The organism is Pseudomonas sp. C7.1 (assembly GCF_056312395.1).
Genome location: NZ_JBWDTL010000003.1, coordinates 1,030,997 through 1,257,671, shown reverse-complemented (window position 1 = coordinate 1,257,671; position 226,675 = coordinate 1,030,997). Strand labels below are relative to the sequence as shown.

The window sequence follows — 226,675 nt, the reverse complement described above, 5'->3', positions numbered from 1 at the left end:
CAGTGGTTCGGGCATTTCGAGGGTGTTCTACGCGGCCCTGAAGGTGAGCGCGTGCCCGTCAACAACGCCCTTGGCTGGCTGGGTGAAACCCGCGCCCGCTGGTAATCAGCAGTCGATGTTGAACCTCTACTGATGCATAGCGACCTAAGTTGGGATACGCCCAGGCTGGCAATCCCGGCCTGGCAACTCGTTTGCTACACACGCAATCATCAGGAGAGCCGCCATGAGCCGCACTGAAACCGACAGCCTGGGCCCGATTGAAGTACCTGATGAAGCCTACTGGGGCGCGCAGACCCAGCGCTCACTGGTCAATTTTGCCATCGGCCAGGAGCGCATGCCCTTGCCGGTGGTACATGCCCTGGCGCTGATCAAGAAGGCCGCCGCACGGGTCAATCAGCGCATCGGTGAAGTGCCGGCCGATCTGGCCCGGCTGATCGAGCAAGCCGCCAACGAGGTGCTGGCCGGCCAGCATGATGAGCAATTTCCGCTGGTGGTCTGGCAGACCGGCAGCGGCACGCAAAGCAATATGAACGTCAATGAAGTGATCGCCGGGCGCGCCAATGAACTGGCCGGCAACGGCCGTGGCGGCAAGACGCCGGTGCACCCTAACGACCACGTCAATCGCGCGCAAAGCTCCAACGACAGCTTCCCCACGGCCATGCATATAGCCACTGTGCAAGCCGTGCAGCAACAGCTACTGCCGGCCTTGCGCGAGCTGCGTGACGGTTTGCAGGAACAAGCCGAACGCCATGCGCGCCTGGTCAAGACCGGGCGCACCCATATGATGGACGCCACGCCCATGACCTTCGGCCAAGAGCTGTCGGCCTTTGTCGCGCAACTGGATTATGCCGAGCGAACAATCCAGGCCGCTCTGCCGGCCGTCTGCGAGCTGGCCCAGGGCGGCACTGCGGTCGGCACGGGGCTCAACTCGCCGCAGGGCTTTGCCGAGGCGATGGCCGCCGAATTGGCAGCCTTGAGTAGCCTGCCGCTGGTCAGCGCGCCGAACAAATTTGCCGCACTGTCCGGCCATGAGCCGCTGGTGGCACTATCAGGCGCCTTGAAAACCCTGGCAGTGGCCCTTATGAAGATTGCCAATGACCTACGTTTACTCGGCTCCGGCCCGCGCGCCGGTTTTGCTGAAGTGCGTTTACCGGCCAATGAGCCTGGCAGCTCAATCATGCCGGGCAAGGTCAACCCCACCCAATGCGAAGCCCTGTCGATGCTGGCCTGTCAGGTACTGGGTAACGACACCACGATTGCCTTTGCTGCTAGCCAGGGGCATCTGCAGCTCAATGTGTTCAAGCCGGTGATCATCCATAACCTGCTGCAATCGATCCGCCTGCTGGCGGACGGCTGCCACAACTTTCAGCAGCACTGCGTGGCTGGCCTGCAACCCGATGCGGCGAAAATGGCCGAACACCTGGAACGTGGCCTGATGCTGGTAACCGCGCTGAACCCGCATATAGGCTATGACAAGGCCGCGGAAATCGCCAAGCAGGCCTATCAGGATGGCACCACCCTGCGGGAAGCAGCGCTGCAACTGGGCTACCTAAGCAATGAACAATTCGACGCCTGGGTGCGTCCTGAAAACATGCTGGAGGCAGGTCAACATGAGTGAAGAAGCAAAGAGCGGCGCAACACCACTGGAGGGGGACGGCAAACGCATCCTGATGATTCTCGGCACACCGAAAAACAGCAGTTTCTGCCATGCCCTCGGCGAGGCCTATGCCCAGGGGGCGCGCAGCAAAGGCCATGTGGTGCGTCAGCTAAAGCTCGGCGAGATGAGCTATGACCCGGTGCTGCGCGACGGCTACGAACAGAGCCAGGCCCTGGAACCGGACCTGCTGGAAGCGCAGCGGCAAATTCACTGGGCCGAGCATCTGGTGTTCGTCTATCCGGTCTGGTGGGGCGGCATTCCTGCGCTGCTCAAGGGCTTCTTCGACCGCACCTTTCTACCGGGTTTCGCCTTCAAGTACCGCAACCGCTCGCAGCTCTGGGACAAGCTGCTAACAGGGCGCACGGCCGATCTGCTGGTGACCATGGATACGCCGCCCTGGTACTTCCGCTGGATCTACGGCGCGCCCGGGCACCGGCAGATGACCCGCACCATCCTCGGTTTCAGCGGCATCAAAACCCGCCGCCTGGCTGAGTTCGCCCCGGTGCGACCCTCCAGCGAAGAACAGCGCCAGAGCTGGCTACGCCGAGCTGAGGCACTCGGCGTACGCGCCTGAGCACCTGCTAACGATCTACTGCATTGAAAACTGGCACAGCCACAGTCCAGTACGGCCATACAGCGCACTGTACTGATGGCCGCACAGCATCAAGTCAGTGTTCTGGCGTCAAAAAATGTTAAAAACAGAGAAATTACGCCGATTTTCGGCAAAAACAACCATTTGTCGTTAAATTCCGCAGCCAGAAAAACGCCGTTTAGACTGACTTCAGCAGTTCATTTTGCGGGAGGTTTATTTATGTTCGGCCAACGCCATATCGATCATAACCCCGGCACCCACTACCGCAGCGAACGCGTTAGCGCGGTCAACGGCCAATACTTCTTCTCCACCCGCGAGGGCACGCTGGAAGGCCCCTACTTCAATCGAACGGATGCCGAACGCGAAATCGCCTTCTATATCCGCCGGATGATCCAAGCCAACGAGATTATCGAGAGCCGCGCGTTCTAAAGCGCCAAACGCCAGCCAATAAAAAACCGCGAATAATCGCGGTTTTTTATGGCCTACCATCCATGGCGGTCAACCTGATGCTGATCAGCGCACCGCTTCAAACAACCCAGTTGCACCCATACCGCCGCCCACACACAGGGTGACGATGCCGTAGCGCAGCTTGAGCCGTTGCAGCTCACGTACCAGATGGCCGACCTGGCGCGAGCCGGTCATGCCGAAGACCGGACAATCTCAACCGACGATGATCATTCATCAACCGTATGCGCGACCACGCTGTTACCCATACAAAACCATCACTCAGCCTTTGGCAAACGCGGCCTCAAGGGCCTGGTTAATGGTGCGTAGCACCTTGATTCGGGCAAAGCGCTTGTCATTGGCTTCCACCAACGTCCAGGGCGCAATTTCCGTGCTAGTACGGTCGACCATATCGCCTATCGCATCGCGGTACAGCGGCCATTTCTCGCGGTTGCGCCAGTCTTCTTCGGTGATCTTAAAACGCTTGAAGGGAATCTGCTCACGGGCTTTGAAACGCTCCAGCTGGGTTTGCTGATCAATCGACAGCCAGAACTTCACCAACACCACGCCTGCTTCGCTGAGCTGCTCTTCGAAGTCGTTGATCTCGCCATAGGCGCGCAGCCAGTCGCCGCTGCTGCAAAAGCCCTCGACCCGCTCCACCAGCACCCGGCCATACCAGGAGCGATCAAACACGGTGAATTTGCCGCGCGGCGGAATATGCCGCCAAAAACGCCACAGGTAAGGCTGCGCGCGCTCTTCTTCGGTTGGCGCAGCAACCGGAACAATGCGGTACTGCCGTGGATCAAGCGCGCCGATCACCCGGCGAATCGCCCCGCCCTTACCCGCCGCATCGTTGCCTTCGAACACCGCGATCAGCGAATGGCGGCGCATGCGCTTGTCGCGCATCAGGCTGGATAACCGCGCCTGCTCAACCACCAGTTGCTCGTTGTAGCTGTCCTTGTCCAGCGCCTGGGTCATGTCCAGGCTGTCGATCAACCCGCGCTCATCCAGGCTGGAGGTCAGCGGCGCAGCATGGGGATGGGGCACAGGACGGTTCTTGGCCTTCAACGCCGCTTGCAGACCATCGAGCAGGATGCGCCCGACAGTCAGGCTGCGGTAATACTCATCCACGCCCTCCACCACATACCAGGGCGCGTAATCACGGCTGGTACGGCGCAGTACACGCTCGCCAACCCGCACAAACTTGTCGTAGGTTTTTGACTGTTGCCAGTCCAGCGGGCTGATCCGCCAGCTGTGCAGCGGGTCGTCCTGCAGGGCCTTGAGGCGTGCTTTCATCTGCTGTTTAGACAAATGAAACCAGAACTTGAAGATCAGCGTGCCTTCATCACAGAGCATGCGCTCCAGCCCCAGGGTGGTGTCGATGGCCTGGTCGAGCACAGCGTTCTTGATCCGCCCATGCACCCGCCCCTGCAGCATCTGGCTATACCAGTTACCGAAGAAGATGCCGATACGCCCCTTGGGCGGCAGTTGCCGCCAGTAGCGCCAGGCCGGCGGACGGGCCAATTCCTCATCGGTCTGCTGGTCGAAGGTGTTGACCTGAATCAGCCGCGCATCCATCCACTCGTTGAGCAATTTGACTGTCTCGCCCTTACCCGCCCCTTCGATCCCATCGATCAGGATAAGCACGGCAAAACGCCCTTGCTGCTGCAGTTCGTACTGAGCCTCCAGCAGCGCTTCACGCAGCACCGGGGCCTCGGCCTCATAGGTTTCTTTATCAATGCTGCGGCCGATTTCGGCGGATTCGAACATAGCCCACTCCCTGAAAATATCGTTTGAGCCTAGCGGATCGGCACTGACTTTGGTCAAAGCTGCTGCATCATTCAACGAGCAGTCAGCGCCGAGTGATCAGCCCCTGCCTGGCCACCCGCGCCAGCTGACGCACGGTTTCTTCCAGTTGCTCAGCCGACGGCGCCTCAATCACCGCCATATCGAAGTAATGACTGGCAAAGCGTGCCAGAGATTCGCCATCGTGGACAAAGTTGATCAGAAAGGTTCGCGGCCCCGGCCAACGCTTGGGCCAGCCGTCCAGATAACGCAGCAGGGTTGGCTGGTGGCTACCACCCAGGAGGATTTTCGGATTGCGCAAGGCCAGCCCAGAAGTGATCGGGGCCAGGCGAATAAGCGGTTGGGGACAGTGCATCGATATGTCTCCGCCTCATTGGGTCCGCTGGGCAGCGGTGAGAGGCGACACCGAACCAGCGCTTTAGCGGAATTTCAAAGCCTCCGAAGAGTGCTTCTCAGGGCGCTGCAATCAGCAGGTAACCCGGCGCCCCGCAAGTAGCTGTTTAAATCGGCGCATGGGTCGGCATCCTAGAGAAGCCCGCGCAACGCTGTCAAGGCGCTCGGCTACAGCCATGCCCAACTCCCCCAACCTTTGATTGGTGATACCGCTAATCGGCCAATCGGCCTACATTTTTGTCGCCGGAGCGCAGGTCGCGGCTCCGTCATATGGGGCCTGAATCCAGGCTTACGGTGTTTCACCCCGTAACAAACCACGGCACTGCGCCAACACCTGGTTGCCCACAACTTCGATGTAGTGCCCGTGGCAGAGGGCTACACGGCTGTTTGCGGCTACTGGCATGGTTTCTGCCAATACCCTTGGGCTGATGTACACGCCACGGGATCGGCGTTTTGGCGGCATGGACTGCCTTGAACTGCCTGATTAACCCTAGCGAGAGCACCCATGAACAACAATAAAACCTTGCTCGCCCTCTGCCTGGGCGCCGGTTTACTGGCCTCCGGCAACACCCATGCCTTCTGGTTCGGCTCCTCCGGTTACACCCAAACCAAATACCCGGTCGTACTGGCCCACGGCATGCTCGGTTTCGACAGCCTCCTCGGGGTTGATTACTGGTACGGCATTCCTGCCGCGCTACGCCGTGACGGCGCCAGTGTTTACATCACCGAAGTCAGTCAACTGAACACCTCAGAAGCTCGCGGCGAAGAACTGCTGGCCCAGGTGGAAGACATTGTCGCCATCAGCGGCAAGCCCAAGGTCAACCTGATCGGCCATAGCCATGGCGGGCCGACCATTCGCTATGTCGCCGCAGTCAGCCCTAACCTGGTTGCCTCGGCCACCAGCGTCGGTGCGCCACATAAAGGCTCGGCCACTGCCGACTTTATTCGCCAGGTTCCGCCAGGTTCGGTCGGGGAAACCTTGCTCGCCGGCATCGTCAATGGCCTCGGCACACTGATCAACTTCCTCTCCGGCAGTTCCAGCACCAGCCCGCAGAACGCTCTGGGCTCGCTGGAATCGCTCAACAGTGAAGGCGCGGCGCGCTTCAACGCCAAGTTCCCGCAAGGCATTCCCACCACCGCCTGCGGTGAAGGCGCCTACAGCGTGAATGGCGTGCGCTACTACTCCTGGAGCGGCACCAGCCCGGTGACCAATATCATCGACCCGAGCGACCTGCTGCTAGGCGCCACCGCGCTGACCTTCAAAGGCGAAGCTAACGACGGTCTGGTCGGTCGCTGCAGCTCACGCATGGGCAAGGTGATCCGCGATAACTACCGGATGAACCACCTTGATGAGGTCAACCAGACTCTGGGCTTGACCAGCCTGTTCGAGACCGACCCTGTCACGGTCTATCGCCAGCATGCCAACCGCCTTAAAAACAACGGTCTGTAACAACTTCGCCAGGGGCGGCATCCAGCCCCTGGCGTTTCTGCCCACCTTGTCTCGCAGTGCCGCCTGACCCAGCCTGTACATATGAAGAGTGCCTGTGAAAAAACTCCTACTGCTAGCACCTATTTTGTTTGCCGCCTGCCTGGCTCTGGCGCTGTACCTGCAACCTATGGATGTTCCAGCACCGCTCAGCGTCGATACGCCACAGCTCATACACCGCACTGAAACGCCGCCCGCCACACACAGCCAGAACGGCGCGCAGACCAAGGCAGGGCCATTAAAACGCCTGCCCGTCTCATTTGGCGGCACCACGGTGGATGGGGTGTTTCGCCTGGATGCCAATGGCAATCTGCTGATCAGCGAAGACATCCGGCGGATCTTCGATTACTTCCTTGCCGCAGCCGGTGAAGAACCGCTGCGTACCAGCGTCGAGCGGCTGCGCGCCTATATCGCCGCAGAGCTGCCGGCCACTGCCCGCGAACAGGCCCTGACCCTGCTCAACCAATACCTCGATTACAAACGTGAACTGGTACTGCTTGAACGCGACCTGCCGCAAATGGCCAATCTGGATGCCTTGCGCCAGCGCGAGACTGCGGTGCAGGCGCTGCGCGCGCGGATCTTCGATAGCCAAACGCAGCAGGCGTTCTTCGCCCGCGAAGAGGCCTACAACCAGTTCACCCTGCAACGCCTGGCGATTCTGCACAACAGCCAACTGGACGATGCCGGCAAAGCCGCCGCCGTCGACCAACTGCGCAACAGCCTGCCAGCCGAAATGCAGGACACCGTGCTGCCACAACTGCAGAACGAGCTACGCCAACAGACCGCGCAATTGCAGGCAACTGGCGCCAAACCGGAACAGATCCGCCAGCTGCGTCAGCAACTGGTCGGCGCCGAAGCCACCCAGCGCCTCGAAGTTCTCGACCAGCAGCGGCAAACCTGGAAAAAGCGTATCGCCCAGTACAGCACTGCAAAAGCCGCCATCGAAAACAACCCCGGCATGAGCGCCCGTGACAAACGCACAGCCATTGCCCAGCTGGCTGCCGAGAACTTCGATGAACGCGAACAACTGCGCCTGGAAGCCGCCGAACAACTGGCGACGAAGAACAAGCCCAAGCCCTGAAACGCAGAAAGCCCACCGAAGTGGGCTTTCTGCTGGCTGCTGCCGAGTCGCTTAACCGGCGATGCGCTTGTCCAGCGACAGCTTGCCAGCACCTTCAATCAGGATCGCGACGCTGATCGCCAAGAGCGCTAGTGCGAACTCATACCCGTTGTTGCTCATAAAGAAGCCATTGGCCAGGTGCACAGTGGCAATCGCCACCACCATGGTCACCGCCAGCACCGCTGCAGCTGGGCGGGCCAGCAGGCCGATGATCAGAGCAATGCCACCGAAGAACTCGGCGCTACCGGCCATAAGCGCCAGCAGGTAGCCCGGCGCCAAGCCGATGCTTTCCATCCACTGGCCTACGCCTTCCAGGCCGTAACCGCCAAACCAGCCAAACAGCTTCTGCGCGCCGTGGGCGGCAAAGGTGATGCCGGCGATGATGCGCAGCACGGTCAGGCCATAGCCAGCCTGGGTCGCAACAACAGATTTGATCAGAGCGTTCATGTGCAGCAATCCTTGTAGTGGGGAGTGATGGCGTGAAGATTAAACTAATTAACCAATATTTAAAGCCAATAAAATCGCTTTAATACATCGATTAAACTAATAGATCGAACCTCCCAGGCTGAACGCTACGGTTCCAGCAGATAGCGCTCACGGTCATAGGCAAGGTAGTACTTGTTGACGCTATTCACATAGCTGACCACGCCCATGCCCATCTGCTCCATGGCCACCCGCTCGACCTGAAAAAACCACTGATTGGGATTTAGACCGCGCCTGCGGGCTTCTGCCCGCAGGCTTTGCACCCGTTGTGGGCCCATGTTGTAGCCGGCCAGGATAAAGGCCATGCGCTCGCGTTCGTTAAGTTGCGGGCTGTTGAAGTAGTTGCGGCGAATCATCGCCAGGTACTTGGCGCTGGCCTGCACATTGTTATCCAGCACGCTGATATTGCTGACGCCAACGCTGCGCGCGGCAGCCGGGGTGATCTGCATCAGCCCAGTCGCGCCACCGGCACCGCGTGCCGCTGGGTTGAGGGTGGATTCCTTGAAGGCCACGGCAGCCAGGGTCAGCCAGTCGAAATCATGCTGATTGGCATAGCGCTGCAGCACCGGACGGACCTTTTCCAGGCGCTGACGCTCGGCGCGGCCCAGCGGGTAATGCACCTTGTACAGACGCCGGTAGACGCGCAGGAACGCCGCATCCTGATCAGCCGGGTCACGGTAGCCCTTGAGAAAGCGGTCGATGCTCGCGCCGAGCATTGGCGTATCACGGCGCACGTACCAGCGCATATCGCCGTCATTGGCCAATTGCAGGTGACGGTCCAGGCGCAGCTTGGGCATCACCTTGGCCCAGCGCTCGGCAATCGGCTGCTCGACCGCCGTGACGCTGAAGATGCCGGCCTGGACCATCTCCAGCACATCCTCAACCGCCAGGCTGGGATCGACCCACTCGACGATAATCGGCGACCGTTTGCTGTCGATCAACCGTTGATTGACCGCCCGCACCGCTTCCCCCGCCACACTGCCCGCAGGCAAGGCCAGGCTGCGCCCGGAGAGCTGCTCGAGGTTCTGGTAACGCCGGTTACCCTGTTTGGCGACGATGATCAGTGGCACATTGCTGCGGATTGCCGCGCTGGCGCTGAGCTTGCTGCCGCGCGGCATATTCAGCAGCTCACCAGGTGCAACCAGATCACCCTCGCCGCGCTGCAAGGCGGCCAGCAGCTGATCCTTGGCGCGAGGGATGATCTTCAGCTTGAGCGTGCGGCCACTGCGCGAGTTGCGGTTGAGGTACTGCTCGAAGGCGCGCATGCGCTGGTACTCGACACCGATGCTCTGCCCCTTGACCTCGCCCGAGCTGTTGCGGCTTTGGTTGACCAGCACGCGTAATTCACCACTGTCGCGGATGCCCGTCAGGTCACGGGAGGTCTTGGGCTGCCCGACCTCCAGCGGTCCAACCACACGCGCCACCGCTGTGCAGGACAGCAGTAATAGGCAGCAGGTGAATAGCACTCGCAACATCAAGGCTCCGGGGCAGAATCGGTCGGTAAAATCAGCGCAGCGGCTTGTCTAAACAGGCCGTTTACAAGGCAACTGACCCCGCGCGCGGGGCGCGGAGGGTCGCACAGCCCGCATCTGGATGCCAGCCAGCAATCATGTTCAACATCATGTATAGGCTTTAAGTAGCTGTATTTATTGGCTTTTAATCTATCAAAAAAGCTCTGTTATGCTGGCCCAATCAATTCAGCAGGTAGCACCATGCAACTCATCGACATCGGCGTCAATCTGACTCACCCAAGCTTTGCCGAACAACGCGAAGCACTCCTCGCTCGCGCTTATGCCGCGGGCATCCAGCAAATGCTGCTGACCGGCACTAGCCTGGCGGAAAGTCAGCACGCCCTGGAGCTGTGCCGGCAGCTGGATGACCGCGCCGAGCATTTGTTCAGCACCGCTGGCATTCATCCCCATGACGCCAGCAGTTGGAACAGTGACAGCCACGACCAACTCAAAGCCCTGCTGAGCGACCCCAGAGTACGTGCAGTGGGCGAATGCGGGCTGGACTTCAACCGCGACTTCTCACCCAGGCCACAACAGGAGCTGGTGCTGGAGCAACAACTGGCCTTGGCGGTGGAGCTGCAGTTGCCAGTATTTCTGCACGAGCGCGATGCCGACGAGCGCCTGCTGGCCATCCTGCGGCACTTCCGCGACCAACTGCCGGCAGCCGTGGTGCATTGTTTTACCGGGGAGAAGCGCGCGCTGTTCAATTACCTGGATCTGGACCTGCATATCGGCATCACCGGCTGGATCTGCGACGAGCGCCGTGGCAGCCATCTGCATCCACTGGTCAAGGAAATCCCCCGTGGCCGCCTGATGCTGGAAAGTGACGCGCCCTTCCTGCTGCCGCGCAGCCTGCGGCCGAAACCGAAGAGCGGCCGTAATGAGCCGGCCTTTCTCGTCGAGGTGTTACGTGAAGTGGCGCTGCACCGTGGTGAAACCGAAGAAGTACTGGCTGCCCATACCAGCGCTACGGCCCAGGCTTTCTTCAACCTGCCCGCGTTCAAGGGTGCTGTCAGCTAATCGGCCAATAGGTCATTGTTGATAAGGATCAATAGATCCACTGTGAGGCTGAGCGACACTACTGGCACTTTGCCAAGCCTCCACCTCACACAGAGACACCTGCATGGGCCATTGGATCAGCGACCTTTCCCTGAAGTACAAATTCTGGGCCGTAAATGCCGTGGCCTTCTTTACCACGCTGCTGCTGGTGCTCTATGCGCTGCAGCTGGAACAGCAGGTGCATCACGACGCCGCCAAGCAGGCCGCACAGCAGCAGGCACGCTTATTAAGCCAATGGCCGCAGGAACAGGCTTTGCCAAAGGCCGACAACCTGCTGAGCTTTGCCAGCGGGCAGACGCCACGCCTGCCGGATAATCAGGGCAGCGCCCTGACCAATGCACGGGGCTGGGTCGATTTGCAGGGCAGCGAGGGTCTGATCGGCGCCGAAGTGATCGTTCGTGAAGACGGTCAGCGCCTGGCCATCACCGCTTCGGCGCCGAGCCTGACCGAGGTTTTTTTCGACCGCGCACCCAGCTACGCCCTGGTCGTCGCGCTGTTGATGCTGCTGTTGCTGGCGGCCTCGCAGTTGCTGATTCGCTTTCTGCTCAGCCACCTCAACACTCTCAAGGACGTGATGCTGCAGGTGGAAAAAAGCGGAGACCTCAGCGCTCGTGTGCCACTGGACTGCAAAGATGAAGTGGGCCAGATGGCCAGCGCCTTCAATGCCATGCAGGCCGGTTACCAGCGCGTAGTTGGCATCGTCGCGCAGTCGGCGGCGCAGCTGGATAAAGGGGCTGAGCGCCTGGCCGGCAATATGCGCGATGTGCGCCAGGGCATGCTCGAACAGCAGAGCGAAACCGAACAGGCGGCCACGGCGATCAACGAGATGTCCGCCACCGTGCACCATATCGCCGAGCACACGGCCGACACTCGCGACCAGTCAAAGAACGCCGAACACCTAGCGCACAGCGGGCAGCAGGCGGTCAACCGCGTGAGCCTGTCGATTTCAGGGCTGTCCAGCGGCGTGCAGCAGACCGCACAGATGATTGAACAGCTGGCAGTCGACAGCCAGAAGATCGGCGGCGTGGTCAGCGAGATTCACGGCATCGCCGAACAGACCAATCTACTCGCGCTGAACGCCGCCATCGAAGCCGCCCGCGCCGGCGAAATGGGTCGCGGCTTTGCCGTGGTGGCCGATGAAGTGCGCAACCTGGCCAAACGCGTGCAGGACTCCACCGACCTTATCACCCAGATGATCAACACCCTGCAAAGCGGCACCCGCGATGCCGTTGACTTTATGCAGGACAGCTCGATCAAGGCGGATGAATGCGTCAAGCAGGCCGGTGAAGCGGGTCAGGCGCTGGTGGCGATCACCGAATCCGTGGCGCATATGCGGGAAAGCAATACGCAAATTGCCGTGGCGGCGCAGCAACAGAGCCAGGTGGCGGAAGAGATGAATCGCGCGGTGATCCGCATCCGCGATGTAACCGAACAGACCGTCGGCCAAACCGGTCAGTCAGCAATTACCAGTACCGACCTGGCCAACTTGGCTGGTGAGCTGAATAAGGCTATTCGCCAGCTCAAGTTATAGAGCTGGCTTAACAGGCTTAGCCGAACACCGCAACTGTCTGCCGGCTGATCGCCAGCAACTCACCGGTCGACGACCACAGCGCCGCCGCAACATGGCCGTAGCCATCGCGAGCATGTTCTATCTGCGCGCGGTACAGGCACCAATCCAGAGTACTCAGCTCGCTCATTGGCTGGACGAACTCGATGGTCCAGGTCAGTGAGCTACCCGGTGCCGGCGCGCTCAGATGTGGCAATACCGCAGGTGGCCAGGCATCCACCAAGGCCAGCAAGTGGGCTTCACTGGCCGGTTCAGCAACGCCTTGGTCACGCAGGCGCACCCAGCCGCCCATTTCGCGTGAAGGATTATTGGTAAACGGCATGCCGCCAAACGCCCAGCGCATGGCCAGAAACCGCGTGAATTCTGGGGTGACGTTGGGGATATACGGCAACTCCTGGCACGCCTCCACCGCCTTGGCCTGCGGCGCCGGATCGGCCTGTACCGCGATGCGCGACTCGCGCCCGGCACCAAAGCTGCCCTGTACGATGGTCACCACCTGGCCATCCTGTATCGCCCGGCCGAGCAGCTGGCTAACGGCCTTGCCTTCGCGCAGCACTTCCACTTCAAAACTCACCGGCACATCCGGCGCGGTTGGGCCAACAAAAGTAATCGCCAGGGAGCGCGGCGGTCGCCCGCTCGGCACCTGGGCGCGCATGGCCTCATACACCAGCGCTGCTACCAGACCGCCAAAACTGGCACGGCCCTGCCCCCACTGCGCGGGAATCAGCACGGCCTGCGGGTTGTCGCGCACGGCCTGAAGTAACTCGGAAAAACCCATAAACACCTCTACATCTGAAGATGCGGGTGATCTTAGGGCAAAGACGCCAGCGAATGACACGACATTTCGGCCAAACAAGCCGAATGTATAACGACTTTTCAGCCAAGTCAGTCGCTGCTGCGAGCAAATCCTGCGGTCAGTGCCTGCAGGGCGAGATCGGCCTGCTGTTCGGCCTGTTGCAGTGCCGCCTGCCAAGCCGGCACGCACGGCTGCAAATCCGCTTCAGTTTGTGCGCGCAACAGCCACTGCCAGTGGTCGTGCCAGTCGCCCAGCGCCGACTGCGCCTGTTTCAGCTGCATGCGCGTGCGCCCGGACAACTCGGCCTGCTGCGGATAGGCCTCGGCTGCGTAGCGCAGTCGTTTGACCAGCAAGCGCAGGCGATGACGGTCATGGGCGGGATCAAGCAACGCCTGCACCAGGTGCTTGCGGTCCTTGCGCAGACGCTGCTTGATCAGCTTCGGCATGCCACGCAGTTGCCCGTCGCTGGCAGTCTCGCGCCACTGTTGCGGCCAGTCATCCAATGTGTTCAACAATTGCGCCAACGGCGCACTGTCCAGCAGCTGCAGGTAGCCTTGCTGCAACAGAGGCAGGCGCGATTGTGCGGCGCTATTGAGCCCTTGCTGTTGCAGGTAGCTCTGCAGCACCTCAAGGTCGCGCAGCGGGCCGGTCAAACGGCCCAGCTCGGCTGCGCGCTGCTGCAAGCCCTCACAAACGGCGACCGAGGACAGCGGCCGCAACAGGCTGCGCAATTGACGCAAGGCGATACGCAGATCGTGCAAGGCCTCATCGTCGGTGGTCACGCGCAGCCGTTCACGACAGGCAAACACGCGCATGTGTATGCGCAGTACGTGTCGTGGCACCTCATCAATCAAGTCTTGCATCGCATCCCCCGGTGAAATTGCCCCCCAGCATATGTGCTTATGTATTAGCCACAAGTGGCCAATAGTCGCGGCACTACGGCTCCAGGCGAGTAAGCCGCCAAGGCAAGGCCCGCCTGAGCGCCTTTAGATACTGACGTAACTGCAGGGCAGAAGGTTCTTGCCCGGCATAACGCTGCGCCTCGAAGGCGGCCGCAAAGTCAGCAATTTCCTGCGCCTGGGCCGGTATCTGCTGGGCTGCCCGCGCAGCGTAGTCGCGCGGCCCTTCGCCGGGTTTACGCGGCACACCATGGCGCGCCAGCAAACCCTCAAAACGGCGGAACAGGCGCTGCTGCAGATCGCGCTCACGCTGCCAGGGTTTGAACAACCAGAGCGCAAGCAAACCGAGCAGCAGCGCCCCACCGCCGACCAAGCCGATCACCAGCGACTGAGCATCCACGCGGCCCAACCAACGCTGGAGAAACTCCAGTTGCTGCTGGCTCTGGTAACCCAACACCCAGCGCTGCCAGCCGTAATTGACGTTATCCCAGGCCAGGCGCAACTCATTCAACCAACTGAGGTTGCGGTAGCGCAGCGGGGAAAAGGGCGAATCTTCAAGAAAGCTTTGCTCGCCCGCCAGGGCCTCTTCCAGGCCCATGTCGATCCGCTCCGGCGCCACCTGAAAGGTCGGGTCAACGCTGACCCAGCCCTGCCCCGCTTGCCAGTACTCGACCCAGGCATGGGCATCGAACTGACGCACCTGTACGTAGTTGCCTGCCGGATTGAACTCGCCACCCTGATAACCGGCCACCACCCGTGCTGGAATGCCCGCCGCGCGCAGCACGTAGGTCATGGCACCGGCGTAGTGGGCGCAAAAGCCGCTGCGGGTCTCGAAGAGGAAGTCATCGATATTGTTCACCCCCAGCCTTGGCGGGCGCAGGGTGTAGGCAAAGGGTTCGCGGTTGAAATGGCTAAGCAGCGCTTGTACCAGTTGTTCGGGCTGCGGATGCTCACGCTTGAGCTGCTCGGCCCAGGCGCGGCTACGCGGCTCGCCTTGCTCCGGCAACTGCAACGCACGGCGCAAGGTTTCCCGAACAGGTTGCGGCTCACGCAGCGCCTCGGGCCATGAAGTAGCCTGATAGATCAGCGAGCGGTCCACCGGCTGGCGGCGCTGCAGACGGAAATCGCTCATCTGTCGGGTTTGCTCCAGCGAGGTTTGCGCCACATCCAGGGCAAATAGCCAGCGCTGTGAGCTCGGCTGCATCACGATGCTGTAACTCAGCGCTTCGCCTCGCTTCTGCCACTGCGCGCTGGGGCCAAACTCGGCGTAATCGGATTGCGACCAGCGCCGCCCATCGAAGCGATCCAGGGTCAGCGCGCGCCAGTACAACTCACTGCGCGGCGGTGTTTCGCCATTGAAACTGGCGCGAAATGCCAAGGCGGCAGAACGGCTCAAGTCGGCGATATCCGCTGGGGCCATACTGTCCGACAGACCAGTGGTGGCTTTGTCATTCGGCACCGGCAACGACCACAACGGCCCCATGCGCGGGAAGAACACAAACAGCAGCAGCATCACCGGCAGCGCCTGCAGCAGCAGCCCACCAGCCAGGCGTGCGGTCGGCCAGGGCTGGGTGGCCAGGCTGCTCTGCTGCAGGCCAATCAAGGCCGCGAGCAAGGCGGTCACCGGCAGCAGGCTGTAAAACGCCATCAACATGCTGTCATCAAACAGGTAGGCGGTGACCACCACAAAGAAGCCGAGAAAAATCAGCACCAGCGCATCACGCCGCGTACGCATTTCCAGCAGTTTGAGCACAAACGCCGCAATCAGCAGCACGACCCCGGCATCCAGACCAATCAGGCTGCCACGGGATAGAAATACCCCAAGTGCCGCCGCCAACATTAAACCGCCCTTGGCCCAGGCATTCGGGTAGCGCGCCCGCATGCGAAAAATCTGAATGCGCCAGGCGGCGCTGCCCAGCCACAGGCCGATGATCCACAGCGGCAAATGCGGCAAATGGGGAAGAATCACCAGTACCTGCGCCACCAGCAGCCAGGTCAGGCTGATCCGTGGAATCGCGGTAACCCGGCTCATGGCGCACGCCCGAACAGCGCCAAAGCGCGCAGGCAGGCATCGCGGTGCAGCTCGCCGCTATCGGCGCCCAGCACCTGTCCCGGCAGGCTCAGGGCAAACGGCTGCTGACGCTCGGACAACTGCAGCACCCAGTGGCAAAGCAGCGACAGACGGGTTTCCACATCACCGGCCAATGCGTCGAAATCCAGGTACAGATCACGCCCAGTGATCGAGGCAAAATCCTTGACCAGCAACCCCTGGCCACGGGAATAGGCTTTCCAGTGCAGACGACGCTTGGAATCACCCGGCTGATAAGTCTTCAGCCCCTGGTAATCGTCCACACCCTGACCATGGGGGCGGCTGCCCTCCTCGTCCTGATCCTCACTGGCACCAGCGGACAGCGGCAGATCACCGGACAAGGGCTGCGGATAAACCAGCACGCGCTGATCCAGATCAATCCAACTCCAAGCCACCAGAATCCCCAGCGGGAAACGGCTCTCGACCCGCAGACGACCGGGCCGTAGCCAGCCGCGTTGCAGCGCCGGCAGGTTTAACTGGCATTCGGCCACGCCTTCGGCCGGCACATCCAGCGTTTGCAACTCGGCCGGTGGCCAACCCAGGCTGACGGCCTGATGAGGCCGCTGACTGCTTTCCAGACGCACGCGAAAGCCGGCTGGCTCGCCGACGAATACCGCTGGTGCACTGCCGGCCTTGAGGATCAACCCGGCCAGGTTGCGGTAGGTGTGCAAAATAGCGACAACAAACACCGAGGCCAGCAGAAAGGTCAGGCCGTAGGCCAGGCTGTTCTGGTAATTGATCGCTGTCAGCAGCATCAACAGCAACGCCATCATAAAGGCCGCGCCAATCCGGCTGGGGATGATAAAGATCCGCCGCTGGTTCAGCCGCACACTGGCAGCCGCCGGAATCCGCCGGGCCAACCAGCGGTTCCAGCGCGGTTTAAGCTGGGCGATCAAAGCGCCGGCACCTCACGCAGCAACCACTGCACCAGGCTGCCGGCGCCATGTCCGGCGGGGTCAGCGCGCTCGCGCAGGCGATGGCCAACCACAGACGGCAGCACGGCCTGCACGTCCTCCGGAATCACGTAATCACGCCCCGCGAGGAAAGCCCAGGCCCGCGCCGCCGCCAGCAGCGCCAGGCTGGCCCGTGGCGACAGGCCCCAGGCGAACTGCGGCTGGGTGCGAGTGGCATCGACCAGGCGCAGCACATAGTCGACCAACGCATCACTGGCGCGCACTTTGGGGATTTCCGCCTGTATAAGCGCCAGCTCAGTGTGATCGAGCAGTGCCGGCAGGCTCGGCAACAACGAGCGCCGCGAGTCACCCAGCAGCAAGGCTTTTTCTGCGGCCTTACCGGGATAGCCAAGGGACAGGCGCATCAGAAAACGGTCCAGTTGCGACTCGGGCAACGCAAAGGTGCCGCCCTGACTCACCGGGTTCTGCGTGGCAATGACAAAGAAGGGTTCGGGCAGCGGCCGGGTCGCGCCTTCGATGGTTACCTGGCCTTCTTCCATGGCTTCGAGCAACGCACTCTGGCTTTTCGGCGTGGCGCGGTTGATCTCATCGGCCAGCACCAGTTCGGCGAAGATTGGCCCTGGGTGAAAGATAAATTGCCCGGTGTCCTTATCAAACACCGAGGTGCCGAGAATGTCGCCCGGCAGCAGGTCGGAAGTGAACTGAATGCGCTGGAAACTCAGGCCCAGCACCTTGGCCAGGGCATGGCTGAGGGTGGTTTTGCCCATGCCGGGCAAGTCCTCGATCAGCAGATGGCCCTGCGCCAATAGGCAGGTGAGCGCCAGACGCACCTGCGCCTCCTTACCCAAAAGCACGTGATTGACCGTTTGCAGCACAGTTTCCAGTTGGGCGCGCATGTATCACTCCTTTAAGACCGATTGATGATGCTACTGCGCCGCGTTGCCACGGCATAGCCGCTGGAAACCTTTACTGACGAACTTATGAGCCACTCAATTGATCCAAGCCAACACCCACCCTTGTTGTGGTGTTTAGGCTAAAGGCCCGAACAGCGCTGGAGCACATCAAATGCAAGCGCCACCTGGCCAAAACTGGCACGCACTGCCAGCGCAACAAAGCCTGCAGCACCTCAACAGCAGCACCCAAGGCCTAGACAGTGCTGACGCTGCCCAGCGGCTCAGCGAGCACGGCCTCAATGTGCTGCCGCAACAGCAGGTCAGCGGGCCGCTAAAGCGCTTTGCCCTGCAGTTCCACAACCTGCTGATTTACGTTCTGCTCGGCGCTTGCCTGCTCACTCTACTGCTAGGCGAATGGCTCGACAGTGCGGTGATCCTTGCCGTGGTGGTGATCAATGCCCTGGTCGGTTTTGTTCAAGAAGGCAAAGCCCAGCAGGCGATGCTGGCAATCCAGCAGATGCTCAGCCTGGAAAGCCGAGTACGCCGCAATGGCCAGGTGCACAGCATTGCCGCCGAACAATTGGTGCCCGGCGACTGGGTGCTGCTGGAGGCCGGCGACCGTGTGCCCGCCGACCTGCGCCTGCTGGAGACCCGCGACCTGCGTATTGACGAGGCCGCGTTGACCGGTGAATCCCTGCCCGTGGACAAACAGCCCGACGCCGTTGAGCCAACAGCCAGCCTTGCCGACCGCCGCTGCATGGCCTATTCCGGCACCCTGGTAAATGCCGGCAGCGCTGCAGGCGTGGTGGTGGCCACGGCCAAGGAGACTGAGCTGGGCAAGATCAGCCATATGCTGGAAAACGTGGTCAGCCTGCAAACTCCGCTACTGGTCGATATGGCAAAATTTGCCCGCCACCTGACCCTGGGCATTCTCGTTCTGGCGCTGCTGACCTTTGCTTTTGGCGTCCTGCTGCGTGGTTACAGCGCAGAAGACATGCTGCTGGCCGCAGTCAGCCTGGCGGTGGCGGCCATTCCGGAAGGCCTGCCGGCGGTGCTGACAATCATCCTCGCCCTCGGCGTGCAGCGCATGGCCAAGCGCCGGGCGATTATTCGCCATCTGCCCGCAGTAGAAAGCCTCGGCGCGGTGACGGTGATCTGCTCGGACAAGACCGGCACCCTGACGCGCAACGAAATGACCGTGCAACAGGTGTTTACCGCCGCGCACCATTACAGCGTCGACGGCGTCGGCTATGCACCACAAGGCAGTATTCACTGCGATGACGGCCAGCTGTGCCAACTGGACGCCGCCGCTGACCTGCGCGAGCTGGCCCGCGCCGGCCTGCTGGCCAATAACGCCAGCCTGCGCAGCGGCGAAAATGGCTGGTGTATCACTGGCGACCCCACTGAAGCCGCCCTGCTGACCCTCGCTGCCAAAGTCGGCCTGGAGCTGCAACATGAGGCGCGCAACCTGCCGCAAATTGACGCCATCCCCTTCAGCTCCGAGCAGCGCTGCACCGCCAGCCTGCACCATGACCATGCCCACCATGGCCTGATCTATATGATCGGCGCGCCGGAGCGTGTGCTCGCAGCCTGCAACCGCCAGTGGCGCGACGGCCATCCCGAACCCCTCGACCTGCGCCATTGGCATCAGGCCCTCGACAGCGGCACCAGCCAGGGACTGCGCATGCTCGGCCTGGCCATTCGACCGCTCGGCGAACCCCAGCAGATGCTTGACTATCACGACCTGGACGGCGATTACGTGCTGCTCGGGCTGGTTGGCATGCTCGACCCACCCCGCGAGGAAGCCATTGCCGCCATCGCGGACTGCCACAGCGCCGGCATCGCGGTGAAGATGATCACCGGTGACCATGCCGGCACCGCCAGCGCCATTGCCCAGCGCCTTGGCCTGGGCGGTGGTAAGCCACTGACCGGCGCAGATCTCGATAGCCTCAGCGACAGCCAGCTGGATCAATTGCTACCCACCACCAACGTTTTCGCCCGTACCAACCCAGCACACAAACTGCGCCTGGTTGAACGCCTGCAAGCCTGTGGCGCGCGAGTCGCGATGACCGGCGACGGGGTCAACGACGCGCCGGCACTGAAACGTGCGGATATCGGCGTGGCCATGGGCATCAAGGGCACTGAGGCGGCCAAGGAAGCGGCGCAAATGGTGCTGGCCGACGACAACTTCGCCACCATCGCCCATGCGGTCGAGGAAGGCCGTACGGTCTATGACAACCTGAAAAAATCCATTCTGTTTATCCTCCCCACCAATGGTGGGCAGTCCATGATTCTGCTGGCCGCCATTGCCCTGGGCATGACCTTGCCGATCACCCCGCTGCAGATTCTCTGGATCAATATGATCAGCGCTGTGACCCTAGCCCTAGCTTTGGCATTTGAGCCGGCCGAAGCCGAGCTGATGCGCCGCCCGCCGCGTGATCCCAAGGTCAATCTACTCAGCCAGCATCTGCTCTGGCGCGTGCTCTTTATCGGAGCGCTGATGACCCTGGCCAGCCTGGGCTTATTCCTCTACACGCAGATGCTCGGCTGGAGCCTGGAAAGCAGCCGTACCCTAGCTGTCAACGCGGTGGTTGCCTGCGAAATCGGCTACCTGTTCAGCAGCCGACGCCTTGAAACGCCAGCGAGTTTCTCCCTACGCGATAACCCGATGGTCTGGGGCATGGTCGGCCTGTTACTTAGCCTGCAACTGTTGCTCACCTACTGGCCGGCCATGCAACAGGTCTTCGCCACCGCAGCCATGCCTGCAATCGCCTGGGGCTGGTGCCTGCTGTTAGCGATGGGGGTATGTGCCTGTGTCGAAGCAGAGAAATGGCTGCTGCGCCGGCGCAAGCGCTATTAAGGACGGCGCATTTCGAAGGTGTCGCGGGTGCGGCTGTAAGCCATGCCGCCCAGACGCCCGACCAGATCGAGCTTGTGCGCATCGATGCGGCCCTGTTCGTTGAGCACCGCATCGTCGATATGCGCCAACAGCACCTCGGCGAATATCAAGTGGCAATTGGGCTTTTCTGCTGGGTAGGCCTGAATTTGCGCCACCCGGCATTCAAAGGCCACCGCCGCACCGGCCACCCGAGGCGGCGCAATGCGCTGCGAGGGCTGGCTGGCGATACCGCACTGCTCAAACTCGCTGATGCCGTACGGCAGCACCGCCGCACTGGCATTCATCGCCTCAGCCTGGGCAAAGGACACCAACTGAATCACCAACTCGCCGCTGGCCTGCACATTCAGCAGGGTGTCCTTCAGGCCGCCATCGGCACGGTGATTGACGTTGACCATCAGGGTCGGCGGGTCATCGCTTATCACTTGAAAGAAGCTAAACGGCGCCAGGTTGTTGCCCCCCTCAGCCGACTGGCTGGAGACCCAGGCAATCGGCCGAGGGGTGATGGTCGACGCTAACCAGCGGTAGCGCTCCAGTGGTTCGAGTGCATTAAAATCCAGCTGCATCAGCGGCCTGCTCGCGACTCACGGATATAGAAACGGGCGCGCTCAGACTTCGCCGTACAGCCCTTGTAAGCCTCGAACTGCTGCTGGGTCTTCGCCGCAGTCAGCAGCGACAGCGCCTTGGAGTAACTCACCGTACCGGTAAACCCCTCAGCTTTGGCCAGGTCCAGCTCGCGCCAGGCGGCGTCCAGCTGATTAGCGCAGCTATTGCGATAAGCCGTTTTCCCCGCACAACCGCTTAGCACCAACAGCAACATGGGCAACACGATCCACAGTTTCATCAGGTAACTCCTGCAAGTAGACAGACGAATGATTCAACATCCGGGTGCATCGCCATCAACGATCGCGATACACCAATACAGCCAGTAAGACGCGCAGAACGGGCAAAAGTGCCACTGTCTCTACCAAGCCGCCATGCATCGTTCAGGTGCGCTTGATACTAGCAAATCGCGCCTTGGCGGCACGCTGTTCGGCGCGTATGTTCGCTGCATTAATAGTTACGAGGAACATCAGGATGAGTAAGCGCATTGCGCTGGTATTGGGCTCCGGTGGTGCGCGGGGCTATGCGCACATCGGCGTGATCGAAGAGTTGGAAGCCCGCGGTTATGAAATTGCCTGCATTGCCGGCTGCTCTATGGGCGCGGTGGTTGGCGGCATCTACGCCGCCGGCAAGCTTAATGAATACCGCGACTGGACCCAGAGCCTGGATTATCTGGACGTGCTGCGCCTGCTCGATGTGAGCTTTCGCCTGGGGGCGATTCGTGGTGAAAAGGTCTTTGGCAAGATTCGTGAAATAGTCGGCGAGATCAATATCGAAGAGCTGCCGATACCCTTTACGGCGGTGGCCACCGACCTGACCAACCAACAGGAAATCTGGTTCCAGGAAGGCTGCCTGCATCAGGCCATGCGCGCGTCGGCGGCGATCCCCAGCCTGTTTACCCCGGTGGTACAAGGCAAACGCATGCTGGTCGATGGCGGTCTGCTCAACCCGCTGCCCATCGTCCCAGTAGTGTCCGCCCACTGCGATCTGATTGTTGCGGTCAACCTCAACTCGGCCCACCAACGACATTACGAGCTGCCGATTATCGAGCGTACGCCGGCGCTCAAGGGGCGCTTCGATCTATTGATGAGTTCGCTCGGCTCGCGCCTGCCGTCATTCAAACGCAAACCTGGCGAAGACGACGCACTGCTTCTGCTGGAAGACCAAAGCCATGCAATGCAGCCAGAAGCCATCAACCCCTGGCAGCAGAACGCCCGTGGCAGCCTGGACAAACCGGCCGCGCCAAAATCCGCCAGCGGCTCGCGCGTCGCCGACCTCAGTGGCCCGGCCTCGCTGCTGGAGCTGATCAACCAGAGTTTTGAAGTGATGCAAACCTCGTTGTCGCAATACAAAATCGCCGGTTACCCGCCGGACATCCTGATCAACGTACCCAAGCGGGTATGCCGCTTCTTCGAGTTCTACAAGGCGCCGGAGCTGATCATGCTGGGCCGGCAGATCGCCAGCGATACCCTGGACAAGTACGAGCGTGGCGACCGCTAACAGACCGTTGAAAAACTACCTACGTTGCTGATACTGCGTTGAAAACAGGCTCGGAATGCTCATTTACAGCCAGTAAACTCCGCTTCCTCGCCTGTTTTCGCCTTGTCTCAGCGGCCTCGCCTACATTTTTCAACGGCCTGCTAACCATTGAGTCCCAACAAAAACGGCCAGACACCCTGCTTTACAGGTCATCTGGCCGTATTTACCGCGCAGGCTATGCCAATGGCGTAGCGGGGTTTACTGAAGGGTACTTTCACCCTCGCTGTCGTCCAGCAGTGCTTCATCAGCCGGGGCTTCATGGCCCATACCCGCCATACCGCCGCCGCTGCTCATGGCCAGAGCCACGAACTGATCCACGGTCATCTGCTTGCCGTTGAAGGTTATCTGGTCGTTGGCGTAATGAAGGCTGGAGCTGATGTCCTCGCCCTGCAGCACGGCCAGCTCGCTGGCAACCGCCATACCGCTGGCCATTTCACCGAGCATGGTTGCCTGCTGGGCAATCGCCTCCTTGTCCGTTTCACCGGCAATCGCTGCTTGCACGCCGACCACATCACTGATCATGGCTTTGGATACCCGCAATTTGGCATCCAGCTGGGCGATCAGTTGCTTGGCCAGTTCAGGAGCAGGCAGGTCGAAGGATGCCGGCTTGTCCAGGTCCAGCGCCAGGCTGAAGCTGCTTTCGCCGTTGGCGGTTTTGAACGCGAGCTTCTCTAAAGCCAGGCCCGGTTTGCCGGCCAGCAGTTTCTCCAAATCGGTCTTGAACTGCGCGGTTTGCTCGTCGGTGAGCTCAGGCATACCGCTTTCAGTGTCGACCTTGCCGCTCTGCAGCAGCGTGCCGTACAGCTCGATCATCGATTGCAGAGCCGCCGCGTCGAGGTTCTTTACGGTCCAGAGCATCTGCGAAGAACCGATGTCGTTGCCCTGGTAGCTGATCATGCCGACGTCATAGCTATAACGGGCCGACAGCTGCTGGTTGGCCTCGCTGGTTTCATCGCGCTGGACGAAATCCTTGAACAGGATTGGCGCATTCTCGCCAATCTGCAGCTCGATTTGCTGCAGGCGCACCTCGTTCTGCCCCAGGTAGAAATCGCTGACGCCCTTGCGGGTGTTGCTGGTGAGGTGCATGCCCTTGAACTCAAGGCGCATGCTTTCATCGGTATCCAGAGTTGAGGTGACCTTGAAGCTGTCCATCACGCCGCTGGCGCTGATTTTCTCAACATTGGCGCTGCTGTCGAAGTCGATTTCCAGGCCGCTGAAATCGATCTGGGTTTGTTCTTCCAGCGTCATTTGCAACGGTTGCACACGCAGGTTGCCGCTCAGCGAACGGTCGTAACCGAGGCTGACCTGGCCCTGCAGCGGCGCGCCGCCCTCGCTAGCAGCGAACCATTTTTCCAGCTCCGGGCTGTGCTCCAAGGCGTAATTGCTGGTGGCCATAACGGGCAGTAGCTTGAGGCTTTGCAGCCTCGAAAGCGGGAAAGGCCCATGCTCGATACGGTCGGTAACGAACCACTCGACATTGCTCGGCGACTCAGCATCCAGGCTGCCGGCAAACTGGATGCGGTAGCGCGCGTTGCTGCTGAACAGTTTGCGCTCCAGGGAAACCAGCTCAATGGTGGCGCTCAGACCCAGGGCCGGCAGGGTTTTGCCCATGTCCTGGTTGGCTTGCTGAATCGAGGTTTCCAGCACCGCTGGAAGCTGCTGACCGGTGTACCAGGCGCCTGCGGTGCTCAATGCGCCGAGAACGACAACTGCGCCAAGGGCGCTGCCTGCAATTTTATTCATGGGGGTAATCCTGCGTTTCCGTTGTGTGTGTGGTGTCTTCCCTGCTACCGCCTATGCCACTGACAGGCCGTTGAAAAACCACCTGCTAACTGAACAGTGTCGCGGCCGCGAAGCGCAGCAAGGCTACCACTGCGACTACAGGCGACCAAGGCGCCGCCTGGGAAATTTACCGAGAATGCCAACCGGCTCGAACATCGGCGCGCTGACACCGCAACCTCAACTAAATGGCTTTTCAGCTGACTCAGTGCTGCTTGCAGCGGTGTTTACAACCGGGCTACCAACCCAGTCACTGAGCAGGCTGTACGCCACAGCCAGCAGGGTTGGGCCGAGGAACAAGCCCATAAAGCCGAACGCCAGGATGCCGCCGAAGACCCCGAGCAACACCACGATCAATGGCAGGTTACCGCCACGGCTGATCAGGTAGGGTTTAAGGATGTTGTCGACGCCGCTGATCACCAAAAAGCCCCAAATCAAGAGGAACACGCCCATACCTACTTCGCCCTGCCAGAACAGCCAGGCCACGGCCGGACCCCAGATCAGCGGTGGAACCATGATCAGACTGAAGCCGAACGTGAGAATACCCAGTACCAGCGCACCGGGTACGCCGGCGATGGTGAAACCGATCCAGGCCAGGATCGCCTGTGCTGCAGCTGTACCGATCACACCGTTGACCACCCGTTGCACGGTACCGGTAACTAACTCCAGATAATGCTCGGCGCGATCACCGATCAACCGCTGCAGCAGGCTTTCGGCAAACGCCGCCAGGCGCGGCCCGTCGCGGTAGAAAAAGAACACCAGAATCAGGCTCAGGGCCAGTTCCAGCATGCCGCCACCGATCTGCGCACTGCGCGCCAGCAACCAGTTGCCGACCTGACCCAAATACGGCCGCACGGTGGCGAAAAACGCCGCGCCCTGCTGGTCAATGGTCATCCAGAAACCTACCAGGCGCTCACCAACCAGCGGTACGCCGGCCAGCCAGGTGGGAGGCGACGGCAGCCCGTCGACTTGAAAATCCTTGAGCAGCGCGGTGATGTCCTTGATGTGATCCGCCAGGTTGAAGCCAAGTATCACCAACGGCACAGCCACTACCACGGTCCAGACCAAGGTCAACAGCCCCGCTGCCAGGGCCTGACGGCCGCCGAGTAGACGAGTTAATACGCGCATCACCGGCCAGCTGGCAAACGACAGCACTGCGGCCCAGAACAGCGCCGACCAGAACGGTGCCAACACCCACAGGCTGGCGCCCAGCAAGACCAGTAGCAGTATCTGCACCAGCAAACGATCGTTATTGGCCATTCAAACAGCTCCCTGCACAACGCAAAAAGGCTCTGCCACAAGGGGCAGAGCCGGATCAATTAACAACGACAGAGTAACGACAGTGGCGTTTTAGCGCAGCACGTTGAGTTGTACGCCGCTCACATCCGCCTCACCCATTTCCAGACGGCTGGCGCGCACCCGTTGCTCAACCAGCGCATCACGCCAGGCCTGGGCTTGTGCGCCGCTGATGGTGACACGCAAGGTGCTGTCGAGCTTGAGGCTACGCGCCAGCAGCTCGACCCAGGCAGCGCTGGGTTCGACCTGCTTGGCCAGGCGCAGTTCACCGGTGCTTTTCAGTTGGCGTTGCAGGGTGGCTGGGGTGGGCAACACCTCACCTAGTGGCGCATTGGCCGTCAGCAACTCGGCATGCAGGTAGGCGCGCCTGTTGCCACGGGTGATGCTGTACAGCGCCAGCAGGCTGTCTTGGCGCGGTTCGGCCAGGCGCAGCAGCGCGTAAGTCTGCTGGTCATCCGAGCCGGTCAGGGTGGCATTGCTAAATACCGCATTGGCCCACAGGCTGCTTGAGCCGCACTCGCGGCCAACGCACCAATAGAGCAATTCGGCATCCTCGGCTTGCAGATCGCCCCGAGCTTTGGCGAACACCTCATTGGCCGTATGGGTGCGCGGCAATTCATAAGTCACAGCGGTGAAACGGCCCTGGGCGGCCACTTCGCGCTCGTAACGCAAGGTACCGCTGATGCGCCGAATGGTTCCTTGCGGGTAGATGCGCTCCTGTTCGGCAACATCCTTGAAGCTGACAATCTTGCTCCCGGCAAAGCGCGGCAACACGTCCAGATCCTGGCTGCCGGCCACGTCTGCCCAGACAACAGAGCTGGCCAGCAGCAGGCTCAGACCGAGGCCGTAACGATTAAGGCGGCTCATTTGATCAACATTCCTTGAGCGGCTTTGACGACTTTCTCGCCGTCTTCTTCGCGCTGTGGCACCAGTAAACCGCGCTGCACTGCAGGCCGTGCAGCCAACTCAGCCATCCAGCGTTGCAGATGCTCAAGACCGTCAACAGAAACGCCCGCCCAGTCATGGACGCGCACCCAGGGATAGGTGGCGATATCGGCGATGCTGTAGTCATCGGCCAGGTACTGCGACTCGCTCAGGCGCGTGTCGAGCACTTCATAAAGACGGCGGGTTTCGTGCTGATAACGGTCGATGGGGCCCTGCAGTTTTTCCGGAAAATAGCGGAAAAACACATTGGCCTGGCCCTGCATCGGGCCGACCCCACCCATCTGGAACATCAGCCACTGGATCACCCGCGAACGGCCCTTGGCATCGCTCGGCAGCAGCTGGCCGGTTTTCTCGGCGAGATAGAGCAGAATGGCACCGGACTCAAACACGGCGAAATCATCGTTGGCGCGGTCAACAATCGCCGGAATGCGGCCATTGGGATTGATCGTGAGGAAGGCTGCAGCCTTCTGCTCCTGCTTGTCGAAACTCAAAGCCTGCACGCTGTACGGCAGTTGCAACTCTTCCAGTGCGATGGACGCTTTATGCCCGTTGGGAGTGGCGGCGGTATACAGGTCGATCATGCGAATCTCCGTGGCTATCGGCGACACCTTTCCCCAGTTGCCTTTACCAAGTCAAGGCGCACCCAGGAAAGCTTTGAAACAGTCTGCTACCAAGCCCGCGCCCACGTCGTCATCCAGGTGCAGATGATGGCCGCCAGGCAACTGCGCAACATCGATGGCCAGGCCCTCGACCAGCTGAGTGATACTCGGCTGCGCGAGCAACATACCCTGCTGCGCCATCACCAGTTTGGCCGGGCATTGCAGGTTGCGCACAAACGCCAGGGCGTGGGCATGGGTCAGGCGCAGTGGCGACGGCAGGGTCAGGCGGCTGTCAGTGCGCCAGGTATAGCCACCGGGAACCGGCATCAGGCCACGTTGCGCGAGCAATTCTGCCGCCTCACGGCTGACCGCCCCTACCCCGCGCATCCGTGCCTCTACCGCACGGTCAAACTGCGCATACACCGGCTTGCTCTTGCCGGCCAGGGCCAACTGCGCCTTGAGCGCTTCGCCGAGTTTCTGCGGCGCGGTATCCGGCTCACCGGTATAGGGAGTCAGCCCATCAATCAGCGCCAGTCGCTCGATCCGCTCCGGCAGCGCCGCCGCCAGCAGCACTGAAACAATCGCGCCCATGGAATGCCCGAGCAGGGAAAAACGCTGCCAGCCGAACTGCTCGGCAACCTGCAGCACATCATGGGCATAGTCCCAGATGGCGTAACTGCCGCCTGGCGGGCGGTGATCAGAATGGCCATGGCCGGCAAAATCCAGGGCCACAATGCGCAGCCCCGGCAGCAGCGGCGCCAGGCGGGCAAAGCTTGCGGCATTGTCCAACCAGCCATGCAGGGCAATTACCGGCACACCGTCTTCGGGGCCATACAGGTGAGCGGCCAACTCAATATGCGGCAGGCGCAGACGGACTTCTTCGAATTCCAGGCTCATGCACTTTGCTCGCTTGTGGGCTGGCCGGACCAGCGCTGAAACAGGGTTTTCAACAGCTCTGCAGTGTCCTGCGGGCGTTCGAGGGGGAACATATGGCCGCCAGGCAGCGTCAGGTATTCGCCTTTCGGCACGCGCCGCACCAGATGGGCGTGATGCGGCAGAACCACCCGGCTATGCCGGCCACGGATCATCGCTAGCGGCACCTTCAGCTGCTGCGGACGCCCCGTACTTGTATGCGGCACGCTGCGGTAGATGCTGATTTCCGTAGCCGGATCAAAGCGCAGGCGCAGGTTATTGCCCGAGGCTTGCAGGCCGTGCTGCACATAGGCGTCCAGGCATTCGGGATCGAAGCGGCGGAACAGGCCCTTACCGGCGAAATAACCGCGCGCCTCGGCCAGGTCGACAAACTCCTCACGCCGGCCCAGGGTGCGCCCAGCCGGAGTGATGCGGTCGATAAAGCCGAAGCGCTTGGCCGCGCGAATCACCATCTTGTCGGCCAGGGTCAGCACCGGCGAATCGAGCATCACCACACCCAGGTACAGCTCGGGGCGCAGCAAGGCAGCGTGATAATGCAGCACGCCGCCGAGCGAATGACCGACGCCCCAGACCGGCTGCGGGCTGGCTTCGAGATGATGGATCAGTTCATCGACCAGGTTGCTCCAGTTGTCGTTCACTGGAAATCGCGGGTCATGACCATGCTGCTCCAGATGCTGCACTGCGTAGTCAGGCGCCAGCGCGGCAAACAGCTTGCCGTAAGTGGCCGAGGGAAAGCCGTTGGCATGGGCGAAGAACACAGACTGGGTCATGGCGGCGGGCTTATCAGGGAAGTTGCAAATGATTGTCCGGCAGCCCTGCCGATGCGGCAATGACAAAACGGCCAGTGAATGACGGCACCATGGCCAAAACGCATGGGAAGCCCGCCAGCGATTAGCGGCGGGCTGGTCTTCAACGTTGTGCCGGGCCGTTTTCACCTAGCGGCACAATGGCCATGGTCAGCCGGGAAATACAGCTGGCCTTGCCATCCTCGCCACTCAAGCGGATATCCCAGACGTGGGTGGTACGCCCCAGATGCACGGCGCGCGCGACTGCCGTTACCCGGCCGCTGCGCAAACCGCGCAGGTGGTTGGCGTTTACTTCCAGGCCGACGCAGTAGAACTTGCTGCTGTCGATGCACAGGTGGCTGGCGGTGGAGCCGAGGGTTTCCGCCAGCACCACCGACGCGCCGCCATGCAGCAGGCCGTAGGGCTGATGCGTGCGTGCATCGACCACCATGCTGGCGGTAATCGACTCGTCATCGAACGACTCGAAGCGGATATCCAGTTGCTCGCCGATGGTATTTTTCAGAATCGCATTGAGCTGTTCGAGATTCGGGGTTTGCTGCCAGAGGGCCATAGATCATTCCTTTAAGGTCGATTCCGCCAGAACGTGGCCGGCACATATGTATGCCGACCACACGCCTGATCACTCGTGCCAGAGTACGGCTTCGCTGCGAGCGGTCCACTCGTTGAAGCGCTCGCCATAGGTGCCTTCAACCACCGCGCGCTTGATCTTCAGGGTCGGCGTGAGAAAGCCGTTATCCACCGCCCAGACCTCTTTTACCAGCACCAGGCGCTGCAGCCGCTCGTGTTTATCGAGGCGCTGATTGACCTCCTCCAGCAGCTTTTTCAGGCTGCTTTCCAGCTCGCCCCGCGCGCCATTGAGCGCTTCGCTGCGGCCTACATCAGACAGCACACACAGCGCCATGGGCTGGGCCATGCCGTCGCCGACCACGCACACCTGCTCAATGCGCGCGTGCTCGCCCAGGCGGTTTTCAATCGGTGCCGGGGCGACGTATTTGCCTTTGCTGGTCTTGAAGATTTCCTTGATCCGCCCGGTCAGGCGCAGGTTGCCCTCGCCGTCCTGTTCACCCTTATCACCAGTGCGCAAGAAGCCATCGGTGGTGATGGTTTCTGCGGTTTTCTCCGGGTCCTTGTAGTAACCCTGCATGGTCGCGCCGCTACGCACCTGCACTTCGCCGTCTTCGGCAATCCGCACTTCGACGCCCGGGCTGTTCTGGCCGATCCAGCCCTGCTTAAACTTGCCCGGCCGGCACACATGGGAGTAACCGCAGTTCTCGGTCATGCCGTACACCTCAAGCACATCCAGACCCAGACGCTTGTACCAGTTGAGCAGCGCTTCGGGCACCGGAGCGGCGCCAGACAGTGCATAACGCACGGCATCCAGGCCCAGGCCAACCAGCACTTTTTTGCCAACGATGCGGCCGATGATTGGCAGCTTGAGCAGAAAATCCAGCTTCTCGGCCGGCATCTTGCTGTAGACGCCCATTTGGAACTTGGTCCAGATACGCGGCACACCGAAGATCACGGTTGGCCGTGCGCGCTTGAGATCTTCGAGGAAGGTCTCCAGGCTTTCGGCAAAGAAAATCGTTTGCCCAGCGTAGATCGACGCCAGCTCGACAAACATGCGTTCGGCCACGTGGCACAGAGGCAGATAGGACAACACCCGATCATTTTCACCCACGCCGAACAACTCAGTGGCGTGGCTGGCGGCAAAGCCGAAGTTGCTGAAGTGATGCATCACGCCTTTCGGCGTACCGGTGGTGCCTGAGGTGTAGATGATGGTGGCGAGCTGATCGGCGGCCGCCTTGGGGTTGTCCTGAATCGGGGTGCAGGCCTGCAGCTCATCCCAGGTAAAACTGAACTCGCCCTGGGGACGCAGCGGCAAGCCGATGGTCGGCACATCCTGCGGCACACCGGAGGCCATGGCCGGCCAATCATCCAGCTTGCCGACGAACACCAGTGCCGCCTCGGAGTGAGCCAGCACCTGGCCGACCGACTCGGCCGTGAGGTTGGGATAGAGCGGCACAGAGACGTGCCCGGCCATCCAAATCGCCAGATCGGTGACGATCCAGTGCGCGCAGTTCTTGGAAATGATCGCAATGCGGCTGCCCTGCGGCAGTTCGCGGCTACGCAGCCAGTTGGCCGCACAACGCGCCTGCTCGCCGACGTCGGCCCAGCTCAGTTCCTGCAGCTGACCGCCCGGCAGCGGCTGCACCATGTAGCGTTTATTCGGGTGCCGAGCCTCGCGCTCATAAAACACCTCAAGCGGCAAACGGATTGCATCAGCCACAGGGCTTCCTCCTTTGTTGTTTTTGTGGAGCCAACCAAGCAATTGCTTGGTTTGACTATTCCACGCACAAAGGCGAGCCGCAAGAGGAGAAATGTTTCGGTGTGTAGTGGCGCTTTAAGCGCGCGCTGGGTGCATATGAGCGGACAGTTCCAGCAACCCGGCGGCCAACTCATCGCCTTCCAGTAACGCCAGGCTGGCGGTATTCATCGGCAGCGGCTGCTGACGGTGGCCATGAATCAACATCCCCGCCAAGGCACCGACCAGCGGCTGATGGGTGACCAGCAACAGCTCGTCGAAGGCATAGCCGTCCAATTCCCGCAGCGTCTGGCGCAAGTCACTTTCCGGCGTCAGCCAGGGCACGGTCTGGCGGACACCGGCAAATGCCAGCGCCTCGCAGACCAGATCTGCCGTCTGCTGAGCCCGTACATAGGGGCTGACCAACACAGCGCGCAACGGCCGGCCCTGCAAGTGCGCAGCCGCCTCGCGCACCTGCTGCCGGCCATAGGCCGTCAGGTTGCGCTCGGCATCAGTACGTGCAGTCGGTTCGGCCTCGCCGTGGCGCAGTAACCACAGCTTCACAGGTTTACTCCGATAAACCGACGACTCAAAGCCTGCCCTTTCAAAGCTTGGGCTCTTCGTCACGCACAGGATGGGCAGCCGGCGGAATGCTGTGCGGCGTTTCACCTTGTGGCGCTTGCGGAGTTGGCCAGTCGGCAAATGGCCAGGGCTTTTCATCAGTATTGAAGGTGCCAAAGCGGCCGATCTGCGCCAGGTACTGGCTCAGGCTGTCACCAAAGCCCAGCAGGCCGGCATTCGGTGCACCGTAGAACAGACGGTAACCCAGCTGCAGCAACACTACGGCGCCCAGAAGGATTTCCGCCAGTTGCCAGACGATGGTGAAAATCACCATCCAGAGGATGCGCAGCAAAATCGATTCGCGCTGCAGCTCCTGATTGTCATCACTCATGCTCATCTCCTTATAGGGTCTAGAAAGGTAAAACTCAGAAACCAGTGGTGGGGATAAAGTCGACGTCGGTCTTCGGTTCTGCATTCATTAGTGCACCGATCACCTGATCCAGCGTACGCCCTTCAAACACAATCGCATGCAAGCCAGTCACCAACGGCATATAGACCTGCAGCTCCTCGGCTTTGGCTTTTAACACTTTAATGGTGTTTACCCCTTCTGCCACTTCGCCCAAACGCTCAACCGCATCCTCCAGACTCAGGCCCTCGCCGAGGGCGAAACCGACCCGGTAATTGCGGCTTTTCGCCGATGAGCAGGTGACGATCAGATCGCCCACCCCGGCCAGGCCGAGAAAGGTCATGGGGTTGGCGCCCAGTTTGACCGCAAACCGGGTCATTTCCGCCAGGGCGCGGGTAATCAGCATGCTCTTGGTGTTTTCGCCCATGTCCATGGCCGCCGCCATGCCAGCGATGATCGCGTAGACGTTCTTCAGCGCCCCGCCCAGCTCGACGCCAAAACGGTCGCCACTGGCGTAGACGCGAAAGGTACGCCCGTGCAGTGCAGCCTGCACCTGCTGGCAAAGGTCTTCATCCTCGCTGGCGACGACCGAAGCAGTCAGCGCATGCTCAGCCACTTCACGCGCCAGGTTCGGCCCGGAGAGCACGCCAATGCGCGCCTGTGGGGCGATATCTTCGAGAATCTGGCTCATCAACAGAAAGCTCTGCGCCTCGATGCCCTTGGTGGTGCTCACCAGCAACTTGCCACTGAGTAGCTCAGCCACCGGTTGCAACGCCTGGCGCAGCGCACTGGAGGGCAATGCCACGAAAACAAGTTGGCAGGCATTCAAGGTCGCGGCTAAGTCTGTTACCGGGTACACGCCTGGATGAATTTTGATGCCTTTGAGGTAACGCGGGTTTTCACGGGTCAGCCGAATCGCCTGAGCCTGCTGTGGGTCGCGCATCCAGTGCAGGACATGCTGGCCATTCTCGGCCAACAAATTTGCAACCGCAGTGCCGAAGCTACCGCCGCCAAGCACTGCGATGGGGTGCTGATCAGTCATAACGCATCCGTGGTAAACCATTGAAAGTGGCGAATCGCTCGCATTATACGGTGACGCCCGTATGCAGCCAGCTTTAGCTGCGCGGCTAGCACTGGCAAAGCCAGGCAGCTCAGTTAACATGCAGTCTTTCAAACGCAAACAAGGTTGTGGCGTGATCGATAGCACCCAAGCCCGGCTTCACTCTGAGACCGCGAAAAACCGGCCAGTTCTCCAGCGCCCACACATTCTGCGCAGCAGTGGAGTGGCCCGATGATCCTGCGCCGTGGCTGGAATATCCATACCCGCACCCAACTGATCAGCGTGGGCCCCGCCCTGCTGCTGACCCTGCTGCTTACCGGCTTCTTCACCTTTGCCCGCTTGCAGGACCTGCGCCAGGAACTCAATCATTACGGCCAGCTGATCGCCAGCCAATTGGCCCCAGCCAGCACATACGGGGTGATCTCCGGCAACCTCGATGTGCTCGACGCCCTGCTGCAAGCCACGCTGAAGACCCCACATGTGCGCTTTCTGGAAGTGCGCGACCACAGCGGCAAGATTCTCGTCTACGTCGAGCAGACGCCCGGCAGCGGCCACGCAAGCAGCCAAGTCGAAGTGTTCCAGGCGCCGATCCATTTGCAACGCGCGGCACTGAACAACCCCACCCAGCAGACGCTTACCGATGACTACCTGGGTTATGTCGTTGTCGGCATGTCCAACGATGCCTTCAACACCCGCCAGCAGGAAATCCTCTTCAAGGCCACCCTGCTCGCCCTGTTTGCCCTGGCCCTGACCTTTATTCTCGCCCGCCGCCTGGCCCGTCATCTTTCTCAGCCGCTAAGCGCCATGGGCGAAGCCGTCAGCGCGATTCAGGCCGGCAACTACCAGACCACCCTGCCCGAAGTCGGTGAAGGTGAATTGCAGGCGCTGGCGCGGCATATCAACAACCTCGCCCACGGTCTGGCCAGCGCCAGTGAAGAACAGCAGCGGGCCATGACCCTGCTGATTCAAGCCCGCGAGCAATCGGAGCTGGCCAACCGCGCCAAATCCGATTTCCTGGCGATGATGAGCCACGAGCTGCGCACCCCAATGAATGGCGTGCTGGGCATGCTGCAATTGCTGGAAACCACGGAAATGACTCAGGAGCAGGCGGAATACGCGGCGCTGGCCACCGAATCCACCGAGCACCTATTAAAAGTCATCAACGATATTCTCGACTTCTCGCGCATCGAACGCGGCGCGCTGGAACTCGAACGCATCCCCTTCAGCCTGCTCGATCTGCTGCAAAGCTCGATTCAGGTGTTCCAGCACAGCGCCCAACAGCGCGGCCTGAAGCTGCAACTCGACACCCAGAGCGGCCTGGAACAGCTGCAAGTACAGGGCGACCCGACGCGTATCCGGCAGATCCTGGTCAACCTGATCGGCAATGCCCTGAAGTTCACCGAAACCGGCAGCATCCGCGTGCACAGCACCTGGCAAGCGCTGGACAACCAGGTGCTGTGGTTCAGCTGCGCGGTACATGACAGCGGTATCGGTATTTCGCCCGAGCGGCTGGAACATATGTTCGATGCCTTCCAGCAGGCCGACACTTCTATTTCAAGACGTTACGGCGGCACCGGGCTGGGATTGCCCATCGCTCGCACCCTTGCCGAACGCATGGGCGGCACCCTGCGCGCAGTCAGCCAGGAGGGCCAGGGCTCAGTGTTTACCCTGGAAGTGCCCTTGCCGTTTTCCCAGCAGACAGCACCAACTGTCAGCGACACCCTGCTGCCTGCTGAGCAGGGTAACGGCCAACCCGTGCTGCTGGTCGAAGACAACCCGGTCAACCAGACTGTTATCGAAGCCATGCTGCGCAGCCTGGGCTATCAGGTCAGTCTGGTCGGGGATGGCGCCCAGGCGGTGCACCAGGTCAGCCAGCAGCGTTACGCCGCCGTGTTGATGGACTGCCGCTTACCGATCATGGATGGCTACGAGGCCACGCGGCAGATCCGCCGCCTGCCGGGCTGCGCCGAGCTACCGATTATTGCCCTAACCGCCAATGCCCTGCAGGGCGACCGCGAAGCCTGCCTGCAATCGGGCATGAATGACTACTTGGCAAAACCCTTCAAACGAGCAGATTTACAGCGAATACTGCAGCGCTGGCTGGCCCCTCGACCTTCGACGGGTAGTCAAGAAGGCTCAACTGCTGCAGGCTAGGGCCATAGGTCTATGACAGGCCAACAAGAGCGGAGTACAACTGTACTCACAGGGCTGTGACTTTCACTACAACGCAACAGTCTACGACTAGGCTGCTGGCAGGCGCAGCAGACTGCGCCGCCAGCCAGGACGATTCGCCCAGCCTTGGCGCATGGGACATCGCATGGGACATTTTAAGGAGCTCGCATGACCAAACAAAACGCCTTCACCCGGGAAGAACTGCTCGCTTGTGGTCGCGGCGAACTATTCGGCCCAGGTAATGCGCAACTGCCCGCGCCGAACATGCTGATGATCGATCGCATCACCCACATCAGCGATACCGGCGGCAAGTACGGCAAGGGCGAAATAGTCGCTGAGCTCGATATCACTCCTGATCTGTGGTTCTTCGCCTGCCATTTCGAAGGCGACCCGGTGATGCCAGGCTGCCTGGGCCTGGATGCCATGTGGCAGCTGGTAGGTTTCCACCTTGGCTGGCAGGGCAACCCCGGCCGCGGCCGCGCCCTTGGTTCGGGCGAAGTGAAGTTCTTTGGCCAGGTGCTGCCGACCGCCAAGAAAGTCACGTACAACATTCATATCAAACGCACCATCGCACGCTCCCTGGTCCTGGCTATTGCCGATGGCACCGTTAGCGTTGATGGCCGCGAAATCTACAGCGCCGAGGGCCTGCGGGTTGGCCTGTTCACCTCTACCGACAATTTCTAAAGGACTCATCGCATGCGTCGCGTCGTGATTACCGGCCTGGGCATCGTTTCCTGCCTGGGCAATGACAAAGCCACCGTCTCTGCCAACCTGCGGGCTGGCAAGTCAGGCATCCGCTTCAACCCTGCCTATGCCGAAATGGGTTTGCGCAGTCATGTATCCGGCTCGGTTGACCTGAACCTGGAAGAGCTGATTGACCGCAAGGTCTATCGCTTTATGGGTGATGCCGCAGCCTTCGCTTACCTCTCGATGGAGCAAGCGATCAAGGATTCGGGCCTCAGCGCGGAAGAAATCTCCAACCCACGCGTGGGTTTGATTGCAGGCTCCGGCGGCGCGTCGACCTTCAACCAGATGGAAGCCATGGACATCCTGCGCGAGAAAGGCGTCAAGCGCGTTGGCCCGTACCGCGTACCACGCACTATGGGCAGCACCGTTTCCGCCTGCTTGGCTACGCCGTTCAAGATCAAGGGTATCAACTACTCGATCTCCTCGGCATGCGCCACCAGCGCCCATTGCATCGGTAGCGCCATGGAGCAGATCCAGCTGGGCAAGCAGGATGTAGTGTTCGCCGGCGGCGGCGAAGAAGAACATTGGAGCCAGAGCTTCCTGTTCGACGCCATGGGTGCCCTCTCCACCCAGTACAACGACACCCCAGAGAAAGCCTCGCGTGCCTACGACGCCAAGCGTGACGGTTTTGTCATCGCCGGCGGTGGCGGCATGGTGGTGGTCGAAGAGCTGGAGCATGCCCTTGCGCGCGATGCGAAGATCTACGCGGAAATCGTCGGCTACGGCGCCACCTCCGACGGTTACGATATGGTTGCGCCGAGCGGTGAAGGCGCAGTGCGCTGCATGCAGCAGGCCCTGGCCACCGTTGATACGCCAATCGACTACCTAAACACCCACGGCACCTCGACTCCAGTCGGCGACGTCGCAGAAAGCCGCGCAGTGCGCGAAGTGTTCGGTGCCAAGGCACCTGCCATCAGCTCGACCAAGAGCCTGTCAGGTCACTCCTTGGGCGCCGCTGGCGTACAGGAAGCGATCTACTGCATGCTGATGATGGAAGGCAACTTTATCGCTGGCTCGGTCAACATCGACGAAGTCGACCCAGAAATCGCCGACCTGCCGATCCAGCGCAGCACTGTCGAGAACGCCAAGCTCGATACCGTGATGAGCAACAGCTTCGGCTTCGGCGGCACCAACGCCACCCTGGTACTCAAACGCTGGGCTGGCAAGTAAGCTCAAGCCATTTGTTTGCAGCATAAAAAGGCCACCCCTCGGGGTGGCCTTTTTATTGTGGCTGCCGTGGCCTTAATTAGACCGAGAAGCGCGCCACCAGCGCATTCAAGTCCACCGCCAGGCGTGACAGTTCCTGGCTAGCCGCACTGGTCTGGTTAGCTCCAGCCGAGGACTGCATCGACAGATCACGGATATTCACCAGGTTACGGTCGACTTCGCGGGCCACCTGGGCCTGTTCTTCCGAAGCGCTGGCGATCACCAGGTTACGTTCGTTGATTTGCGAAATGGCGTCAGCAATCTCATCCAGTGCTAACCCAGCCGCCTTGGCCACATCCAGCGTTGAGCGTGCGCGGGTGTTGCTGTTCTGCATGGCGTTGACCGCTTTGTCAGTGCCCTGCTGAATGCCGCTGACCATCTGCTCGATTTCACGGGTCGACTGCTGAGTACGGTGCGCCAGGGCACGTACTTCATCGGCCACCACGGCAAAACCGCGCCCGGCTTCACCGGCCCGCGCCGCCTCGATTGCAGCGTTAAGCGCCAGCAGGTTGGTCTGTTCGGCAATCGAGCGGATCACGTCCAGCACCTTGCTGATGTCGCGCACCTGGCCCGCCAGTTGCTCGACCTCGCTGGCGGTATTGGTCACGTCGTCAGCCAGGTGGCTGATCGATTCCACGGTTTGACGTACCTGCTCGCGGCCATGCTGCGCCGTACGATTGGACTCGCTGGAAGCCTCAGAGGTACTGACGGCGTTACGCGCAACCTCTTCCACGGCGCTGGTCATTTCGTTGACCGCCGTAGCCGCCTGCTCAATTTCATTGTTCTGCTGGTGCAAGCCGCGAGTGGAATCCTCGGTCACTGCACTGAGTTCCTCCGACGCAGAAGCCAGCTGCGTGGAAGAATCGGAAATATTCTGGATGGTGCTACGCAGGCTCTGTTGCATGCTTTTCAAGGCACCCAACAAACGCGCCGGCTCATCGCTACCCTGCACCTCGATTGACTGGGTCAGGTTGCCGCTCGCCACCACTTCGGCCACCCGAACCGCTTCGGTAAGCGGCGTGACGATGCTACGGGTCAGCAGCAGTGCCAGAATCACGGTCAGGCCCAGCGCCAGCGCAATCATCGTAATGACCCACACACGCGAGCTGAGAAATACAGCCTCGGCACTTTCGGCCGCAGCAGTGGCACCCACCCGGTTCATTTCAGAAAGCGCGACCAGTGCCTTGGCCATGCTGTCGGCATGATCATTAAGCGGCCCGTTAGCAACCGCGATTGCTGCATCCAAATCCCTCTGGCGAACCGCTTCAACGATCTTGCTCTGCTCTTGCAGGTAACCGCTTTCCGCTTGTTTAAAACGATCGTAAAGCCCCTGCTCTTCTGCGCTGACGATCAGCTTTTCATAAGCCTCTAGGGCCTTGCCAAGCCCCTCCCTGAGTTCTTCGACGCGGGCTAGATTCTGTTGAGTCATGGCCTCATCGGTATTGAGCATCAAACGCAGGGTCAGCGCCCGCAGCCGCAGCGCATCCTGGTTCATCTCACCCAGACTGAGGATGCTGGGCAACCAGTTTTGGTTTACCTGCTCCGACTGTTTGTTCATTTCGGCCATCTGCAGCAGCGAAAAGCCGCCGAGTATCAACACCAGCAGCGCCACCAGGCCGAAGCCCAGCGATGCTCTGGGTGCAATATTGAGGTTTCTTAGGGTCATCAGGGCAATCCTTTGTGGTCTCAAGCCTTATATCCATGCACATGGCCATCTGGTATTTACTTACCCACGGTACTGGCCAGCACCTACAGGTATAGCTATCGACTCGCGCCTTGTCCTCTTGACCCTTCGATCATAAAAAACCCGAGCCAGGCTCTGGCTCGGGTTTCCAGTTACGACCTCAGCTAACTTCAGCGCACGATAAACCGCTGCTCCAACAACTTGCGATCATCCTGGAACAGCATAAAGTGCCACTCACCTGGCACCACTTCATGTGCTTCGCTGAACTCAAAAGCCATCACATCCTGCGGCGCGCCGGGGACCAGCTTTTGCGTCACGACGAATTTGTCGTGGCGCGTGCCTTGCGGGGTGACCACCCCAGGGGTGAGGTAGAGCAGGGTCAGCGGCGAATCATCGGCCACCTTGCCGGCAAGACTGTAGCGCAGGCCGAACTTGGTGCCGAGCTTGGCGGGAATCACCTCACCCTGCTCGATCCGCTGATTGCTGCGGGTCAACACCCGCTCGCCTTCCTGGAAGTCCTGATAATCGCTGGCGAAAACGCCGTATTCGACCGGGCCTTCAACACGCACTTCGGCCTGTGTCAGGCTGCTGGCCAATACAAGTGCGGCCAGGGCACTAAAACGGGTGTATTGCATGTCGCGCTCCTTGTTTAGATGGCGCGAGCCTATGACACCCGTATGACAGGGCAATGACAGCCCTACTCAGTCAAATCAGCCTGCACCTTGCGCGGCAATACCGCGAGGAAGTTATCGCGCGCCACCTGATGAGCGACCTTCTCCGGCAAGGCATCGAGGAATGCCTTAAAACCGCTCATGGCTTCAGCCAAACCATTAAACCGCCCGACCACATCGGAGCCGAGCATAAAGCGCGCCGGATAGCTGCTGACCAACTTTACCCAGGCCGGATCTGGCTTGCCTTCGGCATCCAGCAAATACGGTTGGCGCATGGTCCAGGACAGATCGATATACAGATTAGGGTACTGTTTAAGCATTCGCTCAAGCGTGGGCAGGAGGAAATCCAGCTTTTCCTGATGCCGATGGATTTCCATGCTGGTGCCGGCATGCGCCCAGATAAACCGCACATGCGGATGGTTACGCAGCGGGTCCTCTATTTCCTGCAGATACAGCGGATTGCGCTCGCGTTTGGAGGTGATATTGGAATGCAGCATCACCGGCAGGTCGTACTCAGCGGCCAGGTGAAAGACCCGTGCCAAGGCCTCGTTATTAGCCCGTGGCGCATCGCCATGGATCAGCGCGGTGAGGTCGTCGTGACGCGTAAAAATCTCGCCGATGCCCTGCCACAGCCCAGGGTCGAGTTCGAGCATACGGCGGATATGTGCATCGGCGTTCTTATCATTCGGATTAAAGCCGGAAAGAAACGGGTGCAAGCGTTTGCGCTGCTCGGCGGGCACCTGTTTGTAGGCATGCGCCACCAGTACATCGGTGGCGCTGTACCAGTAGGCACTGGCATCGTCACCGGCGTAATAGCGCGGCCGTTTAGGTTCGTCCTCATGCCACTTCTTCGCCACCGGAATACCCGAGAGCATCACATGCTCGATATTGCCGGCAGCCATCTGCTCGAACAATTCGGTCATGCCCGCGCTTTCCTGAAAGAAATCCACATAGTGCAGATGAGCATCGCTAAAGCGGTAATCGCGGGCCAGCGCCAGCGGGCTGCAAACAGTGACCCAAACAGCAAGACTCAATGCAAATCGCTTCAAACCCCAAACCTCATAAAGACGTGAGCGCAATTGACTCACTACACTGAGATCTAGTTCAGAAACCCGGATTGCTGCAATGCCTTCAACCCCGCCACACCGGCAACCTAACTGGCCCAACCACGTTCGCGCGCTGTTGATTGCCATGCTGCTGAGCCTGCCAACGGCCTTTGCCACAGAGCGTTTGAACTACCCACTGCACTCCGATGGCGTCGACCCCGAAGCCTATGCCCTGGCGCTGCTGACTGCGGCGCTGGAACGCACACCGGGGCGCTACCAACTGCAGCCAACCCCAGTACCCATGGCACAAAGCCGCGCACTGCTGGCTATCGAGCACGACAGTAAAAGCGTGCAGGTGATGTGGACCATGACCACACGCGAGCGTGAAGCACGTTTGCTGCCGATCCGTATCCCGATCTACCGTGGCCTGATCGGCTGGCGCGTGTTGCTGCAACGCAGCTTAGCCGCCGAGCAACTGGCCGCGATACAGAATCTCGATGAGCTCAAACGCTTCAGCTTCGGCCAACGCCACGACTGGCCAGACACCGCGATCTTGCGCGCCAACGGTCTGAACGTGGTCACCAGCCAGCACTACCAGGGACTGTTCCAGATGCTTGCCGCCGGGCGTTTCGACTTATTTCCCCGTGAGGTCGTGGTGGCCTGGCAGGAGCAGGCGCGTGCGGCAGAAAACGGGCTTAAGCTGAGCATCGACGAGCAACTGCTGCTGCATTACCCAACCGCGTTCTATTTCTTCACCTCACGCAACCGTCCGGATCTGGCCGCCGACATCGAACGCGGCCTGGAAGCGATGATTGCCGATGGCAGTTTTAAGCGCCTGTTCGAGCAGTACCACGGCGATACGCTGCGCCAGGCCAAGCTGCATAAGCGGCGCATCATCGAATTGCACAACCCCGACTTACCCCCTGCAACACCATTTGCCCGCAAGGCATTATGGTTTCAGCCCAAGGAGTGCGGATTCCGCGCTGACTCGGACACCCATTCCACGCACATCCGGACAGTGATTCCACGCTGATCCGGACACCCATTCCACGAGCATCCGGACACTGATTCCACAGCCATCCGGACACTTTCTGGCAGGCAGCTACGCAGGATTTATTCACTACCATTGGCCTCTTTTTCGAAGCAGAGAGGTCGTCGTGGAGCGTTTATCCATGCGTAAAATCCGTGAAGTGTTGCGCCTCAAGTTCGATTGCGGGCTGTCTGTCCGTAAGATCTCCCGCAGTCTGGGCATAGGTCACAGCAGTGCCGGTGATTACCTTTGCCGATTCACGGCCTGCGGCCTCTCCTGGCCGCTCCCTACTGAGTTGTCCGACGCCGAGCTGGAGCGGCGCCTGTTCCCGCCACCGCCGGAGATCCCCTCTGAGCAACGACCAACTCCCGACTGGGCCTGGGTGCATGCCGAGCTGCGCCGACCAGGCGTGACCCTGGCGCTGCTCTGGCAGGAGTATCGGCTGGGCCAGCCACAGGGCTTCCAGTACAGCTGGTTCTGCGACCACTACCGGGCCTGGCAGGGCAAACTGGATGTGGTGATGCGCCAGGAGCACCGCGTCGGCGAGAAGCTGTTCGTCGACTATGCCGGCCAGACGGTGCCGGTGATCGACCGGCACAGCGGCGAGATCCGTCAGGCGCAGGTGTTCGTCGCGGTGCTCGGTGCCTCCAGCTACACCTTCGCCGAGGCCACCTGGTCGCAGCAGTTGCCCGACTGGCTGGGCTCCCATGCCCGCTGCTTCGCCTTCCTCGGCGGGGTACCGGAGATCGTGGTGCCGGACAACCTGCGCAGTGCGGTGAGCAAGGCCCATCGCTACGAACCGGACATCAACCCCAGTTACCGCGATCTGGCCGAGCACTATGGTGTGGCGGTGGTGCCGGCGCGGGCCCGTAAGCCGCGCGACAAGGCCAAGGCCGAGGTCGGCGTGCAGGTGGTCGAGCGCTGGATCCTCGCCGCCTTGCGCCATCGCCAGTTCTTCTCCCTGGACGAACTCAACCGGGCCATCGCCGTGCTGCTGGAGCGACTCAACCAACGGCCGTTCAAGAAGCTACCGGGCTCCCGCCAGGCGGCTTTCGCCAGCCTGGATCGCCCGGCTCTGCGCCCGTTGCCGGAGCAGCCCTACGTCTATGCCGAGTGGAAGAAGGCGCGGGTGCATATCGACTACCACGTCGAGGTCGATGGGCATTACTACTCGGTGCCCTACCAGTTGGTGAAGAAGCAGCTGGAGGTGCGTCTGACGGCCCGCACCGTGGAGTGCTTCCACGCCAACCAGCGGGTGGCCAGCCACGTACGCTCCCTGCACAAAGGCCGGCACAGCACGCAGACCGAGCACATGCCCAAGAGCCATCGCGAGCATGCCGAGTGGACGCCTCAACGGCTGATCCGCTGGGCCGAGCAGACCGGCCCGAACACCGCCGGCGTAATCAGCCACATCCTCGAACGGCGCGTGCATCCGCAGCATGGCTACCGCGCTTGCCTGGGCATCCTGCGCCTGGGCAAGCACCACGGCGAAGAACGGCTGGAAGCCGCCTGCCAGCGCGCCCTAAGCCTCGGTGCCTGTAGCTACAAAAGCCTCGAATCGATTCTGCGCCAAGGCCTGGAAAACCTGCCGCTGGCTCAACAGAACCTACCCCTACTACCGGACGACCACGCCAACCTGCGCGGCCCCGGCTACTACCACTGAACAAAGGAATCCCACCATGCTGCCTCACCCGACCCTGGACAAGCTGCAAACCCTGCGCCTGCACGGCATGCTCAAAGCCCTCGCCGAGCAACTGAAAACACCCGACATCGACAGCCTGAGCTTCGAAGAACGCCTCGGCCTGTTGGTCGATCGCGAGCTGACCGAGCGCGACGACAAGCGCCTGAGCAACCGCCTACGCCAGGCCCGGCTCAAGCACAACGCCTGCCTCGAAGACATCGACTACCGCGCCCCGCGCGGGCTGGACAAGGCGCTGATCCTGCAACTGCGCAGCGGCCAGTGGCTGCGCGACGGCCTCAACCTGATCATCGGCGGCCCCACCGGCGTCGGCAAAACCTGGCTGGCCTGCGCCCTGGCCCACCAGGCCTGCCGGGACGGCTGCAGCGTGCGCTATCTGCGCCTGCCGCGGCTGCTGGAAGAACTGGGCCTGGCACATGGCGACGGCCGCTTCGTCAAGCTGATGAGCAGCTACGCCAAGACCGACCTGCTGATCCTCGATGACTGGGGCCTGGCACCGTTCACCAACGAACAGCGCCGCGACATGCTGGAGCTGCTGGACGACCGCTACGGCCAACGCTCAACCATCGTGACCAGTCAGATGCCGGTGGACAACTGGCACGAACTGATCGGCGATCCGACCCTGGCCGACGCCATCCTCGACCGCCTGGTGCACAACGCCTACCGGATCAACCTGAAGGGAGAGTCGATGCGCAGGCGGGCGAAGAAATTGACGACGCCGGGCACCTCAGACTAACAATGCATATCCTGCGTCGCTGCGCTCCGACTGCCTGTCCGGATGACCGTGGAACAGGTGTCCGGATCAGCGTGGGCTGAGTGTCCGAATGGCGTGGAATCCGCAAGGAGTTTGAATGATCAGCATCAGCAACGAAAAAGGCCTGCTGCAGCGCATCAGTATCGGCCCGCACACCCTGCACAGCGATGTCTCTGTGGAGCTGGGCGGCGAAGGTTCAGCGCCTGAACCCCATGACCTGTTTGATGCTGCGCTAGGCGCGTGCAAGGCACTGACCCTGGCGCTGTATGCCAAGCAACGCGGTTTACCGCTGGAGGGTCTCGACGTAAAGCTTAACCGCGATGACAGCCAGGAGCGTCAGGGCATCTACCGGTTAGATGTTGAGCTGACCCTGAACGGCGAACTGGATGACGCACAACGCCAGCAACTGCTGCGCATCGCCGATAAATGCCCGATCCACAAGCTGATGACCAGCTGCGACGTTCAGGTCAATACCCAACTGAGCCAGAGCGCCTGATGAACGACTTTCTGCTAATTCAGCCGCGTCCAGAAAACCTCGGCGGGCAACCTATCCTGCGCCCCCTACCCTCGGCCAAGTGCCGCAGCGTTGGGCCGTTTGTGTTCTTCGACCATATTCTGGAAAACACCTACCCGGCCGGCAGCGGCATGAACATCAATCAGCACCCGCATATCGGCCTGTCTACCCTCACCTACCTATTCGAAGGCCAGCTGCAGCACAGGGACAGCCTGGGCTCGAATCAACTGGTCAGCCCCGGCGAAGTCAGCTGGATGACCGCAGGCCGTGCCGTGGCGCATGTCGAGCGCACACCGCAGGACTTGTGGGAAAGCGGCTCGCACATGCATGGCCTGCAGGTCTGGCTGGCCATGCCTGCCGCCGATGAACAAGGCGAGCCCAGCTACAGCCATCACCCCGCCGATAGCCTGCCGCGCAGTACCAGCATGGGTGTAGACATCTGCCTGATTGCCGGCACCGGCTTTTGCCTGCAATCACCGGTGCCGGTGCTGTCGCCAACTGTCTATGCCGAGATCAAGATGGCCGCTGGCACCGCAGTGCAGATACCCGCCGAACATGCCGAACGCGCGTTGTATCTGATTGACGGCGAGGCCACACTGGACGACCAGCAACTGCCTCTGCGTGGCATGCTGGTGCTACCCGAAGGCGAGACCTACACCCTCAGCGCCTGCAGTGAGAGCGACCTGGTGCTGATTGGTGGCGCTCCCATCGGCCCACGGCGGATCAACTGGAATTTCGTCGCCAGCGACCAGGCCCTAATTGATCAAGCCCGCCAACGCTGGGCCGCGCTGGACTGGCCAACAGTGCCAGGTGAGACCGAACGGATTGAGCTGCCACGCTGAACCGTTTCAGGGTGCGGCAAACGTCTCGTCAAACAGATCATCCATAACCTTGAATGCACGCGCAGCCAACACCGGATGTTACGCGCTGCGCCCCGGCACATTGGCCACTGGGCGGGTAAAGGAATGCACTGCTGCGCCGCCGAAGCAAAAACCAACCGCTCTCAGCTTGCTGACATCCAGCACCACCTGCGCGCTGCGCACCAAGAAAAAAGCCCGCATGCGCGGGCTTAATTGTTTACGGCAGGTGTCAGGCAGACAGCTCGACCAGCAGCTTGTTCAAGCGCTGCACATAAGCGGCCGGGTCCTTCAAGTTGTCGCCTGCGGCCAAGGCAGCCTGGTCGAAGAGGATATGGCTGAGGTCGGCAAAGCGGTCTTCATCGGCCTCACCATCGAGCTTCTCGATCAGCGGGTGGCTGGGGTTGAATTCGAAGATCGGCTTGGAGTCCGGCACCTTCTGCCCGCTGGCTTCGAGGATCTGACGCATCTGTAAGCCCAGGTCCTGCTCACCAATGGCCAGGATGGCCGGCGAGTCGGTCAGGCGATGGGATACGCGCACCTCGGCAACCTGCTCACCGAGTGCGGTTTTCAGGCGCTCGACCAGACCTTCTTTGGCCTTGGCAACTTCTTCCTGGGCCTTCTTGTCTTCTTCCGAATCCAGCTTGCCCAGGTCCAGATCGCCACGGGCCACGTCGACAAACTGCTTGCCGTCGAACTCGGTCAGGTAGCTCATCAGCCACTCATCGATACGGTCGGTGAGCAGCAACACTTCGATGCCTTTCTTGCGGAATACTTCCAGGTGCGGGCTGTTCTTCACCTGGGCGTAGGATTCGCCGGTAAGGTAGTAGACCTTGTCCTGGCCTTCGGCCATACGCGCGATGTACTCGCCCAGGCCAACGCTTTGCTCGCCATCTTCGCTGCGGGTGGAAGCAAAACGCAGCAGGCCAGCGATCTTCTCCTTGTTGGCGAAGTCTTCCGCCGGGCCTTCCTTGAGCACCTGGCCGAAGTTCTTCCAGAAGCTCTTGTATTGCTCGGGTTCGTTCTTCGCCAGTTTTTCCAGCATATCCAGCACACGCTTGGTCAGCGCCGACTTCATCGAATCGATGATCGGGTCTTTCTGCAGGATCTCGCGGGAAACGTTCAGCGACAGGTCGTTGGAGTCGACCACGCCCTTGATAAAGCGCAGGTACAGCGGCAGGAAGGACTCGGCCTGATCCATGACGAATACGCGCTGCACGTAGAGCTTCAGTCCACGCGGTGCTTCACGCTGATACAGATCGAACGGCGCGCGGGCTGGGGTGTAGAGCAGCGAGGTGTATTCCAGCTTGCCTTCGACCTTGTTGTGGCTCCAGCTCAGCGGGTTCTCGAAATCGTGACCGATGTGCTTGTAGAACTCCTGGTATTCCTCGTCCTTGATCTCGGTACGCGGACGGGTCCACAGGGCGCTGGCGCGGTTGACGGTTTCCCACTCCAACGCCGGTGCGTCTTCACCTTCTGCGGCGGCTTGCTCTTTCGGCAGTTCGATAGGCAGCGCGATATGGTCGGAGTATTTCTTGATGATATTGCGCAGACGCCAGCCATCGGCGAACTCGTCTTCGGCTGCTTTCAGGTGCAGCACGATGCGGGTGCCGCGCTCAGGCTTCTCAACGGTGGCAACTTCAAACTCGCCCTCACCCTTGCTCGACCAGTGCACGCCTTCGCTGGCCGGGCTACCGGCACGGCGGCTGAACACATCAACCTTGTCGGCGACGATAAAGGCCGAGTAGAAGCCCACACCGAACTGGCCGATCAGGTGCGAGTCCTTCTTCTGGTCGCCGGTCAGGTGCTGCATAAAGTCAGCGGTGCCTGATTTGGCGATGGTGCCCAGGTGAGTGATCGCCTCTTCACGGCTCATGCCGATGCCGTTGTCTTCGAGGGTGACGGTCTTGGCATCTTTGTCGAAGCTGACGCGGATTTTCAGCTCGGCGCCGCCTTCGAGCAGTTCCGGCTTGGCCAGCGCTTCGAAACGTAGCTTGTCGGTGGCATCCGATGCGTTGGAAATCAGTTCGCGAAGGAAGATTTCCTTGTTCGAATACAGCGAATGGATCATCAGGTGAAGCAGCTGCTTCACCTCGGTCTGGAAGCCCAGGGTTTCTTTTTGAGTTTCCACACTCATGGTATCTAACTCCACATGGTTGACTAAGAACTGAAGACGAAGCCGCAGTGCGGCGGATGTAATAAATGTGGGGGCATGTTGTGGGATTTCAAGTGTTTGGCTGCAGCTTGCCTCAGGGCTCAAGCAACTCAATACGGGTAATCTCTTCCGGCAGCAGGCTGTAACTCACTTCGCCCTGCCCGCTCATACGCTGGCGCAGGATGATCCGCCCGCCCTGATCGATGCCATGGAAACGTCCTTCGGCAGTGTTACCACGCTCGGTGGTCGCGCGCATGCTGAGGTTCTGATAGCGGTTGGGGCTGCGCAGCAAGCCGTCGAGACTGAAGCGCACGCGCCGATCCAGAGGTCGGCTGACCCGCTCCGGAACAACCGCAGCCACTGCAGCCGCTTTGGCCTCTGCAACCGGCGGCGCAACTGCGCTAGGCAATGGCGGAAAACTATCGGCCGCGACCTGCCAGCCACGCTTATCCTGTTTTTGCAGCAGGATCGGCAACTGCTGCAATTCACCATTGATTCGCGCCTGGACGTTCAGATCAATGCTCTGCAGGGGGAAGCTCAGGTTGCCGATGGGCTGCAACTCAACCCGGCGAGTGGCAAAGCGGCGCTCTAAATAGTCCTGAATCACATGACTGACGGTATCGACCGAGTCGAACTGACGATCCACTGTATCGCCCTGATAACGCAGGCCGTTGCGAAACAGCTCAAGCTTGCCGCTTAGGGTGGTCTTGAATTGCGGCGGCAGCACCAGATGGAACTCACCGGCTAGCTTGTTCGGCGCCAGCGGGTGCAAATCCAGATGCAGGGTGTAGCCACGGCTCAAGCGCCGCGCTTCGGGCAACTCCTGCTCCGGCAATAACCAGCTGATTTCCACTTCCGGCAATATGCCTTCATCGGCCGGCAACACATCGAACCGCACCGGGCCTTTGCCGACTTTCGGCAGGCGAATCACCAACTCACTTTGGGCGAAGAAATCTTGGCCCTCACGTAAACTCAGCACGCCATCGAGTAGTTCGGCTTGCTGCGGCGCGAATGGCCGGCCATTCAACTGACCGCGCAGATCAATGGCCAGCTCGGCCGGTGCCTGTACTTCGGGCTTGAGCCACTTGAGGCTGAGAATAGCTTCCAAACGCTGCGCATCGTGGTTGGCCAGCAAGGTGAGGCCCACCACCAACGGAATAATCCCCAAGCCGGACAACATCACGGCCGGCCGCGCCGAACGCCAGTGGCGCAACACATACAGCAAGGTAAACGGCGGCAGGAAACTGGCCCAGCCCCACAGCAGGCCGGTAGCAAAGGCGCGCATCACCAGCCAGACCAGCCCGGCGAGGATCAGCAGCAAGCCACCCAGAATCAGCAGCGCATCCATTCAGTATTCCTTAGCGATGATTAAACGAGGAGTTATCGATAGCCTGCGCTCAAAACCCGCACTCAGGATTCATCGACCTTAAAATGCGCCCGCGCCGTGGCAATCGGTTCAGCCTGCTTGGTTTGCCAGGCGGTGATCGCCACGTTGGCGACCCGGCGACCCTGGCGCCAAACCTGGCATTGCACGAAGGTGTCACGATAATGGCCAGCGCGAAGGTAATCTATCGAGAAGTCGATGATTTTCGGCAAATGTGGAATACCCATAAACATCAGCAAGTGGAGCATCGCCGAATGTTCCATAAACCCGGCGATCACCCCGCCGTGTAGTGCAGGTAAAGTTGGATTGCCAATATTGTCCTGGTTGGCCGGCAGGCGGAACACCATGTCACCGCCCAGGCGCAGACACTCGATGCCAATCAACTTGGCGTAGGGAATCAGACTGATCAGCGGGTCGTAGTTGTTCTGCTCGTGGGCTTCGCGCACCAGTTGGTTGAGATTCAGCGTGCTCATTGGCCAGCCCTCTTAATGCTGCTGGCGGCCGGCTTGCCACTCTGCACATGTTTACCCATGCGCATAAACGCACCGACCACATGAGCAATCGGCTCATCGCGATTGTCCTGATAGGCATAACCACGGGTGAAGATGATGTTCTCGGTCACCCGGTAGCACTCGGCAAACCCAAATACATCCTTATTCGGCTCGGCCGGGTGCATGTAATCGATGCGCAGGTCGAGGGTCGGACAGATTTCGAATTCTGGCAGCACACAGACGGTGGAAATGCCGCAGGTGGTGTCCATCAGAGTGGTGATGGCGCCGCCGTGGATCACTCCGGTTTCCGGGTTACCGACAATCTGCGGACTGTAGGGCAAACGCAGGATCAATCCTTGTGCATCGGCGCTGTGCACACTCATGCCGAGCACCTGGCAATGGCGCAAAACCGATAGAAAACGCTGCGCCCGCGCAATAATAGGGGAATCGCTCATGACTTCAGACTCAGGGCAACTGTACAAAGGGAGAGCATGATACCCGCTGACACCAAGCCCGGCATCACGGAGGCCGCTTGTTGAGAATAGCTATGAAAATTAATAAGGAACTTCGGCGAAATAGAGCTGTTTAATGGCCATGCCTGGGAAACCAGGCATTGATTACCACATTACAAGGAGTACTAAACTGTGCAAAAGCCATTCACTTATGCCCTGATTCTCGCCGCCATGCTCGGCCTGGCAGCTTGCGAGAAAACCCCGGAGAACAAATTAGAGTCAGCCAAGGAATCTGCTGCTGAAGCAATCGAATCCATGGGTGAGGCCGCTAAAGATACCGGCGAAGCCATTGAGCAGAAAGCCGATCAACTGATGGGCACCGAGCCAACCGCTGGCGAGAAAATCGAAGACGCTGCCGATGACGCAGCTGATGCCATCAGCGAAGCTGGCGATGAAGTCAAAGATGCTGTTGACGGCCAATAAGCCTTCCAGCTGAAACAAAACAGGCCCGCTTAATGCGGGCCTGTTTGTTTATGGCGTGATCAAAGTACCGGGACAAGCATCAGCAGCAGGCTGCACAGCAGTCCGACCACCCAGACCACACTGCGCTGCCAGTGCAGGTCGGCCCAGTAGAAAAACAGATAGAGCACCCGCGCAACCACGAAGGTCACGGCCAATACATCCACCAATACGCCGTGGTTATTGGTCACATGGGCCATCAACACGCCTACGGCAAACAGCGGAAACGCCTCGAAGCTGTTCAGATGTGCAGCCAGGGCACGCGCGCCAAAGCCAGTTAACCGCGCTTGCTGGGCGCGTGGATGGTGGTTGTCGTAGTGACCGTCACCCTCCTTTGCCATGGCCTTGGCCACCGGGGCCTTGGCGATAAAAATCAGTAATGCGCTGATAAAAATGCACCAGAACGGGATGCTCATTCGCTTTTCTCCTTGGGCGATTCGAGCGCCGGGGTTTGGGTGTAGACCATCACTTCCAGCACATCTGAGTGAAATTCGCGGTGGTACAACACCAATACCACACCCGCACTGACCAACATGAAAAACCAGGGATTGATAAACCAGGACAGCGTTGCCATGCCGAAGTAATAGGCGCGCAAACCCTGGTTAAACTGGTTGGCGGCCATCGAAATAACCCGCGCGGTGCGTTCGGCAAAGGCTTTGCGCTCCTGCTCCGTCACATGCCGTTCGCCCACCATCGGCGCAGACCCCACCAGCACAGCGGCAAAGTTGTACTGACGCATACACCAGCTGAAGGTAAAGAAGGCGTAGACGAACACCACGCCCAGACACAACAGCTTGACCTCGGACATCTCGCGGCTAGCCGCCTGAACAAAGGGCAGATCAGCCAGTAGCGAAACCGCGCGATCAGAGGCGCCGAGTACGGTGAGAATACCGGCGAGGATAATCAGCGTACTGGAAGCAAAGAACGAGGCATTGCGCTCCAGGTTACCGATCACACTGGCATCGGCGATGCGGTTGTCGCGCAGCAACATGCGACGCATCCAGTCTTCACGGTACAGGTGCAGCACGCTGGCCAGACATGGCGTGGTGCGGCCCTTGGCCTGGGCATAGCGGGTGTAACCGGCCCAGCAACCGACGAACCAGAGAACGGCCAGCAGGTGCGGCAGGTAGTAGTCACTAATTGGCATGCAAACTCCTTGTTAACCTGCGCCGATTATAGACAGGCCTGGCTTTCAGCTGGCCAACAAAAAGGCCGCTCAGTGAGCGGCCTTTCGATAAACAGCAGAACTCAGGCAGCCGCTGTTTTCGGCGCACCCAGCACGCGATCTACCACAACAGCCAGAACCAGGGTCAGCAGTACGGGGATCAACCAGCCGAGGCTCTGGTCCGCCAATGGCAATTGGCTGAAGAAGCTCGGGACAAGCGCCTTACCGCCTGCTGCGGCAATACCGTCAACCAAACCAAACACCAAGGTGACGACCATCACCGGGCGGAATACCCGCGCCGACGAACACCATAAATCATCCAGCAGGCTTAACGCCACCAGCACAATGGCCAGCGGGTATAGACCGACCAGTACCGGAATCGAGAAGCTGATCAGCTGAGTCAGCCCTTGGTTGGCCACCAGCAAGCTGAACACGCCGAACGCGATCACCACCGTGCGGTAGGAAACCGGCAACAGGCTACTGAAGAACTCGCCGCAGGCCGTCAGCAGGCCCACAGCGGTGGTCAGGCAGGCCAGGGTAATAACCACAGCCAACAACAGGCTGCCGGCAGTGCCGAAGGTGTGCTGCACATAGGCGGTAAGAATCTGCACGCCATTCTGCGCTTCACCAGCAATGCCCTGGCTGGTTGCACCGAGGTAGAACAGCGCCAGATAGACCAGCGACAGGCCCACTGCGGCAATCAGACCGGCAATCACCGAGTAACGGGTAATCAGCTTGCCGTCGGTCACACCATGATCGCGAATCGCGGTGGCAATCACGATGCCGAACACCAGCGCGCCGAGGGTATCCATGGTCAGGTAACCCTGCAGAAAACCCTGCACAAAGGGCGTGCTCTGGTAATCCGCTGATACCTGGCCGATCTCCCCTGCCGGAACCAGCAGCGCCGCACCGCCCAATACCAGCAGCGCCGCCAGCAGCACCGGGGTGATGTACTTGCCGATGCGGTCAACCAGCTGCCCAGGATTGAGAGACAGGAACAGCACCGCTGCAAAGTAGGCCAGGGTGTAGAGCAGCAGCGCCGTACTGTTATTACCGCTGAACGGCGCTACGCCCATCTCGAACGACACCATCGCAGTGCGCGGCGTGGCAAACAGCGGGCCGATGGCCAGGTACACCGCGACCGCAAACAGTACGCCTGCGCGCTTGCCCAGCGGTGCGGTGAGCAGCGCCATGCCGCCACCGACGCGCGCCAGAGCGACGATGGTCAACAGCGGCAAACCGACGCCAGTAAGCAGAAAGCCCAGAGCCGCCGGGCCGATGTTCTCACCCGCTGCCATACCGGCGCTGGGTGGGAAGATAATATTGCCGGCGCCCAGGAACAGCGCAAACGTCATAAAGCCGAGGGCCAGGAGATCCGAGCCTTTCAAACGAGTCATAGGAGGGAATACCACAGGCAGAAAGTTAGAAGTTGAAAACTGAAAATTCCGAGGGTTTCCCGATGGATCGGGGGAAACGTCACCCCGCCGGTTAAGCGGGACCACTGCAGCACCCGGAGCCGCTTGTGGCGGAGCAGGCGCTAATAGTTGCAAGCCTAACGAAATTGGTACGCCAGCGGCACTGGCACAGGTCAGGCTGTCGGACTGGTGAAAAAAGCTGTCGCATCGGCAACACTTCATCCTGGCGCACCAATAAAAAGGCCACCCGAAGGTGGCCTTTTTTCAGGTCAAAAAGCCTTAGGCTTTTTTCACTTCCCAGCCGGTCAGCTCGGCCAGGGCCTTGCCGATATCAGCCAGGGAACGCACGGTTTTTACACCGGCGTCTTGCAGGGCTGCGAACTTCTCGTCTGCAGTGCCCTTGCCGCCGGAGATGATTGCACCGGCATGACCCATACGCTTGCCCGCCGGAGCGGTCACGCCAGCGATGTAGGACACCACCGGCTTGGTCACGTTGGCCTTGATGTAGGCAGCCGCTTCTTCTTCAGCCGAACCGCCGATCTCACCGATCATCACGATCGCTTCGGTCTTCGGGTCTTCCTGGAACAGCTTCAGGATGTCGATGAAGTTGGAGCCTGGGATCGGGTCACCGCCGATGCCAACGCAGGTGGACTGACCGAAACCGGCGTCAGTGGTCTGCTTAACAGCTTCATAGGTCAGGGTGCCGGAACGCGACACGATGCCTACTTTACCTGGCAAGTGGATGTGGCCTGGCATGATGCCGATTTTGCACTCGCCCGGCGTGATTACGCCTGGGCAGTTCGGGCCGATCAGGACTACGCCCAGCTCGTCGCACTTAACCTTGGCTTCGAGCATGTCGATGGTCGCGATGCCTTCGGTGATGCAGACGATCAGCTTGATACCGCCCATGGCCGCTTCAAGGATCGAGTCCTTGCAGAACGGAGCCGGAACGTAGATCACGCTGGCGGTGGCGCCAGTCTGCTCAACAGCTTCACGCACGGTGTTGAACACCGGCAGATTCAGGTGAGTGGTGCCGCCTTTGCCCGGAGTCACGCCGCCAACCATCTTGGTGCCGTAGGCGATGGCTTGTTCGGAGTGGAAAGTACCCTGCGAGCCGGTGAAGCCCTGGCAGATAACTTTGGTGTCTTTATTGATCAGGACGCTCATTACTTGCCCTCCGCAGCTTTGACGACTTGCTGAGCAGCGTCGGTCAGGCTGGTTGCCGCGATGATGTTCAGGCCGCTTTCTGCCAGGACTTTAGCGCCTAGCTCAGCGTTGTTGCCTTCCAGACGGACGACAACCGGGATTTTCACGCCGACTTCTTTCACGGCGCCGATGATGCCTTCGGCAATCATGTCGCAACGAACGATACCGCCGAAGATGTTCACCAGAACGGCAGCGACGTTGCTGTCGGACAGGATGATCTTGAAGGCTTCGGTTACGCGCTCTTTGGTTGCGCCGCCACCTACGTCGAGGAAGTTGGCTGGCTTGCCGCCGTGCAGGTTGACGATGTCCATGGTGCCCATGGCCAGGCCAGCACCGTTGACCATGCAACCGATGTTGCCTTCCAGTGCGACGTAGTTCAGTTCGAACTTGGCAGCGTGGGCTTCACGCGGATCGTCCTGGGACGGATCGTGCATGGCGCGCAGCTTTGGCTGACGGTACATGGCGTTGCTGTCGATGTTGATCTTGGCATCGAGGCAATGCAGGTTGCCGTCGGCCTTGATCACCAGTGGGTTCACTTCCAGCAGAGCCAGGTCATAGTCCTGGAACAGCTTGGCCAGGCCAACGAAGATCTGGGTGAACTGCTTGATCTGATCACCTTCCAGGCCCAGCTGGAATGCCAGCTCGCGGCCCTGGAACGGCTGAGCGCCGACCAGCGGGTCGATGGTCGCCTTGAGGATCTTCTCAGGGGTGTCGTGCGCCACTTTCTCGATGTCCACGCCACCTTCGGTGGAGGCCATGAACACGATGCGACGGCTGGAACGGTCAACAACCGCGCCCAGGTAGAGCTCCTTGGCGATGTCGGTGCAGGACTCAACCAGGATCTTGGTCACTGGCTGACCGTTGGCGTCGGTCTGGTAAGTCACCAGACGCTTGCCCAGCCAGTTGGCGGCGAAGGCTTTGGCGTCTTCCTTGCTCTTGACCAGCTTTACGCCGCCCGCTTTACCGCGGCCACCGGCGTGAACCTGAGCCTTGACGACCCACTCGGTGCCACCGATTTTGTCGCAAGCTGCTGCAGCTTCTTCGGGGGTGTCTACGGCGAAACCCTTGGATACGGGCAGGCCGTATTCAGCGAACAGCTGCTTACCCTGATACTCGTGGAGATTCATGCTTATCTACCGTCTTCGTTTAGGTATTGCGCATACGGTGCTGCACTTGTGATGCCGCACCACCTGTGACTGCTTCTGGAGCAATCCGGCTGACGTTCCGCGCAGAGCCTGAGCTGTACGCGGGCAGTTGGCCGTGGTTCTTTCTGTTGAGCTGCACCTTCACCGATACACTGGTGAAGGCATCCGCTCAAACAAACAACGATTTAACGCGTGCTGTTAACGCTTTTTACGGTTGGCGATGTGGATGGCGTGGCCATTCACTGCCAGAGCAGCTTCGTGCAGGGCTTCGGACAGCGTCGGGTGGGAGAACACCATCATCCCCAGATCCTCAGCGCTGGTACCGAATTCCATACCGATTGCACCCTGCTGCACCAGTTCGGCAGCGCTTGGGCCAATTACGTGTACACCGAGAACACGGTCGGTAGTGGCATCGGCGATCACTTTAACCATGCCGCCGGTGTCGTTGGCGGCCATGGCGCGACCGCTGGCAGCGAAGGGGAAGGTGCCGACGTTAACGGCCACGCCTTCGGTCTTGAGCTGCTGTTCGGTCTTGCCGACCCATGCGATTTCTGGGTGGGTGTAGATAACCGATGGGATCAGGTCATAGTTCATCTGGGCTTTGTGGCCGGCGATGCGCTCGGCAACCATGATGCCCTCTTCCGAGGCTTTGTGAGCCAACATCGCGCCACGCACCACGTCACCAATGGCGTAAACGCCAGGCACGCTGGTGGTGCACTGGTCGTCAACGAAGATGAAACCACGCTCGTCCATGTCGACGCCGCTATCGGCTGCCAGCAGGTCGGTGGTCACCGGACGACGGCCGACCGCAACGATCAGCTTGTCGAAAACGATCTTCTGCTCGCCTTCGGCGTCGGTGAAGTTGACGGTCACCTGCTTCTTCTTCACTTCCGAACCGGTGACGCGAGCGCCCAGGCGGATTTTCAGGCCTTGCTTGGTGAAGGTCTTCAGCGCCTCTTTGGCGATCTGCTCATCGGCAGCCGGGAGGAACTTGTCCAGGGCTTCCAGCACGGTGACTTCAGCACCCAGACGGGCCCAGACCGAACCCAGCTCCAGACCGATTACGCCAGCGCCGATCACGCCGAGTTTCTTCGGTACGCTCTGGAATTCCAGGGCGCCGGTGGAGTCGACGATTACGTCCTGATCAACTGGAGCCGGTGGAATGTCGATTGGCTTGGAGCCGGAAGCCAGGATCACGTTCTCAGCTTCGACGATCTGCGTCTTGCCATCGGAACCGGTGACTTCAACCTGCTTGTTTGCCAGCAGCTTGCCGTGACCTTCGAGCAGAGTCACGCCGTTGGCCTTGAACAGCGTGGCAACGCCGCCGGTGAGATTTTTCACGATGTTGGCCTTACGACCGATCATCGCTGGCACATCGATGGTTACGCCCTTGGCTTCGATACCGTGGATAGCGAAGTGATCCTTCGCCTCATAGTATTTCCAAGAGCTGTCGAGCAGTGCCTTAGACGGAATGCAGCCGACGTTCAGGCAAGTACCGCCGAGGGCGACTTTGCCCTCTTTGTCCTGGTACTTCTCGATGCAGGCAGTTTTCAGACCGAGCTGGGCTGCTTTGATAGCGGCCACATAGCCACCAGGGCCGGCACCGATGACTACCACGTCGAATTTCTGGGTCATAAACGTATTCCTTCTCGAATAAACCGGACGGCCCTGGTTAGAGAACCGTCGTGGGAGAAACTGACTTTTAGATGTCCAGCAGCAGACGCGCCGGGTCTTCTAGCAAGTTTTTGATGGTCACCAGGAAGGTCACGGCTTCCTTACCATCAATCAGGCGGTGATCGTAGGATAACGCCAGGTACATCATTGGGCGGATAACCACCTGACCATTCACGGCCATCGGGCGCTGGATAATGTTGTGCATCCCCAGGATCGCGGCTTGCGGTGGGTTGACGATTGGCGTCGACATCATCGAACCGAAAGTACCACCGTTAGTGATGGTGAAGGTGCCACCGGTCATTTCTTCGATCGACAGCTTGCCGTCTTTGGCTTTCTTGCCAAAGGTGGCGATGCCGTTCTCGATTTCAGCCAGGCTCATCAGCTCGGCGTTACGCAGCACCGGAACGACCAGGCCACGGTCGCTGGACACAGCAACACCGATGTCGGCGTAGCCGTGGTAAACGATGTCGGTACCGTCGATCGAGGCGTTGACTGCCGGGAAACGCTTCAGCGCTTCGGTAGTGGCCTTGACGAAGAACGACATAAAGCCCAGGCGCACGCCGTTATGGCTCTTCTCGAACAGGTCTTTGTACTTCGAACGCAGCGCCATGACTTCGGTCATGTCGACTTCGTTGAAGGTGGTCAGCATGGCCATGGAGGACTGAGCCTCGACCAGACGCTCGGCGATCTTGGCGCGCAGACGGGTCATCGGCACACGCTTCTCGGTACGGTCGCCGGTGGCGAATACCGGTGCGGTGGCAGCTGGAGCGGCCGGTTTGGCGGCAGGTGCAGCAGCTGGGGCGTTTTTCTTCGCTTCAACGGCGGCAACCACGTCTTCCTTGGTTACACGGCCGCCTTTGCCGGTGCCAGCAATGCTGTTGGCGTCAAGGCCGTTCTCTTCGGCGATCTTGCGTGCAGCAGGCGACAGGATGGCATCGTCGCCAGCGGCCGGTGCGGCGGCCTGGGCAGCAACGGCCGGAGCAGCTGCGCCAGCAGCCGGGGCAGCGGCAGCAGCGCCGCCCTCACCCAGGGTGCCGAGCACTTCGTTGCTGAGGACCGTGTCGCCTTCATTCTTGATGATTTGCGCGAGGACGCCGTCGGCCTCAGCCAGCACTTCAATCACTACCTTGTCGGTTTCGATGTCGACGATCAGCTCGTCGCGCTTGACCGCATCGCCCGGCTTCTTGTGCCAAGTGGCCACGGTGCCGTCGGCGACCGATTCCGGGAAAGTAGGGGCTTTGATCTCGATAGCCATTGTGTGTGGTTCCTTAAATTCGGTTTCTTCTAGCAGGCGGCCCAGTTGGCCGCCTGTTGCGCGAAGGCGTTAAACAGTAAAGGCGTCTTGCAGGAGTTTTTCCTGCTGTTCGGCGTGCATCGATGCATAACCACAGGCAGGTGCGGCAGACGCATCACGACCGGCGTACTCAAGGAACAGCGCTTTCTTGTGCGCTGTTGCCACGCGACGCATGTGATGCTGGCTGCAGTACCAGGCGCCCTGGTTCATCGGCTCTTCCTGACACCAGACGATGTGTTTGAGGTGCTTGTACGGTGCAATTGCCTCGGTCAGATCATCTTCAGGGAACGGATAGAGCTGCTCGATACGCACAATGGCGATGTCTTCACGGCCTTCGTTGCGGCGTTTCTCCAGCAGGTCGTAGTAAACCTTGCCGCTGCACAGCACCAGACGCTCGACTTTCTTCGGATCGATTGCATCGATCTCTGGAATGACGGTCTGGAACGAGCCTTGGGCCAGATCTTCCAGGGTCGAGATGGCCAATTTGTGGCGCAGCAACGATTTGGGCGTCAATACGACCAATGGCTTGCGCAGCGGGCGAATCACCTGACGACGCAGCAAGTGGTAGATCTGCGCCGGAGTGGTCGGTACCGCAACCTGCATGTTGTGCTCAGCGCACAGTTGCAGGTAACGCTCCAGACGCGCCGAGCTGTGCTCAGGCCCCTGCCCTTCATAACCGTGCGGCAGCAGCATGGTCAGACCGCACAGACGGCCCCACTTGTGCTCGCCACTGGAGATGAACTGGTCGAACACCACCTGGGCGCCGTTGGCAAAGTCGCCAAACTGCGCTTCCCAGATCACCAACGACTGCGGCTGGGTGGTGGCGTAGCCATATTCGAAGGCCAGTACCGCTTCTTCCGAAAGGAAGGAGTCATACAGGTCGAACTTCGGCTGACCGGCATAGAGGTTCTGCAACGGCAGGTAAGTACCGGCGTCCTTCTGGTTGTGCAGCACTGCGTGACGGTGCGAGAAGGTGCCACGGCCAATGTCCTGGCCGGTCATGCGGATCGGGTGGCCTTCGAACAGCAAGGTTGCGTAGGCCATGGTTTCGGCATAACCCCAGTTGATCGGCAGCGCACCTGCCCCCATCTTCTGGCGGTCCTCGAGAATTTTCGCAACCTGGCGCTGCACCACGAAGCCTTCCGGAATTTCCAGCAGCTTGTTGGACAGTTCCTGCAGGGTTTTCAGCTCGAAGCTGGTGTCATGACGCGCGGTCCAGGCGTGGCCCAGGTACGGACGCCAGTCGACGAACAATTCCTTGTTCGGCTCTTTGACCAGGCTCTTGACCACATGCTGACCGTTATCCAGCGCGGTACGGTACTCGTCGATCTTGGCCTGCACTTCATCCGCCGACTGACGCGCAGTAGCGGTCAACGCTTCGGCATACAGCTCACGGGTGGTGCGCTGCTTGGTGATCTGCTGATACATGATCGGCTGAGTGCCGCTCGGCTCGTCGGCCTCGTTGTGGCCGCGACGGCGGTAGCAAACCAGGTCGATGACCACATCACGCTTGTACTGCATGCGGTAATCGACAGCCAGCTGAGTGACGAACAACACGGCTTCCGGGTCATCACCGTTAACGTGCAGGATTGGCGCCTGAATCATCTTCGCCACATCAGTGCAGTACTCGGTGGAGCGCGAGTCCAGCGGATTGCTGATGGTGAAGCCGACCTGGTTGTTGATCACGATGTGGATGGTGCCGCCCGTCTTGAAGCCACGGGTCTGCGACATCTGGAAGGTTTCCATAACCACACCCTGACCGGCGAATGCCGCGTCACCGTGCAGGGAAACCGGCAGCACCTTCTCGCCAATGGCGTCGTTGCGACGATCCTGACGGGCGCGTACCGAACCTTCAACCACCGGCGAGACGATCTCCAGGTGCGAGGGGTTGAACGCCATCGCCAAATGTACTTCGCCGCCTGCGGTCATCACGTTGGAGGAGAAACCCTGGTGATACTTCACGTCACCGGAAGACAGGCCTTCGGTCTTCTTACCTTCGAACTCGTCAAACAGGTCGCGCGGGTTCTTGCCGAAGGTATTGACCAGCACGTTAAGACGACCACGGTGGGCCATGCCGATAACGACTTCCTTGGTGCCATAGGAACCGGAACGCTGGATCAGCTCATCGAGCAGCGGAATCAGACTTTCGCCACCTTCCAGACCGAAACGCTTAGTGCCCGGGTACTTGGTGCCCAGGTACTTTTCCAGACCTTCAGCAGCGGTCAGGCGCTCGAGCAGGTGGCTCTGCACCTCAACCGAGAATTGTGGACGACCACGCACGCTTTCCAGACGCTGCTGGAACCAGCTGCGCTGTTCGGAATCAACGATATGGGTGAACTCGGCACCGATGGTGCGGCAATAGGTCTGCTGCAACGCATCGCGAATTTCGCGCAGAGTAGCCTCTTCCTTGCCAATGAACAGCCCACCGGTACGGAAGGTGGTGTCCAGGTCGGCATCGGTCAGACCATAGTTATTGATTGCCAGATCAGCAGGTTCGGGACGCTTCCAGAGGCCAAGCGGATCGAGCTGAGCAGCCTGATGGCCGCGCATGCGATAAGCCTGAATCAGGCGCAGCACTTCGACTTGCTTCTTCTCGTGCTCACTGCTGACGCTACCAGCGGACACCGGTTGGGCGCGGCGCTGATTTTTAGCGAGCAAGACGAAATGTTCGCGAATCGTTGAGTGCGATACGTCTGTGGCGGCGCTGCCATCGGTCGGCAACTTCTGGAAGTAAGTGCGCCACTCTTCTGGCACAGCGTTGGGATCGTGCAGGTAAAGCTCATAGAGCTCTTCCACATAGGCAGCGTTACCACCGGATAGGTGGGCACTGTCCCACATGCGCTGCATCACGCTTTCTTGCATGCTTGGTCACCCTCGGTAAGGGGACACCACCGGCGAAGAAACCGCATGGCTGGCAGCCCTGAAGCAGCGACTGGTAAACCACTACGGATCCCGCAGATAGTCCGGGCACCAGCCCGGATGCCCCTGCTGGTCGTCATATTTTTCAAATTAAGAGCCACCGCTTTGTGAGCAGCAGCTCTGGCTAAAGCTACGGCGCTGGGTTGAAAGCAGCGCCGCAGGTGTTACAGGTCTAGCAAAAAACTGATCAGGTACCGCTTTGCAGCAACATGTTGCGCACGTGGCCGATGGCCTTAGTCGGGTTGAGACCCTTAGGGCAAACGTTCACGCAGTTCATGATGCCGCGGCAACGGAACACACTGAACGGATCATCCAGAGAGGCCAGACGCTCTTCAGTCTTGGTGTCACGGCTGTCGGCCAGGAAACGATAAGCCTGCAGCAACGCAGCTGGACCGAGGAACTTATCTGGGTTCCACCAGAAGGACGGGCAGCTGGTGGAGCAGCAAGCGCACAAAATACATTCGTACAGGCCGTCCAACTTCTCACGTTCTTCCGGGGTCTGCAGGCGCTCAATAGCAGGAGCCGGCGTATCGTTCTGCAGGTAAGGCTGCACCTTCTCGTATTGCTTGTAGAAGATGCTCATATCAACCACCAGGTCACGAATGACCGGCAGGCCTGGCAGCGGACGAATCACCAGCTTGTTGTTCTTGACGGTTGCCGACAGCGGCGTGATACAGGCCAGACCGTTCTTACCGTTGATGTTCATGCCGTCGGAGCCACAGACCCCTTCACGGCAAGAACGACGGTAGGAGAAGCCCTGATCCTGTTCCTTGATCAGCGCCAGCACGTCGAGGACCATGATGTCCTTGCCGCCGGTGTCGATCTTGAAATCCTGCATAAACGGCGCAGCATCTTTTTCCGGGTTGTAACGATAAATGCTTACTTGCAACAGATTGGCTTGCGACATATCGGCCACCCTTAGTAAGTACGAATCTTGGGTTCAAACGCAGGAACTGTCTTCGGCGAGAAGTTGACCGAACGCTTACTCACGCGCTTTTCACCTGGGATATACAGGGAGTGGCACAGCCAGTTTTCGTCGTCACGTTCTTCGAAGTCTTCACGGGCGTGAGCACCGCGGGATTCTTTACGAACCTCGGCAGCGATCGCGGTGGCTTCTGCCACTTCGAGAAGGTTTTGCAGCTCCAGTGCCTCAATACGCGCAGTGTTAAACGCCTGACTCTTGTCTGAGATTTTAACGTTCGAGATACGCTCACGCAGGTCGGTCAGTTGTTGGATGCCCTTCTGCATATACTCACCGGTACGGAACACACCGAAGTAGTTTTGCATGCAGTTCTGCAATTCTTTACGAAGCGGCGCAACCTCTTCACCAGTCGTGCGCTCGTTGACAGCCGCCAGACGCTTGAGCGACAGCTCGATGTCGGTCTCGCTGGCACCACGGACTTCCACGCCTTCTTTCAGCGCTTTTTCCAGGTGAATACCAGCCGCACGGCCAAACACCACCAGGTCGAGCAACGAGTTGCCGCCCAGACGGTTGGCGCCGTGTACCGATACGCAGGCTACTTCGCCTACAGCAAACAGACCGTCGATGATCTTGTCGTTACCGTTGGCATCCTGGGTAATGGCCTGACCATGAATGTTGGTCGGCACGCCGCCCATCATATAGTGGCAAGTTGGCACGACCGGAATCGGCGCAAGCACCGGATCGACGTGAGCGAAGGTCTTGGACAGTTCGCAGATACCCGGCAGGCGGCTGTGCAGTACTTCCTCACCCAGGTGATCAAGTTTAAGCATCACATGATCGCCATCAGGACCACAGCCGTTACCGGCAATGATTTCTTTGACCATCGAACGCGCAACCACATCGCGACCCGCGAGGTCTTTAGCGTTGGGCGCGTAACGCTCCATGAAACGCTCGCCGTGCTTGTTGATCAGGTAACCACCTTCACCACGGCAACCTTCGGTCACCAAGGTACCAGCACCGGCGATACCGGTCGGGTGGAACTGCCACATTTCAATGTCCTGCACTGGCACGCCAGCACGCAGGGCCATGCCCACACCATCGCCGGTGTTGATCAGGGCATTGGTGGTAGATGCGTAAATACGACCCGCACCGCCAGTGGCAAGAACAGTAGCCTTAGAGCGGATATAGACGGTTTCACCGGTTTCGATGCAGATAGCAATGGTGCCAACCACAACACCATCCTGGTTTTTCACCAAATCCACCGCATACCATTCGTTAAGGAACGAAGTGCCGGCTTTCAGGTTGGCCTGATACAGGGTATGCAACAACGCATGACCGGTACGGTCAGCTGCAGCACACGTACGCGCAGCCTGAGTTGGGTTATCCGGGCCTTTGGACTGACCGCCGAACGGACGCTGATAGATGCGGCCTTGCTCAGTACGGGAGAACGGCAACCCCATGTGTTCCAGCTCGAATACAGCTTCAGGCCCGACAGAGCACATATATTCGATAGCGTCCTGGTCACCGATATAGTCGGAACCCTTGACGGTGTCGTACATGTGCCAGCGCCAATCGTCGTTCGGATCGGCCGAAGCGATGGCGCAGGTGATGCCACCCTGAGCGGACACAGTGTGCGAACGCGTCGGGAAGACCTTGGTCACCACTGCGGTTTTATGACCACCCTGAGCCAACTGCAGTGCAGCGCGCATACCCGCGCCGCCGCCACCCACGATGATGGCGTCATAAGAAAGAGTGCGAATGCTTGTCATGGATCAGTTACCCCAAAGAATCTGCACGCCCCAGACGAAAAACGCGAACATGGCTAAGCCACACGCGGCCTGGAAGAGAAAACGTACCGCAGTCGCCCACTTACCCACGGCCATCGGCGTCAGGTAGTCGGTGGAAATCGTCCACATACCTACCCAGGCGTGCACAGTAAGCGCTACCAGGGTGAGCAAACTAAAGATACGCATGGCGTTATTGGAGAACAGTGCATGCCATTCGGCGTAACCCAGACCTGGGTTGCACAGGATATAACCCAGCAGGAAAAGCACATAAGCCGCGAGAACGACAGCAGACACACGCTGCGCCATCCAGTCATAAAGACCCGAACGCGAAAAATTGGTGACGTTGGTTACCATATCCAAACCCCCAGCAACAGGATCACGACCGCCGAAACGACGAGAACGATTTGCGAGCCCAGCTTGCCGCCTTCCAGCGTCTCGCCAATGCCCAAGTCCATGATCAAGTGGCGAACACCGGCCACCAGGTGGTACAGCAGAGCGGACAACAAACCCCAGATCACGAATTTGGCCAGCGGGCTGGTCAAGCATTCTTGCACCTGGGCAAAGCCCTCTTCCGACGCCAGCGACTTGTCGAGGCCATACAGCAGAATGGCGATACCGACAAAGAGGATGACACCAGAGATACGGTGAAGAATGGACGTGTAAGCGGTGACTGGGAGTTTTATCGTCCGAAGGTCGAGGTTTACAGGTCTTTGGCTATTCACGGCTTTTTTTATCACACTGAGAGCCCCTAACTATCAGGGCAAAGTTGTCGGGAAGTGCACTGGTCAGGTACCCATCACCCAAGGAGTGACAACTACCAAAAGACAGGCTAAAGCCCTTGGTAGCTGGGCGCAGAGTATAGACAGTTAGGTTACTAATGACAATGCAAAGCCCCCTACCTAAAAGCGCATTGCACACCTCTAACAAATGACGTAAAGGACCACTTTAAAAGGCCGAAAACCACCCGCAAACCCTTCTGCCGCCTGGGTTTTCGCAAATTGACATTCGAATTTATCTCACTATAGTGGTGCGGGCCCTGCGTGGGGGGCAGTCAGATGATTTCAAGCATAACTAGGAGGCCAAACATGGCTGACAAAAAAGCGCAGTTGATCATCGAGGGCGCAGCCCCCGTCGAGCTGCCCATTTTAACCGGCACCGTTGGTCCCGATGTAATTGACGTGCGGGGCTTAACCGCCACGGGCCGTTTCACATTTGATCCTGGCTTTATGTCCACCGCCTCGTGCGAGTCGAAGATCACCTATATCGACGGCGACCAGGGCATCCTGCTGCACCGCGGCTACCCCATCGAACAGCTGGCAGAGCAATCCGATTACCTGGAAACCTGCTACCTGTTGCTGAACGGCGAACTGCCGACTGCAGAAGAGAAAGCCACGTTCGTCAGCACCATCAAGAACCACACCATGGTTCACGAGCAGTTGAAGACCTTCTTCAACGGCTTCCGTCGCGACGCTCACCCAATGGCCATCATGTGCGGCGTAGTCGGTGCCCTTTCGGCCTTCTACCACGACTCGCTGGACATCAATAACCCGCATCACCGCGAAGTCTCGGCCATGCGCCTGGTCGCCAAGATGCCGACCATCGCCGCCATGACCTACAAGTACTCCATGGGTCAGCCGATGATGTACCCGCGCAACGACCTGAACTACGCGGAAAACTTCCTGCACATGATGTTCAACACCCCGTGCGAGATCAAGCCGATCAGCCCGGTACTGGCCAAGGCCATGGATAAGATCTTTATCCTGCACGCCGACCATGAGCAGAACGCCTCCACCTCCACCGTGCGCCTGGCAGGCTCTTCGGGTGCCAACCCGTTTGCCTGTATCGCCGCCGGTATCGCCGCCCTCTGGGGCCCGGCTCATGGCGGTGCCAACGAAGCCGTTCTAGCCATGCTTGACGAGATTGGCAGTGTCGACAATATCGACACCTTTATTGCCAAGGCCAAGGACAAGAACGATCCGTTCAAGTTGATGGGCTTCGGTCACCGGGTTTACAAAAACCGCGACCCGCGCGCCACCGTGATGAAGCAGACCTGCGACGAAGTACTGGCCGAGCTGGGCATCAAGAACGATCCGCAGCTCGAACTGGCGATGCGCCTGGAAGAAATCGCCCTGACCGACCCGTACTTTATCGAGCGTTCGCTGTACCCGAACGTCGACTTCTACTCGGGCATCATCCTCAAGGCTATCGGTATTCCGACCAGCATGTTCACCGTAATCTTCGCCCTGGCGCGGACTGTCGGTTGGATTTCGCACTGGAAAGAAATGCTCTCCAGCCCGTACAAAATTGGCCGTCCACGCCAGCTGTACACCGGCTATCCGCAGCGCGATATGAAGAAGTAATTCAGCTCTCGCCGCATAAAAAGGCTGCCCTCGGGCAGCCTTTTTTATATCTGGATGAGCCAGCTTTATTGTTTTTCAGCCAACTGGCGCAGCCCCTGCAGGGTATTGAACGGCGCATCCACAACAAAGCTGTTGGCCAGCCAGGCCGGTACGCTACCGCCCGGCTCTGAATGCACCTGATAGACCACTTCAATTTCACCTTCGTGCGGCGTAAGACGCCAAAAGCCTTCCACTTTACTTACCCGCACAAAGCCTTGCTGCAGCGGCAAATAATCGGTAATCCCATGCAAGGTGCGGATTACCCGACCGTCGGCATCATGCGTGGTAGTCACCTGCACGATTGAATCACGCGGCTGCACCGGCCAGGGCGTATGAAAGCGACTGTAGGCCCAGCTTAGACCGCTCTCATGTTTGAGCAGCTTTTGCTCGCTACAGGCATGAATCCAGGCGCACGCTGCACTGACATCATCCTGCAAGGCCAATAGGCGCGGCATATCCACCCGTATACGGGTTACCCCACGAAACGCCTGAAAGCTTGAGCCAGGAATCTGCTGTAAATAGACCTTAATTCCCGCCTCATCCTTGACCAGACGCCATTGCGCCGCCTGCGCCCCACCCACTGCCAGCAACGCAGCAACCCCCAAGAGCAGCCCTGTAAAACGCACCATCATGCCTCCAGCAACGAATAATCTTGCGCCACAGTATCAGACGGTAACCGCCGTGCTCTGTTCCAGCCAACCAATCAACTGCAAGGCCTCTGCCGTAGTGCTGCCACACACATACTCGGCAGCCTGAAACGCCGAACACACCGCAGGGCGCTCAGGTTGGCCAAAGATCAGGCAGTAGTTATTGGCATCCAGCTGTACGCAGCGCACACCTGCCGGCTTGCCATCGGGCATGCCTGGGATGGAGGAACTGATTGAGGGTGCAATGCAGCAGGCGCCGCAGCCGGCACGGCAATTCATGACAGGAAAACCTCAAAAACAACAGCACGATGGCACAGACCGGCGATTCTACGTGGGTAGCGACGGCTTGGCAGCCGGCCACGCGTAGATTCAGGCGAGCGGTAGATGCTCGCGCTGAACACCTTGAGCCGCTTCATGCACCCACCGCCCAGTCGCTCAAGTTCACTCAGGGCGAAGGCGGTGGCGCGCTGCAAGTCGGCGCCAACGGCCAGTCAGTGCTTGTTCAGGCGGGCAAACAGGCTGGAAGTGTCCCAACGGCCGCCGCCCATGCCCTGCACATCGGCGTAAAACTGATCGACCAGCGCGGTTACCGGCAGCTGCGCGCCATTGCTGCGGGCCTCGGCCAGCAGGATCGACAGGTCCTTGCGCATCCAGTCCACCGCAAAGCCATGCTCGAACTCACCGGCCAGCATGGTTTTGTGACGATTTTCCAGTTGCCAGGAATGCGCCGCGCCCTTGCTGATCACCTCCATCGCGCCATGCGCGTCGAGGCCGGCGCACTCAGCAAAATGCAGTGCCTCGGACAAACCCTGCACCAGCCCGGCGATGCAGATCTGGTTGACCATCTTGGTCAGCTGACCGCTGCCGGCTTCGCCCATCAAGCGGGCCATGCGTGCATAAGCCTGAATAATCGGCTCAGCCTTGGCATAAGTCGCAGCCGTACCGCCGACCATGATAGTCAGCGCGCCGTTCTGCGCGCCTGCCTGACCGCCAGACACCGGCGCATCAAGGAAGCCCAGCTGGCGAGCGGCTGCCAGTTCGGCCAGTTCGCGGGCCACCTGCGCAGAGGCAGTGGTGTGATCGACCAGCACTGCGCCGGGCTGCATGCCGGCGAAAGTGCCCTGCTCGCCCAGCACCACGCTGCGCAAGTCATCGTCATTACCCACGCAGACCATCACAAATTCAGCATCCGCAGCTGCTTCGTACGGAGTTGGCGCATGGCTACCGGCGTACTCGGCGGCCCACTGCGCAGCCTTGGCTGCGGTGCGGTTGTACACACACACCTGGTGCCCCGCGCGTGCCAGGTGCCCGGCCATCGGGTAACCCATTACACCCAGCCCGATAAACGCCAGCTTTGCCATATCCACCTCTACCTTCAAGCGCCATCGCCAGCGCACACAACTACCTAACCGCATATCCGCGCTGCATGGCAGATACGAACCCAGCTGCAAGCATGCCCGCCACATTAGGCCAGCGCCAGTACAGCTATAGGGCAAAACTGTATGGCTAGGAGCCTGTCGGATTTGACACTGTTCTACTGCGGAAAAGCCGGACTCGGCCATTTTTGCTGCTCTTTCTCGTTAACAGTCATGGCAGCCCCGCCACCCCTGATGATGAAAGAGAGCTATAGATAGGGAAGGTGGCGGTGAGAGGTCGCTAGTTTTTTTGGCGGAGACACCCCGTCGTTAACATGATCCAGCGAACTGACTCGTACCCCGGATTGCCTCTTTCGAGAGCGAACGCTAAATAGGCCGTTGGGGACTTGTTCCCTTCAGGCTCATTCAGTTCGATCACCGCCACCTTCCCGATCTTGAGTGTAGACAGCAGAGGGGTGGGGTATGGAATTGATTGCCCTTTATAAACGTGTGGTTGGACTGGATGTGCATCAGGCCCAGATCACTGCCTGCGCGGTGATTGAAGAGACGGATGGTCGCATCACAGTCGAGCACCGTCAGTTTGGCGCGTTCAAGCGTGATCGTCGGGCGCTGGCCGAGTGGGTAGCGGCTCTGCAGCCGGACGATGTGGTGATGGAGAGCACCGGCGTTTACTGGAAGAGCCCCTATGCGGCCCTGGAAGCGGTGGGTATCAGGGCCAAGGTGGTCAATGCTCGGCATGTCAAAAATGTACCTGGGCGCAAAACGGACATAGCCGATGCTCACTGGCTGGCGATCCTGGCGCGCGCTGGGCTCTTGCGTGGCTCGTTTGTGCCGCCGGCCAAGCTGCGCGAGTTGCGCCTGATTGCCAGGCAGCGGCAGAAGCTGGTCAGCCAGTTGGCCTCGGAGAAGAACCGCTTGCACAAGGTGTTGAGCGACAGCGGGGTGCGTCTCGGCGTCGTGGTGAGCGACCTGCATGGGCGTTCTGCGCGGGCCATGGTCAAGGCGATCATTGCGGGTCAGCCCGTACACGAAGTGCTCAAGTTCGCCACGCGCCGCCTGAAGGCCAGCCGTGAAGAGCTGTTCGAGGCGCTGCAAGGAGAACCGACGGCCAGCCACTGTTTTGTGCTCGACGAGTTGATGCAGCACATTGAAGAGCTTGAAGCGCGGATTTCCCGTTTCGAAGCCCGCCTGCTCAGCGAACTCGATAGCGAGCGCAATGCCCTGTCTCTTTTGCAGACCCTGCCCGGCGTTGACTTGATCGGCGCGGCGCTACTCATCGTTGAGATCGGCAGTGACATGGACGCCTTTGGTAGCGCTGATCGATTAGCCTCCTGGGTGGGCATCTGTCCAGGCAACAACGAGTCTGCAGGTAAACACAAACCTGGAAAGATACGTAAGGGCAATGCTCATGTGCGGCGGTTGTTATGCGAATTCTCGCACTCGGCCAGCCGCACTGCATCGGTATTCAAAACCAAGTTCCAGGCACTGGTGATTCGACGTGGCTACAAGCGCGCGATCATCGCCTTGGCTCACAAACTGCTACGTACCGTCTACTACATGCTCAAGCGGCGCGAACACTACCGGGACAGCGCCCTGGACTATGAAGCCTTGTCGGTCAAACGCAATTCAGCTCGCTGGCTCAGGGCACTGGAGAAGTTCGGCTACCTGCCGAGCTAAACCACCCCCGAGTGTTTTTTTGCTGGTGTCCGGCAGGTTCGCGCTCGTCTGTCAGATGGATTCTTTCACGCTAAATAGCTCGCTATTCGCCTCGAAAGACCAACAAAACTGACTCGATCCGGACTTTCCCTCGCTACGAACGGTCAAGCCCGACAGGCTCCTAGGTTTATCCCGCAGGCTTTACCCAACGCCGATCCTGCTTCCATACTCGCTGCACGCTAAGGAGGGCTTATGCAGCATTGGCTGGTAATCGACCTGGAAGCCACCACCGAAGAAGGCGGCTGGCCGGTCACAGAGATGGAAATCATCGAAATCGGCGCCAGCCTGGTCAACGCTGGCGGCCATGAGATTGAGTATTTCCAGCGTTTTGTGCGGCCCACCCGACGGCCGCACCTGACCCACTTCTGCCGTCAGCTCACCCAGATCAGCCAGGCCGATATCGATGCCGCCGCGCCGCTGAGTGTGGTGTGGGCGCAATTCGAACGCTGGCTGCTGACTCATCAAGCGCAACTGGCAGGCTGGGTCAGCTGGGGCGATTACGATCGCCGCCAGTTCGAGCAGGAATGGCGCGCCCATGGACTGGAGAGCCACCTAAACCACATCCCACATATCAACCTGAAAAAACGCTTTGCCGAGGCCCGCCGACTGCCTAGCCCGATTGGCCTGAAAATGGCGCTGAATCTGGCCGGCCTGCAGTTCCAGGGGCAGCAGCACCGCGCCCTGACCGATGCGCGCAATACCGCCCGGCTGCTGCCGCTGGTGTTGCCTGCGCAAAGCAGATGACGAAGAAAAAACGCTTGGGCATACTGGCCGGCCTTTTTCTATAGCCTGCCGCTACTGGCAGTCAGCCTTTTAACCACCCTTCTCGAGGAATTGCAGATGTTCAAGGTCAATGAATACTTCGACGGCACCGTCAAATCCATCGCCTTCGGCATGGCTGAAGGCCCGGCCACCATTGGCGTGATGGCGGCTGGCGAGTACGAATTCGGCACCAACCAGCTGGAAATCATGCACGTAGTCGCCGGCGCCTTGACCGTGAAACTACCAGGCAGCGAAACCTGGGAAACCTTCACCAGCGGCAGCAAGTTCACCGTACCGGCCGACAGCAAGTTTCAGCTCAAGGTGGCAGCTGATACTGCCTATCTGTGTGAATACCGCTAAGCCTTAGCCGTGATGCATGAAAGCCGGCCCCAGTGGCCGGTTTTTTATTAACGGATCGACATCTCCCAAGGACCAGCCCATGCCACGCTCCACACAATTCTCCCTGGTAATTCTGCCGATTATATTGCTGCTGATCGCCATGACTTCGATCCAGAGTGGCGCGTCCCTGGCCAAGGGGCTGTTTCCGGAAGTCGGCGCCAGCGGCACCACGGCCCTACGCTTAAGCCTCGGCGCGCTTATCCTGTGCATTGTGATGCGGCCCTGGCAGGCCAAACTGACGCTAAAGTCCTGCCGCTCGCTGCTGGCCTACGGGCTATCACTGGGCAGCATGAACCTACTGTTCTACCTCTCGCTGAAAACCATTCCCCTGGGCATCGCCGTGGCGCTGGAGTTTACCGGGCCGCTGGGTTTGGCCTTGCTGTCGTCGCGGCGTCTGGTGGATTTTGTCTGGATTGCCCTGGCTGTGTTCGGCCTCTGGCTGCTGTTACCCACAGGGCAAAGCGATGTACCGCTAGACCCAGTGGGCATGGCCCTCGCCCTGGCTGCTGGCCTGTGCTGGGCGCTGTATATCATCTTCGGGCAAAAAGCCGGCGCCGAGCACGGCAAGCAGACCGTAGCCCTGGGCACCATAGTCGCGGCCCTGTTGGTGTTCCCGATTGGCCTATGGCAAGCCGGTAGCGACCTGTTCTCAATGGATTTATTACCCATTGCTCTGGCCGTAGCCGTACTCTCCTCGGCCCTGCCCTACAGCCTGGAAATGGTCGCCTTGACCCGCCTGCCCGCACGCACCTTCAGCATCCTGATGAGCATGGAGCCGGCGATTGCCGCCCTCTCTGGTTTGCTGTTCCTGAGCGAGCGGCTGACCCTCAGCCAATGGCTGGCGATCAGCGCGATCATCCTCGCTTCGGCCGGAGCGGCGGCGACCATCAGACCGAAAGCCAAGCCGCTTTAAACCGAGATCTCAACCTCGCTGCTGAACTGCAGCTCCGCTAACCGCGCATACAGCGGGCTGCTGCTGACCAACTCATTATGCGTGCCAATGGCCACCAGCTTGCCGTGTTCGATCACTGCGATGCGGTCGGCGCTTTTCACCGTGGCCAGGCGGTGCGCGATGACCAAGGTGGTGCGGCCCTGCATCAGAGGCGGCAAGGCTTGCTGAATCAGGTGCTCGCTCTCGGCATCCAACGCACTAGTAGCTTCATCAAGTAGCAGAATCGGCGCATCCACCAGCAGCGCGCGAGCAATCGCCAGACGCTGACGTTGACCGCCAGAAAGCCCCAGGCCGGCATCACCCAGGTGAGTCTGATAACCGTCGGGCAGTTTCATGATGAACTCGTGGGCATGCGCGGCCTTGGCGGCGGCCTCGACCTCGGCCAGGCTGGCATCGGTGCGGCCATAGCGAATATTGTCTTCCACCGAACCGAAGAACAGCGCCGGACTCTGCGATACCAGGGCAAAGCTGCTGCGCAATTCGCGCGGATCAAGCTGCTGGATCGGTACGTCATCGATCAGAATGCGCCCCTGCTGCGGGTCGAAAAAGCGCAGCAGCAGATCAAACAGCGTCGATTTTCCTGCACCAGATGGACCGACCAACGCCAGGGTTTCCCCTGCTGCAACCTGCAGGTCGATACCGTCCACGGCAAAACTGCCGGGGCGCGACGGATAGGCAAAGCGCAGCCCTTGCAGCTCGATACGGCCCTGCACCGGCTGCGTCAGATGCAGACTATCCCTGGCCGGCGGGGTAATTTCATTGCGTGCCTGCAGCAGCTCGGCAATACGTTCGGCAGCACCGGCGGCGCGTTGCAGCTCGCCGATCACCTCACTCAAGGTGCCAAAAGCCGAGCCTACAATCAGGCTGTAGAACACGAACGCTGCCAGCTCGCCGCCGGAAATTCGTCCGGCAATTACGTCCATGCCGCCGACCCAGAGCATCACCCCGACCGCACCGAGCACCAGCACAATCACCACGGTAATCAGCCAGGCGCGCTGGGCAATACGCTGACGCGCGGTATCGAAAGCCGCCTCGGCGGACAGGCCAAAACGGCGCTTGTCCTCATCCTGGTGGTTGTAGGCCTGCACGGTCTTGATTTGCCCCAGCACCTCGCCGACATAACTGCCGACATCCGCCACCCGGTCCTGGCTCTGCCGTGACAACGCGCGTACGCGGCGGCCGAAAATCAGAATCGGCGCAACCACCAGCGGCAGTGCCATCAGCACGATACCGCTGAGCTTGGCGTTGGTCACCACCAGCAGCACGCTGCCGCCCACCAGCATGATCAGGTTGCGCAGCGCCATCGACAGCGATGAGCCGATCACCGACTGCAGCAACGTGGTGTCGGCGGTCAGGCGCGACTGAATCTCCGAGCTGCGGTTGCTCTCATAAAAGCCTGGGTGCAGTTCGATCAAGTGGTTGAACACGCGCTTGCGGATATCGGCGACAAAGCGCTCGCCAATCCACGACACCAGGTAGAAACGGGTAAAGGTGCCAATGGCCAGGGCCAGCACCAGCACGAAAAACACCCCGATGGACTGCTGCAACGCCGCAGGCGATTGAGTCGCCAGGCCCTGATCGACCAGCAGCTTGATGCCCTGCCCCATGGACAGGGTGATGGCGGCGGTAAACATCAGCGCCAGCAAAGCCCCAAACACGCGACCGCGATACGGCGCAATAAAGCGCCAGGCCATACGCAAGGCGTTGCGCTGGCGGGGAGACAGGATCGAAAGCATGGAGGCTCGCAGAGGCGCTGACGCCCGTTAATTAGAAGGCGATTGCGGCGTTTCCGCCCGCCAAGCCAGCCAACATAGGGCCAAGGCGGCGAGATTGGTGGTCAGCGGATTAAACGCCTGCAGCAGTAGATGGGGACTGAATAGCGCCACATCAAGCAGTAAGCCAAGCAACAGCAAGCCGGCCAGCAGCAAGGGCCAGCGCTGACGTGGCCACAGCAGCAATAGGCCCAGGATGATTTCCGCCATACCGGCGATGCGCGCCACCCATTCAGGGGCCGGCAGGTTGTGTGCCTGAATCATCGCCAGCTCATCCGGGCTTAACCAGAGAATCTTCGGCACCAGGCCGTGCCAGATAAACACCAGCGCTAAAGCAATACGCGCGACCCAGGCGATCTGAAACAGGCGTGGATCAGTCATGCAAGAAGCGCCGGGCATGATCGGCGTTTGGTATCAGGCAGCTGTCGTAGCGGCCGAATAGCCGGTAGCGATTAAGCGCAATACGGTCATAGCACCAGTCGCGCAAGGGCCGTGGAATCAGCCGCAGCCAGGCCAGCAAGCGCCATGGATTAGGCAATTGCGCGACGATGCGCAGCACCGCATCCGAACGCAACAGCATCTGGCCATTCTCGATCAGGCCCATGCTGTCGAAATGATCGGTTGGTAAGCCGGCCCACTCCAATAGCGCCTGGCCCTCGGGGGATTGCACCGAGGCCAGACGAAAGCGCTGCTCAGTGTCATGGCGAATCAGGAACTTCGCCCAGCCATTACACAGCTTGCACACCCCATCAAACAGCACCACGCACTCGTCGGGCTGGATAAAGGGTGGAGGTGTTTGTGTTGGCTCCTGCATAGCCAGCTCCTTCTGTGCAGCCCTCAGGCCGGGAGAATACGGTAATGCTGATATGGGTCAGGCCGACCTGCTCGCGGCAGCCGTGACCAGGTCATCTGCCTGTAGCGCCCAGGCCTCAAAGGCCAGCAGCACACTTAGCCATACATGCATAGAACCTCTCCTTATTGGCCCAGTAGGGTGTACATGGCCAAGCCTTGTACACCGCTCATGATCCGCATGGCGGACAAGCCTTCGGCATGTCCGCCCTACCGTTGTGCCCGGTATTACGGGCTACTTACCCACCGGATACAGCAGCTCTTCTTTATAACCGGCCCACACCCGCACTGCATCGGGAAAGGCATCGTCCAGCGCCGTATCGCCACTGTCCACCAACAGTGGCCGGCCTTCCAGCGTGCCGAGCTTACGCTTGGTGGCGACTACACGTAGATTTTCCAAGCCGACGGCACGCAGCACCCGTGGGCTGATCTGCTGGTTACCACGACCAATAATATGGCCCTGGCCGCCAATGGCAGTAACCAGCAAGCGCGCTGGGTGGCCATCAATCAGTTCGAACAGCTGCGCTTCAGTTACATCGCTGGCCAGCAGTTGGCCGTTTTCGATCACATCGACGCCGAGCAAGGTGGTCTGCAAGCCAAGGTTCTGCGCCAGGCCATGCAGGGTCGAACCGGGGCCGAAGACATAGCGCACATCGGCCTCCCAGCTGTCCTGCAGCCAGTCGGCCAGATCATTTAGCACCAGCTCTTCGGACTCCATACCGCCCTGCTTGACCTGCTGCACATAGCCGCCTTCCTGCGGCACCGTCAGTTCGCCGTACCAGCGCGCGGTTACGCGGCCTTCGCGCAAGGCGGTTTCATCAATATCCCGTACTTCGCCACTGCTCAGGCGCACCAGGCCGCCTTCGATCAGCCGCGCAGTCAATTCACCCGCCGCGCGCGGGCTAATGGCGTATACGCCGGACTGAATCTTTACCCCGGCTGGAATCCCCAACACGGGCTGCGACTCGTTCACCACTGCACAAATGTCGCGCGCCGTGCCATCGCCGCCGGCGAATAAAATCAGCGCCACACCGGCATCCTGCAGCAGCTCAACCGCCTGGCGGGTATCGGCGGCGCTGCTCGGGCCACCCTGAAGCTCACCGACCACACGATGGACAAAGCCCATCTCAGCCAGCAGATCGGCACCCATGGCGCCGGGAAAGGTGACAAATTCCAGGCGCTCGCGCAGCGGTAACAGCACCTCAAGAGCAGTTTGCGTACGCAGCGCCGCTTTGGCCTCAACCCCCAACGCCAGGGCCTGCTCGGCCATGCCGTCGCTGCCCTTGAACCCCGCAGGGCCGCCAAGCCCGGCCAATGGGTTGATGATCAGACCAATATGGAAAAGCCCCATAACACCCTCTAATTCAATACCTGCCTGCTCAATATCTGCAAGCACTGGCACAGTGCCTGCAACGACTGACTTGCCCTGTGTCGTGCGGCGGTTTTCTGCCGTCGCAGTTGTCATAGCGCCTTCATCTAACACTCATAAAATCGCGCTAACCGATGAGGAGACACGCCATGCACAGCCAACAACCGCATTCGCAAAAAGCCACGACAATGCCAGTAGGCGGCTTTGTCATCGACGCCCAAGGCCGCGAAATCCCGATCACCGAAGAGATGATCCAGCAGGCCTGCAAGGCGCTGGAAAAGGCTCAACAGCAAGCCGCCAAGCATAAGTAAGCATGCAGTTTTGTAGGGTGGATGACGCTTTTTTCATCCACCGCCAAGACCGCTAATGGTGGATGGGTAAAGCGCCATCCACCCTACCCCTTAAGCTGCGCGCCCAACGCTTGCACCAGGCTAACCAGCGCCGACGCATCACCCTTCACACCCACCGTCAGCCCGTCGATTTCCCGGCGCATCGGGTAATGCTTGCGCAGCGCGTCAAAAGCCACCCGCCGAGTTATGGCATCACCCTGCAGGCTTCGGCGAAAGTCCGCATCATCGCGGCGCGGGTCATACACCGCTCGGCAGATACTGGCCAAGGCCCAGGCCGGATCGACGCTGGCATCAATAGTCAGCTCACTTAGCCAGGGTGCCGGCATCAGCTGCGCCAACTCGACGCTGGGCGCAACGCCCAAGTGCTGACACAGCGCCTGATAGATCTGCGCCGTGCCGCGCAACTTGCCATCCAGGCTGTAACCGGCGATATGCGGGGTGGCGATGCGGCACAATGCGGCTAACTCGACATCGGCCTGCGGCTCGCCCTCCCAGACATCCAGCACCACCTGCAGATCGCTGCGCTGCGGCAGCAATTCGCGCAAGGCGCGGTTATCCACCACCGCGCCACGGCTGGCGTTGATCAGCCAACTGCCCGACTTAAGCGCAGCCAGGCGCGCGGCATCAAACAGGTGGTGGGTCGGATGCTCACCCAACCGCTCCAGCGGCGTATGCAGGCTGATGACATCGCACTGCTCCAGCACCTGCTGCAGGCTAACGAAATCGCCGCCCTCAGCAGCCTGACGCGGCGGATCGCAAACCAGCACCCTCCAGCCCAGACCACGCAGCACCTTAAGTAGACGACTACCAACCTGCCCCGCGCCAACCACCCCATAGGTACGGCTAGCCAGCTCGACACCTTGTTGCTCGGCCAATACCAGCAGGCTGCCCAGCACATAATCGACCACACCACGGGCATTACAGCCTGGTGCACTGGCCCAAACGATGCCGGCCTGCTCGAAGTAGTCGAGATCCAGATGATCGGTGCCAATGGTGCAGGTGCCGACAAATTTCACCGCCGAGCCTTCGAGTAGCGCGCGATCAACCTGAGTCACTGAACGCACCAACAGCAGGTCAGCAGCGGCCACCGCAGCTGCATCAATACTGCGACCGGGCAAGCGACGAACTTCGCCAAAATCGGCAAAAAACTCATCAAGCAGGGGGATGTTTTCGTCGGCGACTATCTGCATGTAGGGTCTGTGCTCCGCAAGTCAGGCCGGCATTCTAACCTGCCTGGAATGCTTGGCTAGGCTGAGCAGCGCAATGCGCCTGTCACGCCGAAACATCACGCAACAAGCTTTCCTGACCAAGCCGTCAGGGCGTAGACTGCGCGGTTTCCTGACACACTGCCGGACACACCCACAATGCTCGCCCAAACCCGCTTGCAACGCTCCAGCACCGAGTTTTACAGCCTGCTGAAGCTGGCAACGCCGATCATCATTGCCCAATTGGCCAACACCGCCATGGGCTTCGTCGATACCGTGATGGCCGGCCGAGTCAGCCCGCAGGACCTGGCTGCCGTGGCACTGGGCAACTCGATCTGGGTGCCGGTGTTTCTGCTGATGACCGGCATTCTGCTGGCCACCACACCCAAGGTTGCGCAGCGCTTCGGCGCAGGCGCACACACCGAGATCGGCCCGTTGGTGCGCCAGGCCCTGTGGCTGGCGCTGGGGGTGGGGATGGCCGCCGCCGTGTTGCTGTGGAATGCGGAAATCGTTCTCAGCCTGATGAACGTCGACCCGGCACTGATTAAACCCGCCATGGGTTACCTGCGCGCCGTGGCCTGCGGTTTTCCGGCTGTGGCGCTGTACCACGTACTGCGCTGCTTTAGTGACGGCCTCGGGCATACCCGGCCAAGCATGATCCTGGGACTGTGCGGCCTGGCGCTGAATATTCCGCTCAATTACATCTTTATCTACGGCAAGCTCGGACTGCCGGCCATGGGCGGGGTCGGCTGCGGTTGGGCCACCGGCCTGGTGATGACATTTATGTTCCTGAGCATGCTCTGGTGGGTGAAGTGGGCACCGTTCTATCAGCCGAGCAAAATCTTCAGTCACTTCGAGTGGCCGCAGTGGCCGGTGCTCAAGCGCTTGCTCTCGGTTGGTCTGCCGATTGGTATTGCAGTGTTCGCCGAGTCGAGCATTTTCGCCGTGATTGCCCTGCTGATCGGTGGCCTGGGCGCCACCGTGGTGGCCGGGCACCAGATTGCCCTGAACTTCAGCTCCATGGCGTTTATGATCCCCTACTCCCTGGGCATGGCCGCCACCGTACGCGTTGGCCAGGCGCTGGGCCGTGGTGAGCCGCGTGAAGCGCGCTTTGCAGCTGGAGTGAGCATGGCGGCTGCGCTGGGCTACGCCTGCCTGTCGGCCAGCCTGATGCTGCTGTTGCGCGAGCAAATTGCGCAAATCTATACCCCGGACCGCGCAGTAATCGCGGTGGCCACCACCCTGCTGGTGTATTCGGCGCTGTTCCAGTTCTCCGACGCCATTCAGGTGACGGCTGCCGGCGCCCTGCGCGGCTATCAGGACACCCGCGTGACGATGATTTTGACCCTGTTCGCCTATTGGGGCATCGGCCTGCCTGTGGGGTATGCGCTCGGCCTGACCGACTGGTTCGGCGAACCCAGTGGCCCCAGCGGGCTCTGGCAAGGCCTGGTGGTTGGCTTGACCTGCGCCGGTGGCATGCTTGCTGTGCGCTTGGCCGGCAGCGCGCGCAAACGCATCCGAGCCGCTAAGATGGCCTGATGAACACCCGCCTACTGCTTCTGCTCACCGCACTTTGCCTGTGCGCCTGCACGCCCGCCGATGATGGCCTGGCGCTGCAGGCCGATTACCTGCAGCGCTTGAGCAATGCTCTGGATGTCGAATCGGCAACGGCCTTCGACACCAGCGAGCTGACCCGCTATCGCCTACCAGCCCGTCGCGAACGCTTGACCGAGATCGCCGAACTGCGCATCAGCCTGCTGGATCTGCTGGTCGATGTGCGCCGTTGCCCTGCGCTGCAACAGCAAATCAGCCAGCGCAACAACAGCCTCGGCAAACAACTGACGCCCAGCAGCCGCCTGGCTTACGAAGGTGATCTGCTGCGCGCCCTGGATGCCTGCAGCGCATACCTGCGCAGCCAGGACCAGCAACCCCTGCGCACCACCCTCGAACAACTTGCGCAAGAAAAACGCGCGCAACTGCCCGGCATATTCTGGAACGCCCTGAATGCCAGCCCGGAGGTCGAACGCTATTTGCGCTTTGCCGAGCAGACCATGGCGCCAAATGCCGACGAAGATAACGCCGCCCTGGATGCCCTGGCGCAACTGGCCGCCATTGGCAGCGCGCTGCCCAGCACTTTACCGCCAAGCGCCGAGCAGCTTGATCCACTGTTCTTCGCCCTGCACGCCAGCGACCAAGGCGGCCAATTAATCAGCAGCCTGGCCAGCCTGACCCACAGCCTCAACCAAGGCAGCGACATGTTGCAAAGCCGCCAACAACGCCGGCCACTCTGCCCCACGGGCAAGGCCACACAAGGCGCACGTATCGCGCAGAACATCTTTATCAAGTATTACGCCGGTAGCCTGCAGCCCTACCTGGCGCAGGTGGATCAACGCGGCCAGGCCTGGAGCAGCAGCCTGCGCACACTCAGCGGCGTGGCGCAGATACCGCCAGCGACGCAGAAACACCTGCAGCAATTGAGCGGCCACGAGGCCTCGTTATGGGCGGATTTCCAGCAGGCAACCGCGCGCCATGTGCGCAGCTGGCAGGATTTACTCAACAGCTGCGGCCTGGCACCCGGTCAGTCGGGATGGACCGGCAACGCCGCCAACGCCGACCAGTAGCCCTCGGACAGCAACTCGCGCCCTGCCAGCAAATGCGCGAGGTAATCGGCGCTGGGCAGCAAGCCTTCTGCACGAAAGGCCGGGTTGGCGATATATACCCAGGCCGGCTGCACGCCATGTGCCGCGACAATTGGCAGGCACTCGCGGCTGTAATAGATGGGCGTGCCTTCGAAGTGATCCAGCTTGGCGATCTCGCCAGCGTCTACCAGGCGATACAACACGCCCTCTACTCGCCCATCGCGCTGATGCTGAATATTGGCGTAGGCCCGCCCCGGCGCACGGTCTGCCGCTCGCTTGTTAAAGCACAGGCTGTAACCCGGCAAATGCCCAGGCAATGCCTCCAGCACCGTCAAGCCACGGGCCTGCATGCGCGCCGGGTTCATATTTGAGCCGTAGGCGAAATACCAGGTCATTAATCGAGCTTCTTGCGGATCAAATAGAGAAAGGTCGCGCCCTCTTCCGCCTGCTCCACCAGCTCATGACCGAGAAACACGCAGAACTTGGGAATGTCGCGACGGGTCGAGGGGTCGGTGGCAATTACCTTGAGCAGGCCGCCGGCCTGCAGGTCGCGCACCTTGTTGTGCAGCATCATCACCGGCTCGGGGCAGTTGAGCCCGGTAGCGTCGAGGGTGGCATCGGGAATGGCGGTGGTTTGCAAAGACATCAGTGGGCTCCAGTAGCAGGCCGCTATTCTCGCGCAAAGCTGACCCTGAGGTCATCTAGCAGACTGTCGAAAATGACTGCATGCAAATTCGAGCCGATAACAGGTCAACACAACCTTGGATGGGCAGGCAGCCACGTCCTGATCAGGCACGCTGCGCAGCGCCAATAATTCTAATAAGAGCCATTTATGCGCCTTACCCTGCTACTTGTCGCCCTGCTGCTCAGCGGCTGCGCCGCCCGCGACCAATTGCCGAATTTCAGCACCAGCGCCGGGCAGGACCTGCCTGCCCGCTATTTCGATGCGGTGATTTATGGCCGCGACGGCACCCGATTGTCGGCCACGGTATTCCAACCCGCGCTCAAGGTGGGCGAGCAGGCCCCGGTGATCGTGCACACCCACGGCTGGGGCGGCTGGCGCGTAACCCGGCCGAACGGCTTCTACGGCACCCAGATGATGTCCGGCCGCGCTGCGGTAAAGGCCTGGCAAGCCGGTTACTGGGTAATCAGCTACGACCAGCGCGGCTGGGGCGGCAGCGAAGGCGACATCGAAATGATGAACCCCGAGTACGAGGTGCAGGATGCTCTGGCCGTGATCGACTGGGCCGCTGCCAACTTGCCGCGCCTGAGCATGGATGCACCGAACGACCCCAAAGTCGGCATGCTCGGCGAAAGCTATGGCGGCGCGGTGCAGCTGCTAGCCTCGGCGACCGACCCGCGTATCGACGCCATTGTGCCGATTGCCACCTGGTACGACCTGAGCGAAGCCCTGGCCCCGGACAGCCATATAAAAGTCGGCTGGACTGGCGTGCTGCTCAGCCTCGGCCTGTCCACCGGTTATGACCTGGGTAAATTTGTTCAAGCGCCCTACCTGAAAAGTGCTGACGGCCGTATGCGCGAGTCGGTACGCGCCGAACTCAGGGCCCACAGCCTGACCAGCTACTGCGCGCGCGGCCAGCGCCCGCAGGCCGACGCCCTGCTGATTCAAGGCATGCGCGACACCCTGTTCCCGCTTAACCAGGGCCTGGCGATTCGTGATTGCCTGCAACAAGGCGCGCGCGATGTGCGCCTGCTCGGCATGCAGGGCGGGCATATTTTGCCGCCACCGATGCAACGCTGGAGCGGCCTGCCGCCGTTCAATACCGAGACGGTGCTGCACTGCGGTGATCGAGCGATCAACCTCTACCAGAGCATCATCAGCTGGTATGAAGACAAGCTGCGCGGGCGCAAAGGCGTGGCCGCGAGCATTCCCGACTTCTGCGTAAGCCTCGATCTGGTTCAGGGCCTGGTGTTGCAGCAACTGCCAGCCAGCCAGCGCATTGAGCTGCCTGCCACGACTATTAGGCCGCTAAGCAGCGGGCTGCTGCAGCCCTCACGCTTTATTGCCCTGCAACAGGTTCAGCATCCCAGCGCGCTGATTGGCGTACCGCGCGTGTACCTGGAAAACGCCGGGCAACTGCCGACGCTATTTGCCGCCCTGGTGGTCAAACGCGCCGATGGTCGCAGTGAAGTACTCAGCGAGCAGGTCACGCCACTCAACGGCCAGGCCAGCACCGAACTGGCCGCCGTCAGCGCGCACTTGCAGCCCGGTGATGTGCTGGGTCTGCGTATCAGCGGCTTTAGCGGCCAGTATTTATTTAACAGCTCCTGGCAGCTTTCCAGCAGCACGCTGCAAGGAAGCGTCGAGTGGCCGCAGTTGCTGCCGTTACAGCCGCAACTGGCCCGGCATTGAGATCACTTGCTTAACCGGCGCAGGTGGCAGGTCACTTCCTCGCGGTCGTGATACAGCTGCTTGCAAGCAATCGAGACCTTGATCTTGCGCTCGGCAAAGCCATCTTCCAGGCGCTGCAACAGCCGGCGCACTTCGGCGTAGCGCTGCTTCATCGGCAACTTGAGGTTGACCACGGCCTCACGGCAATGGCCCTCGCCGATCCAGGTTTCCAGCAGCGCGGCGCTGCGGGCGGGCTTTTCAACGATATCGCAGACCATCCAGTCCACCGGCTGCTTGGGCTTCCAGGTGAAGCCGTCAACCATCAAATGCGTGACCAGCCCCGTGTCCATCAAGCTTTCGGCCATTGGTCCGTTATCGATGGCGGTCACCAGCATGCCGCGTTTGACCAGTTGATAAGTCCAGCCGCCCGGCGCGGCGCCAAGATCAACCCCGGTCATCTCATCAGACAAGCGCTCATCCCACTGCTCGCGGGGGATAAAGGTGTGCCAGGCCTCCTCCAGCTTGAGGGTCGAACGGCTCGGCGCTTCACGGGGGAACTTCAGCCGAGGAATGCCCATGGGCCAGATCGCCGAGTTATTCGCCTCGGCCATGCCAACAAACACTTCGCGGCCGCTTTTGAAGGTCAACAGCAGGCGTGGCTTTTTCTCATCCTCAACCAGCTTGCCGGCTTTGGTCAGGGCATTGCGCAGCGGCGCTTCGAACTTTTTGCAGAAATTCGACAGCTCCTTGCCATCGTTGGTGTCCAGCACTTCCAGCCACAGGCTGCCAAATACCGGAAAATCCGTCAGATGGCCGAGCAGTACGCTGATGCGGTCCAGCTCCGGCAGGTTGATAAACACCCCACGCGCCCACTGCCGCGGGAAGACCAACTGATTGAAACGCACACCGCGCATCAGGCGCTCGGCGCCATCGTCCTCGGTGCAGATAAATTCCGCGCAGGCGGTACTCGGCTTGGCCTTGGCATAACCGGCAACGTCCAGGCGCGCAGCGTGCTCGGCAATTTCCGCACACACCTCGTTTTCGAAACCGGGGCGGCAGTGCATTAACAAGGTATTGATCGGCGGGGTAGTCATCTGGGCTCTCCTCAAGGCGCGCATCATAACGGAGTCGGGAACCCTAGGCGCTTGCTACCTGTCCAGTTAAGAGACCCGATGGTTTCGTCTGCCGCCTAAATGGCGCGCTTTATCGAGCAGAGCTAGGGTGAAAGCTCTGCAGCAATAAATCCGGCTTGCAACCTGGCAAGCCTCAGGAGATGCGCAATGCCTTCCTTAGATAGCCTGAACAGCCGCCGCAGCCTCGAAGTAGACGGCCAAACCTACCAGTATTTCAGCCTGCCTGAAGCCGCCAAATCCCTCGGCAATATCGACCGTTTGCCGATGTCGCTGAAAGTGCTGTTGGAAAACCTGTTGCGCTGGGAGGACGATAAAACCGTCACCGGTGCCGACCTGCAAGCCATGGCCGATTGGCAGAGCAACCGTAGCTCGGAGCGCGAGATCCAGTACCGCCCAGCGCGGGTATTGATGCAGGATTTCACCGGCGTGCCTGCAGTGGTCGACCTCGCGGCCATGCGCGATGCCATGGCCAAGGCCGGCGGCGACCCGCAGAAAATCAACCCGTTGTCACCGGTGGACCTGGTAATCGACCACTCGGTGATGGTGGATAAATTCGCCAGTTCCGCCGCGTTCGAGCAAAACGTCGCCATCGAGATGCAGCGCAACGGTGAGCGCTACGCCTTTCTGCGCTGGGGCCAGCACGCCTTCGACAACTTCAGCGTGGTGCCGCCAGGCACCGGCATCTGCCATCAGGTCAACCTGGAATACCTCGGCCGCACCGTCTGGACCAAGGAAGAAGATGGTCAGACCTTCGCCTTTCCCGACACCCTGGTCGGCACCGACTCGCACACCACCATGATCAACGGCCTCGGCGTGCTGGGTTGGGGCGTCGGCGGTATCGAGGCAGAGGCGGCGATGCTCGGTCAGCCGGTGTCGATGCTGATCCCCGAGGTGATCGGTTTCAAACTCAGCGGCAAGCTCAAGGAGGGCATCACCGCCACCGACCTGGTACTGACCGTCACTCAACTGCTGCGCAGCAAAGGCGTAGTCGGCAAGTTCGTCGAATTCTACGGCGACGGCCTGGCCGAGCTGCCCCTGGCGGATCGCGCCACGATCGCCAATATGGCCCCGGAATACGGCGCCACCTGTGGTTTCTTTCCGGTCGACGAAATAACCCTGAGCTATCTGCGCTTGTCCGGCCGGCCGCAACAGGCCGTCAAACTGGTCGAGACCTACTGCAAAGCCCAGGGCCTATGGCGTGAGCAAGGCCAGGAGCCGCTGTTCAGCGACAGCCTGGAACTGGACATGAGCAGCGTCGAGGCCTGCCTGGCCGGGCCGAAACGACCACAGGATCGCGTAGCCCTGCCCCAGGTCAAACAAGCCTTCGACGACTTTATTGGGTTACAGCTCAAGCCCCGCGCCAGCGCGCAAGCCCGTCTACTCAACGAAGGTGGCGGCGGTGCCGCGATTGGCAGCGCAGAGCAGGTTAGCGAAACTGACTATGAATATGAGGGGCAGACCCACCGCCTGAAAAACGGTGCGGTGGTCATCGCCGCCATCACCTCCTGCACCAACACCTCCAACCCCAGCGTGATGATGGCTGCCGGGCTGTTAGCGAAAAAAGCCGTGGAAAAAGGCCTGCAGCGCAAGCCGTGGGTCAAGAGTTCACTGGCACCGGGGTCGAAGGTGGTCACCCAATATTTCAACGCCGCTGGCCTGACCCGCTACCTGGATGAACTGGGCTTCGACCTAGTGGGCTACGGTTGCACCACCTGCATTGGTAATTCCGGGCCGCTACCTGAGCCAATTGAACAAGCGATCCAGCAATCCGATTTGAGCGTCGCCTCGGTGCTTTCCGGTAACCGCAACTTCGAGGGCCGCGTGCATCCGCTGGTGAAAACCAACTGGCTGGCCTCACCGCCACTGGTAGTGGCCTACGCCCTGGCTGGCAGTGTGCGCATCGACATCAGCCACGAAGCCCTGGGCCAAGGCAAGGATGGCCAACCGGTTTACCTCAAAGACATCTGGCCGAGCCAGGCGGAAATTGCCGAGGCAGTCCTCAGCGTTAGCACTGCAATGTTTCACCAGGAGTACGCCGAAGTGTTCGCTGGCGATGCACAATGGCAAGCCATCGACGTCCCGCAAGCGGCTACTTACACCTGGCAGGCCGACTCGACCTATATCCAGCATCCACCGTTCTTCGAGAAGATCGCCGAAGCGCCTCCACATATCGGTGACATCCAGCAGGCGCGTATTCTCGTGCTGCTCGGCGACTCGGTGACCACCGACCACATCTCCCCGGCCGGCAATATCAAGGCTGACAGCCCTGCGGGGCGCTACCTGCGTGAACAGGGCGTCGAGCCGGTTGACTTCAACTCCTACGGCTCACGGCGCGGCAATCATCATGTGATGATGCGCGGCACCTTCGCCAATATCCGTATCCGCAACGAAATGCTCGACGGCGAGGAAGGCGGCAACACCCTACACGTACCCAGCGGCGAGAAGCTGGCGATCTTTGAGGCCGCCATGCGCTATCAGGAACAAGGTACGCCGCTGGTGGTGATCGCAGGCAAGGAGTACGGCACAGGGTCAAGCCGCGACTGGGCGGCCAAAGGCACCAATCTGCTTGGCATCAAAGCGGTAATCGCCGAAAGTTTCGAACGCATCCACCGCTCCAATCTGGTCGGTATGGGCGTACTGCCCCTACAGTTCAAACCAGGGCAGGGCCGTAAAATGCTCAACCTCGATGGTAAGGAAATACTCACTATCAGTGGCCTAGAGGGCGTAGAGCTGCGTCCATCGATGACGCTAACCCTGGATATCCAGCGCGCGGACAACAGCCGCGACAGCATCGAACTGCTGTGCCGCATCGACACCCTCAATGAAGTGGAGTACTTCAAGGCTGGCGGCATCCTGCACTATGTACTGCGCCAATTGATCGCGGCCACTTGAGTCGCCTGGCTAGACGGCTCAAAAGCCTGCCCAGGCCAACCTAGAGCAATGCCGCAGCTAAATACATGCGGCATTCTCTATTCAATTTCTGGCTGCAATGGCCGACTATATGGCGTCGACCCAAAGGATTACCGCCGTCATGCGCAACAATCAGCCTATTACCCAACGTGAACGTACTTTTCCAACCCAGCAAAGGCTGATTTCTACCACTGATCTCAAAGGCCAGATCACCTACTGCAATGACGCCTTTGTCGAGGTCAGCGGCTTTAGTCGCGATGAGCTGATTCGTGCGCCACACAACCTGGTGCGCCACCCGGACGTGCCGGCGGCGGTGTTCCAGCATATGTGGGACACCCTGAAAAAGGGTCGGCCGTGGATGGGTATCGTCAAGAACCGCTGCAAGAACGGCGATCACTACTGGGTCAACGCCTACGTCACACCCGTGACGGAAGGCAATCAGGTACTGGGTTACGAATCGGTACGGGTTAAACCGACCGCTGAGCAGGTGCGTCGCGCCGAGGCGCTGTACCAGCGTATCAACAGCGGTAAATCGGCGATCCCCAGCAGTGATCGATGGCTACCGATCGTGCAGGACTGGCTACCGTTTATCCTGATCAGCCAGGTAGGCTTTCTGATCGGTGCCTGGCTCGACTCCAGTTGGGGCTTTGCTATCGCCGCCGGTTTGTCGGTACCGCTGGGCCTGGCTGGACTGAACTGGCAACAGCGCGGCCTCAAGCGCCTGCTGCGCCTGGCCGACCAGACCACCTCCGACCCTCTGATTGCGCAGATGTACACCGACAGCCGTGGCGCCCAGGGCCGCCTGGAAATGTCCACCCTCAGCCAGGAGGCGCGCCTGAAAACCTGCCTGACCCGCCTGCAGGACACCGCTGAGCAACTCACTCAGCAAGCCAAACAGGCCGACACCCTGGCGCACAACAGCTCCGCCGGGCTTGAACGCCAGCGCAGCGAAACTGACCAGGTGGCCACCGCGATCAATGAAATGGCCGCCACCACTCTGGAAGTGGCGAGCAACGTAGCGCGTACCGCCATCGCCACCCAGGACGCCAACCGCCTGACCAGCGCCGGCCGCAGCATTGCCGCAGAAACCCGACTGGCCATTCAGCGCCTGTCGCAGTCAGTCGGTGATACCGGTGAAACGGTAACCCGTCTGGCTCAGGACAGTAATGAAATCGGCGGTGTGGTCGATGTGATTAAAGGCATCGCCGACCAAACCAACCTGCTCGCCCTCAACGCCGCCATCGAGGCCGCACGCGCCGGCGAAATGGGCCGTGGCTTTGCCGTGGTCGCCGATGAGGTGCGCTCACTGGCGCAGCGCACCGCCGAATCTACTGGGCAAATCCACCAGCTTATCGCCAAGCTGCAACGCACCGCAGAAGAGGCTGTACTAACCATGGAAATCGGCCGCAAACAGGCTGACGAAGGGGTTGAGCGCGTGCAGCAGGCCGATGAAGCGTTGGCGGGTATCAGCGACGCGGTGGCCAATATCACCGATATGGCCAACCAGATCGCCGCCGCCGCCGAGGAACAGAGTGCAGTGGCCGATGAGGTCAACCGCAGCATCACCACCATCGCCCAGCTGGCCGACAAAACCGCTGGCGAAGCGCATGACACCGCCCTGCTCAGCAAAGCCCTGACGGCCACCGCCCAGGGTCAGTACGCCCTAGTGGAGCGCTTTAACCGTTAGCCTGCTGTCGCGCACTGCCCTGTAGGAGCCAGCTTGCTGGCGATCCCGGCAGATCAAAAGCTAAAACCGTAGGTTGGTGTTGAGCGCAGCGAAGCCCAACGCAATGCGCGCAATGCAATGTTGGGCTTCGCTGCGCTCCTCAACCCAACCTACGTCGCTGCGCGCCTCAACGGCACGCCGCACGACCCAATCTACCTCCTACAGGTTCTCGTAGCGATTCATATCCAGCACACCAGCCTCTAGCGGTTCGGTTTGTTGGATATACGCCGACATATCGTGAAAGTAGCGCCAGAACTCTGGATGCGTGCGGCGAATGCCCCAGCGCTCGACGACGGTCTCAAAGGCCGCTGCATCACGCGCCTGCTCCAGCGCCGTAACAAATTCCGCCGCCTGCTCAACCTGCACATTGAAGATAAAGTTCGGGTAGCTGCTGAGCACACCCGGATACACCGTCAGGGTATCCAGCGCCGGTTGGTAACGCAGTTCTTCGCCAAGCAGAAAAGCCACGTTGCTGTGCGCACGGTTGCGCAGCAGGCTGTAGACCTCACGCCGGCCATCGGCCATTTCCAGCCGTAACAAGGTTGCCTCCGGCAGTTGCTCGATCACCTTGAGCGCACCCGCCGGTTTAGCCGTCAGGCGGCTCAAGGACTGCTCGGCGCGCTGCAACTCGGCGTCCAAGCCTGAGCGATGGCAATGCGCGCCCGTGCAGCGGTTGATCGGGTCTGGCCGTGCATTCAGGCTGCCGTAGCGTTCAAGTAAAGCTTCAATAAAGCTGCGTTTGGGGTCATTGCTGGGCAGGCGCAAGGCGCTCGGGCTTTCGCTGTCGATGGCCTGATAGTCCAGCCAAATCTTCAGCTTGCCGCTGTTCTGGTACCAATCACCGAGATAGCCCTCGCGCGACTCGGCCGGCATCAAACGCAGGAAGTTGACCTCGGCACTGTTACGAATCAAATCGAAGTACAGCCGCGTTTGCGCCTGGTGCGACACGTTGCCGAACACATCGAAATTCACCACCAGTTGGTAATAGGTGCGCTCCAGTAACGGGAAGTCCAGCCACCAGAGCGTTTGCGGCACCTCGCCGACCAGGCCTTTGCGCACCGAGGCGCTGTCGTGTTGGCGAAAGATCGACAGCAACGCGTTGTCATTGCCGGCCCAGATATGTGACCAGCTCGGCGCGGGCGCATCGGCATAGCGCTGCATGCGTAGCGCCTCGTAGTCATTACGCTTGCTCTTGTAGGTGCGCCACAGGCCGAGCAGGTCACCCATGCTGTCCAGCTGGCCGGGCATGGCCAGCAGCGCCTTGGCCTGCTCGCGGTACTCGGGGTCGGTGATATACAGGTCGTGCTGCGGGTCCTGAAACACCGCCCAGAAGTTATCGCGAATCACATCCGTGGCAAGTTGCCCACGGCATACCGGGCCGCGAATAAAGGTGCGCACAAAGTATTCGGCGTTGTCCAACATAAACTGATAACGCGCCTGCGGCGGAATCGCCGCAAAGGTCTCGAACGGGTTGGCGCGATGCAGCAGGCTATAACCCGGCACCGCATCGGCCTGCCAGTCGGCGGTGAAGAACAGCTCCTTGACCCGCGCCAGCTTCGCCGCGCTCAGCCCATAGGTGATATGGGTTTTATGTACGATAACGCCCTGCACCGGCATCAGGCGGTAATAGAACCGGTTGCCAGGGTCCTCGTTGGGCAGGCGCGTGGCGATGATATCCACCGGCTGACCACTGGGCGTGCGCGAACGCACCATCTGAAAGAAATGCCCCGGCTCACCCCCAGCAAAATGCAGATGGGCAAGAAACAAGTGCTCGTAGAGCCAGCGCGACACCAGCGCTTCGCGGGCGCCGGGGGCATTCATAAAGGCTTCCCAGGTGGCGAGCTGTTGCGCCTCGGCCGCACTGGCCTGCAACACCTGCTGATCAACCGGCGCGCCCTGCTCCAGCCAAGCCTGCAGCGTCTGATAGTCGGCCTCAGTTAAACCGGTAACCGCGAACGGCATGCCGGCTTGCGGATTCTTGCGGGCAAAGTCATCGAATTCCTGCGGCAGCGGGCACTGGTTAACCCGCTTGATGCCAATATCCAGCTCGACCGGCAATTTGCTGTTGGCAGCAAACGGCTGCTGATGGCCAAGCTCCAACATACGCGTCAGCAGTGCGGCCTGGCTGCCCTGTGAGTCCAGCACGGAGGTAAACCCCTTGCGCTGCCAGGCGGCTGAGCCATGGGCATCGACAAACAGACGTGAAGTGGCCTGCGCCTGGGTGCGCGTGCCGTTGTATACCGTGGCTTTACTGGCACCGCGTTGCACACCTTCGCCACTGCCCAGGTTGAGCTGGCAGGCCGCGTCATAACAGGCATGGCAAGCCACGCAGTTCTTGGTAAAAATCGGTTGAATGTCGCGGCTGTAGGAGATCGGTTCAGCCGCCTGTAATGAACCGATGAACAGCAAACACACGCCAAGCAGTAAGCGGCAGAACATGGAAATGTCTCAAAAATGGCTCAAGCGCCGATTCTAGCTGGCGCGGGCGTACCAAAGCCAATCGGCGAACATGAGCGACATTCATGTAAAAGCACAGACCACTGCAAAAGCGTGCAGCTTTGTTATCATCGCGCATCTTTTTTTCACGCGTCCCAGGTAGTTATCTCCATGTCTCTGTCCGATCGCAGCGCCCGCCTTAAAGCACTTCAGCAAGCCCTCAAAGAGCGCATTCTGATCCTCGACGGCGGCATGGGCACCATGATCCAGAGCTATAAGCTGGAAGAAGAGGACTACCGTGGCACGCGCTTCGCCGACTGGCCAAGCGACGTCAAGGGCAACAACGACCTGCTGATCCTCAGCCGTCCGGACGTGATCGGCGCTATCGAGAAGGCCTATCTGGATGCCGGTGCCGACATCCTCGAAACCAACACCTTCAACGCCACCCAGGTGTCCCAGGCCGACTACGGTATGCAGGCCCTGGCCTATGAGCTGAACGTCGAAGGCGCACGCCTGGCGCGTAAAGTGGCCGATGCCAAGACCCTGGAAACCCCGGATCGCCCGCGTTTCGTTGCCGGCGTCCTCGGCCCTACCAGCCGTACCTGCTCGATCTCCCCGGACGTCAACGACCCCGGCTACCGCAACGTCACCTTCGACGAGCTGGTGGAGAACTATGTGGAAGCCACACGTGGCCTGATCGAGGGCGGCGCGGACATGATCCTGATCGAGACCATCTTCGACACCCTTAACGCCAAGGCGGCGATTTTCGCCGTGCAGGAAGTCTTTGAGCAGCAGGGTTTCGAGCTGCCCATCATGATCTCCGGCACCATCACCGACGCCTCCGGGCGCACCCTGTCCGGGCAGACCACCGAAGCCTTCTGGAATTCGGTGCGCCACGCCAAGCCAATTTCCGTGGGCCTGAACTGCGCCCTGGGTGCCAAGGACCTGCGCCCGTACCTGGAAGAGCTGGCGGCCAAGGCCGATACCTGTGTGTCCGCGCACCCCAACGCCGGCCTGCCGAATGCCTTCGGCGAATACGATGAAACCCCAGCGGAAATGGCCGTGGTGGTTGAAGAGTTCGCCGCTTCGGGCTTTTTGAACATCATCGGCGGCTGCTGCGGCACCACGCCTGCGCATATCCAGGCGATTGCCGAAGCGGTGAGCAAATACCCGCCGCGCGCTATTCCAGAGATTCCCAAAGCCTGTCGCCTGTCCGGCCTGGAGCCCTTCACCATCGACCGCAACTCGCTGTTTATCAACGTTGGCGAGCGCACCAATATCACCGGTTCAGCCAAATTCGCTCGGCTGATCCGTGAGGACAACTACACCGAAGCCCTGGAAGTGGCCCTGCAGCAGGTGGAAGCCGGCGCCCAGGTGATCGACATCAACATGGACGAGGGCATGCTCGATTCACAGAAGGCCATGGTCACCTTCTTGAATCTGATTGCTGGCGAGCCGGACATCTCCCGCGTACCGATCATGATCGACTCCTCCAAATGGGAAGTGATCGAAGCGGGCCTCAAGTGCATCCAGGGCAAGGGCATCGTCAACTCGATCTCGATGAAAGAAGGCGTCGAGCAGTTCAAGCACCACGCCAAGCTGTGCAAGCGCTACGGCGCCGCCGTGGTGGTGATGGCTTTCGACGAAGCCGGCCAGGCCGACACCGCCGCGCGTAAACGCGAAATCTGTAAGCGTTCCTACGACATTCTGGTCAACGAAGTGGGCTTCCCGCCGGAAGACATCATCTTCGACCCGAACATCTTCGCGGTTGCGACGGGGATTGAAGAGCACAACAACTACGCGGTCGACTTTATCGAGGCCTGCGCCTATATCCGCGACCACCTGCCCTACGCCCTGTCGAGCGGCGGGGTGTCCAACGTGTCGTTCTCCTTCCGTGGCAACAACCCGGTGCGTGAGGCGATTCACTCGGTGTTCCTCTACTACGCAATCCAGAACGGCCTGACCATGGGCATCGTCAACGCCGGCCAACTGGAAATCTACGACGAGATTCCCAAAGAGCTGCGCGACCGCGTTGAAGATGTAATTCTCAACCGCACGCCAGAAGGCACCGACGCCCTGCTGGCCATCGCCGACAACTACAAGGGCGACGGCAGCGTCAAGGAAGCCGAGACCGAAGAGTGGCGCAGCTGGAGCGTGGTCGAGCGCCTCAAGCACGCACTGGTCAAGGGCATCACCAGCCATATCATCGAAGACACCGAAGAGTGCCGCCAGCAGTGCGCGCGGCCGATCGAAGTGATCGAAGGCCCGCTGATGAGCGGGATGAACGTAGTCGGCGACCTGTTTGGCGCCGGCAAGATGTTCCTGCCCCAGGTGGTGAAATCTGCGCGCGTGATGAAGCAGGCGGTCGGTCACCTGATCCCCTTTATCGAGCTGGAAAAAGGCGACAAGCCGGAGGCCAAGGGCAAGATCCTTATGGCCACGGTCAAGGGTGATGTGCACGACATCGGCAAGAATATCGTCGGCGTGGTGCTCGGCTGCAATGGCTACGATATCGTCGACATGGGCGTGATGGTGCCAGCGGAGAAAATCCTGCAAACCGCCATCGCCGAGAAGTGCGACATCATTGGCCTGTCCGGGCTGATCACCCCGTCCTTGGATGAGATGGTGCATGTCGCCCGCGAAATGCAGCGCCAGGGCTTCCACCTGCCGCTGATGATCGGCGGCGCGACCACTTCTAAAGCTCATACCGCAGTGAAGATCGAGCCCAAGTACCAGAACGATGCGGTGGTTTACGTCACCGACGCCTCGCGCGCGGTGGGTGTGGCCACGCAGTTGCTATCCAAGGAACTCAAGGCCGACTTTGTCGAGCGCACACGCCTGGATTACATCGAAGTACGCGAACGCACCGCCAACCGCAGCGCCCGTACCGAGCGTTTGAGCTACGCCAAGTCGGTAGAGAACAAGCCCAAGTTCGACTGGGCGACCTATCAGCCGACTGTGCCGAGCTTTACCGGCGTTAAGGTGCTGGAGAATATCGACCTCAAGGTGCTGGCCGAGTATATCGACTGGACGCCGTTCTTTATCTCCTGGGACCTGGCCGGCAAGTTCCCGCGCATCCTCACCGACGAAGTGGTGGGTGAAGCCGCCACGGCGCTGTATGCCGACGCCCAGGAAATGCTGAAAAAGCTGATCGACGAAAAACTCATTAGCGCCCGCGCCGTCTTCGGTTTCTGGCCCGCCAACCAGGTGCAGGACGACGACCTGGAAGTGTATGGCGATGACGGCAAGCCCCTGGCCACCCTGCACCACCTGCGCCAGCAGACCATCAAGCCGGACGGCAAGCCGAACTTCTCCCTGGCCGACTTCGTTGCACCGAAAGACAGCGGCATCACCGATTACGTGGGCGGCTTTATCACCACCGCCGGCATCGGTGCCGAGGAAGTGGCCAAGGCCTACCAGGAGGCCGGCGACGACTACAACTCGATCATGGTCAAGGCCCTGGCCGACCGCCTGGCCGAGGCCTGCGCCGAGTGGCTGCACAAAGAGGTGCGCACCACCTACTGGGGCTACGAGCCAGACGAGCAGCTGAGCAACGACGAGCTGATCAAGGAAGCCTACAAGGGCATCCGCCCCGCTCCCGGCTACCCGGCCTGTCCGGACCACACCGAGAAGAAGACCCTGTTCACCCTGCTCGACCCAGCGGCCGAGTTCAACAAGGCCGGTGCCAGCGGTGTGTTCCTCACCGAGCACTACGCCATGTTCCCGGCGGCTGCGGTGTCCGGCTGGTACTTCGCCCACCCCCAGGCGCAGTACTTCGCCGTCGGCAAGATCGACAAGGACCAGGTGGAAAGCTACACCGCGCGCAAGAAGCAGGACCTCAACGTCAGCGAACGCTGGTTGGCGCCGAACCTGGGTTACGACAACTAAACACAGGGCAGCGGGCGACAGCCCGCTCAACCCACATCCGCCGTTTTGACACCTTTTGCCAGCCCAATAGCACTGGGGATTGTTCCCACTGCACGAGTCCTAGCGCCTTTATGCACAGCCTTGAACAACTTCGCAGCGGCGAGCTGGCCGGCATTACTCGGCTAGACCTGTGCTGCAACCTGACCGACTTCCCAGAGGAAATTTTCTCTCTGGCCGACAGCCTCGAAGTGCTCAACCTCTCGGGCAACCGCCTCAGCGCCCTCCCCGCTGACTTAGCGCGCCTGCATAAGCTGCGCATTGTGTTTTGCTCAAACAACCTGTTCACCTCAGTGCCTGAGGTATTGGGCCGCTGCACGCAGCTAGAAATGATCGGTTTCAAGAGCAACCGCATTCAGCTCCTGCCCGCTACGGCACTGCCGCCCGCGTTGCGCTGGCTGATCCTGACCGACAATCAACTCCAGCAGCTACCGCCTGAGTTAGGTGACTGTGCGCACTTACAAAAGCTGATGCTGGCGGGCAATCAGCTCCGCGCGCTACCCGAAAGCCTGGCCAAGCTGCAGCGCTTGGAGCTGCTGCGCATTGCGGCTAACCGCCTAGAGCATCTGCCAGCATGGCTCACGCAATTACCCGCCTTGTGCTGGCTGGCCTTTGCCGGCAATCCATTCAGTGACGCCAGCGAAACTGCAACTCTTCAGCAACACCCACTGCCAACCATCGCCCGCGACACCCTTGAGTTGGGTGAAATACTCGGCCAGGGCGCCTCGGGGATTATCCACAGTGCGACCTGGCAGCAGCCCAACCAGCCGGCACAGGCCATGGCGGTCAAACTGTTCAAAGGTGATGTAACCAGCGACGGCCTTGCCCACAGTGAGATGGCCGCCTGTATAGCAGCCGGTAAACACAACAACCTGATCAGCGTTGCCGGCCCACTGGAAGCACTGCAGGACGCTCCGCCCGGCCTGCTACTGGAGCGTATTGCGCCAAGCTTCCAACCACTGGCCGGGCCACCCTCACTCGCCAGCTGCACGCGCGACTGCTACGCCGAGCAGCGTCGTTTCTCCATGGCAGAAGCCACGCGCATTTTGCGCGACACAGCAGCGGCCGTCGTGCACCTGCATCAACGCGGCATCCTCCACGGCGATTTATATGCCCATAACCTGCTGGTCGACCCCGCCGGGCAAACCCTCCTGGGTGACTTCGGCGCAGCATCGTTTTTTGACCCACAGAGCAAAAGCGGAATCGCCCTGCAACAACTTGAGGCCCGAGCCTTTGCCTGCCTGCTGGAGGAGTTATTAGTGCGCTGCAACAAAGACGACCAGCCCCCTCGACAAACTCGCTTGTGGCACCTGCATACGCGCTGCAGCCACCCGCAGCCTGCAGAGCGTCCGTTGTTTGACGAGATTCAAGCGTGCCTGCAAGGCTGTGTTTTGGCTCAATAAGCCTCACGCTGGCGACTGCTAAAGGTCGGCCAAAAGTAACCGCTGAGAAACTCGTTGTAGGATGGTGTTGAGCGCAGCGATACCCATCATCGCTGAATAGACGGAATAGACATGCAGGGCAATATCAGCAGCATGCTTTGTTTCAAGGGGCGCAACTGGATAATGTGGCTATTAGGCTTCCAAGGTCGCTAGCCTTATCGACGACATGATGGGTATCGCTGCGCTCAACCCATATATGGACTCCTCCCGTTTTGCCAGTGAAATACACATCCAACGAACCTAGGTACGACTGCTTCCGTATATCCGGCTTCTAATAAGGCGTTGGGTGCCTTGAGCCATGATGAATATCCGCTCATGTGTTCCTGATCGCCCTAGCGGCCTTGGTTTACAGAGGGCCTGTGGGTAAAGCAGGTTTTACACATGCCGGCTCGACCGGTTCGTCATCACTGCATGTCACTGTGCAATCGTGGTGGATCTTCTACGGTGTCACTTCATTCCTGCTTGGGTACTTCAGGTTTACGCCTCGGCAGGTTGATAGTCTTCCCCCTTGCTGAGGATCGCCCAGATGATCCGAGCATTCTTGTTCGCCAGGGCGACCGTGGCGATATTTGTGTTGCGTCGACACTGCAACTGCTGCAGCCAGGTGCTGCGTCGATCCGTCTTTTCCTTACAGGTCTTCAGCACCGCACGAGCGCCATGGACCAATAACGTGCGCAGGTAACAGTCACCCTTTTTGCTGATGTGCCCCAGGCGTTCTTTGCCGCCACTTGAATGCTGGCTCGGCACCAGCCCCAGCCAGGCCGCGAACTGTCTGCCCGAACTGAACTGCCGTGCATCGCCCACTGCCGACACCACGGCAGTCGCGCTGATCGGGCCAACGCCCTCCACCTGCAGCAAACGCTGGACACGCTCATCCGTCTTAACCTGACGGTGAAGCATGCTGTCCAACTGTTTGACTCGCTCATCTTGCCCCTGCAGCTCATCACGCAAGAGCTCCAGCATTTCGTGCAGCTCGCCCGGTAATGTCTGGTGTTCGTCCAGCGCCTGCTGCAACAACGCGCGGGTAGCAGCTATTCCCTGGCGACTCGCGACCAAACCGAACTCGCCAAGCAGGCCACGTATCTCGTTAACCAACGCTGTACGCGCCCTGATTAACCGGCTTCTGATCCGGTGCACCGACTGCCCGACTTGCTGCTCGGCACTCTTCACCGCGACATAACGCATCGTGGGTCGGCTGGCAGCCTCGCAAATCGCCTCCGCGTCGTTGGCGTCGTTCTTACCACTCTTGACATAGGGCTTGACGAACTGCGGCGCAATCAACCGCACTTCATGCCCCAACTTGCCCAGCTCGCGCGCCCAGTAATGCGAGCTACCACAGGCCTCCATCGCCACCAGGCACGGCTCTTGTTGGCGGAAAAAATCCAGCATCTGTGAACGCTTGAGCTGCTTACGGCATTTCACTTGTTCGTGGCTATCTACACCGTGAACCTGAAAAAACTGTTTTGCCAAATCGATGCCGATTCGCTTAAGTTTCATGGTGACTCCTCCCTTCGTGGCTGTTTGGTTGTGACAACCTCAGTCTGGCGCATAGACGCCGTAGGAGGGAGGAGTCCATCTCATTGCCCTACGCGCTGCAAAGCGGTCGTGCCACGTAGATCAATTACCTAGACGAGCAGTAAGCGGCGGCTTACGACCCAAAGCTGACACTCATAGGTATGCATGGATTAGTGACAAGACAGGGCATCGATTATTCGGCATTGCTCAATCACACCGCCCTGACAGCAAGCGATCAGTTTTTCCAGCTCGGCCTCCAGAGCCACGAGGTCACGGATGCGCGCACGTACTTGATGCAGTTGTTCACCCACTTTGGCATCTACCGCAGCGCAAGAAGCATCGCGCTGATCGGCAAATCCCAGTAGTTCGCGCACATCATCCAGAGTGAAACCCAGTGAGCGGGCTCTGCGGATAAACAGAAGGCGGTCACGCTCGCTATACGTATAAATGCGATAGCCCGAAGGCGTGCGCCCGGCCGAGGGCAGTAGGCCCAGTTGCTCGTAGTAGCGGACTGTCACCGCCTTGGTGCCCGTCGCCTTGGCCAACTGGCCAATGGTGTAATTCGCCGTGCTCATCGATGCTTGACCTTATAGCCGCTATAACCTTCATCCTAACCGTATTCAGCTCACCCGAGGATCGGTTATGGACAGCTGCTGCGAAGACAAGGCAAGCGAACTGGCGCAGTTACGCGACCAGCAAAGCCGTGTGCTTTATATCGTTCTGGCGATCAATACCCTGATGTTTCTGGTCGAGTTTGTCGCCGGCTGGGTTATCGGTTCGACAGCGGTGCTGGCGGATTCGCTGGATATGTTCGGCGATGCCTCGGTGTATGCGCTGACTCTGTATGTGCTGCACCGCAGCGCGCGCACTCGTGCCGGCGCGGCGCTATTCAAGGGCAGCCTGATGTTACTGTTCGGCCTGCTGGTAATCGCTGACGCCATACGCAAGCTGGTGATGGGTGGCGTTCCGGAGGCGCAGTGGATGGGCCTGGTGGGCGCGGCGGCGTTGATCGCCAACACGCTCTGCTTCACACTGCTGTACCGTCATCGCAGCGATGACCTGAACATGAAATCCACCTGGCTGTGCTCACGCAACGACTTGATTGCCAATGCCAGTGTGATCATCGCCGCCATTCTGGTTGCGGCTACCGGAACCCTCTGGCCGGACGTGATTATTGGGCTGGCCATCGCCGCGCTGTTTCTGCATTCCGCGCGGCAGGTGCTTGCTGAGTCTTGGGCAGAATGGCGTCGGCATGCAGCGGTTTTGCCAAGTGCAGCGCCGCCCGCGTCCATACCCAGCGCCTGCTGCAATCCGCCGCTCAGCACTCAAGCAGAGCGCTGTTGCGGGCCATCCCCAGCCAAGGAAAAGGACGAGTAGATGAGCGTGAAAGAGCCTGTGCATTCCACCATTAGCCCCTGGGGGTTATTGCTCGCCGCATGGCTATTGGCGGTGGCCGCGACCCTGGCTGCCTTGTTTATCGGCGAAGTCATGGGCAAAACCCCATGCGTGCTGTGCTGGTTTCAGCGGATTTTCATGTTTCCTTTGGCGGTCATGCTGACTGTCGCTTGCTATCGCGCCGACTTTACCGTTTGGTGGTACGCCTTGCCTCTGGCTGTTATCGGCTGGGTAATTGCCCTGTATCACTGCCTGCTGTTCGTCGGCGTGATTCCCGAGGATCTAAAACCTTGTAGCGCCGGAACCTCCTGTTCCGGGGCCGACATGCTGATTTTCGGCAGCGTACCGTTACCGCTACTGTCCCTGGCGGCGTTCACCGCCATCGTATTGCTTCTCGCCCTGATTCGTCGGAGAACCCTTGTATGAATAGACGTACCCTCGTGCTAACCATCAGCGCAGTAATCATTGCCGGATTCGTCGCGGCGACAATGCTCTATCAGCGCTTTTCAGCGCCCCAGGAGACTCCGGTAGTCACCCAGGCAAGCAGCTCGTTGGTACGTTTCCATTCACCAATCATTGGGCCGATCAACGCGCCGGTCACCATCGTCGAGTTCTTCGACCCTTCGTGCGAGAGCTGCCGGGCGTTTTTCCCTTACGTGAAGCAAATCATGGCGCAGTATCCGCAGGACGTGCGCCTGGTCGTGCGCTATGTGCTGTTCCACCAAGGCTCGGAAGAGGCCGTGCGCTTACTGGAGACGGCGCGCATGCAGGGGCTTTACGAGCCGGTGCTGGCCGCCGTGCTGGAAGCTCAGCCGCAGTGGCATGACGACGCGCAAGCACAGAAAGCCTGGGAAGCGGCCGCAGCAGTGGGGCTGGATGTTGAGAAGGCCCGCGCCACGATGAACTCGCCAGCCATCAACGAGATACTGGCCAAAGATGCTGCGGACGTGAAGAAAGTCGGGATTCAAGGTACGCCCACGTTTTTCGTCAACGGCAAGCTTCTGACCAAGTTCGGCCCAAAGCCTCTGCTGGAGTTGGTGCAGAGCGAATTGCAGAAAGTGCGCTAAAACACCAAGACAGGCGCAAATGCCACGGCTGGTTTACTCGGGAGTTTTTATGAGCGCACTGGAAAACAAGATACCTCCGCCCATTGTGACGGCTCTGTTCGGGCTGCTGATGTGGCTGGTCGCCCGCTATGTGCCGGGCCTCGACCTGGCGCTCACGGTGCGGGTCTTGGTAGCGCTGCTCGTGTTGGCCATTGGCGTTTGCTTCAGTGTGGCCGGAGTCCTGTCGTTTCGGCAGGCGCAGACCACCGTCAATCCGCTGAAGCCCGAAACTGCATCGGCACTGGTGCGCTCGGGTATTTATCAATACTCACGCAACCCGATGTACGTCGGCTTTGCTCTGTTATTGCTGGCCTGGGCCTGCTATCTGGCCTCGCCTTTTGCATTGCTCGGGGTGCTGGGGTTCGTCCTGTATATGAATCATTTCCAGATCAGACCTGAAGAACGCGCCCTGACAACCCTGTTCGGCAGCGAATTCCATACGTATCAATCTCGGGTGCGTCGCTGGCTCTAATGCTGGTTTGCCCACCGTTTGGAGCCGCCATCTGGAAACCAGCAGTCTTCCAAGTCGATAGTTTGTGGCAACGCCCTGGAGGTTGAATGCTCGCTTTTGGCCGACTCCGGCCTATCGCGATAGGCAGACATTGGCCGATTTCAGCCTGTAGTTACCGGTCATCAACTCTGCCGAACAACCATCCCCATCGTATCTAAGCCAATCAATCAGCAACCACCCACAAAAAACCGCCAGCTTTTGGCGGTTTTCTGTGAACGCAGACCTTTACTGCTGCAATTCCTGCTCAGTAAACATATCGCTAAACAGCATACTCGACAGGTAGCGCTCGCCGGAGTCCGGCAGGATCACCACGATGGTTTTGCCTTGCATGCCGGGCTCATTGGCCAGGCGCAGGGCAGCGGCCATGGCGGCGCCGCAGGAGATGCCGCAGAGGATGCCTTCTTCGCGCATCAGGCGCAGGGCAACGGCTTTGGCGTCATCATCGCTAACCAACTCAACCCGGTCGACCATGCTCAGATCGAGGTTGCCTGGGACAAAACCGGCGCCGATGCCCTGGATTTTGTGCGGGCTGGGTTTGACTTCATCACCGGCGATGGTCTGGGTAATGACGGGCGAGCCAATCGGCTCGACTGCCACCGACAGAATCGGCTTGCCCTGGGTCTGTTTGATATAGCGCGAAATACCGGTGATGGTGCCGCCCGTACCGACGCCGGACACCAACACGTCAATCGCGCCATCGGTGTCGTTCCAGATTTCTGGGCCGGTGGTTTTCTCATGGATGGCCGGGTTGGCCGGGTTGTTGAATTGCTGCGGCATAAAATAGGTGGCCGTGTCGGAAGCGGCGATTTCCGCAGCCTTGTCGATGGCGCCCTTCATGCCCTTGGCTGGCTCGGTCAGCACCAATTCGGCGCCCAAGGCCTTGAGCACCTTGCGCCGCTCCAGGCTCATCGAAGCGGGCATGGTCAGCAGCAGCTTGTAGCCACGGGCTGCCGCAACAAACGCCAGGCCGATGCCGGTATTGCCCGAGGTCGGCTCGACAATGGTCATGCCCGGTTTAAGCACGCCGCGCTCTTCGGCATCCCAGATCATGCTCGCGCCGATGCGGCATTTCACCGAGTAAGCCGGGTTCCGCCCTTCTATCTTGGCCAGGATGGTTACACCTTTAGGCCCGAGGCGGTTAATCATCACCAGCGGGGTGTTACCGATGGCTTGTGCGTTGTCTGCGAAGATGCGGCTCATGGCGAGGTCCTTTTTCATGCGTTGCCGAGTAAGCTCACAAGCCTAAGGCCCGTTTGGGCGGCAGTCCAGCCATGCGCACAGCCGGGCAGGAAACCTATTGTTATCGGATAAGTCTGTTTCTATATGAAGAAGCGCTACCACATCCCCCTCTGGACACTCCTCACCCTGGCCATCGCCTTACTGGCGCTGCATATCGCCCTGCCCTGGCTGCTGCGCGATTACCTGAATGACCGGCTGGCCAATATGGGTGATTACCGAGGCCAGATCAGCGATGTCGACCTGGCGTGGTGGCGCGGCGCCTACCGCATCAACGGCCTGAATATCGTCAAAATCAATGGCAAGGTGCCGGTGCCACTGCTCGAAGCGCCGGCCATCGACCTGGCCATCAGTTGGCGAGCACTGTGGGAAACCCGCACGGTGGTCGCCGAAATCGCCTTCGAGCGGCCCCAGCTGAACTTTGTTGACGGCGGTACCGCCGCCAACTCGCAAACCGGTGAAGGCGTCGACTGGCGCGCCCAGCTCAGGGGCCTGTTGCCGATTCATATCAACGAGATCCGCGTAATCAATGGCACCCTGGCCTTTCGCAACTTCACCGCTAAGCCGCCGGTCGACCTGCAGGCCAGCGAAATCAACGGCCACATCCTTAACCTGAGCAACGTTAGCGTCGCGGACAATCCGCGCCCGGCCAGCCTGCAAGCCACCGCCAAGGTCTTCGAACAGGCGCCGGTACAGGTCAGTGCCAACTTCGACACGCTCGGCCAGCTGGATGACTTCGACCTGCGCTTGCGCATCACCGATATTCAACTCAAACAGCTCAACAGCTTTTCCCGCGCCTATGCCGGCTTCGATTTTTCCGCCGGCCAGGGCGATTTTGTGATGGAGCTGGATGCCCGCCAAGGCAAGCTCAAGGGCTATGCCAAACCGCTGTTGCGCGATATGGAAATCTTCAACTGGCAGCAGGATGCCGCAGCCAAGGACAAAAGCTTTTTTGCCGGGATCTGGGAAGCACTGGTAGGCAGCGGCAGTTGGGCGCTGAAAAACCAGAGCAAGGATCAGTTCGCCACCCGGATAAATATCGAAGGCGACCTCAAGACCTATGACGTCAGCCGCTGGCAGGCCTTCAAGGCGATCCTGCGCAACGCCTTCGTGCGCGCCTTCGACAGTCGCTTTGACAGTCCGGAGCCGTGACAGCTGGCCGGTGACCCGCCATTCAGTGACTGAATGGCCCGTCTGCGTTCACAGTCGCCGGGGCCGCGCGTTATAGTCCGCTTTTCAAATACTGAACCCGCAGGCTTGGCCCTGCGCGTTACCGTTCGAGGATTTACCGATGAAGTTCGAAGGCACCCAGTCCTACGTCGCCACCGACGACCTCAAGCTCGCGGTCAACGCCGCCATAACCCTGGAGCGCCCGTTGCTGGTCAAGGGTGAGCCGGGCACCGGTAAAACCATGCTGGCCGAACAACTGGCCGAATCCTTTGGCGCGCGCCTGATCACCTGGCACATCAAATCCACCACCAAGGCCCATCAGGGTCTGTATGAGTACGACGCGGTCAGCCGCCTGCGCGACTCGCAGCTGGACAGCGACAAAGTCCATGACGTGCGTAACTACATCAAGAAGGGCAAGCTCTGGGAAGCCTTTGAATCCGAGGATCGGGTCATCCTGCTGATCGACGAAATCGACAAGGCCGACATCGAGTTCCCCAACGACCTGCTGCAAGAACTCGACAAGATGGAGTTCTACGTTTACGAAACCGACGAGACGATCAAGGCAAAAAAACGCCCGATCATCATCATCACCTCGAACAACGAAAAAGAACTGCCGGACGCCTTCCTGCGCCGCTGCTTCTTCCACTACATCGCCTTCCCGGATCGCGCGACCCTGCAGAAGATCGTCGATGTGCACTACCCCAACATCAAGAAGGACCTGGTCGCCGAAGCGCTGGACGTGTTCTTCGACGTGCGCAAGGTGCCGGGCCTGAAGAAAAAGCCCTCCACCAGCGAACTGGTCGACTGGCTGAAATTGCTGATGGCCGACAATATCGGCGAAGCCGTGCTGCGCGAACGCGACCCAACCAAAGCCATCCCGCCGCTGGCCGGTGCCCTGGTGAAGAACGAGCAGGATGTGCAGCTGCTTGAGCGCCTGGCGTTTATGAGCCGCCGCGCTAGTCGCTAAGGCTTCGCTCCCCTCTCCCGCTTGCGGGAGAGGGGCCGGGGGAGAGGGTTGCCGCCTGTATCACCCTCTCCCTAACCCTCTCCCTCAAGGGAGAGGGAATTGTCCCCCCGTATCCCTGAGGGCACTTTTGTATGCTGCTCAACCTATTCAATGAAATGCGCGCCGCCAAGGTGCCGGTGTCGGTGCGCGAGCTGCTCGACCTGATCAACGCGTTGAAACACAACGTGGTGTTCGCCGATATGGACGAGTTCTACTACCTTTCGCGCACCATCCTGGTCAAAGACGAGCGGCATTTCGACAAGTTCGACCGCGCGTTCGGCGCCTACTTCAAGGGCCTGGAAAACCTTAACCAGCACATCGAGGCGTTGATCCCAGATGAGTGGCTGCGCAAGGAATTTGAGCGTTCGCTGACCGACGAAGAACGCGCCAAGATCGAGTCCCTCGGCGGCCTGGACAAGCTGATCGAGGAGTTCAAAAAACGCCTCGAAGAGCAGAAAGAACGCCACGCAGGCGGCAACAAGTGGATCGGCACCGGCGGTACCAGCCCGTTTGGCTCTGGCGGCTACAACCCGGAAGGCATTCGCGTGGGTGATGCGGGCAAACGTCAGGGTAAGGCGGTCAAGGTCTGGGACCAGCGCGAGTACAAGAACCTCGATGATCAGGTCGAACTGGGCACGCGCAATATCAAGGTGGCCCTGCGCCGCCTGCGCAAATTCGCCCGCCAAGGGGCCGAAGACGAGCTTGATCTGAGCGGCACCATCGACCACACCGCGAAAGACGGCGGCTTGCTGAATATCCAGATGCGCCCGGAACGGCGCAACGCGGTGAAACTGCTGATCCTGTTCGACATCGGCGGCTCGATGGACGCCCACGTCAAGGTCTGCGAAGAGCTGTTCAGTGCCTGCAAAACCGAGTTCAAGCATATGGAGTATTTCTACTTCCATAACTGCGTGTACGAGTCAGTGTGGAAGAACAACCTGCGCCGCACCAGCGAGCGTTTCTCCACCCAGGACCTGCTGCACAAGTACGGCGCGGACTACAAAGTGGTGTTTGTCGGTGACGCGGCCATGGCCCCTTACGAAATCACCCAGGCCGGCGGCAGCGTCGAGCATTGGAACGAAGAGCCGGGTTACGTCTGGATCAAGCGCTTTATGGAGAAGTACAAGAAGCTTATCTGGATCAACCCCTACCCCAAGGACAGCTGGGGCTACACCGCTTCGACCAATATCATGCGCGAGCTGCTGGAAGATCAGATGTACCCGCTGACTCTGCAGGGCCTGGAAGACGGGATGAAGTTTCTCTCCAAGTAAAACAAGCGGGCCCAGCGGGGCCCGTTTTGTTTCGCTATGTCCCAGATATGTGTTGCGCGGCTGCTCTGTTTCCCCCACAGAGGGAGACGGAACCAAACCGCACCATATACCGCACCCTATGCAGGAGCGGTCCATGACCGCGAAAGTGTCTGATACTCGTGCGGTTCGCGGGCATGGCCCTCACCTACAAGGAATTGCTGCTAGCGGTCAGGCAGTCAACCAATGCCGCAGCAAACCCCGATAACAATTCGCGTTTGCGCACACAAACCTTCAAGTCTCGCTGCGCCCAGGGCTCTTCCAGCTCAATCACCGCCAGCGACGCGCCAGCAGTTACCGCGCTGCGCGGCACCATGCCAATACCAACCCCGGCGCTGACCATGCGGCACACCGCTTCGAAGCTGCGCACCTGAATCCGCACCTCAAGATGTCGCCCCAGCGCGGCAGCGGCATTCATGGTAAAGGTGTGAATCGCCGACCCGGAATGCAGCATTACAAAGGGGTAATCCAGCACCTGGGCAAACAGGCTGCTGGCCTGCGTTGCCAGTGGATGATCAGTTGGTGCAATCAGCACCAGCCGATCCGCCCGGTAAGGGATCAGCTCAACTTCAACGTCCGCAATCGTCCCCGCCACCACGCCAACTTCCACCTCGCCGCGCGCCACCGCCATCAGCACATGTGGGCTGGTGTGCTCCTCCAAGGAGATACTGACCTGCGGATGATGCTGCAAAAAGGTCGCGAGGCTGTCGGGTAGAAAGGTATGGGTAGCGTGGGTATTGGCCCACAGGCTGACATGCCCGCGTACGCCTTTAGCGTAGGGCGTGAGGTCGGCATGCATCTGCTCAAGCTGGGCAAACACCTGGCGTGCATGGCGCAACAACGCCTCACCGGCACGGGTCAGGCTAACGCCACGCGGCTCACGCAGCAGCAGCGGCGTGCCAATCGACGCTTCCAGCACGCGCATGCGATGGCTGGCCGAAGACGCCGCCAGATGCACGCGCTCGGCACCTCGGGTTAAATTCTTCGCTTCGGCAATGGCGACAAACAGACGCAGGTCAATCAGGTCGTAGTGCATAGCGTTGGTTAAATCCGAACGATCACTTATGGAAAAGCCAATTCCACAAGGATACTAACCCCAGCATCATTCGGCACAGCACAACTCGTTAGGGGTTTACTCAACATGCCATGGAAAACCTGGTCAGCCGAACGCTTAGGCATCGCACTGGCGGTACTCGCCGCCTTCGGTTTCTCGTTCAAGGCGATTTTCGTCAAGCTGGCCTACGCCGCCGCACCCGTGGACGCGGTCACATTGCTGGCGCTGCGCATGAGTTTCGCCCTGCCCTTCGCGCTGTGGGCCACGCTGTGGCTGTGTCGTGCTGCACCGCCGCTGACGCGCAAAGACTGGGGCATGCTGATCGCCCTGGGCCTGTTGGGCTACTACGGGGCCAGCATCCTCGATTTTATTGGCCTGCAGTACATCTCGGCGGCGCTGGAGCGCCTGATTCTGTTTATCTACCCAACCATGACGGTGCTGATCGGCGTGCTGTTTATGGGCAAGCGTCTGGAGAAGCGCCAGGTTGCGGCGCTGCTGCTGACCTACGCGGGCATTGGTCTGGCGTTCGCCCACGACCTGCAGGTGGCGGAAGACCTGCACACGGTGTTGATCGGTGCCGCGTTTGTGTTTGGCTCGGCGCTGTCTTATGCGCTTTACAGCGCCGGGGCTGAGGTGGCGATTCACCGCCTGGGCACTATTCGCTTTGCCGCGCTGGCCATTATCGTGTCGACCTTTGCCACGCAACTGCACTTTCTCGCGACCCAGCCATTCAGCGCACTGCAGTTGCCGGTTGAGGTGTATGCCTACAGCGCGGCGATGACGATCTTCTCCACGGTGCTGCCGATCTTCTGGCAATCCGCCGCGCTACGGCTGATTGGCTCGGCACGCACGGTGCTGATTGGCACACTGGGGCCGATCCTGACGATTGTCTTCGCCTGGATGCTGTTGTCGGAGCCGGTGTCGTTTGCCCAGCTGGCGGGAGCTGGTTTGGTGCTAGTGGGGGTGCTGCTGGTGTCGCGGCGTAAAAGATGGCTATGTCTGAGTTAACTGTTGCGTGGCCCTATATCCCAGCGACTCACCCAAGCAAATCAACGGGTTGAGCTGCGTTTTGTAGCGTTCAAGCAGGCGCCGCCAGCCTAAATAATTCGTCAGGTATTTGGTGGCCACACCATGAAAAGGAATCATCCAGCTCTTGAGCCGACTATCGTAGGCGTTCACGTTCTGGATGTGGAAAGCGCCATCAACTCGGCGTTTCTGACTTGGGTTGATCGGTCGATGAGTAATGCCCTCTGCTTTGGCAAAGTGGGCATAGACACCTGCGCTGTCGGTGCAAAGAATCGCGTCCGCGTCTATCAGCGGGCGCAGTCGCTCCCCGACGTGGCGTGCATCAAGCTTTTCCAGCTTGAAGTCAGCCTGCTGGCCACTACGATCTCTCACCACCAACACTGGGATCTGCTCGGCAGACAACCCGCGCCGCTTGGCACTTCCACCGCGCTTACGAGGTGGGCGGGGCAGCTCTCTCTGGCCCTTGAAGGACTCCAGGAAGAAGGTCTCATCCGCCTCGACAATGCCCGATGCATGCCGGGCCTGGTGATCAGCAATTCGAGAGAGAAACCGGTGCCGCCACAGGAAAGCCGTGTTCTTGCTGACGCCACAATGGATTGCGGCCTTGCGTACGCTCAGGCTTTGGGTCAACGCCTCGGCATAGTCTTGCCACAGATGACGCTTTCTCAATCGCGCCATAGGAGTGCCCGTCAGAGCATTACTGGTTTTGCCACACGCTTTGCAGCGATACCGAGGCAGGTCGCCACTGGTGCCCCACGGGCGCAGTTCTTTGGACTGGCAATGTGGGCAGTGGCTGGGGGCTTTGATTACGTCCTGCGTAAGCACGCCAGTGTGCGAAAGGCTGGTGCTCAACTGACGACGCTGCTCTGGCGTTAGGGTGGGCAGCTGGGCTACCCACCGTGAAAACTGAATCGCTTTCATGATCAATCCCTCGCATTCGGAGACATCACAACTCAGTTTAGACCATCGCAACAGTTAACTTAGACATAGCCTAAAAGATTGCCGACCCTGACGACTGTTAGCGAGGCTGCCGGCGTTCAAGGCAGCAAACCGGCTTAAGACGCGAAGCAGCAGAAACACCAAGGGCTCTTGCCAGCCCTGGTGTGATTCACCTCAGCGCCAGTGCCGCTGCTGCACTTTCTGGCTGCGGCCGGCACCAAACAGCATACCGATCAACAGCACCAGACTTTCCAGCAGCCAGGCCAGTAGCATGGCGCAGGCAATACCCCAGGCGATGGCCTCGGGGGCCAGCAACACCTGATAGCGGTAGGCAGCGAAAGTTTCTTCCAGCAGCTCATGGTCTGCCGCTGTCGCCAGATGCCAAACCTGACCGTACCAGGGCCCCTGCATGGCCTTGGATTCGCGCTCAAGGAATGCCGAGCGCTCGACCAGGATCCCCACGCTCTGGGCATCGCTGCGCATCACCGGATCGGCGCTGGCCTGATAATGGCCGACCAAAGCCACCAGATCGCCTTTGAAAAAGCGCCGAGCCGTTTCCCGGAAACCCTTGAGGCCCTGTTCCGATTCGACGCGATGGGCTTCAACGCGCTTGCTGTAGTCGTCGATAAAACCCGGCACCTGCACCCCAACCAGCAACCCCAGGGCAAACAAGGCCAACCGCAGATAGCTTCTAAACATGTCCCCTCCCCCAATTCAGTCCGTTATGCCTTGCGCCACACATTCACCGCCACGCCATAAACGCCACTCACCTGGCTGGTAAAGCGTCCAGCTTTCGTTATCGGTCAACGGCTCGGTCGCCAACACGCTGACCACATCATTGGGCGTGGTTTGCGCCTGGAAATCCACCTGCATATCGGCATCTTTCAAATGCGCTGGGCCAAATGGCGCGCGCCGGGTGATATGCGCCAACTTGCTGCTGCAAAAACTGAACAGCCAGTCGCCATCACTGAGTAGACAATTGAATACGCCGTGCTGCCGATAGCCAGCGCAAGCAATGATCAGGGTGGGCAGCAACGCCTCAACCGCCACCGGTTCGGGAAAGGCGTGACGCAGGCGATTGAGCAGATCACAGAAAGCCGCTTCGCTGTCGGTGTCGCCAATCGGTCGGTAGTTATCCTGACGCGGGGAAAAATCGGCCAGTTGGCCGTTGTGCGCAAAGCACCAGTTACGCCCCCACATCTCGCGTACGAACGGATGGGTGTTGGCCAGACAGACGCGGCCGACATTGGCCTGGCGAATATGGCCGATCACCACTTCGCTCTTGATCGGATAGCGCTGCACCAGCTGCGCCACCTCTGATTCGCTACTGGCGCGCGGGTCCTGAAACAGACGCAGGCCGCGCCCTTCATAAAAACCCATGCCCCAGCCATCACGGTGCGGGCCGGTACGCCCGCCGCGCTGCATCAGGCCGGTAAAGCTGAAAACGATATCGGTCGGCACATTAGCGCTCATACCCAGCAATTCACACATTGCGTAACGCCTCGCGCAACTGCTGCGCTTCAATTGCCAGACGCGTTTCGATGCGTGTGCGCGTCAAGGGCAGAAAACGCATCAAGGTGTGCCAGAGCAACTGCATAACATCGCCGCTGCGCCGTGGAATCAGGTGCAGATACAGGTGCGGCACATGCTGATTGGCGGTCGGCCCGTCATTGGTCAAAAAATTGATGTCCTGCTCAATTTCTGGTGGGCCATGCTGAACGGCTGCGTGCATTGGCGCAAGGGCAGCGGCACAAGCTTGAGTTACAGTCGCGGCTCGACCCGCAGCCTGCGGTCACCACGGGCATCGTAACGAGTGTCGCCGAAATCCTGCTCATCACGCGTCATCATCTCGCGCAGAGTCGGCTCGCCATCGGCAATCGGGGCAGGCCCATTGCGCGCCTGCCACCAGCGCTCCACAGGCCAGCGCACGGCGACAAACAGCAGGTACAGGACAAACACGATCAACGTGTACATGCTCAGGTCCGCCACTGCGCGCCAGACGTTATTGCCTACATCCAGCAGCAGGTCCATGGCGGTAATGGCAATCGCCGGAGCGAACTGCTCCTTACCGGGGTCGACGATGGTCGGGCTGAACAGCAGCACAAATACCAGCACACGCAGCGGCTCGCGCAGGTAGCGCCACATCCAGCTGGTTAGGCGAAACCACACCAACAGGCAACCGAAGGCCGCCAGTAGGTAGGCGCCCCAGGCAAGCAGGTAGTCGTTTTCAGTCATAAAACGCAAAGTCTCTGGCATTGAAGACCGGTCGGTGACGCACGCGCACAAGCGCAGATTTCAGCAGCCGACGGGCGAAGTGGCGCTTATGATAACGGCTTTTGCCTGCTTCGGCGTCCCCGCTGTCGGCCGTCATCCACAGGAGTTGTTTCATGTCCCACGCCCCTATCGCCCGCCTCGACAACACTGCCGACCCGTACCGCTGGCTGGAAAACCGCGACAGCGCTGAGGTGCTTGATCACCTCAAGGCGGAAAATGCCTACCTGGAGCAACAGCTCAGCGAACAACTGCAACTGCGCGAAACCCTGTTTCAGGAGATCAAGGGGCGAATCCGCGAAACCGACCTCAGCCTGCCGTCGCCCTGGGGGGCCTATCTGTATTACCAGCGCACCACCGCTGGTGATGAATACCCACGGCATTACCGCTGCCGCAAACCCGTCGACGGCTCGCTGACTGTCGATGAGGCCAGCGAGCAGTTGCTGCTCGACCCCAACGCCCTGGCCGATGGCGGCTTTATCTCGCTCGGCGCCTTTAGCATCAGCCCCGACCATCAGCGCCTGGCCTACAGCCTGGACACCAGCGGCGAGGAAACCTATCAGCTATTCGTCAAGGAGCTGGCCGACGACAGCCTGATCGAGCTGCCATTCGAGGAATGCGACGGCAGCATAACCTGGGCCAATGATAGCCAGACGCTGTTCTTCGGCGAGCTGGACGACACCCACCGCCCGCACAAGCTGTATCGCCATCACCTCGGCACTGACTCAGCCGAACTGGTGTTCCACGAGCCGGACGGGCGCTTCTTTCTCAGTTGCTACCGCAGCAGCTCCGAACGCCAACTGATCCTGCAGCTGGGCAGCAAAACCACCAGCGAGGCCTGGGTGCTGGATGCTGCCACTCCGCAAGCAGCTTTCAGCTGCGTGGCCCCACGCGAAGAAGGCCACGAATATGACGTGGACCACGGCACCCTGAATGGCCAGTGGAGCTGGCTGATCCGTAGCAACCAGCACGGCATCAACTTCGCTTTGTTCAGCTCCAGCGAAACAACGCCGAACCGCAGTGTTTGGCAATTGCTGCGCGAGCATGATCCAGAGGTAATGCTCGAAGGCTTTAGCCTTAATCAGCAAGCGCTGGTGCTGAGCCTGCGCGAGAGCGGCCTGCCGATTATCGAGGTACAACCGCAGGGGCTGGCAGCCTACCGCGTGCAGATACCGGACGCGGCCTACAGCCTGTATGTGCAAGACAGCCTGGAGTTCGACAGCCCGGCGATTCGCCTGCGCTATGAAGCGCTCAATCGCCCGGCCCAGGTGCGTCAGCTGGAACTGGCCACGGGCGAGCAAATTGTGCTCAAACAGACCCCGGTGCTCGGCCCGTTCGATGCCGACAGCTATGTCAGCCAACGTCTGTGGGCCACTGCCGCCGATGGCAGCCAGGTGCCAATCAGCCTGGTGGCCAAGCGCGAAGTGCTCGGCACCTCTGCCCCGCTCTACCTTTACGGCTATGGCGCTTACGGCGAAAGCCTCGACCCCTGGTTCTCCCATGCCCGCTTGTCGCTGCTTGATCGCGGCTTCGTGTTTGCCATCGCCCATGTCCGTGGCGGCGGTGAACTGGGCGAAGCCTGGTACCGCGCCGGCAAGCTGGAACACAAGCAGAACACATTTAGCGACTTTATCGCCTGCGCCGAGCACCTGATCGCCACCGGCTATACCCGCGCGCAGCAACTGGTTATCAGCGGCGGCAGCGCCGGCGGTTTGCTGATAGGCGCAGTGCTCAATCAGCGCCCCGAGCTGTTCGCCGCCGCCATCGCCGAAGTGCCGTTTGTCGATGTGCTCAACACCATGCAGAACCCTGATCTGCCGCTGACCGTCACCGAGTACGACGAATGGGGCGACCCAAACCAGCCCGAGGTATTCGAGCGCATCAAAAGCTACGCGCCCTACGAAAACGTCCAGGCTCAGGCCTACCCGGCGATTCTCGTGGTGGCAGGCTACAACGATAGCCGCGTGCAGTACTGGGAAGCCGCCAAATGGGTGGCCAAGCTGCGTGCGCAGAAAACCGACAACAACCTGTTGCTGCTGAAAACCGAACTGGACGCCGGCCACGGCGGCATGAGCGGCCGCTATCAGGCACTCAAGGACGCCGCCCTGGAATACGCCTTTATTCTCAAGGTGCTGGGCCTGGTTTGAGTCCATCACGCCGCTCTGCCAGCCGTAGTTGCGGATTCCACGCCATTCGGACACTCAGCCCACGCTGATCCGGACACCTGTTCCACGGTCATCCGGACAGGCAGTCGGAGCGCAGCGACGCAGGATATGCATTGTTAGTCTGAGGTGCCCGGCGTCGTCAATTTCTTCGCCCGCCTGCGCATCGACTCTCCCTTCAGGTTGATCCGGTAGGCGTTGTGCACCAGGCGGTCGAGGATGGCGTCGGCCAGGGTCGGATCGCCGATCAGTTCGTGCCAGTTGTCCACCGGCATCTGACTGGTCACGATGGTTGAGCGTTGGCCGTAGCGGTCGTCCAGCAGCTCCAGCATGTCGCGGCGCTGTTCGGTGGTGAACGGTGCCAGGCCCCAGTCATCGAGGATCAGCAGGTCGGTCTTGGCGTAGCTGCTCATCAGCTTGACGAAGCGGCCGTCGCCATGTGCCAGGCCCAGTTCTTCCAGCAGCCGTGGCAGGCGCAGATAGCGCACGCTGCAGCCGTCCCGGCAGGCCTGGTGGGCCAGGGCGCAGGCCAGCCAGGTTTTGCCGACGCCGGTGGGGCCGCCGATGATCAGGTTGAGGCCGTCGCGCAGCCACTGGCCGCTGCGCAGTTGCAGGATCAGCGCCTTGTCCAGCCCGCGCGGGGCGCGGTAGTCGATGTCTTCGAGGCAGGCGTTGTGCTTGAGCCGGGCCTGGCGTAGGCGGTTGCTCAGGCGCTTGTCGTCGCGCTCGGTCAGCTCGCGATCGACCAACAGGCCGAGGCGTTCTTCGAAGCTCAGGCTGTCGATGTCGGGTGTTTTCAGTTGCTCGGCGAGGGCTTTGAGCATGCCGTGCAGGCGCAGGGTTTGCAGCTTGTCCAGGGTCGGGTGAGGCAGCATGGTGGGATTCCTTTGTTCAGTGGTAGTAGCCGGGGCCGCGCAGGTTGGCGTGGTCGTCCGGTAGTAGGGGTAGGTTCTGTTGAGCCAGCGGCAGGTTTTCCAGGCCTTGGCGCAGAATCGATTCGAGGCTTTTGTAGCTACAGGCACCGAGGCTTAGGGCGCGCTGGCAGGCGGCTTCCAGCCGTTCTTCGCCGTGGTGCTTGCCCAGGCGCAGGATGCCCAGGCAAGCGCGGTAGCCATGCTGCGGATGCACGCGCCGTTCGAGGATGTGGCTGATTACGCCGGCGGTGTTCGGGCCGGTCTGCTCGGCCCAGCGGATAAGCCGTTGAGGCGTCCACTCGGCATGCTCGCGATGGCTCTTGGGCATGTGCTCGGTCTGCGTGCTGTGCCGGCCTTTGTGCAGGGAGCGTACGTGGCTGGCCACCCGCTGGTTGGCGTGGAAGCACTCCACGGTGCGGGCCGTCAGGCGCACCTCCAGCTGCTTCTTCACCAGCTGGTAGGGCACCGAGTAGTAATGCCCGTCAACCTCGACGTGGTAGTCGATGTGCACCCGCGCCTTCTTCCACTCGGCATAGACGTAGGGCTGCTCCGGCAACGGGCGCAGAGCCGGGCGATCCAGGCTGGCGAAGGCCGACTGCCGGGAGCCCGGCAGCTTCTTGAACGGCCGTTGGTTGAGCCGCTCCAGCAGCACGGCGATGGCCGTGTTGAGCTCGTCCAGGGAGAAGAACTGGCGATGGCGCAAGGCGGCGAGGATCCAGCGCTCGACCACCTGCACGCCGACCTCGGCCTTGGCCTTGTCGCGGGGCTTACGCGCCCGCGCCGGCACCACCGCCACGCCATAGTGCTCGGCCAAGTCGCGGTAGCTGGGGTTGATGTCCGGTTCGTAGCGATGGGCCTTGCTCACCGCACTGCGCAGGTTGTCCGGCACCACGATCTCCGGCACCCCGCCGAGGAAGGCGAAGCAACGGGCATGGGAGCCCAGCCAGTCCGGCAACTGCTGCGACCAGGTGGCCTCGGCGAAGGTGTAGCTGGAGGCACCGAGTACCGCGACGAATACCTGCGCCTGGCGGATCTCGCCGCTGTGACGGTCGATCACCGGCATCGTCTGACCTGCGTAGTCGACGAACAGCTTTTCGCCGACGCGGTGCTCCTGGCGCATCACCACATCGACCTTGCCGGCCCAGGCCCGGTAGTGCTCGCAGAACCAGCTGTACTGGAAGCCCTGTGGCTGGCCCAGCCGATACTCCTGCCAGAGCAGTGCCAGGGTCACGCCTGGTCGGCGCAGCTCGGCATGCACCCAGGCCCAGTCGGGAGTTGGTCGTTGCTCAGAGGGGATCTCCGGCGGTGGCGGGAACAGGCGCCGCTCCAGCTCTGCGTCGGACAACTCAGCAGGGAGCGGCCAGGAGAGGCCGCAGGCCGTGAATCGGCAAAGGTAATCACCGGCACTGCTGTGACCTATGCCCAGACTGCGGGAGATCTTACGGACAGACAGCCCGCAATCGAACTTGAGGCGCAACACTTCACGGATTTTACGCATGGATAAACGCTCCACGACGACCTCTCTGCTTCGAAAAAGAGGCCAATGGTAGTGAATAAATCCTGCGTAGCTGCCTGCCAGAAAGTGTCCGGATGGCTGTGGAATCAGTGTCCGGATGCTCGTGGAATGGGTGTCCGGATCAGCGTGGAATCACTGTCCGGATGTGCGTGGAATGGGTGTCCGAGTCAGCGCGGAATCCGCACCGTAGTCATATGGCTTGGCAGAGCGGCGCAGGCTCATAGTAATTCGCGCTAAACAGCGGGCGTTTAAGGAGAAAAACTACTTGACCGTTCGTGCAGATTTTATCGGTTTGACGTGTAAGTTCGGCTAGGCTGAATGACACGCTGGCGTACTGCCATCTCACCCATTCAACTGCCTGCTCACCATGGACGGTCTGTGATGAAAAACTGGAAGATCAGAACCCACCTTTTTCTGCTTGCCGGCTGCCTGCTGTTTGGTTTGCTCTGTGTTGGCGGCCTTGGTCTGTATGGCCTGCAGACCACCGTCAAGGGGCTGCAAACCGTGTACTTAGACCGCGTGGTACCGCTGCGCGACCTTAAACTGATTGCCGACCTGTACGCCGTCAATATCGTCGACGCGACCCACAAGGCGCGTAGCGGCGAACTCGATGAGAAAACCGCACAACAGCTGATCGAGCAGGCGCAGGGGCGGATCGAAGAAACCTGGCAGGCATACCTCGCCACCGAACTGATCCGCGAGGAAAGCCAGCTGATCGAGCAGATCAACCCGCTGATGCAACAGGCCCGGCAACCGCTGGATGAACTGCAAAGCCTGCTCAATCGGGGCGATAAAGCCGGCATCGAAGCCTTTGCCAACCAGCGGCTCTACCCGTTGATCGATCCGCTGTCGGAGAAATTCGCCGAGTTAATCGACGTGCAGCTGCTCGAAGCCAAGCACCAGTACCAACTGGGCGAAGCCGCCTATGTCAGCAACCTCAACCTGAGCATCAGCGTGTTGCTGATTGCCCTGCTGATTGGCCTGGCCCAGGTGTTCTATTTCATTCGTCTGATGAGTCGGCAGCTGGGCGCCGAGCCCGGCGAGCTGGAAGAAATCAGCGCACGCATCGCTGAGGGCCGCCTGGGTGGAGGCAAAAGCCTGGGTAATCAGGTAATGACCGGCGTGATGAAATCCGTGCAGAGCATGCGCAAAGGCTTGCAGGACATGATCGGCAATATTGGCGAAGCCTCAGAGCAGATCGAATGCGCCACCCTGCAACTGGCCGCCTCCTCCGAACAAGTGCTGACCAGCGCCAACGTGCAGAGCGACACGGCCTCGGCTATGGCCGCCACCGTCGAGCAACTGGCAGTGAGCATCAACCACATCGCCGAAAACGCCCAGCAAACCTACGACATGGCAAAAAAAGCCGGCGACATGACCGATGAAGGCATTCAGGTAATGGCCCGCGCCACCACAGAAATGCACAAGATCGCCGAGCTGGTGGCCGAGAGTTCGCAGGATGTGGAAACCCTGGCCGCGCAATCACGCAATATCAGCGCGATTGTCGATGTGATTCGCGGCATTGCCGAACAAACCAACCTGCTCGCCCTCAATGCAGCTATTGAAGCAGCACGCGCTGGCGAACAAGGTCGCGGCTTTGCCGTGGTGGCTGATGAAGTACGCAGTTTGGCCGGGCGCACCGCACAGTCCACCACCGAGATCGTCGCCTTGGTAGAAGCCATTCACGGCGGCATGCACAAGGCGAAAGGCAGCATGGCCGCTGGCTGTGAGCGGGTTAGCATCGGCACGCAACTGGTCGATCAGGCGGGCAGCTCGATGACCGGGATTCGCCTGGCCCTGAATGAATCACTGCAGGCCGTCAGCGTGATCTCGCTGTCGCTGCAGGAGCAACGCGCGGCCAGTGAGCAGGTGGCCATGAGCGTGGAGCGCGTGGCGCAAATCGTTGAGGAAAACTCGGCGGCCCAGGGCGGCATTGTGCAGGCCATTCAGTCTCTGCAAGCCATGTCCGGGCGCTTGCAAGGTGTGATACGGCGCTTCAGTTTCTAACTCGCAGATTGCGCGACATGCTGGCCGATGGGCAGTTGGTCGAGCAACAGCCCCTAACTACCCGTAGCTCACTCGTCGGGTTTTGGCACCGGCTGGGTATTGCGTTCGCGCTGTTCTTTTAGCAACGGTACATCCTGATCGCTGCGCGGCTGATTAGATTGCGGCTGCGGCACCTGCCTAAGCAACGGCGGGTTATTGCGGCTCGGCGCTGGTAGATGCTGCGGCGCAGCCGGTGCATAGGGTTGCGGTGTGGCCGTACCCGGAGCACCTGCCGCTGGTGTTGTGGACGGCATTTTTGGCGGTTGCTGAGCCAGCAGCGAGGTGCTGGCCAGCGTGGTCAGTACAAGCAACAGGGTGGTCAAGCGCATGCGGGTATCTCCCATACAGTTACTCACTTTGGCCTCAGCCACGCCGTTAAGTGCCACACGGGCGGTTCTCACTGATCGCCGGCAGGGCTAGACTGGCTGCATAGGCCACCGTACGAGACTCCAGATGAGCAGCGATAAATCCCCCTCCACCACCGGCAAGCTTGACCGTATCCTCGCCGAGGCCCAGCGCTCGCGTGAAGAAGGCTACCGCGACAAGGCGCTGAAGATGTACCCGCACGTCTGCGGCCGCTGCGCCCGCGAGTTTTCCGGTAAGCGCCTGAGCGAGCTGACCGTGCACCACCGCGACCACAACCACGACAACAACCCGCAGGACGGCTCCAATTGGGAGCTGCTGTGCCTGTACTGCCACGACAACGAACACTCGCGCTACACCGACCAGCAGTATTTCAGCGAAGGCTCGCTGAGCAGCCCGAAAACCTCCCAGGCAACCCACAACCCCTTCGCCGACCTGGCTGCACGGCTGAAAAAGAACTGATTCTGTAGCCGGATGCAATCCGGGACGTTTTACGCAGCGCCAAGCTGCCCCGGATTGCATCCGGGCTACGGCACTTGCGCACGTAGGTTGGCGCTGAGCGCAGCGAAGCCCAACGGCGGTGCCCGAGCCAACCTACGGCATTGGCGATGCTGTTAACCCCTAATCGCCAGCAAGCTGGCTCCTACAAAAAATCAGCACGCTGCCATACAGGTATACTCGCGTCTTTTTTGTCGCCCGTACCCTTGGCGCGGCTGCAAAATCTCTCCCGAACTTTTTTTGCGAGTGCCACCGTGGCCAACAAGAGATACGCCTGCATCGGCCTGTTTAACCCCAAATCCCCGGAAAATGTCGGTTCCGTCATGCGCGCAGCGGGCTGTTATAGCGCCGCCTCGGTGTTCTACAGCGGCAAACGCTATGCCCGCGCCCGCGACTTCATCACCGACACCCAGCGTATCTATATGGATATTCCGCTGATTGGTGTGGAAGACCTGCAGCAGATCATCCCCATAGGCTGCACGCCGGTGGCCGTGGAGCTGGTTGAAGGTGCGCGGCCACTGCCGCAATACACCCACCCCGACCGCGCCATCTACATCTTCGGCCCCGAAGACGGCTCGCTAAGCAAGGAAGTGCTCGACTGGTGCGAGGACGTGATCTACATCCCCACCCAGGGCTGCATGAACCTGGCTGCCACCGTCAATGTGGTGCTCTACGACCGCATGGCCAAGGGCATCAACACCAAGTCCGGGCCGGGGCTCAAGTAGCCGCGTTTGGCACCTGCTCCTCTCGATTTAACCCACCCGCACAGGCTGGACAGCAAACGTCCAGCCCGGCCTCGGTCATTCAAAAGAACTGGGTGATGCTCAGCTTGGCATTGCGCCCTTGGCTGTAAACCCGATCACCACTGAATGCCGGCTGGTAGAAGCGGTTGAACAGGTTATCCACGACGAAATTCACCTCGGTATCCTTCAGCCCGGCGAGTTGCGGCTTCCAGTTGGCAAAAATGCGTTGGGTGTCATAACTGGCATTATCGAAGTGATCGTAATAGGTATCGCCCACCGAGCTGCCCATGCCTCCCGAATAGCGGTCACTGGGCAGGCGGTCACTCTTGCGTACGAACTCACCCTGCCAGCCTACCTGCGTATCGACTTCAGGGATTTTCACCCCCAGTGTCGCGACCCACTTAACCGGTTGCATGCCCCTTGCCCAGACATCCGGCCCCCAGGGGTTGGTGTAAGCGCCCTCGTGTTCGCCGGTCATCCAAGAATAGGACAGCGCACCAAACACCCGCGCACTGTCATAAAAGCTCTCGACTTCAACACCTTTGATCGTTAGATCACCGATATTGCGGTAATTACCCAGGGGCAGGTAAGCCGCGCAGCTACCGGACAAGGAGCCATTGCTGACAGACTGCTCCTCGCAGCCGACCCCGACGTTCTTGAAAATTTCATCCTTGATGCGGTTACGGAACAAGGTGGCGCGAATCTGCAGGCTATCGCTCTGTACCAGTAGATTGGACAGGCTCAACACGCTGCCGGCTCGCAGGGCATGCATACGTTCCGGTTCCAGATCGCGACTGGTGGCTGGACGACTGCTGCTGTTCTGCACCTCGTACTGTTCATCAATCAGCGGGGCACGCCAGGTCTGCGTGTAGTCGGCAAAGAAGCCGAGTTGCTCGGTCGCGGCCCAGAACAACGACAAGCGTGGCGACCAACCCGAATAGCTCTGACTACTGTAGTCATGACCGAGCGCCGCATTGTTGTAGATCGGCGCAAGGTTCGGCTCGGCCTCGTTACGCACACTGTCGAAGCGCAAGGAAGGCGTAATGGTCAGACGGCCATAACTGATGGCGTCCTGCACATAAACGCTGTGAGTCAGTTGCTCGCCACTGGGCATAAAGGTCGGCTGGAATACGCCATAGTTGTAACGGGCTTTGTTGTAGGTGGATGTATCGATATACATCAGCGTATCGCGATTGTGTTGGTGCCATGCGCCCCCCAGGGTCAGCGCATGGGACAGGCTGCCGGTGTCAAAGCGGCTGGTATTGCGCAGTTCGATAACCTTGTCCCGGTAACCTGTGTCCATCTTTCGACCACCGGTTGCTGGCTGTACGAAAGCTGTAGGCTCGCGCTCATCCACTTGTTCCACATCGGACTGTGAATAGCTGAGTGTCATATCCAGCAGGGGATTATCCAGCGGCTGGTAGTGGTACTTGGCAGACCAGGTCGTGTCGATGGTTTCCCGGTGAGCGAGGAAACGCCGCAAAGCGGCCTCATAACCATATCGGTCGATATTGCTCTGGGTTGGCGGCGTCGGAAAGCTGGCCGACGAAAACGGTGTCCAGCGAGTACTCGTTGAGCGCGCCCAGGACACTCCGAATGCATGCTCATCGGTGGCATACAGATTGAGCTTAAACAAGCCGGCATCCAGGCCCTGAGCCGAATTCGGCAAGCGCTGCGGGTTGATCGGGTAGCGATTGTCTGGATCAGCAATAGTGCCCGCCAATTTCATATCGCGGCCATCTCGGCTCGTCAGGTACACCAGGCCATCGGCTCGCCCGTCCGGGGTCTGCCCATACACCGCGCCACTGTAGATCTTCTGCTGATCGTTGCTGTGGTAACCGTACTTGAGCATGGCGCCCAGGTTGCGCCCCTCCTTCAACAGGTCCGGCGCATCCTTGGTCTCCATATGCACGGTGCCGCCAAAACCGCCGTTGCCGGTAAATACCGAGTGCGGGCCCTTCTCTACCTCAATTCGCTTGATCAGCTCCGGCTCGATAAACACCGTGCCCTGCTGATAACGCTCGAAGCCACTCTTGGTGGCACCGTCGAGGGTGAAAGGAACGTCTTCGGCATCACCCAAGCCCCAGATATTCATCGTCTGCCCGCCGGGCTTGGCCGAGCCGCCCATGCTCACGCCTGGCAAGGTTTGCAACAGGCTGGGGATGTTATCGGCCTGCTGGCGCTCGATCACCCTGTTGGTCAGGGTCGAACGGCCCACGCTGCTGGCATCGACACTGGTTCCGCTGCCAACAATGGTCTGAGCGTCCAGCTGGATCGTGTTCTGCTGCTTACTCTGCTGAGCGCGCTGGCGCACCACAAAGCCCTCACCCGCAGGCACCAGCTCTAAACCTGAACCACCCAGCAACTTCTCCAGTGCATCACGCGCGCTATAGGTTCCCGACAGCGCTGGCGCTTGCATGTCATGCAATAGCGATTCGTCGAAGAGAATCTGCAACTGGCTCTGCTGGGCCAGGGCAGTGATGGCGTTGGCCATCGGTTGCGCTGGCAGATTGAAGCTGAACTCCTGAGCCAGAACACTGCCGCTGAGTAGACAGGTAGCCATGGCGCTGCTTACGCATAACTGACGCAGGGTAAAACGGGTGGTGCGGGTTTTCATGCAAGTCTCCCAGATACTGCAAAATCGCCCTCGCATAAGGCGGACATCAGGAAGACGCAGCAGGCCAAGAAACCCACACATGAGAATGAAAAATATTTGCATTTAGATGGCGCACAAAAATCCTCTCCCATGTCCTCGGTTCAAAGGGGATGAATCAGCACAGTACCATCGCCGCGATGCTCAACCCGTACCGGCAAGAGTTGTGGCAACGCAGCGAGAAAATCATCCGGCTTGGCGATATTCAGGCTGCCAGATATACGCCGCTCGCCCAGGTCTGCCTGGGCCAGACGTACCGGGGCTGCGCGGTAATGCGACAGCTCATCAAGCAGCTGCGCCAGAGGACGATCCCGAAACACCAGTTGGCCACGCCGCCAACTGGCAATCTCCTCACTACCCAGACGCAGTGGCTGCAAGGTCTTGCTGCGGTAATCGAAATCAACGCCCTCACCCGCCCCCAATAGCGTTTGCTGCGCCTTGCCGACCTGCGGCTGCACCGCCACTTTGCCGCTTTCCACCGCTACTGCCAGGTGCTCATCGCTACGGCGTACGCTGAAGCGAGTGCCAATCACCCGTACGCTGCTCTCGCCAGCCATAACTTCAAAGGGCCGACTGGTATCGGCAGCCACGGCGAAAAAGGCTTCACCGGCAAGCAGTTCAACTTCGCGGTGATCGTCATAAAGGCGCACATGCAATCGGCTATCAACGTTGAGGTCGATACGCGTGCCATCTTCCAGCTCGATCTGGCGCTGCTCACCCGGTGCGCTGGACAGGCTCAACTCCTGCGTCGGCTGCGCGCTAAACCAGTTCTGCGGCGCAGCCAGCACCACACACAGCAACACCGACGCGGCCAAGGCGCGTCCCGGTAGCCAACGGCGCTTCGGCCGCAAGGCCAGCACGGCTGACACTGGCAAAACGGGGCGCGGCAACAGGTCAAGATCTGCCCAGATCAACTGCATATTGGCCAATGCCCGCACATGGGCGGAACTGGTCGCCAACCAGGCATCCAACTGCGCCTGTTCGCTGCTCGACAATGGACCACGGCAACACCGGCTAAACCAGATGGCCGCCTGTTCATCGATGGAAATCGGCCGGTCCTTGTGCATGCTCACGCTCATAGCTTTTCCAACGTGGGCTGGCCTTCAACGCGCCGTTTGCAGTGCAGCAAGGCACTGGCAATATGCTTTTCAACCATGCTCAGGGAAATCCCCATACGCGCGGCCACCTCGGCTTGGGATAGGCCATCGAATTTGTGCAGCACAAAGGCCTCGCGCCGACGTGGCGACAAATCGTCCAGGGCTCGAGCCAGCAGATGCAAGCGTTGATGCTGTTCGACTTTTTCCAAGGGACTGGCTCCCTGCTCATCAGCCATGACGTCTAGCGCATGCAGTGAATCGGCTTCCTCAAACAGCTGAGGGCGGGACTGTTGGCGACGCCAGTGGTCGCGCAGCAGGTTGCGTGCAACCTGAAAGAGGAACGCTCGCGGTTGCTGCACATCACCCCGCCCATCCCAGCCGAGCCACTGGGTGAAGGCATCCTGGGCCAGGTCGGCGGCATCGGCGGAGCTGTCCAGGCGCTTGCCGAGAAACTTCAGCAATTCGCTATGCAGGGTGCGATAGGCCAGGGAAATCGAACCACGCAACTGCTCATCCATGACCAGGCCGCCCATACACCGTACTGTTCGCTAACACCACCACACCCCTGAAGCGCATCAATCTGACTACGCAACGGGTGCGTGGATCGACAAGCATTAAATGAGAATACTTATCATTAGATATTGATCAAGAGGACAGGGTCAAGCTGGCAATGTTGAAGTTGGGCAAACGCCTGCGCAGAAACAGCAACGCCACCCTTGCTGGGTGGCGTTGGATATGGTGCATACCTTGGGCTAGCGCAACAGCTTGGTGTCCAAAACGTCGGAGGCGGCGCCCATAACGTTTTCGCTGATCTCGATAAAGTCTTTTGTGCTGGCCTTGTCCAAGCGCATCAGGCCGCGCGTCACCTCATCTAACGAGCGCGGCTGGGTAGTGCCTTTGGTGGCCTGACGAATCTCCCGATCCAGCTCCTGCAGCAGCAACACCGCACGAGCGGTCACCGGCCCACTGGAGTCGTCGGTGCGCAGGCTTTTGACCGGTTTGCTCCAGCCAATTAGCTGCTCGCGGATTTTCTGGTAACGCTCTTCACTCAGGCCGCCGGCGCGGCGCATCAGCTCGATGGCGTAGTACTCGGCCAGGCCTTCGGTGATCCAGTCGCTGCGGTCACGGGCGCGAATGCGGCTGAATACATGCACCAGCTCATGCACCAGGGAACTGGTGCCGTTTTCACTGACCAGCGGGCGGTCCGTGTGCATGTAGTAAGAGTTGGCCGCCGACAGACCACCGCGCCACATCGGGTCGCCGGCACCGACGATCAGCAGCTTGGCCGGGTCGCGCGGAAACACCTCCTGGGCATGCGGCCAGATAAAGGTCAGCAGGGTCATCACGTCCATACGGCGCATGCCCTCGCCAACCGGAGCCGAGATAGTCACATCGGTTTCGCCCAGCTTGGCGCGGCGGGTGCCGATCTTGCCAGCCACCATCCAGCCGGTCGGGCGGTCGAATTTGCGCTGCGGGTTGTCGATACGAAACTTGTTTTTGCCGATACGCGGCCAGCCGGTTTCGACACTCTTCCAGCCCTTGGGCAGCTCGAACTGCAGGCGCGATACCAGCTCGGTTTTATCTTGCTGACGCAGCTTGACCGCCGGCACCAGGTCATCGCCGCGCAGCAGGGCCCAGTCCTTGGTAATCCGCGCATCAAAGCGTCCGGGGCTGCGCTCGTTATTGATGCGCACGCGGTAGCTCAGGGTCGATTTGCCTTTGCCAGGCTGCCAGGTGCCCAGCTCGGGACCGCTCTGCGTCCACTGACCATCGGCTTTAAAGTCGCTGTAAACGCCCTGCTCACCCAGGTTGAACGCCAGACTGATCACCGGCGCGCCATCCTCCAGCGTCAGGCTGACTTCGGCCTCTTCGGTCTCCGGCAGGAAGCGCACCTGGTAATCCAGATCGACCTTCTTCGCCCACAGCGGCGTGCTCAGGCTCAGCAAAACAGCGGACAACAGCAAACGGCGCATCAACATGGCAAAGCTCCACAGTGCAAATCAGTGACTCAGGCGAGTTTAGGCTGACATTTGTCGGCGAGGTTCAACTAACGAGGTTCAGCCGGCGCGGAAGATCATATGATCCTCCCACTCATCTTCGGCCACGCTGTTTTCGCTAAGCATGCGCCTAGCCTGGGAAATACGCTGCTTATGCACCTGCTCCGGGTCACCGCACACCAGGTGATGCCAGAGCAGCAGATCCTTACCCTCGCTGACCAGGCGGTAGGCGCAGGTCGGCGGTAGCCACTGGAACTGGTCGGCCTGCGCCGGGGTGAGCTGAATGCAGTCGGCAACGAATTGGCGCCTGTTGCTGTAGTCGGTGCAGCGGCAGGTCTGCAGGTCCAGCAGCTTGCAGGCGATGCGCGTGTAATAGACGCTGCCATCGTCCTCATCTTCAAGCTTTTGCAGGCAGCACAGGCCGCAGCCATCGCACAGCGATTCCCACTCGTCCTGATCCAGCTGTTCGAGGGTTTTGCGTTTCCAGAAGGGTTCGACTTTGGCGGCCATGGCGAGGGTACGGTGAGGGGCGAAAAGGCCGGCAGTCTAGCGGCTGGGGCAACAACGGCCAAGGGCGGCGAGCTGAATGGTTAATTAATAACCACGAGCAAAGTCTACCTGCCCGCGCAGTGCAGAACCTGCCTGCCAGCGCGCCAGCCAGTTGCCCCTGCTGCAAGGCGCTGACCAGCGCCTGATCACCACTTCCACACGGCGACCAGCATTGATAAACAACGCGCTGGGTTTGCCGGTGGCGAACAATGCTGCTCATAGATATCGCGGGTGGCCGGGGCATTCGCAGTGGCAGGCATGGCGGTTACATCGGGTCGTTGCGGCGCAGCAATTCGTCCGGCAGGTGCTCGATATATTCGTCTTCCGGCGGCGGCATCTGCAGGTGGTAGCCCTGCTCGTCGAGGTTGGCCAACACCTTGTGGATGTCTTCCTGGGCCAGGGTGCGTTGCGGCGTCAGCACCATCTCGAAGGCCAGGGCCGGCGGGCCAAAGGCGGCCAGGAGGTTTTCCGGCACACGCTTGAGGGCTTCACTGCGCAGCACATAAAGGTACATGCCGCTTTTACGCGGGCTCTTGTAGATCGAACAGATACGCTTCACACCGGCTCTCCGGTTGCAGCCAGGCAATCAAGCAGCGCCTGGCCCATCAATTCACGCCGCCAGCCGCGCAGCGACTCCGGCAGCTGATAAGGCCCATTGGGGTAGCCGGTTTTCAGCAGGGCCTCCAAGGTTTTCTTACGCAGCATCAGCTCAGGGGCAATGTTCAGGCGCTCACCTTCACGCTGGCCAATGGCGCGCAGCTTTTTCAGCAGCGATGCGGCGTCCAGCGGCAAGGGCTCGGGCAAAGCTGGCGGCCAATCCTCAGCCGGGGTGGCTGCGGCCTGCTTGATCAGTTGCAGAATAAACTCGCCGTCCTGGCGCACGGTTTTCGGGTGCATGTCTTCTATACGCGCCAGGGCCACTAGGTTATCCGGTTGGGTGCGCGCCAGTGGCCACAGCGAATGCTCGCGGATAATCCGGTTGCGCGGCTGGTTACGTTTGCGCGCCTGGCCTTCACGCCAGGTACACAGCGCTTTCAGCACGGCCAACTGCTGCCGGTTGAGTTTCCAGGCCAACTTGGCTTCGCGGTAGGCCAGCTCCGGGTCGATTTCGCGGCAGAGGTTGGCGACCAGCTCGGCGCCGTCTTCCAGCACCCAAGCGTATTTCTCGTCGGACAGCTGCGCCTTAAGCTGCGCATACACCTCGGCCAGGTGCAGCACGTCTTCCGCTGCGTAGCTGACCTGAGTGACCGACAACGGCCGCTGCAACCAGTCGGAACGGGTCTCACCCTTGGGCAGCTCGATATTCAGCACCGCCTGTACCAGGCGCGAATAGCCCATGGAGAAGCCGAGGTTGAGGTAGCCGGCGGCCAGTTGAGTGTCGAACAGCGGCGTGGGCAGGCTGCCGGTCAGGCGCAGAAAGACTTCCAGGTCTTCGCTGCAGGCGTGCAGTACCTTGACCACGGCTGGGTCCTGCAGCAGCTCGGTAAAGGGCGCCCAGTCGCTGATCAGCAGCGGATCAATCAGGTACGCCCGCTCGCCCTCGCTAACCTGCAGCAGACCGGCAATCGGGTAAAAGGTGTCGACCCGCATAAACTCGGTATCGACCGCCACAAACGCCAGCGTGCGCCAGGTTGCACAATGCTGCGCCAGGCTGGCGTTATCACCAATCCACTGAATATCAATCGCCACACAGCTCTCCCATCAAGAATGCCGCGCAGTATATATGCCCTGGCAGGGTGCCGGGCATTTGCCGGCCATTTACCCCCAGGGCAGCACAGATGCGAATGAACCCTGTAATCTGGCCGGCGCTTGCACCTGCTCACCTTCAGCACAGGGAATAACAACAATGAAGAAACTGCTTGGCCTGCTTGTGGCCTTGATTGCTGCGGTGGCGATCTACCTCGCCATTACGCCCAACCCGATTGACCCGCTGGCCTGGGAAGCCCCAACCCTCCCACCGATGACCGGCGTACTGGAGCCCAACGACACCTTGATGAAGGCCGAACTGCTCGGCCGCGGCCAGGTGCATGGCCCGGAAGACACCGCCTTGGACGCTCAGGGCCTGGTGTACGCCGGCCTGCATGACGGCAGAATCGTGCGCATCAAAGCCGATGGCAGTGTGGAAACCTTCGTCGATACCCAAGGCCGCCCACTGGGCATGGACTTTGACGCCGCCGGCAACCTGATCGTCGCCGACGCCTACAAGGGCTTGCTCAGCATTGACGCTCAAGGCCAGATCACGGTGCTGACCACCGAAGCCGAAGGCGTGCCGTTCAAGTTCACCGACGACCTGGACATCGCCCGCGACGGCACCATCTACTTCAGCGATGCATCCTCACGTTTCGAGCAACCGGATTACCTGCTCGACCTGCTCGAAGCCCGCCCCCATGGCCGACTGCTCAGCTACAACCCGGCCAACGGCGAAACCCGCGTACTGCTCAAGGACCTGTACTTCGCCAACGGCGTGGCGCTGTCGGCGGCCGAGGACTTCGTGCTGGTCAACGAAACCTACCGCTACCGCATCACCCGTTACTGGCTGAGCGGCGAGAAGGCCGGCACCCACGATATCTTTATCGACAACCTGCCCGGCCTGCCGGACAACCTGCAGGGCGACCGCAACGGCACCTTCTGGGTCGCCCTGCCAACCCCGCGCAAGGCTGATGCCGACATGCTGCACCGCTCGCCCTGGGCCAAAGCGCAGCTGGCCAAACTGCCCCGCATGTTCTGGCCCAAGGCCGTGCCTTACGGCTTTGCCCTCGCCCTCAACGAGCAAGGCGAAATCACCCAGAGCCTGCACGACACTAGCGGCACCCATCTGCGCATGATCACCTCGGTCAAGCCCGTGGGCGACTACCTGTACTTCGGCAGCCTGGATAATGACCGGATTGGTAAGCTAAAAATCCGCTAACAGGCTGTTGAAAAACTGCCTACGTTTTTCAACGACCTGCTAAGCCCCACGGTCCGCTGCACATCTCGCAGCGGGCCTCGCCCCTCTCACCCCTCATAGAGCCTCCCTGATCCAGATCAGGAGAAGCACGCGGCACATTGCCCCCTGCAAATCGCTGCTATCGTAATTAGTCCCACCTCTCCAGCAGGCTTCTGTCATGGATATAAGCGCCCTGTTTTCCCAAGTTCACAGCTTGCCCTCTATTCCCAAAGTCGCTCAGGATCTGATCCAACAGTTTGATAACCCGCACACCAGCATTGATAACATTGCCCGCAATATCTCCCTCGACCCTGTGATTGCCGCCAAAGTGCTACGCCTGGCCAACTCCGCTCGTTTTCGCGGCTCGCGTGAATCAGCCAGCGTGGAAGACGCAGCCATGCGCTTGGGTTTCAACACCCTGCGCACCTTGGTGCTGGCCTCGGCTGTGACGGGTGCTTTTCAGGCACCGCCTGGTTTTGATCTCAAAGGGTTCTGGGGGCATAGCTTTCAGGTTGCCAGTATCAGCCGGCTGCTGGCCAAAACGCGTGGCGTGGCGGTCGAAATCGCCTTTACCTGCGGCATGATGCATAACATTGGCGAACTGCTGATCCAAACGGGCGTACCTGAACTGGCTGAGCGCCTCAATCAAAACAGTAAGGACATGGGCGCTACCCAACGCGGGGCACTGGAAACGCTGCAACTGGGCTTTGGCTTCCCTGAAGTGGGTGCCGAACTGGCGCGCCTGTGGCAATTGCCTGAGCTGATCCAGCACGCCATTGCCTACCAGAGCCGCCCAACCCAGGCACCCGCTGATATGCCGTTACCACGAGTGCTGGCCCAGGCCGTGTCGATTGCCGAAGCGTTGCGCCAAAACCCAGGGGACATGAACAAAGCGCTGGAGACCCTCCAAGGTCCGCTGTTTGAAGAGCTGGATGTTGCCAGCTTGCTTGATGAGTTGCCGGCCATTCTGGAGGCCGACAAAGGCTTTGCCGAACTGCTCGGCTAAGTAAAAACAGCCTTGAGTGCGCAACGTACTCAAGGCTTCTGCTACTTGGTGGCAATCCAGATGGTGTGCCGGGTGCCCTTGTTGCCATGGGCGTAGACCTGCACTTCTTCGACCTTGAATCCAGCCTTGCGCACCTTGTCGCTGAATACCCGGTCGGCACTGGCCGACCATACCGCCAGCACGCCCTTGTTGCGTAGCGCCTGGTAGCAGCGCTGCAGGCCCTGGGCGGAATACAGCCAGCTATTGCGCTTCTGGGTCAGGCCTTCGGGGCCGTTGTCGACATCCAACATGATCGCGTCATAACGCTGATCGGCGCTTTTCAGGCAATTGGCCACATCATCCTGAATCACCCGCGTACGCGGATCGAGAATCGGATAACCGGCTTTGGCGCCCAGCGGGCCACGATTCCACTCCACCACCCCAGGCACCAGTTCGGCCACTTCCACCTCGGCGGTCTTGCCCAGGTTCTGCAGCGCGGCTGCAAGGGTAAAGCCCATGCCTAGACCACCAATCAGCACCCGAGAATCCGGCCGCCCGGCGACCTTCTTGCAGGGAATCGCCGCCAGCGCATCTTCAGAGCCATGCATGCGCGTGTTCATCAGCTGACCACCATCACCGCCGGCAATCTTGATCACAAAATCCTCACCGTACTCGAACAGGCAAAGAGCACCTGAGCCATCGGGAATCGGGGCGGTATCGAGCAATACAAAACGCTTCATGGGGTGCGGCAACCTGGGTCAGAACAAAACGGGCGTGCAGCATGCCCATAAACGGGCAAAGATGCAGCGCCTTGTCGGCAGAAATTCTTCTGTGCGCGACGTCTCGACAGCTCAATGGCAGGGTTTATGATGCCGACTGACTTTTTGCTCACAGGATGACCGGCATGCCCCTCGCCCAACTGATCAGCGCCGCCCAGCTACAGCGCCGTCTCGATGAGCCCGACTTGCTGATTCTCGATTGCCGCTTTGCCCTGGAAGACCCGGCCTACGGCCAGCGCAGCTACGCAGAGGGGCATATCCCCGGCGCGCAGTTTGCCGACCTGGAGCGCGACCTGTCCGGGCCGATCCACACGGGCATCACCGGCCGTCACCCCCTGCCAGCACCCGCGCAGCTAATGCAGCGCCTGCGTGAGTGGGGCCTGAACAATCACAGTGAAGTGGTGCTGTACGACGACGGCCCTGGCGCCTTTGCAGCCCGCGCTTGGTGGCTGCTGGCCTGGCTAGGCAAGCGCGATGGCGTATACCTGCTCGACGGCGGCCTAAAAGCCTGGCGCGAAGCCAGTGGCGCCTTGACCCAGGATCTGCCCGCGCCAACCCCAGGCACTTTCAGCGGCAGCGCCGATGCCAGCCTGCTGGTTAGTGCGGTGCAGCTGCAACAGCGTTTGGGCGACAGCCAGTTGACCCTGCTCGACGCCCGTGGCCTGCCGCGCTTCAAGGGCGAAGTGGAGCCTATCGACCCAGTGGCCGGGCGTATCCCCGGTGCGCAGTGTGCGACGTTTACGGACAACCTCGACAGCGATGGCCACTTTCTCAGCCCGCAGCAGCTGCGCCAGCGCTTTGCCGCGCAACTCGGTGAGCGCCCGGCCAATGAGCTGGTGGCCTATTGCGGCTCGGGCGTAACCGCTTGCCATAACCTGTTCGCCCTGTGTCTGGCGGGCTATGCGCTGGCGCCGCTGTATGCCGGTTCCTGGAGCGAATGGATCACTGACCCAACTCGCCCAGTGGCCACCGGTGACTGATTGCGGCACGCGCAGGCTGGCGACGCACGCCGTGGTTAAGCACCAACTGGAATATAGGCAATAACCGAAAGCCGAAAACAATTTAAAAACAGCCCTTTACAGTAGAAAGGTCGCACTACACTTCAACATGAGCGGCTAACCCCGCTCCCGGTGGGGCCTTTACTAGAAAAAACAGAAGCTGCCAGCGCCCCAGCCCCATCGGTCACCTTTCGCCGAGGGATTTATGGGAATTGTCGCCTGCGAGTTAAGCCAGTACGTCATCCGCCCTACCCTGCTCTACCTGGGCCGCCACTCCACTGCCGCCGAGGCCTTGTTGCTTGGAGCCGCCGCCTGCCAATCCGGGCTCGGTTCAGCCCTTGATGACAAACATGGCCACGGCCTTTATCGCATCGCCGCACAACGCCACCAGCAGCTCTGGGATCAGCACCTGGCGCTTGACCCAGACCTTGCCAGCCAGATACGCGGCCTCGCCAGCCAGCATGCCTTTCTCGCCGCACCGCACCTGGAACTGACCGTCAACCTGCGCTACGCCACGGCCATTGCCTGGATGCTGATCGAAGCCGAACAGCGCGAGCTACCAGCCGCCGATGACCTGCTGGGCATGGCGCAGGTCTGGCGCCGAGTATTCAAACCCCACGGCCGCACCAAGGACTTTATTGCCGCCTGGCAACGCTGCATCGGCAGCCTCAGCCAGGTCGCCTAAGCCCGATCAAACGACCAGCACTGTCCGACAGTACCAGCGCAGTCAACAGAAAATAGCCTCTTGTTAAAGACATAAAGCCGCTCTATCTCGGGAACTTCAAAAGCCTGGCAAGGGTCAGGGAAAGTTGCTAGCTTCCGCCCCCCGCTAAAATCTAGGAGTCCCCCGTGACTAGAAGAGTCGTTAAGACCTGCCTGTCCCTTGCACTTGCTTCTGCCGCCAGCCATGGCTTTGCCAGTGGTTTTGCCATCAACGAACAAAGCGTCAGCAGCATGGGCACCGCCTTCGCCGGTCGCTCCTCCTCTGCTGATGACGCCAGCACCGTATTCGGCAACCCTGCCGGTATGGCGCGCATCAAACGCGAACAAGTCAGCGGCGGTATTGCCCTGATCCACGCAAAAACCGAGATCGACAACGCCAGCGGCTCTGCCAGCGGCAGCAATGACGGCGACATGGTGCCGTTTATCGGCGCGCCCATGGGCTATTACGTCAAACCGCTGGACGATAACTGGAGCTTCGGCCTGGGCCTGTACGTGCCGTTCGGCCTGGTAACCGATTACGAGCGCAACTTCCAGGGCCGCTATCACGGCGATCACAGCGAAGTGCGGGTGATCACCCTGCAGCCAACTCTGAGCTATCGCTTTAACGAGCAACTGTCGATTGGTTTCGGCCCGACGATCAACCGCATCGACGGCGAGCTGACCTCAGCGATCAACAACCCGATTCCCGGCGCAGGTGACGGCAAGGTCAAAATCAAGGGCGATGACACGGCGCTGGGCTACAACGTCGGCGTGTTGTTTGAAATCACCCCACAAACCCGTTTCGGCCTGACCTACCACTCCAAGGTGGATTACCGCCTGAAAGGCGACACCACGGTGTCCGGCCCAGGCTTTGTTATTGGTTCTTCCGCTGGCAGCTACGACGCCTCACTGGAGCTGACCACCCCCGAATCGGTGGATTTTTCCGTCACCCACGAGCTGAATGCCGACTGGACCCTTTACGCAGGCAGCACCTGGACGCGCTGGAGCCGCTTGGAAGAAATCCGTGCCGATAACAAAGGCGTAGGTGGCTTCTTGGCAGGCAATATCAGCAGCATCAGCGAACCGCAGAACTGGCACGACACCTGGGCTCACGCCGTGGGCGCCGCCTATAAGCTGAACCGCCAGTGGACTCTGCGAGCTGGCATGGCCGTAGACCAATCACCAACCAATAACGTCGATCGTTCACCACGCATCCCCACTGGCGACCGCACCATTCTCAGCCTGGGCACAGCCTGGAGCCCGAACGATGACGTGACCATCGATCTGGCCTACTCCTACCTGATGGAAGACGACACGCACATCGAGCGCGACGACTACCGCGCCACCTACAAAAACACGGCCCACGGCCTGGGCGCACAAGTGACATACCGCTTCTAATTCAACCAGCGGTTTGGGTTAAACTCGCGCGGCGCTCACAAAAATAATAACGCCGCCTGAGACAGCTCTTATGACTGCACTCTGCACTGCCCTGCCCGAACAGCTCAGCCTGTTACTGGTGGATGACCACCGGATCTTTCTTGACGGCCTCAGCCTGGCCCTCGCCCCGCTCTGCGCCGACCTGCAGATTCGCACCGCCGAATCCGCTGCCGCCGCCGAAGCCTGCCTGCAACACGCCACCTTCGACTTGATTCTGCTCGACCTGCGCCTGCCCGATATGCCGGGCCTGGAGTTGCTGCAACGCTGGCAACAACAAGGCCGCATGACCCCAGTGGCGATCCTTAGCGCCAGCGATTCCAATCTGGACGCCCAGGCCGCACTGGCAGCCGGCGCGCTCGGCTTTATCCCGAAAAGTGCCAATAGCGATGAACTGCGCCAGGCAGTAACCCGCGTACTGCTGGGGGAAACCCTGCCCGCACCGCAGTCTGGCGACAAACCGCAGCTCACACCCCGGCAGATGGAAATCCTCCAGCTGCTGGCCGAGGGCTTGCCAAACAAGTCCATCAGCCGTCAGCTAGGTGTTTCCGAGGACACGGTGAAGACCCATCTGAAATCACTGTTTCAGGAGTTTTCCGTGCATACCCGGACTGCCTGCGTCAGTGCGGCGCGGCAACGGGGCTGGCTGTAGGAGTCTATTCAACGCCTGCTGCGCGTCGGCCCTGCTGCGTTAAAACCAGGCTCGGAATGCTCATTTACACCAGTAAACTCCGCTTCCTCGCCTGCTTTTGCCTTGCAGGCCTCTAGCTCGCGAGACGTTGAACAGCTCCTATCTGCCGGCAACAACACCGCCAGGGCCTGACGCAAACGGGCGGGCAGCAGCGGTTTGCCGAGCAAGGTGACATGAGCGCGGGTGCAGCGTTCTTGCAGGTCGGCGCTGACGTCGGCGGTAATCAGCAAGGCTGGCAGCATGCGCCCGGCCTCTTCACGCAAACGCTCGATCACGCGTAAGCCATCCTCGGTGGCGGCCAGGCGATAGTCGCTGATCAGCACCTGCGGCTGCGCCTCGGGCAAGCACTGCAAGGCCTCGGCTGGATCGGCGCAGGCCCAGACCTCGCACCCCCAACGCTGCAGCAAACCGGACAATGCCCCTCGGCCTGCAGCGTCGTCTTCCAGCAATAGCACCCGCCCGCTCAATGCCGCAGCAAACGCCGCTGGCGCTTGCCACTCGCCGACTTCAGCCTGCGGCAACTGCAGGATAAAACGCGCGCCTGCGCCGGGGCTGGACTCCAACTGCAATGGATGGCCCAGCAACTGCGCCAGTTGCTGGACGATGGCCAGGCCCAGACCCAAACCGCGCTCGGCATTGCGCCCGGGGTTATCCAGTTGGCGGAATTCTTCGAAGACCTGGCCCTGTTCTTCCTCGCTTAAACCCTGGCCGTCATCACCGACCTCCAGCTGCACCACGCCCTGCTCCACGCGAGCATGCAGCCAGACATGCTGCGCCTGGGCATGGCGCAAGGCGTTGCTGAGCAGGTTACGCAGCACACGCTCCAGCAGCAGCGGATCACTGCGCACCCAGAGCTCCGCGCATTGCAGCTGCAGCTCGACACCCTGAGCATCGGCCTCGGCGCGGCTTTCACCGCTCAACCGCGCCAGCAAGGGGCGCAAGGCAAACACCTCCGGCTTAGCCTGCACACCGCCTGGCAAAGTCAGCCGGGTGTAATCGAACAGCGACTGCAACAACCGACTGAGCTGCTCCACGGCAATCGCCAAGCGGCTGCTGATGCGGTGCACACCGGGGTCCTGGTTCTGTTCCAGCAAGTGCTGGGCATACAAGCCCATGGCGTTGAGCGGTTGGCGCAGATCATGGCTGGCGGCGGCCAACAGGCGCAGCTTGCGCGCATCGTCAGCTTCGGCGCGCTGCCGTGCCAGATCGAGCAGGCGCAGATTGAGCCAGGCGCCGCGCTGGCCGTGCTCCTGCAGGTAAGCGCCGACGCTGCCAATCAGATTGGCGCAAAAAAGAAACAGGCCCTGATAACCCAGCGCCACGCTACCGCCGCTAAGCCACACGCCCAGCAGTAGAAAAAGCCCGCACACGCCCCAAGACGCCAGACTGACGGAGCGAAACGACACCCCCAACAACACATAGCCAAATAACAGCACCAGAAACAGCCCGTCATAGGGCATGGCAACGCCCAGGTTCCAGCACAGGTGGATGATCACCGCGACGCACGCACCGTTAAAGGCATAGGCAGCCACATAGGCCAGCAAAACGCGGTGCGGTGGGCTGTTTGGGCGGCGGCAGTAGAAGAAGGACAGCAGCGCAGCGCATATGCCCAGCAGCCGCACTGGCAGCGTGGCCAGGCTGGCATTAAGGGGAAGCAACAACAGATCGAGGACGGTGTAGACCAACTGGAAGATCACTGCGGTGCTGATGATCAGAAGCAAGCGGCGGCGGATACGCTGCACCCGGTGCTCAACAAACTCATCCTCCAACACGTGGGTAAACCGAAGCCGGCGGTAACCTCGGCGCTGCTGAGCCAGGAGCAGCGCTTCCTGACGCTCCAGGCTCAAGGCTTACAACTCGGGCGGTTGATTGTCCTGCTGCTTGGCGGCAATGGCGTCATAGGTTTCCACCCGGTGCTGATCTTCGGCGCTGAATAGACGCTGGCGCAAACGCTGCTGCTCCTGCTGCTGGTCCGCAGCACTGAGGCCATTGCCCTGCAATGCGGCAAGTTCCTGCTGGTAGCTGGCATAGCGTTGTTGCCAGGCACGCTCGTTGCGCTGCTCGCTGAGCAGACGTTCGACCGTGGGCGGATCATAGGTCAAGGCAAGCAGCTGGCGCACCTGCTCTTCGCTGGCACCTTCCTGCCAAAGCTTGTCTGTTTGAGCCTGCAACGCCTGCGCCTGGACCTGACGCTCTTCACTGGCGCGCATGGCTTCGGGAAGCTGAGCGCGCAAACGCTCCTGCGCCAGGGCTTTGCCGTGCTCGCTGAGGTCATCACGGGCCATCAGCGCCAGGTTCTCCAGGGTGTAACGGCCGTAGGCTTCCTCTGCGCCGAACAGCGCTTCGGTGGCGGCACTGGAAAAATGCGTGCGGCGCAGCTGCGCCAGCTGCTCAAAAGCCCGCTGCAAGGTGACCAGCTGGCCATCCGGGGTACTTTGCTGGGCAGTGCTCAAGGGTTGCTGCAGCAGCGCCAGGCTGGCGCGTTTGTAGTCCATATAGTCGCCTAACAGGCCAATAAACTGGCCCAGGGCGGGTTCCGATAAACGTCCGCGCGCATCGGCCAGCATCACCTCGACCACGGTTTCCAACCCAGCCTGATCGGCGGCGCTGAGGAAGTAATCCAGATAATCACGCAGCGCCAGGTTCAACTGCAGATTGCCGGCGCTGTCCGCCTTCAGCTCGCCATCCACTTCGGTGCCCTGCAAACCCGGCAGGCTTGCCGGTGTTCTAGCTGTTGAGACTTCTGGTTTGGCGGCTTGCAGCAGAGGGCTGGGGGCGACGGACAGAGGCGCCGTAGCGGCAGCAGGAGCGGCAGGTAATGCATCGGCTGGCCACTGCCAGTAAAGCGTAAGGCCGGCAACGCTGCCGGCCAGTACCAAGAGGGGAACAGTTGAGCGCAACGACAGGGCCATATGACCTCCAGAATGCGGGCTGCATAACGCAGCCAGCTGGGTGACGGTCAGACGCCTTTGCTTTTCAGGCGATTGGCATGTTGGCGATACAGCGAAACCGGCTCGGTCCAGCCACGCACACCGAACAGATGGTTGATCGCATCCACATGGTTCATGTTGTAGCCATCACCGATCACCTGCCCCAGATAGGTGGAGCAGACGCCGACCAGGCCATCGTTCTTCTCGCTGCCGAAAGCCAGCCCGGTGATGGCCAGGAACGGATCGACCGCATCGAAGACGTTGGTGTAGGAGGTGTTGCCAGTCCAGGAGTAGTAACGGATGTTGTGCCCGCGCACGTTGTGCACTTCGGTGGACTTGGCGCAGTAGCTGCTGTTATTCACGCCCCAGGGGTGGCGACTGTTGAGTGCAGTGGTGCCAGCAGTGGTCAGGGTTTTCAGTGCGGCCAGGCCGTTCTGCGGATTGCTGCTGCCAGACAGCAGGTTGATAACCGCACCGATGGCATTGGCCAGGCCATTGGCCCCGCCTTCGATGGCGCTGTTCGGTGGGATCACCCCGCGCAATACGTCGGCGACTTTCGAGCCTTTATTGACGCCGTTGACCGAGGTTACCGAGGCCACCAGATCCGGGCGCAGCGAGGCGGCAACGCGCGAAGTTGGCGAACCCTGGCTATGACCGATCAGGTTGACCTTGCCGCCATTGGCACCGGCCCACGGCACGATTTGCTGCGCCAATGCGGCACCGCGCTGCTCGCTGTCGTTGAGCGCCGAAACGCTGGCCACATAGACCTTGGCGCCATCACGTTCGAGGTTCCAGGGGATGGTGTGGAAGTAGTTGATCAGCCCGCCGATGGTGTCGAAGCCGGTCACCCCGTGCACCAGCACGATGGGGTATTTGGTCTTGGTGTAATTGGCCTGGGCCTCAACCGCACCGACCAGGGCGCAAGCAGCTAGAGCAGTAGTAATAACGCGACGCATGGGTGCCTCCTTATTTTTCTTGTTGGCACGCCGGGAAACTGCGTCCGGCGTACTCACAACTCTAAGGAGGTGCTGGGGTGCGGGCTATCGCCCAGATGGGTGAGGCATCAGCGCTGCGAAGCGATGGCCTTCTCTACGGCGGCCAGGAATGCCGGATCATCCGGAGTGGTGCTGCTGGGGAAGCTGGCGATGACCTTGCCCTGGGCATCGACCACATACTTGGAGAAGTTCCAGCGCGGCGCCTGGCTTTGCGCAGTTAGCTCTTTGAACAGCGGCAGCGCATCACTGCCGGTAACGCGCTGGGTTTCGCTCATGGGAAAGGTCACGCCGTAATTGACGTAACAGACCTTGGCGGTTTCTTCGCTGTTGTCGGCTTCCTGGCGGAAGTCATCGGAAGGCACGCCGAGTATCTGCAGCCCCTGCTCCTTGTAGCGCTGGTAGAGCGCCTCAAGGCCTTTGAACTGCGGGGTAAAGCCGCAAAAGCTTGCGGTATTAACCACCACCAGCGGCTTGCCGGCGAACGCTTTACACAGGTCAATGCGCTCCTCGCTGCGCAGCTTCTGCACCTCGCCCTGCAACAACAACGGGCACTCGGCGGCCTGCGTTGGGCCAACCCAGGCGCTGAGCAGAACAACAACCAGCAGGGAAAAACGCCACATAAGAATCACCTTGATGAAATCAGCAAACACCCAAACCCAACTGCAAAAACGCCAACCCACTTTGCAGCCAGCCCCACCAAGCGAGACCCAAGGCCAACATACCGCCCATCACCAGCGCGGTGCTCCAGCCGTAGTCGGTGTTCATGCATTCGCCTCCTGTTGTTGCAAGCGGGCCACGGGCAGCTCGCGTACTGGCCAGTTCAGCGCAGCGGCCAGCAAGCTGAGCAGCACGGCAATCTGCCAGACCAGATCATAACTGCCGGTGTGGTCATACAGATAGCCGCCCATCCAACCGCCGAGAAAAGCGCCTAACTGGTGAAACAGAAACACGATGCCGCCAAGCATCGACAGATTGCGCACACCGAATAGGGTCGCCACCGTGCCGTTGGTCAGCGGCACCGTCGACAACCACAGCAGGCCCATGGCTACGCCGAAGGCATAGGCGCTCCACACCGTCAGCGGCGTCAGGATAAACGCCGTAATCACTAATGCCCGCGCCAGATACAGCGCGCTGAGCAGGCGCGGTTTGGACATCCGTCCGCCCAGCAAGCCAGCAATATAAGTGCCGAAGATATTGAACAGCCCGACCAGCGCCAGCACCGTGGTGCCGACCAGCGCGGGCAGATGTTGATCGACCAGATAGGCCGGCAAATGCACACCGATAAACACCACCTGAAAACCGCAGACGAAAAAGCCCAACGCCAACAGCCAGAAACCGGAGTGGCTGCAAGCCTCGCGCAAGGCCTCAGCGAGGGTCTGCTCCTGCCCGGTAAGTGGCAGTGGCGTGTCCTTAAGCATGGCTGCCAGCGGTACGATCAGCGCCACCAGTAACCCCAGGGCCATTAGCGCCACCGACCAGCCGAGCCAGCTAAGCAAACCCAAGGTGCTGGGGAGCATGACGAACTGGCCGAAGGAGCCCGCCGCCGCCGCGATGCCCATGGCCATGCTGCGTTTTTCCATCGGCACGGCGCGCCCCACCGCACCGAGAATCACCGAGAACGAGGTGCCGGACAGGCCGATGCCGACCAGCAGCCCGGCGCTCAGCGACAGGCTTAGCGGCGAATCGGCCAGGCCCATGCAGCCGAGGCCAATGGCATACAGCACACCGCCGACTATCACCGTGCGCTTGGCACCAAAACGATCGGCCAGGGCGCCGGTAAAAGGCTGGGTCAGGCCCCAGATCAGGTTCTGCAAGGCAATGGCGAAGGCGAACACCTCACGCCCCCAACCGAACTCGGCGCTCATGGGCGGCAGGAACAAACCAAAGCCGTGGCGGATGCCTAGCGACAGCGCCAGGATCAGCGATGCACCCAGCAGAATCCACATACTGCCGCGCCCGATTGTCTTCATAGCCACTCCCTTGCCAAAGATGTATTACGACCCATTAGGTTGAGCCTTGGCTGCACAGCAGGCAAGCCGACTATCGGTTAACAGGCCAGGGCCACCAGCACCGCGCACTCGATGATTTCCAGCAGTGCTCCGGCGGTATCACCGGTGGTGCCATCCAGGCGTTTGAGCATCACGCTGCGCAACCAGATAAACACAGCAGCGGCTACCAGCAAGGCGAGCAGCGCCGGCCAGCCCAGCAGCAACATGGCCACGGCATTTACGGTCAGCACCCAGGGCAGTTGCCGGCGCGGCAGGTGCTCGGCCAACGCCTGGCCGAGGCCACCGGTCCGCACATAGGGCGTGGTAAGGAACAACAGCGGCAATAGACAGCGTGCCAGCCAGGGCACCATTACCAGCAGCAACCCGGAGCCGTTCTCCAGCAAGGCCACCAGTGCGGCAAACTTGAGCAACAGCAGCAGCACCAGCACCACCACCGCAATCGGCCCGCTGCGCGGGTCTTTCATAATCGCCAGGGTGCGCTCTTTATCGCCAAAGCCACCCACCCAGGCGTCGGCGCTGTCGGCCAGGCCATCCAGATGCAGACCACCACTGATGCCCACCCACAGGCTCAGCAACAACGCCGCCTGCAACAGCGCCGGAGTGTCGCCCAACAATTGCTGCGCGGCGAGTAACAACAGGCCGATTAACAGCCCCACCAACGGATAGAACAGCAGCGAGCGGCCGACTTGCTCGGGCGTCGGCATACCGGCCAAGGTCACCGGCAGGCGGGTAAGAAATTGCAGGGCAATCCACCAGGGCGTCATATCAGCTCTCGAAGTGCGCCCTGTTGATCCAGGCACAGCTGAAAGCGTTCGGCATGACCAACCGGCACCTGCAGCAGATCATTGCGCGGCAAGCCACGGGCGCGGGCCAGCAGCAAACGGATCACCCCGCCATGGGTCACCAGCAGCAGGCGCTCGCCGGCATAACTTGCCTGCAAGCGCTGCAAGGCGTTCAAGATGCGCGCCTCGAAGGCCAGCAGCGGCTCGCCCTCAGGCGGCGTGAAGCCATAGGGATCACTCCAGAAACGGCCCAACTCTTCTGCGTTGGTTTGCATGAGATCTGCGGTACTGCGCCCTTCCCAGGCGCCGAAATGCAGCTCCTGCAGATCGGGCTCCAGGCTGAGCGGCACGTCATGCTGCGTCGCCAGCTCTTCGGCAAAATGTGCGCAGCGCTGCAAGGGCGAGCTGATCAGCCGATCCCAGGGGCCAGCTTCGGCCACCGCCGCGCGCAGCTGCGCCCAACCAGTTTCGGTCAAGGCATCGTCAAGGCTGCCGCGCAAGCCGCCGCCCAGTTCGGTTTCACCGTGGCGTAGCAACTCCAGATAGACCGTCATACCGGGCGCTCGGCCACCTCCGCCTCAGCAAATGTAGCCATGTCGTTGTGCAGGCTGCAGGCCAGTTGCAACAGCGGCACCGCCAGAGCCGCACCACTGCCCTCGCCCAGGCGCAGGCCCAGATCGAGCAGCGGCTCAGCCTGCAGTGCTTTGAGCACCCGCTGATGGCCGGGCTCGGCGCCGCTATGAGCAAACAGCAGCCAATTGCGGCAATCCTCATTCAGCTGCACCGCCAGCAAAGCGGCAACGCTGCAGATATAGCCGTCCACCAGGGCGGTGATGCCCTGCTGTGCGCAGGCCAGGTAGGCGCCGCTCAGCGCAGCAATCTCGAAACCGCCGAGGCGCTGAAGGATGTCGATGGGTTCGCTGAGCGCCGGGCGATGCAACTCCAGTGCAGCCTCGATTACCTCGGCTTTATGCGCCACACCCGCGCTATCCAGGCCAGTGCCGGGGCCGACCAGATCCAGCGCCGGACACTCCAACAGCAGGCAAGCCATAGCCGTGGCCGCAGTGGTATTGCCGATACCCATCTCGCCACCAATAAACAGCTGGGTGCCGGCTTCGCTCGCGCGCTGCACGCTGGCCTGGCCGGCTTCCAGGGCCAGCAGTAACTGCGCAGCGGTCATCGCCGGGCCCTGGGCGAAGTTCTGCGTGCCCGCGCCGATATGCAGATTACGTACGCCGCGCAGCGGCTCCAGCGGCAGCGCGGTACCCAGGTCGATCACCTCAAGCGTTGCGCCCAGCTGCTTGGCCAATACGCTGATGGCCGCGCCACCGCTGACAAAGTTACGCAGCATCTGCCCAGTAACCGCCTGGGGGAATGCCGATACACCTTCGGCGACCACGCCATGGTCGCCGGCAAAAATGCTGATCCACACGTGCTCAATGCACGGCCTTTGGCTGCCTTGCATGGCCGCCAGCTCAATCGCCAGCTGCTCCAGCTGGCCGAGGGAGCCGGCCGGCTTGGTCAGTTCGAGCTGACGCGCCTCGGCCTTGTTGCGCGCGGGCATATCCAGCGCCTGACAGCCCTGTTGCCACCATTGCTCACTCATAGCGCTTCTCCTTTGAGAACCATCGGCAAACCCGCCACGGTAAACACCACGCGCTCACAGCGCTCGGCCAGGGCCTGATGCAGCCAGCCGGCCTCGTCGACATAATGCCGAGTCAGCTCGCCCAGCGGCACCACACCCAGGCCAGTTTCATTGCTGACCAGCAGAATCCGCCCCGGCAAGTCGCTCACACAGTCCAGCAGCGCATCACGTTCGGCGCTCAGGCGCGCCGGGTTATCCAGCATTAACAGATTGGTCAGCCACAGCGTCAGACAATCAATCAACAAACACTTATCCGCTGCGGCCTGCTCACGCAGCACTCTAGCCAGGGCAAGCGGTTCTTCTACCAGCCTCCACTGCGCCGGGCGACGTTCGCGATGCTGTTGAATGCGCTCATTCATCTCGCCATCCAGCGGCTGGCTGGTGGCGATATAGGTCACCGCCAGGCCCGACTCGGCCGCCAGCCGCTCGGCCAGACGACTTTTGCCAGAACGGGCACCGCCGAGAATCAGTTCATGCATGGCCTCTCCCTACGCCAGGCCGCACAACTTGCGCAGCCTGGCCGTATCCAGATGCGCCTCGACCAGGTCGGCCAGGCGTTCGATATCGCACTCACGCAGGGCATGGTAGTCGACGCTTTGCACCTCGCGCAGGCCCGCCCAGCGCAGCAAGGCGCTACAGGCGGCGCTGCTTTCAAACAGACCGTGCAGATAGGTGCCGAGCACCTGGCCATCGGCGCTCAACGCACCGTCACGGCGGCCATCGTCAAGTTGCACCGCTGCCGCGTCCAGGGCTGCGCCCGTGCTGACCCCGGCATGAATCTCGTAACCACTGACCGGCGCATTTTCCAGGCATAGCCGGCCGCGCACATTGCGCAGCTGCTTCTCTGGTTCCAGCACGGTAGTGAAATCCAGCAGCCCCAACCCCGGGCTTGAGCCCGCCGCGCCCTCCAGGCCATGGGGGTCGTCAATCTGGGTGCCGAGCATCTGCAAACCGCCGCAGATACCCAGCAGCTTGCCGTCATAACGCAGATGCTTGGCGATGGCCGCCGGCCAGCCCTGCTGCCGCAGAAAGGCCAGATCACTGCGCACGCTTTTCGAGCCCGGCAGGATAATCAGATCAGCCGCGGGAATCGCCTGACCGGGGCCGACAAAGGTCAGCTCGACCTGCGGATGCAAGCGCAGCGGGTCGAAATCGGTGTGGTTGCTGATGCGTGGCAACACTGGCACCACGACCTTGATCCGCTCGGCGACCTTGGCGCTCTGGCGAGTATCGATGGCATCCTCGGCTTCCAGATGGAAATCCATCAGGTAGGGCAATACGCCGAGCACCGGTTTGCCGGTGCGCTGCTCCAACCAATCCAGCCCCGGTTGCAGCAGGGCGATATCGCCGCGAAAACGGTTGATCACAAAGCCCTGCACACGCGCCTGCTCGCTCTCGGAGAGCAACGCCAGGGTGCCGACCAGATGGGCAAATACGCCGCCCTTGTCGATATCGGCAATCAGAATCACCGGGCAATCCACCGCCTCGGCAAAGCCCATATTGGCGATATCGCCAGCGCGAAGATTGATCTCCGCTGGCGAACCCGCGCCCTCCACTATCACCACCGGGTAGGCCGCGCTCAGACGCAGGTGCGATTGCAGCACCGCCTGCATCGCCACCTGTTTGTAATCGTGGTAAGCCACGGCATCCATGCTGCTGAGCGCGCGCCCGTGGATGATTACCTGGGCGCCGGTGTCGCTATTAGGTTTGAGCAGCACCGGGTTCATATCGGTGTGCGGGGCCAGTCCGGCGGCCTGGGCCTGCACCGCCTGGGCGCGACCGATTTCGCCACCGTCAGCGGTGACCGCCGAGTTGAGCGCCATATTCTGTGGTTTAAACGGCACCACGCTAACGCCCTGGCGCTTAAGCCAGCGGCATAGCGCAGTCACCAGGGTGCTTTTGCCGGCATCCGACGTGGTGCCCTGCACCATTAACGTAGTCATCGCGATTCCTTGGCAAAGGCTGCAAGGGCAGGCTGTAAACGCTGCCAGCCCGACTCGTCGGCAGGCAAACCAAAACGCAGGCTTAACGGGCTGGCAAACAGTCGCGTAAGGATGCCCTTAGCGGCGAGAAACTCGTGCAGTTCGGCCGCCCTAGGCGTGCAATAGAATTGAAACAGCGCGCAGCCACCGGTGGGCGCAAAACCTTGCGCGCGGAGTAGCGAAGCCAGGCGCTCGCCATCAGTCAACAGCCGCTCACGCTGTAATCGCTGCCCGGCGAGATCCTGCAACAGCGCAGTAGCCACCACCCGGCTCGGCCCGCTGATCGCCCAGGGCCCGAGCAGCTCGGCCAGCTGCTCCAGTACGGCCGGCTGGGCCAGGACAAAGCCCAGGCGAATACCGGCCATACCGAAGAACTTGCCAAATGAGCGCAACACAATCAGCCCCGGTCGGTCGCTAAAGGCCGCCAGGCTGAACTCGGGCGTGCAATCGATAAAGGCTTCATCGACGACCAGCCAGCCGTCGCGCTCGGCCAGGCGGGCATGCCAGTCCAACAGGCGCTCGGGCTCAATACGTCGCCCGGTCGGGTTATTAGGGTTGACCAGCAGCAGCACATCCAAACGCTCCAGCGCCCGTTCAATACCGCCTTCGCTCAGCTCCAGCAGACGATGGCCCTCACGCTGCCAAGCGGCGGCGTGCTCGGCATAGGCAGGCGAGACGATGCCTACCCGAGCCTCCCGCACTAAGCGCGGCAGTGCCTGAATCGCCGCTTGGGAGCCCGCCACCGGCAGCAGATTGCTCACGCCGTAATAATCACGGGCGGCGATTTCCAGGCCGTCCTGTTGTTCGGGCAAACGCGCCCAGGCACTCGCAGGAATCGCCGGCAGTGGCCAACCGTATGGCGCGATGCCGGTGGATAAATCCAGCCAATCCGCCAGGGCGATGCCATAACGCAAAGACGCTGCGCGCAAGCGACCGCCGTGCTCAAGCATAAGAAGGTTTACCCATAAAAAAGCCCCCAAAGCAGTAGCAGCGCTACCCATAGCAGCACGCCAGCGCTGACTAGATTGAGCGCCCGCTCTATATCCCGCGCTTTGGGCTGCGGCCCCGCGCCCAGGTCCGGCCGAATATGCAGCTCGCCGTGATACTCCGCCGCGCCGCCCAGGCTGACGCCCAGCGCGCCTGCCCCGGCCGCCATTACCGGGCCGGCATTCGGGCTGTCCCAAAGCGGCGCCTGGGTACGCCAGCAACGCAGCGCCAGTGCAGTTTTACCGAGCAGCGCGTAGGTCAATGCGACCAGCCGGGCCGGCAGGTAATTGAGCACATCGTCGATTTTCGCGGCGGCCCAGCCGAAGAGCTCGAAACGTTCATTGCGATAGCCCCACATGGCGTCCAGGGTATTACTCAGGCGATACAGCACCACGCCCGGCGCACCGGCCAGCACAAACCAGAACAGCGCGGCGAACACCGCGTCGCTGCCGTTTTCCAGCACCGATTCACTGCCAGCCCGGGCCACCCCGGCGGCGTCGAGCTGCGCGGTATTGCGGCTGACCATATAACCGACCCGCTCACGCGCCAGACGTAGATCGCCCAGCCGCAGCGCCTGGGCCACCGGCATGGCATGTTCACCCAGGCTTTTCAGGCCAAGCGCGGCATACAACGCAAGTATTTCCACCGCCCAACCCAGCCCGCTGATCTGTGTGAGTAGCCAGGTCAGCAGGGTCAGCGGCAATACCGCCAGGCACCAGGCGCTGACGCCATGGCTGCGCCAACCGCCGCCCGCCGGATTGAAGCGCTGCTCGATACGCTCGGCCATACGACCAAAGGCCACTAGCGGATGCCAGCCCTTGGACTCGCCAAAAATCGCGTCCAGAGCAACCCCGGCGCAGGTGCTAAGCACCAGGCTCATGGCGTGCCCCACTGGTTTTCAAACAACAACTCGCTTAGTGGCCGTGGCTCGGCCCAGCCCTGCTGCACCAGCATGGGTGCTTCATAGAATTCCGTGACCGGCCCCAGGCACAGCACCGCCAGCGGCTTGCTACCGTCCGGCATATTGAGCAAATCCGCCAGGGCCTGGGGCTCGAATAGCGATACCCAACCCATGCCCAAACCCTCGGCGCGGGCGGCCAGCCAGAGGTTCTGAATGGCGCAGGCCAGGGACGCCAGGTCCATTTCCGGCAAGGTGCGGCGGCCAAATACATGGGCCTCGCGGCCCTCCATCAAAGCCACCACCAGCAGCTCGGCGCAGTCACGGATGCCCTCGACTTTCAGCCGCATAAATTCATCACTGCGCTCGCCCAGTGCCTCGGCGGTGCGCAAGCGCTCCTCTTCCACTAGCCCGTGAATCGCCTCACGCAAGGCCGCACGGGTGATGCGAATAAACCGCCACGGCTGCATCAGGCCGACGCTCGGTGCCTGGTGCGCGGCTTCAAGCAAACGTGCGAGCAGTTCGGGTGCCACTTCGCCGCCGCTGAAATGGCGCATATCACGGCGCTCGGTGATGGCGCGGTAGACCGCCGCGCGTTCTTCGGGACTGAAGGCCTGCTCGCTCATGCCGGCGCTCCGGGGCAAAACAGCGCTGCAGCGGCAGTGGGATCAGACGGTAGATAGAAGTGGATATAGGAGGCGGTCATCCGCCCCTGGCGATAAACCGCCTCACTGGTGCGCTTGTAGTTCGGGCATTCGCCACGGGTCAGGGGTTGCAGATCGCTGCTTAGCGCCGAGTAGTGAAAGCTGTGGCCGCGCAGCAGCCCTTCCGGCAGCTCCGCCTGTTGCAAGGCCATGGCGGTCATGCGCGGTTGCAGGGTCGCCTCCCCGCTTAACAGGCCGAGCATCTGCCCGCTGGCGCCTTGCTTGTCGGTCAGTTTGTCGAGCAGATAGAGCATGCCGCCACACTCGGCGTGGATCGGCTTGCCGGCTGCATGGTGCGCGCGAATCGACTCGGCCATGGGCTGGTTGGCCTCAAGCGTGGCCAGGTGCAGCTCCGGGTAACCGCCGGGCAGATACAGGCTGTCGACATCCGGCAACTGCTCATCTGTAAGCGGCGAAAAGAACTGCAATTCGGCACCCAGTTCGCTCAACAGGTCGAGATTGGCCTGGTAAAGAAAAGCAAAGGCGCTGTCGCGGGCCACACCAATTCGCACCCCCTTAAGCAATGGCGCGGGCCTGGCCTGCTCAGGGGCGGCAAAGCTGACGGGTGGCGGCAGATCGGTATCGGCACTAGCGGCCAGGGCATCGGCGGCGGCGTCCAGGCGCGCATCCAGGTCGGCCAGCTCACCCGCTTGCACCAAGCCCAAATGGCGGCTCGGCAAGCCGACCTCGGCGCTACGCGGCAAGGCGCCGTACCAGCGGATCGAGCTCGGCAGTGCATCGCGCAATATCTCACCATGGCGCGCACTGCCAACCCGATTGCCAAGCACCCCGGAGAACGGCAGATCAGGCTGGAAGGTCGCCAATCCATGGGCCATGGCGCCGAAGGTCTGCGCCATGGCCGAACCATCGATCACCGCCAACACCGGCACAGCGAAGTGCCGCGCCAGGTCGGCCGCCGATGGCGTGCCATCGAACAGGCCCATCACCCCTTCGATCAGAATCAGATCGGCTTCACCCGCCGCTTCCCAGAGCAGCTTGCGGCTCTCGGCCTCGCCGACCATCCACAGGTCGAGCTGATACACCGGCGCTCCGCTGGCGCGCGCGAGAATCATCGGGTCGAGAAAATCCGGGCCGCACTTGAATACCCGCACACACTTGCCCTGGCGCGCATGCAAACGCGCCAAGGCGGCGGTCACCGTAGTCTTGCCTTGGCCGGAAGCCGGTGCTGCGATCAATAACGCCGGGCATGAACGGGCGCTGGTCAAAACTCAACTCCCTTCTGCGCCTTTACCCCGGCCTTAAAGGCATGCTTAACCAGGCTCATCTCGGTGACGGTATCCGCCGCCTCGATCATCCCCGGCAGCGCACCACGGCCGGTCACCACGACATGCTGCAGCAGCGGCCGCGCCTCGATATCCGCGAGCACCGCGTCGAGTTCCAGATAGCCATATTTCAGCGCGATGTTCAGCTCATCCAGCACCACCAGACCGATGGCGGGATCATTGAGCAACTGCGCCGCCACGGCCCAGGCTTCGCGCGCCTTGTCGATATCGCGCTGACGATCCTGGGTCTCCCAGGTAAAACCCTCACCCATTACGTGATAGCTGACTTCATCGGGAAAACGGCGGAAGAAGGCCTCTTCGCCGGTGCTGGCCGCGCCCTTGATAAATTGCACCACGCCGACCTTGAGGCCATGCCCCAAGGCGCGGGCAACCATACCGAAGGCACTGCTGCTCTTACCCTTGCCATTGCCGCTGTGCACCAGCAGCAGGCCGTATTCTTCCTGGGCCTGGGCGATTTTCTCGTCGATAAGGGCTTTCTTGCGGGCCATGCGCGCCTTGTGCCGGGCGTCACGTTCAATCGATTCAGTCATCGCACTGCTCCACCGCCACAGGGCGATCTGGCTGGAAAAAGCATGTGGAGAAAGACAAAGCGCGGGCCTACGCACAGCGCAAGCCACACGCCAGCCATCGCCCTCCGCGATGCCGTGGACTGCAACAGGCCGGTCTCCGGGCTTATGAGCGCTGATCTGAAAATGCAGACCGCCACCAGGCGCACCTTCCCATGCCTGAGCACAGTGGTTGAAAAGCGCTGGTTTAACTCACTTACCGTTGCGGGGGCAGCGTCGGAATGGTTGGCGTAAACGCACAACGCACCGACTTCCCAGTTTCACCCCGCACACGCTTAGCGTTGGGGGCACCTGTTACAAGGCGCGAAGGGTAGAGAGTTCGTGATTAAGCGTCAAACCGGAATGCGCCGTTGCACCCGTGAATCAATGCCTGGGCATAAAGCCGGCCGGCTTGCTGGCCAGCCACTCGACAAAAGTACGCAGGCGCTCATCACTGAGCAGGCTGTCGCGGTTGTTGTAGGTCAGCGCCAGCTCCTTCTCGCTGAACAGCCGGTGGATCTGGTTGTGGCAGGCGCGGCAGACCCAGAGCGTAGCGCTGATACGCTCGCTTTTGCCAAAGCGCTTTTGCACATAGCCCCTGCTGTGCAGCGCCTTGGGGATCAGGTGATGGCGCGTCAGAGCAGCCGCGCGGGCGCAAAGTTCGCAGGCACCAGGTTGATCAGGCAGACGAATCGGTTCGGGCATACGGGCTCAGCGTTTACGGCACAGGCTCAGGCCATCGCCCAGCGGCAACAGGGACAGATCGATACGTGGGTCATCACGCAGCGCCAGATTGAGCGCCTGAATTGCACGGGTATCGGCGCTTTCGGGGTTTTCCTCAAGCACACGCCCGCTCCACAGGGTGTTATCGAACAGGATCAGCCCACCCTGGCGCACCAGGCGCAGGGCATGTTCCAAATAGGCCGGGTAATTGGCCTTATCGGCGTCGATAAACAGCAGATCAATACTGCCGGCCAGGCCTTCAGCCTCCAGCGCCGCCAAGGTCTGTAGCGCAGGGGCCAGACGCTGTTCAATACGCGCACTGAGCCCGGCTTCGCGCCAGTAACGCTCGGCCGTGGCATTGTACTCGCCAGGGATATCACAGCAGATCAGCCGACCATCTTCGGGCATGGCCTGGGCCATACAGATGGCGCTATAGCCGGTAAAGGTGCCGACCTCGACAATCCGTCGAGCACCCGTCAGTTGCACCAACAAGGCCATAAACTGGCCCTGCTCGGGGGCGATCTGCCAACGTGCGGTACTCAGCTGCGCGGTTTCCTCGCGCAGGCGTTTGAGCACCGGTGTTTCGCGCAGGGAGACGTCCAGCAGGTATTGATACAGGGCGGAATCGAGATTGAGTGTTCGGTTGGTCATGGCAGATCACTCAGCCGCTGAGGTTGATCAGGGGTTGCTAGCCAGTTCCGGGGTGAACACGCGCTTGGCATTCAGATAGGTGCGCTGCCAGTAGGTATTGCTCAGGCTGTCCAGGCGTACGGTGCCTCCGCTGGAAGGCGCGTGAACAAAACGGCCATCGCCGACATAGATACCCGCGTGACTGACCTGACTGCCGCCATTAGTAGCGAAAAACAGCAAATCACCACTTTGCAGACGGTCGCGGCTGACTACCGGGGCGCGCATGCTAATCAGCTCACGGGTCGAACGCGGCAGCTTGATGCCCGCCGCATCGCGGTAAACGTAACCAATCAGGCCGCTGCAATCAAAGCCGCCATCCGGGGTATTGCCGCCGTAGCGATAGGGAGTGCCGACCAAGCCCAGGGCGCGAAACAGCACATCTTCAGCATTGCCGTTAAAGCTGCCGATGGGCGCATACACGATGGGCTGCGGGACTGGCGCGGGCGCGGGAGCATTGCTGGCACAAGCGCTGAGCAGCGCGGCAAACATAATCAAGCTGAGACGGGCGATAGCGGTCATGGACGAGCGATCCTGAGCCGGGATGCGCTCTACTCTGCCGGCTTACACATCGCAGTGCAAGCTTTAGCTTTGTTTGGCAGGTTGTTGAAAACTATCGAGATGAGCCAGAACTATTACTTAACTACGGCGGCCGAACAAATTCAGCCGCCATTCACAGGGCTCAAGGGTGACGAGCGATCGAGTCACTCGGAGCCAGCGCCAGAGCACGTTTGGCTTCGATAAAGGTACGCGACCAGTAGCGATTATCCAGGCTATCAACCCGTACACCGCCGCTGCGGCTACTGCTGGAATGGATAAACTGGTTATCACCCATGTAGATACCGGCATGGCTGACGCGGTTACGGCCATTGGTGCTGAAGAACAGCAGATCGCCCGGCTCCAGCTCATCACGCGACACCCGCGGTGCGTCGATATTGATCATGTCGCGGGACGAGCGCGGCAATTTCATGCCCAGCTCTTCCTTGAACAGATAACCGATAAAGCCGCTGCAATCGAAACCTGACTTCACCGAACTGCCGCCATAACGGTAACGGGTGCCCACCAGGGACAAACCGTGGGATAGGACGCTGTCAGCCAATTTCGGCAGTTCGTAGGATTTTTCTTCAGAGAAGTCGCCCAGAGCCGCTTCTTTGGCTTGTTCGTCAAGCTCGACAAGGTCTGTCGAGGAGAACACTGCCGGCTGGGTTGCCAGCTTCGGCTGAGGCTGTGGGGCATGGCTGGCGCAGGCGGCCAGAACCACAGAAAGTGCGATGGGCACGAGGGGTGCGAGGCGTTTGAGCATGAGCACGACCGTGTCGGTAAATTTAATAAGGTCGCGACTATGCCTTCTATGAGATTCATTTGCAAATTCTATGGGCCTAAATGTGACCCAGAGGTTTTGGCAAAACATCTAATGCCCGCCCTTGCAGGCGCACATCCATCCGAGCGCTCAAGTCGGTACGCTGGGGGTTGATCGCCACGGTAAAACCGCCCGCCTGACGGTTCCGCATTAACGGCTCAACGACTGCCTGGGCGACACGGGCAATAGCCTGGTTCATTTGGACCCCTGCTGCGTAAGGTGGACGACACTCTTTTCGTCCACCGCAACAGCACCCTGGTGGATGGATAAAGCGTCACCCCCCACCCACCTGCTCAGTGATTGACCGTATGCGCCAACATCACCGAAAGCTGACACAACGGTCGACCGCTCTGCTCATGCCATTGGTTGAACGCGGCCTGCACGGCGGCGCGCTCTTTCAGGCTGGTGGGTACTTTGTCGATGATCTTCTGCGCCTTCAGCGCGGCGACCATGTCATCGCTGGGCACAAAGGTATCCTTGCCGACCATACGCAGAAAACGCGGCGCAGACAGACCGCCGAGCTGGCTGCCGTGTTTGGCCAGGTATTTCCACAGGCCGACAATATCGCTCACGGGCCAGTCGGCGATCAGCGCGCCAAAACTGCCCTTGTCCTTCTGCACATCAAGAATGAACTGGGCATTGCGCGGTACGCTCTTGAGCTTGCCCAGGTGACGGATGATGCGCGCATCCTGCATCAAGTTTTCCAGGCGTTCGGCGCCCATCAGCACGACCTTCTCTGGATCAAAACCGAAGAACACCTGCTCGAACGCCGGCCATTTGGCGTCCACCAGGCTGTGTTTGAGGCCAGCGCGGAAGATCCGCAGGCTGAGGATCGACAGGTAGCGATCATCGCTGATCGCGCGCAGCTCCTCGGCGCTGCGCGGTTGCGGCAGGATCGACTCCAGCGCAGCGGCCGAGCCAAAGCGGTTCAGGCAGTATTCGTGGAGCCATTTGTAGTCGCGCATTGGGCAGTCCTTGAGCCGGGAATTGATGGGTATCGCTGCGCTCAACCCATCCTACGAAGATCAGAGGTTCATTACATCGAGAAAGCGCGGCGTGGCGCTGTCATCGATCTTCAGGCTCGTGAAGTCAAACAGGTTGCGGTCAGCCAGCTGCGACGGCACCACGTTCTGCAGGGCACGGAACATGATCTCGGTGCGCCCCGGCGATTTGCGTTCCCAGTCCTGCAGCATCTCCTTGACCACCTGGCGCTGTAGATTTTCCTGGGAGCCGCAGAGGTTGCACGGAATAATCGGGAACTCCTTGAGCACGCTGTAAGCCTCGATATCCGCCTCGTTGCAGTAGGCCAACGGGCGAATCACCACGTTACGGCCGTCGTCGGCGCGCAGCTTGGGCGGCATGGCCTTGAGGGTGCCGCCGTAGAACATATTGAGAAAGAAGGTTTCCAGGATGTCGTCGCGGTGATGCCCCAGGGCCATCTTGGTCGCGCCGATTTCATCGGCAAAGGTGTACAACGTGCCACGACGCAAGCGCGAGCATAGCGAACAGGTGGTCTTACCTTCCGGGATCTTCTCCTTGACCACCGAGTAGGTGTCCTTCTCGACGATGTGGTACGGCACGCCGATGGATTCCAGATAGGCCGGCAGCACGTGTTCGGGAAAACCCGGCTGCTTCTGATCCATGTTAACCGCGACAATCTCGAACTTAATCGGTGCGACTTTTTGCAGGTGCAGCAGTACGTCGAGCATGGTGTAGCTGTCCTTGCCGCCAGACAGGCAGACCATGACCTTGTCGCCATCCTCGATCATGTTGAAATCGGCAACGGCTTCGCCGGCCTGGCGACGCAGGCGTTTTTGCAGTTTATTCTGATTGACCGAGAGGGTGCCCATGGTGCGCTGGAATCCGGAAGTCGTTGAGGATGCGCATTTTACCCAGAAAGCGTGACGCGCCCTACCCCACAGTTACGGAAATGCTAGGCTCGGCCGATGAACGACGATTTCGACCCGGGCCTCGAACTGCCCGAACAACTGCACCAACTACTGCGCGTTGCCCCTGATGGCCTTGGCGAATACCAGCTGATTCAGCAACTCAAAGCGCGCGGCTGTAGGCATATCCCCAACCTGCCACTGACCGACAAGCTGGTGCTGTTTCGCACCCATTTCCTGCTGTTCAACGCGCTCTACCGCCTGCGCGAAAAGCTGTGGGCGACGCAGAGTGGCTATGTGCAGATCAGTGCGCTGCACATCCAACTGCTGCCCTACCAGCCCGGCAGCGCGGAGCTGAGTGAACACGACCCGTTGCGCGACTATTACCTCGACCTCAGCCAGCTCAGCGACACCGACGAGCAGGATGTGGCCAAGCTGCTGCTGAGCTTCTGGACGCGCATGCACGGCAGCGAGGAAAAACAGGCGGCGCTGGAGCTATTCGAGCTCGAAGGCCGCGAGCAGACGCTCAATCTCGCCACTATTAAGCACCGCTACCGGCAGTTGGTCAGCCTGCATCACCCTGATCGCGGCGGCAACACGGCGCGCTTGCAGTCGATCAACAAGGCCATGGAAATCCTAGAACGCTATTACGGCCGCGTTTGAGAGTCCGATTTGCTCTAACGCCGGGCCTCTTCCCTCATTAATGCCTGCCTATACTGCGACATACGGTCGCATGGGTTCGGCCCTGTACCTGATAGCGCTGCATACGCGAATCAGGCGCTCTGCTGGGGGGCGACCGCTATAAAAATAGGAGGTCTGGCATGATCCATCACGTTTGGGGGTTATTCACCCACCCTGACCAGGAATGGCAGGAAATCCGTGGCGAAGAAGAAACCATTAGCCACATGTATCTCACCCACGTATTGATTCTCGCGGCAATTCCCGCAGTCTCGGCCTACATCGGCACCACGCAGGTCGGTTGGGCTATCGGTGATCGAGCGCCGGTGATGCTGACAGAAGCCAGCGCGCTGCAAATGACCATCATGACTTACCTGGCAATGCTTGCAGGTATCGCCGTAATGGGCGCGTTTATCCACTGGATGGCACGCACCTACGATGCCAGCCCGAACCTTACGCAATGCGTAGTATTTGCGGCCTATACCGCTACACCGCTGTTTATCGGTGGCCTAGCGGCGCTCTATCCACATCTCTGGCTGGCCATGGTGGTGGGCACGGCGGCCATCTGCTACACGGTGTACCTGCTTTATGTCGGTATCCCCAGGTTTATGGGCATACCCGAGGATGAAGGCTTTATGTTCTCCAGCTCGGTACTCGCAGTGGGCCTAGTGGTGCTGGTGGCAATGATCGCTAGCTCGGTGATTCTCTGGGGCTTTGGGGTCGGCCCGGTGTACACCAGCTAAAGCAACGCCTGATGACACACAACGAAACCACCTGCGGGTGGTTTCGTCGTTTCAGGGCTGCAGGCATGACTTGCCTTGGGCATAATCGCCACCCCAGTCTTGATCGCCGCATCCATGCCCGAACACCTCCTGAGCCGCGTAGAACAGTGCTACCAGCAGGCTGAAGCCTTTTTCAAGCGTCCCTTTGCCCGTGCAGAAGTGAGCTTCAAGCTGCGTGGGCAAAAGGCTGGCGTGGCGCACCTGACGGAAAACAAGCTGCGTTTCAACCCTCAGCTGTACCGGGAAAACCGCGAAGACTTCCTCAAGCAGACCGTGCCGCACGAAGTAGCGCACCTGATTGCCCACCAGCTGTTTGGCCTAAAAATTCAGCCCCACGGCGAGGAGTGGCAGTTGATCATGCGCGGCGTGTACGAGCTACCGCCCAATCGCTGCCACAGCTATGAAGTAAAGCGACGTACAGCTAGCCGCTATATCTACCGTTGCAGCTGCCCGCAGGGCGAGTTCCCCTTCTCTGCCCAGCGCCACGCTTTAGTTAGCAAAGGCCGGCGCTACTACTGCCGGCGCTGCAAGGTGACCTTGAGTTATACCGGCGAACAGCGAGTCGAATAGCCCACTGGCGTCACAGGACGTAACGCAACACCGCGACAAAGTGCATTAGGCTACCGCCCATTACGAACAGGTGCCAGATGCCGTGCCAATGGCGAAAGCGACTGTCATAGGCGAAGAAGATGATGCCCACCGTGTACAGCACCCCGCCGCCGGCCAGCCAGATAAACCCGGTCATGCCCAGCGCGGCAATCAGCGGCTTGACCGCGATCAACACAATCCAGCCCATCACCGCATAGATCACAATCGACAGCACCCGCGCCTCAGAGCGCGGCTTGATCTCCTGCAGCATGCCGATGGCGGCCAGCGCCCAGACGACGCCGAACAGCGACCAGCCCCACGGCCCATACAGCGTTATCAAGCAGAACGGCGTATAGCTGCCGGCGATCAGCAGGTAGATCGACAGGTGATCGAGTTTGCGCATCACCACCTTCGCCCGGCCCTGCATGCTGTGGTAAAGCGTGGAGATGCTGTAAAGCAGTACCAGGGTCAGGCCATAGATCGCCACACTGATGATCTTGCGCAACTCGCCATCCAGGCTCGCCAGCACCAAGAGCCACACGGCTCCCGCGCAGGCCAGAACCGCCCCAACCAGATGGGTCCAGGCGTTAAAGCGCTCCCCGTGATACATATTTTCCGTTCCCGAACAATCAGCCGACTCGAATGCCCAAGGCTTATGCCGGAAAATCAACTATTTGACGAGCCTCCATTTGCCCGCAGAACCTTTACGCCGGCTCAGGCAACCACCTTGGCGGCCTTGAGTTGGGCAATCTGTTCGGCGCTGTAGCCCAGTTCTGTCAGCACTTCTGCGGTGTGCGCGCCTAGAGCAGCACCGATATGCCGGGGCGCAGGCAAGCCGCTAGAGAACTTGATCGGGCAGGCGATCTGCGCCTGTGGGGAGTTGCCCACACGCGGCACCTCGGTAACCAGGCCACGGGCTTTGATCTGCGGATGCTCGACCGCTTCGCTAAGGTTGAGCATCGGCTCGACGCAGGCATCCAGCCCAGCGAAAACCTGGCTCCACTCTGCAAAATCGCGTTTCTCGAACTCGATTTCGATCTCGCGTTTAAGCGCCTGCTGATCCTCCGGTCTCTGCGACAGGCCACGCGAGGCCAGTTCCGGGCGGCCGATGGCAGCGCAGAACTGCTGCATAAATTGCGGCTCTAGACTGCCCACCGAGAACCAGCGACCGTCGCGGGTGCGGTAGTAGTCGTAGAAGCTGCCGCCGTTCAGCGCCTGGTTTTCCATCGCCGGCTCCACGCCAGCCGCCAGATAACCCGCGCCGGCCATGCCGTGCAGGCTAAAGGCGCAGTCGGTCATGCTGATATCCACCTGCTGGCCCTGACCCGTAGCCTGGCGCTGGATCACCGCCGCCAGCAGACCGATCACCCCGTGCAGCGAGCCGCCGGCGATATCCGCCGCCTGAATGCCCAACGGCAGCGGCCCGGTTTCACGCCGGCCGGTGTAGCTGGCGATACCGGCCAGGGCCAGGTAGTTGATATCGTGGCCAGCGCGGTCCTTGTACGGGCCGCTTTGGCCATAGCCAGTGATGGAGACGTAGATCAGCTTTGGGTTGATCGCCCTGAGCGCCTCATAGCCGACCCCGAGCTTGTCCATCACCCCGGGGCGGAACTGCTCCAGCACGATGTCATACTCGGCCACCAGCTGTTTGACCATTTCCACCGCTTCGGCCTGTTTCAGGTCCAGGGCGATGCAGCGTTTGTTGCGATTGAGATAGGCGTGGCTGGCCGATACGCCGCCATCATGGGGCGGCAGTACGCGCACCAGGTCCATGCGCGAAGGCGACTCCACCCGCAGCACCTCGGCGCCCATATCAGCCAGCAGCAGCGAGGCAAAAGGCCCCGGCAACAAGGTGGAGAAATCCAGCACTTTCAGTGACGACAGCGGGCCTGACATAACAGCTCCTTTGATCTAAATCGGTATTCGCCAAGCTGCACAGACAGCTGTAGGAGCCAGCTTGCTGGCGATCAATCGCCATACAACAGCATCGCCAGCAAGCTGGCTCCTACAAAAGCAAAGGCTTCACTGCCAATGCAGAGGCTGCTTGGCATCCAGCTCGCTTAGCTGATCGGCAAAGCGCGCTTCCAGTATATTGCGACGGATTTTCATGGTCGGCGTCATGCAGCCGTTGTCCACGGTCCAGGCCTCGCGCACCAGGACAAAGTGGCTAAGCCGCTCGTGGGCCTCAAGCTGGGCATTAAGCTGCGCCAAGGTCTGCGCAAGGTCAGCCGTCACCTGTTCACGTGCCTGTTCACGGGCAACCGGTGACAGTTCGATCAGCGCCAATGGCTGATCCAGGTTACTGCCCATCAGGCACACCTGCTCGACCCAGAGGTTCTTGGCGATCTCGCCCTCAATCGGCGCCGGGGCGATGTACTTGCCCTTGCTGGTCTTGAAGATGTCCTTCACCCGCCCGGTAATTTTCAGGTAACCGGCCGCGTCGACCTCACCCTTGTCGCCAGTGTGCAGCCAGCCATCGGTGATGGCCTCGGCGGTTTTCTCCGGGTCCTGGTAGTAGCCCAGCATTAGGCTCGGGCAGCGCAGGAGAATTTCACCATTGCCTGCGATGCGCAGCTCATTACCCGGCATGGGCCGGCCCACGGTGCCAAAACGTACCTGCCCCGGCCGGTTGAAACAGCCATAGGCCAGGTGCTCGGTCATGCCGTAGCCCTCACAGATGGTGATGCCGATGCTCTGATACCAATCGAGCAAGGCATGCGGAATCGCCGCCGCGCCGCTGACCAGAATGCGCGCACGGTCCAGCCCCAAACCTTTGCGAATCTTACGTGCGACCAGGCCGCCGATCAGCGGAATGCGCAGCAGCCGCGCCAGCTTGGGCTGCGGCAGTTTCTCCAGCACGCCCTGCTGAAAGCGCGTCCACAGGCGCGGCACGGAGAAAAACACGGTTGGCCGTACATGTCGCAGGTCGCTGGCGAAGGTTTCCAACGACTCGACAAAAGCCACCCGCCCGCCGCTGTACAGCGCATTCATCTCTACCAGAAAACGCTCGGCGGCATGGGAAAGCGGCAGGTAGGAGAAGTACTGATCCTGCTCGGTAATCTGCAGCTCCTTCACCGAACGCCCACCGGCAATGGCAAACGCCTTGGCCGAGAGCATCACGCCCTTGGGCTGGCCGGTGGTGCCGGAGGTGTAGAGGATACTTAGCAGCTCATCCAGCGACTGCACATGCGCAACAGCAAGCGGCTGATGCGCCGCCAGCAGCTCCTGCCAATTGTGCTGCGCCTCAATGGTCGGATAGGGCATGGCGATACGGATGACGTCGGCCGCAATACCCGGTGCCAGCTTGGCCGGCTCATCCAGCTTGCCGAGGAAGATCGCCTTGCACTGCGAGTGACGCAGTACATAGTCGATGCTTTCCGCCGATTGCAGCGGATACAACGGCACGCTGATCAGCCCAGCGAGCATGATCGCCAGGTCGGCGATGATCCACTCAGCGCAGTTCTTCGCCAGCAGCGCCACCCGATCCCCCGGCTCGCAGCCCAGCGCTTGCAAGGCCGTGGCCATGCGCCGCGCCTGGTCGTCCACTTGGGCCCAGGTGAAGTCATACCACTGGCCGTTTACCGGCTGGCTAAGCCAGACAGCATCGGGGCGCTTTTCAACCCAGAGCGCCAGGCGCTCCAGGGGCAATTGATCATCCATGTGCAGACCTCTTGTTGTTATTGTCTGTCTCGCCTCTGCTCAGCCACTACTCATTTATCAAAGCTTCATCCCACGGCTGATAATTTCTTTCATGATCTCCGAGGTGCCGGCGAAGATGCGCTGGATGCGCGCGTTCGCGTACATCTTGCAGATTGGGTATTCCCACATATAACCCCAGCCGCCGTGCAGCTGCACCCCTTCATCGACCACCTTGCACAGCAGTTCAGTGGTAAACAGCTTGGCCTCGGCGGCCACTTCCGGGGTGAGTTTCTTCTCGTTGTGGTCGGTTACGCAGCGGTCGACAAACACCTGGGCCACGTCGATCTGCGTGCGCATCTCGGCCAGCTTGAAACGGGTGTTCTGAAAATGCGAGATCGGCCGATCGAAGGCCTTGCGCTCACGCACGTAATCGATGGTCACCTGCAGCGCCGCCTCGGCAGCCGCCACCGCGCCGCACGCGTTGGTCAGGCGCTCCTGAGCCAGCATATTCATCAGATAGAAGAAGCCGCCCTTGGCGTCGCCCAGCAGGTTGGCCTTGGGCACCTTGACGTTGTTGAAGAACAGCTCAGCGGTGTCCTGGCTCTTCATACCGAGTTTTTCCAGGTTCTTGCCGCGCTCGAAGCCATCCATGCCGCGTTCGACCAGGAACAGGCCCATGGCGTGTTTGTTGGCCGGATCGGTCTTGGCCGCAACGATCACCACATCGGCCAGCAGACCGTTGGAGATAAACACCTTGGAGCCGTTAAGCACGTAATGATCGCCTTGATCCACCGCGCTGGTACGCATGCCGGCCAAGTCAGAACCAGCGCTCGGTTCGGTCATCGCCACCGCGAGAATCAGTTCGCCGCTGATAATCCCCGGCATAAAGCGCGCCTTCTGCTCAGCGTTGCCGTACTCAGCGATATAAGGCCCGCACAGCGCCGAGTGCAGCGGCAGCATAAAGCCCGGCTCGTTAATCTTGGCCAGCTCCTCGCACATGATCTGCTCGTAACGAAAATCCTTGAGCCCAGCACCGCCGTATTCTTCATCCGCCCAGGGCAGCAGAAAGCCCATATCACCGGCCTTCTTCCACACCTCACGGCTGACCACACCGGCTGTTTCCCATTCGTCCTGATGCGGCACCACTTCCTTCTTCAGAAAGGCGGCGAAGGCGTCGCGGAACATGTTGTGTTCGATGTCGAAAATAAGGCGCTGCATGCGGCGGTGCTCCCTGAGCTGAGGTCATGCAGCAGGTTAGGCCTCATGCCCACACCGCCTCAATGACCCATGCGCTCAGCCTGAATTGACCCAATCGCTCGGTCGGCTTGTCGGCGGCGCAGTGAGCTGCCTACCATCGGCGTACTTTCAAGGAGTCGTCATGCGCGAACGCACCATCGCCAGCCACTTTATCCGCGCAGCCTTACGCGGCGCCGAACGCCAGGGCCACGACTGCACGCCGCTGCTGCGCCAACTGGGCATCCAACCGGCGCTGCTCGACGAACCCCGCGCACGGGTCGCCCCAGAACAGTTCGCCCGCATGGTGCAGCTGCTGTGGGAAAGCCTCGACGACGAATACCTGGGCTTCGGCCGCCTGCGCAGCAAACGCGGCACCTTCGCCATGATGTGTTACGCGATCATCCACTGCCATTCCCTGGAAAAAGCCCTGGGCCGTGGCGCGCTGTTCTACAGCCTATTCCCCGAAGCCCCGACCATCAGCATCCAGCGCGAAGGAGACTGGGCGCGGCTAAGCGTGGACGACTCGACCCTGTGGGACCCCGACCACTTTCTAGTGGAAAGTCTGCTGGTGATCTGGCATCGCCTCGGCAGTTGGCTGATCGGCCAGCGCATCCGCCTGGAAGAAGCCACTTTCACCTACAGCCGACCCGCTCACGCGACCGAATATGAACTGCTCTTCCCCTGCACCCGGCGCTTTACGGCCGGACGTACCAGCCTGCTGTTCCACGCACGCTATCTGGCCATGCCGCTGCTGCAGGATGAACGCACGCTCAAGCAATTCCTCCAGCACTCCCCCGCCGACCTACTGGCCCGCCCCGATGGCGGCGACAGCCTGATCAGCCAAATCCGCCGCTTACTCGGCCGCGACTGCAGCAACTGGCCGGACCTGGATGCGGTTGCCCAGCAACTGCATATGAGCTCACAAACCCTGCGCCGGCACTTGCGCGAGGAAGGTTCGAGCTTTCAGGAGTTGAAGGATCACCTGCGCCGGGATTTGGCGATTTATCACTTGGGGCGCGATGAGTTGGCGATTCAGGATATTGCCGAGCAGCTGGGGTTTTCCGAACCCTCGGCGTTTCATCGGGCGTTTAAGAAGTGGACGGGGCTAACGCCGGGGGCTTATCGAGCGCAGGAGGGGTGAGTTTGAACGGGATTGTCATCTGCTGGGCCATTACGCAGGCGACCTCAAAAGACCCTGAAGACGCGGTATCCGCGTCATCAAAAAAACACTCAGAAATGACATGCCCATTCAACATGGATGATCGTGCGCCTGTTCATCGTCAAACCCACCAGCCCCACAGCCCGGTGGCGGACTATGCCGAAGCACCTCCGCCCCCAATCAGGCTCTAACGCAGCCCCCTGTGCAGTACAAAGCAATATGCAGCATGGCTAAGCACCTGAATAAAAACAACTTCCATCCATTCTTAGGTTGACAAGCAACGTTTAAACGCTAGAATTGGCGGCGCGGGATGGAGCAGTCTGGTAGCTCGTCGGGCTCATAACCCGAAGGTCGTAGGTTCAAATCCTGCTCCCGCAACCAGATACTCAAAAAAGGCCACTCAATCGAGTGGCCTTTTTTGTTTCTTCCTTAAAGCTAAGCATTTGATTAAAAACACTATTTTCTTGACAGCCCACAATTTCTATATAGAATGGTCGGCGCGGGATGGAGCAGTCTGGTAGCTCGTCGGGCTCATAACCCGAAGGTCGTAGGTTCAAATCCTGCTCCCGCAACCAGATACTCAAAAAGGCCACTCAATCGAGTGGCCTTTTTTGTTTCTTCCTTAAAGCTAAGCATTTGATTAAAAACACTATTTTCTTGACAGCCCACAATTTCTATATAGAATGGTCGGCGCGGGATGGAGCAGTCTGGTAGCTCGTCGGGCTCATAACCCGAAGGTCGTAGGTTCAAATCCTGCTCCCGCAACCAGATACTCAAAAAGGCCACTCAATCGAGTGGCCTTTTTGTTGTGCGCAATTCAAGTAATCCGGTTCAGCGAGCCTTAGGCCTTGCTGCTTACATCAGAGCAGGTCATCGCTTACAGGCTCGGGGCTCATCCCTGATGACGTATCCCGGCTGCGAACAGCCTCACTACCAAGACGACGCTCAGCGCTGGTCAATTGCCAGCGTCGCAGCTAAAATTGCGCACTTTTTGATCAGAGGCGCCTAAGCGCCCAGCATCCATCCGTACACGCCCGAGGTTAACACCATGTCCACCCCCGCCACGCCGAAAGTCGGCTTTGTATCGCTCGGTTGCCCCAAGGCCCTGGTGGACTCTGAGCGCATCCTGACCCAGCTGCGAATGGAAGGTTATGAGGTGGTATCCACCTATCAGGACGCCGACGTGGTGGTGGTCAACACCTGCGGTTTTATCGACAGCGCCAAAGCCGAATCTTTGGAAGTAATCGGTGAGGCCCTGGCAGAAAACGGCAAGGTGATCGTTACCGGCTGCATGGGCGTAGAAGAAGGCGCGATTCGTAACGTGCACCCCAGCGTGCTCTCGGTAACCGGCCCGCAGCAATACGAACAAGTGCTCAACGCCGTTCACGAAGTGGTACCACCCAAGCAGGACCACAACCCGCTGATCGACCTGGTGCCGCCACAGGGCATCAAGCTGACTCCACGCCACTACGCTTACCTGAAAATCTCCGAAGGCTGCAACCACAGCTGCAGCTTCTGCATCATTCCGTCTATGCGCGGCAAGCTGGTCAGCCGGCCGGTCGGTGAAGTGCTTAGCGAAGCCGAGCGCCTGGTTAAAGCCGGGGTCAAAGAACTGTTGGTGATTTCCCAAGACACCAGCGCCTACGGCGTTGACGTTAAATACAAAACCGACTTCTGGAACGGTCAGCCGGTGAAAACCCGTATGACCGAAATGTGCGAAGCACTCTCCAGCATGGGCATCTGGGTGCGCTTGCACTACGTCTATCCCTACCCGCACGTCGACGAGCTGATCCCGTTGATGGCCGCAGGCAAAATCCTGCCGTACCTCGACATCCCCTTCCAGCACGCCAGCCCGAAAGTGCTCAAGGCCATGAAGCGCCCAGCCTTCGAAGACAAGACTCTGGCACGCATTAAAAACTGGCGCAAAATCTGTCCTGAGCTGACCATCCGTTCGACCTTTATTGTCGGCTTCCCTGGCGAGACAGAAGAAGACTTCCAGTACCTGCTCGACTGGCTGACCGAAGCCCAGCTCGACCGCGTCGGCTGCTTCCAGTACTCGCCCGTAGAAGGCGCATCCGCCAACCTGCTTGAAAAGCCGGTACCAGATGACATCAAACAAGACCGCTGGGACCGCTTTATGGCCCACCAACAAGCCATCAGCACCGCGCGCCTGCAGCTGAAAGTCGGCAAGGAAATGGACGTGCTGATCGATGAAGTCGACGACCAAGGCGCCGTCGCTCGCTGCTACGCCGACGCCCCGGAAATCGACGGCAGCGTGTTTATCGCCAGCACCGACGTTAAACCAGGCGAAAAAGTGCGCGTACGTATCGTCGATGCCGATGAATACGACATGTGGGCCGAGCTAATCTAACTACCACGGCGTCATCACTCAATAAACAGCCCTACCGATGCAGGCAATGCTGTTCACCTTAAGAGTTACTGACTAATCCTGTTACCATTGACCAAGAAATGCCCCAGTAGAGGCTGTTCTGCCGACTGAAAACTGACCCAGGTGCTCAACTGCCCCTGCTCAATTTCTGAGCAGGGGCAGAGGGGTGGGACCAGCATGGAAATGATGGGCAAAATTCGCCGAATGCATTTCCGCACAAGCTGCCTACACGAAATAACCAAGCGCGCAACACAGCACGCTACTACCTCCTGCGTAGCCATGCCGAGCAAATCGGTCAGCCGTGATCTGCGGAGTTGATTGCGCAGGGCGAATCGGCAACAGCATCCTCTAGGTGTCTGCTCGAACACCTGCGGAACAAGAACACGCAGATCGCGCCATGCGCTCGGTGAGCCACCAGATAAACATGGCCAAGCTGCCGATGCACCGCGATCTGGCCAGCTGCAACTTCAGTGCCTCCAACCCGACGCATGCCTGATCAGCGAGCTGGCCGTGTCCCGGCATAACCCAGCACGGCAAGCGCGTGCGCTTCTACTCCACGGTCGACCTGGTCAACCTGCTGGAACGACGGCAAGGCCGGTCGGATCACCCAAGCCCTCCTGCGCACATGGATCTATGCTGTCCTCGACAAGCTGGGGAATCTACCGTTAGCCAGGCGCGGCAAGCTGTTGTGTCACCTGCTGTCCAAACTGTACGAACACAGTAGCGTGTGTGATCACCACCGACCTGAGTTTCGCCGAATGGTCGAGCGTGTTCGGCGACTGAGTATGTTTTTCGCTGCACAAAGTAAAACCCCCGATCAGTTTCCTGATCGGGGGTTTTGGTGTAGGTGCTTGACGATGACCTACTCTCACATGGGGAAACCCCACACTACCATCGGCGATGCATCGTTTCACTACTGAGTTCGGGATGGGATCAGGTGGTTCCAATGCTCTATGGTCGTCAAGCGATTCAGCTGGGATGTCGCGGTTAAGCGCTATCCCGAATTGGGTATGTGATAGATGGTTTTGCAGTGCTTACAAATTTTCGGCTGTTGCAGTCTTCATAGAGACACGCAAACATCAAATTGTTTGGGTGTTATATGGTCAAGCCTCACGGGCAATTAGTATTGGTTAGCTCAACGCCTCACAGCGCTTACACACCCAACCTATCAACGTCGTAGTCTTCGACGGCCCTTTAGGGAACTCAAGGTTCCAGTGAGATCTCATCTCGAGGCAAGTTTCCCGCTTAGATGCTTTCAGCGGTTATCTTTTCCGAACATAGCTACCCGGCAATGCCACTGGCGTGACAACCGGAACACCAGAGGTTCGTCCACTCCGGTCCTCTCGTACTAGGAGCAGCCCCTCTCAAATCTCAAACGTCCACGGCAGATAGGGACCGAACTGTCTCACGACGTTCTAAACCCAGCTCGCGTACCACTTTAAATGGCGAACAGCCATACCCTTGGGACCGGCTTCAGCCCCAGGATGTGATGAGCCGACATCGAGGTGCCAAACACCGCCGTCGATATGAACTCTTGGGCGGTATCAGCCTGTTATCCCCGGAGTACCTTTTATCCGTTGAGCGATGGCCCTTCCATACAGAACCACCGGATCACTAAGACCTACTTTCGTACCTGCTCGACGTGTCTGTCTCGCAGTCAAGCGCGCTTTTGCCTTTATACTCTACGACCGATTTCCGACCGGTCTGAGCGCACCTTCGTACTCCTCCGTTACTCTTTAGGAGGAGACCGCCCCAGTCAAACTACCCACCATACACTGTCCTCGATCCGGATAACGGACCAGAGTTAGAACCTCAAGGTTGCCAGGGTGGTATTTCAAGGTTGGCTCCACGCGAACTGGCGTCCACGCTTCAAAGCCTCCCACCTATCCTACACAAGCAAACTCAAAGTCCAGTGCAAAGCTATAGTAAAGGTTCACGGGGTCTTTCCGTCTAGCCGCGGATACACTGCATCTTCACAGCGATTTCAATTTCACTGAGTCTCGGGTGGAGACAGCGCCGCCATCGTTACGCCATTCGTGCAGGTCGGAACTTACCCGACAAGGAATTTCGCTACCTTAGGACCGTTATAGTTACGGCCGCCGTTTACCGGGGCTTCGATCAAGAGCTTCGCGTTAGCTAACCCCATCAATTAACCTTCCGGCACCGGGCAGGCGTCACACCCTATACGTCCACTTTCGTGTTTGCAGAGTGCTGTGTTTTTAATAAACAGTCGCAGCGGCCTGGTATCTTCGACCGGCATGGGCTTACGCAGTAAATGCTTCACCCTCACCGGCGCACCTTCTCCCGAAGTTACGGTGCCATTTTGCCTAGTTCCTTCACCCGAGTTCTCTCAAGCGCCTTGGTATTCTCTACCTAACCACCTGTGTCGGTTTGGGGTACGGTTCCTAATTACCTGAAGCTTAGAAGCTTTTCCTGGAAGCATGGCATCAACCACTTCGTCATCTAAAAGATAACTCGTCATCAGTTCTCGGCCTTAAGATCCCGGATTTACCTAAGATCTCAGCCTACCACCTTAAACACGGACAACCAACGCCGTGCTGGCCTAGCCTTCTCCGTCCCTCCATCGCAGTAATTAGAAGTACGGGAATATTAACCCGTTTCCCATCGATTACGCATTTCTGCCTCACCTTAGGGGCCGACTCACCCTGCGTCGATTAACGTTGCGCAGGAAACCTTGGTCTTTCGGCGTGGGAGTTTTTCACTCCCATTGTCGTTACTCATGTCAGCATTCGCACTTCTGATACCTCCAGCAAGCTTCTCAACTCACCTTCACAGGCTTACAGAACGCTCCTCTACCGCTCATCCTAAGATGAACCCGTAGCTTCGGTGTATGGTTTGAGCCCCGTTACATCTTCCGCGCAGGCCGACTCGACTAGTGAGCTATTACGCTTTCTTTAAAGGGTGGCTGCTTCTAAGCCAACCTCCTAGCTGTCTAAGCCTTCCCACATCGTTTCCCACTTAACCATAACTTTGGGACCTTAGCTGACGGTCTGGGTTGTTTCCCTTTTCACGACGGACGTTAGCACCCGCCGTGTGTCTCCCGTGCTGACACTTGTTGGTATTCGGAGTTTGCATCGGTTTGGTAAGTCGGGATGACCCCCTAGCCGAAACAGTGCTCTACCCCCAACAGTGATACACGAGGCGCTACCTAAATAGCTTTCGAGGAGAACCAGCTATCTCCGAGCTTGATTAGCCTTTCACTCCGATCCACAGGTCATCCGCTAACTTTTCAACGGTAGTCGGTTCGGTCCTCCAGTTAGTGTTACCCAACCTTCAACCTGCCCATGGATAGATCGCCCGGTTTCGGGTCTATACCCAGCGACTGTCGCCCTATTAAGACTCGCTTTCGCTACGCCTCCCCTATTCGGTTAAGCTCGCCACTGAATATAAGTCGCTGACCCATTATACAAAAGGTACGCAGTCACCCAACAAAGTGGGCTCCCACTGCTTGTACGCATACGGTTTCAGGATCTATTTCACTCCCCTCTCCGGGGTTCTTTTCGCCTTTCCCTCACGGTACTAGTTCACTATCGGTCAGTCAGTAGTATTTAGCCTTGGAGGATGGTCCCCCCATATTCAGACAAAGTTTCTCGTGCTCCGTCCTACTCGATTTCATTGATAAGAGAATTTCGTGTACGGGGCTATCACCCACTACGGCGGCACTTTCCAGAGCCTTCCACTATTCTCAAATCAACTTAAGGGCTAGTCCCCGTTCGCTCGCCACTACTAAGGGAATCTCGGTTGATTTCTATTCCTCAGGGTACTTAGATGTTTCAGTTCCCCTGGTTCGCCTTACACACCTATGTATTCAGTGTGTAATAACCAGCTTATGCTGGCTGGGTTCCCCCATTCAGAGATCTCCGGATCAAAGTCTGTTTGCCGACTCCCCGGAGCTTATCGCAGGCTACAACGTCTTTCATCGCCTCTGACTGCCAAGGCATCCACCGTATGCGCTTCTTCACTTGACCATATAACCCCAAGCAATCTGGTTACTGTCTCTAACGTGAAGACGACATTCGCCGAAAATTTGCAATTGAGAACTACAAATTTTACCTTGACCAAATTAATTACCAGTGAAAGTAATTAATCAGTCACTTCTATCACATACCCAAATTTTTAAAGAACGATTTTCTTACTGGTCAAAGACCAGAAATCAACATTCATCTGCTTTTGCAGGAACGCTCATTTCTGAACTCTCAACGCGTCTGTATATGGTGGAGCCAAGCGGGATCGAACCGCTGACCTCCTGCGTGCAAGGCAGGCGCTCTCCCAGCTGAGCTATGGCCCCATATTCGTACAAGGCCAAACCCCACAACAATTGGTGGGTCTGGGCAGATTCGAACTGCCGACCTCACCCTTATCAGGGGTGCGCTCTAACCAACTGAGCTACAGACCCAATCGTCTTTCGCAATGAATCAAGCAATTCGTGTGGGAACTTATGAAGAAGCTGAAGTCTTCGATTAAGGAGGTGATCCAGCCGCAGGTTCCCCTACGGCTACCTTGTTACGACTTCACCCCAGTCATGAATCACACCGTGGTAACCGTCCCCCCGAAGGTTAGACTAGCTACTTCTGGTGCAACCCACTCCCATGGTGTGACGGGCGGTGTGTACAAGGCCCGGGAACGTATTCACCGTGACATTCTGATTCACGATTACTAGCGATTCCGACTTCACGCAGTCGAGTTGCAGACTGCGATCCGGACTACGATCGGTTTTATGGGATTAGCTCCACCTCGCGGCTTGGCAACCCTTTGTACCGACCATTGTAGCACGTGTGTAGCCCAGGCCGTAAGGGCCATGATGACTTGACGTCATCCCCACCTTCCTCCGGTTTGTCACCGGCAGTCTCCTTAGAGTTCCCACCATTACGTGCTGGTAACTAAGGACAAGGGTTGCGCTCGTTACGGGACTTAACCCAACATCTCACGACACGAGCTGACGACAGCCATGCAGCACCTGTGTCAGAGTTCCCGAAGGCACCAATCTATCTCTAGAAAGTTCTCTGCATGTCAAGGCCTGGTAAGGTTCTTCGCGTTGCTTCGAATTAAACCACATGCTCCACCGCTTGTGCGGGCCCCCGTCAATTCATTTGAGTTTTAACCTTGCGGCCGTACTCCCCAGGCGGTCAACTTAATGCGTTAGCTGCGCCACTAAGAGTTCAAGACTCCCAACGGCTAGTTGACATCGTTTACGGCGTGGACTACCAGGGTATCTAATCCTGTTTGCTCCCCACGCTTTCGCACCTCAGTGTCAGTATCAGTCCAGGTGGTCGCCTTCGCCACTGGTGTTCCTTCCTATATCTACGCATTTCACCGCTACACAGGAAATTCCACCACCCTCTACCGTACTCTAGCTTGCCAGTTTTGGATGCAGTTCCCAGGTTGAGCCCGGGGATTTCACATCCAACTTAACAAACCACCTACGCGCGCTTTACGCCCAGTAATTCCGATTAACGCTTGCACCCTTCGTATTACCGCGGCTGCTGGCACGAAGTTAGCCGGTGCTTATTCTGTCGGTAACGTCAAAGTAGCAACGTATTAAGTTACTACCCTTCCTCCCAACTTAAAGTGCTTTACAATCCGAAGACCTTCTTCACACACGCGGCATGGCTGGATCAGGCTTTCGCCCATTGTCCAATATTCCCCACTGCTGCCTCCCGTAGGAGTCTGGACCGTGTCTCAGTTCCAGTGTGACTGATCATCCTCTCAGACCAGTTACGGATCGTCGCCTTGGTGAGCCTTTACCTCACCAACTAGCTAATCCGACCTAGGCTCATCTAATGGCGCGAGGCCCGAAGGTCCCCCGCTTTCTCCCGTAGGACGTATGCGGTATTAGCGTCCGTTTCCGAACGTTATCCCCCACCACTAGGCAGATTCCTAGGCATTACTCACCCGTCCGCCGCTCTCAAGAGAAGCAAGCTTCTCTCTACCGCTCGACTTGCATGTGTTAGGCCTGCCGCCAGCGTTCAATCTGAGCCATGATCAAACTCTTCAGTTCAATACTGCTTGGGTTTTGAGAAAACCCTAAACTTAGCTCAGCAATCGTTGGTTACATCTTTGATTTCTCGCGGAGTAACTTGTGATGCTGATAATCTTGCGACTAGCAGTCTTACCTCACAAGCACCCACACGAATTGCTTGATTCAGTTGTTAAAGAGCGGTGGTTAAGTCTTTCGTCTCAACCGAGGCGCGCATTCTACAGCAGCCTCATCTTACGTCAAGCTGTTTTTCGAAGTTCTTTCCGAAGAAGTTCTTTCTACTCAACTACTTGCGCTTCCGTTCAGCCCTAAGCTTCTCGTTAGCGGGAGGCGAATTCTACAGCGTTTCAAACCGCTGTCAACCACCTCTTTTACTGCATCCGATCATCTCGACCGAACCGCCTATTGCCGCTGACAGAAACTGGCGCGGCTGTTCGCTCATTGCTGTGACCTCCTGCTGATTAAATGATGCGTGATTATCGAACCATAACTCGATAATCAACATTGCCCTCAGGGGAACACCATTAGCCCGGATCCACCGCAAGAAATTCGTACAGCCTATCCACGGCACTCTTCTGCGCCGCGCGATCCGAATGAACCAAGACGTGCTCACCATAAATAGACACTAGGACGTGAGCGTTCAGCTGTCCCACCGTTAGTTTCGCCTGACCTATAACAAATCGCTGCCCAGCATCCCGCGCAGGTGGCTGTATGAAACTCGCCACCTCTGCCCGTCGACCTCAAAGGCGACCTCAAGCAGATTCAGGCCGGCGACACTCGAGCACCGGGGGTGGTGAGCGCGGTGTTACTGCCTGCGTCGTAATAATTGACCTGCCGCCCAATGTGCAGTTGCTTGCGCACGGCAGCAATCCACTTGGGATCGCTCAGCACCCGATCCACAATGGCGCGAAGACGGTAGAGCCCAAAGCCGCAGGCCTGTTTTAGATTGAGCCGGCGAGGATCAATGGCCCAACCACAACCATCAAAAACCGACGGTTAACCCTCAGGGCATTTCATGCAACAGACTGCATTGCCCTGATTGACATGCCCAGCCAGGCTGAGAATGCCGCCACCAGTGGTGGCATGCCCTTGTGGTAGGCCAGGGGCCTAGGTAACGTGAGCGCACTTCTCAGGAGTGACACGATGCGTTTCAGCCGCCCTTTTTGCTTTGCCTTGTTACCACTGCTCGCCAGCTGCCAGGTGTTTACCGACAAACCCGCCGAGCCTGCAATCGCGCAAACGCGCATGCAGGGTGAGCTGAGCCTGAACGCGGGCCAGTTGCTGTTTCGCCCCTGCCAGGAACAACGTCAATTTCTCCTCAAGGAAGACAGCTCCGCCGAGCTGAGCAGCGATGCCAACACGCTATTCGCTGACGGCCACACAACCCTCTATGTCGATATGCGCGGCCAGCTGCAGGCCAATGCGCAGAAAGGTGTCGATGGCCAATTCGTGCCAAATCAAATCTATCGCGTTCAGGCTGAAGGCCATGGCTGCTCGGACATCAACTTCGCCCGCACCATTCTGCGTGCCAGCGGCCATGAGCCGGACTGGAATATCGCGGTGAGCAATCAGGGGCTGATCCTCAATCGCCCCGGTCAGGAGCCGCAGGCCCTGCCCTACCTGGAAGAGCAATTACCCGAAGGCCGCCTCAACCTCAGCAGCGAAGCCAATGGCCAACGCCTTGAGCTGTGGGTCGCCCGCCAGCGCTGCGTAGACGGCATGAGTGGCGCGGTGCAGCACCTGAGCGCTGAATTGCGCCTCAACGGTGAAGTCCTGCGTGGCTGTGCTTACCTGGGCGGCGCGCGCAACGACTGAGCCATGGATGCACCGACCCATGCGCAGTTGGCTGAGATAGATCAGCCGCTTGACAGACGATTGGCCTAAGCTGCAAGGGAAGTCAGCCAAAGGGATATCGTTATGCTGCGCATTGCTATAAATGGATATGGACGTATCGGTCGCTGCCTGGTGCGCGCGTTGTTCGAGCGCAAACTGGAGCAGCAGATTCACCTCACCGCGATCAATGACCTGGGTGAGCAAAGCACCCTCGCCCACCTCACCCGCTTCGACTCCACCTTCGGCCGCTTCCCTGGGGATATCCGCCTTGACGGCGATACCTTGCTGGTAAACGGCCACCCGATCCAGCTGCTGCGTGAGCGCGAAGTGACCAATCTGCCCTGGCGTGAGCACGCGGTGGATCTGGTGCTCGAATGCACCGGCAAACTCAAAAAGCGCGAACAGGTCGAACAGCACATCAGCGCTGGCAGCCCACGCGTATTGCTTTCGCACCCGCTCGACACCGCCGACCTGACCGTGGTCTACGGCGTCAATCACCAACTGCTGGGCGATCAGCAGATCGTGTCCAACGCCTCCTGCACCACCAACTGTCTGGCGCCGATGGCCAAGGTGCTGCACGAGGCCGTGGGCATTCGCCAGGGACTGGTCAACACCATCCACTCCTACACCAACGACCAGAACCTGCTGGACAAGACCCACAGCGACCTCTACCGCGCCCGCGCTGCTGCGCTGTCGATGATCCCCACCAGCACCGGCGCGGCCAAAGCCATCGGCCTGGTGATGCCGGAGCTAATCGGCCGTCTGGATGGTTTGTCGATACGCGTACCCACGCCCAACGTCTCGCTGGTTGATCTGACCTTTACCAGCGAACGCCCGACCAGCCGCGAAGCAATCAACGCCGCGCTGCAGGCCGGCGCTTTGCAATTGCCGCCGGGGGTGATGGAGTGCAACGAACTGGCGCTGGTGTCCAGCGACTTCAACGGCTACCCGGTGTCCTGCGTGGTCGACCTCAGCCACACCCGCGTGCAGGGCGACCTGGTCAAGGTCTTGGCCTGGTATGACAACGAGTGGGCCTTCGCCAACCGCATGCTTGATGTGATGCTGGCCTGGGTAAAGCCCGAGACGCGCTAGCACTCAGGGCTGAGACCGACAAATGGCAGGCCGCCTCTCTCTATTGGCGGCGGCCTTTAGCCACAGATCGGGCGTATAATCGCCGCCTTTTAAAGCTGCCGGGTTACCTCCGGCCCTGAAAGTGGATCGCCCCCAATGTTACGCATCACCGAACTCAAGCTGCCTCTCGATCATCTTGACGAGGCCCTGCGCCCGGCCATCATCCAGCGCCTGGGGATTACCGACAGCGAGCTGCTCGACTTCACCCTGTTCAAACGCAGCTACGATGCGCGCAAGAAATCCACTGAGATGCACTTTATCTACACCATCGACTGTGAGCTGCGCGATGAAGCAGCGCTGCTGGCCACGTTCAGCGATGACCGGCATATCAGCATCACCCCGGATACCGCCTACAAACCCGTCGGCATGGCACCTGAAAACCTCGCAGAGCGTCCACTGGTAGTCGGCTTTGGCCCGTGCGGGATTTTCGCTGCGCTAATTCTCGCCCAAGCAGGCTTGAAGCCCATCGTGCTGGAACGCGGCACCGAAGTGCGCCAGCGCACCAAGGACACCTGGGGCCTGTGGCGCAAGAACGTACTCAACCCCGAGTCCAACGTGCAGTTTGGCGAAGGCGGCGCCGGCACCTTCTCCGACGGCAAGCTGTACAGCCAGATCAAGGACCCCAAGCATTACGGGCGCAAGGTGCTGCACGAGTTCGTCAAAGCAGGCGCGCCGGACGAGATTCTCTACGTCAGCAAGCCGCATATCGGCACCTTCCGCCTCACCGGCGTGGTCGCCACCATGCGGGAGGACATCAAGGCATTGGGCGGCGAAGTGCGCTTCCAACAGCGCGTCAGCGATGTGCTGATCGAGAATGGTCAGTTGCAAGGCGTGGTGCTGGACAGCGGCGAGCAGATTCTCAGCAGCCAGGTGATCCTGGCTCTGGGCCACAGCTCGCGTGACACCTTCCGCATGCTGCACAAACGCGAGGTGTTTATGGAAGCCAAGCCGTTCTCGGTGGGCTTTCGTATCGAACACCCGCAGGGGCTGATCGACCGCGCGCGCCTGGGCAAATACGCCGGCCATCCCAAGCTCGGCGCGGCGGATTACAAGCTGGTGCACCACGCCAAGAACGGGCGCTCGGTCTACAGCTTCTGCATGTGCCCGGGCGGCACCGTGGTCGCCGCCACCTCCGAGCCGAACCGTGTGGTGACCAACGGCATGAGCCAGTACTCGCGCAACGAGCGCAACGCTAACGCCGGTATCGTCGTCGGCATCACCCCGGAGCAGGATTACCCCGGCAGTCCGCTGGCCGGTGTGGAGTTGCAGGAGCGCCTGGAATCCCAGGCTTATCTGCTCGGCGGCAGTACCTATGAAGCACCGGGGCAATTGGTCGGCGACTTTATTGCGGGCAAGCCATCGACCGCCCTAGGCAGCGTCGAACCGTCGTATAAACCGGGAATCAAGCTCGGTGACCTGGCCCTGGCGCTGCCGGACTTTGCCATCGAAGCCATCCGCGAAGCGCTGCCGGCCTTCGGCAAGCAGATCAAGGGTTTCGACTTGCATGACGCGGTGCTGACCGGCATCGAAACCCGCACCTCTTCGCCACTGCGCATCACCCGTGGCGCGGATATGCAGAGCCTCAACGTTCGCGGCCTGTACCCGGCAGGGGAAGGCGCGGGTTACGCCGGCGGCATTCTCTCCGCCGGGGTCGATGGCATTCGCGTGGCCGAAGCACTGATTCGCGACATGCTAGGGATTGCCGAAGCCTGATCCTCAAGCCCGCGCCGTGCGCACCCGAAAAAGCCATGGCACCTGTGCTTACAGGTGCACCTGCAAGTGACAGACCGTGGTGCGCTGCGAGCCGTTGGGGCGGCGGTCGGGGTCGGCGTAGGTTTCGATCTCGACAAACCCGGCTTTACGCATCATTCCCGCCGAGGCAGCGTTCTCTTCGTGGCGGTCGATATAAATATCGGTCACGCCCTGCTCGCCCAGTTGCCTTGCCACTTGCTGCAACAACTGCAAGCCTAACCCTTGCCCGGCCATATCGCGATGAATCACGGCTTCGCAGATGTAGCCGTGCAATTGGCCACGGCGCGCTTCGGGCTGATAACGCGCGAAGTGCCTGGACGGCTGATAACTGACAAAACCCAGCAGCTCGCCCCCACGCTCGGCTAATAACGCCTTCACCGAACCCTCAGCGATAGCCTGCAGATGGGCAGTTACTTCGTCGTGGGGTAGGTGATTCCATGGGTTGGGGCCGTGTTCGAAGATCAGTGCACACATCCCAGCGATGTCCTGAGTCTGTGCTGGGCGGATCGCAAAATCGCTCATTTATTCCCTCTGTTCAGGAAACCCTCGGTTCTTGTAGCCCGGATGCAATCCGGGAGTGTTCTTGTGCCGGACATCGTCCCCGGATTACATCCGGGCTACGGGGCTGTGGGTTACAGGCCAGCCGTTGGCAAATCACCCGGCAAGGCGAGGCCACGTTCGGCGCAATCGGCCACAGCAGCGATTAACCCAGCCAACTCGAAGCCCTGGACGCTAAGCCAAGCCTGATCGTAGTAGGTGTCGGCATAGCGTTCGCCGCCATCACAGAGAATCGCCACCACAGAACCGCACTCCCCGGCCGCGACCATACGCTGCGCCACCAGCAGCGCGCCAATCAGATTAGTGCCGCTGGAGCCGCCCACTTTGCGCCCCAAGCGTTGCGCCAGGTAATGCATGGCGGCTAGGGACAAGGCATCCGGCACCTTGCACATGGCGTCGATTACCGATGGCAGAAAGGACGCCTCGACCCGTGGCCGGCCGATACCTTCGATACGCGAGCCATGGTTCAAGCACAGGCTGGCATCGCCCGTGCGGTAGTAATCGAAAAACACTGAGCGCTCGGCATCAGCGCACAGCACCTGGGTGTAGTGACGGCGATAGCGCACATAGCGCCCCAAGGTGGCCAGGGTACCGCCAGTGCCAGGGCTGGAGACCAGCCAGCTCGGCTCGGGAAAGCGCTCGCTGCGCAGCTGCTGAAAGATCGACTCGGCAATATTATTGTTGGCGCGCCAGTCGGTGGCGCGCTCGGCGTAGGTGAACTGATCCATAAAGTGCCCGCCGGTCTCGCGTGCCAGGCGCTCGGACTCGGCGTAGATCTGCGTCGGGTCATTCACCAGATGGCTCTGCCCGCCGTAGAAGGCGATCTGTGCAATTTTCTCTTTCGAAGTGCTGGCTGGCATCACCGCGATAAACTCTAGCCCCAGCAAGCGGGCAAAGTAGGCCTCGGAAATCGCCGTGGAGCCGCTGGATGCCTCGATTACCGGCGCACCAGGCTTAAGCCAGCCGTTACACAGCGCGTAAAGAAATAGCGAACGCGCCAGACGATGCTTGAGGCTGCCGGTTGGGTGACTGGACTCATCCTTAAAATACAGCTCAACACCCGGCAAGCCCGGCAACGCCAGAGGAATTAGGTGGGTATCGGCGCTGCGTTGAAAATCCGCTTCGATGATGCGGATCGCTTCGCGCGCCCACTGCCGTGCTGTGCTCATTTCAGCTCCTCAATCGGACCGGGGCGATGCTGCGGGCAATAAAGCAGCTGCGCTACAGCCTCATGGCCATCCCCCTGGAAGATCCTCGCCACATTAATACCCTGTTCGGCCATAGCCACCTCCGTCGCAAAACTGGAGTGTAGAGGGGCTTGCCCGGAGCAGACAGATACAGTCAGACGCGCGAACTGTGTGACGAGTGGCAGCAGGCCGCGCCACGCAGCCCGGCTGCACGGCGGATAGCGGATCAGCCATGTGAGGCAGACCGCCACACCGCCTCGGCCGTGCTTATTTCCTGGATTGCGCCAAGGCTTATCCTGCTACGGAAAGCGGATACGCCGCCCTACTGATCCCAAGGCTTACCGCGGGTCTGCTCGCTAATCCGCAGCTTCTGCTGCAGCGCGGCCTTGGCCAGCATATGGGCGCTGCCCGGTGCAGTGATAAACAGAAACAGGGCGATCAACAGCTCATGCAAACTGATGCCCTCACCACGAAAGCTGAAGTAGATCAGTGAGGCGATCACCATGCCGCCCACGCCCAGGGTGCTGGCCTTGGTCGGGCCATGCAGGCGCATAAAGAAGTCCGGCAGGCGCAGCAAACCAAGCGCGCCGATCAAGGCGAATAGGCTGCCGATCAGCAGAAACAGCGCCACCAGCGCTTCGATCCAGATATCCATTCAACAATCTCCGTAGAGCGTTTTTACGATCTCGCGAGCTAGAGCCATGCAAGGCAAGAACAGGCGAGAAACGTAGCGTAGCGCAGTAACAGCCGTAGGCTGGCCCGCAGGGTGAGCGCAGCGAATCAAGCGGAGTTTACGAGCTGTAAATGAGCACTACTCGCTTCGCTCGCCCTTCGGGCCGCGCTGAAGTGCGTTAGCCGCAAGCAGCTTGCCGAGCCTGTTCTTAACGCAGCAGGGCCGACGCGCAGCAGATCGTAAACTCGTTCTCATTCGATGATGTCGCCACGCAGTAAATACTTGGCCACGGCCACCGTACCGATAAAGCCCATCACAGCGATCAGCAGGGCCGCTTCAAAATACAGGTCCGAACCCAGCCAGATGCCGAGCAGCACCAGCATGGCAATCGCGTTGATATACAGGGTATCCAACGCCAGGATGCGGTCGGGCAAGTCCGGGCCGATGATCAGGCGCGCCATAGTCAGCACCAGGGCCAGGCCGATGATCAACAGGCACAGCGGAATCACGTAGGCGAGCATGTGAACACCTCCAGCAAGGGTGCTTCGTAGCGCTGTTTGATTTCTGCCACCATGGCTGCAGCGTCAGGTACATCCAGGCCGTGCACCAAGAGCATCTTGCGGTCATCGCTGAGGTCAGCGGATACCGTGCCTGGGGTCAGGGAAATGATACTGGTGAGCATGGTCAGGGCCAGTTCATCTTCCAGCAGCATGGGGATTTCCACGAACGCCGGCCGCAGCTTGGCAGTCGGCCCGAGGATCAGCTTGGCCACGTGCAGGTTGGCGGTGACGATATCGCCAAGGATGCGCAACAGAAACAGGCACAGCTTAAATGGCTTATAGACCCGTGGCGGGTTGATCCAGAACACCTGGGTCAGCAGCGGAATCGCCCAGCCGAGCAGCGCACCGAGTAGCCAGTGGCCCAGACTCAGGTCGTTCATCAACAGCAACCAAACCAGCAGCAGGCACAGGCTCAGTAGCGGGTGGGGTAACCAGCGGCGTGCTTTCATCGTGCAGCTCCCGATTCGATGATTTGCCGGTACAACGCCAGGTCATGCAGTTGGCTGGCCGTGGCCTCGACATAACTGAGCAGCGGCGCAGCGCCAACCATCAGCAGCAGGCTGAGCAGCAGCAGGCCGGCGCAGGCCAGCAAGCGGCCGTAATCCAGTTCGGCGCTGTCCAGCTGACTCAGACCGACGCGCCAGAACAGCATACTACCGGCACGGCTCAGGGCAATCAGGGTCAGTAGACCGCCGCCCAGCACCACCGGCCACAGCAGCAGCGCCTGCAAGCCAGGCTCCAGCGAGCGCAAAAGCAGCAACTTACCGATAAACCCGGAGAGTGGCGGCAGGCCAGCCACGGCAATGGCGCCGAAGAAGAACAGACCGCCGAGCAGATGCGGGTTCTGCAGCGCCGGGCCCTGCACCAGCAGCGCCTGCTTCTCGCCGCGCTGACGGGCAATCAGGTCAGCCAGCAGGAACAGCCCACCAGCCACCCAAGTGCTGTGCACCAGGTAATACAGAGCAGCCGCCAGGGCTTGCTCGGTGCCGATGGCAATACCGGCGAGCAAGGTACCAACCGAAACCACCACCAGATAGGCCAAGAGGCCCTGCAGGCTGACAGCTGCCAGCGCGCCGATCACACCCAGTGCCAAAGTCAGCAAAGCAATCGGCCAGAGCCAGTCGCCCGCCATATTGGCCAAGCTGCCGGCGTCGTCACCGAAGATCAGCGTGTACACGCGGATGATCGAATACAGGCCGACCTTGGTCATAACTGCAAACAACGCCGCAACCGGTGCAGTGGCCGAGGCATAGGCCTTGGGCAGCCAGAAATACAGCGGCAGAAACGCCGCTTTAAGGCCGAACACCACCAGCAGCAGCAAGCCGGCAGCGCCGAGCAGCGCCGCATCATCAGGCCCGGCAGCCGCCACCCGAACGGCCATATCGGCCATGTTCAGGGTGCCGGTGATGCCATACAGCACGCCCACCGCAAGGAGGAAGAACGCCGAACCCACCAGGTTCAGCACCACATAATGCAGCCCCGCCCGTATCCGCTCTACCCCGCCGCCATGCACCAGCAGCGCATAGGAGGCGATCAGCAGGATCTCGAAGAATACGAACAGGTTGAACAAATCACCGGTGAGAAAGGCGCCGTTGATACCCATTAGCTGGAACTGGAACAACGCATGGAAACTCTGCCCGCGTTCATCGTCACCGCGCACCGCGTAGAGCAAGGCAAAGCTGCCGAGCACCGCCGTGACCACCAGCAGCAAAGCGCTAAGGCGATCGAGCAGCAGGATGATGCCGAACGGTGCCGCCCAGTTACCGGCGGCATACACCTGCAGCACACCCTGGTCAGCCAGCCAGAGCAGGTAGCCGCTCAATGGCAGCAACAACAGGGTAGCTACCAGCGACAGGCTACGTTTGACGCGCATGCTCAGGCCCGCGCCCAGCAGCAACAGGCTACCGGCAAACATCGGCAGCAGGATGGGCAGGATCAAGCCGTGATTCATTGCGCAGGCTCCTGGCCGTCAACATGGTCGGTCTGGGTTTCACCCACGCTGCGCAGCGCCAGCACTACGACGAAAGCGGTCATGGCAAAACCGATCACGATGGCGGTCAACACCAGCGCCTGCGGCAGTGGGTCCGCGTAGCCGCTGCCCTTACCGATCACCGTGACCACACCACTCTGCAAACGGCCCATGGCAAACAGAAACAGGTTGACCGCGTAGGAAATCAGCGTCAGCCCTAGCACTACCGGGAAGGTCCGCGCGCGCAGCAGCAGATACACACCGCTGGCGGTGAGGATGCCCAGGGTCGCGGCAAATATGGCTTCCATCTCAAAGCACCTCTTGTACAGCTTTTTCCTGGGTCAACTTGCCCAAGTTAGCGAGAATCAGCAGGGTCGCGCCGACAACCGTCAGGTACACGCCCAAGTCGAAGAGCATGGCGGTGGCCAACTCGACTTCACCGATCAGCGGAATATGGAAATGACCGAAGGCCGAGGTCAGGAACGGCCGGTCAAACAGCCAGCTACCCAAACCGGTGAGACCGGCGATCAACACCCCAAGCCCCGCCATGCCCTGGTAATTAAGCGGCAGACGCGATTGCGTCCACTGCACGCCACTGGCGACGTACTGCAGGATCAACGCCACAGCCGTTACCAAGCCGGCAATAAAGCCACCGCCCGGTAGGTTGTGCCCGCGCAGGAAGATAAACACCGAGACCAGCAGCGCCATCGGCAGTAGCACCCGCGACAGGGTGGCGAGAATCAGCGGATGGCGATCACGCGCCCAGTCGCGACCCAGCGCATCGACCTTAGGCTGGATCAGGCGCAGACCGTCGAGCAGCGCGAAGATACCCACGGCGGCAATCGCCAGCACGGTAACCTCACCCAGGGTATCGAAGCCACGGAAGTCCACCAGAATCACGTTGACCACGTTGGTGCCGCCACCGCCCGGTACGCTGTTCTCCAGGAAGAATGCCGAAATACTGTCGTACGGCCGCGTCAGCACGGCGAACACCAGCATCGCCACCATCACCCCGCTGCCGACCGCCAGGGTGAAATCGCGCAGGCCGCGCAGGCTGCTCGACTCAATGCAGGTATGAGCCGGCAGAAAGAACAGCGCGAGCATCAGCAGAATGATGGTCACCACCTCGACTGATAGCTGGGTCAGGGCCAGATCCGGCGCCGAATAACGGGCGAAGGCCAGGGCCACCATGAGCCCAACCACACTGAGCATCAGCAGCGAAACCAGGCGCTGGCGATGGAAGACCACCGTTACCAGCGCGGCCAGGGCCATGATGCCCAGACCCAAGGCGGTGATGCCGTCGATTTCGGTCATCGGTATCGGCCCGCTAATCTGCGGCAACGAGCTCAGGCCCTGAGTCACCACCAGCAATGCTGCAGCCAGCAGCAGCGCCAGATAACGCTGCAGCGAAGCATTCTCCAACCAGTGGGTGACGACGCTACACACCTTGACCAGGATCAGTACGCCGCGTTCGAACAGCAGCTTGGCGTCCACGCTCGGCAGCCCTGCATACCAGCGAAACAGTGGCTGACGGAACACGTACACCAGAATCCCGCCGAACAGGGCAATAAAGCTCATCAGCAGCGGCAGGTTGAAACCATGCCAGATCGCCAAGCTGTAACTCGGCACCTCGCCACCCAGGGTGGCCGCAGCGGCAGCGGCCAGCAACGGCGCTACGGTGTAAGCCGGGACAATCCCCACTAGCAAGCAGAGAAACACTAAAATCTCCACAGGCACCTTCATATAGCGGGGCGGCTCGTGTGGTGGGTATTTGGGCAGATTGACCGGCTCACCATTAAAGAACACGTCGTGGGTAAAGCGCAGCGAATAGGCCACCGAGAACACTCCGCCCAGTGTCGCCGCTGCAGGAATCACCCAGTTGAAGCTACCCAGCAGGTGCTGGTTGAGCGTCTCGGTAAAGAACATTTCCTTGCTCAGAAAGCCGTTGAGCAGCGGCACCCCGGCCATCGCCGAGGCGGCCACCATGGCCAACAGCGCCGTGTGCGGCATGTACTTCCACATACCGTTGATACGCCGCATATCGCGGCTGCCGGTTTCGTGATCGATGATCCCCGCCGCCATAAACAACGAAGCCTTGAAGGTGGCGTGGTTGATGATATGAAACACCGCTGCCACCGCAGCCAGGCGCGTGTCCAGGCCAAACAGCAAGGTGATCAGGCCCAGGTGGCTGATCGTCGAGTAAGCCAGCAGGCCCTTGAGATCATGCTGAAACAGTGCCATCCCGGCACCGACCAACAAGGTCACCAGGCCGGTGATGCTGACCAGGTAGAACCACCACTCCGAACCCGCCAACGCCGGATACAGGCGCGCCAGCAGAAACACCCCGGCCTTGACCATGGTCGCCGAGTGCAGATAGGCCGACACCGGCGTCGGCGCAGCCATGGCGTGGGGCAGCCAGAAATGGAACGGGAACTGCGCCGACTTGGTAAACACGCCCAGCAGCACCAGAATCAGTGCCAGCGGATACAGCTCATGGGCGCGAATCGCGTAACCCGCAGCCAGTACCTGGGACAACTCGAAACTGCCGGCGATATGGCCAATCAACAGAATCCCGGCGAACAGTGCCAGGCCACCACCACCAGTCACGGCCAGGGCCATGCGTGCGCCTTTACGAGCATCCGAGCGAGCGCCCCAAAAGCCGATCAAGAGGAACGACGACAGGCTGGTCAGCTCCCAGAACATCAGCATCAGCAACAGGTTTTCTGACAGCACCACGCCGAGCATGGCGCCCATAAATAGCAGGAGGAAAGCGAAGAAGCGCCCCATCGGCTCCTTCTTCGACAAGTAATAACGCGCGTAGAGAATGACCAGCAGGCCAATACCGAGAATCAGCAGGGCAAACAAAAAGCCCAGGCCATCTAGACGCAGGCTGAGATTCAGACCCAGGGCCGGTAACCATTCCAGCTTGACCTTGAGCAGCTCGCCGGCGAACACCGCAGACTGTTGCGAGAGCAGCAGTACCAGAGCCGTTAGCGGCGCAAAACCTGCTGCCGCAGCGCAGGCGGAACGGCCCAGGCGCTCGGCCAGCAAAGGCAGAAAGATGCCGAGAAATGGCAAGGCGATGATCAGCGCAAGCGTCATAGAAAAACCCCTTAATACGAACCCGGCACGTACTCGTGCCCGGCTGACTCCCTAACCTGCTGACTGGCGGTCCGCCACAGGCTTAACCTGAGCTGCAACCCGCGCAAAAATATTGCACCGCAGGGTAACTAATAGCCCGGTGGCACAAAAGCGTGCGCGATTATCCATAACTATCGGCCAGCCGTCATGGATAGAATCATTACTAAACACTCCGTTTTCCGCGAGCCTGCCTAAAAAACCTACTAAACACCGATAAACATCTGGTTTATCTGGAAAAAAGGCAATAAAAAACCGGATCAGTCAGGACTGATCCGGCCTCTTCGACACTCAGTGAGTAACGCGGCTGGTGCCATTCACGGTCATGATGCGCACGCGCTCGCCGACCCGAAAAATCTGGTTTTCTTCGACTGCCTGCACGTAGGCGCGCAGGCTGCCATCGTCTTCGCGCACGGTGACTTCCACACCTTGGGTGCGGGTCAGGCCTTCCTCGGTCATCGCCCCCAGCAGGCCACCGGCCACGGCACCAATTACCGCAGCCACCGCGCTACCACGCCCGCCACCAACGCCGCTACCGGCCACACCACCAATGACTGCGCCGGCACCGGCGCCGATTGGGGTTTTCGTGCCTTCGATTTTCACTGGGCGCAACGCTTCGATGGTGCCCATGCGTACGGTCTGCACTGCGCGTGCTTCATCGCGCGAATAGGTGTCGCCCGTGAGGCTGGAGGCGCAACCGCCCAGCAGGGCCAGCGCAGCAAACGAGGCAGCCAACAGAAAGGGGGTACGCATGATTGTTTCTCCAGTTAGGCAGGCCCTCATTAAAACGCTTACGCAGCGCCACTGTCACCCGCCAATATGCGGCAAAACTTTACCCACGATGCAGCGCAGGACCCCGGCGCGACACTTGGTCGCGTGCAGATACGACACCCAATCAGCCTAAGCTGCGGCTTGGCTTGGCTTGGGGGATTTATGGATTACTTTATCGTCGCCATCACCAGTGTTGCCGGGCTGTACTTTCACTGGTGGCTGTATGTGCGAATCAAGCGCTGGATGGACCGCGATCTGGCCCTGTCACTGGCTGGCGACTCAGCGGCCAAGCGCAAGTATATGCTCGCCCGCCTGGCTGAGGCGCAGGCCGCCGGCATCAAGCGCAGCGCCCTACCCACTTGGCTGGAGCAAGCCGCCGCGCACTACTCCGGCGACTAAAGCACACTCAGGGCGCTAGGCGCTCGCGCAGCCAGGCAGCGTTCTGCAGGCGAAAGTTGAGGCGATCATGCAAGCGACTGGAACGGCCTTGCCAGAACTCAATGCGCTCCGGCAGTAGGCGATAACCGCCCCAGTGCGGCGGGCAATGCGGGGCGCGATCCAGAAAGCGTTGTTCCGTTTCGGCCAGCAAACCTTCCAGTTCGGCGCGATCAGCAATTACCCGGCTCTGCGGCGAAGCCCAGGCCCCCAGGCGACTGCCCAGCGGCCGCACCTGGAAGTAGGCATTGCACTCTTCGGCGCTGACCCGCTCGACCCGCCCTTCGATACGCACCTGACGCTCCAGGCTCGGCCAGAAGAAGGTCATGGCGGCAAACGGATTGGCGGCCAGATGCTGGCCTTTGGCGCTGTCGTAGTTGCTGAAGAAGGTGAAGCCACGGGCATCCAGCCCTTTGAGCAGCAGCACCCGGCAGTGCGGGCGCCCTTCGACATCGACGGTCGCCAGGGTCATGGCATTCGGTTCGACCGGTAACTGCTCGGTCTTCACCGCATCGGCAAACCATTGCTCAAATAACGCAAAAGGCTCAAGCGGCGCTTGCGCCTCGCTCAAGCCATCGCGGGTGTAGTCACGGCGCATATCAGCCAGGGTTTGAGTCATCGGCAACTCCTCTTGTGCAAGTTTTACCTAGCTTACCTGCGAGCGCTCTGTCTGGCTTGATCTGCGGCAACCCGCTGTTGCGTAGCGCTTTACTGACCGCTGGCTGGTTTATCCACCTTAGCTACGGTTTTCGCGCGCTTATCAGCGGCTGGTTTGACAGCTGCTACTGCATTGGCGGGCGCAGAGGCCGGCTGGCTGTATTTGGAGATCAGGGCGTTGAGGGTGGCCTTAGAGGTCAGGAGGATTTCCACCCGGCGGTTCAACGCACGGCCTTCCTGGCTGTCGTTGGCCGCTCGCGGCATGTCCGAGCCCAGGCCCTTGACCATCAGGCGGTTCTGCTTAAGGCCGCTGAGGCGGAAAATCGAGGTAAAAGCGCGGGCGCGCTGTTGGCTCAGCTCACGGTTGGCATTCACTTCACCGCTGCTATCGGCATGACCGAGGATCAGCACACCGATGTTTTCATCACGTTCCAGCAGCTTGGCCATGCGGCTTAGTGGACCGAGGGTGGTCGGCAGCATCATATGTGGCCGGTCCGGGTTGAACGAACCCTGTACCGGGGCGGTAACTACCAACAGGTTTTGCCGACGCTCAAACTCGAAATGGGTGCCTTTGATCGCTTCCCGCACCTTCGGCTCATAAACATCCAGCCAGGCCTGGGTCACTGCGGGTGGCGGCATGGGCACCAATTTCGGGGCAGGCTTTAAATATTTGTCGAAAGCGCTGCAACCGCTGATCAGTGCACACAGGGCGATGGCGAGAGTTTTGTTGGCGAGCATCGGGTATCCACACGTGATAAACAAAAAAGAAGCCGGTCAGTGGCCCGCTCGTACAGCAGGCCATGCCAAGTTGCGCAGCAGTCTAGCTGAGCTCACTACAAACAATCAGCCACTAAACGCGCAAGTTTCTGCGCCCGTGGGTCCATTAAGACGAACGGCCCTAGGTTATTGGTGACAAAACCGAAGGCCACATCCCGCTCCGGGTCGGCAAAGCCAATGGAGCCGCCAGCGCCAGGGTGACCAAAAGCGCGTGGGCCCATGCCGTAAGTGGCGTTGGCGACCTCGGGTTGATCGAGCATACAGCCCAGGCCGACGCGAGTACGGGTCAGCAACGTCTTGTCCTCGCCCACCGCATGTTCACGGGTCAGCTCGGCCAGCAACTCGCTGTCCAGCAGGCGGCCATCCAGCAGGCCGCTGTAAAAACCGGCCAGGCTGCGAGCGTTGCCATGGCCGTTGGCCGCCGGCTGTTGCATGCGCCGCCATTCAGGCTTGTTAGTGCTGGTCATGATCGACGGCGGATTGGTAAAAGCCCGCGTACTCATAGCAGTGGGCTCGCTCATCATGGTCTTGAGCAGGCGCTGGGCTGCCGCGTCGCCCAAATTGCCCTTGCCGCGAGAGATAATCGCCACCCGAGCAAACTCCTCATCCGCCAGGCCGACATGGAAATCCAACCCCAAGGGTTTGGCGGTACGCGCGACGATGGATTCGCCCGGCCCACGCCCCTCGACCCGGCGCAACACCTCACCCACCAACCAGCCATAAGTGATAGGCGCATAACCATGGCCCTCGCCCAAGGCCCACCAGGGCTGTTCGGCGGCCAGCGCCGTGGTCATGGCCTGCCAGTCATACAGCGCCTCTGGCGGTAGCATCTGGCGCAAGGCCGGCAGCCCGGCCTGATGGCTTAGCAAGTGACGTAGGGTGATCTTGCCCTTACCGGCGGCAGCGAACTCCGGCCAGTAGCGCGCAACCGGCGCATCCAGCTCCAGCTTGCCCTCGCCCACCAGTTGCAAGGCGGTGACTGCGGTAAAGGTCTTGGTGCAGGAGAACAGGTTGAGGATGGTGTCGCTGTGCCAGGCCTGTTGGCCGTCTTTGTCCGCCGTGCCGGCCCAGATATCCAGCACGGTTTCGCCGCCAACCTGCACACACAGCGCCATGCCACGTTCCTGCGGCTCCTCGAACAACGCCGCGAATGCCTCTTTGACCGCCTCGAATTTGAGATCGAAATAACCCTGTATCTGCACCACCCTACTCCCCTTCTAATACTCGGCCAAATGCTTGGCAGATTGTTTCAACTTTAACGCCTGCGAAGAATCCTTTACGGCGTCGCAGAAGCTGGCATCACCACGTGTTTGAGGAGAGTTTTCGGCACATCCAGGTTGGCTTCGCGCACGGCTTTGACGAAACCATCCCACGGCCGGTCGGTGATCGCCACCAGACCCAGGTGGCCATTCTCACCGTCCAGCAGACGTCCGGTAACCGGCTGATCAAGGTATTGAAACCAGTGCAAACCGACGATCTGCGGTTCTTCCAGAGCCTTGCTCAGGAAATGTGCATAGGCCGGGCCGCGCTCTTCTTCCTTGTAGACCTCGGCAACCCCGCCCCAGAACGGCCCACGGTCACGCGAGCCGAAGTGAAATTCGGTGACCATCAGCGGCTTGTCCAGTTGGCGCAACATGGCGAAGTCATAACCGTGCTGCGGTTCACGGGTGTAGAAGTTGAAGCTCAACACATCGCAGAACTTGGCACAGGCATTCACTGCCTCGGGGATGCTGCTGGCGAAACGGCCACCCAGCAGCATGTGATTGGGCGCGTGCCAATCGAGCGAGTCGGCAATGGTCTTGAAATAGGTTTCGGCATACAGGCGTAAGAATGCCTGCATGTCCTTCTCGATGGCCGTGAACTCGGCGCTGGGCAGCGGCGCCTTAAAGCCCGGATCTTCCATCAGCTCCCAGGCCGGCAGCTCGACACCCCAGGCACGGGACAAGCCATTGTGGTTACGGTATTTGTCGCGAAGCTGCTTGAGGAAGGCGCGCTTGGCCGGCACATCGGTGCTCAAGCGCAGCGTGGCGTACGCCAGGGCGTAACGACCATTAGGGTCATCCGCAGGACCGGCCCAAGCCAATTCGTTATCGGCGAAATAACCGAGTAGCCAGGGGTTGTCACGGTGATCGCGCGAGGCAATTGCAACGGCGCGCTCGGTGGCCATGGCAAAACGCGGGTCGAACGGATCAGGCATCGCGCCCCACCAATCGACGCCGGTGCTGATGGTGGCGTAATCGCCATGAATCGACAGCGCAATGCTGAACGGCATACGCGTATCACCACCAAAGGCCGGCTCGCTCCAGTTACCCAGAGTGTTAAAGCCCCAAGCCTGCAGGCGGTCCTGGCTCAGCGTGCGCCAGGCAGCCGGGTCAACCTGACCATAACTGCGCTGCAGGTTGGCCTTGTAGAAATCGAACCAGCGCCCGCTGGCAAACGCCCGGCCCTGATTGGCGCCAGTGTCGCTACGGCTATCCGACGTGCCGAAATAGGCTGCCAGTGCCTCACCCGGCTGCGGCAAACCGGCAAACATTGCCTCACGCCCTTCAACATAGGTGGCGCTCTGCTGCGCAGTCACCGCATTGACGCCCAGCGAGTAGAACGGATGCCCCTCTGGCGTTACCAGAAACCAACGGCCGTCGCGCTTCTCGGTACGGAAAAAGCCACTCGCCGCAAACGGCATCCCACCGGTCCAGCCCGCAAATTTGTCCTGCGCAGGGCGCTCGGCCAGCCAGGCATGCAGTTGCTTCTGCTCCTCGGCCACAGCCTGCTGTAATTGCTTGTCGTTCTCGACCTTGCCCGGCCAGTCAGCCCTTGCGTATTGGCCATAACTGTCAACGATGCCCGCATAAGCCGCCGCCGAGAGTTGCTCGTTACTCACGCCAAACTGGCTGATCAGGATATGTTGCGCGGCTTTCGGCTGCGGCATGGACAGGATGACCGCCCTGACCTTGCTCAGGTCCAGCGCGCCGCTGACCGTATCCGCCAACAGCAGGCGCTGGCCTTTGTGCGTCCAGGGCATCGGCACACCGGCACGCATACCCTGATCGCGGGGCGAAGTTGCCTGCAAGGGAATCAACAGGGTTTGCGCGGGGCCGGCAGGCAGGGCGATACGCGTATTCAGGCGCTGGCCGTCAGTGCTCTCGATCAACACATCTAGGGTCAGCGCCCAGTCCATGGCGTTCTGTACACGCAGGCTCACCTGAGTCTGCTGCGACCAGTCCCAACTGCCGCTTTGCGGTGTCAGGCTTAGGCTCGGCTGCTCGGCGGGATGGAAGGTCACCCGGCGCAGCACTTCGCCTTGCGGGGTCGGTTCGCCAATGCGGTTAGGCAATTCGGCATCCTGCGTCGTCACCTGCACGGCATCCATCGGCCGTACAAAGTTGAACAATTCCTGCGGCTCTGTCGCCGTGACTGCACCGCTAAAACCCACGAGCACCGATAGCAGAACAGCCGTTTGCAGCCTGCGCTTAACCTTCACGAACCACACTCCACCATCATTCTTTCAACCACCTCGGGCAACACTGTCCGAGGCAAAATACAGACCCTGCTTAACAAGGCATTGTCCACGCGCCAGTTGGAGTCGACACAGCGCGACGAGTTGCGCTAGACCGACAAACGGGCAGTCAGGTGATTTCCCGACGAAACGGCGGCAAGGCATTGAGTATCGACTTGCCGTAGCGCTGGGTCACTACACGCCGGTCCAGCAGGGTAATAATGCCGCGATCCGCTTCGGTGCGCAGCAGCCGCCCGCAGGCCTGAACCAGGCGCAGCGAGGCGTCCGGTACGGCAATTTCCATAAAGGGGTTACCGCCACGCGCCTCGATCCATTCAGCCAGGGCCGCCTCCACCGGATCGTCCGGTACGGCGAAGGGGATCTTGGCGATCACCACATGCTCGCAGTAGGCACCGGGCAAATCGACGCCCTCGGCAAAACTGGCCAGACCGAACAGCACGCTTTCCTCACCGGAATCGACCCGCGCCTTGTGCTTGTTCAGGGTTTCCTGTTTGGACAGGTTGCCCTGGATAAACACCCGTTTACGCCAGTCGCGCTCCAGGCCCTCAAATACGTCCTGCATCTGCTTGCGCGAGGAAAACAGCACCAGGGTGCCGCGCGAGCCTTCAACCAGGCCGGGCAAATCGCGAATGATCGCAGCCGTATGCGCCACTGCATCACGCGGATCAGCATTCAGATTAGGTACCCGCAGCACACCGGCGTCGGCGTGATGGAACGGGCTCGGCACCACGGTGGTAACCGCCACTTTCGGCAAGCCGGCGCGCATGCGATAGCGATCAAAGGTGCCCAGCGCTGTCAGGGTCGCTGAGGTCACCAGGGCGCCATAGGCGACATTCCACAGGTTACGCCGCAGGGTTTCAGCGGCCAGAATCGGGCTGGCATTGACCTCGATATCAAACAGCGCACCGCTGTCGGCCAGGGTCAGCCAGCGCGCCATCGGCGGGCTTTCCTCCTGGTCTTCGGCGGTAAAGGCCAGCCACAATTCCCAGTTGCCCTTGGCCCGCGCCAGCAGGCTGCCGAACAGCGGATACCACTCCTCGGCCTGATGGCTGGCAATGCCGACAGCGCCCTCGCCATCCATGGCTTCCTTGAGCTGCTCAGTTACGCCGGTGAACAGATCATTGAGCTTGGAAAAACCCTTTTTCAGCTCCAGGCCCAGCTCAGTCAAGTGCTCCGGCACCACACCGCCGATAAAGCGATGGCGCGGCCGCTCACGGCCTTGCATATCCTCGCCCGGCTTGAAATCGGCCACCTGCTCACAGGCGGCGAACATAAATTGCTGCTGGGTTTTGAGCTCGCGCGCCAGTTCCGGCACCTGCTCGATCAGCCGGCCGAGATCCCCCGGCAATGGATTCTGCGCCAGCAGCTTGGTCAGATTTTTGTCGATCTGGGTCAGCCAATCGGCAGTCGAACGCAGGCGGGTGAAGTGAGCGAAATGGCCGATGGCCTTATCCGGCAGGTGATGGCCTTCGTCGAACACGTAGAGGGTGTCGCGCGGGTCCGGCAGCACCGCACCGCCACCCAGCGCCAGGTCGGCCAGGACCATATCGTGGTTGGTGACAATCACATCGACCTTGCCCATGCCTTCGCGCGCTTTGTAGAAGGCGCACTGTTGAAAATTTGGGCAATGACGATTGGTACACTGGCTGTGGTCGGTGGTCAGCTGCGACCAACGCGTGTCTTCCAGCTCTTCGGGCCAGCTGTCACGGTCACCGTCCCATTTATTGCCGGCAAGTTTTTCGATCATTGCGGTGAACAGTTTCTGACTCTGCTCATCCACATCGATCTTGAAGCCTTCTTCCTCAAACAGCTGAGCGGTGGAGCTCTGCGCCTGGCCTTCCTGCAGCAAAATATCCAGCTTGGATAAACACAAATAACGCCCCCGCCCCTTGGCCAGGGCGAAGCTGAAATTCAGCCCGCTATTGCGCATCAAATCCGGCAGATCCTTGTGCACGATCTGCTCTTGCAGGGCCACGGTGGCCGTGGCGATCACCAGGCGCTTACCTGCTGCCTTGGCAGTGGGAATCGCCGCCAGGCTGTAGGCCACCGTCTTGCCCGTACCGGTGCCGGCCTCAACCGCCACCACAGCAGGGTCGCCTAGGCGCCGGCCTTCGTCGTCAGCCTTGATCGCACCCAGCACCTTGGCGATTTCAGCAATCATCAGGCGCTGGCCATAGCGCGGTTTGAGCGACTTGGCTTCGAGAAAACGGGAGTAGGCGCCCTGAATCTGGGACTTGAGTTCGGTACTGAGCATGGGGTCTTGGCGCGAAAGGCTGGATAAATTTTCAGTGTTTGTAATCGGCGGCTATCATAGCGCGCTAATTGATCCAGCGCTGAACCCTTAGAGCCTGTTTCTAACGCAGCAGGGCCGACGCGCAGCAGATCGGAAATAGGTTCTTAACCAACAGGAGTGCCTGCATGACCCCTTACGCTTTCATCTACAGCCTGCACCTGCTCGCTGCCCTGGTCTGGGTGGGTGGCATGTTCTTCGCGTGGATGATCCTGCGCCCGGCAGCGGTCGCCGCCCTTGAAGCCCCGCCTCGCCTGAGGCTCTGGCTGGAAGTCTTCCCACGCTTTTTCTACTGGGTATGGGCTGCGGTAATTGTGCTGCCGGTGACCGGCGTGGGCATGCTGCACCTGCGCTTTAGCGGCTTCGATACCGCACCACGTTATGTGCACATCATGATGGGGCTGTATATCGTCATGCTGGCGTTGTTTCTGCGTATCCAGGCACTGCAATTACCCGAACTGCGCCGCGCTGTGGCGGCAGAGGATTGGCCGAATGGCGGCGCTGTGCTTGGGCGCATTCGTCGGCTGGTCGGCATCAACTTGCTGCTGGGGTTGCTGGTTGTAGCAATCGCCGGCATCCGCCCATCGTTCTAACTACGGTCAAGTAACCGCTGCCCGAGGGTAGCGGTTAGACACGCGTGGCCGGTTAGAACTGCACGACATTCAGAGCGCCTGCTGGGCCTGGCTCACCGGCCCGCCCTGCCTGCCCCGGCTTACCGTCGCGCGCACCATCAGTGCTGTACAGCCAGCAGCCCTTGCTCACACCGCCTTGTCCACCCGCCCCCGCCGCGCCCGGCTGACCTCCGCCGCCACCATCCAGGCGTACCTGCAACTGTTCAATCGGAAAACCCTGTGGGACTTCCAGGCGTACCTGCGCCCCAGCAGCACCCGGCTGGCCGTCACCACCATTCAAGCCATCATGGCCGCGACTGGCGTCACCCCAGGTGCAGCCACCTGGCTTGCCATCGGCACCAGCAAGGCCGACATAACCGGGAGCGCCGGTACCGCCACGGGCATCCAGCACCAGGTTTTCCAGGGTTACAGCCTGCAAGCGCAGACTCAAGTTCCGCCCCGGCAGCGCTGGCTTTTCAGCGCTGCCCTGGGCGCCACGCGCACTGATCTGCGCGCCACTGGCAATTTCGGCAGCGTCCACTTCAAAACGCAGCACCTGATCACTGGGGGCAATTGCCAGACGCGCGTCGCGGCCCAGGGTTAGCTGCGCTACACGAATTTCGGTCAGGCCGGAAGGAATCAACAAGGTGCCGTGATCGGCAATCTCCAGACGGTCCAGCAGCAATACGCTGGTATTGCTCGGCAGACGCATAACCGCATGGGAGTCGACTTCAATAACCGCCTGGGCCAATGCCAGTGGGCTAAACAACGCGGCGAGGGCGAGTAACTTACGCATTTTCGACCTCCATCTGCAGCGTTTGCTCAGGCTCAGCTACGGCGACTACAGCTTGCTCAGTTGGCAGCCCGAGCAGTTGAAAAATCCCGAATAGCAGGACTTGCGCACGTTCCTGAACAGGCTTGGGACAAGCCGCGATGCGCTTGTTAAAAAACCACAGTTCAAGCGCATGGATCAACAGAATAAAAGCCCCGGCGCCGTTCAACAGCAGCGCGAAAGGTTGTGCGAAGGGTTGCAGCAGATTTGCCAATACAACGCCCCAGAACAATGCGACCAGCACCTTACCCAACGTCAGAAATAACTTCATACCCGCCCCCGGCAGTTTTTATTTCGCTGCACCTTATCTGCTTTGGGAGTGTGCTGCTAGAAGACCAGTAAAAACCATGGAGGCCGAATTCCTTCACAGCTTTTACTGGATTGAAACTGCTCTCAGGCTGGCAGGCCGTTGCGTACTCGCTTGCCGGGTTCGCAACGGCCTGCCAGCGCATTACATCAGCTGCCGGTAACTCCGGCGTAAAACCTACCCTTCAAACTGAACAAGCCAGGCCCCGAAGGGCCTGGCTTTTTTACTTCAGAAAGCCTGGGATCAGGCGATCAAGGACGCGCTTCTACTTCTGCTTCTACGCGGCGGTTGACGGCACGGCCGTCAGCACTGGCGTTGTCCGCAACCGGACGAGATTCGCCATAGCCCACAGCGTTAACACGATCACTGCCTACGCCGTACTGGTTAACCAGTACATCACGTACCGCACTGGCACGACGCTCAGACAGGTTTTGGTTGTAAGCGTCGCTACCCACGGAGTCGGTATGACCTTCAACCACGGTGGTGGTTTGTGGGTATTGAGTCAGGAAGTCAGCCAGGTTTTTGATATCACCATAGCTTTCTGGTTTGACCTGGGCTTTGTCAAAGTCGAACTTGACGTCCAGCTCCACGCGTACTGCTTCGGAGGGTTCAGCCACCGCGACTTCTTCCACAACAACTTCTTCAACCATAACAACCTGCTCATCGCTGGCGCCATGCACCCAGCAATATGCAGCTGCCATACCTGCGCCAACTAATGCACCACCGCCAGCCCATGTAGAGCTTTCAATAGCGCCCAGAGCAGCACCGCCCACACCGCCAATCGCGGCACAGGTTGGCCAATCCGTTTTCTGCAGCCCGGCACAACCGGTCAAAAAGGTACTCGCGACAATCAGGGGTAATGCTTTCCTGGTGATGCTCATATATACGTCTCCTATTGGTAAATCGGCAAAAACCGATACTGACGAAGTAAAGACGCCAGTAACAAAATATGCCAGAGAATATGCAAACACATTACTAGCACGATCCGCACTAGGCTGCATTGCTGCTGCACGTTAGTCTTTGCACACTTGAGCGAGGAGCCGTTATGCCTGCAACCCCGTCCACCCGAACACCCCAGCAAGCCCTTGCAGCCCTGTTGGCGCGCTATATGCCAGAACGACTGCTGGTAGTCGGTAGTCGAAAATTACCTGCGATTGATGCATTTATCCAGGCCCATCCAAGCTGCCATTTGGTCCACGCGGATACCGCAGCGCTGCCCAACGAAGTGGCCGTACAACGTTTCGATCTAGCGCTGATCGTTGACTGCCTTGAGCACTTGCCCAAACGTACCGGGCTAGAGCTGCTCGGTGGTATTCGCAACCTGAATGCCAGCCGTATGGCCGTACTGGTGGACTTGCAGGCCTGCGACTGGCAAGAAACAGACTTCTTTGCCTTGGCCCTGCAAGCCAGCGAGTGCTTCCAACGTGACGAGCAGACACTCAGCCTGTTCACCTATGACCTGCTCGATTACAAACAAGTACCTGACTGGCTGAATGCCAAGTTCTGGGCCAATCCGCAAAACTTTGGCAAGTATTGGTGGTAAAGCCATGATCTATATTGAAACTCTGCTAGCAGTAGGCCGAAAAGCCTAGTAACAGCTGAGCACTCAGCTTCGTGCGCCGACCCCGCCCAAACAGCCGCTCAGGTGCTGATACTCATCCCAGGAAGCGAGCACCTGACCCACATCGCTGCACGGAGCGGCCACGTACCAAAAACACCCTAACTCGCTCTGTCATTTCTGTGCAGGTTAAGTCCGACAGGCTTCTAGGATAATTAGACTGTACGCGGGGGCCGCCCGCGCTACTGGGTGCCCTTGCGGCGCAAGCTGGCCGGAGTGAAGTAGTTCTCCGGCGGCGCCGTCAGGAGGAACTGGCGCGGCGTCTTCTCGTTGTTGCGCAGGCCGATGGTCGTGTAACTGCGGGCGATCAGGTCGTGGAACACGATATTCACCGGAGTGATCACGGGCACCTCGTAGGCGTTCTTGCTGAACGCCAGATTGACGTGCCACAGCTCGCCACGGGTGTCGTAGTTCTCCACCATCAAGGCGTACCAGCTGTCCTCGTCGAGGTAGAAACGACGCTTGCCGTGTATATGGCGCTGACCCGGGCGCAGGGTGGCCTCGACGACCCACACGCGGTGCATTTCCCAGCGGGTCAACTCGCTGTTCAGGTGCCCCGGCCTTATCAGCTCCTCCGGCTTGAGTCCCGGCTTTTCCATGGCGTAGTTGTGGTAGGGCACCAGCAGGCTCTGTTTGCCCACCAGCTTCCAGTCGTAGCGATCGGTGGCACCGTTGTACATGTCGGTGTCGTCGGCGTAGATGCCGTCGATCGGGGTGTCGTAGGCCAGGGTCGGGGCACGGCGCACGCGGCGCTGGCCGGGGTTGTAGATCCATGCCGAACGCGGTTCGGCGATCTGGTCGATAGTCTCGTGCACCAGCAGCGCACGGCCTACGTCACGGGAGGGCGGCAGCAGCTCGCTGGCGAAGAAGTACAGGATGTTGTCGAGGCTGCCGGCGTCCTTCTTCGGGTTGTAGTAATTGGACAGCAGCTGGATGCGCTCGCGCAGAAGCGAGTAGCTACCGCTGGGGGTGACCTGGGCGGTCACCGCCACCTCATCTTGGTAGCGCCCCTGCCAGCGGGCGATATGGTTCCAGATCGCCTCGCGACCGTCCGCCGGAATCGGGAAGGGGATGCCCGCATAGGCGTTGCTCAGGCCATTGCCGCCCTCGGCCAGGCTCGCCTGCTCGGCGTTGCGCCGGGTGTTGGCGATGATCTCGCTGGGCGCGATGAAGCTGCGATGGCTGGGGTAGACCGGCAGTTTGAACGTCTGCGGATAGGTCTTGAGCAACGCCTTGACCCCCTCGCTGAGGTTGGCCGCATCGGCCTGCATGTTCTGCGCGTCGATCACCCGCAGTGGCTGCTCGTCGGCATAGGGGTCGACATGGAAACTACCCGGCCCGCCATAACCGGCCGGCACTTGCAGGCCGGCGCCCCACTGTGGAATTCCCTTGGTCGCATCGCCCTGGCGTTCGCCGCCGAAGGGGGTGAGAGCGCTGTCAAGCTGCACCGCCTGTTCGGCACTCACCTTGGCCTGGAGGGCCTGCGGCAGCAGCAGACCGAGGGTGAGCAGGAAGATAGTGGCACGCAACGCTGTTCGGGTCATGGTGATTTCCGCCGTCAAAAGGAATAGGAGAGGTTAAGGGCGACGTGGTCGCGATCGATCAGCGCGTTGTCCTTGCGTGCGCCCCAGAACGAGGTGTAAGCCAGCTTGCCGGCCACCGTCTGGCCGTACTTGGCGCCCAGTTCGAGGGTGGCGGACTTGCGTCCCTGGACGAAGTTCTCGTTGAGCGAGGGCGAAGTACCGGACACGTCCTGGCGGAAAGTCAGCCCCGGCAGCAGGTCGAAATTGGGCTGCACATCCTGGATAAGGCCGAAGAAGTTCACCGTGTAGCCCCAGGCGAAGGCGTCCAGGTACTGGTAGTTGACCGTATCCAGCAGGCTGCCCGGTACATGGTTGAAGGCCACCTCGGCGAGCATCAGCAGGTCGTCCAGACCGAGGCTGGGGCCGAAGGAGTGAAGGGTCGAGACCGAGCCGGTGTAGAGCTCGTGGCGCTTGTACAGGTCGATGCTGCGACGCGGGTCGTTGGCCGAGCCATCGCCGAACTCGCCGAGGTCGATGCTGGCGCCACTGGCTCCGCCGCCGCCCAGGGCGCCCTCTGAGAGGGTCTCCAGCTCGTAGACCATCGAGGGTTCCAGCGGTGCGTTAGGCCGGTAGGTCAGCTCGCCGGCAACGCTGGTATCACCGAGCGTGCCGGATAGGCTGAGGCCGAACAGGCGGATGTCCTCGGGGTAGATAAAGTCGTAGGCGGTGCTGTCGAGCAGGGCCAGGCCGTCCACCAGCGGCACCGAGGCCGGGTCGAGCAACTGGGCCAGGTTGCACAGGTCGCTGAAACGGCCACCGCTACCGGCGCTGCAGGCCATGGACTGGCCCTTCTGGATGCGCAGGAAAGGCGTCTTGCTGTGGTAGTTGAGGTAGTAGAGGCTGAACTCGGTGTTGCTCCACTCTTGCACCATATAGCGCAGGGCCACACCGAACTGGCCATCGTCGCGCGCATCGCGCTCACGGCCGTAGCGGGCACCGGCGACGATGCCGTTTTCGCCGTTGAGCCCCGGCACCAGCTCGGCCAGCGGGCCCAGTTCGTTGCGCAGGTCGACCAGTACGCCGTTGCTGCCCTTGCCGAAGTAGTCCTGGTTGTTAAGGAAGGCGCCGGTGGGAATCAACTCGTGCCCCTTCCACTCCAGGCCATAGAAGCCTTCAACGTTGAGCGAGTCGGTCAAGCCGAGCTGGGCCGAGAGCATATTGGTCGGCAGCAGGGCGTCCTTGAGGCTGGCGTTGGGCAGCACCACCCGGCCAATATCCACCGGGTTGATCACGTTGAGGCCGTCGGCATAGTAGATGCCCTCGCCCCAGTTGATCACCTGACGGCCGAAACGCAGGCTGACCGGCAGCTCGCCAAGATAGCGGTTGGTGTAGAGGTAGGCGTCGAGCAAACGCGCGCGGCGGCCAGCGCGGTTCTTCAGGTCCGAGGGGTAGCGCTTGTCGCTGTCGCTGTTGTGGGTCGCGAAGCCATCGCCGCTGGGGCCCTGGTCCATGATCTGGGTGTCGTACCAGGCGGTGCCGCGCACAAACAGACCATCCTGTTCGGTACGCAGGTGCAGCTCCGAGGTCAGCTTGAACTCGTTGGAGACGAAGCCGGTGTCGTAATACTCGCTGCCATCGTTGTTGTTGCTGAAGAGGTTCTGCCCGCCGCGCTCGATGCGTTCAGGCGAACGGGTGCGGTACACCGAGGTGAACTCGGCGACGCTCTCCAACGAGGTGGTCAGATTTGGCCCGGTATCTATCTCGAAGGCCTGGGCCTGCATCCCCCAAAGCCCCAATCCAACTGCCAGCGCCATCTTGCTTTTATTATGCGACATGCTGCTGTCCCCATCAGAAAGCGATCGTGAAGCGAAACTAGCCGACTTATGAACCCCCCCATGGGGCCGAAGTGGACAAAAAGCGACGCCAAAAGGGCCCCTCGACATCAAAGCGTCACACCGCGCCCGGCGCACGGGCTCTTAGCGCACGGGCCTATAGCGCTGCGCACCGGCGCCGTGCTAACTATGCACAGCGGCCTATGCACAGCGGTGCACGCAGAGGCGCCATAACAACAAGAACCGGGCGCTCGACGCCCGATAGCGAACTCCTGTCGGAGCCTGCCCATGAAACCCATCGCCGATCCGCGTTATTCGGAGGCCTCGGCCCCGCCGCAGATTTCCCGCTTCCTGCTGCAACACGTCGCCGCCCTCGGTCGCGATCCGGGCCTGCTCTGTCGCGGCCTGGGCTTCGAGCCAGACGACCTGAAGAAGTCCGACTATCGTCTGTCCTACCGGCAAAGCTTCCTGCTGGTGCGCCGCGCCCTGCACAGCCTGGGCGACAGCGGCCTGGGCCTGGCCGTCGGCAACCGGCAGACCGCCGTGTCCTGGGGCCTGGTCGGCATGGCCATGCTGGCCAGCCCGACCCTGGGCAAGGCGCTTGACCTGGCCATCCGCTACCAGCGTCACACCGGCGCCCTGCTCGACTGCGAGATGGCGCTGCATGGCGGACGCTGCCGGGTGCTGGCCAGCACCCGCTTCTTCGACCCGGAGGTGGCGGTGTTCTACCTGGAGGAGGCCTTCGCCAGCGCCCAGGCCATCGTCCGCCACCTGTCCGGACAGGACCTGACCATCGACCGCATCGAACTGGAGTACCCGCGCCCACCCCATGGCGAGCGCTACGAGGAGGTCTTCCAGTGCCCGGTGAAATTCGGCGCCGGGCATAACCTGATCCAGTTCGATGCCTGCTGGCTCCAGCTGCCACTGCCGACCCGCGACGAGTACGTCGCCGCCGAGATCGCCGAGCTGCTGGACAGCGCGCACTGGGAGGACTTGGGCAGCTCTGACCTGATCGAAACCATCCAGCGCGAGGTGCGCAAGAACCTATGCAATCCACCGCCGCTGACTGAACTGGCGCAGCAGCTCAACCTCGGCGAGCGCACCCTGCGCCGGCGCATCGACGAGGCCGGGTTGTCCTACCACGGCATCGTCGACTCCGTGCGCCGGGCCAAGGCCCTGGCCCTGCTCAGCCACCGTGACAGCCGGCTAATAGACGTCGCCGTCGAGACCGGCTTCAGCGACGTGCGCAACTTCCGCCGCGCCTTCAAGCGCTGGACCGGCGTAACACCGCGCACGGCGAAACAGCGCATCGCTCAGGAATCCTGATACACCGGCCAGCGCTCGACTAGCTTGCCGCCGCGCACGGCCAGCAGATCACCGAACTGCAGCAACACCGACTCGCTCTGGGTCGGCCGCAGGAAGACCTGATCGTCCACCGCCAAGCGCACCGCAGGCGAGCCGTTGACCAGCTCCTGGTTCGAGCTGCGCCCGTACAAGCCGCTCAGCCGTAGCCCGGCGGGCGAGACCAGGTCGGCCTGCCAATTGCCGCCGTAGAGGAAGAAAGTTTCGCGCTGGTTGACGTCCCACCAGGGGAACAGCCGGGACTTCTCATCCAGCGCCGGAACACGCAGCGCCCCCGTGCGCTTGAGTACCGGCGTGGCGATATAGACGGCCGGCACATGCTCGTCCAGCGACGGCAGGTCATAGTGGCTGGGCTTGAGCAGACCGGTGCCGATCGCCACCTCGCTGCTCAGCGACTCCCGCTCATGGGCGCGGTAGCTGGGGCTACCGGCAGTGTTCAGGGTCAGACCCTCGCGCCACAGGGCCGGGAAACGCTGGCGAGTGAAGTCCACATGGCCCTGGTACAGCGCCATCACCTTGCCCAGCAGCTCCTCCTGGGTGCCAAGCAGTTCCGGCAGGTTCATGCCGACGAAGGGGTCGTAGCCCATGAAGCCTGCAAACTCCAGGTGCTGCGGGTTGCCTGCGATCAGCTGCAACAACTGCTCCAGCGTCTGCGTATCGCCCACACCGCCACGGTGCAGCCCCACGTCCAGCTCGATGTTGATGCGCAGCCGCGTACCCAGCCCTTGCGCCAGCGCCAGGTACTGCTGCAGGCGTTCGGGGGTGTCGATCAGCCACTGCAACTGCCGGGACGGATCGAAGGGGCCGCTGTGCCGCGCGTAGAACAGCTGGGCCGAGCGCACCGGCAACGGCTTGCCAAGCAGGATGTCCGCCTCAGGAAACACGCGCGCATCCTGGTTGAGAAAGGGCTGGTGGAAAGACATCAGCCGCTGAGTGCCCAGGCGCTCACCGATATAGCGCAATAAACCGGGCGCCGGCAGGGACTTCTCCACCAGGCGCAGCTGCTTGCCGCTGCGCGCGAGAAACTGGCGGACCACCTCGATATTGTGGTCAAGCCGGTCGAGGTCGATCAGCAGCGTCGGACGCATCGGCCCATGGGCCTTCAGTTCCTGGTTCAGTGCCTGGAAATAGGCGTCGTGCGGCTGCCCCTGATCACGCGGGCGCAGCCAGGTGGCGGCCAGCAGTCCGCCGGCACCCAGGCCGGCCAGTACGAGCGTACGTCGCTTCATCCTATCTCCTTAACCCATGCCGAGGCCGAACAGGCCGGCTAGGTGCGCATTGACGAAACGAGCGTGGGGGTCCAGCGCCTGACGCACGTCAGTGAACGCCCTCCAGCGCGGATACAACGGCGCCAGCTGACGTGCGCCCAGGCTGTGCAGCTTGCCCCAGTGCGGCCGCCCCTGGTATCTCCAGAAGATCGGCTCGATGGCGGCGAAGAAATCCCGATGGTCCATCCCATGGTGCTGGTGAATGGAAATCGCACAACTGTCACGCCCCTCGAACATGCTCAGGGGGATATCGTCGGCCTTGACGTAGCGATACTCGATGGGCATCCAGGTACGCAGATTGCCGTCGTCGATGCGCTTGAGAATCTCGCGCAGGCAGGCCGGGCCGTGCTCGGCCGGCACCGAGTACTCCATCTCGTTGAAGCGCAGGTTGCGCACATTGGCGAAGATTTCGTAGGAAGCATCTACCCGGTCATCGAAGCTGGCCAGATGGCGCATGTTGTTCAACAGGCTGCGGCGCAGAGCGGGGGAGTCGCTCAGGTGCTTGTCCAGCCCCTCGATCAGCCCGATAAAGCCGTTGCCGCCCTCCTCGTCCGGCGGCACCGGTGGCGTGCTCGGGTCCTCGGTCTCGTTCAGCGCGACCGCCAGCGCGTAGTCGGAATGCGTCACCACGAGCATCTCCCAGTGCTGGTTGTCGCGCTTGAGGTTCTCGATGTCCTCCAGCAACTCCTCGGTCTTGGCGATCCACTGACGCTCGCGCAGCCTGAAGGTCGCACGGTTCTGCATGCGCACGCGCGTCACCACACCTAGCGCGCCGAGTGAGACGCGCGCAGCGGCGAACAGCTCGGGGTTGTGCTCGTGACTGCAATCGATCACCTCGCCGGTGGCGCTGACCAGTTGCAGGCCGCACACCTGGGCGGAATAGGAGCCGAAACCGATGCCCGTGCCATGGGTCGAGGTAGCAATCGCCCCGGCCAGCGTCTGGTAGTCGACGTCGGCCATATTGATCAGCGCCTGGCCGACCGCCTGCAGCGGCGCGCCCATCGTCGACATCGGTGTGCCGCCACCGAACTCCGCCTGCAGCGTCTGCGCGTCATGGGCCAGCAACCCGGAGAAGTGGCTAAGCGATAACAAGGTGTCGTCGGTGGGCACCAGCGCACTGAAGGAATGCCCCGAGCCAACCGGGCGGATTTTGCCCGAGGCCCGACGGATGATCTGCACCAACTCGTCCAGGCTCGATGGCGCCAACCGTTCCAGCGGCAAACAACTCTGCACACCCGACCAGTTGCGCCACGGTATGAGGCGCGGCGTTTGCGCCGCCGCAGCCCAGAGCGAGTGGGCCGGCAACGCCAGGCAGGCGCCCAGTAGGCTGGCACGCTGCAACAGCTGACGACGGGAGAAGGGCTGTCCCATATCAAAGGCCCTCCACTGGCTGCGGCATGGCTGCCATAAACTCGATCAGCGCCTGGAAATCCTGCTCCGTGCACTGCATGCACAGGCCCAGCGGCGGCATGCCCTGGAAGCCATTGATGCTGTGTTCCAGCAGCGTAGCCATGCCCTTCTCCAGACGCGGCGCCCAGGCCAGGGTATCGCCCGTCAACGGTGCGCCTGCAGCAGGGTTGGCATGGCACTGCCGGCAGCTGGCGTCATACACCTGCGCCAGCGCCGCATCCTCCGGCACGCGCTGCGCTGCGCCGGCTTGCGCCTGCGGCGAATCCTCCTCGCCACAGCCCACCAGCAGCACGCATAGCCCCAGTACAGCGGCCCGACCGCACCAGATACCGACCGCTCTCTGGCCCCCGTTTCGCCCTGCCCGCATAGTCCCCTCCGAGCCTTTGCTCATTCCGATAGCGCCACCCTAAAGCAGCGGCGCGTGGCGTATGAGGTCTCAAACGGCCAGCCAAGAACAGGCGAACGGCCAAAAACAGGTTCATCGCATTTTCCCGGGGGAAGCGGCCACTGGCCTCTGGCTGGCCGCGAGCGGCTCGAAGAACTTGCGCCGGGCATAGGCCATGCAGCCGACTTCGGTGACGTCCAGGGCGAACAGCGCTTTGTAGCCGCATAGTCGTCCACCACCAAGTGCCCCTTCCAGTCGCCCAGAAAGACGCGCGCATGCTCACCGCTGCGCCCGCTTTGATAGCCGAACACGCCAGGGAAGGATCGCGACCGCCCTACCCGCCTTCATGCTCGCCTCTCTGGAATCAGCATTTCAGACGATTTCCAGGATATTGATTATGGTCAATTAATAATTCGTTAGCCATGCAACTATTAGCCTTGGATTTATCAATATTTCTGCCGGTAAGGATGAGGACAGGACATGAGAGCGTTCAATTACAAACTTGCCACAATGGTCTGCGCAGCGATTTCCTGCACCTGGGCACTAACCTCGACAGTGGCAATCGCTGCGGCCGCAGCGGAACTGCCAGTGATCGTTCAGGAGCTGGTCGCCCCCCCGGCGCTGCCAGCCCCCATTACCCGCAAGAGCCCGGCGCGGGTGGTGGTCAATCTGACCGTGGAAGAGGTCGAGCGGGAAATAGCACCCGGTACGCGTTACATGTTCTGGACGTTTGGCGGCACCGTGCCAGGCAAGATGATTCGTGTACGTGAAGGCGATACCGTTGAACTGCACCTGCAGAATCTGGCCAGCAACAAGCTACCGCACAATATCGACCTGCATGCCGTCAGCGGCCCGGGTGGCGGTGCCGAGCAAACCCTGATCGCTCCGGGCAACGAAGCAGTCTTCACCTTCAAGGCATTGGCCTCCGGGCTGTATGTCTATCACTGCGCAACCGCGCCAGTGGGCATGCATGTGGCCAATGGCATGTACGGCATGATCCTGGTCGAACCCAAAGAGGGCATGTCCAAGGTTGACCGTGAGTACTACGTGATGCAGGGCGATTTCTATACCACGGGTGCCTACCGCGCCGAAGGCCTGCAGAACTTCGATATGCAGAAAGCGGTCGATGAAAAACCTACCTATGTGTTGCTCAATGGTGCCGATGGTGCCTTGACCGGTAAGAACTCGCTGACCGCCAACGTAGGCGAAAAAGTACGGATGTACTTCGGCGTCGGCGGCCCCAACCTGACGTCCAGTTTCCATGTGATAGGCGCGATTTTCGACCGCGTGCAAGGCGATGGCGGCAGTCATTATCAGGAGAATGTGCAGACCACCCTGGTACCACCCGGCGGCTCGACCATTGTCGAGTTCGTGCCGAAGGTGCCGGGCAACCTGACACTGGTCGACCACTCGTTGACCCGCGCCTTTAACAAGGGAGCGGTAGGCCTGCTGGCGGTCAGCGGGGCTGAACAACCGGATATTTTCGGCCAGGGTGTGAAGAAGCCTTTGCCTGCGGTAAAAGGCGCTGTGGCTGCGGCCAAGGTCGAGGCGCCACCGGTACCCAATGGCGATGTCGCCATGGCGCGGGGCAAGGCAGTTTACGAGCGGGTTTGCGCGGCCTGTCACTTGCCCGATGGCACAGGGGTGGCTGGGGTATTCCCGCCGGTGGCCAACTCCGACTTCTTCCAGGAGCGGCCATATGAGATGGCCTATATCGTCCTGCATGGTCGCAGCGGCAAGTTGGTGGTCAACGGCGAACACTACAACGGTGTGATGCCGCCGCAGGACCTGAATGATAACGACGTGGCTGCAGTGATCAATTACATCAACGTGGCAATGAACCAGGGCAAACCGGTGCTGACCCCGAAACAGGTCAGTGAGATGCGTCAGATCAAGAAGTTGTGAAGCCGAAATTGAGGTGCACCTGGAGGGTCCGTGCAGTGCTGCTTTGCTGCGCGGGCCTCGCCAGCAGTACCTGGGCCGCTGACTACCGGCTACTGCAAGGCGGTGAGTTCCGCAGCGTATTGCCGGCGGATGGTGAAAGCTCGCCGGCCAGCATCCAGCCATTCTGGCTGCGCAGCAGGCCGGTGAGCAATGCCGAGTACCTGGGGTTTCTCCAAGCGTATCCGCACTGGCGGCGTGGTGCAGTACCAGCGGTGCTGGCCGGTGCGGACTATCTGACGTTGTGGGCCGGGCCGCTGTCGTTTGCGCCGTTGCAAGGCCGCGCTCCGGTAACCCAGGTCAGCTGGCATGCTGCCCAGGCCTTCTGCGCCAGTGAGCAGGCACGTTTGCCCACCTGGTACGAATGGGAGTTTGCCGCTGCGGCCGACGAGCTGCGCGCCGATGCGCGGGAGGATTCGCTTTGGCTGGCGCGAATTCTCGCCTGGTATTCGCGCCCGGCCAGTCAGCCGCCCCAGGCCATAGGCCTGCAGCCGGCCAATTACTACGGCATCCATGATCTGCACGGGCTGACCTGGGAGTGGGTGGAAGACTTCAATGGTCTGTTTGTCAGCAGCGACAGCCGGACTCAGGGCGAGCAGAAGCAGTTGGCGTTCTGCGGTGGCGCTGCCCTGTCGCTAGGCGACAAGAACAACTACGCGGTATTGATCCGCCTTGCCCTGCTGGCCGCCATGGAAGCCAATCAGGGCGGCAACTATCTGGGTTTTCGCTGCGCGCGCGACCCAGCCCCACAGTTATTAGGAGTCCCAAATGAATAGAATCAAATATCTGAGTCGGGCGCTACACGCTGCCCTGTTGTCCGCTGTCCTGCTGGTAACTCCCGGAGTGTTGCCGGAGGCACAGGCAGCACCTGCCAATGCCGTGCTCGCCAGCGTACCCGACGACTCCCTCTACGGCTTGCCGATGCCACTCACCGATGCACAGGGCACGCATTTTGATTGGCGCGAGATGGCCGGCAAGCCCCTGCTGGTCACCATGTTCTATGGCGACTGTGCATCGGCCTGCCCGGTGCTGATGCAGAGCCTGCAGCGCACCATCGCCGAACTCAACCCTGAAGAGGGTGCGCTCAAGGTGTTGATGGTCAGTCTCAACCCGCAGAATGATACGCCGGCCTCGCTGGCGCACATGAGCCAAATGCACCAGCTCGACGAGCGCTTCTTCCGCCTGGCGGTGGCGGCCGATGAGAAGCAAACCCGAGCCTTGGCTGCAACGCTGAAGATCAAGTACCGGGCGCTGGACAATGGCGAAATCAGCCACAACACCAGGGTTACCTTGCTCAATGCACAGGGCCAGGTCATCGCCAGCAGCACATTGCTCAAACCCGTCGCGGACCAAGCCCTGCTCTCGCAGGTCCGTCAAGCTTTGCAGCCATAGGCGAGGTGCGAACACTGACGCTGCAGGCCTGCCCGCACGGAGCCTGTGCTTGCAGCCTCAGCGACGCCGTGTAAAATCCCGCGCCCGAAAATGCAGGAGACAACACGTTGGCCATTCACTATTGCGCATCCCAGGAGAATATTGCATGCGGGCGCACAGGCTCGAACCTGAGCCGTACCCAGGACGCTACTCAGGTTTCCTGCAAGCTCTGCCTGCGCACCCTTGAAAAGGGCGCAACTGAGCCTGTGCGCAAGACACCCACCCTGGCTGAGCTGAGAGCCGCGGCAAAAGCCGCCAAGGCGGCCCTGGCAACAGCTGAAATGGCGAAGCCGACCCTGAGCCCTCGCGCCGCATGGCAGCAACGCCTGGAGCAACTGCCGGGTAAAAACCGCACTCCGCGCGGCGTCGCTCGGCAGGCATTTATCTAGGCGCTGCTGGCCATCAACGGACGCTTGCGGGCGTCCGCTTTCGGTTCAAACGCACATTCGAGCTTCAGTCGTTTGACAGTCGCAGGCATATCTTCGGTACGGCATCGTAGAGGCATGAGTAATGGGAAAGTCCTTCCGCTCGCTCGATACCCGATGGCTGCGGAAAAGATTTGGCCAGATAGTCGGACATTCCTATTGGCGACCAGTTGTCGTCAGTGCCGTGCCACAGATGAACGCGCGCCTCGCAGTCAAAGATATCCTCCGACCAGGGGGCCAGAAACTGATCGATGTCCCTCACATACCCCCTGACGCCCCGAGCGAAGCACGCCTGCAGCACAGAGGTGATAAACATCTGGAACTCAGGCCGGCTGACGAGAATTTTGTCCTGCCCCACGGCACTGGCGAACAGCATACGAAACAGCACGCCAGGCGCTCGCGCTGCCAGTAATGCCTGCCACCGCGCAAGCAACTGGAACAGCATCGGGTGGTGTTTGGCGAGGGAAAAGACCGCCTTGCCGGCCATCCCATCCAGAAAGTCGCCCTGATCAAGGGCCGCTACCGCTGAAACCAAGTGCAGGCTTTTTACCTGCCTCGGCAAGTAGCGGCTGGTCTCCAGTGCCACGTGGCTGCCCATGGAAAAACCGATAAAGTCGACCGGAGTACCCTGGACCGCCTCATTTATTGCGCGCGCTATACGTTGGTAGTAAGCCGCACCAATAAAGGATTGATCGATAGAAAACCGATCAAAACAGAGCACGCGCAAACCCTGCTCCTGCGCGGGGCCATCGAACAGTGAAGCTTCAATGGGCGAACCGGGTACGCCGTGGAAATACACGACCGGCTTACCCGCAGAATGTCCGTATTCAGTGAAATTCATACCTATTTCCAGCCAGTAGAGGTTCCGTGTTCTATCACCAACCGGTCGACTATGCGCTGGGGCCAACTGTCGCACCAACCCAAGCCTGCTGCTCCATTACCTGTATTGGCTCCGTAGCCCCCCGGATCGCCTAGCGCCCCCGCCCCGCCAGGATGCGCGTCGCGCCCTGGGTTTTCTGGCAATACCAGAACACCCGGCTGACGCCACGGGTGACGGCCACGTAGGCCAGGCGCAGGCTTTCATCCTGCATGGCCTGGTCGTAGCTGTTGTTGAAGAAACCCGAGTAGGCATACAGCGCATTACGCAGCGGGTGCGGCTCGGGCGGCATGCAGTCGTCGAGGATAATCGCCACCTCGGCCTGCAAACCCTTGGCGCGGTGGATGGTGTAGGCCTTGACCGGCAGTTTCTTGTCCAGCTGCGCGGTGATGGCCTGCAGCGGTTCGTTGCGCCGGCTGAGCAGCAGTACCGCGTTGCGCTCGCGGCTGTTGCGTGCGGCGGCATAGGCGCATTGTTCGCTGATCTGCTTGAGCAGTTCCGGCAGGCGCGCCTTGCTATCGAAACGCTGAATCAGGCGCACGCCGTGATCGCCAGGCTGGGTGGCCTTGATCGCCTGGCTGGTTTTTGCCTGCTTATGCTGCACGCCGCCGAGCAGCGCTTCCGCGTCGCGGATGATCGGCTCGATTGAGCGGTAGTTGTTGGCCAGGGTCAGCACGGCGCTGTGCTTTGCCCGTCCCTTGCCCGGAAAATGTCGGTCGAAATCGATAAACAGCTCCGGCGAGCTGCCGCGCCAACCGTAGATTGACTGCCAGTCATCGCCAATCGCCATCAGGCTGACCGCTGCACCCTGCCCGGCTAGCGTGCGATGCACGGCCTGCAGCCACTGGACGATCTGCGGCGAGATGTCCTGAAATTCGTCGATCAACAGATGGCTGAACGGTGCCAGCAGCTGTGGCGCAACGCTCTGCTCGCCGGCATTCAACCGCGCCGTCAGTTGGGCAAAGGCGGCATTAAAGGTCAGCACGCCCTGCTCCTGCAGGCAGCGCTCGAAGTACGGCCAGAACAGCAGCAAAGCCTCAGCGAACTCACGCACATTTACCGGCCCGCTGAGGGCCTGGGGCTGTATGGCCGATACGTCGATACCGATACTTTCGGCAAACCCAGCCTGGGCGTAAAACGCCTCATACAGCGGCGCAGGGCTGAATTCGCCCGGCAGCTTGTAGACATCCAACGGTGCCTTGGGCAGGCGCTTGCTCTCGGCCGGCGGGATGGGCAACTGCAGCAAGCTGTGGACCTTTTGCCGAAACGCCGGCTGTTCGGCGTAGCACTGCTGATAGGCCTGTTTAAGCAGGCGCTGCTGAGCCGGGCGCAGCCGTCCGGCGCTTAGCGGGTTATCCAGTTCGCGGCTCGCCGCTTGTGGGTCATCCAGTTGCTCGAACCAGCGCGGGTTGCCCAGCAGGTTGTTGGCCACGCTGCCCATGGCCGAGTGAAAGGTACGCACGCACTGGCGCGCTTGGGCGGCATCGAAGGGGTAATCGAAAAATCCCAGCACCTTGCACAGCTGTTCACGCAGTTCGGCGCAGGAGGCATTGGTAAAGGAAATTACCGTCAGCTGCTCGGGCTTGATGCCCAGGTGACAGAGCATAAACACCACCCGCAGCACCAGGGTGGTGGACTTACCAGAACCGGCCCCGGCAAAGATGCGCGTCAACGGATGATTGCTGAGGATCATCGCCCACTGCTCATCCGATGGCGCGCTAAGCAAACCGACCGTGACCGCCCGCTCCACCTGCTCGCGCATGGCCTGACTGTGCGTAGCCTCAACCGCCAGTAGGGCCGGCCCGTAAATGCCCTGAGTGCGGGATTTACTGGCGGCGCGGCGTGGTTTGCCCGGCGCTTGCACGCTGCCCTGTTTGGCCTTGGCAGCTGGTTTTTTGGCCCGTGACGCGGGCGCTTTTAACTGCGCCGCTGCTTCACGCTCGGCGCGCAAATAGGCTGTGGTATGAGGGAAATAGCGCGCAAGTGCAGCGGACAACAGCCGCTTATAGCGCTGAACAGCAGATTGCATCCGCGACCCAGTCATGTAGATAGATCGTTGAATGATAAGTGCTTTTTACCTTGAGCTGGCAACTGGGCGGTGAGCGCGCGCACGCTTCTCACCACCCATCTCACCTGACGAGCTATCAGTCGAGCATCCCGACATAGCGTGGGTGGCTGGCGACGCGGTCCAGCCAGGTGCGAATGGCCGGGTACGGGGCTAGGTCGAAGCCACCTTCGTCCGCCACATGGGTGTAAGCGTACAGGGCGATATCGGCAATCGAGTAGTTGTCCCCGACCAGATACGGCGTACGCTGCAGCTGCTTCTCCATCACCTTGAGCGCCTTGTGCCCCCGCACATGGCACTCCTCATACTCGGCGCGGCGCGCTTCAGGCAGGCCCTGGTACAGCTGGATAAAGCGCGCCACCGCGACATAGGGCTCGTGGCTGTACTGCTCGAAGAATTGCCACTGCAGCACCTGGGTGCGCAGGCGCGGCTCACTCGGCAGAAACGCGCTGCCATCGGCGAGGAAGTTGAGGATGGCATTGGACTCCCACAGGCAGGTGCCGTCTTCCAGTTCCAGCACCGGGATCTTGCCGTTGGGGTTCTTGGCCAGGAAGGCTTCGCTCTGGGTTTCGCCCTTGAGGATGTCCATCGCTACCCACTCATAGGGCAGCCCCAGCAGATGCAGCATCAGCTTGACCTTGTAACAGTTGCCCGAGCGGTAATCGCCATAAACCTTGAACATGGTGCCTCCTATCTTTCCTGCCAATCTGCTCTGTGTAGGAACCAGCTTGCTGGCGATGCTTTTGCTAACAGCTGATCGCCAGCAAGCTGGCTCCTACAGTCTTATCAATTATCTAAAGCCCCTGGGCCTGGCGGATCACTTCGGCCAAACGCTTAAGGCCTTCGCTCAAACGCTCCGGCGCAACGTGGCTGAAGTTAAGCCGCAAATGGCCAGGGTTGGCGTCCGGATCGATAAAAAACGGCTCGCCGGGCATAAACGCCACGTTCTGCGCCAACGCTGGCGCCAGCAACGTGCGGGTGTCCAACGGCTGCTTCAACGTCAGCCAGAAGAACAGTCCGCCCTGAGGAATCTGCCAGTCGGCCAGGTCGCTGAAGTGCTCTTCCAGCACCGCCTGCATGGCGTCGCGGCGCACCCGGTAGAAATCACGCAACTCCGCCAGGTGCTCGCGGTAATGGCGTGTACCCAGCCATTGCAGCGCCTGCCACTGGCCAATGCGGTTGGTGTGCAGGTCAGCTGACTGCTTGAGGCGCAGCAAGTAGGGGTACAAATCCGGTGTGGCAATCAGGTAGCCGACGCGCAGCCCCGGCAACAGGGTTTTCGACACAGTGCCGGTGTAGATCCAGCTGGCCCTCTGCAGGCGGCTGACAATCGGCGTGGCGCTGCCCTCATCGAACACCAGCTCGCGGTAGGGTTCGTCCTCGATCAGGGTTACGCCGAACTCGTCGAGCAGCGCCGCCACGGAATCGCGCTTGGCTTCGCTGTAGCGCACCGCCGAGGGGTTCTGGAAAGTTGGGATCAGGTAGGCGAAGGCAGGTTTGTGGTTCTGCAGGCGCTCGCGCAACGCATCGAGCTGCGGGCCATCGTCTTCCTGCGGCACGGCGATGCAATCGGCGCCGAACAGCTGAAAGGCCTGCAACGCGGCCAGGTAGGTCGGCGCTTCGAGCAGCACTTCGGTGCCCGGATCGATAAACAGCTTGCTGGCCAAGTCCAGCGTTTGCTGCGAGCCGCTGACGATCAACACCTGACTGGCGTCGCAAGGTACACCCAGGGCACGCGCCTCTTCGGCGATGGCTTCACGCAGCGCCGGCTCGCCTTCGCTGGTGCCGTACTGGCCCATGCTGGCGGGCATATCGGCCCACTCGACCTTGGGCAGCATCGGTTCGGCGGGCAAGCCACCGGCAAACGACATCACTTCCGGGCGCTGCGCGGCAGCCAGGATTTCACGGATCAGGGAGCTTTTCAGGCGGGCAACACGTTCGGAGAAGGCCATGGATACACCGGTAGCGAAGGCAAATAAAAATAGGTCAAACTGTTTGACCGAAACTCTGTTTGCCTGAAACTACGACGGCCATCATATATACGTCAATAGGCTTGACCTTAATGCTTGATTTCAAGAGCACCGCTACTCAGCAAACCGCCATGGAAGCCTTCTTCTTTGGCTACCAGGCGTTTACCGCCAAAGCCGATGAAATGCTCGCGCGCCGGGGCTTGTCGCGGGTGCACCACCGCATTCTGTTCTTTATCGCCAAGTACCCCGGCCTGAGTATGAAAGAGCTGCTCGGCTACCTGGGTGTGAGCAAGCAGGCGCTGAACACTCCACTGCGTCAGCTGCTGGAAATGGATTTGGTGCAAAGCCTTACCGCCGAAGACGACAAACGCAAACGCCTGCTCGGCTTTACCGCCGAAGGGGCCAAGCTGGAACAGGCGCTGCGCCGCGAACAGGCCAAATTGCTGCAGCGGGCGTTCGGCGAAGTAAGTGATGACGCGGTGCAGGGCTGGCTCAAGGTCAACCAGGCACTGGCTGGGCGATGAAGCTCGCCGATTATTTATCTGTAGGAGCCAGCTTGCTGGCGATGCTTTTGCGGGAACGAATCGCCAGCAAGCTGGCTCCTACAGGTTCTTGGCATGGCAGGTATCCCGACTGTACTGCTACCGCAGAGAAACTGTACCGTTATTTTTAAAAAACACTTTAAAACTGTACTGCCCATTGCCCGCCCCGCTGTACCGCGACGCCCTGCCCATCTGCCCCTAGGCTGATCAGCACTGCCCCCTGAGTGCTGCGCCATGACTACCGAACTGCTGCTCGCCTTTATCGCCTTTGCCTTTGTCACCTCGGTAACGCCGGGACCGAACAACACTATGCTGCTCGCCTCTGGAGCAAACTTTGGTCTGCGCCGGACCTTGCCGCATATGCTGGGCATTAGCCTGGGACTGATGCTGCTGGTGTTATCGGTTGGTCTAGGGCTCGGCCAACTGTTCGAACAGGTGCCATTGCTCTATACCGTGCTGCGCTATGCCGGGGCCGCCTACCTGCTGTACCTGGCCTGGAAGATCGCCAATGCCGGCGCGCCTAGCAGCCAAGCCTCTGCCAGCGGCAAACCGTTCAGTTTTCTGCAGGCTGCGGCCTTCCAGTGGGTCAATCCAAAAGCTTGGATCATGGCGATCGGCGCTATCACCACCTATACGCCGCAGGACAATTTCGTCACCAATGTGCTGCTGATTTCAACGCTGTTTGCCTTGGTCAACTGCCCGACCATGAGTGTATGGACCGTCGTCGGTAGCCTGTTGCGCAACTGGCTGCAGGATACGCGGCGTTTGCGCGTGTTTAATATCGGTATGGCGCTGCTATTGGTGGCCTCGCTATATCCCATCCTCGCCGACAGCGGACTGTTCTGATGCACGAGCTGCCGCAAGCCCGCTTACGCCCCTTGGCTGACACCTCCACTTCGGCGGTCGTTGCCGGCTTTATCGCCATGCTCACCGGCTACACCAGCTCCTTGGTGTTGATGTTCCAGGCCGGCCAGGCCGCCGGCCTGACCAACGGGCAGATTTCCTCGTGGATCTGGGCGCTGTCGATTGGCATGGCGATTTGCTGCATCGGCCTGTCGCTACGCTACCGTGCACCGGTGATGATTGCCTGGTCCACCCCCGGCGCGGCGCTGCTGATCACCAGCCTGCCCGGCGCGCCCTACAGCGAGGCCATTGGCGCCTATATTTTCGCCTCGGCGCTGATTGTGCTGATCGGCCTGACCGGCACCTTCGACCGCCTGATGCGCCGCATCCCCGGCTCCATCGCAGCAGCATTACTGGCGGGTGTGCTGTTCAAGATCGGCCTGGAAATCTGCGTCGCCGCCGAGCAGCAACCCTTATTGGTGGTGGCGATGCTACTGGCCTACCTGTTTGGCAAACGCCTACTGCCGCGCTATGCCGTACTGGCGGCGCTGATTGTCGGTAGCGTGCTGGCTGCGCTCTTCGGCTTGCTGAACTTTGAGCACTTCGAAGTGCAACTGGCGGTGCCGGAATGGACCACACCGAGCTTCTCCCTGTCGGCGGCCATCAGCATCGGCATTCCTCTGTTTATTGTCGCCATGGCCTCGCAGAACCTTCCGGGCATGGCCGTACTGCGCGCCAACGGCTATGACGTGCCGGCCAGCCCGCTGCTAACTACGACGGGCCTGACGTCGATACTGCTGGCCTCCTTCGGCAGCCACGGCATCCATATGGCGGCCATCAGCGCGGCGATCTGCGCAGGCCCCGAGGCCCACGAGGACCCGAAGAAGCGCTACACGGCTGCGATTTGGTGCGGGGTGTTCTACGGCATCGCCGGCATCTTCGGCGCCACCCTGGCCGCGCTGTTCACCTCCTTGCCCAAGGCACTGATCCTCTCCATCGCTGCGCTGGCGCTGTTCGCCTCGATCATTGGCGGCCTGACCCAGGCCATGAGCGAGCCGAAGGAACGTGAAGCGGCGCTGATCACCTTCCTGGTTACCGCCTCGGGCATGAGCCTGTTCTCGGTGGGTTCGGCGTTCTGGGGGATAGTTGCCGGCCTCTTGACCCTGGCGATACTCAACTGGGGCAAGCGGGACGCGTAGGTTGGCGCTGAGCGCAGCGAAGCCCAACAGGCGATGTATGACTCGTTGGGTTTCGTCGCGTTGCTCCTCAACCCAACCTACCCAACTGAAGAACGATGACCATGGATGGCACCCCATAAAAACGGGCTTATGCATAACGCATAAGCCCGTTTTTGTTACAGCCGGTGCAATCAGCCGCGCTGACGCTTAGGCAGCACGTCCTTGAGCTTGGCGTGCATACCGCGCAGGGTTTTCTCGGTGCTTTCCCAATCGATACAGGCATCGGTGATGGATACGCCGTACTTGAGCTGGCTGAGATCCTTGGGAATCGACTGAGCACCCCAACCCAAATGGCTTTCCACCATCAGGCCGACGATTGACTGGTTACCTTCCAGAATCTGGTTGGCCACATTCTCCATAACCAGCGGTTGCAGGGCCGGGTCCTTGTTGGAGTTGGCGTGGCTGCAATCGACCATGATGTTCGGGCGGATGCCGGCCTTGGTCAGTTCCTGCTCGCACACGGCAACACTTACCGAGTCGTAGTTCGGCTTGCCGTTGCCACCGCGCAGCACCACGTGGCCGTAGGCATTGCCTTTGGTGGTGACGATAGACACACCACCTTCCTGGTTGATGCCGAGAAAACGGTGCGGGCTGGAGACTGACTGTAGGGCGTTGATCGCCACGGTCAGGCCGCCATCGGTGCCGTTCTTGAAGCCCACGGACGAGGACAGACCGGAAGCCATTTCGCGGTGGGTTTGCGATTCGGTGGTACGCGCGCCGATGGCCGACCAGCTGATCAGGTCCTGCAGGTATTGCGGGGAGATCGGATCGAGGGCTTCAGTCGCGGTAGGCAGGCCCATTTCTGCCAGGTCACGCAGCAACTGACGACCGATATGCAGACCATCCTGAATCTTGAACGAGTCGTCCATAAATGGATCGTTGATCAGGCCCTTCCAGCCGACGGTGGTACGCGGCTTCTCGAAATACACCCGCATAACCAGATACAAACTGTCCGAGACCTCGGCAGCCAGCGCCTTGAGGCGCTCGGCATATTCGTGGGCGGCCTTGATGTCGTGGATCGAGCACGGCCCCACCACCACGAACAGGCGATGGTCCTTGCCATCGAGGATATTGCGGATCACCTCACGGCCGCTGGCAACCGTATGCAGCGCAGTCTCGGTCAGCGGGATTTCACGCTTGAGCTGTGCCGGGGTTATCAGGGTGTCGTTGGAGGCAACGTTCAGGTCATCAATCGGTAAATCAGCCATCGTGCTATTCATCAGTCAGAGTCATCAGGTCACGGGTGCCGGCCGCCAGCGATCCCCGTGTGGCGGAGCACAGCAATATGAGCACAGCGGGGAGCCGAACCTTAGCGCGTATAGGCCTGGCTCGACAATGGGCTTGGCAGGTCGCCGAAAAACTACCTGCGTTGGCAATACTGCGTTAAAAACGGCCTCGGAATGCTCATTTACAACAGTAAACTCCGCTTCCTCGGCCGTTTTTGCCTTGTCTTGCCTGCCTCGCCTACGTTTTTTCAACGGCCTGCAGGCGGGGCAATCCTAATTCAGGCTGGCGCGGGAAAACTCGGCGGCGTGCTGGCTGATCCACTCCTGCGCCACCACCTCGACCGGCAGACTGCAGCCCATTTCCTGCTCGCGCTGGTGGCGATAATGTTCGATCTGGCAGACCTGCTCGACCATGCGCGCGCGAAACAGCGTGTCTTCATCAATAAAAGCAATACCCACCAGGTATTCGCCCTCCTGTTTGCGGCACCAGGCCACCAGGCCCGGATAACGCGCGTGCTCACCGAACAGCGGAATACGCAGTTCAATGGCCGTGCCACGGCGAAAAGCGCGGTTGGAGTTGCAAGCCACACCGCCGAGGCTGATATTGTTGAGCCGCTCTTTGGGTACAAATGCCTGTTTGCGCAGCACTAACTCAACCGGCATATCACTGGGATGACGCAGAAAGTGACGCATCTATGACTACCTCGGATGCCATCAATTTGATACCACATTGAGCAGTATAGTGACTGAACTGGAACTGACCGATTTAGATGCAGACCGCCATCTGCTCGACTTGCCCGGTACTTCACTGCTGATATTTACCAGCATAGGTTGTGCCAGTTGCCGTTGGGCGCGGCGTGAGTTGCCTAAATTACCCCTGCCGATACAGCGGCTGGCTTGGGTCGATGCGGCCAACAACGGCGGTTTAGTGACGCGTTATGAGGTATTCCATCTACCCGCGTTGTTCGTAATACGCGATGGCCAAAAAATTGCCGGGAGCAATTTTTAACGTCGCGCAGCGACGGCCCGTAGGGTGGCCGCCATGGATGGCTTGGCCATAATTTTATGGCGCATTGCAGAGTCGCCTGCAGCTCGTCGAACTCACCCAGGCGCTGGACACTGCCCTGTCGCGCCCCGCAGAGGAATTACCTGATGAACCCATCTCCACGTATCGGCATTATCGGCTCGGGCGCGATTGGCGGCTTTTATGGCCTGATGCTGGCCCGCACCGGCTTTGATGTGCACTTTCTGCTGCGCAGCGAATTTGCCGCTGTGGCCAGCCAGGGCCTGCAGGTCAATAGCGCCCTGCACGGCAACCTGCATCTACAACCGGTGCAAGCGTACCAGTCGGTTGCCGATATGCCGCCCTGCGACTGGTTACTGATCGGCGCCAAAACCACCAGCAACGCCGAACTGGCCCCGCTGATCAGCCAAGCCGCCGCGCCCGGCGCCAAGGTGGTGCTGATGCAGAACGGTCTTGCCGTGGAAGACGAGCTGCGCCCATTGCTGCCGGACTCGCTGCACCTGCTGGGCGGCCTTTGCTATATCTGCGCCCATCGCAGCGCACCGGGCGTGGTTGAGCACCAGGCCCTGGGCAGCGTCAACCTGGGCTATCACTCGGGCCCGGCGAGCGATGCCGAAAGCCGCCAGCAAATCCTCGAACAAGGCAGCGCGCTATTTCAGGCTGCGGGACTGGGCTCCAGCGCCATGGCGGAACTGAACCAGGCGCGCTGGCAGAAGCTGGTGTGGAACGTGCCCTACAACGGCCTGGCCGTGTTGCTGAATAGCGCCACCACGGCGCTGATGGGCAATGCCGACAGCCGCGCGCTGATCGAGGCGATCATGCAGGAAGTGGTAGACGCCGCCACCGCCTGCGGCCATCAACTGCCGCCCGGCTTTGCCGGCAAGCTGCTGGCGGCCACTGATTGCATGCCGGATTACCTGCCCAGCATGTACCACGACTTTACCCTGCAGCGCCCGCTGGAACTGCATGCCATCTACGCCGCGCCGTTGGCCGCTGCAGCACAGGCCGGCTGCGCCATGCCGCGCACCGAGATGCTCTACCAAACTCTGCGTTTCCTCGAACAACGCGCGCAATAGGACACAGCCATGAGCAAGGGATTAGGCGACAAACTGGTACTGGCGATCTCCTCGCGGGCGCTGTTCGACCTGCGTGAAAGCCACCAGATTTATGAAAGCCAGGGCGTCGAGGCCTATCGCCAATACCAGATCGAGCATGAAGACGAGATTCTCCCCCCAGGCGATGCCTTTCCCTTGGTAGAAAAACTTCTGGCGCTGAACACCACCCTCAAGCAACAGCGAGTCGAGGTGATTCTGGTATCGCGCAACAGCGCCGACACTGGCCTGCGCGCGTTTAACTCGATCCAGCACTACGGCCTAGGCATCTCCCGCGCAGCCTTTGTTGGCGGGCGCAGCCCAGACCCTTATCTGGCCGCATTCGGCAGCCATCTATTCCTCTCTACCCACGCAGAAGATGTGCGCAGCGCGCTGCGGGCCGGTTTTGGTGCCGCGACCATTCTCTCCGGCGGCGCTCGGCGGGCGGCAAGCAATGAGCTGCGTATCGCCTTCGACGGTGATGCCGTGCTGTTTTCCGATGAATCCGAGCGCGTCTATCAACAGGCCGGTCTGGAAGCCTTCCAGAGTCACGAGCGCCAGTCCGCCCGTGAGCTGCTCGGCGGCGGCCCATTCAAACCGTTCCTCGCCGCGCTGCACCGCCTGCAACAGGAGTTTCCCGAAGAGCAATGTCCGATTCGCACGGCGCTGGTGACCGCCCGCTCGGCCCCGGCACATGAGCGGGTGATTCGCACACTGCGTGAATGGAATATCCGCCTGGATGAGTCGTTCTTCCTCGGCGGCCTGGAAAAAGCCGCAATTCTGGAAACCTTCGGCGCCGACGTATTTTTCGACGACCAGACCGGCCACTGCGAAAAAGCCAACAAAGTCGTGCCCACCGGGCATGTGCCGCATGGCATCAGTAACGAGCCGCAACTCTAAGAACATGCTTACGATCTGCTGCGCGTCGGCCCTACTGCGTTAACAGTCATGGCAGCCCCGCCACCCCTGATGATGAAAGAGAGCTATAGATAGGGAAGGTGGCGGTGAGAGGTCGCTAGTTTTTTTGGCGGAGACACCCCGTCGTTAACATGATCCAGCGAACTGACTCGTACCCCGGATTGCCTCTTTCGAGAGCGAACGCTAAATAGGCCGTTGGGGACTTGTTCCCTTCAGGCTCATTCAGTTCGATCACCGCCACCTTCCCGATCTTGAGTGTAGACAGCAGAGGGGTGGGGTATGGAATTGATTGCCCTTTATAAACGTGTGGTTGGACTGGATGTGCATCAGGCCCAGATCACTGCCTGCGCGGTGATTGAAGAGACGGATGGTCGCATCACAGTCGAGCACCGTCAGTTTGGCGCGTTCAAGCGTGATCGTCGGGCGCTGGCCGAGTGGGTAGCGGCTCTGCAGCCGGACGATGTGGTGATGGAGAGCACCGGCGTTTACTGGAAGAGCCCCTATGCGGCCCTGGAAGCGGTGGGTATCAGGGCCAAGGTGGTCAATGCTCGGCATGTCAAAAATGTACCTGGGCGCAAAACGGACATAGCCGATGCTCACTGGCTGGCGATCCTGGCGCGCGCTGGGCTCTTGCGTGGCTCGTTTGTGCCGCCGGCCAAGCTGCGCGAGTTGCGCCTGATTGCCAGGCAGCGGCAGAAGCTGGTCAGCCAGTTGGCCTCGGAGAAGAACCGCTTGCACAAGGTGTTGAGCGACAGCGGGGTGCGTCTCGGCGTCGTGGTGAGCGACCTGCATGGGCGTTCTGCGCGGGCCATGGTCAAGGCGATCATTGCGGGTCAGCCCGTACACGAAGTGCTCAAGTTCGCCACGCGCCGCCTGAAGGCCAGCCGTGAAGAGCTGTTCGAGGCGCTGCAAGGAGAACCGACGGCCAGCCACTGTTTTGTGCTCGACGAGTTGATGCAGCACATTGAAGAGCTTGAAGCGCGGATTTCCCGTTTCGAAGCCCGCCTGCTCAGCGAACTCGATAGCGAGCGCAATGCCCTGTCTCTTTTGCAGACCCTGCCCGGCGTTGACTTGATCGGCGCGGCGCTACTCATCGTTGAGATCGGCAGTGACATGGACGCCTTTGGTAGCGCTGATCGATTAGCCTCCTGGGTGGGCATCTGTCCAGGCAACAACGAGTCTGCAGGTAAACACAAACCTGGAAAGATACGTAAGGGCAATGCTCATGTGCGGCGGTTGTTATGCGAATTCTCGCACTCGGCCAGCCGCACTGCATCGGTATTCAAAACCAAGTTCCAGGCACTGGTGATTCGACGTGGCTACAAGCGCGCGATCATCGCCTTGGCTCACAAACTGCTACGTACCGTCTACTACATGCTCAAGCGGCGCGAACACTACCGGGACAGCGCCCTGGACTATGAAGCCTTGTCGGTCAAACGCAATTCAGCTCGCTGGCTCAGGGCACTGGAGAAGTTCGGCTACCTGCCGAGCTAAACCACCCCCGAGTGTTTTTTTGCTGGTGTCCGGCAGGTTCGCGCTCGTCTGTCAGATGGATTCTTTCACGCTAAAAACAGGCTCGGAATGCTCATTTACACCAGTAAACTCCGCTTCCTCGCCTGTTTTTGCCTTGTATGGCTCTAGGAGCCTGTCGGACTTAACCCGAAAAGGAATGACAGCGCGGGTTTAGGTCTTTGATTGCTCGGGGTCGTTCTTTCTAAGCATCCGAGTTGACTATCGCGAACCCAGGCGGTCCGTTCGTGCACCTGAGCAGCTGCCTGGACGCGGGTGGGCGTACTTTTCGGCCGCGTTACATCGCGCGTAGCACATGCAAACGCTTGATGTTCCAGGCCATGGTCACCAGGCTCCATTCGCCCTGGGCGTTGGCCAGGCCGCGCATGCTCATCTGCCGCCAGCCCATCACTCGCTTGATGATGCCAAACACCGGTTCGACCGTCTGTTTGCGTAGCCTGTACAGCGCTCGACCTTCTTGCGTGCTCAGTCGGTGAGCCATCTGTTCGACTGGGTTACTCGTCTGTGGTAGCGGCGAGTCGGTGGCAAAGCGCTCCAGTACCGGGGTGTGGTGCGACTCGCGTTTGAGCGCCAGAAGCGGTTCGACCTTGGCTTCGTGGCAGGCGCTCACGTTGGCCTGGCTGAAGAAGCCGCTGTCCGCAATCAGGCTTTTCACCTCGCCTAATTCGGCGGGCAAGGTGGCTATGCGCTGTAGCGTGGGAACCACTTCGCGCTTGTCGTTGCAGGCCTGGGTTACATGCTGTGTGACCACCAGCATCGTCTCGGTGTCGACCCCGGCTTGAGCGTTATAGCTCTGCTCGAAGCCGCCACCGGAGACGGGCATGATGCGTGACTCTTCATCGGTCAGATTGACTTGATCGCTGTCTTTGGGGCCCGCTGCGGGCGGTTCTGGATCCTTGCCGCGTGGTTTCTTTCCAGCCTTGCGCTGGGCCTCACGCTTGGCCGTCTTGGCCTCGAATTGCTGTTGCTCAATGGCGTGTCGCTCAGCTGCACGTTGCTCGATCTTCGCTTTGGCCTGGGCTATCGCGCTGAGCCGATCTTCGCGCCGGGCAATCTCCGCCGGCACATCCATGCCATCGGGTACGGCGGCGCAGTCGCTGTTCTCGGCCAGCGCCAGCAACTGCTGGACCTCCTGGCGTAACTGCGCCTCGATCTTGTTGGCGTGCGCCCAGGACAAGGCCTTGTGCTTACTGGCGTTGGCCTCGATCTTGGTGCCGTCGAGAGCGATATGACCGAGCTTGAGCAGCTTCATCTCGCGCGCCAGCATCAGCACCTGGACGAACAGCGATTCAACCTGCTGCCGGAAACGTCGACGGAACGTGGCCAAGGTGTCGTGATCGGGGTGGGTGTTGGCCGCCAGATAACGGAACGCTACCGAGTCATAGGTCGCGCGTTCGATCTTGCGGCTGGAGTGCACGCCATTGGCGTAGCCGTATATCAGCAGCCCCAGGAGTACGGCCGGATGGTGGGCAGCTGAACCCCGCCCCGCATACTGCCCAGTCAGCTCGCTCAAATCGAGTTGCTCGATGACCTCGACCACGAACCGCGCCAAGTGATCCGCCGGCAACCACTCGTTCACCGAAGGCGGTAGTAAATACGCAGTGTCTCGGTCAGCAAGGACAAAACGGCTCATCAGCGGGGCTCTCGATTGCAGGGCCTTGATTGTCGCGAATACTTTCAGCGCAAGGAAGAGTCAGAAAGTCCGACAGGCTCCTAGCTCGCTAGATCGTAAACACGCTCTAAGGAAGGTCTGAAGTAGTCCCGTTTTCCAAGCTGATTTTCTCAATGACTCAAAAAAACCGCGTCTCAATCGAAAATCAGGCCATTTTTCACCTTCAAATGCATAGTTTTGCCCTTGAGGGGCGCTTCGCAGGGTTTATTCCCCGCATTACAGGCGCACCTCTCCTGCAAGCATTAACTGTTTGCGCACCATCCACAGGTTCGACAGCGCAAACAGCGTGACCTGCTGGGCTGTGTTTTTCACCAAGCCGCGAAAGCGCACCTTGGTGTAGCCGAACTGACGCTTGATCACACGGAACGGATGCTCGACCTTGGCGCGCACCTGTGACTTGGCGTATTCGATCTTGCGTTTCATTCGGCCAATCAGGCTTTTCTTGCCGTGCTTTTTGTACGAACTAGGCCGGGCGGAAATCGACCAGATCATTTTTCGACCTTCATGTTCGGGGCGCTTGTGGACACCGGTGTAGCCAGCATCTCCGGCCACATGGGTTTCCTCACCATGCAGTAATTGGTCGACCTGAGTCACGTCGGCAACGTTGGCGGCGGTACCCACCACGCTGTGCACCAAGCCCGACTCGGCGTCCACGCCAATGTGCGCCTTCATGCCAAAAAAGTACTGGTTACCTTTCTTGGTTTGGTGCATCTCAGGGTCGCGCTTACCTTCCTTATTCTTGGTCGAACTGGGTGCATGGATAATCGTGGCATCGACGATGGTGCCCTGGCGCAGCAGTAGGCCGCAGTTGCCAAGGTAATCATTGATGACGCCCAGAATCCCCGTAGCCAGGTCGTGCTTCTCCAGCAACCGACGAAAATTGAGGATGGTGGTTTCATCCGGGATGCGCTCCAGCCCCAGCCCAGCAAACTGGCGCAAAATCGTGGTCTCGTAGAGCGACTCTTCCATCGCCGGATCGCTGTAGCCGAACCAGTTCTGCATCAGGTGCACACGCAAGATGGCCATCAACGGGTATGACGGCCGGCCGCCTTCACCCTTCGGATAATGCGGTTCGATCAAGGCAATCAGGCCCTTCCACGGCACCACCCGATCCATCTCGATCAGAAAACGCTCACGTCGGGTTTGTTTACGCTTGCCGGCATACTCAGCATCGGCGAAGGAGATCTGCTTCATCGGAAAACTCGGCGGGTGGTGTCCGGCTATTTTGCCAAAATCAGGAAGTCTTTTTCAGAGTTTTCCTAAACACGGCTAACTGTTAAAGAGCCTCGCATTGCCTTCCCTGCGTATATAACCATTCGTCCTCAAAACCTCGGCTTTCTTTGACTTATCGACGGCGCTGCTAAGCTCAAATCAGGCCCGCCAGTCAGGCAGTCAAGGAGGCCGCATGATTCGCTCAATTCTCTATGCCACTGACCTTGGCCTATACGCCCCCTACATCCTGCAGCACGCGCTGGCGCTGACCCGCTCCTTCAATGCCAGCCTGTATGTGGTGCACGCGGTGGAACCCATGGGCCTGTTTGCCGAGTCAGTGCTGCAGACCTACCTGGATGAAGAGCGCCTCAAGGAACTGCGCACCAACGGCCTGAGCACGGTGATGGCGAATATCGAGCAACGGGTACTGGAAGGGTTTCGTGATGAAATAGGTGAAGCCGTGCATGACCTGGAGCTGATCAAGGCCGTGCGCGTGGTACAGGGCGATCCTCCGCTGGTGATACTCGATGAAGCGCAGCAACTCGGCGTGGATTTACTGGTCTTAGGTAGCCACAGCCACGGCACGGATATGGACATTCCGCTGGGGCGCACCGCTTCACGGCTGGTGCAATTGTCTGAAGTACCGGTGTACCTGGTGCCAATGCTGCAACATCGCAGTCGCGGTGATCTTTAAACAAGCGCCGCACTTTTTAGTTTTTAGTCTAAATTCAATGCTTCAATCATCATTATGGTTATATAAAACGCCGGTAACCTGAACGGCTGTCTTTTTGCTTTGAGGGATTTTTATGAAGCTTCAGCAACTGCGCTACATCTGGGAAGTCGCGCATCACGACCTCAACGTTTCTGCCACGGCGCAAAGCCTCTACACCTCGCAGCCAGGCATCAGCAAACAAATCCGCCTACTCGAAGACGAACTGGGGGTTGAAGTATTCGCCCGCAGCGGCAAGCACCTGACCCGCATCACCCCAGCCGGCGAGCGCATCATCAACACCGCCGGGGAAATCCTGCGCAAGGTCGAAAGCATCAAGCAGATCGCCCAGGAGTTCTCCAACGAGAAGAAAGGCACCCTATCCATCGCCACCACCCACACCCAGGCGCGCTATGCCCTGCCGCCGGTAATCAGCGCCTTTATCAAGCAATACCCCGATGTATCCCTGCATATGCACCAGGGCACACCGATGCAGATTGCCGAAATGGCCGCCGATGGCACCGTTGATTTCGCCATCGCCACCGAAGGTCTGGAGCTGTTCAACGACCTGATCATGATGCCCTGCTACCGCTGGAACCGCTGCGTGGTGGTGCCCCAGGGCCACCCACTGACCAAACTGCCGAAGCTGACCCTGGAAGCCCTGGCCGAATACTCCATCGTCACCTACGTATTCGGCTTTACCGGCCGCTCCAAACTCGACGAAGCCTTCAGCCATCGTGGCCTGACGCCGAAAGTGGTGTTTACCGCCGCCGACGCCGACGTGATCAAAACCTATGTACGCCTGGGCCTGGGCGTGGGCATCGTGGCCAAAATGGCCGTCGATCCCAAACTCGACCCGGACCTGGTGGTGCTGGATGCCAGCGAGCTGTTTGAAGCCAGCGTGACCAAGATCGGCTTTCGTCGCGGCACCTTCCTGCGCGGCTTTATGTGCGACTTTATCGAGAAATTCGCCCCGCACCTGACCCGCGACATAATGGCCAAAGCCGTGCAATGCCACAGCAAGGTCGAACTGGAAGAACTCTTCGAAGGCGTTGAGCTGCCGCTGCACTGACTTCGTCAGCAGACATAAAAAGCCCGTCCAAGTGACGGGCTTTTTCATACTCGGCCATCCCTACTCAGTGGCCTTTAGCTCTTTGCCATGGGCAAAGTTGACCCACCAACCGAATGCCGCTGCGGTAAAGAACATGATGATGCTGTAGATCGCTGCGGGGATCGACATGGTCGCGTTGTTCAGCAGCATCGGGCTCAGTGCCAGGGCAATCGCCAGGGTGCCGTTGTGGATGCCGATCTCCATGCCGATGGCAATCGATTGGCGCAGGCTCAGCTTGCACAAGCGCGGCACCCAATAGCCCACCGCCAGGCTTATTAGGTTGAAAGCCAGCGCGGCGCCACCCACCAGCGGCGCGTAGTCAACGAAGGTCTGCCAATCCTTGACCACCGCCAGGATGATGATGATCAGCAGAAACAGCGCGGAAATGATCTTCACCGGCTTCTCCATGCGCTGCGCAAACCCGGGGAAACGGCTGCGTATCCAAATGCCGATGGCCACCGGGCCGAGCACGATGACAAACACCTGCACCACCTTGGTGAACTGCAACGGCAGGGCCTGGTCGCCTTCCATAAAGTAGGCCAGCGACAGGTTGACGATCAGCGGCATGGTCAGCACCGCAATCACCGAATTGACCGCCGTCAGGGTGATATTCAGCGCCACGTCACCGTGGGCCAGATGGCTGTATAGATTGGCCGTGGTGCCGCCCGGCGAGGCGGCCAGCAGCATCAGGCCAACAGCAAGCGCCGGCGCCAGGCCAAAGGCCTTGGCCAGAAAGAAACACACCAGCGGCAGCAGCAACAACTGGCAGCTCAAGCCGATCAGCACCGGCTTGGGAAACTTCACCACCCGGGCAAAATCCGCCAGGCTCAGCGACAACCCCAAGCCGAGCATGATGATGCCCAGGGCGATAGGCAGGAACAGGGTCAATAACGGGTCAGCTGTCACGGCTTGCTTACTCCTTGATCAAAGCGCTGGGCGATCTTGAACAGCGGCGTAGAACACTGCAGTGACTTTAGTGGCCAATCGTGTGAAAGAAATGGCAAGCCATAAGAAAGCGCCCAAAAGGACGCTTTCTTATGGCTGAATGAAATCAGATGGCCGTTGCGCCGCCATCCACCGCCAACGCCTGGCCGGTGGTGAAGGCCGCATTATCGCAACACAGGTACAGCACGGCGGTGGCGATTTCCTCGACCTTGCCGATACGCCCAACTGGGTGCATGGCCGCAGCGAATTCGCCCTTCTTCGGATCGGCTTCATAGGCGCGGCGGAACATGTCGGTATCGATCACCGCCGGGCATACCGCGTTGACCCGCACTTTCTTCTTCGCGTATTCGACGGCCGCCGATTTGGTCAGACCAATCACCGCATGCTTGGAGGCGGCATAGATGCTCATCTTCGGTGCAGCACCCAGGCCGGCAACCGACGCGGTGTTGACGATAGCACCACCGCCCTGGGCCAGCAGCAGCGGGATCTGGTGCTTCATGCACAGCCACACACCTTTCACGTTAACGCCCATGATGGCGTCGAACTCCGCCTCAGTGCCCTCGGCCAACTTGCCCTTCTCGATCTCGATACCGGCGTTGTTGAAGGCGTAGTCCAGGCGCCCGTATGCGCCCAAGGTACGTTCCATCAGCACCTTGACCTCGGCATCGCGAGTCACGTCGCAGCGCACGAACAGCGCGTCGCCGCCCGCCTCACGGATCAGCGCAACAGTCGCCTCACCGCCCGCCACATCAACGTCAGACACCACCACCTGCAGGCCTGCGTTGGCGAACGCCAGTGCCGTGGCACGCCCAATACCAGCACCACCACCGGTGACCAGGGCAACCCGGCCGGAAAAGCTAAAGCTCATGTGCGTATCCTCCAAGGATTAGAAACCGCGCTGAGTCTAATCAGCGCTTCCACATCAAGGCAGCACTATCAAACTGCTGGTGATAGCCTCATCCAAATAAGTGATTAACACCCCAGACCATCTATCACTCGAATGGATTAACCACCATTCGTCCCGTGGGCAAATCTTGCCCATTGCACCGCTAGGGGCTATCAACAGTCTTTCCGCTCAGTGAGTACCTGCCATGACCGCCCCACTTAATCGTCAGTTCCTGCTTGCCCAACGCCCGGTCGGCCTGCCCAGCCGCGAGACCTTCAGCTATGTGGAAACCAGTGTTGGCGAACCTGACCCCGGCCAGATTCTGGTGAAGAACGCCTACCTGTCGCTGGACCCGGCCATGCGCGGTTGGATGAACGATGCCAAGTCCTATATCCCGCCAGTCGGCCTTGGCGAAGTGATGCGCGCC

At 60.3% G+C, this 226,675-nt stretch carries 207 protein-coding genes, 5 tRNA genes, 3 rRNA genes, 7 pseudogenes and 1 riboswitch (2 of these 223 cut by a window edge); of the genes and pseudogenes, 82 read left to right on the top strand and 140 right to left on the bottom strand.

What is annotated here, in order from left to right:
• The 4 genes from AC0T4W_RS09215 to AC0T4W_RS09200 form a co-directional block, all read left to right on the top strand.
• A protein-coding gene (locus tag AC0T4W_RS09215; protein ID WP_476318720.1) for a DUF2804 domain-containing protein crosses the window boundary here: on the top strand, positions 1–105 show its 3' portion. Its footprint begins 906 nt before the window's first position; only the last 105 of its 1,011 coding nucleotides appear in the window; the start codon falls outside the window, past its left edge; its stop codon occupies positions 103–105.
• A gap of 118 nt (positions 106–223) precedes the next feature.
• Positions 224–1,618: a class II fumarate hydratase gene (locus tag AC0T4W_RS09210; protein WP_476318719.1), complete on the top strand. Its 1,395-nt coding sequence runs from the start codon at positions 224–226 to the stop codon at positions 1,616–1,618.
• Positions 1,611–2,231 (top strand): NAD(P)H-dependent oxidoreductase, encoded by a 621-nt coding sequence (locus AC0T4W_RS09205; protein ID WP_476318718.1) that lies wholly within the window; start codon positions 1,611–1,613, stop codon positions 2,229–2,231. Before AC0T4W_RS09210 ends, AC0T4W_RS09205 begins: the two co-directional genes overlap by 8 nt.
• A gap of 237 nt (positions 2,232–2,468) precedes the next feature.
• Positions 2,469–2,678 (top strand): DUF6316 family protein, encoded by a 210-nt coding sequence (locus tag AC0T4W_RS09200; protein ID WP_339411010.1) that lies wholly within the window; start codon positions 2,469–2,471, stop codon positions 2,676–2,678.
• 84 nt (positions 2,679–2,762) lie between these two features.
• Here the strand turns inward: AC0T4W_RS09200 and AC0T4W_RS09195 are convergent.
• The 3 genes and pseudogenes from AC0T4W_RS09195 to AC0T4W_RS09185 all read right to left on the bottom strand — a co-directional run.
• Positions 2,763–2,897, bottom strand: a pseudogene (locus tag AC0T4W_RS09195) (acetyl-CoA C-acyltransferase); the annotation flags it as partial.
• Positions 2,898–2,975: 78 nt separating this feature from the next.
• Positions 2,976–4,463, bottom strand: coding sequence for a polyphosphate:AMP phosphotransferase (pap, locus tag AC0T4W_RS09190; RefSeq protein WP_476318717.1), 1,488 nt, complete (start codon positions 4,461–4,463; stop codon positions 2,976–2,978).
• An 82-nt stretch (positions 4,464–4,545) separates the two neighbouring features.
• A complete protein-coding gene (locus tag AC0T4W_RS09185) occupies positions 4,546–4,854 on the bottom strand; it encodes a class I SAM-dependent methyltransferase (protein ID WP_476318716.1) in 309 nt (102 codons plus the stop codon).
• A gap of 543 nt (positions 4,855–5,397) precedes the next feature.
• Between AC0T4W_RS09185 and AC0T4W_RS09180 the strand changes: the two genes are divergently transcribed.
• Both AC0T4W_RS09180 and AC0T4W_RS09175 read left to right on the top strand, forming a co-directional pair.
• Positions 5,398–6,342, top strand: coding sequence for an alpha/beta fold hydrolase (locus AC0T4W_RS09180; RefSeq protein ID WP_476318715.1), 945 nt, complete (start codon positions 5,398–5,400; stop codon positions 6,340–6,342).
• Between the two features lie 94 nt (positions 6,343–6,436).
• The gene (locus AC0T4W_RS09175) at positions 6,437–7,459 is read left to right on the top strand and encodes a lipase secretion chaperone (RefSeq protein WP_476318714.1); all 1,023 of its coding nucleotides are present in this window, start codon (positions 6,437–6,439) and stop codon (positions 7,457–7,459) included.
• Between the two features lie 51 nt (positions 7,460–7,510).
• On the opposite strand, the gene AC0T4W_RS09170 is transcribed toward AC0T4W_RS09175, so the two are convergent.
• Both AC0T4W_RS09170 and AC0T4W_RS09165 read right to left on the bottom strand, forming a co-directional pair.
• Positions 7,511–7,945 carry a DoxX family protein gene (locus tag AC0T4W_RS09170; protein WP_090253443.1) on the bottom strand — a complete coding sequence of 145 codons (435 nt, stop codon included), beginning with the start codon at positions 7,943–7,945 and terminating at the stop codon, positions 7,511–7,513.
• Positions 7,946–8,070: 125 nt separating this feature from the next.
• Positions 8,071–9,456 carry an MltF family protein gene (locus AC0T4W_RS09165; RefSeq protein WP_476318713.1) on the bottom strand — a complete coding sequence of 462 codons (1,386 nt, stop codon included), beginning with the start codon at positions 9,454–9,456 and terminating at the stop codon, positions 8,071–8,073.
• 237 nt (positions 9,457–9,693) lie between these two features.
• On the opposite strand from AC0T4W_RS09165, the gene AC0T4W_RS09160 reads away from it, so the two are divergent.
• The 3 genes and pseudogenes from AC0T4W_RS09160 (at position 9,694) to AC0T4W_RS09150 (ending at position 12,082) form a co-directional block, all read left to right on the top strand.
• Positions 9,694–10,512: a TatD family hydrolase gene (locus AC0T4W_RS09160; protein ID WP_476318712.1), complete on the top strand. Its 819-nt coding sequence runs from the start codon at positions 9,694–9,696 to the stop codon at positions 10,510–10,512.
• Positions 10,513–10,615: 103 nt separating this feature from the next.
• Positions 10,616–11,212 (top strand): annotated as a pseudogene (locus tag AC0T4W_RS09155) (HAMP domain-containing protein); the annotation flags it as partial.
• Entirely contained in the window at positions 11,198–12,082 is an 885-nt protein-coding gene (locus AC0T4W_RS09150; RefSeq protein ID WP_476323542.1) for a methyl-accepting chemotaxis protein, read from the top strand. The pseudogene AC0T4W_RS09155 and the gene AC0T4W_RS09150, both read left to right, overlap by 15 nt.
• 16 nt (positions 12,083–12,098) lie before the next feature.
• Here the strand turns inward: AC0T4W_RS09150 and AC0T4W_RS09145 are convergent, their stop codons facing one another.
• The 5 genes from AC0T4W_RS09145 to AC0T4W_RS09125 all read right to left on the bottom strand — a co-directional run bounded on the left by AC0T4W_RS09145 (position 12,099) and on the right by AC0T4W_RS09125 (position 17,712).
• Positions 12,099–12,896, bottom strand: coding sequence for an acyl-CoA thioesterase (locus tag AC0T4W_RS09145; protein WP_476318711.1), 798 nt, complete (start codon positions 12,894–12,896; stop codon positions 12,099–12,101).
• A 107-nt stretch (positions 12,897–13,003) separates the two neighbouring features.
• Positions 13,004–13,777, bottom strand: coding sequence for a CHAD domain-containing protein (locus AC0T4W_RS09140; protein ID WP_476318710.1), 774 nt, complete (start codon positions 13,775–13,777; stop codon positions 13,004–13,006).
• A gap of 73 nt (positions 13,778–13,850) precedes the next feature.
• The gene (locus AC0T4W_RS09135) at positions 13,851–15,845 is read right to left on the bottom strand and encodes a transglutaminase TgpA family protein (RefSeq protein WP_476318709.1); all 1,995 of its coding nucleotides are present in this window, start codon (positions 15,843–15,845) and stop codon (positions 13,851–13,853) included.
• Positions 15,842–16,798 carry a DUF58 domain-containing protein gene (locus tag AC0T4W_RS09130; RefSeq protein ID WP_476318708.1) on the bottom strand — a complete coding sequence of 319 codons (957 nt, stop codon included), beginning with the start codon at positions 16,796–16,798 and terminating at the stop codon, positions 15,842–15,844. The genes AC0T4W_RS09135 and AC0T4W_RS09130 overlap by 4 nt, the downstream gene beginning before the upstream one ends.
• Positions 16,795–17,712 (bottom strand): AAA family ATPase, encoded by a 918-nt coding sequence (locus AC0T4W_RS09125; protein WP_476318707.1) that lies wholly within the window; start codon positions 17,710–17,712, stop codon positions 16,795–16,797. The genes AC0T4W_RS09130 and AC0T4W_RS09125 overlap by 4 nt, the downstream gene beginning before the upstream one ends.
• A gap of 169 nt (positions 17,713–17,881) precedes the next feature.
• On the opposite strand from AC0T4W_RS09125, the gene AC0T4W_RS09120 reads away from it, so the two are divergent.
• Positions 17,882–20,569: an HAD-IC family P-type ATPase gene (locus AC0T4W_RS09120; protein ID WP_476318706.1), complete on the top strand. Its 2,688-nt coding sequence runs from the start codon at positions 17,882–17,884 to the stop codon at positions 20,567–20,569.
• On the opposite strand, the gene AC0T4W_RS09115 is transcribed toward AC0T4W_RS09120, so the two are convergent.
• Both AC0T4W_RS09115 and AC0T4W_RS09110 read right to left on the bottom strand, forming a co-directional pair.
• Positions 20,566–21,171 carry a flavin reductase family protein gene (locus AC0T4W_RS09115; RefSeq protein WP_476318704.1) on the bottom strand — a complete coding sequence of 202 codons (606 nt, stop codon included), beginning with the start codon at positions 21,169–21,171 and terminating at the stop codon, positions 20,566–20,568. The two genes, AC0T4W_RS09120 and AC0T4W_RS09115, sit on opposite strands and share 4 nt — an antisense overlap.
• On the bottom strand, positions 21,171–21,449 hold the full coding sequence (locus tag AC0T4W_RS09110; protein WP_476318702.1) for a hypothetical protein: 279 nt from the start codon (positions 21,447–21,449) through the stop codon (positions 21,171–21,173). The genes AC0T4W_RS09115 and AC0T4W_RS09110 overlap by 1 nt, the downstream gene beginning before the upstream one ends.
• A gap of 233 nt (positions 21,450–21,682) precedes the next feature.
• Between AC0T4W_RS09110 and AC0T4W_RS09105 the strand changes: the two genes are divergently transcribed.
• Positions 21,683–22,708 carry a patatin-like phospholipase family protein gene (locus AC0T4W_RS09105; RefSeq protein WP_476318700.1) on the top strand — a complete coding sequence of 342 codons (1,026 nt, stop codon included), beginning with the start codon at positions 21,683–21,685 and terminating at the stop codon, positions 22,706–22,708.
• Positions 22,709–22,945: 237 nt separating this feature from the next.
• On the opposite strand, the gene AC0T4W_RS09100 is transcribed toward AC0T4W_RS09105, so the two are convergent.
• The 11 genes from AC0T4W_RS09100 to AC0T4W_RS09050 all read right to left on the bottom strand — a co-directional run bounded on the left by AC0T4W_RS09100 (position 22,946) and on the right by AC0T4W_RS09050 (position 33,416).
• Entirely contained in the window at positions 22,946–24,490 is a 1,545-nt protein-coding gene (locus AC0T4W_RS09100) for a YdgA family protein (protein ID WP_476318698.1), read from the bottom strand.
• Positions 24,491–24,706: 216 nt separating this feature from the next.
• Positions 24,707–25,786 (bottom strand): AI-2E family transporter, encoded by a 1,080-nt coding sequence (locus AC0T4W_RS09095; RefSeq protein ID WP_476318696.1) that lies wholly within the window; start codon positions 25,784–25,786, stop codon positions 24,707–24,709.
• Between the two features lie 90 nt (positions 25,787–25,876).
• Positions 25,877–26,689, bottom strand: coding sequence for a DUF4892 domain-containing protein (locus AC0T4W_RS09090; protein WP_476318694.1), 813 nt, complete (start codon positions 26,687–26,689; stop codon positions 25,877–25,879).
• The gene (locus AC0T4W_RS09085) at positions 26,686–27,348 is read right to left on the bottom strand and encodes a glutathione S-transferase family protein (RefSeq protein ID WP_476318692.1); all 663 of its coding nucleotides are present in this window, start codon (positions 27,346–27,348) and stop codon (positions 26,686–26,688) included. The genes AC0T4W_RS09090 and AC0T4W_RS09085 overlap by 4 nt, the downstream gene beginning before the upstream one ends.
• A 51-nt stretch (positions 27,349–27,399) precedes the next feature.
• The gene (locus AC0T4W_RS09080) at positions 27,400–28,263 is read right to left on the bottom strand and encodes an alpha/beta fold hydrolase (protein WP_476318690.1); all 864 of its coding nucleotides are present in this window, start codon (positions 28,261–28,263) and stop codon (positions 27,400–27,402) included.
• Positions 28,260–29,069, bottom strand: a complete 810-nt coding sequence (locus AC0T4W_RS09075) for an alpha/beta fold hydrolase (RefSeq protein ID WP_476318688.1) — start codon at positions 29,067–29,069, stop codon at positions 28,260–28,262. Before AC0T4W_RS09075 ends, AC0T4W_RS09080 begins: the two co-directional genes overlap by 4 nt.
• A gap of 139 nt (positions 29,070–29,208) precedes the next feature.
• Positions 29,209–29,655, bottom strand: coding sequence for a hotdog fold thioesterase (locus AC0T4W_RS09070; RefSeq protein ID WP_476318686.1), 447 nt, complete (start codon positions 29,653–29,655; stop codon positions 29,209–29,211).
• Positions 29,656–29,724: 69 nt separating this feature from the next.
• Positions 29,725–31,392: an AMP-binding protein gene (locus AC0T4W_RS09065; protein ID WP_476318684.1), complete on the bottom strand. Its 1,668-nt coding sequence runs from the start codon at positions 31,390–31,392 to the stop codon at positions 29,725–29,727.
• Positions 31,393–31,506: 114 nt separating this feature from the next.
• Positions 31,507–31,971 carry a phosphohistidine phosphatase SixA gene (gene sixA / locus AC0T4W_RS09060; protein ID WP_476318682.1) on the bottom strand — a complete coding sequence of 155 codons (465 nt, stop codon included), beginning with the start codon at positions 31,969–31,971 and terminating at the stop codon, positions 31,507–31,509.
• Positions 31,972–32,011: 40 nt separating this feature from the next.
• Entirely contained in the window at positions 32,012–32,359 is a 348-nt protein-coding gene (locus tag AC0T4W_RS09055) for a DUF4389 domain-containing protein (protein ID WP_476318680.1), read from the bottom strand.
• A gap of 34 nt (positions 32,360–32,393) precedes the next feature.
• A complete protein-coding gene (locus tag AC0T4W_RS09050; RefSeq protein ID WP_476318678.1) occupies positions 32,394–33,416 on the bottom strand; it encodes an NAD(P)H-dependent glycerol-3-phosphate dehydrogenase in 1,023 nt (340 codons plus the stop codon).
• A gap of 249 nt (positions 33,417–33,665) precedes the next feature.
• On the opposite strand from AC0T4W_RS09050, the gene AC0T4W_RS09045 reads away from it, so the two are divergent.
• From AC0T4W_RS09045 to fabB, 3 genes are all read left to right on the top strand, one after another.
• Positions 33,666–35,588 (top strand): ATP-binding protein, encoded by a 1,923-nt coding sequence (locus tag AC0T4W_RS09045; RefSeq protein ID WP_476318676.1) that lies wholly within the window; start codon positions 33,666–33,668, stop codon positions 35,586–35,588.
• Positions 35,589–35,774: 186 nt separating this feature from the next.
• Entirely contained in the window at positions 35,775–36,290 is a 516-nt protein-coding gene (gene fabA / locus AC0T4W_RS09040) for a 3-hydroxyacyl-[acyl-carrier-protein] dehydratase FabA (RefSeq protein WP_304867185.1), read from the top strand.
• 12 nt (positions 36,291–36,302) lie between these two features.
• Positions 36,303–37,523 (top strand): beta-ketoacyl-ACP synthase I, encoded by a 1,221-nt coding sequence (gene fabB, locus AC0T4W_RS09035; protein ID WP_476318673.1) that lies wholly within the window; start codon positions 36,303–36,305, stop codon positions 37,521–37,523.
• Positions 37,524–37,599: 76 nt separating this feature from the next.
• Here fabB and AC0T4W_RS09030 read toward each other — a convergent pair whose 3' ends face one another.
• The 3 genes from AC0T4W_RS09030 to AC0T4W_RS09020 form a co-directional block, all read right to left on the bottom strand.
• A complete protein-coding gene (locus AC0T4W_RS09030) occupies positions 37,600–39,225 on the bottom strand; it encodes a methyl-accepting chemotaxis protein (RefSeq protein WP_476318671.1) in 1,626 nt (541 codons plus the stop codon).
• A 188-nt stretch (positions 39,226–39,413) separates the two neighbouring features.
• On the bottom strand, positions 39,414–39,878 hold the full coding sequence (locus AC0T4W_RS09025; RefSeq protein WP_476318669.1) for a DUF3859 domain-containing protein: 465 nt from the start codon (positions 39,876–39,878) through the stop codon (positions 39,414–39,416).
• A gap of 62 nt (positions 39,879–39,940) precedes the next feature.
• Positions 39,941–40,963 carry an amidohydrolase family protein gene (locus tag AC0T4W_RS09020; protein ID WP_476318667.1) on the bottom strand — a complete coding sequence of 341 codons (1,023 nt, stop codon included), beginning with the start codon at positions 40,961–40,963 and terminating at the stop codon, positions 39,941–39,943.
• A 76-nt stretch (positions 40,964–41,039) separates the two neighbouring features.
• Between AC0T4W_RS09020 and AC0T4W_RS09015 the strand changes: the two genes are divergently transcribed.
• The 5 genes from AC0T4W_RS09015 to AC0T4W_RS08995 all read left to right on the top strand — a co-directional run bounded on the left by AC0T4W_RS09015 (position 41,040) and on the right by AC0T4W_RS08995 (position 45,799).
• Positions 41,040–41,993, top strand: a complete 954-nt coding sequence (locus AC0T4W_RS09015; protein WP_476318665.1) for a substrate-binding periplasmic protein — start codon at positions 41,040–41,042, stop codon at positions 41,991–41,993.
• 139 nt (positions 41,994–42,132) lie between these two features.
• Positions 42,133–43,653 carry an IS21 family transposase gene (istA, locus tag AC0T4W_RS09010; protein WP_476317286.1) on the top strand — a complete coding sequence of 507 codons (1,521 nt, stop codon included), beginning with the start codon at positions 42,133–42,135 and terminating at the stop codon, positions 43,651–43,653.
• A gap of 16 nt (positions 43,654–43,669) precedes the next feature.
• Positions 43,670–44,425: an IS21-like element helper ATPase IstB gene (gene istB / locus AC0T4W_RS09005; protein ID WP_476316371.1), complete on the top strand. Its 756-nt coding sequence runs from the start codon at positions 43,670–43,672 to the stop codon at positions 44,423–44,425.
• A gap of 115 nt (positions 44,426–44,540) precedes the next feature.
• On the top strand, positions 44,541–44,939 hold the full coding sequence (locus AC0T4W_RS09000) for an OsmC family protein (protein ID WP_476318663.1): 399 nt from the start codon (positions 44,541–44,543) through the stop codon (positions 44,937–44,939).
• On the top strand, positions 44,939–45,799 hold the full coding sequence (locus AC0T4W_RS08995) for a pirin family protein (protein ID WP_476318661.1): 861 nt from the start codon (positions 44,939–44,941) through the stop codon (positions 45,797–45,799). The genes AC0T4W_RS09000 and AC0T4W_RS08995 overlap by 1 nt, the downstream gene beginning before the upstream one ends.
• 78 nt (positions 45,800–45,877) lie before the next feature.
• Here the strand turns inward: AC0T4W_RS08995 and AC0T4W_RS08990 are convergent, their stop codons facing one another.
• The 5 genes from AC0T4W_RS08990 to AC0T4W_RS08970 all read right to left on the bottom strand — a co-directional run bounded on the left by AC0T4W_RS08990 (position 45,878) and on the right by AC0T4W_RS08970 (position 50,299).
• Complete coding sequence (locus tag AC0T4W_RS08990) at positions 45,878–46,018, bottom strand: hypothetical protein (RefSeq protein ID WP_476318660.1); 141 nt, start codon at positions 46,016–46,018, stop codon at positions 45,878–45,880.
• A 28-nt stretch (positions 46,019–46,046) separates the two neighbouring features.
• Positions 46,047–47,951 (bottom strand): molecular chaperone HtpG, encoded by a 1,905-nt coding sequence (gene htpG / locus AC0T4W_RS08985; protein ID WP_476318658.1) that lies wholly within the window; start codon positions 47,949–47,951, stop codon positions 46,047–46,049.
• 112 nt (positions 47,952–48,063) lie between these two features.
• Complete coding sequence (locus AC0T4W_RS08980) at positions 48,064–49,317, bottom strand: MFS transporter (protein ID WP_476318656.1); 1,254 nt, start codon at positions 49,315–49,317, stop codon at positions 48,064–48,066.
• A 62-nt stretch (positions 49,318–49,379) separates the two neighbouring features.
• The gene (locus AC0T4W_RS08975; protein WP_476318654.1) at positions 49,380–49,826 is read right to left on the bottom strand and encodes a PaaI family thioesterase; all 447 of its coding nucleotides are present in this window, start codon (positions 49,824–49,826) and stop codon (positions 49,380–49,382) included.
• The gene (locus AC0T4W_RS08970) at positions 49,823–50,299 is read right to left on the bottom strand and encodes a PaaI family thioesterase (protein ID WP_476318652.1); all 477 of its coding nucleotides are present in this window, start codon (positions 50,297–50,299) and stop codon (positions 49,823–49,825) included. Before AC0T4W_RS08970 ends, AC0T4W_RS08975 begins: the two co-directional genes overlap by 4 nt.
• A gap of 189 nt (positions 50,300–50,488) precedes the next feature.
• Between AC0T4W_RS08970 and AC0T4W_RS08965 the strand changes: the two genes are divergently transcribed.
• On the top strand, positions 50,489–50,779 hold the full coding sequence (locus AC0T4W_RS08965) for a hypothetical protein (protein ID WP_476318650.1): 291 nt from the start codon (positions 50,489–50,491) through the stop codon (positions 50,777–50,779).
• 59 nt (positions 50,780–50,838) lie between these two features.
• Here the strand turns inward: AC0T4W_RS08965 and AC0T4W_RS08960 are convergent, their stop codons facing one another.
• From AC0T4W_RS08960 to sdhC, 12 genes are all read right to left on the bottom strand, one after another.
• Positions 50,839–51,231: an MAPEG family protein gene (locus AC0T4W_RS08960; protein ID WP_476318648.1), complete on the bottom strand. Its 393-nt coding sequence runs from the start codon at positions 51,229–51,231 to the stop codon at positions 50,839–50,841.
• Positions 51,228–51,962: a DUF599 domain-containing protein gene (locus AC0T4W_RS08955; RefSeq protein WP_476318646.1), complete on the bottom strand. Its 735-nt coding sequence runs from the start codon at positions 51,960–51,962 to the stop codon at positions 51,228–51,230. Before AC0T4W_RS08955 ends, AC0T4W_RS08960 begins: the two co-directional genes overlap by 4 nt.
• 101 nt (positions 51,963–52,063) lie before the next feature.
• Entirely contained in the window at positions 52,064–53,377 is a 1,314-nt protein-coding gene (gene brnQ, locus AC0T4W_RS08950) for a branched-chain amino acid transport system II carrier protein (RefSeq protein ID WP_476318644.1), read from the bottom strand.
• A gap of 297 nt (positions 53,378–53,674) precedes the next feature.
• Positions 53,675–54,562, bottom strand: a complete 888-nt coding sequence (sucD, locus tag AC0T4W_RS08945) for a succinate--CoA ligase subunit alpha (RefSeq protein ID WP_090242057.1) — start codon at positions 54,560–54,562, stop codon at positions 53,675–53,677.
• Complete coding sequence (sucC, locus tag AC0T4W_RS08940; protein ID WP_476318642.1) at positions 54,562–55,728, bottom strand: ADP-forming succinate--CoA ligase subunit beta; 1,167 nt, start codon at positions 55,726–55,728, stop codon at positions 54,562–54,564. The genes sucD and sucC overlap by 1 nt, the downstream gene beginning before the upstream one ends.
• Before the next feature lie 216 nt (positions 55,729–55,944).
• Positions 55,945–57,381, bottom strand: coding sequence for a dihydrolipoyl dehydrogenase (lpdA, locus tag AC0T4W_RS08935; RefSeq protein WP_476318640.1), 1,437 nt, complete (start codon positions 57,379–57,381; stop codon positions 55,945–55,947).
• 67 nt (positions 57,382–57,448) lie between these two features.
• Positions 57,449–58,675, bottom strand: coding sequence for a 2-oxoglutarate dehydrogenase complex dihydrolipoyllysine-residue succinyltransferase (odhB, locus tag AC0T4W_RS08930; RefSeq protein WP_476318638.1), 1,227 nt, complete (start codon positions 58,673–58,675; stop codon positions 57,449–57,451).
• A 69-nt stretch (positions 58,676–58,744) separates the two neighbouring features.
• Positions 58,745–61,576, bottom strand: a complete 2,832-nt coding sequence (locus AC0T4W_RS08925; protein WP_476318636.1) for a 2-oxoglutarate dehydrogenase E1 component — start codon at positions 61,574–61,576, stop codon at positions 58,745–58,747.
• A 244-nt stretch (positions 61,577–61,820) separates the two neighbouring features.
• The gene (locus tag AC0T4W_RS08920) at positions 61,821–62,525 is read right to left on the bottom strand and encodes a succinate dehydrogenase iron-sulfur subunit (RefSeq protein ID WP_476323539.1); all 705 of its coding nucleotides are present in this window, start codon (positions 62,523–62,525) and stop codon (positions 61,821–61,823) included.
• Positions 62,526–62,551: 26 nt separating this feature from the next.
• Positions 62,552–64,324 (bottom strand): succinate dehydrogenase flavoprotein subunit, encoded by a 1,773-nt coding sequence (gene sdhA, locus AC0T4W_RS08915; RefSeq protein ID WP_476318634.1) that lies wholly within the window; start codon positions 64,322–64,324, stop codon positions 62,552–62,554.
• 3 nt (positions 64,325–64,327) lie between these two features.
• The gene (sdhD, locus tag AC0T4W_RS08910) at positions 64,328–64,696 is read right to left on the bottom strand and encodes a succinate dehydrogenase, hydrophobic membrane anchor protein (protein WP_476318632.1); all 369 of its coding nucleotides are present in this window, start codon (positions 64,694–64,696) and stop codon (positions 64,328–64,330) included.
• Entirely contained in the window at positions 64,690–65,076 is a 387-nt protein-coding gene (gene sdhC, locus AC0T4W_RS08905; RefSeq protein WP_476323537.1) for a succinate dehydrogenase, cytochrome b556 subunit, read from the bottom strand. Before sdhC ends, sdhD begins: the two co-directional genes overlap by 7 nt.
• A 351-nt stretch (positions 65,077–65,427) precedes the next feature.
• Between sdhC and gltA the strand changes: the two genes are divergently transcribed.
• Positions 65,428–66,702 carry a citrate synthase gene (gene gltA, locus AC0T4W_RS08900; RefSeq protein ID WP_476318630.1) on the top strand — a complete coding sequence of 425 codons (1,275 nt, stop codon included), beginning with the start codon at positions 65,428–65,430 and terminating at the stop codon, positions 66,700–66,702.
• Positions 66,703–66,767: 65 nt separating this feature from the next.
• Here gltA and AC0T4W_RS08895 read toward each other — a convergent pair whose 3' ends face one another.
• The 3 genes from AC0T4W_RS08895 to AC0T4W_RS08885 form a co-directional block, all read right to left on the bottom strand.
• The gene (locus AC0T4W_RS08895; RefSeq protein WP_476318628.1) at positions 66,768–67,370 is read right to left on the bottom strand and encodes an START domain-containing protein; all 603 of its coding nucleotides are present in this window, start codon (positions 67,368–67,370) and stop codon (positions 66,768–66,770) included.
• Positions 67,371–67,406: 36 nt separating this feature from the next.
• Positions 67,407–67,667 carry a YkgJ family cysteine cluster protein gene (locus AC0T4W_RS08890; protein WP_476318626.1) on the bottom strand — a complete coding sequence of 87 codons (261 nt, stop codon included), beginning with the start codon at positions 67,665–67,667 and terminating at the stop codon, positions 67,407–67,409.
• A 212-nt stretch (positions 67,668–67,879) separates the two neighbouring features.
• Positions 67,880–68,803 (bottom strand): NAD(P)-dependent oxidoreductase, encoded by a 924-nt coding sequence (locus AC0T4W_RS08885; protein ID WP_476318624.1) that lies wholly within the window; start codon positions 68,801–68,803, stop codon positions 67,880–67,882.
• A gap of 423 nt (positions 68,804–69,226) precedes the next feature.
• Between AC0T4W_RS08885 and AC0T4W_RS08880 the strand changes: the two genes are divergently transcribed.
• The 4 genes from AC0T4W_RS08880 to rhtA all read left to right on the top strand — a co-directional run bounded on the left by AC0T4W_RS08880 (position 69,227) and on the right by rhtA (position 72,554).
• Positions 69,227–70,441, top strand: a complete 1,215-nt coding sequence (locus AC0T4W_RS08880; protein ID WP_476316702.1) for an IS110 family RNA-guided transposase — start codon at positions 69,227–69,229, stop codon at positions 70,439–70,441.
• A gap of 231 nt (positions 70,442–70,672) precedes the next feature.
• On the top strand, positions 70,673–71,224 hold the full coding sequence (locus AC0T4W_RS08875; protein WP_476318622.1) for a 3'-5' exonuclease: 552 nt from the start codon (positions 70,673–70,675) through the stop codon (positions 71,222–71,224).
• 96 nt (positions 71,225–71,320) lie between these two features.
• Positions 71,321–71,602, top strand: a complete 282-nt coding sequence (gene ppnP, locus AC0T4W_RS08870; protein WP_476318620.1) for a pyrimidine/purine nucleoside phosphorylase — start codon at positions 71,321–71,323, stop codon at positions 71,600–71,602.
• A gap of 79 nt (positions 71,603–71,681) precedes the next feature.
• Complete coding sequence (gene rhtA / locus AC0T4W_RS08865) at positions 71,682–72,554, top strand: threonine/homoserine exporter RhtA (protein ID WP_476318618.1); 873 nt, start codon at positions 71,682–71,684, stop codon at positions 72,552–72,554.
• Here the strand turns inward: rhtA and AC0T4W_RS08860 are convergent.
• The 4 genes from AC0T4W_RS08860 to AC0T4W_RS08845 form a co-directional block, all read right to left on the bottom strand.
• The gene (locus AC0T4W_RS08860; RefSeq protein ID WP_476318616.1) at positions 72,551–74,329 is read right to left on the bottom strand and encodes an ABC transporter transmembrane domain-containing protein; all 1,779 of its coding nucleotides are present in this window, start codon (positions 74,327–74,329) and stop codon (positions 72,551–72,553) included. The genes rhtA and AC0T4W_RS08860 overlap by 4 nt on opposite strands.
• 27 nt (positions 74,330–74,356) lie before the next feature.
• Positions 74,357–74,746: a DoxX-like family protein gene (locus tag AC0T4W_RS08855; protein WP_476318614.1), complete on the bottom strand. Its 390-nt coding sequence runs from the start codon at positions 74,744–74,746 to the stop codon at positions 74,357–74,359.
• Positions 74,739–75,179, bottom strand: coding sequence for a thiol-disulfide oxidoreductase DCC family protein (locus AC0T4W_RS08850; protein ID WP_476318612.1), 441 nt, complete (start codon positions 75,177–75,179; stop codon positions 74,739–74,741). Before AC0T4W_RS08850 ends, AC0T4W_RS08855 begins: the two co-directional genes overlap by 8 nt.
• A 270-nt stretch (positions 75,180–75,449) precedes the next feature.
• Positions 75,450–76,565 carry an ATP-NAD kinase family protein gene (locus AC0T4W_RS08845; protein WP_476318610.1) on the bottom strand — a complete coding sequence of 372 codons (1,116 nt, stop codon included), beginning with the start codon at positions 76,563–76,565 and terminating at the stop codon, positions 75,450–75,452.
• A 152-nt stretch (positions 76,566–76,717) separates the two neighbouring features.
• On the opposite strand from AC0T4W_RS08845, the gene AC0T4W_RS08840 reads away from it, so the two are divergent.
• Complete coding sequence (locus AC0T4W_RS08840; RefSeq protein ID WP_476318608.1) at positions 76,718–76,894, top strand: PA1571 family protein; 177 nt, start codon at positions 76,718–76,720, stop codon at positions 76,892–76,894.
• A gap of 83 nt (positions 76,895–76,977) precedes the next feature.
• Here AC0T4W_RS08840 and pdxB read toward each other — a convergent pair whose 3' ends face one another.
• Positions 76,978–78,123, bottom strand: coding sequence for a 4-phosphoerythronate dehydrogenase PdxB (gene pdxB, locus AC0T4W_RS08835; RefSeq protein WP_476318606.1), 1,146 nt, complete (start codon positions 78,121–78,123; stop codon positions 76,978–76,980).
• 174 nt (positions 78,124–78,297) lie between these two features.
• On the opposite strand from pdxB, the gene AC0T4W_RS08830 reads away from it, so the two are divergent.
• Together AC0T4W_RS08830 and AC0T4W_RS08825 are read left to right on the top strand one after the other, a co-directional pair.
• Positions 78,298–79,677 (top strand): MATE family efflux transporter, encoded by a 1,380-nt coding sequence (locus tag AC0T4W_RS08830; RefSeq protein ID WP_476318604.1) that lies wholly within the window; start codon positions 78,298–78,300, stop codon positions 79,675–79,677.
• Positions 79,677–80,759: a DUF3080 family protein gene (locus AC0T4W_RS08825; RefSeq protein ID WP_476318602.1), complete on the top strand. Its 1,083-nt coding sequence runs from the start codon at positions 79,677–79,679 to the stop codon at positions 80,757–80,759. Before AC0T4W_RS08830 ends, AC0T4W_RS08825 begins: the two co-directional genes overlap by 1 nt.
• Here AC0T4W_RS08825 and AC0T4W_RS08820 read toward each other — a convergent pair.
• Together AC0T4W_RS08820 and tusA are read right to left on the bottom strand one after the other, a co-directional pair.
• Entirely contained in the window at positions 80,717–81,172 is a 456-nt protein-coding gene (locus tag AC0T4W_RS08820) for a gamma-glutamylcyclotransferase family protein (RefSeq protein WP_476318600.1), read from the bottom strand. The genes AC0T4W_RS08825 and AC0T4W_RS08820 overlap by 43 nt on opposite strands.
• The gene (gene tusA / locus AC0T4W_RS08815; RefSeq protein ID WP_476318598.1) at positions 81,172–81,423 is read right to left on the bottom strand and encodes a sulfurtransferase TusA; all 252 of its coding nucleotides are present in this window, start codon (positions 81,421–81,423) and stop codon (positions 81,172–81,174) included. Before tusA ends, AC0T4W_RS08820 begins: the two co-directional genes overlap by 1 nt.
• Positions 81,424–81,609: 186 nt before the next feature.
• On the opposite strand from tusA, the gene AC0T4W_RS08810 reads away from it, so the two are divergent.
• Positions 81,610–83,151, top strand: coding sequence for an alpha/beta hydrolase family protein (locus AC0T4W_RS08810; RefSeq protein WP_476318596.1), 1,542 nt, complete (start codon positions 81,610–81,612; stop codon positions 83,149–83,151).
• 2 nt (positions 83,152–83,153) lie between these two features.
• On the opposite strand, the gene rlmM is transcribed toward AC0T4W_RS08810, so the two are convergent.
• Positions 83,154–84,209, bottom strand: a complete 1,056-nt coding sequence (gene rlmM, locus AC0T4W_RS08805; protein ID WP_476323534.1) for a 23S rRNA (cytidine(2498)-2'-O)-methyltransferase RlmM — start codon at positions 84,207–84,209, stop codon at positions 83,154–83,156.
• A 201-nt stretch (positions 84,210–84,410) separates the two neighbouring features.
• Here rlmM and acnA point away from each other — a divergent pair, with 201 nt between their 5' ends.
• Together acnA and AC0T4W_RS08795 are read left to right on the top strand one after the other, a co-directional pair.
• Positions 84,411–87,155 (top strand): aconitate hydratase AcnA, encoded by a 2,745-nt coding sequence (gene acnA, locus AC0T4W_RS08800; RefSeq protein WP_476318594.1) that lies wholly within the window; start codon positions 84,411–84,413, stop codon positions 87,153–87,155.
• 139 nt (positions 87,156–87,294) lie between these two features.
• A complete protein-coding gene (locus tag AC0T4W_RS08795; RefSeq protein WP_476318592.1) occupies positions 87,295–88,860 on the top strand; it encodes a methyl-accepting chemotaxis protein in 1,566 nt (521 codons plus the stop codon).
• Between the two features lie 198 nt (positions 88,861–89,058).
• Here the strand turns inward: AC0T4W_RS08795 and AC0T4W_RS08790 are convergent, their stop codons facing one another.
• Entirely contained in the window at positions 89,059–91,338 is a 2,280-nt protein-coding gene (locus tag AC0T4W_RS08790; RefSeq protein WP_476318590.1) for a fatty acid cis/trans isomerase, read from the bottom strand.
• Positions 91,339–91,500: 162 nt separating this feature from the next.
• Between AC0T4W_RS08790 and metH the strand changes: the two genes are divergently transcribed.
• Together metH and AC0T4W_RS08780 are read left to right on the top strand one after the other, a co-directional pair.
• A complete protein-coding gene (metH, locus tag AC0T4W_RS08785; protein WP_476323531.1) occupies positions 91,501–95,223 on the top strand; it encodes a methionine synthase in 3,723 nt (1,240 codons plus the stop codon).
• A gap of 110 nt (positions 95,224–95,333) precedes the next feature.
• The gene (locus AC0T4W_RS08780) at positions 95,334–96,662 is read left to right on the top strand and encodes a leucine-rich repeat-containing protein kinase family protein (protein ID WP_476318588.1); all 1,329 of its coding nucleotides are present in this window, start codon (positions 95,334–95,336) and stop codon (positions 96,660–96,662) included.
• A gap of 516 nt (positions 96,663–97,178) precedes the next feature.
• On the opposite strand, the gene AC0T4W_RS08775 is transcribed toward AC0T4W_RS08780, so the two are convergent.
• Both AC0T4W_RS08775 and AC0T4W_RS08770 read right to left on the bottom strand, forming a co-directional pair.
• Positions 97,179–98,198, bottom strand: coding sequence for an IS110 family RNA-guided transposase (locus AC0T4W_RS08775; RefSeq protein WP_476318586.1), 1,020 nt, complete (start codon positions 98,196–98,198; stop codon positions 97,179–97,181).
• A 188-nt stretch (positions 98,199–98,386) separates the two neighbouring features.
• A complete protein-coding gene (locus AC0T4W_RS08770; RefSeq protein WP_476318584.1) occupies positions 98,387–98,791 on the bottom strand; it encodes a MerR family transcriptional regulator in 405 nt (134 codons plus the stop codon).
• Between the two features lie 67 nt (positions 98,792–98,858).
• On the opposite strand from AC0T4W_RS08770, the gene AC0T4W_RS08765 reads away from it, so the two are divergent.
• Genes AC0T4W_RS08765 through AC0T4W_RS08750 form a run of 4 tightly spaced genes read left to right on the top strand, consistent with a single transcriptional unit; the run spans position 98,859 to position 101,189 of the window.
• Entirely contained in the window at positions 98,859–99,593 is a 735-nt protein-coding gene (locus AC0T4W_RS08765; protein ID WP_476318582.1) for a cation efflux transmembrane domain-containing protein, read from the top strand.
• Positions 99,594–100,037, top strand: coding sequence for a disulfide bond formation protein B (locus AC0T4W_RS08760; RefSeq protein WP_476318580.1), 444 nt, complete (start codon positions 99,594–99,596; stop codon positions 100,035–100,037).
• Entirely contained in the window at positions 100,034–100,678 is a 645-nt protein-coding gene (locus AC0T4W_RS08755; protein ID WP_476318578.1) for a DsbA family protein, read from the top strand. Before AC0T4W_RS08760 ends, AC0T4W_RS08755 begins: the two co-directional genes overlap by 4 nt.
• Positions 100,679–100,727: 49 nt before the next feature.
• On the top strand, positions 100,728–101,189 hold the full coding sequence (locus tag AC0T4W_RS08750) for a methyltransferase family protein (RefSeq protein WP_476318576.1): 462 nt from the start codon (positions 100,728–100,730) through the stop codon (positions 101,187–101,189).
• Between the two features lie 264 nt (positions 101,190–101,453).
• Here the strand turns inward: AC0T4W_RS08750 and cysK are convergent, their stop codons facing one another.
• Complete coding sequence (gene cysK, locus AC0T4W_RS08745; RefSeq protein WP_476318574.1) at positions 101,454–102,428, bottom strand: cysteine synthase A; 975 nt, start codon at positions 102,426–102,428, stop codon at positions 101,454–101,456.
• 123 nt (positions 102,429–102,551) lie between these two features.
• Here cysK and AC0T4W_RS08740 point away from each other — a divergent pair, with 123 nt between their 5' ends.
• From AC0T4W_RS08740 to AC0T4W_RS08730, 3 genes are all read left to right on the top strand, one after another.
• The gene (locus AC0T4W_RS08740) at positions 102,552–103,616 is read left to right on the top strand and encodes a DUF748 domain-containing protein (RefSeq protein ID WP_476318572.1); all 1,065 of its coding nucleotides are present in this window, start codon (positions 102,552–102,554) and stop codon (positions 103,614–103,616) included.
• A gap of 139 nt (positions 103,617–103,755) precedes the next feature.
• Complete coding sequence (locus AC0T4W_RS08735) at positions 103,756–104,601, top strand: AAA family ATPase (protein ID WP_274086556.1); 846 nt, start codon at positions 103,756–103,758, stop codon at positions 104,599–104,601.
• 131 nt (positions 104,602–104,732) lie between these two features.
• Positions 104,733–105,911, top strand: coding sequence for a vWA domain-containing protein (locus AC0T4W_RS08730; protein WP_476318569.1), 1,179 nt, complete (start codon positions 104,733–104,735; stop codon positions 105,909–105,911).
• Positions 105,912–106,095: 184 nt separating this feature from the next.
• Here AC0T4W_RS08730 and AC0T4W_RS08725 read toward each other — a convergent pair whose 3' ends face one another.
• Positions 106,096–106,983, bottom strand: a complete 888-nt coding sequence (locus tag AC0T4W_RS08725; RefSeq protein WP_476318567.1) for a LysR family transcriptional regulator — start codon at positions 106,981–106,983, stop codon at positions 106,096–106,098.
• A gap of 105 nt (positions 106,984–107,088) precedes the next feature.
• Between AC0T4W_RS08725 and AC0T4W_RS08720 the strand changes: the two genes are divergently transcribed.
• On the top strand, positions 107,089–108,009 hold the full coding sequence (locus tag AC0T4W_RS08720) for a DMT family transporter (RefSeq protein WP_476318565.1): 921 nt from the start codon (positions 107,089–107,091) through the stop codon (positions 108,007–108,009).
• Here the strand turns inward: AC0T4W_RS08720 and AC0T4W_RS08715 are convergent.
• From AC0T4W_RS08715 to AC0T4W_RS08690, 6 genes are all read right to left on the bottom strand, one after another.
• Positions 107,995–108,948: an IS1595 family transposase gene (locus AC0T4W_RS08715; RefSeq protein WP_476315460.1), complete on the bottom strand. Its 954-nt coding sequence runs from the start codon at positions 108,946–108,948 to the stop codon at positions 107,995–107,997. The genes AC0T4W_RS08720 and AC0T4W_RS08715 overlap by 15 nt on opposite strands.
• Positions 108,949–109,140: 192 nt before the next feature.
• A complete protein-coding gene (locus AC0T4W_RS08710; protein ID WP_476318563.1) occupies positions 109,141–109,665 on the bottom strand; it encodes a DUF2937 family protein in 525 nt (174 codons plus the stop codon).
• 15 nt (positions 109,666–109,680) lie between these two features.
• The gene (locus AC0T4W_RS08705) at positions 109,681–110,457 is read right to left on the bottom strand and encodes a class II glutamine amidotransferase (protein WP_476318561.1); all 777 of its coding nucleotides are present in this window, start codon (positions 110,455–110,457) and stop codon (positions 109,681–109,683) included.
• The gene (locus AC0T4W_RS08700; protein WP_476318559.1) at positions 110,450–110,698 is read right to left on the bottom strand and encodes an HIT domain-containing protein; all 249 of its coding nucleotides are present in this window, start codon (positions 110,696–110,698) and stop codon (positions 110,450–110,452) included. The genes AC0T4W_RS08705 and AC0T4W_RS08700 overlap by 8 nt, the downstream gene beginning before the upstream one ends.
• Positions 110,699–110,727: 29 nt before the next feature.
• Entirely contained in the window at positions 110,728–111,201 is a 474-nt protein-coding gene (locus tag AC0T4W_RS08695; protein WP_476318557.1) for an MFS transporter, read from the bottom strand.
• Positions 111,194–111,355 (bottom strand): hypothetical protein, encoded by a 162-nt coding sequence (locus AC0T4W_RS08690; protein WP_476318555.1) that lies wholly within the window; start codon positions 111,353–111,355, stop codon positions 111,194–111,196. Before AC0T4W_RS08690 ends, AC0T4W_RS08695 begins: the two co-directional genes overlap by 8 nt.
• On the opposite strand from AC0T4W_RS08690, the gene AC0T4W_RS08685 reads away from it, so the two are divergent.
• The gene (locus AC0T4W_RS08685) at positions 111,354–113,384 is read left to right on the top strand and encodes a S9 family peptidase (protein WP_476318553.1); all 2,031 of its coding nucleotides are present in this window, start codon (positions 111,354–111,356) and stop codon (positions 113,382–113,384) included. The genes AC0T4W_RS08690 and AC0T4W_RS08685 overlap by 2 nt on opposite strands.
• A 134-nt stretch (positions 113,385–113,518) precedes the next feature.
• Here the strand turns inward: AC0T4W_RS08685 and istB (AC0T4W_RS08680) are convergent, their stop codons facing one another.
• Positions 113,519–114,274, bottom strand: coding sequence for an IS21-like element helper ATPase IstB (gene istB, locus AC0T4W_RS08680; RefSeq protein WP_476314780.1), 756 nt, complete (start codon positions 114,272–114,274; stop codon positions 113,519–113,521).
• A 16-nt stretch (positions 114,275–114,290) separates the two neighbouring features.
• Positions 114,291–115,811 carry an IS21 family transposase gene (gene istA / locus AC0T4W_RS08675; protein WP_476318161.1) on the bottom strand — a complete coding sequence of 507 codons (1,521 nt, stop codon included), beginning with the start codon at positions 115,809–115,811 and terminating at the stop codon, positions 114,291–114,293.
• Between the two features lie 336 nt (positions 115,812–116,147).
• On the opposite strand from istA (AC0T4W_RS08675), the pseudogene AC0T4W_RS08670 reads away from it, so the two are divergent.
• Positions 116,148–116,738 (top strand): annotated as a pseudogene (locus tag AC0T4W_RS08670) (Tar ligand binding domain-containing protein); the annotation flags it as partial.
• 102 nt (positions 116,739–116,840) lie between these two features.
• Complete coding sequence (locus AC0T4W_RS08665) at positions 116,841–117,836, top strand: methyl-accepting chemotaxis protein (protein WP_476323528.1); 996 nt, start codon at positions 116,841–116,843, stop codon at positions 117,834–117,836.
• A 68-nt stretch (positions 117,837–117,904) separates the two neighbouring features.
• Here the strand turns inward: AC0T4W_RS08665 and AC0T4W_RS08660 are convergent, their stop codons facing one another.
• Positions 117,905–118,204 carry a hypothetical protein gene (locus tag AC0T4W_RS08660; protein WP_476318551.1) on the bottom strand — a complete coding sequence of 100 codons (300 nt, stop codon included), beginning with the start codon at positions 118,202–118,204 and terminating at the stop codon, positions 117,905–117,907.
• 124 nt (positions 118,205–118,328) lie between these two features.
• Between AC0T4W_RS08660 and AC0T4W_RS08655 the strand changes: the two genes are divergently transcribed.
• On the top strand, positions 118,329–118,700 hold the full coding sequence (locus tag AC0T4W_RS08655; protein WP_476318549.1) for a YajD family HNH nuclease: 372 nt from the start codon (positions 118,329–118,331) through the stop codon (positions 118,698–118,700).
• A gap of 290 nt (positions 118,701–118,990) precedes the next feature.
• Positions 118,991–119,461: an RNA methyltransferase gene (locus tag AC0T4W_RS08650; RefSeq protein WP_090253162.1), complete on the top strand. Its 471-nt coding sequence runs from the start codon at positions 118,991–118,993 to the stop codon at positions 119,459–119,461.
• Positions 119,462–119,540: 79 nt separating this feature from the next.
• Here AC0T4W_RS08650 and AC0T4W_RS08645 read toward each other — a convergent pair whose 3' ends face one another.
• The 7 genes from AC0T4W_RS08645 to rnd all read right to left on the bottom strand — a co-directional run bounded on the left by AC0T4W_RS08645 (position 119,541) and on the right by rnd (position 127,464).
• Positions 119,541–122,042, bottom strand: a complete 2,502-nt coding sequence (locus AC0T4W_RS08645) for a TonB-dependent receptor (protein ID WP_476323525.1) — start codon at positions 122,040–122,042, stop codon at positions 119,541–119,543.
• Between the two features lie 194 nt (positions 122,043–122,236).
• The gene (locus AC0T4W_RS08640; protein ID WP_476318546.1) at positions 122,237–123,211 is read right to left on the bottom strand and encodes a FecR family protein; all 975 of its coding nucleotides are present in this window, start codon (positions 123,209–123,211) and stop codon (positions 122,237–122,239) included.
• On the bottom strand, positions 123,208–123,747 hold the full coding sequence (locus AC0T4W_RS08635; protein ID WP_476323522.1) for a sigma-70 family RNA polymerase sigma factor: 540 nt from the start codon (positions 123,745–123,747) through the stop codon (positions 123,208–123,210). Before AC0T4W_RS08635 ends, AC0T4W_RS08640 begins: the two co-directional genes overlap by 4 nt.
• A 234-nt stretch (positions 123,748–123,981) precedes the next feature.
• Positions 123,982–125,208: a hypothetical protein gene (locus AC0T4W_RS08630; RefSeq protein ID WP_476318544.1), complete on the bottom strand. Its 1,227-nt coding sequence runs from the start codon at positions 125,206–125,208 to the stop codon at positions 123,982–123,984.
• 78 nt (positions 125,209–125,286) lie between these two features.
• The gene (locus tag AC0T4W_RS08625; protein ID WP_476318542.1) at positions 125,287–125,736 is read right to left on the bottom strand and encodes a YcgN family cysteine cluster protein; all 450 of its coding nucleotides are present in this window, start codon (positions 125,734–125,736) and stop codon (positions 125,287–125,289) included.
• Between the two features lie 304 nt (positions 125,737–126,040).
• A complete protein-coding gene (locus AC0T4W_RS08620) occupies positions 126,041–126,334 on the bottom strand; it encodes a YcgL domain-containing protein (protein ID WP_475252815.1) in 294 nt (97 codons plus the stop codon).
• Positions 126,331–127,464, bottom strand: coding sequence for a ribonuclease D (gene rnd, locus AC0T4W_RS08615; RefSeq protein ID WP_476318540.1), 1,134 nt, complete (start codon positions 127,462–127,464; stop codon positions 126,331–126,333). The genes AC0T4W_RS08620 and rnd overlap by 4 nt, the downstream gene beginning before the upstream one ends.
• Positions 127,465–127,621: 157 nt before the next feature.
• Here rnd and AC0T4W_RS08610 point away from each other — a divergent pair, with 157 nt between their 5' ends.
• Positions 127,622–128,683 (top strand): SMP-30/gluconolactonase/LRE family protein, encoded by a 1,062-nt coding sequence (locus AC0T4W_RS08610; RefSeq protein ID WP_476318538.1) that lies wholly within the window; start codon positions 127,622–127,624, stop codon positions 128,681–128,683.
• Between the two features lie 196 nt (positions 128,684–128,879).
• Positions 128,880–129,707, top strand: coding sequence for an HDOD domain-containing protein (locus tag AC0T4W_RS08605; RefSeq protein WP_476318536.1), 828 nt, complete (start codon positions 128,880–128,882; stop codon positions 129,705–129,707).
• Positions 129,708–129,748: 41 nt separating this feature from the next.
• On the opposite strand, the gene AC0T4W_RS08600 is transcribed toward AC0T4W_RS08605, so the two are convergent.
• Entirely contained in the window at positions 129,749–130,426 is a 678-nt protein-coding gene (locus AC0T4W_RS08600; RefSeq protein WP_476318534.1) for a spermidine synthase, read from the bottom strand.
• A 164-nt stretch (positions 130,427–130,590) separates the two neighbouring features.
• On the opposite strand from AC0T4W_RS08600, the gene AC0T4W_RS08595 reads away from it, so the two are divergent.
• From AC0T4W_RS08595 to AC0T4W_RS08580, 4 genes are all read left to right on the top strand, one after another.
• The gene (locus AC0T4W_RS08595; RefSeq protein ID WP_476318532.1) at positions 130,591–131,445 is read left to right on the top strand and encodes a sulfurtransferase; all 855 of its coding nucleotides are present in this window, start codon (positions 130,591–130,593) and stop codon (positions 131,443–131,445) included.
• Between the two features lie 223 nt (positions 131,446–131,668).
• Complete coding sequence (locus AC0T4W_RS08590) at positions 131,669–132,148, top strand: hypothetical protein (RefSeq protein WP_476318530.1); 480 nt, start codon at positions 131,669–131,671, stop codon at positions 132,146–132,148.
• 164 nt (positions 132,149–132,312) lie between these two features.
• Positions 132,313–133,563: an OmpP1/FadL family transporter gene (locus tag AC0T4W_RS08585; protein WP_476318528.1), complete on the top strand. Its 1,251-nt coding sequence runs from the start codon at positions 132,313–132,315 to the stop codon at positions 133,561–133,563.
• Between the two features lie 70 nt (positions 133,564–133,633).
• Positions 133,634–134,251, top strand: a complete 618-nt coding sequence (locus AC0T4W_RS08580; RefSeq protein ID WP_476318526.1) for a response regulator — start codon at positions 133,634–133,636, stop codon at positions 134,249–134,251.
• A gap of 8 nt (positions 134,252–134,259) precedes the next feature.
• On the opposite strand, the gene AC0T4W_RS08575 is transcribed toward AC0T4W_RS08580, so the two are convergent.
• From AC0T4W_RS08575 to ttcA, 22 genes are all read right to left on the bottom strand, one after another.
• On the bottom strand, positions 134,260–136,137 hold the full coding sequence (locus AC0T4W_RS08575) for a hybrid sensor histidine kinase/response regulator (protein WP_476318524.1): 1,878 nt from the start codon (positions 136,135–136,137) through the stop codon (positions 134,260–134,262).
• Between the two features lie 3 nt (positions 136,138–136,140).
• On the bottom strand, positions 136,141–137,202 hold the full coding sequence (locus tag AC0T4W_RS08570; RefSeq protein WP_476318522.1) for a lipase secretion chaperone: 1,062 nt from the start codon (positions 137,200–137,202) through the stop codon (positions 136,141–136,143).
• Positions 137,203–137,249: 47 nt separating this feature from the next.
• Positions 137,250–138,176, bottom strand: a complete 927-nt coding sequence (locus AC0T4W_RS08565) for an esterase/lipase family protein (RefSeq protein ID WP_476318520.1) — start codon at positions 138,174–138,176, stop codon at positions 137,250–137,252.
• A 107-nt stretch (positions 138,177–138,283) separates the two neighbouring features.
• On the bottom strand, positions 138,284–138,835 hold the full coding sequence (locus AC0T4W_RS08560) for a glutathione peroxidase (protein ID WP_476318518.1): 552 nt from the start codon (positions 138,833–138,835) through the stop codon (positions 138,284–138,286).
• A gap of 19 nt (positions 138,836–138,854) precedes the next feature.
• On the bottom strand, positions 138,855–138,980 hold the full coding sequence (locus tag AC0T4W_RS08555; protein ID WP_276605884.1) for a hypothetical protein: 126 nt from the start codon (positions 138,978–138,980) through the stop codon (positions 138,855–138,857).
• Positions 138,977–140,185, bottom strand: coding sequence for an MFS transporter (locus AC0T4W_RS08550; protein ID WP_476318516.1), 1,209 nt, complete (start codon positions 140,183–140,185; stop codon positions 138,977–138,979). The genes AC0T4W_RS08555 and AC0T4W_RS08550 overlap by 4 nt, the downstream gene beginning before the upstream one ends.
• A 77-nt stretch (positions 140,186–140,262) precedes the next feature.
• Positions 140,263–140,988 (bottom strand): adenosylcobinamide-GDP ribazoletransferase, encoded by a 726-nt coding sequence (locus tag AC0T4W_RS08545; protein ID WP_476318514.1) that lies wholly within the window; start codon positions 140,986–140,988, stop codon positions 140,263–140,265.
• Complete coding sequence (gene cobC / locus AC0T4W_RS08540; RefSeq protein WP_476318512.1) at positions 140,985–141,560, bottom strand: alpha-ribazole phosphatase family protein; 576 nt, start codon at positions 141,558–141,560, stop codon at positions 140,985–140,987. Before cobC ends, AC0T4W_RS08545 begins: the two co-directional genes overlap by 4 nt.
• On the bottom strand, positions 141,557–142,612 hold the full coding sequence (gene cobT, locus AC0T4W_RS08535) for a nicotinate-nucleotide--dimethylbenzimidazole phosphoribosyltransferase (protein ID WP_476318510.1): 1,056 nt from the start codon (positions 142,610–142,612) through the stop codon (positions 141,557–141,559). The genes cobC and cobT overlap by 4 nt, the downstream gene beginning before the upstream one ends.
• A complete protein-coding gene (cobU, locus tag AC0T4W_RS08530; protein WP_476318508.1) occupies positions 142,609–143,130 on the bottom strand; it encodes a bifunctional adenosylcobinamide kinase/adenosylcobinamide-phosphate guanylyltransferase in 522 nt (173 codons plus the stop codon). Before cobU ends, cobT begins: the two co-directional genes overlap by 4 nt.
• A gap of 9 nt (positions 143,131–143,139) precedes the next feature.
• Positions 143,140–144,594, bottom strand: a complete 1,455-nt coding sequence (locus AC0T4W_RS08525) for a cobyric acid synthase (RefSeq protein WP_476318506.1) — start codon at positions 144,592–144,594, stop codon at positions 143,140–143,142.
• Complete coding sequence (cobD, locus tag AC0T4W_RS08520; protein WP_476318504.1) at positions 144,591–145,583, bottom strand: threonine-phosphate decarboxylase CobD; 993 nt, start codon at positions 145,581–145,583, stop codon at positions 144,591–144,593. The genes AC0T4W_RS08525 and cobD overlap by 4 nt, the downstream gene beginning before the upstream one ends.
• 8 nt (positions 145,584–145,591) lie before the next feature.
• Positions 145,592–146,500 (bottom strand): adenosylcobinamide-phosphate synthase CbiB, encoded by a 909-nt coding sequence (gene cbiB, locus AC0T4W_RS08515; RefSeq protein ID WP_476318502.1) that lies wholly within the window; start codon positions 146,498–146,500, stop codon positions 145,592–145,594.
• Positions 146,497–147,144, bottom strand: a complete 648-nt coding sequence (gene bluB, locus AC0T4W_RS08510) for a 5,6-dimethylbenzimidazole synthase (RefSeq protein ID WP_476318500.1) — start codon at positions 147,142–147,144, stop codon at positions 146,497–146,499. Before bluB ends, cbiB begins: the two co-directional genes overlap by 4 nt.
• A complete protein-coding gene (locus AC0T4W_RS08505; protein ID WP_476318498.1) occupies positions 147,141–148,448 on the bottom strand; it encodes a cobyrinate a,c-diamide synthase in 1,308 nt (435 codons plus the stop codon). The genes bluB and AC0T4W_RS08505 overlap by 4 nt, the downstream gene beginning before the upstream one ends.
• Positions 148,445–149,056, bottom strand: coding sequence for a cob(I)yrinic acid a,c-diamide adenosyltransferase (gene cobO, locus AC0T4W_RS08500; RefSeq protein ID WP_476318496.1), 612 nt, complete (start codon positions 149,054–149,056; stop codon positions 148,445–148,447). The genes AC0T4W_RS08505 and cobO overlap by 4 nt, the downstream gene beginning before the upstream one ends.
• 110 nt (positions 149,057–149,166) lie before the next feature.
• Positions 149,167–149,402: riboswitch (cobalamin riboswitch) on the bottom strand.
• Between the two features lie 53 nt (positions 149,403–149,455).
• Positions 149,456–149,776, bottom strand: a complete 321-nt coding sequence (locus tag AC0T4W_RS08495) for a hypothetical protein (RefSeq protein WP_476318494.1) — start codon at positions 149,774–149,776, stop codon at positions 149,456–149,458.
• A gap of 6 nt (positions 149,777–149,782) precedes the next feature.
• Entirely contained in the window at positions 149,783–150,445 is a 663-nt protein-coding gene (locus AC0T4W_RS08490; RefSeq protein WP_476318492.1) for an O-methyltransferase, read from the bottom strand.
• 27 nt (positions 150,446–150,472) lie between these two features.
• Complete coding sequence (locus tag AC0T4W_RS08485) at positions 150,473–151,003, bottom strand: C40 family peptidase (protein WP_476318490.1); 531 nt, start codon at positions 151,001–151,003, stop codon at positions 150,473–150,475.
• Between the two features lie 160 nt (positions 151,004–151,163).
• Positions 151,164–151,784 (bottom strand): C40 family peptidase, encoded by a 621-nt coding sequence (locus AC0T4W_RS08480; RefSeq protein ID WP_476318488.1) that lies wholly within the window; start codon positions 151,782–151,784, stop codon positions 151,164–151,166.
• Between the two features lie 350 nt (positions 151,785–152,134).
• Positions 152,135–152,806 (bottom strand): DNA-3-methyladenine glycosylase I, encoded by a 672-nt coding sequence (locus tag AC0T4W_RS08475; RefSeq protein WP_476318486.1) that lies wholly within the window; start codon positions 152,804–152,806, stop codon positions 152,135–152,137.
• Positions 152,807–152,866: 60 nt separating this feature from the next.
• Positions 152,867–153,691, bottom strand: coding sequence for a tRNA 2-thiocytidine(32) synthetase TtcA (ttcA, locus tag AC0T4W_RS08470; RefSeq protein WP_476318484.1), 825 nt, complete (start codon positions 153,689–153,691; stop codon positions 152,867–152,869).
• 96 nt (positions 153,692–153,787) lie between these two features.
• Between ttcA and AC0T4W_RS08465 the strand changes: the two genes are divergently transcribed.
• The 3 genes from AC0T4W_RS08465 (at position 153,788) to AC0T4W_RS08455 (ending at position 155,757) form a co-directional block, all read left to right on the top strand.
• Positions 153,788–154,390 carry a DNA-J related domain-containing protein gene (locus AC0T4W_RS08465; RefSeq protein WP_476318481.1) on the top strand — a complete coding sequence of 201 codons (603 nt, stop codon included), beginning with the start codon at positions 153,788–153,790 and terminating at the stop codon, positions 154,388–154,390.
• 158 nt (positions 154,391–154,548) lie between these two features.
• Entirely contained in the window at positions 154,549–155,148 is a 600-nt protein-coding gene (locus tag AC0T4W_RS08460; RefSeq protein WP_476318479.1) for a Yip1 family protein, read from the top strand.
• A gap of 114 nt (positions 155,149–155,262) precedes the next feature.
• A complete protein-coding gene (locus tag AC0T4W_RS08455) occupies positions 155,263–155,757 on the top strand; it encodes a SprT family zinc-dependent metalloprotease (RefSeq protein WP_476318477.1) in 495 nt (164 codons plus the stop codon).
• A 10-nt stretch (positions 155,758–155,767) separates the two neighbouring features.
• Here the strand turns inward: AC0T4W_RS08455 and trhA are convergent, their stop codons facing one another.
• From trhA to AC0T4W_RS08435, 4 genes are all read right to left on the bottom strand, one after another.
• The gene (gene trhA, locus AC0T4W_RS08450) at positions 155,768–156,385 is read right to left on the bottom strand and encodes a PAQR family membrane homeostasis protein TrhA (RefSeq protein ID WP_476318475.1); all 618 of its coding nucleotides are present in this window, start codon (positions 156,383–156,385) and stop codon (positions 155,768–155,770) included.
• A 104-nt stretch (positions 156,386–156,489) separates the two neighbouring features.
• Complete coding sequence (locus AC0T4W_RS08445) at positions 156,490–157,671, bottom strand: CaiB/BaiF CoA transferase family protein (protein WP_476318473.1); 1,182 nt, start codon at positions 157,669–157,671, stop codon at positions 156,490–156,492.
• A 126-nt stretch (positions 157,672–157,797) separates the two neighbouring features.
• On the bottom strand, positions 157,798–159,435 hold the full coding sequence (locus tag AC0T4W_RS08440; RefSeq protein WP_476318471.1) for an AMP-binding protein: 1,638 nt from the start codon (positions 159,433–159,435) through the stop codon (positions 157,798–157,800).
• 57 nt (positions 159,436–159,492) lie between these two features.
• Complete coding sequence (locus tag AC0T4W_RS08435; RefSeq protein ID WP_476318469.1) at positions 159,493–160,632, bottom strand: acyl-CoA dehydrogenase family protein; 1,140 nt, start codon at positions 160,630–160,632, stop codon at positions 159,493–159,495.
• A 160-nt stretch (positions 160,633–160,792) separates the two neighbouring features.
• Here AC0T4W_RS08435 and AC0T4W_RS08430 point away from each other — a divergent pair, with 160 nt between their 5' ends.
• From AC0T4W_RS08430 to AC0T4W_RS08405, 6 genes and pseudogenes are all read left to right on the top strand, one after another.
• The gene (locus AC0T4W_RS08430; protein ID WP_476318467.1) at positions 160,793–161,791 is read left to right on the top strand and encodes an AraC family transcriptional regulator; all 999 of its coding nucleotides are present in this window, start codon (positions 160,793–160,795) and stop codon (positions 161,789–161,791) included.
• 322 nt (positions 161,792–162,113) lie between these two features.
• Positions 162,114–162,190, top strand: a tRNA-Met gene (locus AC0T4W_RS08425).
• A 117-nt stretch (positions 162,191–162,307) separates the two neighbouring features.
• Positions 162,308–162,384 (top strand) — tRNA-Met (locus AC0T4W_RS08420).
• Positions 162,385–162,500: 116 nt separating this feature from the next.
• Positions 162,501–162,577, top strand: a tRNA-Met gene (locus AC0T4W_RS08415).
• A gap of 280 nt (positions 162,578–162,857) precedes the next feature.
• Positions 162,858–164,180, top strand: coding sequence for a 30S ribosomal protein S12 methylthiotransferase RimO (gene rimO, locus AC0T4W_RS08410; protein ID WP_476318465.1), 1,323 nt, complete (start codon positions 162,858–162,860; stop codon positions 164,178–164,180).
• Between the two features lie 329 nt (positions 164,181–164,509).
• A pseudogene (locus AC0T4W_RS08405) lies at positions 164,510–164,978 on the top strand (ATP-binding protein); the annotation flags it as partial.
• Positions 164,979–165,047: 69 nt separating this feature from the next.
• Here AC0T4W_RS08405 and rrf read toward each other — a convergent pair.
• From rrf to AC0T4W_RS08380, 5 genes are all read right to left on the bottom strand, one after another.
• A 5S ribosomal RNA gene (rrf, locus tag AC0T4W_RS08400) occupies positions 165,048–165,163 on the bottom strand.
• Positions 165,164–165,297: 134 nt separating this feature from the next.
• A 23S ribosomal RNA gene (locus AC0T4W_RS08395) occupies positions 165,298–168,187 on the bottom strand.
• A gap of 244 nt (positions 168,188–168,431) precedes the next feature.
• Positions 168,432–168,507, bottom strand: a tRNA-Ala gene (locus AC0T4W_RS08390).
• A 31-nt stretch (positions 168,508–168,538) separates the two neighbouring features.
• A tRNA-Ile gene (locus tag AC0T4W_RS08385) sits at positions 168,539–168,615 on the bottom strand.
• 65 nt (positions 168,616–168,680) lie between these two features.
• Positions 168,681–170,217 (bottom strand): 16S ribosomal RNA (locus tag AC0T4W_RS08380).
• The 16S, 23S and 5S rRNA genes sit together here with 2 tRNA genes alongside, the layout of an rRNA operon.
• Positions 170,218–171,339: 1,122 nt before the next feature.
• Between AC0T4W_RS08380 and AC0T4W_RS08375 the strand changes: the two genes are divergently transcribed.
• From AC0T4W_RS08375 to AC0T4W_RS08365, 3 genes are all read left to right on the top strand, one after another.
• The gene (locus AC0T4W_RS08375; RefSeq protein WP_476318463.1) at positions 171,340–172,011 is read left to right on the top strand and encodes a COG3650 family protein; all 672 of its coding nucleotides are present in this window, start codon (positions 171,340–171,342) and stop codon (positions 172,009–172,011) included.
• A 102-nt stretch (positions 172,012–172,113) separates the two neighbouring features.
• Positions 172,114–173,121: a type I glyceraldehyde-3-phosphate dehydrogenase gene (gene gap / locus AC0T4W_RS08370; protein ID WP_476318461.1), complete on the top strand. Its 1,008-nt coding sequence runs from the start codon at positions 172,114–172,116 to the stop codon at positions 173,119–173,121.
• Between the two features lie 135 nt (positions 173,122–173,256).
• Positions 173,257–174,873, top strand: coding sequence for an NAD(P)/FAD-dependent oxidoreductase (locus tag AC0T4W_RS08365; protein WP_476318459.1), 1,617 nt, complete (start codon positions 173,257–173,259; stop codon positions 174,871–174,873).
• 48 nt (positions 174,874–174,921) lie between these two features.
• On the opposite strand, the gene AC0T4W_RS08360 is transcribed toward AC0T4W_RS08365, so the two are convergent.
• The 9 genes from AC0T4W_RS08360 to AC0T4W_RS08320 all read right to left on the bottom strand — a co-directional run bounded on the left by AC0T4W_RS08360 (position 174,922) and on the right by AC0T4W_RS08320 (position 183,750).
• Complete coding sequence (locus AC0T4W_RS08360; RefSeq protein ID WP_476318457.1) at positions 174,922–175,434, bottom strand: N-acetyltransferase family protein; 513 nt, start codon at positions 175,432–175,434, stop codon at positions 174,922–174,924.
• Between the two features lie 110 nt (positions 175,435–175,544).
• A complete protein-coding gene (locus AC0T4W_RS08355; RefSeq protein WP_476318455.1) occupies positions 175,545–176,639 on the bottom strand; it encodes a PLP-dependent cysteine synthase family protein in 1,095 nt (364 codons plus the stop codon).
• 340 nt (positions 176,640–176,979) lie between these two features.
• Positions 176,980–177,312 (bottom strand): Na+/H+ antiporter subunit G, encoded by a 333-nt coding sequence (locus AC0T4W_RS08350; protein ID WP_476318453.1) that lies wholly within the window; start codon positions 177,310–177,312, stop codon positions 176,980–176,982.
• A gap of 269 nt (positions 177,313–177,581) precedes the next feature.
• The gene (locus tag AC0T4W_RS08345) at positions 177,582–177,851 is read right to left on the bottom strand and encodes a K+/H+ antiporter subunit F (protein ID WP_476318451.1); all 270 of its coding nucleotides are present in this window, start codon (positions 177,849–177,851) and stop codon (positions 177,582–177,584) included.
• Positions 177,836–178,339 carry a Na+/H+ antiporter subunit E gene (locus tag AC0T4W_RS08340; RefSeq protein ID WP_476318449.1) on the bottom strand — a complete coding sequence of 168 codons (504 nt, stop codon included), beginning with the start codon at positions 178,337–178,339 and terminating at the stop codon, positions 177,836–177,838. The genes AC0T4W_RS08345 and AC0T4W_RS08340 overlap by 16 nt, the downstream gene beginning before the upstream one ends.
• Positions 178,336–179,841: a monovalent cation/H+ antiporter subunit D gene (locus AC0T4W_RS08335; RefSeq protein WP_476318447.1), complete on the bottom strand. Its 1,506-nt coding sequence runs from the start codon at positions 179,839–179,841 to the stop codon at positions 178,336–178,338. The genes AC0T4W_RS08340 and AC0T4W_RS08335 overlap by 4 nt, the downstream gene beginning before the upstream one ends.
• Positions 179,838–180,167 carry a Na+/H+ antiporter subunit C gene (locus AC0T4W_RS08330; protein ID WP_476318445.1) on the bottom strand — a complete coding sequence of 110 codons (330 nt, stop codon included), beginning with the start codon at positions 180,165–180,167 and terminating at the stop codon, positions 179,838–179,840. The genes AC0T4W_RS08335 and AC0T4W_RS08330 overlap by 4 nt, the downstream gene beginning before the upstream one ends.
• Before the next feature lies 1 nt (position 180,168).
• Positions 180,169–182,961, bottom strand: coding sequence for a monovalent cation/H+ antiporter subunit A (locus tag AC0T4W_RS08325; RefSeq protein WP_476318443.1), 2,793 nt, complete (start codon positions 182,959–182,961; stop codon positions 180,169–180,171).
• A gap of 327 nt (positions 182,962–183,288) precedes the next feature.
• Complete coding sequence (locus AC0T4W_RS08320) at positions 183,289–183,750, bottom strand: outer membrane lipoprotein (protein WP_476318441.1); 462 nt, start codon at positions 183,748–183,750, stop codon at positions 183,289–183,291.
• Between the two features lie 180 nt (positions 183,751–183,930).
• On the opposite strand from AC0T4W_RS08320, the gene AC0T4W_RS08315 reads away from it, so the two are divergent.
• Complete coding sequence (locus tag AC0T4W_RS08315) at positions 183,931–184,167, top strand: hypothetical protein (RefSeq protein ID WP_476318439.1); 237 nt, start codon at positions 183,931–183,933, stop codon at positions 184,165–184,167.
• A 7-nt stretch (positions 184,168–184,174) separates the two neighbouring features.
• On the opposite strand, the gene pdxH is transcribed toward AC0T4W_RS08315, so the two are convergent.
• From pdxH to dinG, 5 genes are all read right to left on the bottom strand, one after another.
• Positions 184,175–184,822, bottom strand: a complete 648-nt coding sequence (pdxH, locus tag AC0T4W_RS08310; RefSeq protein WP_476318437.1) for a pyridoxamine 5'-phosphate oxidase — start codon at positions 184,820–184,822, stop codon at positions 184,175–184,177.
• 89 nt (positions 184,823–184,911) lie between these two features.
• A complete protein-coding gene (locus tag AC0T4W_RS08305) occupies positions 184,912–185,598 on the bottom strand; it encodes an OmpA family protein (protein ID WP_476318435.1) in 687 nt (228 codons plus the stop codon).
• A gap of 95 nt (positions 185,599–185,693) precedes the next feature.
• On the bottom strand, positions 185,694–186,839 hold the full coding sequence (locus AC0T4W_RS08300) for a serine hydrolase domain-containing protein (protein ID WP_476318433.1): 1,146 nt from the start codon (positions 186,837–186,839) through the stop codon (positions 185,694–185,696).
• A gap of 74 nt (positions 186,840–186,913) precedes the next feature.
• On the bottom strand, positions 186,914–189,118 hold the full coding sequence (locus AC0T4W_RS08295; protein ID WP_476318431.1) for a beta-agarase: 2,205 nt from the start codon (positions 189,116–189,118) through the stop codon (positions 186,914–186,916).
• A 145-nt stretch (positions 189,119–189,263) separates the two neighbouring features.
• Positions 189,264–191,408: an ATP-dependent DNA helicase DinG gene (gene dinG / locus AC0T4W_RS08290; protein ID WP_476318429.1), complete on the bottom strand. Its 2,145-nt coding sequence runs from the start codon at positions 191,406–191,408 to the stop codon at positions 189,264–189,266.
• A 164-nt stretch (positions 191,409–191,572) separates the two neighbouring features.
• On the opposite strand from dinG, the gene AC0T4W_RS08285 reads away from it, so the two are divergent.
• Positions 191,573–192,037 carry a CopD family protein gene (locus AC0T4W_RS08285; RefSeq protein ID WP_476318427.1) on the top strand — a complete coding sequence of 155 codons (465 nt, stop codon included), beginning with the start codon at positions 191,573–191,575 and terminating at the stop codon, positions 192,035–192,037.
• Positions 192,038–192,089: 52 nt separating this feature from the next.
• Here the strand turns inward: AC0T4W_RS08285 and AC0T4W_RS08280 are convergent, their stop codons facing one another.
• From AC0T4W_RS08280 to AC0T4W_RS08270, 3 genes and pseudogenes are all read right to left on the bottom strand, one after another.
• A complete protein-coding gene (locus tag AC0T4W_RS08280; protein ID WP_476318425.1) occupies positions 192,090–192,851 on the bottom strand; it encodes a collagen-like protein in 762 nt (253 codons plus the stop codon).
• Positions 192,844–193,158: a DUF1145 domain-containing protein gene (locus AC0T4W_RS08275; protein ID WP_476318423.1), complete on the bottom strand. Its 315-nt coding sequence runs from the start codon at positions 193,156–193,158 to the stop codon at positions 192,844–192,846. Before AC0T4W_RS08275 ends, AC0T4W_RS08280 begins: the two co-directional genes overlap by 8 nt.
• 287 nt (positions 193,159–193,445) lie before the next feature.
• A pseudogene (locus AC0T4W_RS08270) lies at positions 193,446–193,796 on the bottom strand (OmpA family protein); the annotation flags it as partial.
• A 443-nt stretch (positions 193,797–194,239) separates the two neighbouring features.
• On the opposite strand from AC0T4W_RS08270, the gene AC0T4W_RS08265 reads away from it, so the two are divergent.
• The gene (locus AC0T4W_RS08265) at positions 194,240–194,737 is read left to right on the top strand and encodes a DUF6231 family protein (protein ID WP_476318421.1); all 498 of its coding nucleotides are present in this window, start codon (positions 194,240–194,242) and stop codon (positions 194,735–194,737) included.
• 257 nt (positions 194,738–194,994) lie between these two features.
• Here AC0T4W_RS08265 and AC0T4W_RS08260 read toward each other — a convergent pair whose 3' ends face one another.
• Positions 194,995–196,356, bottom strand: coding sequence for a DUF1329 domain-containing protein (locus tag AC0T4W_RS08260; protein ID WP_476318419.1), 1,362 nt, complete (start codon positions 196,354–196,356; stop codon positions 194,995–194,997).
• Positions 196,357–196,370: 14 nt separating this feature from the next.
• Positions 196,371–198,170, bottom strand: a complete 1,800-nt coding sequence (locus tag AC0T4W_RS08255; protein WP_476318417.1) for a DUF1302 domain-containing protein — start codon at positions 198,168–198,170, stop codon at positions 196,371–196,373.
• A 285-nt stretch (positions 198,171–198,455) separates the two neighbouring features.
• On the opposite strand from AC0T4W_RS08255, the gene AC0T4W_RS08250 reads away from it, so the two are divergent.
• Entirely contained in the window at positions 198,456–199,493 is a 1,038-nt protein-coding gene (locus AC0T4W_RS08250; protein ID WP_476318415.1) for an AraC family transcriptional regulator, read from the top strand.
• Here the strand turns inward: AC0T4W_RS08250 and AC0T4W_RS08245 are convergent.
• The 4 genes and pseudogenes from AC0T4W_RS08245 to AC0T4W_RS08230 all read right to left on the bottom strand — a co-directional run.
• Positions 199,481–200,695: a DSD1 family PLP-dependent enzyme gene (locus AC0T4W_RS08245; RefSeq protein WP_476323519.1), complete on the bottom strand. Its 1,215-nt coding sequence runs from the start codon at positions 200,693–200,695 to the stop codon at positions 199,481–199,483. The two genes, AC0T4W_RS08250 and AC0T4W_RS08245, sit on opposite strands and share 13 nt — an antisense overlap.
• Positions 200,696–200,767: 72 nt before the next feature.
• The gene (locus tag AC0T4W_RS08240; RefSeq protein ID WP_476318413.1) at positions 200,768–202,168 is read right to left on the bottom strand and encodes a D-arabinono-1,4-lactone oxidase; all 1,401 of its coding nucleotides are present in this window, start codon (positions 202,166–202,168) and stop codon (positions 200,768–200,770) included.
• 1 nt (position 202,169) lies between these two features.
• Positions 202,170–202,574: a c-type cytochrome gene (locus tag AC0T4W_RS08235; RefSeq protein ID WP_476318411.1), complete on the bottom strand. Its 405-nt coding sequence runs from the start codon at positions 202,572–202,574 to the stop codon at positions 202,170–202,172.
• Between the two features lie 135 nt (positions 202,575–202,709).
• Positions 202,710–202,882: pseudogene (locus AC0T4W_RS08230) on the bottom strand (IS66 family transposase); the annotation flags it as partial.
• Positions 202,883–203,072: 190 nt separating this feature from the next.
• On the opposite strand from AC0T4W_RS08230, the gene nirK reads away from it, so the two are divergent.
• From nirK to AC0T4W_RS08210, 4 genes are all read left to right on the top strand, one after another.
• Complete coding sequence (nirK, locus tag AC0T4W_RS08225; protein ID WP_476318409.1) at positions 203,073–204,497, top strand: copper-containing nitrite reductase; 1,425 nt, start codon at positions 203,073–203,075, stop codon at positions 204,495–204,497.
• 35 nt (positions 204,498–204,532) lie between these two features.
• Positions 204,533–205,309, top strand: coding sequence for a formylglycine-generating enzyme family protein (locus AC0T4W_RS08220; protein WP_476318407.1), 777 nt, complete (start codon positions 204,533–204,535; stop codon positions 205,307–205,309).
• Positions 205,302–205,925, top strand: coding sequence for an SCO family protein (locus tag AC0T4W_RS08215; protein WP_476318405.1), 624 nt, complete (start codon positions 205,302–205,304; stop codon positions 205,923–205,925). Before AC0T4W_RS08220 ends, AC0T4W_RS08215 begins: the two co-directional genes overlap by 8 nt.
• A gap of 107 nt (positions 205,926–206,032) precedes the next feature.
• Complete coding sequence (locus AC0T4W_RS08210; protein WP_476318403.1) at positions 206,033–206,353, top strand: hypothetical protein; 321 nt, start codon at positions 206,033–206,035, stop codon at positions 206,351–206,353.
• Between the two features lie 64 nt (positions 206,354–206,417).
• On the opposite strand, the gene AC0T4W_RS08205 is transcribed toward AC0T4W_RS08210, so the two are convergent.
• From AC0T4W_RS08205 to AC0T4W_RS08190, 4 genes are all read right to left on the bottom strand, one after another.
• Positions 206,418–207,230 carry an alpha/beta hydrolase gene (locus AC0T4W_RS08205; RefSeq protein ID WP_476318401.1) on the bottom strand — a complete coding sequence of 271 codons (813 nt, stop codon included), beginning with the start codon at positions 207,228–207,230 and terminating at the stop codon, positions 206,418–206,420.
• A 130-nt stretch (positions 207,231–207,360) separates the two neighbouring features.
• Positions 207,361–209,295: a UvrD-helicase domain-containing protein gene (locus tag AC0T4W_RS08200; protein ID WP_476318399.1), complete on the bottom strand. Its 1,935-nt coding sequence runs from the start codon at positions 209,293–209,295 to the stop codon at positions 207,361–207,363.
• A 115-nt stretch (positions 209,296–209,410) separates the two neighbouring features.
• Positions 209,411–210,013 carry a glutathione S-transferase family protein gene (locus AC0T4W_RS08195; RefSeq protein ID WP_476318397.1) on the bottom strand — a complete coding sequence of 201 codons (603 nt, stop codon included), beginning with the start codon at positions 210,011–210,013 and terminating at the stop codon, positions 209,411–209,413.
• A 112-nt stretch (positions 210,014–210,125) separates the two neighbouring features.
• Positions 210,126–211,283: an aminotransferase-like domain-containing protein gene (locus AC0T4W_RS08190; RefSeq protein ID WP_476318395.1), complete on the bottom strand. Its 1,158-nt coding sequence runs from the start codon at positions 211,281–211,283 to the stop codon at positions 210,126–210,128.
• 110 nt (positions 211,284–211,393) lie between these two features.
• Here AC0T4W_RS08190 and AC0T4W_RS08185 point away from each other — a divergent pair, with 110 nt between their 5' ends.
• From AC0T4W_RS08185 to AC0T4W_RS08175, 3 genes are all read left to right on the top strand, one after another.
• A complete protein-coding gene (locus AC0T4W_RS08185; protein WP_476318393.1) occupies positions 211,394–211,825 on the top strand; it encodes a MarR family winged helix-turn-helix transcriptional regulator in 432 nt (143 codons plus the stop codon).
• 252 nt (positions 211,826–212,077) lie between these two features.
• Positions 212,078–212,689 (top strand): LysE family translocator, encoded by a 612-nt coding sequence (locus AC0T4W_RS08180; RefSeq protein WP_476318391.1) that lies wholly within the window; start codon positions 212,078–212,080, stop codon positions 212,687–212,689.
• Positions 212,689–213,885 (top strand): benzoate/H(+) symporter BenE family transporter, encoded by a 1,197-nt coding sequence (locus tag AC0T4W_RS08175; RefSeq protein WP_476318389.1) that lies wholly within the window; start codon positions 212,689–212,691, stop codon positions 213,883–213,885. Before AC0T4W_RS08180 ends, AC0T4W_RS08175 begins: the two co-directional genes overlap by 1 nt.
• Before the next feature lie 170 nt (positions 213,886–214,055).
• On the opposite strand, the gene AC0T4W_RS08170 is transcribed toward AC0T4W_RS08175, so the two are convergent.
• Positions 214,056–215,132 carry a 3-deoxy-7-phosphoheptulonate synthase gene (locus AC0T4W_RS08170; RefSeq protein ID WP_476318387.1) on the bottom strand — a complete coding sequence of 359 codons (1,077 nt, stop codon included), beginning with the start codon at positions 215,130–215,132 and terminating at the stop codon, positions 214,056–214,058.
• A 291-nt stretch (positions 215,133–215,423) separates the two neighbouring features.
• The gene (locus AC0T4W_RS08165; protein WP_476318385.1) at positions 215,424–215,843 is read right to left on the bottom strand and encodes a PilZ domain-containing protein; all 420 of its coding nucleotides are present in this window, start codon (positions 215,841–215,843) and stop codon (positions 215,424–215,426) included.
• On the opposite strand from AC0T4W_RS08165, the pseudogene AC0T4W_RS08160 reads away from it, so the two are divergent.
• The 4 genes and pseudogenes from AC0T4W_RS08160 to AC0T4W_RS08145 form a co-directional block, all read left to right on the top strand.
• Positions 215,842–216,301 (top strand): annotated as a pseudogene (locus AC0T4W_RS08160) (YbbN family protein); the annotation flags it as partial. The gene AC0T4W_RS08165 and the pseudogene AC0T4W_RS08160 overlap by 2 nt on opposite strands.
• A 1-nt stretch (position 216,302) precedes the next feature.
• A complete protein-coding gene (locus AC0T4W_RS08155) occupies positions 216,303–217,250 on the top strand; it encodes a putative 2-dehydropantoate 2-reductase (RefSeq protein WP_476318383.1) in 948 nt (315 codons plus the stop codon).
• Between the two features lie 9 nt (positions 217,251–217,259).
• Positions 217,260–218,165 (top strand): 5'-nucleotidase, encoded by a 906-nt coding sequence (locus AC0T4W_RS08150; protein WP_476318381.1) that lies wholly within the window; start codon positions 217,260–217,262, stop codon positions 218,163–218,165.
• Between the two features lie 297 nt (positions 218,166–218,462).
• Positions 218,463–219,677, top strand: coding sequence for an IS110 family RNA-guided transposase (locus tag AC0T4W_RS08145; RefSeq protein ID WP_476316702.1), 1,215 nt, complete (start codon positions 218,463–218,465; stop codon positions 219,675–219,677).
• A gap of 313 nt (positions 219,678–219,990) precedes the next feature.
• Here the strand turns inward: AC0T4W_RS08145 and AC0T4W_RS08140 are convergent, their stop codons facing one another.
• Together AC0T4W_RS08140 and AC0T4W_RS08135 are read right to left on the bottom strand one after the other, a co-directional pair.
• Positions 219,991–221,346, bottom strand: a complete 1,356-nt coding sequence (locus AC0T4W_RS08140) for an IS1182 family transposase (protein ID WP_476315485.1) — start codon at positions 221,344–221,346, stop codon at positions 219,991–219,993.
• Between the two features lie 255 nt (positions 221,347–221,601).
• Positions 221,602–222,579 (bottom strand): IS5 family transposase, encoded by a 978-nt coding sequence (locus AC0T4W_RS08135; protein ID WP_476318379.1) that lies wholly within the window; start codon positions 222,577–222,579, stop codon positions 221,602–221,604.
• Positions 222,580–222,790: 211 nt separating this feature from the next.
• Here AC0T4W_RS08135 and AC0T4W_RS08130 point away from each other — a divergent pair, with 211 nt between their 5' ends.
• Together AC0T4W_RS08130 and cysB are read left to right on the top strand one after the other, a co-directional pair.
• The gene (locus AC0T4W_RS08130) at positions 222,791–223,291 is read left to right on the top strand and encodes a universal stress protein (RefSeq protein ID WP_476318377.1); all 501 of its coding nucleotides are present in this window, start codon (positions 222,791–222,793) and stop codon (positions 223,289–223,291) included.
• Between the two features lie 112 nt (positions 223,292–223,403).
• Positions 223,404–224,378 carry an HTH-type transcriptional regulator CysB gene (gene cysB, locus AC0T4W_RS08125; RefSeq protein WP_476318375.1) on the top strand — a complete coding sequence of 325 codons (975 nt, stop codon included), beginning with the start codon at positions 223,404–223,406 and terminating at the stop codon, positions 224,376–224,378.
• A gap of 60 nt (positions 224,379–224,438) precedes the next feature.
• Here the strand turns inward: cysB and AC0T4W_RS08120 are convergent, their stop codons facing one another.
• Together AC0T4W_RS08120 and AC0T4W_RS08115 are read right to left on the bottom strand one after the other, a co-directional pair.
• Positions 224,439–225,323, bottom strand: coding sequence for a bile acid:sodium symporter family protein (locus AC0T4W_RS08120; protein WP_476318373.1), 885 nt, complete (start codon positions 225,321–225,323; stop codon positions 224,439–224,441).
• A 145-nt stretch (positions 225,324–225,468) separates the two neighbouring features.
• Positions 225,469–226,230 (bottom strand): SDR family oxidoreductase, encoded by a 762-nt coding sequence (locus AC0T4W_RS08115; protein WP_476318371.1) that lies wholly within the window; start codon positions 226,228–226,230, stop codon positions 225,469–225,471.
• Positions 226,231–226,453: 223 nt separating this feature from the next.
• On the opposite strand from AC0T4W_RS08115, the gene AC0T4W_RS08110 reads away from it, so the two are divergent.
• Positions 226,454–226,675, top strand: the start of a protein-coding gene (locus AC0T4W_RS08110) for an NADP-dependent oxidoreductase (RefSeq protein ID WP_476318369.1). 786 nt of this gene lie beyond the right edge of the window; only the first 222 of its 1,008 coding nucleotides appear in the window; its start codon is at positions 226,454–226,456; its stop codon lies beyond the right edge, outside the window.

Bases quoted from the DNA above. Each gene is read 5' to 3' on its own strand.
- AC0T4W_RS08280 (WP_476318425.1), bottom strand. From the start codon at position 192,851: ATGCGTAAGTTACTCGCCCTCGCCGCGTTGTTTAGCCCACTGGCATTG.
- dinG (WP_476318429.1), bottom strand. From the start codon at position 191,408: ATGCTCAGTACCGAACTCAAGTCCCAGATTCAGGGCGCCTACTCCCGT.
- nirK (WP_476318409.1), top strand. From the start codon at position 203,073: ATGAGAGCGTTCAATTACAAACTTGCCACAATGGTCTGCGCAGCGATT.
- AC0T4W_RS08150 (WP_476318381.1), top strand. From the start codon at position 217,260: ATGAGCAAGGGATTAGGCGACAAACTGGTACTGGCGATCTCCTCGCGG.
- AC0T4W_RS09185 (WP_476318716.1), bottom strand. From the start codon at position 4,854: ATGCACTGTCCCCAACCGCTTATTCGCCTGGCCCCGATCACTTCTGGG.
- gltA (WP_476318630.1), top strand. From the start codon at position 65,428: ATGGCTGACAAAAAAGCGCAGTTGATCATCGAGGGCGCAGCCCCCGTC.
- AC0T4W_RS08355 (WP_476318455.1), bottom strand. From the start codon at position 176,639: ATGAGCACAGCACGGCAGTGGGCGCGCGAAGCGATCCGCATCATCGAA.
- AC0T4W_RS08795 (WP_476318592.1), top strand. From the start codon at position 87,295: ATGCGCAACAATCAGCCTATTACCCAACGTGAACGTACTTTTCCAACC.
- AC0T4W_RS09160 (WP_476318712.1), top strand. From the start codon at position 9,694: ATGCAACTCATCGACATCGGCGTCAATCTGACTCACCCAAGCTTTGCC.
- AC0T4W_RS09200 (WP_339411010.1), top strand. From the start codon at position 2,469: ATGTTCGGCCAACGCCATATCGATCATAACCCCGGCACCCACTACCGC.
- AC0T4W_RS08715 (WP_476315460.1), bottom strand. From the start codon at position 108,948: ATGAAAGCGATTCAGTTTTCACGGTGGGTAGCCCAGCTGCCCACCCTA.
- cobD (WP_476318504.1), bottom strand. From the start codon at position 145,583: ATGCTTGAGCACGGCGGTCGCTTGCGCGCAGCGTCTTTGCGTTATGGC.
- AC0T4W_RS08655 (WP_476318549.1), top strand. From the start codon at position 118,329: ATGAGCAGCGATAAATCCCCCTCCACCACCGGCAAGCTTGACCGTATC.
- AC0T4W_RS08480 (WP_476318488.1), bottom strand. From the start codon at position 151,784: ATGCTCAAACGCCTCGCACCCCTCGTGCCCATCGCACTTTCTGTGGTT.
- AC0T4W_RS09115 (WP_476318704.1), bottom strand. From the start codon at position 21,171: ATGCAGCTGGATTTTAATGCACTCGAACCACTGGAGCGCTACCGCTGG.
- tusA (WP_476318598.1), bottom strand. From the start codon at position 81,423: ATGTCTTTGCAAACCACCGCCATTCCCGATGCCACCCTCGACGCTACC.
- AC0T4W_RS08285 (WP_476318427.1), top strand. From the start codon at position 191,573: ATGACCCCTTACGCTTTCATCTACAGCCTGCACCTGCTCGCTGCCCTG.
- AC0T4W_RS08890 (WP_476318626.1), bottom strand. From the start codon at position 67,667: ATGAATTGCCGTGCCGGCTGCGGCGCCTGCTGCATTGCACCCTCAATC.
- AC0T4W_RS08750 (WP_476318576.1), top strand. From the start codon at position 100,728: ATGAGCGCACTGGAAAACAAGATACCTCCGCCCATTGTGACGGCTCTG.
- AC0T4W_RS08305 (WP_476318435.1), bottom strand. From the start codon at position 185,598: ATGCTCGCCAACAAAACTCTCGCCATCGCCCTGTGTGCACTGATCAGC.
- AC0T4W_RS09090 (WP_476318694.1), bottom strand. From the start codon at position 26,689: ATGAGCCGCCTTAATCGTTACGGCCTCGGTCTGAGCCTGCTGCTGGCC.
- AC0T4W_RS08335 (WP_476318447.1), bottom strand. From the start codon at position 179,841: ATGAATCACGGCTTGATCCTGCCCATCCTGCTGCCGATGTTTGCCGGT.
- AC0T4W_RS08625 (WP_476318542.1), bottom strand. From the start codon at position 125,736: ATGGCCGCCAAAGTCGAACCCTTCTGGAAACGCAAAACCCTCGAACAG.
- brnQ (WP_476318644.1), bottom strand. From the start codon at position 53,377: ATGACTCGTTTGAAAGGCTCGGATCTCCTGGCCCTCGGCTTTATGACG.
- AC0T4W_RS08605 (WP_476318536.1), top strand. From the start codon at position 128,880: ATGGATATAAGCGCCCTGTTTTCCCAAGTTCACAGCTTGCCCTCTATT.
- AC0T4W_RS09085 (WP_476318692.1), bottom strand. From the start codon at position 27,348: ATGATCGACCTGTATACCGCCGCCACTCCCAACGGGCATAAAGCGTCC.
- AC0T4W_RS09045 (WP_476318676.1), top strand. From the start codon at position 33,666: ATGATCCTGCGCCGTGGCTGGAATATCCATACCCGCACCCAACTGATC.
- AC0T4W_RS08550 (WP_476318516.1), bottom strand. From the start codon at position 140,185: ATGAAGACAATCGGGCGCGGCAGTATGTGGATTCTGCTGGGTGCATCG.
- AC0T4W_RS09210 (WP_476318719.1), top strand. From the start codon at position 224: ATGAGCCGCACTGAAACCGACAGCCTGGGCCCGATTGAAGTACCTGAT.
- AC0T4W_RS08885 (WP_476318624.1), bottom strand. From the start codon at position 68,803: ATGCGGTTAGGTAGTTGTGTGCGCTGGCGATGGCGCTTGAAGGTAGAG.
- AC0T4W_RS08845 (WP_476318610.1), bottom strand. From the start codon at position 76,565: ATGGGGCTTTTCCATATTGGTCTGATCATCAACCCATTGGCCGGGCTT.
- AC0T4W_RS08995 (WP_476318661.1), top strand. From the start codon at position 44,939: ATGAACGACTTTCTGCTAATTCAGCCGCGTCCAGAAAACCTCGGCGGG.
- AC0T4W_RS09070 (WP_476318686.1), bottom strand. From the start codon at position 29,655: ATGGCCCTCTGGCAGCAAACCCCGAATCTCGAACAGCTCAATGCGATT.
- AC0T4W_RS09125 (WP_476318707.1), bottom strand. From the start codon at position 17,712: ATGCGCGCCCAACTGGAAACTGTGCTGCAAACGGTCAATCACGTGCTT.
- odhB (WP_476318638.1), bottom strand. From the start codon at position 58,675: ATGGCTATCGAGATCAAAGCCCCTACTTTCCCGGAATCGGTCGCCGAC.
- AC0T4W_RS08175 (WP_476318389.1), top strand. From the start codon at position 212,689: ATGCACGAGCTGCCGCAAGCCCGCTTACGCCCCTTGGCTGACACCTCC.
- AC0T4W_RS08590 (WP_476318530.1), top strand. From the start codon at position 131,669: ATGGGAATTGTCGCCTGCGAGTTAAGCCAGTACGTCATCCGCCCTACC.
- AC0T4W_RS08660 (WP_476318551.1), bottom strand. From the start codon at position 118,204: ATGCGCTTGACCACCCTGTTGCTTGTACTGACCACGCTGGCCAGCACC.
- AC0T4W_RS08990 (WP_476318660.1), bottom strand. From the start codon at position 46,018: ATGCGGGCTTTTTTCTTGGTGCGCAGCGCGCAGGTGGTGCTGGATGTC.
- AC0T4W_RS08190 (WP_476318395.1), bottom strand. From the start codon at position 211,283: ATGGCCTTCTCCGAACGTGTTGCCCGCCTGAAAAGCTCCCTGATCCGT.
- istB (WP_476314780.1), bottom strand. From the start codon at position 114,274: ATGCTGCCTCACCCGACCCTGGACAAGCTGCAAACCCTGCGCCTGCAC.
- AC0T4W_RS08180 (WP_476318391.1), top strand. From the start codon at position 212,078: ATGACTACCGAACTGCTGCTCGCCTTTATCGCCTTTGCCTTTGTCACC.
- AC0T4W_RS08610 (WP_476318538.1), top strand. From the start codon at position 127,622: ATGAAGAAACTGCTTGGCCTGCTTGTGGCCTTGATTGCTGCGGTGGCG.
- AC0T4W_RS09145 (WP_476318711.1), bottom strand. From the start codon at position 12,896: ATGGGTTTTTCCGAGTTACTTCAGGCCGTGCGCGACAACCCGCAGGCC.
- AC0T4W_RS09075 (WP_476318688.1), bottom strand. From the start codon at position 29,069: ATGACCCAGTCTGTGTTCTTCGCCCATGCCAACGGCTTTCCCTCGGCC.
- lpdA (WP_476318640.1), bottom strand. From the start codon at position 57,381: ATGACCCAGAAATTCGACGTGGTAGTCATCGGTGCCGGCCCTGGTGGC.
- AC0T4W_RS08330 (WP_476318445.1), bottom strand. From the start codon at position 180,167: ATGGAAGCCATATTTGCCGCGACCCTGGGCATCCTCACCGCCAGCGGT.
- AC0T4W_RS09135 (WP_476318709.1), bottom strand. From the start codon at position 15,845: ATGAGCCGGGTTACCGCGATTCCACGGATCAGCCTGACCTGGCTGCTG.
- AC0T4W_RS08640 (WP_476318546.1), bottom strand. From the start codon at position 123,211: ATGAGCGTGAGCATGCACAAGGACCGGCCGATTTCCATCGATGAACAG.
- AC0T4W_RS08440 (WP_476318471.1), bottom strand. From the start codon at position 159,435: ATGGATGATCAATTGCCCCTGGAGCGCCTGGCGCTCTGGGTTGAAAAG.
- ppnP (WP_476318620.1), top strand. From the start codon at position 71,321: ATGTTCAAGGTCAATGAATACTTCGACGGCACCGTCAAATCCATCGCC.
- AC0T4W_RS08275 (WP_476318423.1), bottom strand. From the start codon at position 193,158: ATGAAGTTATTTCTGACGTTGGGTAAGGTGCTGGTCGCATTGTTCTGG.
- AC0T4W_RS08185 (WP_476318393.1), top strand. From the start codon at position 211,394: ATGCTTGATTTCAAGAGCACCGCTACTCAGCAAACCGCCATGGAAGCC.
- AC0T4W_RS08155 (WP_476318383.1), top strand. From the start codon at position 216,303: ATGAACCCATCTCCACGTATCGGCATTATCGGCTCGGGCGCGATTGGC.
- AC0T4W_RS08255 (WP_476318417.1), bottom strand. From the start codon at position 198,170: ATGTCGCATAATAAAAGCAAGATGGCGCTGGCAGTTGGATTGGGGCTT.
- acnA (WP_476318594.1), top strand. From the start codon at position 84,411: ATGCCTTCCTTAGATAGCCTGAACAGCCGCCGCAGCCTCGAAGTAGAC.
- AC0T4W_RS09150 (WP_476323542.1), top strand. From the start codon at position 11,198: ATGGCCAGCGCCTTCAATGCCATGCAGGCCGGTTACCAGCGCGTAGTT.
- AC0T4W_RS08825 (WP_476318602.1), top strand. From the start codon at position 79,677: ATGAACACCCGCCTACTGCTTCTGCTCACCGCACTTTGCCTGTGCGCC.
- AC0T4W_RS08565 (WP_476318520.1), bottom strand. From the start codon at position 138,176: ATGCGTCGCGTTATTACTACTGCTCTAGCTGCTTGCGCCCTGGTCGGT.
- AC0T4W_RS08560 (WP_476318518.1), bottom strand. From the start codon at position 138,835: ATGTGGCGTTTTTCCCTGCTGGTTGTTGTTCTGCTCAGCGCCTGGGTT.
- AC0T4W_RS09165 (WP_476318713.1), bottom strand. From the start codon at position 9,456: ATGTTGCGAGTGCTATTCACCTGCTGCCTATTACTGCTGTCCTGCACA.
- AC0T4W_RS08490 (WP_476318492.1), bottom strand. From the start codon at position 150,445: ATGACCAACCGAACACTCAATCTCGATTCCGCCCTGTATCAATACCTG.
- AC0T4W_RS08340 (WP_476318449.1), bottom strand. From the start codon at position 178,339: ATGAAAGCACGCCGCTGGTTACCCCACCCGCTACTGAGCCTGTGCCTG.
- AC0T4W_RS08755 (WP_476318578.1), top strand. From the start codon at position 100,034: ATGAATAGACGTACCCTCGTGCTAACCATCAGCGCAGTAATCATTGCC.
- cobU (WP_476318508.1), bottom strand. From the start codon at position 143,130: ATGCATGAACTGATTCTCGGCGGTGCCCGTTCTGGCAAAAGTCGTCTG.
- AC0T4W_RS08735 (WP_274086556.1), top strand. From the start codon at position 103,756: ATGAAGTTCGAAGGCACCCAGTCCTACGTCGCCACCGACGACCTCAAG.
- AC0T4W_RS09100 (WP_476318698.1), bottom strand. From the start codon at position 24,490: ATGAATAAAATTGCAGGCAGCGCCCTTGGCGCAGTTGTCGTTCTCGGC.
- AC0T4W_RS08705 (WP_476318561.1), bottom strand. From the start codon at position 110,457: ATGTGTGAATTGCTGGGTATGAGCGCTAATGTGCCGACCGATATCGTT.
- AC0T4W_RS08960 (WP_476318648.1), bottom strand. From the start codon at position 51,231: ATGAGCATCCCGTTCTGGTGCATTTTTATCAGCGCATTACTGATTTTT.
- AC0T4W_RS08760 (WP_476318580.1), top strand. From the start codon at position 99,594: ATGAGCGTGAAAGAGCCTGTGCATTCCACCATTAGCCCCTGGGGGTTA.
- AC0T4W_RS09030 (WP_476318671.1), bottom strand. From the start codon at position 39,225: ATGACCCTAAGAAACCTCAATATTGCACCCAGAGCATCGCTGGGCTTC.
- AC0T4W_RS08955 (WP_476318646.1), bottom strand. From the start codon at position 51,962: ATGCCAATTAGTGACTACTACCTGCCGCACCTGCTGGCCGTTCTCTGG.
- AC0T4W_RS08570 (WP_476318522.1), bottom strand. From the start codon at position 137,202: ATGGCCCTGTCGTTGCGCTCAACTGTTCCCCTCTTGGTACTGGCCGGC.
- AC0T4W_RS08215 (WP_476318405.1), top strand. From the start codon at position 205,302: ATGAATAGAATCAAATATCTGAGTCGGGCGCTACACGCTGCCCTGTTG.
- sdhD (WP_476318632.1), bottom strand. From the start codon at position 64,696: ATGGTAACCAACGTCACCAATTTTTCGCGTTCGGGTCTTTATGACTGG.
- bluB (WP_476318500.1), bottom strand. From the start codon at position 147,144: ATGAGCGAGCAGGCCTTCAGTCCCGAAGAACGCGCGGCGGTCTACCGC.
- AC0T4W_RS08720 (WP_476318565.1), top strand. From the start codon at position 107,089: ATGCCATGGAAAACCTGGTCAGCCGAACGCTTAGGCATCGCACTGGCG.
- AC0T4W_RS08165 (WP_476318385.1), bottom strand. From the start codon at position 215,843: ATGCGTCACTTTCTGCGTCATCCCAGTGATATGCCGGTTGAGTTAGTG.
- AC0T4W_RS09120 (WP_476318706.1), top strand. From the start codon at position 17,882: ATGCAAGCGCCACCTGGCCAAAACTGGCACGCACTGCCAGCGCAACAA.
- AC0T4W_RS09050 (WP_476318678.1), bottom strand. From the start codon at position 33,416: ATGACTGATCAGCACCCCATCGCAGTGCTTGGCGGCGGTAGCTTCGGC.
- AC0T4W_RS08145 (WP_476316702.1), top strand. From the start codon at position 218,463: ATGGAATTGATTGCCCTTTATAAACGTGTGGTTGGACTGGATGTGCAT.
- sdhA (WP_476318634.1), bottom strand. From the start codon at position 64,324: ATGACAAGCATTCGCACTCTTTCTTATGACGCCATCATCGTGGGTGGC.
- AC0T4W_RS08645 (WP_476323525.1), bottom strand. From the start codon at position 122,042: ATGGCTACCTGTCTACTCAGCGGCAGTGTTCTGGCTCAGGAGTTCAGC.
- ttcA (WP_476318484.1), bottom strand. From the start codon at position 153,691: ATGGGCACCCTCTCGGTCAATCAGAATAAACTGCAAAAACGCCTGCGT.
- AC0T4W_RS08205 (WP_476318401.1), bottom strand. From the start codon at position 207,230: ATGAATTTCACTGAATACGGACATTCTGCGGGTAAGCCGGTCGTGTAT.
- AC0T4W_RS08200 (WP_476318399.1), bottom strand. From the start codon at position 209,295: ATGCAATCTGCTGTTCAGCGCTATAAGCGGCTGTTGTCCGCTGCACTT.
- fabA (WP_304867185.1), top strand. From the start codon at position 35,775: ATGACCAAACAAAACGCCTTCACCCGGGAAGAACTGCTCGCTTGTGGT.
- AC0T4W_RS09105 (WP_476318700.1), top strand. From the start codon at position 21,683: ATGAGTAAGCGCATTGCGCTGGTATTGGGCTCCGGTGGTGCGCGGGGC.
- htpG (WP_476318658.1), bottom strand. From the start codon at position 47,951: ATGAGTGTGGAAACTCAAAAAGAAACCCTGGGCTTCCAGACCGAGGTG.
- AC0T4W_RS08545 (WP_476318514.1), bottom strand. From the start codon at position 140,988: ATGACGCCCTGGTGGATTGCCCTGCAATTTCTTACCCGCCTGCCGGTG.
- AC0T4W_RS08970 (WP_476318652.1), bottom strand. From the start codon at position 50,299: ATGAGCGATTCCCCTATTATTGCGCGGGCGCAGCGTTTTCTATCGGTT.
- cobC (WP_476318512.1), bottom strand. From the start codon at position 141,560: ATGACGGTCTATCTGGAGTTGCTACGCCACGGTGAAACCGAACTGGGC.
- AC0T4W_RS08895 (WP_476318628.1), bottom strand. From the start codon at position 67,370: ATGGTGCGTTTTACAGGGCTGCTCTTGGGGGTTGCTGCGTTGCTGGCA.
- AC0T4W_RS09110 (WP_476318702.1), bottom strand. From the start codon at position 21,449: ATGAAACTGTGGATCGTGTTGCCCATGTTGCTGTTGGTGCTAAGCGGT.
- AC0T4W_RS08240 (WP_476318413.1), bottom strand. From the start codon at position 202,168: ATGGGACAGCCCTTCTCCCGTCGTCAGCTGTTGCAGCGTGCCAGCCTA.
- cbiB (WP_476318502.1), bottom strand. From the start codon at position 146,500: ATGAGCCTGGTGCTTAGCACCTGCGCCGGGGTTGCTCTGGACGCGATT.
- AC0T4W_RS08140 (WP_476315485.1), bottom strand. From the start codon at position 221,346: ATGAGCCGTTTTGTCCTTGCTGACCGAGACACTGCGTATTTACTACCG.
- AC0T4W_RS08685 (WP_476318553.1), top strand. From the start codon at position 111,354: ATGTCCCACGCCCCTATCGCCCGCCTCGACAACACTGCCGACCCGTAC.
- AC0T4W_RS08690 (WP_476318555.1), bottom strand. From the start codon at position 111,355: ATGAAACAACTCCTGTGGATGACGGCCGACAGCGGGGACGCCGAAGCA.
- AC0T4W_RS08855 (WP_476318614.1), bottom strand. From the start codon at position 74,746: ATGACTGATCCACGCCTGTTTCAGATCGCCTGGGTCGCGCGTATTGCT.
- AC0T4W_RS08430 (WP_476318467.1), top strand. From the start codon at position 160,793: ATGCGCGAACGCACCATCGCCAGCCACTTTATCCGCGCAGCCTTACGC.
- AC0T4W_RS09080 (WP_476318690.1), bottom strand. From the start codon at position 28,263: ATGAGCCTGGAATTCGAAGAAGTCCGTCTGCGCCTGCCGCATATTGAG.
- AC0T4W_RS08485 (WP_476318490.1), bottom strand. From the start codon at position 151,003: ATGACCGCTATCGCCCGTCTCAGCTTGATTATGTTTGCCGCGCTGCTC.
- AC0T4W_RS08135 (WP_476318379.1), bottom strand. From the start codon at position 222,579: ATGAAGCAGATCTCCTTCGCCGATGCTGAGTATGCCGGCAAGCGTAAA.
- AC0T4W_RS08260 (WP_476318419.1), bottom strand. From the start codon at position 196,356: ATGACCCGAACAGCGTTGCGTGCCACTATCTTCCTGCTCACCCTCGGT.
- AC0T4W_RS09025 (WP_476318669.1), bottom strand. From the start codon at position 39,878: ATGCAATACACCCGTTTTAGTGCCCTGGCCGCACTTGTATTGGCCAGC.
- sucC (WP_476318642.1), bottom strand. From the start codon at position 55,728: ATGAATCTCCACGAGTATCAGGGTAAGCAGCTGTTCGCTGAATACGGC.
- AC0T4W_RS08465 (WP_476318481.1), top strand. From the start codon at position 153,788: ATGAACGACGATTTCGACCCGGGCCTCGAACTGCCCGAACAACTGCAC.
- AC0T4W_RS08315 (WP_476318439.1), top strand. From the start codon at position 183,931: ATGGATTACTTTATCGTCGCCATCACCAGTGTTGCCGGGCTGTACTTT.
- AC0T4W_RS08460 (WP_476318479.1), top strand. From the start codon at position 154,549: ATGATCCATCACGTTTGGGGGTTATTCACCCACCCTGACCAGGAATGG.
- gap (WP_476318461.1), top strand. From the start codon at position 172,114: ATGCTGCGCATTGCTATAAATGGATATGGACGTATCGGTCGCTGCCTG.
- rimO (WP_476318465.1), top strand. From the start codon at position 162,858: ATGTCCACCCCCGCCACGCCGAAAGTCGGCTTTGTATCGCTCGGTTGC.
- AC0T4W_RS08875 (WP_476318622.1), top strand. From the start codon at position 70,673: ATGCAGCATTGGCTGGTAATCGACCTGGAAGCCACCACCGAAGAAGGC.
- cysK (WP_476318574.1), bottom strand. From the start codon at position 102,428: ATGAGCCGCATCTTCGCAGACAACGCACAAGCCATCGGTAACACCCCG.
- AC0T4W_RS08710 (WP_476318563.1), bottom strand. From the start codon at position 109,665: ATGTTTAGAAGCTATCTGCGGTTGGCCTTGTTTGCCCTGGGGTTGCTG.
- AC0T4W_RS09000 (WP_476318663.1), top strand. From the start codon at position 44,541: ATGATCAGCATCAGCAACGAAAAAGGCCTGCTGCAGCGCATCAGTATC.
- AC0T4W_RS08445 (WP_476318473.1), bottom strand. From the start codon at position 157,671: ATGTCAGGCCCGCTGTCGTCACTGAAAGTGCTGGATTTCTCCACCTTG.
- AC0T4W_RS08770 (WP_476318584.1), bottom strand. From the start codon at position 98,791: ATGAGCACGGCGAATTACACCATTGGCCAGTTGGCCAAGGCGACGGGC.
- istB (WP_476316371.1), top strand. From the start codon at position 43,670: ATGCTGCCTCACCCGACCCTGGACAAGCTGCAAACCCTGCGCCTGCAC.
- AC0T4W_RS08975 (WP_476318654.1), bottom strand. From the start codon at position 49,826: ATGAGCACGCTGAATCTCAACCAACTGGTGCGCGAAGCCCACGAGCAG.
- AC0T4W_RS09140 (WP_476318710.1), bottom strand. From the start codon at position 13,777: ATGCAAGACTTGATTGATGAGGTGCCACGACACGTACTGCGCATACAC.
- AC0T4W_RS08170 (WP_476318387.1), bottom strand. From the start codon at position 215,132: ATGGCTGATTTACCGATTGATGACCTGAACGTTGCCTCCAACGACACC.
- AC0T4W_RS08235 (WP_476318411.1), bottom strand. From the start codon at position 202,574: ATGCGGGCAGGGCGAAACGGGGGCCAGAGAGCGGTCGGTATCTGGTGC.
- AC0T4W_RS08840 (WP_476318608.1), top strand. From the start codon at position 76,718: ATGAGGAGACACGCCATGCACAGCCAACAACCGCATTCGCAAAAAGCC.
- pap (WP_476318717.1), bottom strand. From the start codon at position 4,463: ATGTTCGAATCCGCCGAAATCGGCCGCAGCATTGATAAAGAAACCTAT.
- AC0T4W_RS08495 (WP_476318494.1), bottom strand. From the start codon at position 149,776: ATGCCCGAACCGATTCGTCTGCCTGATCAACCTGGTGCCTGCGAACTT.
- AC0T4W_RS08345 (WP_476318451.1), bottom strand. From the start codon at position 177,851: ATGCTCGCCTACGTGATTCCGCTGTGCCTGTTGATCATCGGCCTGGCC.
- AC0T4W_RS09205 (WP_476318718.1), top strand. From the start codon at position 1,611: ATGAGTGAAGAAGCAAAGAGCGGCGCAACACCACTGGAGGGGGACGGC.
- AC0T4W_RS08925 (WP_476318636.1), bottom strand. From the start codon at position 61,576: ATGCAAGAAAGCGTGATGCAGCGCATGTGGGACAGTGCCCACCTATCC.
- trhA (WP_476318475.1), bottom strand. From the start codon at position 156,385: ATGTATCACGGGGAGCGCTTTAACGCCTGGACCCATCTGGTTGGGGCG.
- AC0T4W_RS08880 (WP_476316702.1), top strand. From the start codon at position 69,227: ATGGAATTGATTGCCCTTTATAAACGTGTGGTTGGACTGGATGTGCAT.
- AC0T4W_RS08765 (WP_476318582.1), top strand. From the start codon at position 98,859: ATGGACAGCTGCTGCGAAGACAAGGCAAGCGAACTGGCGCAGTTACGC.
- AC0T4W_RS08850 (WP_476318612.1), bottom strand. From the start codon at position 75,179: ATGCAGGAGCCAACACAAACACCTCCACCCTTTATCCAGCCCGACGAG.
- istA (WP_476318161.1), bottom strand. From the start codon at position 115,811: ATGCGTAAAATCCGTGAAGTGTTGCGCCTCAAGTTCGATTGCGGGCTG.
- AC0T4W_RS08525 (WP_476318506.1), bottom strand. From the start codon at position 144,594: ATGACTACGTTAATGGTGCAGGGCACCACGTCGGATGCCGGCAAAAGC.
- AC0T4W_RS08360 (WP_476318457.1), bottom strand. From the start codon at position 175,434: ATGAGCGATTTTGCGATCCGCCCAGCACAGACTCAGGACATCGCTGGG.
- AC0T4W_RS08830 (WP_476318604.1), top strand. From the start codon at position 78,298: ATGCTCGCCCAAACCCGCTTGCAACGCTCCAGCACCGAGTTTTACAGC.
- AC0T4W_RS08265 (WP_476318421.1), top strand. From the start codon at position 194,240: ATGCCTGCAACCCCGTCCACCCGAACACCCCAGCAAGCCCTTGCAGCC.
- pdxH (WP_476318437.1), bottom strand. From the start codon at position 184,822: ATGACTCAAACCCTGGCTGATATGCGCCGTGACTACACCCGCGATGGC.
- fabB (WP_476318673.1), top strand. From the start codon at position 36,303: ATGCGTCGCGTCGTGATTACCGGCCTGGGCATCGTTTCCTGCCTGGGC.
- AC0T4W_RS08130 (WP_476318377.1), top strand. From the start codon at position 222,791: ATGATTCGCTCAATTCTCTATGCCACTGACCTTGGCCTATACGCCCCC.
- AC0T4W_RS08810 (WP_476318596.1), top strand. From the start codon at position 81,610: ATGCGCCTTACCCTGCTACTTGTCGCCCTGCTGCTCAGCGGCTGCGCC.
- AC0T4W_RS08695 (WP_476318557.1), bottom strand. From the start codon at position 111,201: ATGACTGAAAACGACTACCTGCTTGCCTGGGGCGCCTACCTACTGGCG.
- AC0T4W_RS09055 (WP_476318680.1), bottom strand. From the start codon at position 32,359: ATGAGTGATGACAATCAGGAGCTGCAGCGCGAATCGATTTTGCTGCGC.
- AC0T4W_RS08250 (WP_476318415.1), top strand. From the start codon at position 198,456: ATGAAACCCATCGCCGATCCGCGTTATTCGGAGGCCTCGGCCCCGCCG.
- cobO (WP_476318496.1), bottom strand. From the start codon at position 149,056: ATGACTGAATCGATTGAACGTGACGCCCGGCACAAGGCGCGCATGGCC.
- AC0T4W_RS08600 (WP_476318534.1), bottom strand. From the start codon at position 130,426: ATGAAGCGTTTTGTATTGCTCGATACCGCCCCGATTCCCGATGGCTCA.
- AC0T4W_RS09180 (WP_476318715.1), top strand. From the start codon at position 5,398: ATGAACAACAATAAAACCTTGCTCGCCCTCTGCCTGGGCGCCGGTTTA.
- pdxB (WP_476318606.1), bottom strand. From the start codon at position 78,123: ATGCAGATAGTCGCCGACGAAAACATCCCCCTGCTTGATGAGTTTTTT.
- AC0T4W_RS09015 (WP_476318665.1), top strand. From the start codon at position 41,040: ATGCCTTCAACCCCGCCACACCGGCAACCTAACTGGCCCAACCACGTT.
- AC0T4W_RS08820 (WP_476318600.1), bottom strand. From the start codon at position 81,172: ATGACCTGGTATTTCGCCTACGGCTCAAATATGAACCCGGCGCGCATG.
- AC0T4W_RS08115 (WP_476318371.1), bottom strand. From the start codon at position 226,230: ATGAGCTTTAGCTTTTCCGGCCGGGTTGCCCTGGTCACCGGTGGTGGT.
- AC0T4W_RS08630 (WP_476318544.1), bottom strand. From the start codon at position 125,208: ATGTTGATGCGCCGTTTGCTGTTGTCCGCTGTTTTGCTGAGCCTGAGC.
- AC0T4W_RS08980 (WP_476318656.1), bottom strand. From the start codon at position 49,317: ATGGATGCGCTGCTGATTCTGGGTGGCTTGCTGCTGATCCTCGCCGGG.
- cobT (WP_476318510.1), bottom strand. From the start codon at position 142,612: ATGAGTGAGCAATGGTGGCAACAGGGCTGTCAGGCGCTGGATATGCCC.
- AC0T4W_RS08595 (WP_476318532.1), top strand. From the start codon at position 130,591: ATGCCCCTCGCCCAACTGATCAGCGCCGCCCAGCTACAGCGCCGTCTC.
- AC0T4W_RS08365 (WP_476318459.1), top strand. From the start codon at position 173,257: ATGTTACGCATCACCGAACTCAAGCTGCCTCTCGATCATCTTGACGAG.
- AC0T4W_RS08730 (WP_476318569.1), top strand. From the start codon at position 104,733: ATGCTGCTCAACCTATTCAATGAAATGCGCGCCGCCAAGGTGCCGGTG.
- AC0T4W_RS08635 (WP_476323522.1), bottom strand. From the start codon at position 123,747: ATGGATGAGCAGTTGCGTGGTTCGATTTCCCTGGCCTATCGCACCCTG.
- AC0T4W_RS08375 (WP_476318463.1), top strand. From the start codon at position 171,340: ATGCGTTTCAGCCGCCCTTTTTGCTTTGCCTTGTTACCACTGCTCGCC.
- AC0T4W_RS08475 (WP_476318486.1), bottom strand. From the start codon at position 152,806: ATGCGCGACTACAAATGGCTCCACGAATACTGCCTGAACCGCTTTGGC.
- AC0T4W_RS08350 (WP_476318453.1), bottom strand. From the start codon at position 177,312: ATGGATATCTGGATCGAAGCGCTGGTGGCGCTGTTTCTGCTGATCGGC.
- istA (WP_476317286.1), top strand. From the start codon at position 42,133: ATGCGTAAAATCCGTGAAGTGTTGCGCCTCAAGTTCGATTGCGGGCTG.
- AC0T4W_RS08780 (WP_476318588.1), top strand. From the start codon at position 95,334: ATGCACAGCCTTGAACAACTTCGCAGCGGCGAGCTGGCCGGCATTACT.
- cysB (WP_476318375.1), top strand. From the start codon at position 223,404: ATGAAGCTTCAGCAACTGCGCTACATCTGGGAAGTCGCGCATCACGAC.
- AC0T4W_RS08455 (WP_476318477.1), top strand. From the start codon at position 155,263: ATGCCCGAACACCTCCTGAGCCGCGTAGAACAGTGCTACCAGCAGGCT.
- AC0T4W_RS08195 (WP_476318397.1), bottom strand. From the start codon at position 210,013: ATGTTCAAGGTTTATGGCGATTACCGCTCGGGCAACTGTTACAAGGTC.
- AC0T4W_RS08740 (WP_476318572.1), top strand. From the start codon at position 102,552: ATGAAGAAGCGCTACCACATCCCCCTCTGGACACTCCTCACCCTGGCC.
- AC0T4W_RS08700 (WP_476318559.1), bottom strand. From the start codon at position 110,698: ATGCACGCAGCCGTTCAGCATGGCCCACCAGAAATTGAGCAGGACATC.
- AC0T4W_RS08665 (WP_476323528.1), top strand. From the start codon at position 116,841: ATGAGTCGGCAGCTGGGCGCCGAGCCCGGCGAGCTGGAAGAAATCAGC.
- AC0T4W_RS08580 (WP_476318526.1), top strand. From the start codon at position 133,634: ATGACTGCACTCTGCACTGCCCTGCCCGAACAGCTCAGCCTGTTACTG.
- AC0T4W_RS09170 (WP_090253443.1), bottom strand. From the start codon at position 7,945: ATGAACGCTCTGATCAAATCTGTTGTTGCGACCCAGGCTGGCTATGGC.
- AC0T4W_RS08435 (WP_476318469.1), bottom strand. From the start codon at position 160,632: ATGCAGCGCCTTATTTTCGACATCGAACACAACATGTTCCGCGACGCC.
- AC0T4W_RS08860 (WP_476318616.1), bottom strand. From the start codon at position 74,329: ATGCTTTCGATCCTGTCTCCCCGCCAGCGCAACGCCTTGCGTATGGCC.
- AC0T4W_RS09095 (WP_476318696.1), bottom strand. From the start codon at position 25,786: ATGGCCAATAACGATCGTTTGCTGGTGCAGATACTGCTACTGGTCTTG.
- AC0T4W_RS08555 (WP_276605884.1), bottom strand. From the start codon at position 138,980: ATGAACACCGACTACGGCTGGAGCACCGCGCTGGTGATGGGCGGTATG.
- rhtA (WP_476318618.1), top strand. From the start codon at position 71,682: ATGCCACGCTCCACACAATTCTCCCTGGTAATTCTGCCGATTATATTG.
- AC0T4W_RS08790 (WP_476318590.1), bottom strand. From the start codon at position 91,338: ATGTTCTGCCGCTTACTGCTTGGCGTGTGTTTGCTGTTCATCGGTTCA.
- sucD (WP_090242057.1), bottom strand. From the start codon at position 54,562: ATGAGCGTCCTGATCAATAAAGACACCAAAGTTATCTGCCAGGGCTTC.
- AC0T4W_RS08320 (WP_476318441.1), bottom strand. From the start codon at position 183,750: ATGCGTACCCCCTTTCTGTTGGCTGCCTCGTTTGCTGCGCTGGCCCTG.
- AC0T4W_RS08325 (WP_476318443.1), bottom strand. From the start codon at position 182,961: ATGACGCTTGCGCTGATCATCGCCTTGCCATTTCTCGGCATCTTTCTG.
- AC0T4W_RS08775 (WP_476318586.1), bottom strand. From the start codon at position 98,198: ATGAAACTTAAGCGAATCGGCATCGATTTGGCAAAACAGTTTTTTCAG.
- AC0T4W_RS08725 (WP_476318567.1), bottom strand. From the start codon at position 106,983: ATGCACTACGACCTGATTGACCTGCGTCTGTTTGTCGCCATTGCCGAA.